Genomic DNA, 230,686 nt, shown 5'->3' on the forward strand with positions numbered 1-230,686 from the left:
TGTTCCGGGAACCACCCTCACTCCCGAGGACGCCGCGCTCTACAAATCCATCCAACCAGGTGGCTTTGTTCTATTTGGGCGCAATGTCGAGTCCCCAGCTCAGCTTAGAAAACTAACCGACGACCTGCGCGGGCTTTGCGATATCACACCGATCATTTCCATCGACCAGGAAGGTGGTCGCGTTTCCCGCACCCGGGAAATAGGAACCGAACCCCCGTCGGCCCAGGAGCTCCGGGAAAAGGGCGACATGGGGCTGATTGCCCAACACGGCAAACTCACCGCGTTTTTACTCCGTTTGTTAGGATTCAACATGAATCTCTGTCCGGTGTTGGATATCTGCTACGATGATGGTGCCGACAATGCGATGCAGGGTCGCTGTTATGGCACGGATGCCCAGGAGGTCATCACCAACGCGGGAATCTTCAATCGCAACCTCCGCTACTGCAAGGTGCTCTCCAGCGGCAAGCATTTCCCCTCGTGTGGACTCGCAGACACCGACCCCCACCACGCCCTTCCCCATGTCGACAAAAGTGTGGCCGATATGCTTGCCAGCGACCTGCTACCCTACACCGCCCTGATGCCGGAGCTCGACTCGCTGATGAGCTGCCACGCGCACTTTTCTGCCGTAGACCCCGATTCCCCCGGGCTACCCGGCTCATTATCCCGGAATCTGCTGACGCACTTGCTGCGCAACCAGCTTGGCTACGAGGGCGTGATCATCACCGATGACCTCGATATGGGTGCCATCGTCAATACCTATGGCCGCGGACCGGATGTCAAACTCGCCATCGCCGCAGGCAACGACATGGCCATGATCTGTCATCAGGTGGACACTGCCGCTGTCGCCCTGGAACACCTCAAGCAACTGCCGAACCAGACGATAGATGACGCACTGCGCAGGATTGAGAAAATGAAGAAAAAACTTTCCGGTCCGTTGAAATTCACCCCGGAACTGTGGCACAGCATTGACGCCGACATCATGAAACTCCGCGTCGATGTGTTAGGCCCGGAGCGGGCGCACCGGAAAACCGATTATTCAGGTGAGAAACGCTCGCCGGTGGAGGGGTATTGACTAGGGCGACGCCCCCCGGGCTGCCTCGCCAATCATCACTCAAGTCGATATCCCCATTCCGATTATCAATCCCACGTTTTGCGGAAAATGTGCTAAAGAAAATGCACGCAGCCCATTGTTACCCTGAAATCGAAACCCTCCAAACTCAGTCGAATCGGTATCCTTCGTTTACCCATGCCGTGGCACAAACCACGGGTGCGGGAAGCCGACGCCGATGCCGTGATCCTGCTACACGGACTCTGGCGGAGCCTCTGGGCGATGGAGCCGATGGCGAAGTATCTCAACGACCACGGCTATCACACAATCAATGTCCCCTACCCGTCCTTCCGGAAACCGATGGAAGAACTCACCGGCATTATTCATGATGCCATGACCCTTCATGGTGGCGACCGGAGGATCCACTTTGTCACCCACTCGTTAGGCGGCGTCCTGGCGCGCAGGCTCTTACGTCTGCTGCCCCCCGGACAGGCGGGTCGGGTGGTCATGCTCGCCCCTCCCCACCAAGGCAGTGAAATCATCGATTGGGTAGCCCAGTTCAAACCCCTCGCGATGAGCCTCGGGCCGGCCGGCATGCAACTGGGCAGCGGCAAGATCGACGCCCCCGCCTTGCCTGAAGCCGTCGACTCAGCGGTGATCATGGGCACACAAAGCGCCATTCCGTTTTTCCGCAAACTTCTCGACCAGGAAAACGATGGCATCGTCTCCGTTGAGCGGGGAAAAATCGACGGCATGAAGGAGTTCCAGGTCCTGGATGCCGACCACACCTTTATCGCATCCGATCCCCGCGTGATGGAAATGACCCTGAAATTTCTTCGGGATGGCAAAACCGTTTGAGCCTGTACCGATAAATTTTTCTCTACCAGAGTATAATTCTGTTCATTCTGTAAATTCTGTCTAAAACACCCCCGCACATGAGTAAGGACAATAAGACAGACTTTATCCGTGAGATTATCGCCAAGGATCTGGCGAGCGGGAAACATGACACTGTCATCACCCGGTTCCCGCCGGAGCCGAATGGTTACCTGCATATTGGACACGCCAAAGCCATCTGCATCAGCTTCGGTATTGCGCAGGAAAATGCCGCCGTGGGCGCGCGCTGCCATCTTCGTTTTGACGACACCAACCCGGAAAAAGAGGAAAGCGAATATGTCGAAAGCATTAAAACCGACGTCCAGTGGCTTGGCTTCGACTGGGGTGATCACCTGTATTTCGCAAGCAACTACTTTGATTTTTTCTACGACTGCGCCAAGCACCTGATCAATGAGGGGCTGGCTTACGTCGATGAACAGTCGCCTGAAGAGATCAAAAGGAACCGAGGCGACGTCGTTACCCCCGGGACCCCCTCCCCGTTCCGTGACCGCCCCACCGGAGAAAGCCTGGATCTTTTTGCCCGCATGAAAGCCGGCGAGTTCAAAGACGGCTCGATGGTGCTACGTGCCAAGATCGACCTCACATCATCGAACATGAACATGCGCGATCCCGTGATTTACCGGATCGTGCACTCGACGCACCACAACACGGGAGACGACTGGTGTGTCTACCCGATGTATGACTTCGCCCACCCGCTGGAGGATGCACTGGAGCGTATCACGCACTCGCTTTGCAGCTTGGAGTTTGAAAACCACCGACCACTTTACGATTGGTTTATTGCACACTGTCCAGTACCGGCCGTGCCGCGCCAGATCGAGTTTTCCCGCCTGAACCTGAGCTACACGGTGATGAGTAAGCGCAAGCTCCTGCAGCTCGTCGAGGAAGGCCGCGTGAGTGGCTGGGATGACCCTCGCCTGCCTACCATCTCAGGTATGCGCCGTCGTGGTTACCCACCAGCTGCCATACGTAACTTCTGCCACCGTTGTGGTGTCACCAAGGTGAACAGCGTGACCGACATGGCCATTCTGGAATCCGAGATACGTGACGAGCTGAACCGCACCGCCGAACGCCGGATGGCCGTGCTTGACCCGCTCAAGGTCGTCATCACCAACTGGCCAAACGCCGACCACGTCGAGCTGGTCCAAGTACCTAACAACCCTGCCGACAAAACCTCCGGCATGCGCGAAGTGACACTCGGAAAGGAACTCTGGATCGAACGTGACGACTTTATGGAGGAGCCTCCTAACCAATTTTTCCGCCTCGGGCCTGGCCGGTCAGCCCGGCTTCGCGGTGGCTACATCATCACCTGCACGGGTTTTGAGAAAGACGATGCCGGCGAAGTGTCAGAGATCCACTGTGAGTTTATCCCAGATACCATTGGCAAGGATGCGCCTGAAGGCATCCAATGCCGCGCGGCGATCCACTGGGTCGATGCCGCGACTGCCGTCGATGCAGAAGTGCGACTCTATGACCGGCTGTTTTCGGAAGAAAACCCTGACGCAGCCGAAGGAGGGTTCCTCAGCTGCCTCAACGAAGACTCACTTACCGTGGTCCCCAATGCCAAGCTTGAGTCATCACTTGCTGAAGTCAAATCCGGGGTGACCTACCAGTTTGAACGCGTCGGCTACTTCTGCACGGATATTATCGATCACGTTGCGGGTGGGAACATCGTCTTCAACCGGACGGTGGCACTGAGGGACTCCTGGAAGTAGCAGCGTGACGGCGCTTTGCAACCCCCTCCTTTGTCATTCCGGAGTGTAGGCTAGGCGGTTGCAAACCGCCGCCAGTCACGCCTCATCCTGTCCGACGTTGATCAGGATCTCGCGGGGCTTGGCTCCTTCACCCGGGCCGATGATACCGCGTTGTTCGAGGATATCCATCATGCGGGCGGCACGGGTGTAGCCGAGCCTCAGCCGGCGCTGGAGAAGTGATGTACTGGCCTTCTTTTCCTGTCGGATCACCTCCAGACATTTCTGGACGATTTCCTCGTCGGCGTCAGAGACTTCCTCCTCTTCATCGGCACCACCACTTTCGATGTGTTCCTGCACGGAGCTTTCGAATTTTTGTTCCACCTGGTTTGAGCAGAACTTCACAAGGTCCTCGACTTCTTGATCGGAAATAAAGGCACCCTGCGCACGTTCCAATTTGGCGGAGCCGGGTGCGAGGTAGAGCATGTCCCCCTTGCCAACGAGCTTGTCGGCCCCCTTGGTATCGAGGATCACGCGGGAGTCGAGACCGCTGGAGACCTGGAAGGCAATACGGCTCGGGATGTTTGCCTTGATGATCCCTGTCACGACATCGGCGCGTGGTGTTTGGGTAGCGACAATCAGATGGATACCGGCGGCGCGGGCTTTCTGGGCGATGCGGGCGATGTTCATCTCCATGTCGGCTGGAGCGGTTTGCATCAGGTCGGCAAGCTCGTCGATGATCACCACGATGTAGGGAATGCGGTCGGGGATGGCTTCCTCTTCATCGTCGTCATCCGAGCCGTCCAAGGCCGGTGGCCCGAGTTCACCATCGGTGAGTGCCTTGGCAATGGACTCGATGTGCTCGGCGTCGTAGCTCTCCTCTTCTTCCTCTTCCTGGTTTTCCGATTCGGGATCGGGCTCTTCTTTTTTAGGCAGTTCCCTGCTGTTGAAACCATCGAAGTTACGCACACCACACTCGGCAAAAATGCGGTAGCGTCGTTCCATTTCGTTGACGACCCAGCGCAATGCCGCGATGACCTTGTTAGGATCGGTCACCACCGGCACGGCTAGGTGGGGCAGTGAATTATACATCTGCATTTCCACCACCTTGGGGTCGACCATGATAAAGCGCAGCTCGTTCGGGCTGAACTTGAACAGGATACTGGAAATGATCGAGTTGATACACACTGACTTACCGGAGCCGGTGGCACCCGCCACCAACAAGTGCGGCATGGCAGCGAGATCGCCGATGACCGTGTTGCCGTAGACATCTTTTCCGAGTGCGAGTGGAATTTTCTTCTTGGCACTCACGAAAGCCGGGTCCTGAAGAAGTTCGTGCAGTGGCACGGCGACTTTTTCATTGTTAGCGATCTCAATACCCACGGTGTCGGAGCCAGGCACGGGGGCCAGGATGTTGATACGTTCTGCTTTGGTGGCACGCGCAAGATCAGCTTCGAGCTGGGTGATCCGGCTGACACGAAGCCCCATACTTGGATAAACCTCGTAGCGGGTAATGGTTGGTCCACGGGTAATGTTTCCGGCCGTTACCTCCACCCCAAATGCCTTGAGGGTATCGATGATGGTTTTTTGGACAGCCACCAGTTCACTTTTATCGGCCTCGACATCGGGCTCCTCGTGCTCAGGGATATTGAGCAGATCAAAGCCGGGGAGTTCATAGTTTTCATACTCATCCGTGCTAAGCCCTGTGTGGTCGAGTTTCTTTTTGCCAAAAGGTTTGGCCCCCAGGTCCGCAGACCGTTTGCGGGCCCGCGAGGCATCAACGATCTGAGGTTCGGGAACTTCCCTGAGTGGAAGTTCCGCCTGAGGGCTGTTGTCCTCTTCCTGTTTGGAATGGGATGCCGTCTTGTTCCGGCCCGCAGCCGGGGAGGCCGATGGAGAAGCAGCAGCTTCTCCGCCTTTGCCAGTGGCAAACCGATTGTCACGCTTCATGCGAAGTTGCTCCAAGGCTGAAGCTTTTTCAGCGGCATCAAGCTTTCGCTGTTTGCGCCCCTGCCACCAGTAGAGGGCATGCCGGAACAATCCACGGGTAAACTCGATCGGGTGCAGTCCCGTCAGCAAAATCAGGCTGACCACATAGACACAGAGGAGAACAAGGATAGCACCAGGTTTGTTTAACAGCGCTTCGAGGAGCTTGGTACCGACACCATAACCTATCCACCCGCCTGGCCCCTTGACATGGAAGTCACTCACCCAGCCCTGAAAGAGCACGGTGGATTCCAGATCGTGAAACATCCAGCCTTGGACGGCCAGAAGAGCTGATGCACTGAAGAGGAACACCGCACATCCCAGCCATGTGCGCCAAGAAGCCCTGGCATCGAATAGTAACTTGGAAACACCCATCCACAGGAGGACCAAAGGTAACAAATGCGCGGCCACCCCCAGTATTTGAAAGCCCAAAAAACCCAGATAGACCCCTACCACGCCGATCCAGTTTTCCACCCCCTGCCTTTCGGCCTGCGTATTCATATCGGCGGGGGAATACGACACGAGTGCAAGAAATAGCAGCAGCCCCAGTGCACAGAGCAGAATCCCCAACACCTCGTTCGGCCAGGGTTTGCGATCCTTTGGGGAATTTCTCAGTTTGTTGCGGGGGGCTGCCATTGGAAAATCGTGCGACAACGTCGCGATGGGGTGAAATGACGGATATGACCTGGATACAATCACCCCGGACAGGCTCCGTCGTTCCGATTGTCAGAGCATCCCCTACCTAAAGGGCTCTGGCAAGAGAAATTCCACGATTTTGACAGTCAGGAAAGGTTAATCAATTTGGGGTTTGGGTTCCGTTGTTTTGAAGGTAGACAAGGGGATGCGATTATTATTGGTCTTCCTCAAAGAGCCTGTTGCCGGTGAAGTCAAAACCCGCCTGGCCGCTGATGTGGGGCATGATGATGCCACCAGATACTACAAGGCACTAGTCGAAGTGCTGCTTAGGCAGCTGCAGGGGCTCCATGATTGCCGGATCAGGTTTTGCTACACGCCTGACGATGCTGACGATGCGGTCCGTTTCTGGCTGCTGCCGGCCATGCGGGCTACTTCGTCCGCCACCGATGGACTCTACCTGGCACCTTCTTCGATGGCGGTAGACACCCTGACACAAGAAGTGGATTTCCGTCCCCAGGGGGCCGGCAACCTGGGTGAACGGCTCCATCGCGCTTTCGGAGAGGGCTTTGCCAATGGTTTCAGCGAAATATCGGTTATTGGATCCGATTGCCCTGAGTGTGGCGCACGCTGGATCAATGCGGCCTTTTCCCGTTTAGCCTCGGCATCAGGACGTGATGTCATCATCGGCCCGAGCAACGACGGCGGATACTACCTGCTGGCCCTCAAGGCTCCTGCCCCCGGACTTTTCAGAAACATCCCGTGGAGCAGTAAGGATGTTTTCGACGCAACATCAGACGCTGCCGTGGCATCCGGTCTCAGCCTTGAAACACTCCCCATGCTGTCTGACGTCGATGACCTCACCGACTGGAACCGCATCCTTGCCGGACCACTGGGGGCGGCATTGAAAAAAGCACTCGGTGAACCGCTCGACGAGACCTTGCCTGCTTGTCCACAGGGCTCAGATGGCCATTTTGAGCATTAATTCTGAATGAAACACCCGCTCTCTTACGTTTACTCCGGAGTCATCTTATGCAGCCCATTTTCATCATCACCATCCTTCTCTGCACCCTTGTCGTCTCCTGTTCTAAAAAGACCGACGTTGCGCAGCACAATTCAGATCCAAAACAAGCGCAGACATTGAGCCCCGAGAAGGCATCCTCTCTGTCATTGCCGGACCAGGTGACGTTCAATGCCCATATCCGCCCGATTTTTTCCGACAAATGTTTCTCCTGCCATGGCTTCGACCAGAAAAAGCGTGAGGCCGACCTCCGCCTTGATACCCCCGAAGGTGCCTACGCCAAGCTGAAGGAGTCTGATGGCAGGGCCATCGTGCCGGGCAAACCTGATCAGAGCGATGTCTGGAAACGTATTGTCACGAATGACCCCGAGACCCTTATGCCCCCTGAGGATTTTCATAAACCGATCACCCAGCACGAGCGCGGACTGATCAGACGCTGGATCGAACAAGGTGCCGAGTATGAAAAACATTGGGCATACCGTCCCATCAAAAACCCACCCGTCCCGGGGGATCTGAAACATCAGGACAAGGTCGCCAATGCCATCGATGCCTTTGTGATCAACCGTTTGGAAAAAGAGAATCTTTCCCCGTCGGACACCGCGGATAAACGCACCTTGTTGCGCCGTCTTGCACTTGACCTGACGGGCTTGCCCCCTACTCCTGAAGAACTCGCTGTATTCCTCGCCGACACCTCTCCCGATGCCTACGAAAAGCAGGTCGACCGCCTGTTAGCGTCACCCCACTACGGTGAGCGGATGGCGGTGACCTGGCTGGACGTGGCACGCTACGCCGACACCGTCGGTTTCCACGGCGATCAAAACCAGCACATATTCCCCTACCGCGATTACGTCATCGACGCGTTTAATCAAAACATGCCCTTCGATCAGTTCACCATCGAACAACTTGCTGGGGATCTGCTGGACAATCCCACTCCGGAGCAACGGATCGCGACCGGATTTATCCGCCTCTCTCAAATGACCCGTGAAGGTGGGGCGCAGCCTCTGGAATACCTCGCCAAGTATGCCAGTGACCGGGTCCGGGCGGTTGGCGCCGCATGGCTTGGCCAGACCACCGGATGCGCCGAGTGCCATGATCATAAATTCGACCCCATCACCGCCAAAGACTTCTATTCCCTGAGTGCCTTCTTCAAGGACGTCAAGCAGTGGGGGGTATACAGTCATTACCAATACACCCCCAACCGGGATTTGGTCGGGTTTAATAACGACTCCCCCTTCCCTCCCGAAATATTGGTCCAAAGCCCGTCACTCCTCCGGAGACTCCAGGCCCTCAGGGCGGAGGCGCATCGTACCAATGCTGCTCTCGCAAAAACAACACCCCAATGGGAGCAGGCGACGATTGATTACCTCACCCATCACCCGACAGGTTGGGCAACGGCGACACCCCTGGAAGCCAGCAGTAGCAAAAACACCAACTGCCAGATCAAAGCCGATGGCACGGTCATCTTCTCCGGCGCACCTCAAAAAGGCGATGTCATCACGCTGAAACTCAAACCCGATGCCGCACTATTCACAGCTATCCGGTTAGAGATCCTTCCAGACGCCAGCCATGGCGGAATGATCGGTCGATCCAAGGATGGCAACTTCGCCATGACCCGGCCTGAGTTTTATCTGATGGTCACGACACCGGACAAACCCGAACCAGTCAGTGTGCCCATTCCGGTAACATGGGCCCAGGCTGATCATTTCCAGGCCGAGCAATACCGCAGCGGCTACACTCCGGTCGGGTTCCCCAAAACCTGGCGACCAGGAAACCAGCGATGGAGTCTGCCCAATGATTTCCAAAAAAGAACACACACCGCCATTTTCATTCTCGAACTGCCAGTCGGCACCGCTCCAGATAATCACATCAAGGTAACGTTGAATAGCGCAGACGTGGGAGCCGTGCGTATTTCCACCACCCGCTTCGGCGAACCCGTGGCAGGACAGCCAGCCGTCACACCCGACCTCCTGCAAGCGCTCAAAACCCCAGCAGCCAAACGCAGCACCGCGCAGCACACGCTGATCAATGGCACCTGGGCCCTGGCGAATCTATCAGACAAAAACCTCGACCCCAGCTGGCCTGTCATCCAGAAATCAATTCGCGAATGCCGCAGCGGTATCGCCAAATCATTGATTGCCCTGACAATACCGGAAAAAGAAACACCCGTGACCCGCATCTTACCACGGGGCGATTGGCAGAATAACACAGGTGAAATCGTCGAGCCCGCCGTGCTTCATTTCCTCCCCCAGCCGGATGCCACCGGCAAACGAAAACTCACCCGACTGGATCTGGCAAAGTGGCTGGTGTCTGAAAAAAACCCGCTGACAGCACGCCATGTGATGAACCGCTATTGGAAACAATTCTTTGGCAACGGTATCTCCAACGTTCTCGACGACCTCGGCTCACAAGGTGAATGGCCGAGCCATCCTGAATTGCTCGACTGGCTGGCACATGAGTTCCGCACCAGTAACTGGGACACCAAACACATGATTAAGCTGATGGTGATGTCGAACACCTACCGCCAGCAATCGGGCAACCGCAAAGACCTCAAGGATATCGATCCCTACAATCGCCTGCTCGCAGGACAATCCCCGCGCCGCCTTGACGCCGAGTTTATCCGCGACAACGCCCTGTCCATTTCCGGTCTTATCCGGGCTGACTACGCAGGGGGGCCGAGTGTTTTCCCCTATCAACCAGCGGGCTACTACGCCCCCCTTCAGTTCCCTAACAGAAAATATGAAGTCAGTCAAAATGGAGACCAATACCGTCGGGGCATCTACATGCATTGGCAGCGGACCTTCCTCCATCCGATGCTCGCCAATTTCGATGCTCCATCCCGTGAAGAATGCACTGCCGACCGCTTACAGTCGAACAGCCCCCTACAAGCACTCACCCTGCTAAACGACCCGGCGGCAGTGGAAATGGCTAAGGCGTTCGCCATCCATACCGTCACCCGGAATGCAAGCCATGAGGCGCGCATCCAATCAGCGTGGCTAAGATGCCTGTCACGGCCACCGAGAACCGACGAGACAACGTCGATCCAAAGCTTTTACCAGCAACAACTTGAGCACTACCAAGGCTCACCGGAGGACACCCGGGCACTCCTGGCCCAGGCGGCCCCACCCAAGGACTGCTCCGCCGCTGAACTTGCGGCCTGGACCCAGGTCTGCCGGGTTCTCCTCAACCTGCACGAAACCATCACCCGTTACTAACATGTCTGATCCTTTGTTATCGCTGAACCGCCGATCATTTCTCAACAAGTCCTTTGCCGGCCTCGGCGGGATTGCTCTTTCCCAGATCATGGGCAGCCAATTCGCCCGCGCCGAACAATGGGGGGGCATCCTCTCCGGCGGCACCCACATTGCACCACGCGCCAAACGTGTCATCCACCTGTGTATGGCGGGCGGCCCTTCGCATGTGGATTCATTCGATCCAAAACCGGAACTCAACAAGCTTCACGGCAAGCCGTTCCCCACCTCATTCACCCAGGGACAACAACTCGCCCAGCTCCAGAACACGGTTCTGAAAGCGCGGGGTTCGTTTGTTCAATTTAAAAAATACGGCCAGGGCGGCACCGAGATATCGGATCTGTTTCCTCACATCGGCTCGGTTGCCGATGACATCTGCGTGATCCGGTCGATGCATACCGAACAAATCAACCACGACCCTGCCCAGGCGTTTTTCAACAGTGGCTCGATCGTAAAAGGACGCCCCTGCATGGGTTCATGGTTGCTTTACGGCCTCGGCTCCGAAACAAACGAACTCCCCGGATACGTCGTGCTGCTATCCCAAAGTGCAGGTGCCCAGCCCGTTTCCTCACGCCAATGGAGCGCCGGTTTCCTTCCCAGTAAGTTCCAGGGTGTGCAGTTCCAATCCAAGGGGAATGCCGTCCACTACGTCGGTAATCCCGATGGAGTCTGTCAATCCGCCCAACGGCAAATGATCGATGAGGTCAACCGGCTCAACGGCAGCCTGGCAGAACAGACTTATGATCCGGAAATCGCTACGCGTATCTCCCAATACGAAATGGCGTTCCGGATGCAGAGTTCTGTCCCCGAACTCACCGCCATCGACAACGAGCCCAAACACATTCTCGATATGTATGGTGTCAACAATGCAGGTGACGGCTCATTTGCATCTAACTGCTTACTCGCCAGGCGCATGCTCGAACGCGGTGTGCGCTTTGTACAGCTCTACCACCGCGGTTGGGACCACCACAGCAACATTGAGAAAGACATGCCCACAGCCGCCAGACTCACCGATCAAGCGTCCGCCGCCCTCCTCAAGGACTTGAAACAACGGGGTATGCTCGATGACACCTTGATTATTTGGGGCGGTGAATTCGGACGGACCCCGATGGGTCAAGGCTCTGGCAGGGACCATCACATCAATGCCTTTTCACTGTGGTTGGCAGGCGCGGGTATCCAGGGTGGCATCGTCCACGGCGCCACTGACGAGCTTGGATACAACGCTGTCGAAAAACGCACCTCGGTGCACGACTTGCACGCCACCATGCTCCATCTCTTTGGTATCGACTACAACCGGTTCTCCTACAAATTTCAAGGCCTCGATGCCCGACTAACAGGTGTGGAACACCCCTCGGTGATCAAGGATATCCTTAGCTAAGGCAACGGATTCCAGCCGCCTGTGAATAAGCGTTCACCCTACCCGCCACCTCGACCAGCAGGGAGCCGTCAGCGCCTATCCCTTTCACAAGCCCGACACGTCTATCCCCTCCTGCGGAAAACTCGATGGTTTTAGCGGTGAGGTAACAGACATCCCTGAGCCGGGCCAGCTGACGGTCAAAAGCGTCCGCACAGGACTCGATTTCCGTTAGAATGCCATCCAGAACCAGGGCAAACACCAGCTCACGTGATAACGGCTCCGCCACGACATCCCCCACGGCAATGGTGGCTATGTCAGATGCCGTTGCACCAGGCGATGCGATGACGTTAAGCCCAACCCCCACCACGACGTAATCCTCCCGTGCCTCGGCGAGAATACCCGCACATTTCCTGTCGCGAAGGTAAATATCATTCGGCCACTTGACCTTGCAATGAATCCCCCACTTGTCATTGATTGCCGTGACCACCCCTAAGCCCGTCGCCAGGGCGATCCGACACCAGCTGTTTTGAGAAAACCCTGGCCGCAGGATGATTGAAAACAACAGCCCGTCGCCAGGTCCGGAAACCCAGCTTGAGCCGCGCCTTCCGCGACCTGCCAGTTGGTGGTCGGCCAGCACCACGGTGCCATGTTCAGCCCCTTCCTCAGCGATGCGGCGAGCCTCGTCATTGGTGGAGCCGAGTTCGCCGTGGTATTGCAATTTCTGATACCATTCAGGCGATATGGCGGCGAACTGACGAAGATCAAACATCACACGGCCACAATGTTTACCTGCGGTTAAACCTCGACACCTCCCGCTGCGCTTCACGCATCTCAGTGCGTTTTTTTAAATCCTGGCGTTGATCAGAATGGCTCTTTCCCTTGCCAACCCCGATCTCGACCTTGACCCGGCCGCCTTTCCAATACATCCGCAGACAGGGAAGCGTACAGCCCTTCTGAGCTGTTATCTCATCTAGCTTGAGGATTTCCTTTTTGTGCAGCAACAGTCGGCGTGGCCGCGTCACCCCATGCTGAAACCACTCGCCGGCTGTCTGCCATGGCTGAATATGACATCCGTATAAAAAGGCCTGGCCATTCTCTATCCGCGCGTATGCATCGGAAATGTTGGACTTGCCGTCGCGGATCGACTTTACCTCCGTACCCTTCAGTTCAATACCACATTCATAGGTATCTGAAATATGATAGTCGCGGTGCGCTTTCCTATTGGTGGCAATGTCCGCACTCATACTTGCTCGACTTAAAAAACGAAAGGCCTCTCCCCCAACGTTTCAAATTTTCAAAAAGGATAATCAGTCCTTTTTAGGCTTGGCGATGACCACTTTGCCTTCGATGATTTCTGTTAGTGCGATATCAGCCGCCCCCATACTCGGCACGGTATCGATCAGCGGTGAACGCCCCTGGTTCAATTGAGCTACGCGCTGGGAAACAACGTTTACGAGGACCTGGGGGTCCTGGATGATCTCGGCGGCCTTGGCAACTAGCTTACTTTTCATGGATTTTGCGTGGTACCCAGAACTTGGCTTGGACTGATCAAACGGTATGATGTTCGAGTCGTCCATGGTCGTTTCCGGGAGGTGTGGGAAGGTGTGGTTGGGGTAAGGTTTCGTTCTGCCGTCGGTTTGCAAACAACAAGCAGCACTGCGGGGCAGAGTGAAAAGCATGTATCCCCTGAAAAATCAAGCTTAATATGCTTTATTTTGATTATTTATTGGCCATTCTGGCATAGGGACAGCTCCAGGATACCCGGCGGCAAAGTCTGCGATTTCCTGGGAAATGCCACCATTTTTCGCAAGACAATCACCCACAGACGGATCATGATTCCTCCGCCAGGAGATTCCTCCGGTCGTTTGCCCTTTCCTCCACCCCCCTCATTCCTTCCCAATGACACCCGTCTCCCCCCCCTCGTTGCAAGCATCCATCCACCTTGGAGCCAGCTCGATCTCACTGCTTGTCGTAGAAAACCATCCCAACTCAGCGGACTCCCCCGGGGATTTCCTCGAGCAGTCGGTTCCTCTGGCCCACGATATTTTCCAGCGCGGCAACATCAGACGCTCCACCATTGAGCGCTGTGTTAGAATTCTCAATGGCTACCGAGAGACTCTGCGCGAGCTGGGCGCCACCGAAGACACCCCGGTCCGCGCCGTCGCTACCAATGTCCTCGCCGAGGCCGAAAACCAGGACGCGTTTCTTAACCGGATCGAAATCGGCTGCGGCTTCCGTATCGAACCCCTCGATGAGGGCGAGATGACACGCCTTATTTACCTCAAGACCAGACGTCGCCTGCGCGATACACCGTCGATGAAAACGCGTACCACCCTCGTCCTCCACGTAGGGCCAGGCAACACCCGGGCCCTGCTGTTTAAAAATGGCCGGATATCCGACTACAGCAACTACCGCCTGGGTGTCTATCGCTCCGCCGAGGCAATTGCCATCAACGAGGACGGGCAGGAAAGCGGCGCGAGTATCACCAAACTCATCCGTGAGCATATCAGGAGCCAGATCAGCCAGATTCACCACGACTACAAGGAAGCCGGTGTTGAGGAGCTCGTGATGATTGGCTACGAGATCCAGCATCTTGCCCATGAGCTCGCCAAACCCGGAAAAACCAAAAGCACCTATCGCGCGCTTGCCGACACGTCCGCCTTGATCGCATCCATGTCCGAGGAGATGCGTGTGAAAAAATTCCAGCTCGACTACAACACCGCGCAAGCCGTTGTCCCGGCATTGGAAATCAATCTCGCCATAGCGGAGACGCTCCAGGTCGAGACTTTGCGCATCCCGGGAAGTGACTATGAACGGGGACTGCTTATCGATATCCCCACCTCATTCTCGCTCACCGAAGGTTTCCAACAGGAGGTGTTACGATCTGCCGAAAGCCTGGCCCGGAAATACCGTGTCCACCGGAATCACTCGGCTCAGGTCACCCAGATTTGCCAACAGCTCTTTGATGCCACCACGGATCTTCACCAGTTGGATGAACACGATGCGCTGCTGTTAAAATGCTCTGCCATTCTCCACGAGTGCGGCAATTTCATCAATGCCCGTTCTCACCAGAAACACTCATACTATATTATCACCAACAGCGAGATTTTTGGCCTCGGCCAGAAAGACCTGGATATCGTGGCTCTCGTTACCCGCTACCACAGACGCTCCGGCCCCAAACCCAATCACTCAGGCTACCGCAATCTATCATCCGACGACCGGATGCGCGTCTCCAAGCTCGCGGCCATCCTGCGTATCGCCGATGCGCTCGACCGCAGCCATACATCCCGCATCGGCGAGATCAGCGTCGAAATCAGCAAACAAAAGCTCAATCTCACCCTGCACGGCATTGCAGACGCATCCGTCGAACGGATGGCGATGCGCTCCAAATCCAATATGTTCCAAGATATCTACGGCCTCAGCGTCGCCCTCCACGAAGGTAACTGATTTTCCATTTATTTATTCATTCGTCCATTCCTCCAATCATCCATCTAACAATGTCCTTCATCAATCGCGAATTATCCTGGTTAGAGTTCAATCAACGAGTGCTCGACGAAGCTCTCCGCAAGGAACTCCCGCTCTTGGAACGCCTCAAGTTCCTTGCTATCACAGCATCCAACATGGACGAGTTTTTCCAAGTGCGCGTCGGCGGCCTTCACTTGATGTGCACTTCCGGCTCGAAAAAGCGTGATATCACCGGACTCATGCCCTCCCAGCAGCTCATGGCGATCCGCACACGTGCCAAAGTCATGATCAAGGATCAGTACACACTGCTCAACAGTGAGCTTCTACCGGCAATGGCCAGCCACGGGATGCTGCTCACCAACGGCAAGGTCATCACGCCGGTGCAACACGAAATTCTATCAGGCCGCTTTGAGGATTCCATTTTCCCATTGCTGACCCCCCTGGCATACGACCCCGCTGCCACACGTCCATCACTTCCCGCCATGCGCATCATCCTCTCCTGCGAGCTGGAAAATGAGGAGGATAAATCCAAACGCATCGTCTTTATCCCCGTGCCCGAAGGGATTTCACGCTTTGTGCATATTCCCGGCTCCGAATCATCGTCAAAATCTTCAAGCGAGCACCTGATCCCGGTCGAGGAAATCATCGCCATCTTCGCCGGCGAGCTCTTTCCCGACGAACGGCTCACCGCGACCATGCCGTTCCGTATCACCCGCAATGGTGACATCGCCGTGCAGGAGGAAGATGCGATCGACCTCGCTGGTGAAATGGAGGAAGTCCTCGCAGCACGCAAAACGAGCAACACCGTCAGGCTGGAGCACCCGACCAAAGCACCGGCTCGACTGAAACGCATCGTCCGCGAAGCCGTTGGGGCGGGTCCCCAGGAAACCTATGCCGCTGATGGCCCGCTGGCCCTCTCCGATTTCATGGGGCTCGCCTTCGCCTCCGGCTATGACCACCTCCGCGATGAACCGTGGGAACCCCAGCCATCGCCAGACTTCGAGCCAGGCGAGTCCATTTTCGATACCCTCGCCGAGCGTGATGTTTTACTCAATCACCCCTACGAGAGTTTCGAGCCGGTGCTGCGTTTTGTGGAGGAAGCCGCCAGCGATCCCTACACCATCGCCATCAAACAGGTCCTCTACCGCACGGCATCCGACTCCCGCATTATCGATGCCCTGATCAAAGCCGCGCATAATGGCAAACAAGTCACAGTTCTTATCGAACTCAAAGCCCGTTTCGATGAAGCCCGCAACCTGATGCGCGCCGATGAGCTGCAACGGGCCGGCGTCCAGATCGTCTACGGCGTCAAAGGCCTCAAGACCCATGCCAAGATCTGCCTGGTTATCCGCAACGAGGACGGCCAACTCAAACGCTACGTCCACCTCGGCACAGGCAACTATAACGAATCCACGGCCCGTCTCTACACAGACATCTCTTACCTCACAGCACGACCCGCCTATGGTGCGGACGCCTCGCTGTTTTTCAATGCGGTTACCGGTCGCTCCAAGCTCACCCGCTTCCGCAAATTAGTCCCTGCGCCAACGCACATGAAGCCAAGGTTGTTAGAACTGATCTCCGCTGAGGCCAAACGTGCAAAAAACGGCGAGCCCGCCTCCATCACAGCCAAAGTAAACTCATTGCAAGACGAGGATATCATCAGAGCCCTCTACCAAGCCTCCAAGGACGGAGTGAAAATCAGGCTCAATGTCCGTGGCATCTGCTGCCTGAAAACCGGCAAGCGCAAGGAGGCCCAAAACATCCGTGTGGTGTCGGTCATCGACCGCTTCCTTGAACACGCCCGCATCTTTTCCTTCCACCACGGCGGTGACCCGCTGCTTTTCATTGCGTCGGCCGACTGGATGACGCGCAATCTCGACAAGCGGGTCGAGCTGATGATCCCCATCGAGGAGAAGGCCTGCAGCAAACGCCTCCAGGAGATTCTCGAAGCGGCGTTCAAAGACAACAAAAACGGCTTTGAAATCCTCGACGACGGCACCTCACGCCGCATTGTCCGGGAAAAAGGCCAGAAACGTTTCCGTATGCAGGAACAACTCCAGCAGCAGGCGCGCAAGGCGGCCAAAGCCCGCGCCCACGAGCGCACCACGACCTTTGAGCCGCATACACCTACGGAATAATGGATCTTCCTGAAAAAAGTGATTGCAACATCCGCTGTTTTCAGCCAAACAACGCGCGTCTCCCAAGACAGGTGGCCCATTTCGTCCACCATGTGCAGGAATAGCTCAGTTGGTAGAGCATCTCGTTTACACCGAGGCGGTCGGGGGTTCAAGTCCCTCTTCCTGCACCATTTTTAATTAGGCTCAGATTATCTCCCTGTTGCACTGGGCGATGGGCTAGCAGGGACTCAAAGCGGGAGTGCGAAATCATCTCACTCATCCTAACTCAGATGGTGAGCTCCTCCCCTTCCGATTTTGCAACACACACCGCAGCGCAGGAGTCGCCAAAGACATTCACTGCGGTCCGACTCATATCCAATAGACGGTCGACTGATAAAAGCGCCACCACGGCCATCTCTGCGTTGGGAATATTGGAGCTCTTGAGAATCAACAGAATGGCGACCAGGCTGGCCGACGGGATACCGGCCACTCCGACACTGGTGAGCAGAGCGGTAATCACGACGATAAACTGCGCCCCCAAACCCAGCTCGATCCCCATGACCTGGGCGACAAAGATGACCGCCACACACTCGTAAAGAGCCGTGCCATCCATATTGACTGTAGCACCCAGTGGCAGTGTGAAACTTGATACCTTTTTAGAAACCCCCGAATTTTTCTGCACGCAGTACATCGTTTCAGGTAGGGTGGCCGATGATGATGCCGTGGAAAAAGCCGTCAGCATCGCCATCTGCATGGCACGGAAATGGGCCCATGGATTGACTCCCGCGATGTAGCGCAATACCAGCGGCATGATGATGAAGAGATGCATTGAAAGGGCTAACAGAACCGTGAAAAAATACTTTCCAAGGCTTATAAACAGCTCCGGGCCACTCTGAAACACGGTCGGTAAAAGCAATCCAAATACCCCAAGTGGAGCAAACAGCATAATCCACTGGGTCACCTTGATCATGACGTCATTGAGAGCCTTGATACCGCCGAGCAGTGGCCTCATGTTGTCGACCGGCAGTTGTGCCATCGCAATCGCAAAAAGGATGGCAAAGAAGATCAACCCTAACAACTGCCCATTGTCCGTGGCCGATTTTAAAATATTCGGGGGGATCATTTTCTTGAACAAGTCAGCGAAGTCACCGGGTTTTTTCTGGCTGGCCATGGCGACCTTCTCCTTCTCTTCCTGGGTGGCCCCCTCCGCCTTCTGTTGGAGTGCCGCGCGGATTTCAGGGTTGGCTTTTCCGTTTTCCAATCCTGGCTGGATCGTATTGACGAGCAGCAGGCCAACAAGCACCGCAGCGAGACTGGTCCCAAGGTAGAATCCAAGTGTTTTCATCCCGAGCCTACCAAACCCCTTCACCCCTCCCAGGCCGGCTATACCTGCAATAATCGAGCTGGCAACGAGGGGCACGATGACCATTTTCAACGCCTGGATAAACAGCTTGCCGACAAAGTCGCTGACAGCAATGGCATTGTGTATAAAGTAAAATGCCTGGGAATCCCCGGAGACCGAGCGGCAAATATTCCGGAAGACAATGGCTGTGCCAGTGGCCAGGACGAGAGCCAGGAGGATCTGCCAGTGTGGAGCGATTTTCTTCATGGCGGACATCGTAGGGACATCACGCCAAAAGGAAAACTTAGAATCGACCTTTTCTTCCCTCCCATGATCGTCACATGACCTGGGGAAAATGCGGGCAGGCCCCACGCTCCCTTCTAGGTTTTACGGGAGACCTCAAGCAGGAAGACGATTTGCTGGCGACCGGAATTCAATGCCCCCACATTATCCAGCGCCTCCTGGGGTTTGACATCTTTGGCCAGGGTGCGAGCGACCACGTCCTCAGCACTCATCCTGACTTGTTCGGATGCTATCGACTGCACCGATAGCTGGGCTGCCTGGATATCACTTCCTGCCAAGGCCCTGGCTAAAGAACTGTAGGTATTATCACGGCAACGAAGATCACTGATATTGTCCGCAACGTGCAGCGAGTGGGCTGACTCTTGTCGTTCGGCATAAGCAACCGCTATACCCGACTTGATGCGGTCGACCATGGTGGCTGACTGGATGTTGACCGTTTCCCTGTTAGCATCCTCCAGCATGGCGAGCGCCTGCCGCTTGTCACCCTGCTGCTGCCGAGTCCGGGCCATCGACACCAATGCCAGCGCTTTTTCATCGGGAAGGTTGATATCCTGCAAGGTATTGTATGCCGTTACGTGGTCGCCATCAGCCGCGGCGGCCTGGGCAATGGCCCGGTAGGCACGGTCACGCTCCCTATTTGAATCGATTCGAATGGCTACGTTACGCGCCCGCGCAGGACTCCCCTGGCCGGCGGTGACACTCGATACAGAAGATAACGCCCTCTCGCGAACCGAGTGGATCGGGATAGCGCTGGTCCTGACCAGCGAGCCACTCAAGTCGCCGGACCTGGCCTGCTCGATGGATAAGTTTTCGAGGGCGCACGAGCGTTCCTGTTCGTTGAGAATACGCGTGGTGACGTAGGCACTGGTAGAGAATTTGCCTAAGCGGGCCAACTCGGATGCCAGCTCACGCAGGGAGGTGTCAGCCAGCACCTGGTCGTTTACGTTCCGCAGTGTCAGCAAACTTCCTGAGACGTCACCTGATTTCGCGCGCAACCGGGCCAACGATGCCAGTGCCGCGTTTTTGATTTGATCATTCCGGATGAGCTGGACGGCCTGATTGGCAGCAGAAAAGTCATTCACCTCCCCTCGCTTCATGGCGATGCGGCGATAGGCCTCGTCTTTTTTACCGGCATCCGTGATCAAACCGACCGTTTGCAGTGCGGTGGCCACCCCCTCATAGGAAGCCTCGCTTTCGGCGATGGATACCAGCGCCACATCACGCTCGCTGGCGTTGACAATGCGTATTAGAAGACTACGAGCCAGAGCCACATTCCCGATGCGGGCAGACCAAGCGGCTACTTCAGCGACAGCACGTTCACGTTCACGCGTATTTTGGATGTTTTGCAGGGCCTGGATCGCATCGTCCGTCTGATGCTGTGCGAGCATCGCCTTGACCACATCCCTAACAGCCATCGATGAATCCAATGGGTCGTCCGGATCAGCCGCCATTTTTTCGGCCATGCGTAAAATCGCACGAGCATCCTCTTTTTCGCCTCTCCGATACTGTTCCATGGCGACGGCGATCAGGTTGCGCCATGGCTTGTCTGTATTCAGGGCCAAGGCTACGGCTTTATCGATGATCGTTGCACGAAGGATCGTTGTCGCATCAGCACCGCTCGGGTTCACTGATCGTTTCAGGGGGATATTGCCGGAGTTGGCTGGCCCAAGCGCCGGCTTGGCAGGATTTTGGTCTTTTGCTGATACTGCCGCCAACCTGGGTTTGGGGATCTTGTTGCCCTTCTGCCCAGAACCACCATGGGTATGACTGTTTTCACAACTTCCACTATCTAACCGTTCTGTCCCAGTGGAACCTTCAGCGCCATCCCTGGTTGGCAGGCTGAGTGACAATTTTTCACCTTGATCACTCAAGTCACTGCGTTGGGCGGACCTTGTGTCGCCATCTTCCGGCGTCACCTCCGTCGGGTTAAACAACGCAACAGCCCCCAAGTACATGGTCCATATTGAAACCATCACCATGCCGGCGGGCAGGAGTAAGTTTTTCCAATGAATTCTGATAGGGTGCATTGTCGTGTAAACAGCTACGACAGCCAGCCTGTGAGTTTTTCACATTTCCTAAATGATATTAAAATAGCATGCCAGACGCTCCATGCTTGCGCTCCTGGAGTTGCCACGCTACACCGCGCACGTGAACGAATCTTTGAACCACCCGGCCATGCGCACACGCTTTGCTCCATCTCCCACCGGTTACCTTCACGTCGGAGGTGCCCGGACGGCTCTCTTTAACTGGCTATTGGCCCGCAAACACGGCGGCTCGTTTATCCTCCGTGTGGAAGATACGGACGAGGCACGCAACACGGAAGAAGCACGCAAAGCGATTTTCGACGGCTTGTCATGGCTGGGCCTCGACTGGGACGAGGGCCCGCAGTCTGATGGCGGTTCTCTCGGTGATTATGGCCCGTATTACCAAAGCCAGCGCAATGCGTTCTACGACCAATGGTTTGAAAAACTTCGCGCTGATGACCGTGTGTATGAAGACGACGGCGCATGGCGGTTCCGTTTCGCCCGAAAACCGGTCACCATGCAGGATCTGATCTGTGGGGAAGTCACTATCGATTACCGTGATGACTCTAACACCCCGGACATGGTGGTGAAGCGTTCCGATGGCTCTTACGTGTTCCACTTCGTCAATGTTGTGGATGATCTGGAAATGAAGATCAGTCACGTTCTACGTGGCGAGGATCATTTGATGAACACCCCAAAGCACCTCCAACTCTTTGAAGCCTTCGGTGTGGAGCCCCCCCAGTATGGACACATTCCACTGATCCTGAACATGGATGGCTCCAAGATGAGCAAACGGGATACCGGAGCAGCGGTCGGAGAATACGCCAATGAGGGATACCTCCCCGAAGCCGTGTTCAATTTCCTGAGCCTGCTGGGATGGTCGCCCAAGGACGAGTCCGAGGTAATGCCCATGCATGAAATCATCGAGCGCTTTAGTCTGGATGGTGTTAACCGCTCACCCGCCAAGTTTGATGCTGAAAAGTGCGCCTGGATCAACCAGCAACATCTGATGCAACTAGCTGACGACGCGTTCGCCGCCATGGCGGCTCCCTATGTAGTGGCCGCTGGTTATAACCTGCCGCCGAACTACACTGCAATCGCCTCGTCTGTGCAGGAAAAGGTGAAGCGGCTCACCGAGGTGCCTGCGGCAATTGCTTTTCTCCTGCAGGATGCATTGGAATATGATCCAGAAAGCCTCACTAAAATACGCAACAACGTGGAGGCCAAAGGTTTGTTGGAAAAACTTGCGCAGGCATTCGAATGCGTCGATGACTGGAGTATGGCAAAAGAAACGATAGCCACCACCGCCAAGGAAAACGGCGCAAAGCCGGGCCAACTGATGTTCCCTACCCGTGTCGCGCTCAGTGGCCAGTCGGGAGGTCCCGATCTGGGGGCCATACTCGATATCCTGGGAAAGGATGAGAGCATCCGCAGAATCCAACATACCATCAGCCAACTCTAATCCCCCCGATGAAGGAAGTTTATCAGATCGAAGACCTGGCAAGCAGGGACATACTGGATGCCGGGACAGACAAGCCGGCCCGTCTGGCGGTCATCGGCTATCCCGTTCGTCACTCCGCATCACCCGCCATGCACCAGGCGGCCCTGGACGCGCAGGAGCGGAACCTTCGATACATCCGGCTGGAGCTTGCACCAGGCCGGGTTGCCGAGGCCGTGGCCCGCATGCAAGAGCTGGAATTCATCGGCTGCAACGTCACCGTGCCGCATAAATTCGAAGTGATCGATTGCTGTGATGAACTCAGTGATGACGCGCGGGCACTAGGTGCGGTGAACACCCTCATTTTTGGTGAACAGACACTGGGGCACAACACGGATGCGCCCGGACTTGTCCGGGCTATCCGCGCTGACTTTGGCATCGACCTTGCGGATCTCAAAGTGATGATCGTCGGGGTCGGCGGTGGGGCTGGTAGAGCCATCGCCATCCAGTGTGCCCGTATCGGCTGCGATCAACTCTGGCTGGTCAACAGGACATTGGCCAAGGCCGAGGCGCTAATGCGCGAACTCCAATCCTACGGTAAAAACCCAAAGCATCTTGCGGTTCCAGGTGAGAGGCTGACTGCCATGACACCGGATGATCCGGACCTGATAGAGGCCGCTGGACATGCCGACCTGATCATCAATGCCACTTCCCTTGGATTACGAGCCACCGATTCCATGCCCCTCCCTGCCGACTGTATCCAACCACATCACCTGGTCTACGACATGATCTATAACCCGGCGAACACCGCGATGATCAGCCATGCCAAGTCCATGGGCGCGCGTACGGCCAACGGTGCCTCCATGCTTTTACACCAGGGAGTGCTGGCTTACAATTGCTGGTTCACAGGCCCCTCGCCGCTGGAACAGATGAGAAAGGGACTACTCTCCACCCTCTGAGCCGCCTGAATGGTCGGCCTCCCCGATCAACTCCTCGCCATACCAGTGGTTTGCTAGAATTTCCACCAGTTCCAGTTGCGTCTCCTTACCTTCCTCCTTGTGAAGGCGCATACGCACCCTGACGCGGTGATACCCGAGCGGGTCCAGATCACCGATTGTAAACCCATAGGCGTCCTTTTCCAGGTTTTCTTCGGAATCAAGCATCTTCATCAGGGCTTTGCCTTCACGGCTATCGATAGCCACCCTGACACTATTGGAAGCAAGGCCGCTAAACTCGTTTTTCGTATACATTCCAGGTTTGTAGAAAACGACACTCATGTCCTGACGCGCCAAATCCTGGTCGGTATCCCGCACCCGCATGTAGAGCCGGAATACAGCCTCATCGCCATCGACGCCTGACGGGAAAAGCGACCAAACCTTTGCATCATACCTAACAAGGGATCGCCAATCGATTCTCCACTCTTTGTTTTCGTGGACAAAGATCGCTTCGAAGCGTTCGCCCAGACTGTTCTGACAGACTGTGCCAATCGCTCTGACGTTGGGAATATCGAGCAGCTCACCGCGTATGATCCTGATCTTGCTGCGCGTTGAGGAAAAGCTGGGGTTGTTCTGATAGTATCGGTTCATGACTCCAGAAAGTGTGATTCCCTGGTAGACATACTGGGCTTTACCCGCAGCTGATGAAGCATTCAAAAATGCGGTCATGGCTTTCTCGCACTCAGGTGCGGCGGCCTCGACCACCATTCTCTTTTTCTTGGCCTCGGCTTGAGCCATGATCCATTCGCGTTTTGCATCCACTTCCACCGTCGAGGTGATGTCATCCTCTTCCGGGTTCAGGTATTGCATCAGGAAAACGACGGCGATCATCACCGCGATCCACACACCGATCATGACCAGGATTTTTTTGCTTTTCTTTTCCCGGCGTTTCGTTCGCTTGACCCGGCCGCGGCGTTTGTTTTTCTCAGCCTCAAGTGTGGCCTCCAAGATGCTCTGCGAGTCTTGGTTCACACCGTGAAGCTCCCTGGCCGGCTGTGCCTTGGGGTCACCTGAGCGGATCACGGAGGCCAGTTCTTTATCGCGTTCTGTTCCAGCCAGAATTTTACCAGTGGGGGGGTTGCCACACACAGGGCAACGCTGATCTCTTACATCCTTGATGGCAGCCTCGAAAAGCGATCCACATTCAATGCAGTGGTAGTGTCCTTTTTCTAGTGTGGTCATTATGTGTTAGGGTGTTACCCACTCCGGGTGGATCAATTCCACCAATTCCAGCTGAGATGGCAAGGCATCTTTTTGGGCTCGCCTCACACGCAGCGTGACCCGGAGGTCTTTTTTAAGATCCACGACGAAGCGTCCATGGTCCAAAAGCCTTCTCAATTCAAGATCCAGCGGGGAATCCCGCTTGGTATAGGCCCACATCGACTGGACCCGGTCCGCAGAAATTATCATGAACGCGGAATGCAGCTTGTCGTTATACGGTCCTGCATAAAACTCATCGCGTCGGCGAACCATACAGCGCACGAGCATGGGCTCGGTATATAATTCCGCAGGCAAAACAGCTGCGGCTACGGGTTTGGGTTCGGGAGGCACGACAATATCCTCCTCGGCCGGGGGCGCGCTCAGTCCTGGTATTTTAAGAGTTTGGCTGATTTGCAGCAGATCGGTCGCCAACTGGTTCACCGTCATCAACTCCTTGACCGAGACTTGATATTTCCTGGCAATATGCTCGATGGTCTCCCCCTTGGCCACCACATGCAGCTTGGGTGTGGTGGCTTCTTTTTTCCTTATGTCCTGTAACCTCCTGGCCTCGATCGCCCTCGATCTCTGGCGCACAGCCGCAGCATAGTCGGCCTGCGCCAGACGGTGTTTCCTTTTGATTTCCTCGATACGCAACTGCTGTTCCTTGATATCAGAATGCATCTTTTTGAGACTCACATCACATTGGGCAACCGTTGCCTCCCAGTCAATTTTCAAACGGTCGCCGTCACGCGTAAAGTAAGCCCGGAAAGGCATGAAATCAGTGTCCTGACAGTCCAGGGTCAGGAAAGCGACGTCTTCCGTATGGGCTATATCATACGCCTGGGTGTCGATTTGCTCCAGCCTCGGGTTGATTTGACCGGCCTGCGAATCGGGCCTCTGTAGATAGCGTTCTGGAAAACGGACATACTTGCTGCGCGCTTCGTCGTCCTTGGCCGCCATAAAGGCACTGAGGACAGCTCTGGCATCGACGTTGATACGTCCGGCCCGCTGATGAAACCATTGCTCGGGACTTCCCTCGTGAGGGTCTGGCTCGGGGACATAGGCAGGGGGCTCGACCACGGTTTGGACTTCATCGCCATCAAACCAGCTCTCGAGCGCCAATCCACCCAGCAAAAGCACTGCCGCCCCCCCTCCGGCCAGAGCCACCCACCATCCCGGGGAAATACCACTTCCCCACTGCTCCTCCTGGATCTCCGCCTCGTCGGGTCTCTGCTCAAGTTTTTCAAACTTGGCCTGGTCCACCTTGATGCGCTCTTTCCCTGGGTTTACCGAGTTTTCGAGTCGTTGCACTTGTTCCCCGGCTTCCGTGGCTTCGTCGGTCTCCTCATCCACAGGGTCCCGGGAATCAACCCTGGCAACAGTCACACGGGGTTCCACAACGAGGGGCTGTGGTTTTTCCGCTTCACTACGAGCCTCCTCGACTCCGGAAATAATCAGCGACGCCTTGCCCTTGCTGATAATTTTCGACTCTTTTTCAGCGCCGGTGGCAGGCTCTTCCGCACCCGATGCCGTGCCGTCCGGTTCGTCCTCTTGACACGCCTGCCGGTCCGTGGCCCGCACATCCGCGGGGGCGCTACCGGCCTGCTGCCCGTGAATCGGCTTATCGTCAGGAGTCACCTCCCCTTTGTCCTCATGCTTGTCCATCTGTGAGTCACGAAAACAGCTCAATTTGAGCTATCTTGCAAGCTCGCCTTTCAAGCATTTACGGGTGCCGGTTGCTGCCGATCTCCAGTGGGGGGTGATGGTCTCTTGTCCGGACCGCCCTCGGGGCCCTTGCGCCAGGTTCTACCGGGCGGTTTGACCGGAGGATTTCCGTTGTCTTGATCAGATCGACCGCCCCTATGAGGGTTCAGTGGTTTACCATGAGGGGGCGCGGGGTGACGGGTTTGATGGGCGGACCTGATTTCCTTTGGCGACACCTCACCGTTTTTATCGATGTCGATGCGTTCAAAGAGTTTTTTGCGGCGCTCCTCAGGGAATTTTTCCATCCAGGGGATGTTTGAATACTCCTGGAAATCGAGTGAGCCGTTGGAGTTGGTGTCAAATTTGGAAAAGTCAAAATCGGGACGGGCCCGGTGCGCGGGAACAGCTTTCAACTCGATCCTCTCGATTTCACCGTTCTTATTGCGATCGAGGTGATCAAAGTATCTTTTCACCATGCCCCGGTCTTTTCCCTTGAATTCGGGAAACCTGGCAAACTCGGCAATGTCGAGAGTGCCATTGTGATTTGTATCCAATCGGGGAAATACCTTGGCCATTTTTTCAAACCAGCCATGATCGCGTGGCTGCAGCTCACGCATGTGTAGCTGCCCGTCCTTATCCCGGTCCAGATAGTCAAACAATCTGCGCCGCTTCGCCTCTTCAAGCGTCTTTAACCGGGTCATCTGGGAGAACTCCTGGAAGGACAACGAACCATCTTTGTTGGTATCGGCTTCCTTGAATGATTTGAATTTATCCCGAAGGCTGGTGCCGTCACGGGTCCCCTTGCCATGCTTGCGACTGTCCGCTTGTTCCCTACCAGGGCGGGCTCCATCTCCATGACGACCCGTACCTGCTCTGGCAGGCCCGTCTTGATCGGCATCGGCAAAGCCGGATGTGACACATGAAATAACTACCAGACAGATCCGGGTAATTGGGGTGATGGGTGATTTCATACAATGGGTGTTTAATGAGGGATAATCTAATGAATGTGCCAATGAATACGTGCTACAGCGTAGCGAGGAGGCTCCACTTGATCCAGCCAAATAACCACCACCTGCTGCTGTAGGCCCAGTCAGCCACAGCCCATTCCCTGAGCGGGAAAGCTGCGTTCGGTGGTAGCCTTTGGATCGATCAATGGATTGCCGCCCAATATCGTCGTCACCGCTTCAACCCCACGATACCGGGCGAGTTGTGACTGTAATGCATTTTTTTAGATTGTTTAAGGGCACGTTCATGGATAAATCCGCCCAGCGATGCATATCAGTGACATTATCAAGCCCAACGAACCTACGTTTTCCTTTGAATTTTTCCCTCCCAAAAGTGAGGATGCGGCCGATGCTCTTTACGAGACCATCAAGGGGCTGGCCGAGTACAAACCGTCGTTCGTCAGCGTCACCTACGGTGCTGGAGGATCCACGCGTGAACTCACCCACGACCTGGTCGTAAAAATCAAGGAAACAACCCCTATTCCACCGGTTCCACACCTTACCTGCGTCACACACGGCAAAGAGGAGATAACGGCCACGCTTGAGCGTTATGCCTCTGTAGGAATCGGTAATATCCTGGCACTGCGCGGCGACCCGCCGGGAAACGATCCCAGCTACGACCGGGCAAAGGACGCTTTTCAACATGCCGCCGACCTGGTGCGCCACATCCGACAGTTCAACGAGGCTGGAAAACACCCCGATCCCCGCGGATTCGGGATAGGTGTGGCCGCCTTTCCCGAGGGGCACCCTGACACCCCTAACCGGTTACTGGAAATGGATTACTTGAAAGCCAAGGTGGATGAGGGCGCCGACTACATCTGCACGCAACTTTTTTTCGACAACCACGATTTTCTCGATTTCCGTGACCGGTGCAGGCTGGCAGGAATCAATATCCCCATCATCGCCGGCATCATGCCCATCACCTCCACCAAGGGTCTGCATCGCATGGCCGAACTTGCCGCCGGCGCCCACTTCCCTGCCAGACTCATCAAGGCGCTTAATCGTGCAGGAAATGACCGGGAAGCCGTTCAGCGCGTGGGTATCCAACATGCAGCCGAACAGTGTGCCGGACTTCTTCACGATGACGTCGATGGCATCCACTTCTATACCCTGAACCAAAGTAGGGCCACGCGCGAGATTTACGCCTCGCTGGGACTGTGAGCTACGGGCCTGTTTGTCCCACTGGCTGAGACCTAACCGGCTTAGCGCCTGTTACGTCCCAATACATAGAGTCGTTCCGCCAATTCCAAGGTGAGTGTTTGCAACCTGCCTTGTAGAGGAACGTCCACCCAAATGCGTCCCGTGCTAGCATCCATGGGATACGCCTCTTTCAATCGGGGAGCCTTGTCAAAGGCGTCAGGCTTCAAGCCTACTTTAACAACACCGCCGAACCGGCGCACACGTTGCTCGGCCAGAATGGAGGTTTTTTTTACCTCTTCCGCAGAGCCCGGCTTTGCATTTGCGTTACCTTCCACCACCTCGCCCACACCCTTTGCGGCGTCGGCTACAGAGGTATTGGATTCTGAAGACTCGAGAAGCTCATCGTCCATTTTCCAGTTTTCCTCAATGACATCCTTGACTGACTGCACATCCTTGATGTGCAGGGCTTCGGCAATCTCTTTGTAGCTTGGAGGTCTCACTGTAAGATCACCTCCCAGATACAGCAAGTCGCTGGCTTGCAGATTCATCCCGGTGACCGTGAGCACGTTGCCACCTGTCCTGATATGACATCCACCTTCGGTGAATGAGACTTTCCGGTAACTGTTGTATAAATCAACCACGCTCAAAGCCGACAGTAACGGCAAGTTGTCGCGCAGGACCATCACATCACCATCGTCGAGCGACAGGTCAATATCCATGACGATTCCCTCCTGACTGTTTGTTGAGCCCGAAACCGTCCCTTTACCCGAGATCACCCCCTCAACCAGATCATGATAGCGCGTGGGTAACAAGGTTTTCACGGGCATGGATTTCAGAGTCACGATACCTGATGCCTGGGGTTGGCCTCCTGAGCCCATGTTCAGTTTAAAACTCAGGGTGCCGCCGCCACTGTGCAATTCGGCCTCCTTAAAATGCACCCCTGCCTTGTCACAGATGACAACCATTTTAACGATCTGCAAGTCGTTGATCCAATTCTGACTGAATGTCCCCCCCTTGAACTCCATGCGCCAGCCGGTACCTTCACGGGCCGCGCTCATGTGACTTCCTTTGATCGAACCCCGGTTGTTTTCCGAGTATCCCCAGCGGATATTCGCCTTATCCGCCTCAATCCATTCGTAGCTGAAGCTGCCATGATCATCAAAGAGGGAACTGTAGGAGGCCGCGGCACCAGCATTGTCACTGGCGCCTGCCTTGACAAACATATCCAGCACATCAACGCTAATACCACCACCATTCCATTGCCCAAAAAGACCGTCGGTCAACTCCATGTTGAGCCTCGCCTGACGGATCTTCAGGCTATGGAAAAAGGAACGCGCTGTCCCCTTCATCTCAATGGATGAGATGGAAGCAACATCCCTCTCCTTGCGAATAACCCCTAGCTCACAATCGGCTCCTTTCAGCGACTGCTCAATCGAGGTTTGGATCCTCTCTCTGAACCCATCGCTTTCGACCCGTTTAACCAGATAAATCCAAAAGATGAGTGCCGCGAAAACCACCAGCAGGGCAAGACGCAGAGCCACCCGCGCCATACGAGCCATGATCGTCTGGCCATCGGCTGCATGACGAAGCTGGAACCAGAGCCCCTGACGGGAAACCCATTCGTTCATCTGCTCGTTAAAGGCAGCACGTCTTTCTTCCCGGGCGTTCATATTCCATCAACGCCAGTATTTCCAGCAGAGCAGTTCACTCTAATCATGACGTATCGAGAATTAAACGATGCAAATCAGCAACCGCAACCACCGCCGCAGCAGCCACCACCGCCCTGGGCCTGTTCCATGTCTTCGGGCTGGGGCACGCGGCCCAGCTCCAGGGTCATGCCAATGTATTTGCCAATTGTTTTTTGCAGGGTTTGCAGGCTCTGCTGGGCCTCCATGAACTCACTGGCGACCTCGTTGGCCAGCAGCGCATCACGGGCTTCCTCAAAGTCCTTGATCTCCGTATCTGAAAGCTCAACACCAGCGTGTTGCTTCTGGTGCAGCTCCTCACCGCGCTCATGCACGGACTGATACTGGAGTTTGGCGGCATCATCCTCAAGGAATCGTTCCACCTGTCCCTGAAGGGCCACAAATTCAATATCCTGTGCAATTGCATCACACAGCTCTCTCGTCTTCAACATCACGTTGGAATCATTGGCAAGCATGCTCATGCACCCACTTATAGCCTGTACGCGGTTTTGGCAACCTCTGAGCGCGATATTTTAACGAAAATCGCGCCATCACTCCATATTGGCACTCCCATGCAAACAAATCCGGACATTTTCCAGACTCATTACCGTCCCATGTAATCTCCTTTACTCACCCACTGTTTCAACTAGCTTGGTGTTGGTTAATTCACCATAACAGACACATATTCTCCGCGCACCATGAACACATCACGTTTTCTCATCCCCTCGTTGTGGATCATCAGCCTCGCTACCGCCTTTGTGATAGGCGGCAAACTCAGCACCTCCTCAGACCGGGCAAGTTCCCCGTCTGATGATCCGGCTGACCGCCGCCCGTCGTTCCGCCAGTCCGGCTCAAACGCAAACGGCGTATCAACGACACGCAGGTCCGCCGCCAATCGAGGGCCAACGACAAACGCCGGCAGTGGCCGCGAGCTGAATATCACGGACATCGCCAGGACCGATGACCCGATCGCGCGCACCCATGACTTGTTACAACTCATCAGTCGGCTCGGTGCCGCCGACTTTGCGCAGGTGGTGGCCGATTTCCGCGAGCTCGGCATGACCCGTGAGCGCATGAGCGAGTACAGTATGCTGCTACACGCATGGGCGCAGGTCGATCCTCTGGGAGCACTCGAATATGCTGAAAATAACACGGGCAGCCCGTACGCACGCCAGACGATTCTGGCCAGTTGGGCAGCCAACGACCCTGAAGGTGCCCTGGCATGGGCAAAAAACCACCATCAGGGCGATGGCCCCAACCCTTGGCTGGTGGGGGTCATCCGAGGTGTCGTTGCAAAAGACCCCGCACGCGCAACGGCAATCATGCAGGAACTCCCCTACAGCCGTGAACGGGGCGAGGCCGTTGCCGCCATTATTCCCCACATTGTCCGACAGGGCATCGAACAGGCATCACTCTGGCTCGATACCATCACCGACGAGCGTCTGCGTTCCGCCAGCACCGCATTTCTAGCCTCCGCCCTGGCCAAGCAGGAACCGGCTAAAACCGCCGAATGGCTCACCACCCTGGCTGATTCGGAGGGGAAGGCCAGAGCTACCCGGGAGGTCGCCGAGCAATGGTCAGAGCAGGATCTCCGGGCCGCAGTGGCTTGGACGGACACCCTGACCGGTGAGAACCGGATGCAAGCGGCCCGCGAAGTCATCGGTGAATACGCCCGGGAAGACGCCGCGCGTGCTGCCAGCTGGCTTCAGTCGATCGCCAAAGAACCCGGCTACGAAAAAGTGCTCGAAAGTTACATCCGGAACGCCGCCCGGGAAAACCCGGAGATGTCCTTGGCACAGGTCCCTGAAATCAAAAACCCCGGTTCCCAGGAAAAATACTACGAGCGCATCCTCAGAAACTGGCGTGAACGCGATGCCCAGTCAGCTGAAGCATGGATGAACAACCACGAACTCCCGGAGAAAGTCAGGGAAAAAGTTCTCCGTGCACGTAAAGACGGTAGATAGTCGGGAGATGCCGTCTACGGCTTCTTTTTCGCATCATCCCCCGACTTCCTGGCGGGCTGCATCGCGGCATCCAGGTAGCTGATCACCGACTGTTCGTCCTCCTTGTTCAGTCCGACATTCCACGCCATTCCCGGAGCAACGGCATGCCATTGTTGCACACGCATGTGTTTGGGGATGACCAGTTCATGGCACTGGGCACAATGCTGCTGGAACAGCGAATATCCCTTACCCAGGGTATCGATGGGTTTTCCTGATTCCCGCGCCATTTTCGATGTAGGTAACGGCATCCCCGCATGATTCTTCCGGGGAGTGCACGCGCCGATCACCAGCGCTGAGACAACACAAGCACCTCCGATACATACCCCGAGTTGTTTATTCATGGCTAGGGCAACATAACAAATCCCCTACCCCGATCCAATCAGAATCTTACCCTTGCACCATGTTCTCGCAGCAATCAGGATGGCCTTGTGAAAAAGCCCCTCCTCATCTTACTCGGTGTCATGATCCTCGTTGTCAGTGGGCTTATCTGGTGGTTCAGCGATGCCGAGGTCATCAAACGCCGGACCGAGGCGCTGGCAGAATCCCTCACAGTGGCCAGCACCGATGGCAAAAGTGCCCGACTCTCCAAAACCCAGGATTTTTCCAGCCTTCTCGCGGATTCGGTCACTTGCACGGTGGATGTTGAGGACTACAAAGCCGAGTTCGGCCATGATGACCTTCAATCGGCTCATCACATGATGGTTCACAATTGCGGCTCGTCCACCGCCAAGGTCAGCCAGCTTCAACTCACCATGGTCAGCGATGACGAAGCATCCGTAACGGCCAGTCTTCTGTTAGCCTTGACAGAAAAAGACGGCACACCGCACGGCGAGGCCTGCAAGGCTGTGCTGGTCTGGAGAAAAGACGGGGCGGGCAAGTGGAGACTCGATTCCATGGTCATCCAAGGGGAGACCGACGGGTAAAATGACCTCTATCCCATACATCCAGTGGTTTCACGTGACTTCTTGACAAAGCATCCCTCCCCATTATGCTCCCCGCGCCTGCCCCTGCCGGTGGGTATTCCCTATTGATAACTATTTCATCTGAACCACCCCGTTCTCTATTCATCATTCCAAATTCATCATTCTAAAAATGGACACCATCCGCACATTCCAAACCGGCTCCGGCACCGAGGGCAAATTCCACTCACTTCCAGCACTCGAATCAATCGGCCTCGCTGAAAAAGGAAAAATCTCCCGTCTCCCGATCTCCATCCGCATCGTTCTCGAGTCCTTGTTACGCCATTGCGATGGTCGCAAAGTGTCCGAGCAGGATGTCAAAAACCTCGCCAACTGGAATGCCGCCTCCCCCGGGAATTACGAAGTCCCCTTCACCGTCGCCCGCGTTGTCCTTCAGGATTTCACCGGCGTCCCTCTCGTCGTCGATCTCGCCGCCATGCGCAATGCCGCCGCCGAAGCCGGAGCAGACGCCTCCGTGGTTGAACCTCTCGTGCCCGTGGACCTTGTTATCGACCACTCCGTGCAGGTCGACTTTGCAGGCTCGCAAAATGCCCTCGACCGCAACCTCCAGATCGAATTCATCCGCAACAAGGAACGCTACCAGTTTCTCAAGTGGGGCCAGCAGGCATTTGAAACATTCGGTGTCGTACCTCCCGGCATCGGCATCGTCCACCAGGTGAACCTCGAGTACCTCGCCAAAGGTGTGTTAGAGAAAAACGGCACTTACTACCCTGACACCCTCGTTGGCACCGATTCCCACACCACCATGATCAACGGCCTCGGTGTCGTCGGCTGGGGCGTTGGCGGCATCGAAGCCGAAGCAGGAATGTTAGGCCAGCCGGTCACCTTCCTCGTTCCCGAGGTCGTCGGTGTCCACCTCGACGGCGAGCTCGCCGAAGGAGTCACCGCCACCGACCTCACCCTGAGTATCACCCAGCTGCTGCGCAAACACGGTGTGGTTGGAAAATTTGTCGAGTTCTACGGCCCGGGAGCCAAGGCTCTCAGCCTGCCGGACCGCGCCACCGTGGCTAACATGGCTCCCGAATACGGTGCCACCATGGGATTCTTCCCCATCGACGAGGAAACCATCGCATACCTCAAGGGCACCGGCCGCGACGAAGCCACTTGCGCCACCGTTGAGAGCTACTTCAAAGCCCAGGAAATGTTCGGCATCCCCACCAAGGGCGATATCGACTACTCGGCTTCGCTTGAATTTGATCTCGCCAGCGTCGTACCCGCCGTTTCCGGCCCCAAACGCCCGCAGGACCGCATCGATGTCACCGACCTCGGCTCCAAGTTCAACGAGCTGTTCACCGCGTCCGTCGCCGATGGTGGGTATCAACGCCCTGCCGAAGCCCGCAACGTTGAAATCGATCTCGATCTCGCCGCTCCCGCCGGTTTTTCATCCACGGGCCAGAGCCTGCTCAACGAAGCCGGTAATACGGTCACCGATGAGGCGGTTGCCACACACAGCTCACTGAAGCACGGTTCAGTCCTCATTGCCGCCATCACCTCCTGCACCAATACCTCCAACCCAAGCGTCATGCTTGCCGCTGGTCTTGTCGCTAAAAAGGCCAACGCTCTCGGACTCACGGTCGCCCCTTATGTCAAAACCTCCCTCGGACCCGGCTCGCGCGTGGTCACCGACTATCTCAACGCCACCAACCTGCAGCAGGAACTCGACCAGTTAGGCTTCCAGACCGTCGGCTACGGCTGCACCACCTGTATCGGCAACTCCGGCCCACTTGCTCCGGAAATTGAAACCGCCATCAAGGAGGGCGACCTGATCACCGCTTCCGTTCTGTCGGGAAACAGGAACTTCGAAGCCCGTGTGCATGGCTCCGTCCGTGCCAGCTTCCTGATGTCACCACCGCTGGTGGTCGCCTACGCCATTGCCGGCCGTGTTGACCTCGATCTCGCCAACGACCCCATCGGCACCGACAAGGAGGGTAACACCGTTTACCTCAAGGACGTCTGGCCAACCACCGACGAGCTCAAGGAGGTCATCAATTCCGCCCTCGTCCCCGAGGTCTTCAACAAACTCTACAGCGACCTCGACAACGCCAACCAGAACTGGGTGGACATCGCCGCCCCCACCGGCCCGACCTACGCCTGGGAAGATGACTCCACCTACATCCAGAACCCACCGTTCTTTGATGGTTTCTCGCGCACCCCTGCGACGGAGGCCAAGGATGTGGTCAATGCCCGCGCCCTCGGTATCTTTGCCGACTCCGTCACCACCGACCACATTTCGCCCGCTGGTGCCATCGTCGAAACCAGCCCCGCAGGCCAGTATCTCATTGAGCACGGTGTGGAAAAAGCCAAGTTCAACTCCTTTGGCTCACGCCGTGGCAACGACCGCATCATGACCCGTGGAACCTTTGCCAACGTGCGTATCAAAAACCTCATGTGCGGCGGCACCGAGGGTGGTTACACCCAGTATTTCGGTCCATCCGATGTCCCGGCACCCGATAAAGACATTGCACCGGTCGATGGCGGCAAACCCGCCTTCATCTACGATGCCGCCCAGGCCTACAAAGCCGACGGCACCGACCTCATCGTCATCGGCGGCGAGGACTACGGTATGGGATCGTCCCGCGACTGGGCTGCCAAGGGGACCCGACTGTTAGGTGTCTCCGCGGTAATCACCAAATCCTTCGAACGCATCCACCGCTCCAACCTCATCGGTATGGGTGTGCTGCCGCTCAACTTCAAAAACAAGGCCGACTACGATAAAGTCGCCGGCCTCGCCAATGCCACCTTCTCCATCACCGGCCTCGCAGGTGAGCTCACCCCCATGCAGGATGCCACCCTCACGGTGACCCAGGAAGGGGGCGTGGGCGTCCCGCCCACAACATTCGATATCCCCCTCGTGGTCCGCATCGACACCCCGGCGGAAGTCGACTACTACCTCAGCGGCGGCATCCTCCCCTACGTACTCAATCAAATCCTGGACGCAGCCGAGGCATAACGAGGCGCGGCCTCCGCTCGCCCCGGCGATCCACTCATTCAACAAAGCGGCTTCTGGAAACGGGAGCCGCTTTTTTATCAAACAACTGGAAAAGCCGTCCTACTGTATCTCAAACCAGCCTTCCTCCTCCGCCACCATTCCCAGGTGGCAGGTGTTGTCGGTGAGTTGGTATTCCATGGGGGTTTGCTCGATCAGGTATGGTAGTCGCTTGGCAAGGGTGTGGCGTTTTTCCATGGTGGCGAGTTCACATTCCCAGATGGTGACGACATTCCAACCGAGTTGCTGGAGGTCCTCTTCATGGCGGATATCCCGGGCTTGGTTGTTGCCGATTTTCCCACGCCAGAATTCCGTGCGGGTCTTGGGTAAGCGGAACAACGGACAATGATCGTGGCCGTGCCAGAAACAGCCGTGGACAAAGACGACGGTGCCCCACTTGGGCAATACGATGTCGGGTTTGCCCGGGAGACGTTTGTTTTTCGGTCCGCCGACTGTGAACCGGTAGCCCAGCCGGTGCAGCATCGAGCGCACCGAGATCTCGGGCTTGGTGTCCTTGCCGCGGATTCGCGACATCACCCAGCTTCTCTTTTCTTTGGAAAAGGTATCGGTCACTTGGGGATTCTAAACTCCAAGTTTTAAATTCCAAATACCAAATCATCGTATCCAGCCCCAACCGCAAACCAAACGAACTACTCAAGGTGTCGGCAACCAAGGCACTCATCCTTTGCATTCACACACCCTGTCGGCAAGTTTCAAACTCGCCCTGCTTTCCCCGTTTTAGTTGACGTGGGGATGCTGCTTTCCTAGAATTTTCCTCTGTAGTAAAACCGACAACCCACAATAAATACCATGAGCGAAGAATGTAACAGCAATACCCCCGACTCAACACCTGGCCGTTTTGGCTGGAATGAGCTGAATGTGCCCGATGTTGAGGCTGCCAAGAAATTTTACGGCGAAGTCTTCGGATGGGAATCGGAAACCCAGCAGATGGCACCCGGGATGGAATACACGATGTTTAAACAAGGTGACCACATGATCGGTGGTCTCGTCAGCCCTCCGGGCGCTGAAAATGCCCCACCCTACTGGGCTGCCTACATCAACTCCAATGACATTGCCGCCGATGTGGCCAAGGCAAAAGCAGCGGGCGCCACCATCTTGTTAGAATACCTGGAGGTTCCCAACGCGGGAGCATTGGCATGTATCCAAGATCCGCAGGGAGCTGTGTTTTCACTGTGGAAGGCCTGTGAAAATGCTCAATGTGGTGTTTAATGCATTGTCTCAAGGTCCAGAAACGCCAATGGATGATCCTCCCCAGAACACTAGCCGGGTGGGTGCATAGTCATTCTGCTGTTATTCCCTCTGATTCCATTCCTTATTCCTTTCGCATGTTTCGCGTATTGAGCGGCTCTCCCAGGTTTCATCCCTCTGGTCCCCCTGCCCATGTCGCGTTCCCTCCGTGGCTTCTCAAACAATGAAAAACATCTTCATACTCACCGGTGCCGGGATCTCAGCGGAGTCGGGGCTAAAGACATTCCGCGATGCGGATGGACTATGGGAGGGGCATCGGGTCGAGGAAGTGGCGACCCCGGGCGCTTTTGCGGTCGATCCCGAGCTGGTGCACCAGTTTTACAATATGCGGAGGTCGCAGTTGCTTACGGTGGAGCCGAACCTTGCCCACCATGCCTTGGTCCGACTGAAACGCAGCTTTGAAGACCATCTGACATTAGTGACCCAGAATGTCGATGACCTTCACGAGCGGGCGGGTATGCGCGGTGTGATGCACATGCACGGGGAGCTTTTGAAAAAGCGCTGCGCCGATTGTGGCGTCGTTAGCGATTGTGTCTCGCGGCTCGGTATTCACTCGGTCTGTGAGGACTGCGGCCATCAGGGGACAATGCGCCCCCACATTGTCTGGTTTGGTGAGATGCCATTGCTGATGGACGAGATTCACGAAAAACTGGTGAAGGCTGACCTGTTTATATCGATCGGAACCTCGGGTGTCGTCTATCCGGCGGCAGGTTTTGCCGAGGAGGCCAAACGTCACGGTGCCCGCTTGATCGAAGCCAATCTGGTGGGCACCGATATTTCACCTGTTTTCGACACCCACCTTGAAGGCCCCGCCACGGAAACCGTGCCCGCGCTGGTGGAGAGATTGATCAAAGAGGCGTAAACCACGGCAGACACGGACGTTTCTTGGGTTGTGCATCCGTCGGTGGATGGCCAGCATGGGCAAGTCTGGTATTTACGCGTATTCCATTCCTGCCGTGGTTTAAACTTCACTATTCACCATTCACCCTTCACTATTCCCCCGTGTCTTACCGAATTTGCAAAATGATCGAGGTCGAAAACGGCCATCTGCTGTCCAAGCACCCCGACAAGTGCCGCTTTCCGCACGGGCATACCCGAAAAGTCGAGCTGGTTTTTGAAGCCGACACCTTGGATGAGCGGGAAATGGTGTTTGATTTCAAACTGATTGGTCGGATGATCGGGGATTTTCTCGAGACCTACGATCATGCCCTGTGTATGAATACGGACGATCCGAAGTTTGGTTTTTTCAAAGAGGCCTATGGGGATCGTATCATAGGTTTTGATGGTGAGGACCCCACAACCGAGGTGATGGCAAGGACGATTTACAATCACACCAAGGCATCGCTGGCTCGGTTTGTCGCCGATCCGGATACGGAATATCCAGTCAGGGCCGAGGTGAGGATCTCCAACATCCGCGTCTGGGAAACAACCTCATCGTGGGCTGAGTATTCGGAGTAGACTGGAACTGCGGATCTAACGTTAGGGATGAATTTTTCCTGGGTTGTGGGTTCATTTTTAACCGCGAAATATGCGAAAAGGCGCGAAGTTGATATGGCTTGGCTGGATAATTCATCCATTAACTATTCTAAATTCAAGTGTTGTCGAAGAGTCAGAAAAAAAATGCGACGGCGATCATCGCGGGCCAGACGTTTACGAGGATCGGTGACGTGCTGACCAATCCCAAAACGGTGCTCACCTGGTTGTTGTCGCAGTTGGGGACGACGGGATTTTTTATCGGGATGCTGGCACCAATCCGCGAGTCGGGGTCGATGCTGCCGCAGTTGTTTATCTCGGGATGGGTGAAACAGGCACGTAGCCGGAAGTGGATATTTGTCGGCGGAGCACTGGCCCAGGCGTTGTGTATTGCAGCGATGGGTGCATCGGCATTGTGGATGACCCCCAATCTGGCTGGTGGGGTTGTGATGTTTTCCCTGATAGCGTTTTCGCTCTCCCGGGCGTTCTGCTCGATCAGTTCGAAGGATGTGTTAGGAAGAACGATCCCAAAAGGATTCAGAGGCAGGGTCACAGGTGCATCGGCCACCATTTCAGGGATCATCTCTGCCATCGCGGCAGCAGGGCTTATCTTTCTCCGTGATTACGAAACCGCCACACTCCTGGCGTGGATCGTCCTCGCCTCCTCGACTCTCTGGGTGCTAGGCGCGGGGCTCTACGTCCTGGTTAGAGAGCCGATTCCAGAAACCGCTACGTCAGCACCCGATTCCGCGGTGCACGACCTGTGGAAACGCGTGGGAATGGTCGTGCGCGACCCCTTGTTCCGTCGGTTCATCATGGCCCGGACATTATTGTTAGGATCGGCACTCGCATCGCCTCTCATCGTGGTTCTGGCCCAGACAAAGGACGATAACCTGATGTCGTTAGGTGGTTTCGTTCTCGCTACCGCCGTCGCCACCTCGATGAGTTCGATCCTGTGGGGCAGACTCTCGGATAAGGCCAGCCATCTCACCATGGCGCTGGGAGGGATGGCCTGCGCTTTGACTGGATTTACCGCTATCTGCATGGCCGTCTGGATGCCGGCTACCGGAAAAACGCTTTGGCTCTGGCCGCTGACTTTCCTGCTTTTCAACCTCGGTTACAATGGTGTCCGCCTGGGCAGGAAAGTCTGGGTGGTGGATGCGGCGGAGGGAGACCAACGCACCGATTATGTCGCCACTTCCAATACGATCATTGCCGTGGCTATTCTGGTAATGGGCCTGCTGACCGCACCTTTGCAGTCGATTTCCCCCCTGCTGCCACTCGGGGTTTATTCCTTGCTGTGTGTGATAGGAGCTGGCTGCGCGACCACGATCAAACCGTGATCAACGGCTGGTGAGAACTTTTTAATGCTCCACCGGAACCCGGTGAAATTCTTCAGAAAAAGCCTCAGCCTCCGCTTGACTGATCACAATCAGATGCGCCACTGCGGATGCGTCCGCCCTTTTCCAAGAGCAGAAACAGAACCATGGCGATGAATGTTACCAGCGCATAAACCTGCCCGTCGTCCAGGGGTAACAGATCCGAGATGCGTATCTTGCCAAAATCGCCTATGCCCAGAATATTTGTTTTCATCCAAGGGTAACTCAGAGCGTAAGCGACACCGCCGGCAAGCATTCCTAACATGCCAACCAGTGCATGTAAGCTCCCCGTAGCAACAGCCGCAACACCGGTTCCCGGGCAGTATCCGTAAAGCGTCATACCGACGCCAAAGATCGCCGCTCCCAGCACAATCCCCAGAACGAGAGTGGGCTTGATGTGCCATCCTTCAGCGAGACCACTGGAAATCATCACAGACACACCGATCCCCCCCACCACCACAGCGGTGAACATGACTTTGAGAACGGTAAGATCCTTGAGACGGAAAAAATTGACAATCACATTATAATTCGTCACGCGGCCTTTATGCAGCAGCACTCCGAACAAGGCCCCCAACACGGCGGCTACGATAAGACCTGCCGTGGAGCTTGTTGAAATAGGTAAATTCATGGTAATTGGGTTTCTATGGGATTATTGTGTGTTTTTAAAAATCAGCCGGGCTGTGATGACACCCGAGACCACCATCACGGCAAAGAAAAGCCAGCCAGATGCAGCAAGCTGAAGTGATCCGCTGATCGCGTGTCCGCTGGTGCAGCCGCCAGCTAGACGGGCTCCAAATAAAATGATGAAGCCGCCGACAAAGGCCATGGCATAGCGCTTCGCCACCGAACCACCGAACCGAGCTTCCCAGACGGCTGGCACTTTTTCGATACGGAAACTCTTACTGGAAACCGCGCTTATAAACGCACCCACAGCCGTACAAATAAGGAACACGGTGCTGTATCCGAATTTAGGCAGTTTTTCCGACCAATACGCATTATCCCCCACGGTGTCCATCCCGACAAAAACCGCAGCCACCCAGCCGGAGAATTTCGATACCTCAGTCGACATCCCCATCGGTTTATTCACGAGAAGAAACGCCAGCCAACTCACGATGCCTATACCGGCACCGACGATATAGGGGTTCCATGACTCTCTGAGAAGCGGATTCCTTCCCAGCCCAGCATCCCCAGCCTCATGGCGCGGGCTTTCTGTCTTTTTATGTTGTTGCACAAGCCATGTATATTCGTTATTGGTTATATAGTCAAGTGAGAAAATACAATTATTGCAACGCGTGCAATTTTTGACTAGACTGGAAGAATGCCGAGGAAAAGTAGTCATCAACAATCCGGCTCCGCTGCCGCAGGGCCCATGGGCCGCAAGCTTATGGGGCGGACGGAGCTCGACCGGGTTTCGGAAATTTTCAAAGCGCTGTCAGAAACGACACGCTTACTGATCTTGAGAGAACTCAAGGACGGTACGATGAGCGTCGGCGAACTCGTTGCCAGGCTTGACACCTCGCAGGCCAACATTTCCAAGCAATTAAAAACCCTCCACGATGCGGGTCTGCTTGAGCGTAACAAATCAGGCAACACCGTGTATTACTCCATCAAAGAGCCGATGGTGCTGGATATGTGCAAATTGGTTTGTGACAAACTCAACCGGGATAGTTCGGCTGATGGCGGGATACATTTTGAGCTATGATCGCCGCTCTATAGTCCGGCACGGTTCCACTCTTCCCAACCCCCCTTGTAAATGGAAACAGAGTAACCGAGTTTGACGAGTTTTTTGGCAACTGCGTAGGCGTCCGGGCATTTTACGTTCTGGCAGTAGAGCACAATGATTTTCCTGGCGGCCACGGCGTCGTTCAAGTGCTTCTGGCGGTCACGGATGAGTTTGTCGTATTTCTTTAATGGCAGGTTGATCGCCCCGTTGATATGCCCTTTAAGGTAATAAAAGGCCGGCCTGCAATCGACGAGTAAAAGCCTGCCGGACTGATTCATCGAGAAGACCCGGTCGATATCGACACCGGTGATCTCACCGGTCTTGACTTTCCCTGCTGCATATCCAGAAACAGCCAGAACCATCGATACCCAGGCGGTTAGAGCCAAACAACTGATTCGGGGAATGAACATGAAGTGGAGTCTAGCCGGATTTAGAGATTCATTCCAATTTCTTATTTCAAAAAAAGCCCGAAGGAAATCACCTCCGGGCTTTGAGCATCTTTGAGAACGGATGTCTGTCAGCTTACGAGCTGACGCGCATCGGCATGATGACATAGAGAAATGAGCCATCGATGCGGACAACCCCCGGACTCATCCCATCGATGAGATCGAGGTAGACCGACTCTTCACCGAGATTCTTCAGTGGCGCCATCAGGAATTCAGGATTGAAGGCAATGGCAAATTCATCGCCATCGTAATCTGCGACAACGGGCTCCTTGGCCTCACCAATATCCTTGGAGTTCGCCTGGACATCGATATTGCCCTTGCTGAAGGTCAGCTTGACGGAGTTTGAGCTTTCGGAGGTCAACAGTGACACACGACGCACGGTGTTGAGGAACTCTTCACGGTTAATCGTGACGCGTTCCTTGCGTTCTCCCGGGATGACCTGCTTGTAGTTCGGGTAATTGCCTTCGATGAGTTTGCTGACTATAATACTGTCGCCGATTTCGAAACTGATCTGGTTGCCGCTGAGGCGAACCACGGCGTCACCTTCGCTGCCTAACATACGACCGAGCTCACTTACCGCTTTGGAGGGCACGATGATGTCCGTCTCATGGCTGGCTGGAAACTCGAGTTCGTTTTCGACCATCGCCAGACGACGTCCGTCGGTAGCGACAAAGGTCATTTTCCCCTCTTTGAAGGAAACATAAATACCGTTGAGCACATAGCGGGTCTCATCGGTGGAGATGGCGTAAGAGGTTTTCTTGATGGCATCATGCAGGATTCCCTGGGCAATCTTGAACTCAGTCGCATCCTCGAACTTCGGTAGGGGCGGGAACTCCTCCTGACCTAACCCGATGATTTTGAAGAAACTCGGCCCGCACTGGATACTGGCGTGATTCTTGGAATCAACGGACACCTGCACCTCGCTGGCAGGAAGCTCACGGATAATACTGACGAGGCGCTTTACAGGAAGTGTCGTGGACCCCTCTTTGTCGATCGTCGCGTCAACACTCCCGCTTACCCCTACATCAAGGTCCGTGGTGGTGAGCTTGAGCTTGCCGTCCACTGCCTCGATGAGAACATTGGAAAGAATAGGCAACGTGGCCCGTGTGCTGACAACGTGCTGAACCTGTTGAAGGGCATCGAGAAACGCTTCCTTACTAATAGAAAATTTCATTTTAAGGTGATGGGTGACTTGAGTATTCGTAATCGAGGGATGTGTGTGGGTCGAGATGCGGTCCTAGCCACTCTCTACTGCCGTTGACTTTGTCGTTTTTTTGCATCAAGGCAAGCTCTCTTTAACGAATCTTGAGCATTTTTCAACCAACTAATCAAGATCCTGCGTGAAAAAGAGCCTGCACCACCACATATAGTAGGCGGCAAGAAGGAGCAACGACAACATCCCTGCTCTATCCCCCCTATTTACGCTGGAGCATGGTCATCAGGATATCCACCGAGTCGCGCACTTGCGGTTCACTCTCGATACGATGCTTCACCTTCCGGCAGGCGTAGATCACCGTTCCATGGTCACGTCCGCCAAAGGCGTCACCAATTTCCACCAGGGAGCAGGGTGTCATTTTCCGACTCAAATACATGGCGATCTGGCGAGGGAAGGCAATATTGGAAGGGCGACGCCGACTGGTCATATCGGCGAGCCTGAGATCAAAGTGATCGGATACAACCTTCTGGATGGAGTCGATGTTCACACGCTTCTGGCCCTCTTCACGGAGAATGTCCTTGAGCAGGAACTCGGAACGCTCGACGGTGATCTGCTCCGTTCCCAATGATGCGTATGTCGCAATTCTAACAAGACCACCTTCGAGCCTGCGGACATTGCTCTGGATACGCTCGGCGAGCATCATCAGGATGTCATCGCTGAGTTTGACATCCCAGTCCTCCATCTTGCGTTGAAGAATGGCAAGCCGGGTTTCAATCCCCGGAGGCTGGAGTTCAACGGTAAGACCGCTTTCAAAGCGGGAAATGAGGCGCGGCTCGATGTTTTTGATTTCCGAGGCAGGCCGGTCTGAGGTGATCACCACCTGGCTTTGGAGATCAAGCAACTCGTTGAAGGTATGGAAAAACTCCTCCTGTGAGCGTTCCTTCCCGGCGAGGAATTGTATGTCATCGATGAGCAGAATGTCGGCACGGCGATACTTGCGGCGGAACCGCTCAAGCGAGCCCTTGCGGACGGTATCAATAAACTCGTTGATGAATTTCTCACAGGTCAGGTAAACGACTCGGGCCGACGGGTTCTCCTTCATGAGACGCTGGCCGATTGCCTGCATCAGGTGGGTCTTACCCAGTCCTGAACCACCGTGGATGAAAAGCGGGTTGTAAATGGCTGTCTTTGCCTGGGCAACAGCCATGCAGGCCGCATGGGCAAATTCATTGTTCTGGCCCACCACAAACCGGTCGAAACTGAATTGCGGATTGAGCCCGGCTGCCCTCAGCTTTTTGCGGACCTGTTCGCGGTCCGTCTCGGCGGATGACCGGGACACTCCTATTTCACCAGCGAAGGATGTTTGTGAGCCGTCGCTTCCTGCTACGGATGCATACCCGGATGCGTCCTCTTGCCCGTCCCAGGAAACAGGCTCGTTCTCCGACTCCACTTCTGTATCAACAGGCTCCGGTACTTCACTGACAACAACACGCATTTTACGCGGCAACGGCGATACCTGGGAAAGGGCCGATTGCACTTCGGGTAAGTAGTTCGTTTCGATCCACACCTGGTGCATGTCACTGGCCACTGCTAGAACGGCCTCGGTTTCGTTGACCTCCGTGAGAAATGCCGACTGGAACCAACGACTAAATGCATCACCGCTAACCAGTTTTTTCAACGTCCCTGAAACCTTTTCCCAAAGTTTGTTAAGATCCTCCTGCTCCCCTCCGCCCTCTTGGCGGGCTATTGGGGTATCGTTCACAGGCTGGACATCGAGGGATGCATTGATATTGCTCATTGAAGTTATTGAAAATTGATGGGTTGAAAATCGTCTTATGACGCTGGGGCCCAGATGCCAACCAGCTGGGATCAAATCAAAGTCCCTACAGGCCACATGATCAAAACATTTTAGCAGCTGTGAATTATTTCCCCAAAAAAGCCCCTATTCCACAATGGTTCCACAACAAATTTTTTAAAAATCTTGACCCGAAATTTAGTAAGCAGTGGTAAAATATTGCTCCGTAAATCCCCCTCATCAAATCCCGCTCCGTGACGCAATGCCCGCTGGCCGGAAAACGGCGGAACCCTCATAGTTCCTAGCTCTCAGGCGATGTCACCTTGGCCAGCGCACCGCCTAACAACCCGCATACCAGGGTCAGGCTGGCGTTCACCGGGAAGAACCACTCGGAGGCTAATTTGGGTCGGGAGGCGACAATGGACTTGGCAACATCCTCTAGCTGAAGGGCTGTAAAAATTTGAGGCAACTCAGGTCGGAACCATGAAACCAGGATAACCGACATCGCGGTGCCTATCAGCAATCCCATCGTGTTCACCCGGACCGGTAAAATAGCCGCTAACAGTACCCCGAGCAGCGGGCCGTATGTGTAGGCCACCATACCGAAGGCCAGACCAATCAAATCGGTGTCTTTATTGTGCGTATAGGCAGCCAGTAAACCAAGACCTGCCAGTGTCAAAATCCCCCCCCAAACACAGACGGCGATGCGTGATAAACGAACCATCGCCACACCATCCCCCTCGGTCTCCATTTTCCTCCGTCCATAGATGACCGACAGGCTGGTCTGGCTAAGCGCGGCGAGGATGGAGTCGAGGCTTGAAATCGCGGCTGCAAATGCACCGGCGAGTATCAGCCCGCTGACCCCGACCGGCACCTCCATGGTGATCCAGGTCGGGAAGACATAATTGGGCTCCTTGGCAAATCCGGCCGCCAGCTCCGCGGATGGCACGTGCACCTGGTACCAGGCAAACAATCCCGCTCCCACCGCCAGCATCAGGATCGTGATCAGAAGTGACACGCTGCTCCAGCACATCGCCTTACGGGCGTCCTTGATATTTCCGCAACAAAACATGCGCTGGGTATTGAGCTGGTCGACGCCAAAGGCGGTGAAGTTCTGGAACGGCATGGCTATCAGCGCCACCCACATCGTGTATTTCAGTTTGGGATCGGCAAAGGGGGTTGTAAAATCAAGCCAGCGCAGCTTGTTGACGTTCTCGCCGTCGACCACGATCTGGTTCAAACTGGCGATCTGCTCCCAGCCCAGGTGTCCCACCAGCAGGGTCAGTGCGAGTAACCCGCCAAAGATAAACAGGCAGAACTGCATCACATCCGTCCATATCACCGTTTGCATTCCCCCCATAAACGTCCAGAGGACAGCGACAGCACCAATGACAACGATACACAAACTCGCATCCATGCCGGTGACCACCTGGAGGATGATCGCGGTGACCAGAACACGCACACTCTGGCCAAGTATCGCACCTACCGAGAAAAGCCCCGTCACGAGTCGGCGCACACCCTCACCCAGTCGGTCTCCCATAAAGTCATAGGGGCTGTAGATTTCCTTTTCGTAATAAAGAGGCACCAACCAGTAGGCCACGGCGAAGCGGGCAATGATCGATCCCAGCCCCCATTGCAAATACGTCCAATCGCCGGACATCGCGTAGACACCTCCGGGGACACCGATGAAAGTGAGGGCGCTGATCTCGGTGGCGATCATCGAACCACTCACCGACCACCAGGGCAGTGTTTTACCACCGAGGAAGAAATCCTTGATATTTGCCTGCTTGCCGGAGAGCCGATGGCCGATCAGGGTGGTGATGATCATATAAGCCGCCACAACGGCCCAATCCCAATAGGTGAAATACTCGTGCACGTCCTTCATAGGCGCGGAGGCTATCAGGGTGACTGCACTCTTCAAACTCAAACTTCAACCCATGCCCTGCGCAGCCTTCTGGCGAAGCTGGGTGAAAACTTCAAACTATTTGCAAAAGAGTCTTGTCGTTTCCGCCCTGTCGATCATAACTCAATTCCAGATTAACGCAGCGTGGCCTCATCTGGAAAACATCTTACTCTCGGTATCATCCCAGCTCGCTGGGCTTCAACACGCTTCCCCGGCAAACCGCTTCATCCCATCGCTGGGAAACCGCTTGTCCAGCACGTCTGGGAACGTTGTCAGCAGTGTCACAACCTGGGTGCGGTGGTGATAGCCACCGATGACCAGCGGATTTACGACGCAGCCACCCAGTTTGGTGCCCATGCGGTGATGACCTCTGAAAATCACCCGACGGGTACGGATCGCATCGCCGAGGCCGCCGCCGCATTTCCTGAGTCCGCCTACCTGATTAATATCCAGGGCGACGAACCGCTGATCGATCCTGCGTTGATTGATCAACTCGCCACAGCTCTTCATCAGGACAGCGGTGTCTCCATGGCAACGGCCGCCAACCCGATCAGCGACGAAGAGCTCATCAACGATCCCAATGTGGTGAAGTGTGTTCTAGCACTCAACGGAGATGCCCTCTATTTCTCCCGCAGCCCGCTGCCGTACCGCCGGTCCCCATGCCCGCAACTCCAGCTCTACCGGCACAAGGGCATCTACGCCTACCGTCGTGATTTCCTGGAAAAATTCATCACCTGGCCCCCCTCCCCACTCGAACTCACGGAATCCCTCGAACAACTCCGTGCCCTCGAAAACGGTGCCCGTATCAAAGTCCTCATCACCAACGACGAATCCCCCGGCGTCGACACCATGGAACAAGCTCAACAAATCGAAGATTTGCTCCGATAATTTCACCATTCAACATTCCTAATTCACTATTCAAAATGCCCCAGCCTACCAAATATATCTTTGTCACCGGTGGTGTCGTCTCGTCACTCGGAAAAGGACTCGCAGCCGCCTCACTGGGCACCCTGCTTGAACACCGCGGGCTGTCCGTCATCCTGCAGAAATTCGACCCCTACCTCAATGTCGACCCCGGCACCATGTCGCCATTCCAACACGGCGAGGTCTATGTGCTCGACGACGGTGCAGAGACCGATCTCGACCTCGGCCACTACGAGCGCTTCACCAACTGCACCCTGACCCGCTTTAACAACCTGACCTCCGGACAGGTCTTTGAAAACGTGATCCGCAAAGAGCGAAAAGGAGAATATCTTGGTAAAACCGTCCAGTTCATCCCGCACTGCACCGATGAGATCAAGGCGCGTATCAATGACGTCGCGCTACGCTCTGATGCGGATGTCATCATCACCGAGATTGGCGGGACCGTGGGTGACATCGAAGGTCACTTGTTCCTGGAGGCACTCCGCCAGTTTTCCCTCGATGTCGGGCGCGACAACGTCTGTTTCATTCACGTCACCCTGTTGCCCAAAATCCGGGCAGCCGGTGAGATCAAAACCAAACCCACCCAGCAGTCCGTTGCCAAGCTCCGTGAAATCGGTATCCAGCCCGATATCATCGTATGCCGGACCGAGCATGACCTCGACGAAGACAACCGCTGCAAAATCGCCATGTTCTGTAACGTCGAGAGGAAAAACGTCGTGGCATTCCGAGATGTCGCCCACACCATCTATGAGTGCCCCATCGACTTGCGCCGGGACAAACTCGATCGCCTCGTCACCGATCGGCTAGGCCTGGAATCCAAGACACCCGATCTCCACGAGTGGCAGGATTTTGTCGATCATATCATCAACCCAACCCACGAAATCAAAATCGCTGTGGTTGGTAAATACATCGAACTTCAAGACGCTTACAAATCGATCTACGAATCCCTGACTCACGCTGGAGCGGCCCATGACACCCGTGTGGTGGTCGAGCGTGTGGAGGCGGAAGCCATTGAGAAAGACGGGGCCGCCGCCCACCTTGAAGGTATGGATGGCATCCTCATCCCAGGGGGCTTTGGCGACCGGGGCACCGAGGGAAAAATCCTCACCGCCAAATACGCCCGCGAAAACAACGTGCCCTACTTTGGCATCTGCCTCGGCATGCAGATCGCCACCATTGAATTTGCCCGCAATGCCTGCGGCTTGGAAAATGCCAACTCCACTGAATTCGACAAGGACACGCCCCACCCGGTGATCTCCCTGCAAGAGGAACAGCAAGGGATCAATGACATGGGCGCCACCATGCGTCTCGGAGCCAGCGACTCCAAAATCCTCCCCGGAACCAAAGCCGAAAAATTATACGGCACCGACACCATCAGTGAGCGCCATCGCCACCGCTATGAGTTCAACCCCGCCTACCGTAAGCAGATCGAAGCGGCCGGGCTCATCGTCAGCGCCGTCTCTGACCCCGAAGGCCTGGTGGAAATCGTCGAGATCGCCGACCATCCGTTTTTCATCGGTGCCCAGTTCCACCCCGAGTTCCAGTCGAAACCCAACCACCCACACCCGATTTTCGCCGGCTTCGTCGCCGCCGCGCTAGCTAGAAAATAACTCAAGTTTTAAACTCCACATACCAACACCATGACGATCGAAGAAAAAATCACCTCTCTCGGCTACACTCTCCCTGAAGCTCCCGCCCCGGCCGGCTCATACGTCAACTGCGTCAGGTCCGGCAACCTGCTCTTTCTCGCCGGAGGTATCCCACCCCTCGACGATGACACCTTCCTCGGTAAAGTGCCTACTGACACATCCGTCGAAACCGCCCAGGAAGCAGCCCGTGTGATCACTCTCAACCGCCTCGCCGTCGTGAAGGCTGAGATCGGCGATCTCGATAAAGTCACCCGCATCGTCAATGTGGGGGGCTTCGTCAATTCCGAGCCGGATTTCTATCAGCACCCCGCCGTCATCAACGGCTGCTCGGACCTGCTTGTTGAAATTTTCGGTGACAAGGGCGTCCACTCACGCACTGCCATGGGGGCCGCCGCCCTGCCGCTGAACGTCTCGGTGGAAATCAATATGGTTGTCGAAGTCGAGTGATTTATCTAGGATGGTGGAAATGATGTCCCCCCAAGCTCCAGCCGTCCTCCCGCCACAACCCAGACAGACCTCCGGTCTTGCTATTACCAGCCTGATTTGTGGTGTCGCCTCGTTCGTGCTCCTGGTAATCCCCGCCATTGTCGCCATCATCTGCGGGCATGTCGCCCGCTCCAGAATCAAAAAGTCCCATGGGGCATTGCAAGGCAAAGGTCTGGCACTCGCTGGTCTCATCTGCGGTTACGCCAGCCTTTTTCTAATCACAGCGACGATTACCACCATCGTCTACAACGTGAATGAATCCAAGCGGGTCAAGGCCGAGCAAGTTGCCGAGGAGATCAGGCGGGGAAAGGAAATCCATCAGTTGCTTCTGAAATATGAAGCCGACCATGGTCATTTCCCCCCCACCCTTCAAGAACTAGAGGACAAAGGCTATTGCCCCTCGATCAAAAGTCTGCAAACCATCCAGGGAAAAAACTGGACCTACTACCACAGCCAGAGCTCAAAATCTGATCCCAACATGTTAATACTCTGGGGTCATGACACCGATGTGATCATCTATGTGGACGGAACCACCGATAGAGCCCAAAGCTATTCCGCCCACATGACCGCCCTATCCCGGATGAGGCACAATGATTACGTGAACGAGTGAGAATACCCTCAACTCAGCAACCAGCCTATGCGGATAGCCAGGACAAGAAAGGTCAGGCAGAAAATGGCCTGGCTAATCCGCAGCCTCTTCTTGTCGTCATGGGACATCTGCACCAAGGCAACGAGCAGATTGTAGAAAAGAAAACCCAGCACCAGGAAAGTGGCTACTATCGAGCATAGAACCACGATACTTCCTCCTACGTTACCAAGACCGGCAATCAACGGCCAAACCAGGTAGGAGGATACCAGGTACTCATGCATTTCACGCGTCAGGGGTTTGACGCCGCAATCGTTGAGACTGGGGCGGCACTTTCTGGTTAATTTGAGAACGGGGTCCATTTCTGCGTTTTGGTTTGATGCTTCCAGTCTACCCAGATCGCGGCTACCGGCTGTTACAATACCATGCCCATTTTCCAACCGCCCACGCTACCGGGCGTAAAAACAATCATCACCTCTCAACTTGCATCTGCATGAATTCAAGGTAGATTATGAAGTTCCATCAGGATAAATTACCATGAAAGCCACTATAATGAATACCGTTACTGTCGGCATGACCATTGCCGCCCTTTCCGGCTTTGCTCTGCTGCCCGTATCCGCAGACGATGCCGCCGCCCCCGCCAAAGAGGCTCCCGACACTGTCGCAGCCAATACCACCACCCTCTACATTGTCCAGGTCACCGGCAAGGGCTGAGGCGTTGCCGGAAAAGCCAGTTTGGCGATCAAAACTCAAGAAGGAGTCAAAAAAATCCTCCTTTCCGGTCTTCGCGCTACTGTCCTGATGGAGGACGGCAGAGAGCTCGACAAGGAAAAGACCACCAAGGCTCTCGTAGCCCAAGGCCTTGGTCTTGCCTCCTTCGAGAAACAGGAATCCGCTGTTCCAGAGGCCGCCTACCTCCTCACCGTCACCGGCACCGGATGAGCCGACACCAACGAAAAGGCCCGTGTGGCCTTGGAAAAAATCGACGGCATCGCCGGTGCGTACGTTAATAGTGGTATCACCATCCACCTCGTCAAAGCCGGAGAGCTGGACAGGGAAACCATCGCCAAGACGCTTGCGCCATTCAAAATGACCATCCAGGAGGTCGAGCAGCTCGAGGGCAAACCATTCTAAGTCTTAAAAAACCACAACAGCGCGGTTGGCTCCCTATCAGGAGCCGACCGCTTTTTGTGCCACCAACAAAAATGGCGTGGTAGCCACGGCACCATCGCGTTGATAGAGTGAAACCCTGCAATCGAATCCAAGGCCGACTGCATGGGGGGGATCTGTGAAAAATGATTTCACGGCATCCGCCTCGTCATCCCCCCCCGCATGACCGGGATAGCACATGACCGTGAGAAGCCCCCCTTGTTTCAATTTCACCAACGCATCGCCTAACGCCTTGAGGGTTGAGTCGACCTGCGTTATTTGAGTCTTATCGCCCCCCGGGAGGTAACCAAGATTGAACATCACGGCAGAAAGCTCACCGGAAACATGTTTCGATAGCTCGGAATGACTTGCCAAATGAAGCTCATACACTGCATCATTGATACCCGACTCTGTTAGCCTTTGCCGACTAGAGTCAATCGCGGCACGCTGCACATCAAAGCCAATCACCTTCCCATACTCGCCTACACAGCGGGCAAGAAACAAGGCATCGTGCCCGTTTCCCAAGGTAGCATCGACAACCCTATCACCCGGTAACACGATCGCCGCAACACACGCGTGCGCCTTGGCGATCAAACTTCCTTCTATGGTGTAGACATCCACCATCAGGCCCAGTCGGGTGTTTCAAAACTCGCCAGTGAAAGATCCCCATCAAGATCACACTCACCGCATAGGTGCTGCGCAAAATGCTCTGCCACAGCCGGAGCCATCAAAGTGCCTTTTGATCCCAAACCGTTAAAAAATCCTACCTGCGGCATCGCAGGGTGAAATCCTATCAACGGGCGGCTGTTACGTATGATGGGACGAACTCCCGCCTCGTGCCCGATCACCTCCATCGGCACATCCCCCTCGTCCAGCCATGTCCTTAATTTTGTGATCACCTCGTTTTTTCCTGCTTCAGTCGGAATCGAATTCAAATGATTCCAATCGTAGTTCGCCCCGGCCTTCCACATGCCCCCTTCCCGCGGTGCCAGCCAACCGTTGCAATGGTAACGCTTCGTTTCATCAAGCCCACCAACCCACAGGCTGAGAACCTCTCCCTTGGCACTGCGATGGGGAATATGACTGAACCAACCGTTGTAGCCGTCGACACCCGACAGACCGTAGGCTCCCTGGCAAAGAATGATTTTCCCCGCAAAAACATCCTGCCATCTAACCATATCGTCTTCAAAGGCTACATCGTCCTCCGCAAACTCACCGTCCCTCCATGCGCCTGAATCAATGAGTTTATCTTTCACCACCTGAAGGAAAGCCAGGGTATCGAGCCAGGCACCCTGCGACATTTCAATCCCACCCAGCCCGAGTTTGAACGGCCCTTCGACTCGCGCCATCTCAAACGCCCACTGATCGTGATCACGGGCTTTTTCTTGCCACTTATCGCGCTCCTTTTCCGAGCTGAACAAACGGACCACGGGCGTTTTCCGATACAGCCGCCTGCCACTCACTTTTTCCAGGGCATGGTAATACGCCACCGCCTTGGGCAAGTATTCCTCCTGGCGCCACGCCGGGTTCATGCCCTTTCCTGTTAACGGGGTGACCAGCCCAGCCGCCACCCTCGTCGATGAACCCGCGTCCTGACGGTCCACCACCAAGACGGACTTTTCACGGTTGAGTAATTCCAGCGCTAATGTGCTCCCGGCAATCCCTTGGCCAATGATTAGAAAATCGACTTTCATCCAAACAATTCCATAACGTATTTATGCGAATATGGAAACACCAGATTTGACTCGAATTGTCCCCCTGCTATAAGTGCAGGTAACAACAAACATTCTAACAACATCATGCACATGTATTACATCGCCGAAACAGCCAAATCCTTTGAACAGGCGTCCGCCGACCTCGAGGTGTCCGTCAAAGATAACCAGTTCGGAGTTCTCCACATCCACGACCTCGGCGCGACCTTGCGCAGCAAAGGTATCGATTTTACCGAGGAATGCCGCGTCTTTGAAGTCTGCAACCCCGGACAAGCCGCCAAGGTATTGGCCACCGACATGCGACTCAATATGGCGCTGCCCTGCCGGATATCAGTCTACACGGAAAAAGGCAAAACCATGCTCGGACTGATCAAACCCGAACAGATGCTGGCTGCCCTGTCTGATGATCCCACCCTGATCCAAGTCGCCAAAGAGGTGGAGGCCCAGACCATCAAGATGATCGACGAGGCGAAGTGATATGGAAATATGGGGTGTGGACTTGTAGTCCGCGACTTCCTGTAGTGCGCCATGCTTTGGGTTGATCAGCGATTGGCAGCCGGAGACTGCAAGCCTCCACTCTATACAGCTCCACCTATTTAAAACCCGTCCACAGCCTCCCAGCCTTCACGCCCGCCCCAGATGCGTTGCCAGACCAGGGCAATGGCGGCCGGGTAGTTCACACCCAGGGGTCTCAACATCGGTGCCAGGGTCCGGCCTTCGCTGTCGCGGCTCATGTGCCACTGGAAAATAGGTTGCATGACCCCGTGGCGGGGGTCGCGGATTTCGGTGAACCGCATATCGACGATCACCAGGGTGCCATCATCGCCCTCGCGCGCTACCCAGTGCCCACGGGAAAACCACTTTAAGGCGTCCAGGGTCTCATCACCTTCGAAGCGGCTGGCCAGCTCGCGGTTTTTGGGGATATATTGATAAGTCGCATGCCCCACATCAAATGGCGACCAATAGGTCAGATAATACCCCTTTTCCGTCTCGATCAAACCACGCCACAGGATCGTGTTGAATGAACTGGGGGCAACGGCGACCAACTCAGCACCGGGGATTCTCCCGGCGAGTCCCCTTTGCATCTCCCGGCCGGCCCATTCTTTCATGGCAAAGCCGAAAGCGAGGTAGAGGCAGGATAACTCGATGGCCCAGGTCATGATACGTCTGCGTTTCAAGTAGTCCTTTACGTCCAGTCGGAGCGCTTTCACAATCCCAACCAGCAGTGGCAAGGTGAACAAGGGGTCGACGATAAAAAAAACATTCATCGCCAGCCGGTAGTTGGAAAAGGGGTCAAAAACCTGCGTCCCATAGGTGGTAAAACAATCGACCAACGAGTGGGTGCTCCATGCCCAGAATACCATCCATGCCATTTCCCTGGGCACGACTCCCCGCGCCTGGTAACGCCTGGCCAAGGGTTTCGCCAGCACCAGGCTCGCCAGGATCATCACGAGGATTGAATGCGATATCCCCCGGTGCCAGCGGATTCCCGCCGCTGCATCCAAAAATGGCAGCGCCACGATATCGAGGTCGGGAAGCGTCCCGAAAAAAGCCCCCCAGGCGGCACCGCGCCAGCCGAGTTTTTTTCCAAGGATCAGCTCACCGACCGCTGCGCCTACGACAGCTTGAGTCAGGGAGTCCACGGTTTGAAACCAATCGATCTAAGGTTAATCAATCACTTGAGCAGGTCGTCCACTTTCTGGGTTTTCGGGTCCCAGTAGGCAATGGCCGTGACCACCCCACGGGAATTCAGGGTGAGTATGGTTACTTTTCCATCCTGGGTTGGAAATGGATCGAGCAAGCCCTCGGCATCGGCGAGGATGATCCGATGGGCATACTTACGCATCTTCGGTAAGGCAAAAGTGCGGCCAATTCCGGGCATACCATGGATATTCGCCACATAAACCGCCTTTTTCCCCGGCAAATAGGCTGCTCCTTTTTCGTGCAGGACTTTGTTCGCTTTTTTCCCGGTCGACATATCAAAGGTCACCATCAGGTAGCGGGTTCCCTTGTTCAACGTGTATGCCTTGCCGTGTTGGTCAGCGGCTTTGAAGGGAGCTACGGTGTCCCCTTTCTGGTAGGTCTTCACCGCGACTTCCTGGGCCTGGGCGGTGAAGATGAAAAAGGGAAGAACCAGAAGCTTGATGAGGGTGTGTTTGTTCATTGGTGTTGTGGATGGATTTGCTAATTATGCGCTTGGTAGAGTAGATGTCAATGGGTGGATTATCTTGCCGCGGGTTGAATGAGATCGGGGTCGTCTTTTTTAAACGGTAGCCCGTCTTTCCTGATCCTATATCCTTCTTTTTCCGTCTCGGTATCGGCCTGATAAAGCACCACCGAGCCATCGGCACTCAATACAGGGATACCCGTCTTCCAGATGGCATCATCCCATACTTTGGTATCAGGGTTCCAACCTGGCACCAGCAAGGGTTGTGACGGCTCGGCATTGCCGTCGATCGTTCTGCCTTTGAAATAGGCCCAGCCATTTTCACCGGCTCGCAGCACTTCTTCCCGGGGAACCACCTTGTTATCGGGCAGGGAGCCGGAGCAGACCGAGGACTCCGCAATGTGGAAAATCTCCTCCGAATCCCTGCCCGCCGCGATGATCAGCTGGCCAAGGTATCCGTTCGATGAGCTCAAATCCAACGATTTTGCTTCAGGGTCATCAGCCATGGCTTCCGCTGACGGGAGCTCCAAATAATCTTTTTCAAACTCGACAAGCTGCTCGTGGATCAGGCGGGCATTGTTACAGTAACGAATGTAAGCCTCGGTCGGTTTCAGCTTCTGCTGGATAGCATACCAGGCCGCCCCGGCACCCAGAAGGGCGACAATCAGCATGCCTAACATTATTTTTTTCGGATTTAGTTTCATTGTGGTTTGGTGGTTATTTTGTTCTGAGAATCCTAACATAATCGACCAATGTTTTCACATCGGAGTCCGATAACAGCTCGTGTCCCGGCATGTCTGTTCCGGGGATGCCAAACTTGATCACACGGGCGAGCATGAGTCCGCCGTCATCGACAGAGGTAAAGGCAAACGGGCCATCAACCAGATTGGCTGGCGGCTTTGCCCACAGGCCTGCAAGCACTCCATCCCCCCTGCCCTGCCCGCCATGGCAAGACATACAGTGACTGCTGTAGAGTTCCTGTCCACGATCCGCCGACTTTGCGCGGGTGCTTGATGCCGGTGCCCAACGATGGATTGTTTGCTGCCGCTTGGCGAAATCATCTTCGTCGAAAGCAGCCAGAAACTCGACCAAGGCATCCCCGCGCTCATCTTCAAACAAGTGTGCATAGCTGGGCATGGTACTGTGAGGGCTGAGTGATTTGGGATCGATAAAGTGCTGTCGCATCCATCCTTTGGACCGACGTAGCCCCACTTGCAGTAAATCCGGCCCCTGGCGTCTGTTCCCGATGATCACCGGCGACTCCCTGGTGATCGTGCCGAGATCCCGGGCAGGCCCCCACAGGGTAACATCCCTTGTCTCCGGTCGCACATAACGCGAGTGACAATGGATGCAACCTTCACTGATATACACTTCACGTCCCAAGGAAATGGGATCGTTCTCGTTTGAGGGCCCTGATTTTTTACTCAATGACAACCATGCCACACACAAAATAGCGACCATACCACACACGATCACCTCTCGTTTGCGATCTTTGATAACACACCACACGGCGGGAAAAATCATCACGATACCTGCGACGACCACGAAGGCTTCAGGCACCTTATTCAAATCCTGGGCCATACCGATCCCCATGGCCGAGCCGAGCCAGCCGGCGACGGCAAACAACACAACCGCTCGCAGCGTGGCTCCTTGCTGCCCTAACCACACCGCCGGGTAAAGAATCAACGCCACCGAATACAACGACACCCCCGCAGGGTACAAATACCCGGCAATCGACCTGAGTCCATCCTCCGAGGCCATCAACCCGGCAACCCCCAGCAGGGCAAAGGCCGAGGCTAACACCAGGATGATCCGGCCACGTAATAACAACCAGCCGGAAAATACGGCGACCAACAAATGCACGATGGCATTCCTCCAGAGATAGGACTCACCCCAGGTGCCCAGCTTGATTTCCTGATTGTGCTGGATGATATAAAACGCCGCCGAATCCAGCCAGACAAGCATGGTAAAACAAACCACCCCGACCAGAAACAGCCGCATGCTCCTGGCCTTCCCCCTACCCGACTTGCCAGTGACCGGATGGATAGGAAGCAACCCCAACAAGAGCACAGCCGCAGCCGTTAGATAACACCGCGCAGATGGAGTGGCTTGAAAAATCCAGGGCAGATTGCTCAGCATGTAGGCCAGACCTGTTCCCAGACCTGCGCCGAGATAGACATGATCCATGAGTCGCCCTAGGTGGGCTGCCAACAAAACGGTCAACACGCCCAGCCCAAGGCCGATTCCCGCAGCAATCGCAATATGGACGACTGGATTGGATGGCGAAAGCACAGCCAACGGTGGCATCGCCGCACAAAACACCGCAGCCACCCTCATCATCGAAACCCATGAAAACATCTTCCGCAACGGCAGCACCAGAACGCTTCCAGCCATGCCGCCCAATGCCATCGCCCCCATCACCCCCTTCAATGAACCCGCTGCCAGCCCACGACTTTCCAGGATTTCTAAAAAGGAAAATTGCGCGAAGATGAGGAAGTAAAAATACACTCCCGTCACCCAGATAACGCCCTGTAAAAACCCTCTCATCGTTATTTTTCCGACAGGTCGAGCCAACTTTTCTTCAGTCCCGTGATTTGAATACCTGCGATCACCAGATCGGTGAGCAGCACCGTGAGCCATCGCATTTCCCAACCAACTCCAAAGATTTTCCAGGTTAGAAAACAGGCGACCGATAGTCGCACCAGCGCGGTCACCCGCCACTGCATTTTCCAACCCGCCGCATCCTCACGCTTGACCAGGAAATAGGACACGCCCACCGCCATGACAAAAATCCCGACAAAGGAAATCATGTCAGCAGGCTCGGGAATGTCTTTCATGCCCATCAAATGCAGCGTCCACACCGGGGCCAGCACCAGCAGAATACCCGTGCTCGCATCGCAGGCACCTACTGCCCATTGAAATAGTTTGAGTTTATTGTTCATGATTTGTTAGTTGTAAAAACCCCGACCACCAGCGGAAAGATGCCCATAACATCACCAGCCCGCACACCACCCTGAGGAGGTAAATCTTTATCATGCCCTCGCCCTGCATGATCACAAAGCCGGCATCATTTCCCTCGTTCCATCCGGAATACCACATCAGCACAACGTATCCCGCCACCGCCAACTGCCAGTAGGCAAATTCACGTTCCCTGCACAGCAGCCGACCGCACTTCTCCGGCAGCACCTGCCCCATTAACAGCATCAGGAAACTGGAGCAAAATCCAGCCATCGCCACATGAGAATGAGCCACCAGACCATTGGTGAATTTCAAATGGTCGAGCCAGCCTGGAAGAAAGCTCAGCCAACCTGTTAGGATCAGCAGCAGCAACCATGCCATCGTTGCGTGACTCCATTTTAATACCCCTGGCCGCCAATTCCAAAATTTGAAATACACCGGCATCAGCGGCATCCAGATAACCAGACTGCCAAGCCCGAGAATTTGCTCTAGCTCGCGGTGTGAGCTATTGCCCTGCTTCATCAGCATGACTAACAGAGTTTCCAGACCAAATGCCGACCAACAAAGTTTCGCCCATCGACTCAAGCCGTCGCGTTTTTCACAGCCACACATCATCGGCAGGATCAGCAGTAAAAACAGGATGGATAGCGTCGATCCCAGTAAACTCACACCCGTGGGGCCACCCGTATCGGGGTTTACAGGCGGGTAAATGTCAGGACCTGTTGCAAGATAAAGCGTCACCGGAATGGGCAACAGTCCCAGCAGACCCAGGAGCCTCATCCTGTTTCCTGGTTGATGCTTTCGCTGCCACCACGCGACCGCTAACAGCACCCATAGACCCGACATCACCGCCACAAAGAGGTAACATGACAGCCCTTTCCAATCGAGAAAGATCTTGCCGCTACTCACCCCGGACAACCATGCTCCGCAGCCCATTACCAGCGCCATCGACCACAGCCAGACGACGGAACGGGCATATGCACCGACCACTGTCTCATGCACCCGGTAGACGTACAACAACACCCCCATCAGCGGCAAGCTCACCCAGCCGTAGAGGTGGATATTGAGGTGCAGAGGCACCAACCTTCCGTAGGTCCACTCCCCCAGCAGTAATCCCGTTTCGGGAACCACTAACAAGACGGCAAGTAAAACACCGATCACATTGGCGAACAACATCCAGCCCAAGGCATGGGTGGATGCCGACAGCACCGCCGGGTGATCCGGTATTTCAGGTTTCGCACTCATCTTGCTATTCAACCGATACCACACCGTTGCTAACCGTGAGGACACGGTCGGCGCGCTGGGCGAGTTCTTTGTCGTGGGTCGCCATCACCAGCGTGCCGCCTTCGCTTTTCACCAGTTCGAGTAAAAGCGAGAATACCTGCTCACGGCTCTTTTCATCGAGGGCACCTGTCGGCTCGTCGGCGAGGATGATATCGGGGCGGTTCATCAGTGCCCGGCACAACGCCGCCCGTTGACGCTCGCCGCCGGAAAGATCCTGGATACGGTTGTTCACCCGGTGGCCAATGCCCGTGCGCGCGACGAGCTCATTGAACCGCTCTTTGGCAACAGCGGATTTGATACCGGCCGCGACACAAGGGATCATGCAGTTTTCGTAGAGTGTCAGGTCGGGGATCAGGTTGTGAAGTTGGAACACAAACCCGATCCGCTCACGCAGCATCCGGGTTCTCCGGGCTTCGGTGTCCAATGCCTTTCCCTCGACCAACACCACTCCGCTGTCGGCGAAATCAATGCCTGCGAGTATGTGGAGCAAGGTTGATTTGCCACCACCCGACGGGCCGCAGAGTGCGACGATCTCACCTTTTTGGATTGTCAGGCTGGCACCATGAAGCACCTGGATTTTTCCGTCCTCGTAGCTTTTGGTGACATCGCGCGCATCGATCAGAGTATTTTCCTTCTTCATCGTCTATTCAAATCTGAGTGCTTCGGCGGCTTTGATTTTCATACCGTAGGCGGCGGGGTAAAGCGCCCCCGCCATACCGGTCAGCATGGCGAGCACCACGACGGTCAACACCACCATCGGGTTGATGTTCGTGTCCACATAGCCCTGGAGAAACGGCAGCGACTTCAGCAGCAGCATCGCGGCCTTGCTGAGGACGATTCCCAGGATCACGCCGAGCAGTGACACCATCACCGACTCACCAAAAATCAACTGGGCAATCTGACCCCGGGAGAACCCGCAGACACGCAGGATGGCGATTTCGCGTATCCTTCCGTAAACCGACATGATCATGGTATTGGCCACACTCAGCCCACCTAACAAAAACGCACATCCCCCGACCACCCAGCCGGTGGTTTTGAGTATTTTAAACTGCGAGTAGCTCTGGCTGAATTCATCATTCTCCATCGCCACGAGTTCAGGGTGGTTTTTCTCGACATATTCACGGAAGGCCTCCGCACCGTCCTGATCACTGAGTTTGATCGTTGCCACCGAGACATTCCCCTCTTTGTGGAAATACGACTGGCAGAGTTTGAGCGGCATAAAGACCCCGCCATCCTCAAAGCCGTTTTCAGTTTTGATGATGCCTGCGACGGGAAACTTTTCGTTTCCAATGGCCACATCCTCGCCTACCACGGCATTGAGAAATTCGGCGGCACGAGAACCGATGACGATAGCATTACCATCCTCGGTAAAATCATCCGCCGATCCTGAAACCCACTCGGATGATTTCAGTCGCGCAGCATCCGTGCGGATGCCAAAACACGTGATCACCGGTTGCTCGGGACTGGAAACAATACCAAACAACGCCGGCTCGGCGCGCTCGACCATGGCGAGTCCATTCAGCTCGTCAACCACGTCGATTGGTACAGAGCTGAAAAAGAGATCCGATACGTTTTTCTCAAACACGATCATCTCACTGTCACTGCTCAGAATGCGTTCGAACATGTGGATCGCCCCTTGCAGGATCGTCACGACACATAACATCGTGGCGACGCCAAAGGCGATCCCCGTGGCGCCGATGGCAGTGCGCACACGATGTCGGCGGAGGTTGGTGCTGATCAGTCGTAATAAACTCATTGGGTACCGGTCATGGACAGTTCCTGCGCCTCATGCTGCCAGAAAGCAAGCTCATCCTCGAAGCGTTTCCGCATCGCGCTGAGAAAAACCCACTCCCTGCGCCCTGACACGAGGCGCTCGAGCACGGCGTCCCCCTTGGCGACGTAATGGAACATACGGTTCACTGCCTTGGAAACACCCTCGCAGACCGCGATGTTAGGGCGGCCTTTCCCGGCGTCCTGACGTACGGTTTTTCCGGTTGACTGCGATGAAGCACACACGTCCTTGAGGTCATCGGACACCTGATAGGCCAGCCCCCAGTAGGTGGCAAGCAGTTCGAGGTCACGCGATTCTCCGGCGCTCCCCAACATGGCTGGAAACGCCATCGCCATTTTCACCAGCGACACCGTTTTCCCGTAGGCCACCCGGATCACTTCCACGGAAGTCGCCTGAGGCGTCATGTGGACATCCCTACTTTGCCCACCTAGAATACCACACACGCCGAGGCAGCGATCAAGGTATTCGGCAGCCTTGAGCCGCGCTGCCTTGTCCTGGTCCTGCATGGCCGACCAGAGCAGCGTGTAGCCCCGGTTGACCAGGGCCAAGGCGGCTAGTATGGCAGAGTCCTCTGCATAGATGGCGTGGACGGTGGGAAACCCGCGACGTTCCATCGCATCATCCATACACGGCAGGTCATCAAACAAGAGTGACGCCGTGTGCAAGTACTCCACACCTGTGGCAAGTTGCAGCGCCGAATCCTCGTTGATACCGACGGTGAGGCAAGTCTGGTAGGCGAGCTGGGCACGCACCAAGGCACCCGGATGTCTCAGGCAGTAACGCAGCGCCTCAGACACGGGTGCGTCATCCTTGAAGGATTCGGGCAACGATTGGCGGAACGCCCGGTCGCATTTTTCGGCAACGGGGTTAAGCCCCGTTGCCTGATTGATGAGTTTCATTTGATGATGGGGTTGTTGATGGCCTTGTTTATTTTAACGTTCCCCTTAGCGTGAAACGCACCGTCACCAGTGGGTTCACCTTGAAGAGGCCGATCATCTTGATAATGGGCAGATCGTGTTTTCTCGTATCAATGACAGCCGTGCCGCGGATTGTCATCTTGTTTCCTTTGGCCAGGACCTTGGCTGGGAATTCGATCACCTGGGTCACCCCGTGAATCGTTATTTTCCCCTTTGCCCAAGTACGTCCATCGGTACGCTTGGTAAAACTATCCAGGGTAAAGTTGCCCTTCGATTTTTTTTCCAACCAGGAGATCATCTCGGTGTCACGCTTGTCTTTCCCGGTTTTCAGATTCAGGAAATCCCAGTCGAAGGTTACTTTGCTTGGCTTGTTGCTGGCCTTGTCGCCTTCGATGACAGCTGTGTAGCTGTCGAGTGTCCCAGTGAAACTGTCGCCCGTAGCCTTGACGTCGATCAGGACCGAGCTATTGGCTTTATCCACCTCGAAAGTGGTGGCATGGAGGCTGCCGATGACCCCGACAAGCGAGGCGGCGACGATGGGTAGATGTTGTAATTTCATGATTTGTATTGGTTATTGGTGGTTGTTTGTTTTTGTTTGATTCAATGGAGCGACTTGTAATGTCGCAGAAAATTCCGAGACTATCGAAAATAATGAGGCATAGAAGTGCCCGGGTAAAGATCCCGAATGGATGGCAGTTCCAAACGCCTGTTGCCAACACAAGATGTGCTGCACACAGGCTTCGCGCTGAGTTCAAGAGTCAGCGCGAAAAATCAATCATCAAAGCCGGTAAACACCCGTCCGGGCATTTTTCAACCAGTAGTTCGTCAACATGGCCGGAGGCGGTGCTCTGGCCGACAAACGCGTCAAATACAACATTAGCTCATGGCAGGAATCGTCCTGCTCGACTTTCGATACCTGTTGAGATGGCGAGCCCAACTCATACGCATCGCTCTCTTCGGCTGTTTTGCCAATTCCTTCTTCGCAATGACAAACCGGCAAGTCCCGGTCGCTGCCTTTTGACGGGCACTGCCATTCATTGATGCCGTTGTAATCAGGATTGCCTCCTCCAGGGGTCCCCACCTCGTGTTTGTGAGGAAATGCCATACCCAGTGGCTCAAAAAGCTGGCACGGACAGTTGGGCAGAGCCAAAAAGACCGCCATCCATGTCGCCAGGAATATTTTGATCGAGACTATCAATGTGAAGTTGTTACCTGGGCATTCTACATGATTTTGACGAGTTGTCAAAATATCGTAATCAAAATGGGTGGGGATTTATTCGGTCGCCGTAAAAGAGTTTCTCATACTCCTCGTAGAGGATCAAAGAGCTTGGATAGCTTTTCTACGTTGTCATTGGCATCCTACAGCCCACCTTAATCCATAGGCTGTTCATCTTTTAATGCCAGTATCAGCCCGCGGTTCGGGTCTTCAAATTGTGGATCGTGGCCTTTGGCGTAGTTAAAAAGCTCACGATGCATGTATTCGTAATACGCCTCCTTTTGCTGGTTGTTAAGCCGGTGCCAGATCGTCACATTAAACGCGCGGGTGACCTTCTGCATCATTTTCAGCGTCAACCTTCTCCCCTTGCGGGCCTTTTGCACCTGCTTGTGCGTCAGCTGCTCGGTGGAAACATCGACCATTGCATGGTTGGATATCCCCCACTCATCCATCATCCGGTCAAGTGGCTGGGGTCCTAAATCACGTTGTTCCATGTCGCTCATGCCGTGCTTCTATCTTAGTAATCAGAAATTGGAAACTGAAATTGGAGTTTGGATTTTGGATTTTGACACTTACAATACCGGCATGCCCAGTAAGAAAGACATTCTCGATCTCTATTTCATGGACGCGCGGCACAAGCTGATCGATATCGCAGCCTACCTCGACCGGCTCGACCGACACGAAGGAGACTCCGATTTCCGGGCTGACGGGTTTCAGCAGGCACTCAAGGCCATGCTGGCGCCGGGCGACGTCCCCCGCGCCCAGGCCGTGCTCGAGGCCCTCTCCGACCACAGCACCGAACCCATCCCCAGAGCCACCATCCAGGGGGCCTTTGGGGCGGTGGCCGGTGACCAGTAGTCGGTAGCCAGTTGGCAGAATCCAAATCACACAGCTATGGGGAAATTTGCATCATCCGCGAAAGACCTGGAGGTTTATCAGTTAGCCTACAGGCAGGCGATGGAGCTATTTCATCTGAGCAATTCGTTTCCTTCGGAAGAAAAATACTCCCTGACCAGCCAAATCCGAAGGTCATCACGGTCTGTGCAAGCAAACCTCCGTGAAGCGTGGGCCAAACGTCGTTACGAAGCACATTTCATAAGTAAACTCACTGACTGTGATGGAGAGAATCAAGAAACCGATACACACATGGATTTTGCCAGGGATTGCGGATATATTGACCCGGCAACTATCGTACGCCTTCAAGAAACCAACCAACAAATAGGCCGAATGCTTGGAAAAATGATTACCAACCCTCAACCGTGGATCATCGCGTAAGCGACCGCCTACCGCCTACCGCCTACTTACAACCTACTACTGAATCATGAAATACATCGAACCACACGCCCACATGGTGAGTCGGACCACCGACGACTACCAGGCCATGGCCATGGCTGGCTGCGAGGTCATCTGCGAACCCGCTTTTTGGGCAGGGTTTGACCGGACTTCGACCCAAGGGTTTTACGACTACTACCGCCAACTCACCGATTACGAGCCGAAGCGCGCCGCCAAGTTCGGCATCAAACACTACAGCTGGCTTTGTATCAATCCGAAGGAAGCCGAAGACGCTGGTTTCGCCCGCGAAGTCATGGCCATCATTCCCGAGTTTCTCGACCAGGACAACGTGCTGGGCATCGGGGAAATCGGTATGAACAAAAACACGGTCAACGAGCTGGCCATTTTCGAAGAACATGTCGCCCTCGCGCAGAAATACGACCTCTCCATCCTGATCCACACCCCACACCTCGAAGACAAACTCAAAGGCACCCGCTTAACCATTGATGCTTTGAAAAACGCCCATGTCGATCCGGGCCGGGTCATCATCGACCACGTTGAGGAACACACCGCCGGACTTGTCCTCGATGCCGGTTTCTGGGCCGGTATGACGCTCTATCCTGAATCAAAGTGCAGCCTGCCCCGCGCTGTCGATATTCTGGAGAATTTTGGCACAGAAAACATCTGGATGAACTCGGCGTGCGACTGGGGTGTTTCGGACCCGCTCGCCGTTGCCAAGTGTATGGTCGAGATGAAAAAACGCCGGCATTCCGAGGAACTCATCAGCAAGGTCGTGTATGACAATCCGGTGGAATTCCTCAGCCAGTCGAAGAACTTCAAAGTCTAACCATGGATCCTGACCAACTTGAACAACTCAAAACCACCCTCCGCCGGTTATCTGCGGCGGAACAGGACCATTTAGCCGGTTTTCTGCTGATGGAACGCCTCAAACGCAACAAGCTTGTGATGCCAGCGCTCCATCAACGCATCGATGACGCTGACCCTGAAAACTGGCCATCATGGGAGAAAACCCAAGAAGCTCTCAAGGATGACTAACACCCTGGTCTACATCCACTGTCTGGCAGCTGACCACCTCCAGCGGCTGGGTAATCGCGACGCTGTTATCCAGTTCATCCATGCTTTGGCTGCCAATCCGGAAACCGTAGGCGACTACCGACAAGCTGACCCGCGTGGACGCATGATTGAGGTGAAGCTGCTAGGCCGACAGGCTGTTCTCTTTTTCAACGACCCGTTTGCAGGTATCGTGAAAATTCTTGATATTCGCAACGTAGAGGCATTGTAAGTTTTACGTTCTAAACTCCAAATACCAGGTTTTGAAAATCGCTGACGCACATCTCGCCTACTGCACCAATATCCATCCTGCCGAAACCTGGGGGGAAACTTGGGAGGCACTCAAAAAACACACCTTATCTGTCCGGGATAAAGTCGCCCCCCCTGGCACCCCCTACGCTATCGGACTGAGGCTCTCAGCCGTCGCGGCCGGGGAGCTTCTCCAGGGTGACAACCTCGAGAATTTCCAGCAATGGCTCTCCGAGGAAAACTGCTACGTATTCACCATCAACGGTTTCCCCTATGGCTCGTTCCATGGCACCCGGGTGAAGGAGAAAGTCTATCAACCCGACTGGACAAGCAGCGAGCGACTCGAATATACGAACAATTTATTCATCATCATCGCCCAACTCTTACCAGAGGGAATCGAAGGTTCGGTTTCCACCCTCCCTGGATCATTTAAAGAATTCCATGCTGACGAAGCTGCCCTTTTCAAAAACCTGGAAGCCTGCGCAAAGTCGATTGAAGTATTATCGGGCTTATTCGAACGCGACCTCCACCTCGGGCTCGAGCCCGAGCCGCTGGGACACTTTGAAAACACCGAAGAAACGCTCGCTTTTTTTGAGCGGTTTCTCGATACCGTGGATGATCCCGAGCTGATCAAACGCCGCATCGGCATCAACTACGACACCTGTCACTTTGCGCTCGAATTCGATGACTGCCACAGATCGTTGGCCGCGCTGCGTGATGCGGGTCTACGCATTTCCAAAGTGCATCTATCATCTGCACTGGAATTCGACCCGACATCTGAGGAAGCTCTGGAAAAAATTCGGGACTTTGACGAGCCCACCTACCTCCACCAGGTCATCGTCCAAGGACACAACGGCAAACTCGCGCGTTTCAAAGACCTTCCTGAATACCTGGTAACCCGTTCCGACAAAGCCCCGACTCCTGACGCCCGAATCCTGTCAGCTGACGAAAAGGGTCGTATTCACTTCCACATCCCGCTCTACGCGCAACCCGAGCCACCACTGGCGTCCACCCAGGACCACGCCAGGGATGCGCTCGCCTACTTCCAGCAGCATCCCAATTTCTGCCGCCACTTTGAAATTGAGACCTACACCTGGGGCGTGCTGCCGGGTGCATTACAGATTCCGGTCGAGGACCAGATTGCCAGGGAATACGAATGGGTGCGAAGCAATATTTCGTTTTGACTCGACGGGGATACCCTCACATGTAAATGAGGGTTTAGTGAGCTATATAATACTTCGTATTTCTTTCCTGTTAGTGATCGCACTTGATGAAAAAGGCAGCTCAATCACAACCCACTCCGCGATCCTGTTGCCTGACCTCACACCCGTCGCCCTGAAAACGCTTCCAGCCAACGAACGAGAAATCAAAGAAACTGTCTGGTGGGAGAACCACATGAAAAATCGGGATGCCGAAGCACAGAAACTACATCAACAGATAGAGGGCCAAGACCGCACAGACAAGTAACTCAACTTTCCCGTTTACAGGAAATTCAAGACTCGATGTACGAGCAAATATACTGGCAAATCCCCTCACTGACTTCGATGGTAAAACCTGAATCAGCGGGAACATCAAAATGCTCGCCAGCATTGAACCCGTCACTTCCATCCAGGCCGTCGAGCGTGACGATACAGGCACCTTCCGTGATCTCCATACGCTCGGCCTTTTTCGTTCCGAAGTGGTAACTCCCCGGATAGATCAGACCAAAGGTCTTGGTGGTTCCATCCTCAAGGGTAATCCCATGGGAGACGACTTTGCCATCAAAGTAGACGTTCGCTTTTGCCTCGGCAGTAACATTGGTAAATTGCATAAGCGGAAGATCATCCCACTAGGCCCGGGAGGACAAGTGGGAATTCTGTCACCATCACATATTGATGAACCAACCCTGCCCCACCGCATCGCTCAGGGGGTGAGCCATGATCGGATGCGGTAGAATTTTTCCGTATCCGTGTTGATCGGCACCTGTGCAGTAACCGTTTGACCCGTGGCGATCATGTCGGAATAGCCTGCAAGTGTAGGCCAGGCACCGACCTGTGACATGTCGTCTGAAACCTCGATGGCATAATGCCGGGTCTTGCCGGAATACCCAGCTCCCGTTGCGCTGACAGCAGTAAAGGAAATATCCATGTTCCCTCCATTCTTGTTCACGCTGGCAACCAAGGGTGGATTTGAAACCACGGGAGAGGTGCCAAAGATGTATTCATCCTCGTTGGACACGCCATCTTTATCCGGATCAGCTGTCGGACCGGAAATATCGCTATCCGCCAGTTGTTGCGTGTTAAAATAGCTACTCCTCCACGTATCAAACGGATTGATCACAGTCACCGTCGCCGCGTTGGAGTTGGCTCCACCCGGGTTGGCTGTATTGCTTACTTTCACCCAATAGAGAGTGGTTGTCGTTAGCGCAGGCGTGGTGAAACTGCTACTATTCGTTCCCACCGGCGTGGTGGTGCTGCCGGACGCCCCCTGATACCATTGATAGGTAAATGGCGGTGTCCCGGATGCGGTGACGTTCAAGGTGGTCGTTTCCCCGCTGTTAATCGTGGTCGATGCGGGATGCTGCGAAATGGCAGCTCCCGGAGGTGCAGCCACCACGATCGTGAACGTCCCCAATGCAACTTTACTATCTGCTTCATCGGCTTTTTCCCAAGCCCGGATTTGTATATTTGAATAGGTCCCCGCCTGGGTAGGCGTCCCCGTGATCGATCCAAATGACTTGTTGACCACTCCCGGGGCAAGAGACAGCCCGGGTGGGAGTGTGCCGGTCACCGAGAAATGGTTGACCTTTTCACCTCCAATATTGATGGCTTGAAACACGAAGGTGAGAGCTTCACCCGTCGTCGCCGGAACGGTGTTGGAATTAGCCGATGGTGATACCTGCACAACTTCCGTCGCACCGGATACCGAATCAAAAACTCCCAGGCCAGCGACCGTGGCGATGGTCATTTTCACAGCATCCGCCGTGGCAACCGAACTGATCAGTTTTGCTTCGGGCAGCAGGAATTGGACATACGGCGATTTTTGAAGCAGCACAATCAGCGAGCTGGCTCGCTGGCCAATACGTCTGAGACGCGGATACTTTACTTGGTATGGATTCATAGTGGTCATTGTGTGTTGGATTGGAAAATGATTAGTTACAGCCACAGCCACCGCCACCGACTCCACCACCGCCAAAACTCCCCTCACGGGAGAAGTAGACATGCTCGGACATGGGTTTTTGCAAGGGATCTGTATCTTCGCTCATCAGAGGACTAGCCAGGTTTCCCCGCTCATAGGGTTTGACGCGAACGAGGTGTTGGGAGCAACTGCTGATACCGATCAACAGTGCTGAGCCTGTCAGGATTAGAAATGACTTGATCATGGTCTTGTAGTTGAATGTTAGAGTTGATGTGTGTTAGAAGCTGTCCGGGTTATTTACCGAGCAGGGCAATGATTTCCTTTTCGTAGAGAGCCTCGGTTTTTTTACCTTTGAAGCCTTTGTGGATATGGCGTATCACGCCTTTGCGATCGACCAGATAACTCGATGGCATCGTGGGCGGATTGAAGAAGGCCGCGGCTTTGTGGGAACTATCGTGCGCAAGCAGAAACGGTGCCTTGTTCTTAGCTGCAAAGGCTTTGTATTTTCTGACGTCCTCGTCCACGCCAATCGCAATGATGACCAGGCCCTTGGAGGCATACTTGTTGTGAAGTCGGGTGAAACATGGAAATGACGCCTTACACGGGGCGCACCATGATGCCCAGAAATCGACAAGAACCACTTTGCCTTTTGTCTTGGGAACTGATGACCCGGGAAGCAGTTGAGACAGGCTGGGTAGAGCCTGACCTACGGATGGCTCTTTGGCCATTGAATGCATCAGCAAGGAACAGGTGACGACGGTTGTTAGTAGTATGGTTTTCATCATATTGTATTTGTTGGTTTATTAGTTAGGTTGTTGGATTTGAATTATGCGGCTGTGACTTGTCGGCTCATGAAACCCGGGGTTTTTTCAGTCCCTCGGTCGTCCTGGATACAGGCTTCCACATCCGGTGCGCGGGTTGCAAAGGCGATGCCCTCTTGTCGGCCGAGCACAAAAACCGTGGTACTTAACACTCCGGCTTGAAGGCATGACGGCGCCAAAGCGGTGACTGAACACATACCGTTAGAAACCGGCCAGCCGGTGCGAGGGTCGAGAATGTGGCCATAACGGACTCCGTTGTGTTCAAATCCTCGTTCATAATCGCCTGACGATGATACGGCGTAGCCCGAGACTGCGAGTCCGCCGAGGTATTTATCCTTGTGTCGGCCATTCTGAATGCCCACATGCCAGAACGGATGAACGCCATTGCCACCGATCGCAAACAGATCCTGGCCAAGGTCGATCAGCGCGTCGGTGATTCCATTCTGATGGGCAATACGTGTCACGTGATCGACTGCGAATTCCTTGCCGAAGCCACCAAAATCGAGCCCCATGCCTTTTTCCGGAAGAAAAACAGCACCCGGTTTGCGTTGGACCTTCCCCCACCCTGTCAGCTTCAGCGCTGCATCCACCACTTGGGTGTCGGGAAGCCGGGTATGCACGGTTTTCCAGTCCCATACTTTCAACAGTGGCAGCATCGTGGGATCAAGGATACCCTTGGTCATGCCATACAGGTTATCGATCAAATCCAGGATATGCTCCATGTGGTGGTCGACCTTGACCCAGTCGATGCCCGCCGCCGCGTTGATCCGGGAAACCTCGGACCCGGGTCTGAACCTCGAATACTTTTTCTCAAACGTCTCAAGCCAACTCAGTGCCTCGGCGAGAAACTTCAGCGCCGCTTGCTCGTCGGGCTGGATGAAATTGATTTTACACGACGAGCCAAGCGCACGGAACGCAATGCCCCTGACACCACGTTCGTCGGGTTTGATGGATATGGATGTCGCTGGATTGCTCATGTTATACCCGCTGTTAAAATTTGGCATTCAATCCGAAGGTCCAGATATCGGCATCAATGTATGCTTGGTCGGGGGCTTGATCGGAACCCTGGCCAGTCATGCTGTAGTGTTCATAGGCCGCTGACATGGAGACATTCTCCGTGATCTGGTAACGAAGCCTGAGTCCCAGACTCAGGGCATTGAACGAAGACAAACGGTAATCCGATGAGTAATTCGGCCCCGATCCGTCTGGATACCTTGCCGGATCTGTGATGGGCACGTCATTGAGTGTATTGGCAAAGAAATCAGCCGCATTCTGCTGGTAGTACCGGATAAACGGGTTGAGCTCCCATGATTCACCGATGGCTTGCCGCCATTCCACCTCGGCTGTTTGTGAGAATACTCCATAATCATCGTTTGAGAGCCGCAGCATAACATCCAGACTGGCATCAGCCTTTTCAAAGAAGTGTTTCCCTTCTAACTGGAGAACCTGGCGGAATCTGCTGTCGGGGCGGTTTTCGGCATAGACATTCACCACCGGAATCGGAGGAATCCCGGGAAAAACAACAGTCTCATTACGCTGGATCACCTTATACGGGTCGTTGAGATATCCCTCGCTATAACCCAGTGTGAAATTAATCGATACCGTTGTGTTTTTATCAATGATCTGGGTCACACCTGCAAACAGATCATAATTTTTCTTATCCTGATCCGGCAAACCAAAGACCGCTACCTGATCGTCGACGTAGTTGACCCCATAGGTGAAGGTCGTGTTTTTCTGGTTCAACTCCCACTTGTCACTGAGCGCAAAACCATAGGACAGGTAATCATCCTCGCTACTGCGGGACAGCTCGAATTCGACCCGGTGGTCGCCAAACTGATGCGACAACGCTGCCATAATCCCCGTGCGCACATCCTCAAGTTCAGAGAGAAACGATTGGCCGCTGTCAGGAAGGACACCCGATGGTGATGCCCCGCTGATCGCGTCTCTCAAATATTGGAACCTGAATGACGTGTCGTTACTCAGATCAAACTGGGTGCGCAGATAATACGACTCAATCCGGATACGGTCCGCACGCTCCTGATAGATTTGGTAGCTCAGGTCGTAGCGGTGGCTGTCGATGGCAACACCCGCCCCCGCCTGGGTAGCGAGCGGAAGAACCGCTGGGGTATAGATGATATACTTTTTGTTCATAATGGATAAATGTATGTTGATGATTCTAAAACGGGGGTCGAAGTACATGTCGAGGCATGGCAATAATGCTGGGGACATCAAAAGACGGATGTCAGGGAAACGTGCTTACCGTGGGCAGTTCCAGGCAGCCTGCAATCAACACAGTGTGTGATCCACACAGGCCTATGGGCTGAGCTCAATGCGCAGCACTAAAAAAATGAATCAAAGCCGATAGACACCCGTCCGGGCATTCATCAACCAGTAGTTCGGAAACAACAGCGGAGGCGGCGCCCTGGCTGCAGGGCTTGCATGATATCCGACCGGGGTATGACCCGATTCACGGTTATCGATTGCCGTCGCGTAATGTGCAGGAACATCGATATCAATCCCGTTACATGTATCGGCCGTTTTCCCAATACCTTCTTCGCAGTGGCAGACAGGCAATTCCTGGTCACTGCCGTCCGACGGCTTCTTCCAGTCGGTGAGTCCATTGTAATCAGGATTTCCCCCACCCGGTGAACCGACCTCATGTTTATGGGGGTAGACCATTCCTAACGGTTCAAATAGCTGACACGGACAGCTTGGCAGAGCCAAATAGACTGCCATCCACGTTGCCAGGAATATTTTAATCGAGACTATCAAAGGGGTACCGTTAACACTTCGTAACTACATTTTTCTATTCGACGTGTCAAAGCATTTTTCTGGGAAAAGCCCGTAAAGTTTGAACAAGCCCATCTGATCGTAACACATTCGCAAGCCTTTGGGCAACCTTCCATTGACAAGACAAGACCACGCGCTAATTTCGCAGCGTTCTTCGATTGGAGAGTGAGGCGTGTCTGGTGGCCGCCGCGGTTTTCAAAACCGTTGAAAGGCTGTTATGGTCTTTGGTTGGTTCGATTCCTTCCCTCTCCGCTTTCCCTTGGTCACACCAGGCGGGCTAACTGATCTCAAGCTTGCCGATCTCCTTCATAATCTTATCGGAAATCAGCTGATAGTCATCGCGGCCTTTGGCTTTGAGTTCCTCGGGGGAAAATGTGATCGGGTCGCCGACGACGAGCGTGATCGGTCGGAATCTCATTTTGCTCGATCCACGGGGTAGCGCATCGCGGGCACCGAAGATACGGACAGGCTGCACGACGGCTTTACTTTTTGCCACGATCAAACCAGTGCCCGCCTCAGCGGGTTGAAGGTTCCCGTCGAGGGTGCGGGCTCCCTCGGGAAAGACAACAACCTGATTGCCCTGTCGCAACAGTTTGATAATGGTCTTGAGGCTGGTCATATCGGGTCGGTCCTGATCGACCGGAACCGCGTTCAGCCTCGGGTAAAGCCAGGCACCGAGTCCACGGAAGAGCGTTTTACGCGCCAGGTAATAGACCTCCTTGTCGTAGCCAATCCCGACCAAGGGAGGGTCGAGATAACTTTCATGGTTCGATGCAATCAGCACCGGCCCGTCGGTAACCAGCTTCTCTTTGCCTATAACACGGTAAGAAAAAAAGCAGACGAAGCACATCTTCCAGAGTGTGTAGCAGAACCAGTAGATTGTTTTCATATCAAAAAAATGGTTAATCTTGGAGTCCTTGGGCGCGGAGTGCCAGCAGAGCGGTCTCGACGACTTCATCAATATCCATCTCCGAGCTATCAATCACCGTGGCTCCGTCCGCCACCACCAGGGGCGAGGTCTTTCGTTTACTGTCCTCGGCATCACGTTGGCTCACCACATCGGCCAGACCTTCTGCTGACCGGCGTGCCAGGCGAACCTCCTCGGAGGCATCGATATAGAGTTTATAGGGGGTATCAGGAAAAACCACGGAGCCAATGTCGCGCCCTTCCATCACCAGACTGCCGAGCGTGAGATACTCGCGCTGTTTGGCGACCAGGAGTTCGCGCACCTCGGGGATGGCGGCCACTTTGGAAACGCGGGCGTTCACCGGGTCCTCCCTGAGTGCGTCACCGGGATCGATACCGTCGATCAGGATTGTCGATCCCCCGCCCTTGATTCCGCAGGTGACTTCGATGTGCTTGAGCATGGCGATCACAGCTCCGGAATCGGAAGCGTCCACCCCCTTTTCAATGGTGGCCCAGGCGATGGCGCGGTACATGGCGCCGGTGTTGATCATGATCAGGCCCAGACGCTCTGCCAGTCGGCGGGCGACGGTGCTCTTTCCTGATGCGGCGGGGCCGTCGATGGCGACAGCAAAGTGGTTGGATGTTTGGCTCTCTGACATGGAAAAATAATTACCTGGGGGATCTCCCGTTCTTGATCGAGGACAGATGCGTCGCAAAACCCGGGTAGGAAGTATCGATACACTTTGTATTGTTAACCACCGTTTCCCCGTGTGCGAAGAGACCGGCAATCGCAAAGGCCATCGCAATCCGGTGATCGCCAAAGCTATCCAGCTCGGCACCTTTCAGTGGTTTGCCTCCGGTGATCTCCATACCGTCCTCGAACTCCTCGACTTCAGCTCCCATGGCACGCAAGTTCTCACAAACCGTCGCGATGCGATCGCTTTCCTTCACACGCAGCTCCCTGGCATTACGGATCATGGTCTTCCCTTGCGCCAGCGCACCAGCCACTGCGAGGATGGGGATTTCATCGATCAAGTTGGGGATTTCCTCACTCTTGATCTCGGTGCCACGCAGTGGTTTACCGGTGATCTCGATGTTGCCATAGGGCTCGCCGTACTCTTCGGAGAGAACGACGTCCTTGATCTGGGCACCCATGCGGATCAAGACATTCAGAAGTGCGGTCCGGGTCGGGTTCAAACCTACATTCTTGATCAGTAAATGCGAGCCAGGCAGGGCGGCGGCAGCAACGATCCAGAAGGCTGCGGAAGAAATATCACCGGGCACCCGGAAATCGCCCGACTCCGGCATCTGTCCGCCGTAGACGGATATTTCATCGCCAGTGCGGATGGAGCGAATACGGAAATAGGCTAACATCCGCTCGGTATGGTCACGCGTCTCGGCTGGCTGGACAACGGTCGTTTTCCCCTCGGTAAACAGTCCGGCCAGCAGGATGGCACTTTTCACCTGGGCACTGGCCACGGGCATCCGGTAGCTGATGGGTTGGAGCGTGGCTCCCTTGATACGCAGCGGGGCACAGCCCGGGGTGTCGCCGCAGGCCTTGATCGACGCCCCCATTTCCTCAAGTGGCTTGATAATACGACCCATCGGGCGCGACTGGAGAGATGCGTCTCCGGTGAGAACCGACTCGAATGGCTGGGCCGCGAGCAAACCTGCCAGGAGTCGCATGCCGGTTCCCGAGTTTCCACAATCCACATTTCCTGACGGCGCACTGAGTTTCATCCGCCGGCCCTGGATCTTGATCGATGTAGGGCCGTAGCCGTCCTTGGTTTCCAGCACCTCATGGGTGGCACCCAGCTGGGCCATGGCATTCAGGGTATTGAGGCAGTCCTCGCTCGGTAAATAGTTGTCAATCCGACACACCCCATTGGACAAGCCCGCGAGAATGGCTGCCCTGTGAGAGATGCTTTTATCGCCGGGAACCTCGAACTCGGCCCATAGGTCTTTGATTGCTTTTACCTTCAGGGTAGTCATGTAGTTGGTATTTGAATTTGACGGGGTATTAGATGGTGTAAAAAGAGATTAAAGGGTATCCCGCAGCCGCTTTGCTTCCTCCAGCACACGGGTAAGCTCTTCATCGCTGGAATTCTCAAGCAAAGCAAGCATTTCACGCAAGTGTGTGATGGTCTCCTTGATTGGCTCTTTCAACGCCTCCCGGTTGCGGAGGAAAATCTCGGCCCACATCCCGGGATGACCGGATGCCACACGCGTGGTGTCCCGCATGCCATTGCCGGCAAAGATACCGTCTTCCGGGTGTTTGAGCCCGACCAGGGCACCGATCGATGCCAGCATGTGCGGCAGGTGACTGATTCTCGCCATCACCCGGTCATGTTCTTCTGACGAGGTGACGTAGCACTGGCACCCGATCGCCTCCCACAAGCCTTTGATGGTGCGTAGGTCCGCATCGGAATGGTTGAAGTCGTTGGTGACCACACACGCGGCACCGTCAAACAGGTCCGAACGGGCCGCAGCCACTCCGGCCTGCTCCGAACCCGCCATGGGGTGGCTGCCGATGTATTTCGCCCCGGCTTCCCTGACCACGTGTTCGAGGGCATCGCGGGGTGTCAGCTTGACACTACCCACATCGGTGATGATCACACCCTCCAACGAACATGAGGCAGACGCCGCCCCTAGGATTTCCAGCATGGCACCCACAGGTGAAGCCAGGATAATGATTTCCGCGCCCCTTACGGCAGCGGCCAGATCTGTGCTCGCGTCTGTTATACCCTGCGCCCTTGCCTCGGCCACCCCCTGCTCACGTCGACCCCACAGCGCCACCCGGACCCCGGGCAGACGTGCTTGTACTGCGAGGGCAATCGAGCCTCCCAGTAGTCCGCTTCCAAGAACAGCAATACGTTTCATGCGCCGCAATCACTGGCATGGGCCAGCCTAAATGCAAGAACCGACGCGCTGAAATTGCGGCATCGGTTCTCAAAAAAATATCGGGTAAACAAGTTACGCAAAACGCCTATCCCCATTTACGATATGTCTATTCATCATCTTGCCGTTACGGCACACGAAACTTGTGGGTAGGATCGGCATCCTCGGGGTCACGGCACAGCTTACCCGAGCCAATCCCCTTCACGTCCACAATGTTGTGGGTGTACGGATTGAAAACAAAACCAGGTTTACCGGGAACAGCCGATGCCGTTGGGTATTTGGGTTTTGCAGGGGTGACAGGCTTGTCCGGCAGATCATTCCGGCCCACATCGTTCTGCCTGTTCTCCTCCTGGCGTCTGAGACGTTCCCGGTTTTCATCAATCTGGCGCTGTTCCTCATCGGTCAGTGCCGGCTGCCCGTCATTCTGCTGCGGAGGCCCGACCGGCTGGGGCACAGGTGTGGGTGGATAGGGTGCACAAGCACCCACGAGGGCAATAGCCCCGAGGGGAAGGAGTATGCTCTTTGAAAAAATCATCGTGTGAAGTATTGGTTGTTTTCTTGTTTTATCGGGGGACAATCGGCGGGAAAACCAGCAGATGGCAGAGTTTCCACCCATTATTCTGTCAAGTCAAGCCCTAGCCGCAGGCAGAGCGCATATTTGCGTAAAATAATAACGGGGCAAGGTATGGTTACCTGCCAAAACCCAGGAAAGTGTCCATTGGACTTGCAATTCATGGGACAGTAATTCGGCTCTTGATTGTCACATGCATTTTCAGGACATTGCTGCCCCGACTGCTGACGCATCGCTTATCATGAGTCATCCCCTCTCCATCGAACACGACCTACACTCCGCTATGGCAGGTGGAGGACTCGGCGATGGCGCGTTCAACGCACTTGCCCTCAGGGTGTTCAAGCATCAGTTCGACAACAACACTGCCTACCAAAACCACTGCAAGGCTCTGGGGGTGGCCCCGGAAAACCTGACGCACTGGCACGAAATCCCTGCGGTCACCACCGATGCTTTTAAATTTGTGGAATGCCCGCTGGTCACTTTTCCCATCGGACAGACACAAAAAACCTTCCTCACGTCCGGCACCACGTCCGAACTCAAGGGCTGTCATCATTTTCCATCACTCGACCTGTATGATCGCTCCATCACCGCTTCCTGGCAGGAACTGGCGCTCCCCCGTCCTGAAAATTCCATCTTTCTTACTCCCGAACCCGGACATGCACCGCACTCGTCGCTTTCCCACATGATGGGTGTGTTATCCGATACCCATTCCAGGAAATCCATCTGGGCGGTCGATGCATCAGGGCGGCTGGATATGGAATCCATCACTGCCGCAGTGACTGGAAACCGGCCGGTTGCCCTGCTGGGGACAGCTCTCGCTTATCTGCATCTCTTCGAACAACTCACTCACCCCCTCACCTTGCCGCCGGGAAGCTGGGCGATGGAAACCGGTGGCTACAAGGGCACAATGCGCCAACTGGAAAAGGGGGACCTTTACCGGATGTTTACTAACAAGCTCGGCCTCGCTCCCGACTCGATCATCAACGAGTACTCGATGACCGAGCTGAGCAGTCAGTTCTATACACGCGGTCTTGCCCACCCACACACCGGCCCAAGCTGGACTCGTGTCAGGGTGATCAATCCATTCACCGAAACCGACGCCTTGGCAGGAGAACCCGGGCACCTGGTCATTTACGACCTTGCCAATCTTCATTCCGTGATGGCGATCCGCACCCAGGACCTGGCCAGTCGCTCCGGTGCTGACCTTGCCGACGGCAGGAATGCGTTTACTCTTCTCGGGCGCGACCCCTCTGCCCTCCCGAGAGGCTGCTCAAGGGCTGCCGACCACCAACTCAGACCATCATGACCACGGACGATAGAATCCAGCTTCTAGCAGACGCGTGCGCCCTACCCTGTGTGGAAAACCTGTTGGGTAAAGTGACCGCCTGTGATTTGTCAGCCTGGATTGCAGCCGAATTGGGAAAGGTATCGGCCCTTGATGCATTCCGCCCCCATGGGCCGTTGCACAGCAAAGCCATAGCTCCGGGAAACATCCTCCACATCGTCAGTGGCAACACCCCCCATGCTGCCATCCAAAGCATCATCCGCGGCTTGTTGTTAGGCTCACACAATATCATCAAGCTGCCATCCACCGGATTATCCGGGCTGACCGGTTGTATCGACCGGTTTCCTGTCGATCTCCAAACCCTGATCGAAACCCACGACTCACTAACAGACGAACTACTGGCAAAGTCAGACGCCATCATAGCAATCGGCTCGGATGCCAGCATCGAAGCGATCCATCAACGAACCCTGCCTCATCAGATCTTTATCCCCCATGGGCATAAAGTTTCCATGGGCATTGTTTACGGCGATTTCGAAAACGCAGCCCGGCTCGCAGCACGTGACGTCTCTCTCTACAACCAACAAGGCTGCCTCTCACTCCATGCTGTTTACGTCCATGGCGACAGCCTGGCATTCTCCGGCTTGCTCGCCGGGGAAATGGAAAAGTTCACCGTCGAAAACCCTCAGCATGGATTAAGCTTGTCAGAGGCTGGTGCGATTCGCAACCTCCGGGAAACCACGCGCTTCCGCGCCGCAAACGATCCGACAACCGGTCTCTACGAAAGTCAGCAAAGCCTCGACTGGACCGTCATCCACGAGCCATCGCCCGCCCTCACGCTCTCCTGTCTCAACCGCTGCGTCTACGTCAAACCACTACCGGAAAAAATCAACCCTGACACGCTGGGACCTGAGTCACGGCACCTCTCGACCATCGCCATCCATCCCTTCGGCCAGGACAGAGCCGCATCACTCACCCACCTCCCAGCCCATCGCATCTGCCCACTCGGCCAAAGCCAGCAACCCAGCCTCTTTTGGCACCACGACGGCTTCGCCCCCCTCGCCTCACTGGTCAAGTGGAAGGATCTCGGCTGACTTCGGATCATTCACTCTTCAAAATTCACTCTTCAAATTTCCAATGTTCGATCCTCCCATCACTACCACCGGCACGATCATCGATTCACCAAAGCCGAAAATCTACCACGTTTCCCTGCCTAACGGAAAAGTCGTCATCGGCCACATTCCCAAGGCCCTGGTCCACCTTCACGACCAATTGAAACCCGGCGACCATGTCCGCCTTGAACTGACTCCCTACGATTTCAGCAAGGGACGCATTGTGCTGGTCCTGCCGGAGTGATCGGGCCTCCTTGACTGCCTCCTTGACAATCTGTTAGTCCTTATCCCCTTTGCAAAGTCTCTGGTTCATGTCGAGGGCCGGATTTTCCTCGCTGCTTTCTCCCATGACCACCGCGGGAACCCCGGCCACGGTTTTGTGGGCCGGCACATCGTCCAACACCACACTGCCGGCTCCAATCTTGGCACACTCGCCGATCACTACCCGACCAAGGATCTTCGAGCCCGCGCCAATCAACACTCCGGATCGCACAATCGGGTGCCGGTCACCCGTAACCTTGCCGGTTCCCCCAAGGGTCACTTCGTGCAAAATGGAGACATTGTCCTCCACGATGGAAGTCTCACCGATCACCACACTGGTGGCATGGTCGAGCAGGATACCACACCCGATCCGGGCAGCAGGGTGGATATCCACGCCGAAAATCTCACTGACAATACTCTGGAAATAAAGCGCCAGCGGTTTGCGGTCGGCTCTCCACAGGCAGTGCGCTACCCGGTAGGCGGATATGGCGAGGAAGCCTTTGTAAAAGAGCAGAGGTTCGAGGGCCGACTGGCAGGCAGGGTCACGGTCGACGATCGCCGCCATATCCCGCGCCACACTGAGCATGACTTTTTCGTTTTCCGTCAGGATGCCACACATCAGCGGCTCCAGCTCGGAACGTTGCATATCCTCACGGGAGAGCCGCCGGGCCAAACGCGCGGCAAGACTAGCGGCAAGGCTTTCCCGGCTGATGACCACATCCTCCAGCATGCGCCGCAGATGGGATTCCTGGTCCGCCATTTCGATGGCGGCCGACCGGAGATTCGCCCAGATGTTATCGACATCCACACGCTCCAGCATATCACCATGACAGAGGTTGTTTTTGTTGGAGCTAGCGTTTGTTTGTTTTTTATGTTCCATTTTTCTTTGTGAGGATTTCCCAGAAACTTGAATACGCATGCCGGGCGATGGTTCAGCTCGCCCGGCACCATGATGGACAGACTCTTACACGACTTGACGACTTAGCGCAACGGGAAGCCGTGTCTGCAAATTTTTTAGTGCAAATCCTCAATGACCTTAAACGCGGGGACCTGATCATCAGCAAACGCGGCAAAACCGGCGGTTACCTCCTCGCCCGCGCCCCCGGCGAGATCAGCCTGCTCCAAGTCACTCAAGCTGTAGAGCCAGGAATCCTTATTCCCAACGTCTCCAACGATGGCGAGTCCGGTCGGTCCATCGGCCAGGCATGGGAACAAGTCCACCAGTCACTGGTCAAAGAGCTCGACTCCATCACCATGGATAATCTCTGCACCCAGTCGCCGATGTTTTACATATAAGTTTGCTAGTTTTCCGTATTCAGTATTCAGTTTTTGCATGCGGATTCTGCTGGCATTCATCATCCTGACCCCGTGGCAACTTGTTGCCCAGGAGCTGCTCAAGGCACCCAATGAAAAGGCCACCCCGGTCAACCAGCGGCGCGCCTACGGCAATGCCTGCGGCCCCGCGTCTCTGCTCAACGCTTTTCAATACGGGGACGAAAAATGGCAAAAGGCATTCCACGCCGTGCCGGGAAAAGACAGCCGGACCCGGCTCCGCTTTGTGGTAGGCACCTGGGGCAATAAGCCGTCCCTGCATGTCAAGAGCGTCAACCGCTGGAATCCCAAACAGGGCGTCAACTTGCTCGACCTCACCGACATGGCCAATGAGATGCGCGCGCCCTATTTCCTGCCGAAAATCAAACAGGAGGTGATCAGCCGGGGCTCGCGCGATGACCTCGGCAAGCTCCTCAAGCGAAGCCACGCGCGCCTCGCCGACTCCCTCAAAAAAGGCCTGCCCCCCATCATCAGCATCCGCCGTTATGCCTACCGATACAGCAAGGAAGTCGGGCAAAAATCCTGGTGGCCGATCCGCGCCCACTTCGTGGTCGTCACCGAGATCCCCAGAAAACTCCCACGCGGTGCCACTTCGTTTAAAATCAAATACATCGACCCCTACGGTGGCTTCACCCGCGAAGGCACCATCCACACCGACACCGGGAGTTTCAAACACAGCCCCTTCCTCGCCACCACCATGCCCAATACCCTGGTCGGAAAATCCTTGCTCAAACCCGGGGAGGAAACCATCCTCACCTTCTCGGCCATTATCGGTGTTTGGTAAGCACCACATCCATTGCCGTTATGAGCCAGCCGTCACCAGCCGAACAATTCATAGCGTCGACCCAGATCTATATCGCACACCCCAAAGACCCTTCCGACTATTTCTCCAAACTGAACGCCTTGCAGGACGAGCTGCAAACGATGTTCAAAAACCTGCTCAAACTCGCCAAACAAGGAGATCCCGAGACATGGTTCGCGATCGGGCACGGATACAGTGACGGCTGGGGAACGGAACGTGACCTCACCAAAGCAAGAATCTGGTTCCAACGCGCCGCCGATGCAGGCCACTCTGAAGCGATGTGCCGCCTGGCCTCAAAGCTCCGCTTCAACACCAATGAGGAAGATTCGTTAGATCTCTATCTCAAAGCCGCGGCTCTCGGCAATCCAAGTGCGATGTGTTTTCTAGGCTACCACTACAGAACCCATGCCCATGGAAAAAACGCCTCTCGCAATAACGCCCAAGCCATCGAGTGGTTCAAACAAGCCATCGATGCAGGATACCGGCAGGCCATGATCCATATCGCCAAGGTCTATATCGAATATGCGGAAACCCCGGAAAAAGCCATCCCCTGGCTCCTGAAGGCACACGACGAAGGTTACGACGCCAGTCACATTCTGTTAGCCGATTTATACAACAGCCCGGACGCTCCCTATTACAATCCCACCGAAGCCCTCAAATGGTATCAACGCGTCGCCAAGGAAGCCTGGGTCAGCACACCGCGCGCGATGCTTGAACTGGCGAAACTTTACCGCGCCGGATACGGACACGCGTCGGGAAACCATGACGCCAAACTCTGGATCCACCGCTTATGCACCACCGTCCCGGAAAAACACCACCTCCACAAACAAGCCACCAAGCTGCTGGACAAAATGAATGGTGAGGTTATTTAATCCCGCCCTACTTTGATGAAGCCGCAAAATCAACGGCCAGCCCACTGATCTTCAATGGTGCGCGCGAGAGGAATCGAACCTCCACGTCCTTGCGGACACATGAACCTGAATCATGCGCGTCTACCAATTCCGCCACGCGCGCACTGAAGACGGGCGGAATGAAGCAGCTTGTCCGGATAATTGCAACCACGTTTTTTCAAGTTTTTTCTAGAACACTCCCAGCTTGGACCCATCCGCGTCATGACGGCATCTTGTGCGTTTTTTCCTTTCCACGTCGGAAGATTCCTTTAGAAATTGCTCCAACCAGAAATGCCAACATCATTTTCCGACATTCATGGTGAACTCAACGGGCAAGCCGCCCGCATCTTCACACTCAGGAGCGCAAGCGGTTTGCAGGCGAAGATCAGTGAATTAGGGGCGCATCTCACAAGCGTCATCTGGACCAACGGGGACGGCTCTCAACAGGAACTGACCATCGGCCACGATTCCTTTGAGGGATGGGCAAACAACTCCGCGGCCTACCTGGGTGCTTCCGTGGGTCGCTTTGGCAACCGGATTGCGCATGGCGCATTCAGCATCGGCCATACCCGCTACCCCCTCGCCACCAACAACGACCCCGCCGGTATCCCCTGCCACCTCCACGGTGGCCCCGAAGGATTTCATACCAAAATCTGGCAAGGTGAACTGCTGACGGAGGAAAACCGGCACGGTGTCCGGCTCAAACTCACCTCCCCAGACGGCGAGGAGGGTTACCCCGGCAATCTCGATGTCACCGTCACCTACTGGCTCAGCGATGATAACGAGCTCGGCTGGCACGCCGAGGCCACCACGGACAAACCCACCCCGGTCAACCTCGTCAACCACACCTACTGGAACCTCAGCGGCCATCTTGACTCTCCCGTCACCGATCACCAGATCCAGATCCATGCCGACTATTTCCTGCCCACCAATGCGGGCATGATCCCGACCGGGGAAATCCGTTCCGTCACCGACACGCCCATGGACTTCACCCGTCCGCAGTTGATCGGAAAAGGAATCGACGCCGATTACGAGCCCATCAGACTCGCCGGAGGCTACGACCACTGCTGGGTGCTGCGCAGCTACCATGACGACAACAGCGAGTCCCACCCAGCAGCCGTCGTCCACCACCCGGGGTCGGGTCGGACACTGGAAGTCCTCACCAACCAGCCGGGCGTGCAGTTTTACACGGGCAACTTTCTCTCGGCTCCGTTCCATCACCGCTCCGGACTCTGTTTGGAAACCGAGGGCTTCCCCGACGCGCCAAACCATCCCCAATTCCCATCGGCCATTCTTCACCCCGGTGAAACCTACAAACACGACCTCATCTGGCGGTTTGCCTAGGTGGAATTTGACCTTCCCTACCCCCTCCTCCACACTCTAGTATCCAGTCGTCTGACACACTCTCGTTATCGCAGATATCAACAACCACACACACCATTATGAACACCGCATTGGAAGTCACCCTGTTTATTATCGCCGTCATCGGAGTCATCGGACTCGGGATCTGGAAATCCAAGGATGGAGAGGCCGATGGCAGCGAAAAAGGTGCCGCCAACTACTTTCTCGCCGGTCGCGGCCTGACCTGGTGGCTGGTCGGCTTCTCACTGATCGCGGCTAACATCTCCACTGAACAATTCGTCGGCATGTCCGGCTCCGCAGCGAACTGGCTCGGAATGTCGATCGCATCCTACGAGTGGATGGCCGCCGTCACGCTTGTATTCGTGGCATTCTGGTTCTTGCCGAAATTCCTCAAGGCCGGTCTCTACACCATCCCTGAATTCCTCCAATACCGCTTCGACGGTGTCGCCCGTCTTGCCATGGCCATCCCGGCCATTGTCACCCTGGTCTTTGTCACCACATCATCCGTGATATTTTCCGGAGCCAAGTTCGTTTCCGAATATTACAATGATGTTCCGGTCATCAACAACCTGACCGCCATGTGCTGGCTGATCGCCGCCTTTGCTGCCGTCTATGTCTTTGTTGGAGGTCTTAAGGCATGCGCCTGGACCGACCTCATCTGGGGCGCCGCCCTCATCCTTGGTGGTGCTCTCGTCATGTGGTTCGCCTTCCAAACGATCGCCGACAAACCGGCGGACGAACTCATCCTCACCAAGGTTGAAAACTCGGAAGCAACCGTGGCCGACCTCGAAGGTGCCTCGGCCTGGGAACGTATCAAGCTTCTCAACGACGGTGTCCGCGGCGAAGCCGAAGCCGTCAACGGCCCCAATGGCTCAGGTGGTAAGATGCACATGGTCCGCCCCAAGGAGGATACCGACATTCCATGGACGGCATTGCTCATCGGTCTTTGGATTCCCAACTTTTTCTACTGGGGTCTGAACCAGTATATCGTGCAGCGAACGCTCGGTTCAAAATCACTCGCAGAAGGCCAAAAGGGAATCGTTTTTGCAGCCATGCTGAAACTGATCATCCCCTTCATCGTCGTTATTCCAGGTATCCTCGCATTCAACCTGTTCTCGGGTGATCTCCATGAATCCGCCGCTGAGAAAAACATCAAGGCGCTGGAAGGAATCAAGGACAACCAAACCATCACGGTCGATCAGGCCTTCACCGACCGACAATCCGATCTGGTCGCTGGTATCATTGCCACCAACAGCAAGCTCGCGGGCATTTCTGCTGCGGAGGCAACGACCTTCATCGAAAACGAGCGTAAGGAAAAAGGCGTCACGGATGCTCCCGCTGTTACTGATGCCGACAGAATCAACTTCCTTTCCAACAAAGCCATTGAGAAAAATGCTGAACTCAGTGTGGGGGCCAATCTTGTGGGCTACGACTACGATGCGGCATTCCCCGTCCTGGTTAGAAACCTGATCAAACCCCACCCTCTCATTTCCTGGTTTGTTCTAGCCGCCCTCTGCGGCGCGGTGATCAGTTCACTGGCATCGATGTTGAACTCTGCATCCACTATTGCGACCATGGACTTATACGCCAAGTTTTCTGGTGAAACCGAATCCCACAAACTGGTCAAGGTGGGCCGGATTTTCGTGGTTATCTTTGTGCTGCTTGCAGCTCTCGTGGCGCCATCCCTCGATAACTTCGAAAGCATCTTCAAATACATCCAGGAGTTCCAAGGCTTCATCTCGCCGGGTCTGCTCGCTGTCTTTATCTTTGGTTTCTTCTCCCCACGCACCCCACGCTGGTTTGGTGTGGTCGGAATCGTAACCAACATCGTAGCCTACGGCGCATTCAAGCTGTTCCTTGGTGCCTGGATCGCCGGCAACGGTTGGTGGTATTCCAATGAGATTGCCTTCCTCGACCGGATGGCCATCTGCTTCTTCATCGTGCTTGTCATCGGTGTCATCATCACGATTGTGAAGCCAATGCCTACGCCTGTGGTTCTACCCGAGAACAAGGAAATCTGTCTCGAAGGTTCCAAAGGTGCCAAAATGGTCGGTATTGCCGTGTGTGTATTGACCATCGCCCTTTACTACGTCTTCTGGTAATCCCGGAAACCAGGGCCTCTGCTTCCATTCATGGCCCCAACGTTGCCGCGTTGGGGCCATTTTTCTACGCTTTACAGGAATCCTTTATCCCTCGCTTCACCTTCATCCCTACTGACCTATTTAAAACCCGATCCTATGAAACATCCTCATTTATTGATCCCTTTGATGCTGGTAACCACCTCGGCTATTTCTCCGGCAGCCCACGACTGGGAAAATCAGAATATCTTCCGCATTAACAAGGAAGCCCCCCACTGCGTCAAGATGCCCTTCCCCACCAAAGAAGGGGCCGTCTCCAAACTCCGCATGGAGTCCCCCTACTGCATGCTCCTCAATGGCGATTGGAAATTCCATTGGGTCAACCACCCCGACAAACGCGCTGTCGGTTTCTACAAACCCGGTTTTGATTCTTCTTCGTGGAAAACGATCCCAGTCCCATCAAACGTCGAACTCCAAGGATACGGCACCCCCATTTACGTCAACACCCGCTACCCGTTCCAAAAAAATCCACCCTTTGTCATGGGTGAGCCTCCCAAGCACTACACGAGCTACACTGAACGCAATCCGGTTTCATCATATCTGAAAACATTCACACTGCCTGCCGACTGGAAACAGCGTCAGACGAGCATCACCTTCAACGGTGTCGAATCCGCCTTCTACCTCTGGTGCAACGGCAAAAAAGTCGGCTACTCCCAGGACTCACGCACCCCTGCCGAGTTCAACCTGACCCCCTACCTGCAAGATGGTGCAAACACGATCGCCGTGGAAGTTTACCGCTATTCGGACGGCTCCTACCTCGAGTGCCAGGACTTCTGGCGGCTCTCGGGGATCTTCCGCGATGTCTATCTAACATCATCGCCGCAGACAGACTTGAAAGACTTCACCGTTGAAGCGACTCTCGACAAAAACGGCAAAGGTCATTTCAAGTTTTCCGTGCTGCCCGTTAGCCACGGAAACAAGGGGCACGTCAAAGTGACCTCCCAAATCATCTCAGCCGACGGCTTCGCCTTCACGGTTCCTGCCATTCTCAGCAAGCCCGGGGAAACGGCCACCATCGAAACCGGTGGACTGGATATCAAACCTTGGTCGGCCGAAGCCCCCAATCTATATTCGCTCATCATCGGTGTAGGTCCTGAAAAAGGAAAACCCACCCACTACTACCATCAGAAGATCGGGTTCAAAACATCCGAAGTCAAAAACGGCCAACTGCTGATCAACGGCAAAGCCATTCTCGTCAAGGGAGTCAACCGTCACGACCACGACACCGACACCGGCCACTACGTCTCCGAGGCATCCATGCGTAAAGACCTGGAGTTGATGAAACAACTCAACGTCAACACCGTTAGAACCTCCCACTACCCGAACGATCCCCGTTTCTACGAACTCTGTGATGAATACGGCATTTACGTCATCAGTGAAGCCAACATCGAGTCCCACGGCATGGGCTACGGCAAGGAGTCCCTCGCCAAAGACCCAAGCTGGGAAAAGGCACACCTCGACCGTATCATCAACATGGCCGAGTCGCTCAAGAACCACGCATCCATCATCATGTGGTCCATGGGTAACGAAGCCGGAGACGGGGTGAACTTTGTTACCTGCTCCAAATGGCTGCGCGAAAATGCCTCCGTCAAATACCCCGTGCACTACGAGCGTGCCGGACATGCCGCCCACGTCGATCTGTTCACTCCGATGTACGCCAATCATCAGGGGTGTATCAACTACGCCCGTAACGAAGAGAAAAAACCCCTCGCCCAACAGCGCCCGCTCATCCAGTGCGAGTATTCACACGCCATGGGGAACTCGTCCGGCGGACTCTGGGACTACTGGATGATTTTTGAAAAAGAACGCCTGCTCCAAGGCGGCTGCATCTGGGACTGGGTCGACCAGGGGCTGCGTAAAACCAAACCTGCCCCAGCCACACTCCATGATCTCTCGGCCAACAAGAACAGCATCCGCGTCAATGGCTCGTTAGATAAAACCAACGGCCTCACCTCTGGCTATGTGCTTGCCACGGGTGATGTCCTCAACAGCAAGGATACAATCACCATCGAGGCGGTCGTCAAACCCGCAGCTGGTAACAAGGGGAATAATCCGATCGTGACCAAAGGGGACCAGAGTTACGCCCTCAAAATCAACAACAAAGGCCAGTTGGAGTTTTTCATCTACCAACAAACATGGCAAAGCATCACCGCCGACCTACCATCCGACTGGGTTGGAAACTGGCACACCATCACAGCCCATTACGACTCGCATGAAATGCGCCTCTCTGTCGATAATGGAGCTATTGATGTCACCCGAAAACTAACAGGCAACATTGCCGCCAGCGACTACCCCGTCGGCATTGGTTACAATGCACAAGTCAGCAAGCGGTCATTCCACGGTGAAATCAAGTCGGTAAAAATCTCCGCAACGGAGTTTACCAAACCAGGCAGTGTGCAAACGCTCCTCCACCTCGACTTCACCCAATTTGAGCAATCCGGAAAACCTCTCGAGTTCTTCGCTTACGGCGGCGACTACGGAGACCAACCCAACGATGGCAACTTCTGCTGCAACGGCGTGATCGCCTCTGATCGTAAGCCCACTCCCCAGGCACCCGAGGTGTTCACCAGCTATCAGAATGTTAGACTGCTTAACTCCGAAGCCGAAAATGGCAAACTTACACTCACGCTCTGGAATACATCCACCTTTACCAACCTGGATGCCTACGATCTCTTCGCCATCACGCTTGTCGATGGCAAGGCGGATGCCGAGGTGCCGCTTGCCGCCGCCGATATCAAGCCGGGCCAAAAAGGAACCATTACTTTCCCGGTCAAAATACCAGTCGGCAAGGAGGTCCACGTCCGACTCGAATTCCGCCTTCGCGCGGACACCATCTGGGCAAAAAAAGGGCACCTTGTCGCCGATCTCGAAACCGCTCTCAGCAACCGCCCTGCCCCCGTTGTCTCATTCGGTGGTCCAGCGGTCCAGGCCGAAACCAGCCAGGGAATCACCACCCTCACCCAAGGTGATTTCAGCGTCAGCATCAATGACAGCAACGCCCAGGTCACCTCGATCAAAAAAGCAGGGCGCGAACTGCTTGCCGGCCCACTGCACCTCAATTTCTGGCGTCCTCCCGTCGATAACGACCGGGCTAACAACTACATTCAACGCTGCGGCATGTGGCGCAATGCGGGACAGAATGCCAAGGTCACAGCCAAGGGCAACATCAAGCAAAACAAGGCCCATTTGTTTTACGAACTCAGTATCCCCGCAGGAAAAACGGTTGGACAGATCAATTACCTCGTTTCCAACGGAGCGCTTCACGTCACGCTTGAGATCGATCCCAAAGGCAAACTGGGCAACATCCCGCGCATCGGCATGCAATGTCTGCTGCCAGCCGGCTATGAACATTTCACATGGCACGGCATGGGACCCCACGAGTGTTACATCGACCGCCAGGCCAGTGGTCGTGTTGGCATCTACGAGAAAAAGGTTGCCGATCTCGCCTTCCCCCACGTCGAGCCCCAGGAAACAGGCAACCGTATGGGTATCCGTCACATGAGCCTCCTCAACACCGACCATCAGGGGCTTGTGGTTACCGCACTCGGAAAATCACTCCTTCAAGGCGGTGCCTACCCCTGCCTGATGTCGGACTTCGAGGGTGTCCTGCACCCCTGCGACATCCCCAAACGCGATGTCATTACGGTCAATATCGACCATGTGCAAACAGGTCTCGGCGGTATTAACTCATGGGGCCAACAAGCCCTCCCCAAACACCAGTATAAAGCCACAGGCTCCTACAGCTACTCCTTCAAAATCGAAGCCAGGTAAATCAAAGTCCGGCAACCCACGATCAACAATGAAAACCCAATGCTCTCTTCTCGGAACCTTGATCACCAGTATGGTCATGACCACCCACGCAGCACCCGACTGGGAGAACGAGGCTGTTTTCCGTATCAACAAGGAAGCCCCCCACGCGGTAAAAATGCCCTTCCCCACGCAGGAAGGCGCCCTTTCCAAACTCCGGCTCGAGTCCCCCTTCTGCCAACTGCTCAACGGCACCTGGAAGTTTAATCTGGTCGGCCACCCTGACCAACGTCCCAAGGAGTTCTATCAACCCACCTTCGATGTCTCTGCGTGGACCGACATACCGGTGCCCTCCAACTGGCAACTCGAGGGACACGGCACTCCTGTCTACTCGAATGCTGAGTATCCGTTCAAAAAAAATCCACCCTTCGTCATGGGTGAACCAGAGGGCCACTTCCTCACTTTCCCCAAGGAAAACCGTAACCAGGTAGGCTCCTACCGCCGTGATTTCACGGTTTCTCCCGATTGGAAAGGTCGCCGCACGTTCATCGCCTTCGAAGGGGTTGAATCCGCATTCTACATCTGGGTCAACGGCCAGAAAGTCGGCTACTCCCAGGACTCGCGCACCACCGCGGAGTTCGATATCAGTCAATACCTGAAAGACGGCAGCAACACCCTCGCCGTTGAAGTCTATCAGCACAGCGATGGCTCCTATTTCGAAGACCAGGATTTCTGGCGCCTCGCCGGTATTTTCCGCGATGTCTACCTCTGGTCCGCCAACGCCACTGCCGACCTCCGCGACATAGAAATCAAAACCACCTTCGATCCTGCCACCGACAACGGGTCAATTCAACTCATCCCTACGTTTTTCGAAAACAATGGCGCAAAAACAGAGCTGACGTTGCTCGACCCTTCGGGGAAACCAATGGACATCCAAGAGGGGGACCCTTTTAAAGTCTCTCCATGGTCGGCTGAGTCCCCCACTCTCTATACCGCACTCATCACGGTCAAAGACGCCAAGGGCGCAGCTACTTCTTACTACGCTCACAAAGTTGGTTTTAAAAATTCCGTCATCAAAGACGGCCAGTTGCTCATCAACGGCAAGGCGGTGCTGATCAAGGGCGTCAACCGTCACGACCACCACCCGGTCACAGGCCACTACATCAAGGAGGACAGCATGCGCGAGGATATCATCCTGATGAAACGCCTGAACATGAACACCGTGCGCGCATCTCACTACCCGAACGATCCCCGCTTCCTGGAGCTTTGTGATGAGCTTGGTCTCTACGTCATCGATGAAGCCAACCTCGAAGCCCACGGTATGGGATGGGGTGCCCACGCCAAGGGTTCTCTCGCCCGCGTCCCGTCCTGGGAACCGGCACACCTCGACCGGATGAAAAACTTCGTCGAGCGCGACAAGAATTTTCCGTCGATCATTGCCTGGTCAATGGGCAATGAGTCTGGTGACGGCCCGGCTTTCCAGAAGTGCTACGCCTGGATCAAGCAGCGCGATCCGTCACGGCCCGTCGTCTACGAACAGCTCGGCCAACGCGCCCACACGGACATCTTTGTGCCCATGTATTCCACCGTGGAAAACTCCATCAAATACTGCCGCAAGGAGTCACAAAAACCGCTGAACCAACAACGCCCGCTTATCCAGTGTGAATACTCCCACGCCATGGGGAACTCCTCGGGAAACCTCACCGACTACTGGGACGACATCCGCAAGGAAAGACTTCTGCAAGGTGGCTGTATCTGGGACTGGGTGGACCAGGGCCTGCTCACCAAGAAACACAAAAGGGACATCTGTGGCCCCGGCACCCAGCTCATGGGTGTCCTTCACGCAATACAAGGCCTGCCCGCTGGAGGGGTCATTATCACTGACCGACCTGATCTCAGTCCGTCAGACAGCTTGACTCTTGAAGCCTACGTCCGTGGCAACAAAGCCGCACCCACCGGTTCTGAAAACAACAACCGCAACGAGTCCGACGGCTACCCGATCCTGACCAAGGGAGATACCTGCTACTCACTCAAGGTTGATAACAGCGGGCGGAATATCGAGTTTTTTGTCTACACCACCACTTGGAAAAGCATCAAAGCACCACTACCTAACAACTGGCAGTCCAGGTTCCAGCACATCGTTGGCAGCTACGATGGCAAGCAACTCAAACTCTACATCAATGGCAAACTCGCCAAAGCGAAACCAGCCACCGGCAAGGTCAGTGGCAATAACTTCGATCTCGGCATCGGCCTCAATGCCGAAAAACTTTCACGCCGATTCGACGGCTCGATCGCGGCTGTCCGCCTATTCAACCGCGCCCTCAACCCGGGCCAGCTTGATCAAGCCAAGGCCGTGGTCGATCTCGACTTCCGCAAACTTGCCAGGGAACCGAAAACCGAAACCTTCTGGGCTTACGGTGGCGACTTTGGTGACCAGCCTAACCAACGTTCATTCTGCCTCAATGGCCTCGTTCGCCCCGACCGCACATTCGGCCCGCAGTGCCCGGAAGTGCATTATGTTTATCAATCCATTCATGTCAAAGCCATCGACCTCACCGGCGACGGGCTTCAGTTCAAGCTCTCTAACGAATACAACTTCATCAACCTCAGCAACGTCAATGGTGAAGTGGTCATCACCAAAGATGGAAAACAAATCAGTCAATCCGCACTTCCCATACTCAAGGTTGAGGCAGGGCAAAGTGTCGATCTGCTCCTGCCCCGCCCCAAAGGGCTTGAAGCCGGCCATGACTACCACATTACCTTCAACTTCCATCTGAAAAATGACACCCCATGGGCCGCCGCTGGCCATCGCCTCGCCACCGACCAGTTCCTCATCCCCGGCCAGACATGGGCTGTCAAGCCTGCCCCCCAGGGTAAAATCACCCTGAAGAACAATCAGGTTTCCCACGGAAAATACCATCTCACCTTCAACGGGAAAAATGGCAGCCTGAACTCGCTCATGTTCGACGGCAAAGAACAACTCAGCTCCCCGCTTGAACTCAATTTCTGGCGCGTCCCGATCAACAACGACGAAGGGGCCAAGCTCCACCGCAAGTGGTCGCCATGGCGTAACCTGGCCGATAAAGCCAGGGTGACCGCTTCTCGGACCGACGGGAACAAGGTCATCTTCGAACTGTCTCTACCCGGTAACAGCAAGGCCACTCTAACATACACCATCCATGACAGCATCGACATCGACCTCCAGCTCAGTTTGAAAAAGGCGGAGTCCGCCGAGTTCCTGCCGCGTATCGGTATGAGCACCAGCATCCCTGCCACCCAGGACAGATGGACATGGTTCGGCCGGGGACCACATGAAAACTATATCGACCGCCAACGCTCCGCACACGTCGGCCTCTATTCGGGCAAAGTGAAAGACCTCTTCAACCTCTACCTCGATCCACAGGACGCCTCGAACCGCTGTGACATCCGCTGGTCGTCCTTTGTCGCAGAGAATGGCAACGGCCTCAAGATCGAAACACTCGGCAATCACCAGCTCGAGGTTTCGGCCTACCCATACTCGGAAAAAGACCTCGAGCTCGCACGCCATCCCATCGACCTGAGCCCGCAAAAAAATATCGCCATTCACATCGATTACGGCCAGACTGGCGTCGGTGGAACAACGTCGTGGGGGCAACTTCCCCTGGCCAAATACCGTCTCTTTTCACGAGGCAATTACCACTACGCATTCCGCCTCACGCCGATCGTACACTGAGGCTTCCCTCCACATCATTTCCTCCTAATCAATACCTGCTCACTCAACCTCATACCATGGATCTGACACACCTGACAAACGAAGCTAAATCCGGTCTCAAAAATACCTTCAACCAGGACGCCACCGTCATTGCCGCCGCCCCGGGGCGCGTCAATCTCATCGGTGAACACATCGACTACTGCGATGGTTTTGTGCTCCCCTTCGCACTGGCGCAGAACATCATCATCGCGGCTGCCCCCAATGGCACCTCCAAGGCCAGGCTGGCATCGTCTTTGGGCGGCGACATCGTGGAGGTCGATGTCTCTGCTGACATCCTTGAGGCCGAACCCAAATGGGCCAACTACCCACGTGGTGTCATGCAGTATTTCCGCGAGGAAAGCGGCTGCACGCTCATTGGCTTTGACGCATTCATCACATCCAACGTGCCGTCAGGGGGCGGGCTGTCATCATCCGCTGCCTTCGAGCTGGCCACCGCCACACTGCTCGAAGGACTGACCGGCGTGACCCTCGATACCAAAGCCAAGGCCCTTCTCTGCCAGAAAGCCGAACACAACTACGCCCACTGCCCATGTGGTATCATGGACCAGTTTGCCTCGGCATTTGGCAAGGAAGACCATCTCGTCCTCATCGACTGCCAGAATGGAGAACCTCATCTCGTCCCCTTTGAAAACCCGGACCTCACCGTGATTGTTGCGAACACTTGTGTGACGCACGAGCTCTCAGACGGCGGTTACGCCTCGCGCCGGAAGAATACCGAGGACGGTCTGAAAATCACCGGCAAGCCATCCTGGCGCGATGTTGTTCTTGATGACGTCGAAGCCGCGAAGGAAAAAATGGGCGATGTCATCTACCGCCGTTCACGTCACGTGGTCGGGGAAATCCAACGGGTCAAGGATGCCGTCATGGCTCTCGAGTCCAATGCCTTTGAAGCCCTCGGGGAATACATGTATGCCTCCCACGCCTCGCTGCGGGACGATTTCGAGGTCTCCTGCGAAGAACTCGACATCATGGTCGAGATCGCGCAATCCATCGGCAAAGACGGCGGGGTGATCGGCTCCCGTATGACCGGCGGCGGCTTCGGCGGCTCCACCGTCACTCTCTGCGATTCGTCACAGGCCGACACCATCGTCGCGGCCATGAACAAGCAATACACAGAGCGCACCGGCATTAAGCCCGAGATCTTCCTATCCCGGCCAAGCCAGGGCGCAAGGCTGCTGTTAGGAGAGTAGGACAGCTTTACAAGCTGTCGACAACCCAAGCACATATCCTGCCGACAGCTTGCAAAGCTGTCCTACCTTACCCCCTCAAACACCTTGTGGGAGAAGTATCTCTCCATCCGGTCAGGAAACACGGTAATGATCGTGGCATCTTCCGGTAAATCGACAGCCGCATCCATCGCGGCCGCGAGGTTAAGCCCGGATGACGGACCAACAGGAAATCCCATTTTCCAAAGCTGGTGGGTAAGCTCCATACAACGGCAGTCATCCACCGCTATTTCAACAAGATCAACGGCATCGGGTGTCTGACGCCAATCGGAAAACAGTTTCGAGCAGCCGTCGATCACACCGGGAACATCCTTCGAGAATCGTAACGAGCAGCATTCCACGTTGGAAACCATCGCTCCGTCAGCACACTGCGGAATCGCCGCCACGGGACGCGTCACACAGCCTGCGCTGGTAAAGCCCTGGTGCATACCCACCAGGGTCCCCCCCGTGCCAATACCCGAAACCACGGCATCGATATTCACATCGGGGAGCTGTGCCATGATTTCACGTGCAGTAAATAGCTGGTGGGCCTCGGCATTATCCTCGTTTTCAAACTGCCTGGCAGCAAACGCCCCCTCTGCCTCACAATAATCGGCCGCCGCCCTGATCACCTCGGGCATACCACCGCCCACCTTTCTCACTTCGGCACCATAGGCCTGGATCATCAGTGAGCGCTCATTGGTGGCGGTATCCGGGATGAATGCCAGAAACCTGAGCCCCATCTGCGCACAGGTCAACGCAAGGGCAATCGAGGTCGACCCCGACGAGGCCTCCACCACCAGGTCTCCCGGCCCCACTTTGCCTTGCCTCCAGGCCTTTTCCAAAATGTGGCGGGCAATACGGTCCTTGGTCGACCCCGATGGGTTCAAGTACTCCAGTTTACACCAGATTTCAGGTGCCCCTCCCATGAGGCAAACAGGGACAAGTGGTGTCGGTGGGATGCGGTGAAGGTAACGATGACGAGGCAGCTTTTTCATGGAGCCAAAATGGAGCAAGCAGTATGATTGAAAAGCTCAAAACACCCCCTTTGTGAAATTTGATATTTGGAGTTTGGTATTTGGAGATTGGAGTTTAAAAAAGGCCCATGCCCGCCGACTACCATACACACACCCCGCTCTGCCGACACGCGACAGGTGAACCCGGTGAGTATGTCCAGGCCGCCATCACGGCAGGCTTGTCGGAATTTGGCATCTCCTGCCACGCCCCGGCCCTGCCTGAACCCTTCGACGACTGGAGAATGCTGCATGGACAACTGCCTGAGTATCTCCAGTGGATCGACCGGGCTAAATCCGAGGCCGGGGAAAATATCCCCATCCGCGCCGGGCTGGAATGCGACTGGTTACCGGGCTGCGAAGCGTGGATTGAAACGCTGAAGGGTGAATACAACTGGGATTATCTGATAGGTTCCGTCCACTACTTATCCGGCTGGGACTTTGACAACCCCGCCTGGCTTGAAAAATGGGCAAGGACCGACGTGGATGACGCCTGGGACCGATACTGGAAAACTTACGCCAACATGGCAGAGAGCGGTCTTTTTGATATCCTCGGCCACCCGGATCTCATTAAAAAATTCGGCTACAAACCCCAAGGCGACCTGAGTGGTTACTACGAACCAGCGGTCGATGCCATTGCTGCCTCAGGCTGCGCCATCGAACTCAATACCGCGGGCTGGCACAAACCCTGCGAAGAAGCCTATCCGGAAATAGGTTTTCTCGACCTCGCCTACTCCGCTGGCATTCCCCTGGTCATCTCATCGGATGCCCACCACCCCAGCGAGGTGGCCCGGGATTTCGACAAGGCGGTCACGCTTGCCCGACAGGCCGGCTACACGGAGACCTTGCTGTTCGACCAGTATCAACGCCGCTTCGAGCCGCTGTAGGGAGGGCGGACACTCCTGTCCGCTTCACCAAGGCATAAGCCGGTGGACAAGAGTGTCCACCCTCCTTATCCCTGTAGTTGAGTCACCTTCTTCCGTCGCCACAAGGCAAAGCCAATGAATGCGAGGCCGGCCACAATCATAAAGGTCGAGTAGAACTGTCCCTTGGTCAGAGCGCCGATCATCGCCGAGTCCGGTTCACGATACCCTTCGACAATGATTCGGAAAATGGCATAGAGCAGGAAAAACACACCCGTCAAAACCCCGTGGGCCATTTTCGGAAAACGGACACGCAGTAAAAACAACACCGCAAAGAGAACCAGCCCCTCTAACAATGCCTCGTATAACTGCGATGGATGTCTCGCCTTGAGATGAGTCCCCAGCGTTTCAAGCAATTGAGGATTCTCACGTGCCTGCGCCACCAGGTAATCATAGCTTTGACCGGAAATCGATGGATCGACCACCTCACAATCAATAAACGCCTGGTTCAATCGGGCCGGGTCGTCTTTCCAATCCTCGTGCAGTGACGCCGGGAATTTCATCGCCCAGTCAACCCCTGTCGCAACCCGGCCATACAGTTCGCCATTGATGAAGTTGGCGATCCTAACAAGCCCAAGACCAATCGGGGCGACCACACAAAGTCCATCGCCGACACCGGTCCACGAGACCTTGTGTTTCCTTGCATAAACCAGGGTGAATATCATCAAGCCAAGAATCCCGCCGTGACTGGCCATGCCACCATCCCAGACACGGAACACCATCAAAGGATCCGCTAACAGTTGATTCCAGCCGTTGAAATCATCTTTGGGGATTTGATAAAACAGAATATACCCCAGGCGCCCGCCCATAAAGACACCAAAAAACGCAGCGTAGGCAATAAAGTCGGCCACCTTGCCTTCTGGCAAAACCCAAAGCTTTCTCTTCGCCTGCCAACGTAGGAGGTAATAGCCAAACACAAAGGCCAGGAGGTAGCCCAAGCCATACCACCGCAGCTTGACCGGACCTACCAGATCAAAGATGACCGGGTCCATGTTGTGAATATATGTCGCTAACACGCCGCTAACTCACACCAATATCATCTGCGATGCAAGAGCGTAGAACAAAGAAGCCAATCATTACCCGGGATCGCTCAGTCGAGCTTCACCCAGAGAACCCCACCCGCGTAGTCGAAGTGGGCTTTTTTCGCCTTGAAAAAATCCCCTCCGATGATGCCGTCCATCTTGGAGGCATAATTCTGCGGCATGTGGTTGAGGTCCATGATGTAGAAGGTCTGCTCTCCGCCCTTGGCACCACCCATTTCAAACTCCTTGGCATTGACCTGCCCCTTGATCTGGGCACCGCCACCCACACCACCCGCTTGCACGTTGGCGGGCTTGATCTCCAAATCAAACTTGGCAGCAGATGATTCCTTCATGATGGTTGCCATCGCACCGGTATCGAGCAAGAACCGGCCTTTTTTGCCATCGATTTTCACATCGATAAACAAGTGGTTCATTTCCTCGTCAAACCCGACCTTGGTATACCCCTTCGCCTTCATCACATCCTCCAGGTCAATATCCGCCAGCTCCTTGGCACGCGCCGCGCCATCAACCCAGGCTTTGACAAACTCCTGGTCCTTTTCCGACAGCGTGGCTATCGCCACCGTGTAAACCTTCCCACCCTTGGTCGCCGGCGTCCTGAGCTTCACATGGGAATCGGTCTTGGAGACGATCTCAGCTTCCAACGGTTTACCTTCCTTGTTGGTGAATACCCGCATCTCAGCCGCACCAAAAGTAATGGCACACAGTGAGACCCATAAGATGCCCATGCTCGTTTTCATGCCCACTGAGCGATCCGTCGCCAGCGTTTTGTCTGTAAAAACACCCCCGCAGCCTCCCCGTGGCCTTATAGGTAGGTCGTCAGCGCATCCACCTCGTTCTGATCCAGTGCCTGCACCAGTGCGACCGATAAATCGACCATCGCTATGTAATCCTGCACATCAATCATCGAGTTGTGTGTGTGAATATAACGTGACGGGGTTGCCAAGACGACCGCTGGCACACCCGTTCCGGAAAGCTGGAAGGCCCGGGCATCGGTGCCGCCACTGTTACGGACGGTCAGCTGGTACGGAATATCGTTTGCCTCAGCCACTTTCACGACAAGATCCACCAAGGCCGGATTCATGATCGCGGTCGGGTCTTGAAGCCTCACCTGCACGCCATTGCCAATGGCTCCCTGGGAAGCGGACCGACTAAACCCCGGGGTATCATCAGCCGGCGCCCCCTCCAGGACGATCGCCACATCCGGCTGCGCATGAATAGCCGCCGTCATCGCCCCCCTGACCCCCACTTCCTCCTGCACGGTCCCACAGGCGATCAATGTATTCGGATGCCCGGACTCGGAAAGCAATTGCGCCGCCTGGATCGCGCAGGCCATACCGACGCGGTTGTCGAAGGCCTTGGCCATCAGCAAGCCCGGAGTCGCCATCCTGGTGAACTCGGTCACAGGGACGATAGGATCGCCAATGCGAATTCCCATGTTACCCTCCAGGTCGGAACGACTGCTCGCGCCCACATCAATAAACATCTTATCGACCGGAAGCAGTTGGGTTTTCTGTGATTCAGAAAGGAAATGGGGCGGTGTCGATGAGACGACGCCTAGGATTTTCCTCCCATCCCATGTCCTCACCGCGACTCTCTGGGCGAGCATGGTGTGTGGCCACCAGCCCCCAAGGGTTACAAACTGGATAAATCCTTCGGGGGTAATGTTTTGCACCCTGAAGGCCACTTCATCCATGTGCCCCGTCAGTAACACGCGGGGACCTTTTCCCGCCTCACAGAATACCGAACCATTGCCGTCCGTACTTAATTCACCAACACCCTCAAGTTCATCAGCAAAAATCGCTCTGATTTCATCTTCGAAACCCGGGGCACCATGGGCATTGGTCAGTTCCTGTAACAATGACATCGCTTTGTCTCTCATGCGCGCGAAATTAGCATTACCCGGACAAACTTCAATCTTGATTCTTGGCTCATGTTTCTTATGTCTCCTTCCATGGCTCAAGTCACCGACCTCCACATCTCCAGCAACATCCCGCTCCCCGCGCCCGCGCTTCTTCTCTCCGAAGTCGAACGGTCACCCGAGCAGGCGGAATTCATGGCTGATTCCCGTCAGCATATCCGAAATATCCTCAACGGCGAGGACCACCGCCTGCTGCTGGTTTGTGGCCCGTGCTCGATCCACGATACCAAGGCCGGCATCGAGTATGCCCGGAAACTAGCCAAACTGGCCGAGGAGGTCAAACACCAGATCTACATGGTGATGCGGGTCTATTTTGAAAAACCACGCACTACCGTCGGCTGGAAAGGTATGATCATGGACCCGCGTCTGGATGGATCCGATAATATCCCGGAGGGGCTTCGCAAGGCTCGGCTTTTCCTCCGCGAGGTGCTGGATATCGGGCTGCCCACTGCCACCGAACTCCTTGATCCAATCACCCCTCAGTATATTGCCGACCTGATAAGCTGGTCGGCCATCGGTGCCCGTACCACGGAAAGCCAGACCCACCGCCAGATGGCATCAGGGCTATCCATGCCCCTCGGTTTTAAAAACACAACCACCGGTGACCTCCTTGCCGCAGTCAATGCCATCAAGGCGGCTACCCAACCACAAACGTTCCTCGGCGTCAGCGAACAAGGTGTCGCATCAGCGGTGACTACTTCCGGTAACCCCGACTGCCACATCATTTTACGCGGTGGCGACCACGGACCTAACTACGGCGCCGATGACGTAGCTGTCACTACCAGCTTGCTGGAAAAACATGGGCTGCAACCATCCGTCATGATCGACGCATCCCATGCCAACTGTGGTAAAAAACATGAAAAAATGCCTGCGGTCTTTAGCGAGATTGTCCGCCAGCGCGCAGCAGGCAGTGACCATGTGATTGGCGCCATGCTCGAGAGTAACCTGGTGGCAGGAAACCAAAAGTTTCCACAGCCCATCGAAGACCTCACATACGGCCAATCCATTACCGATCAATGCATCGGTTGGGAAACCACCGAGACCATTGTCCTGAAAGCCGCAAGGGACCTCAAAGCCGCTGGTGTCGCCGGCTAAGGTGGCGGCGACTTCCTGTCGCCCCGCCCACAACGAACAACCCAAACAGCATTTCGTGTATTAGGTGTATTGCGCGGTTTCCGTTTCCAAATGATCTCCGAGCAAACCTTCGCCGCCATTGACTTCGAGTCAGCAGGCGCGGAACGTGGAAAAACAGACGTTCCCGTGCAAATTGGCATGGCCACCTGGTCGATCGATAACGGCCACGCCGATCACTTCCTCTCCTTCATCCGTACCGACCAGCCTATTACCTGGTCGGCTCAAAAAGTCCACGGCATCACCAGCGACGATCTCGCCGATGCCCCGCCATTCATGACACTATGGCCCCGGATCAAAGCCGTCATGTCGGACCGCATCGCAGTAGCACATGGTCATGGCACGGAAAAACGCTACCTCCGTGCCTTTCCGGCCCACGGGTTCGGCCCATGGGTCGATACCCTGCTCCTCTCCCGCGCCGCGTGGCCCGGACTTGAGTCACATGCCCTGGGCGACGTTTGCCAACACTTCAACCTGGAGAACAAGGTCAACACACTCGTCCCTAACAAAACCTGGCACGATGCCCTCTACGATGCCACCGCATCACTCATTCTGCTAGAACGACTGATTGATGAGTTCAACCTGGCAGAATCGTCCGTTGACCTGCTACTCCACCCCGACACCACCCAGTGGCACCGGCTGCGCCGATGATTCACCATTCACCATTCACCATTCACCATTCACCATTCAATCACTCCCCCTGCCACTCACCGTATTGGCGGAACTTGGCATAACGTTGGTCGAGGAGATCCTCCATACTGAGCTGCTGCAGTGCCTGGATCTGGTTAAGCACCGCGGTGCGCAGGTTTTCAGCCGCCTGCTGGTGGTCGTGGTGGGCACCGCCCTTGGGTTCCGGGATGACCTCGTCGATCAGGTGAAGTTCCCCGAGATCCGGAGCCGCGATTTTCATCGCCTCGGCAGCCTCGGGAGCATGCTTGCGGTGTTTCCAAAGAATCGCCGCACATCCTTCTGGACTGATCACGGAATAATAGGCGTTCTCCATCATGAGGACCCGGTCGGTAACGCCGATACCCAGGGCACCACCCGAGCCACCCTCACCTAACACAACGGCTACGGTTGGAGTTTTCAGGAGCATCATCTCGCGGAGGTTGAAGCCAATCGCCTCGGCAATGTTGCGCTCCTCGGCACCAATGCCGGGAAACGCACCCGGGGTATCAATGAGGGAAACAACCGGAAGCTTGAATTTTTCAGCCAGCTTCATCAGCCGGAGCGATTTCCGATACCCCTCGGGGTGAGCACTGCCAAAGTTGCGCAGCAGGTTCTCTTTGGTATCACGGCCTTTCTGATGGCCAATGACTACAACACGCTGGCCACCGAGAGTGGCAAAGCCACCGGGCATGGCATGATCGTCCCCAATGTGACGGTCTCCGTGGAGCTCACAAAAGTCATCAAATACATGGGCAATATAATCGAGCATGAACGGGCGGTTGGTGTGGCGGGCGATCTGGACACGCTGCCATGGAGAGAGGTCATCGTAAATACGGTTTCTCGTATTCTTCAACTTTCCTTCCATGGCGATAATCTCGTCAGACATATCAATGTCCTGGGTCTGCGCCTTATGTTTAAGCTTTTCGAGTTCATGTTCAAGCTCGGCGATGGGTTTCTCGAAATCAAGAGGTTTCATATAGCTGTAGAGAGTAGTCGGTTGCGTTGATTTAATTCCGTATTTCCACGTCGTTTCCAGGTCGAAGAATAAGCGGGATTTCTTCCATGTCAGCAGGAGAAAGAAAGAAGCCATTCCCGAAGTCGCCCTTATCATCCTTGGAAATCGCCCTTATGGCGAGGGATTTATCCGACAACTCAACGACCTTGCTCGAAGCGAGGTATTCTTCGGAATGCACCGGGTGAAACTTTCCACGATACCAGCCACGTATCTGACCGATCTTTAGCCGGGTGACCGCTCCTTTTCCTTTGTAGGCAACGCCTAACAGCGGGTATTCCTTAATAAACTCACCTTCGTTCCAGAGTGTGCATGTTTTCCGCCGGACATCGATCACAAGCCTCATTTCCAAGGGCATCACCGTCAGCTTGTCACCAGGGTGCAGGCTCCGGGGGTCGGCCCGCATCAGCTTACTCAGATGCACCAAGCTATCCATGGTTGTTTGGTTCTCATTCACAATCCTGGTGAATGTATCCCCACTTTTGACGGTGATCACTTTTTTCCCCTCCTTCCATTCAGGGTCCAGCAAGCGGTCGATGTTGATCTCACCAAGAATCCTGCGTGCCTCGGGAGCGCACTTGGCGGATGGGTAAAAACTAACAATATACTTCAGCTTCTCCTCGGCCTCGACCATGGATTCCATCGCGAGAAGTTCTTTGACCCGTTGAAACGCTTTTTCACCCGGTTCGTTGTCGGATCGAATCCCCTGCTCTGCTTTCTGTTTGAGTTCGAGCTCCACCTTGCGTTGCCGCTCCATCATCGTTCCCGGCATATCTTTGACGGTGCCGGTGTATTCCTGCATCAGATAGGCCGTTCCACCCATAGCCCCCAGCACAAGAAGTGCTGCAATGGCTTTGATGATGAGCATGATTCGCATACCGCTATAATAACCAAAATTGTGACTCAGACCATCGAAAAGACATGCCGGTGACGACTTATTCAGATGCTGTCCGGCCCTCCCTCAAAGCAGGCCCTTTCTTTTAAAATCAAATGCGTTGATATCGGATGATTTTCCAATCATATCGATGGCAAACTTCAACAGGCAGATCTCCCAGGCGTCATCAACCCCTTCCATCACGGCGAGCATCGGGTCACCCGTTTTCCTGACCTCGCTGAGAACCCGGTCGCGGACGGCATCCAGATTGTCGTGCAGCAATTCCTCGCTGACGTTGGTGCGCTTGAAGACAAAGCCGTATTGAAAAAAGACCGGCTCCAGTTTGTTTTCCTTCAACCAGTCGAGAAACTCACCCGCTTTTTCCTGGAATCCATCGAGTTCGACACCGCGCATCACATCCGGACGGATGATCTGCGGTTTCTGGGCTTCCATTTCCCCCTGGCGCACACGGACCTGGCCGACCGAATCCATTGGTTCACTCAGCATGGTGAACTTGAAGCGGGTAGAGCCAAAGGTATCGATCCTGCGGTCCGGCTCGTGTAATAACCGAGCTTTTTCCATGGCGTATTGAATGCTATCCGGGGAATGTTCCATTGGAGGTGGATACGTTGAAAAGTTGATAAAACAGCGTATGTTCAGCTAACCGGTCAATACGAAGGGCAGACCCATAACGAGTCTGCCCTGTTTTAAAAAATTAGAACAGTTACCTGTTATACCTAGGAAGCGCTGTTGACATAGGCGACCACGTCACCGACGCTCTGCAGTTTCTCTGCGTCTTCGTCAGGCACTTCGATGCCGAACTCTTCTTCAAAAGCCATGACAAGCTCGACGGTATCGAGGGAGTCGGCTCCAAGGTCTTCAATGAACTTGGCTTCTGGCTTCACTTGGTCGGCGCTAACGCCGAGTTGCTCGACGATGATATCTTTTACTTTGGATTCGATGTCAGACATTGCTGCTTGGTTTTATGGGTTGGTTGGAAGTGGTTTAGCCCCGCATCGCCCGATTGGCAACACAGAAAATCGGGTTTTATCACTAAACGTTAATTATTTCCCGTCGCTCTCTTCAGAAGCAGCTTCCTGTTCGTCAACATATTCGATGACCTCACCTTTGAAGCGCTCCATGACGTAGCTGAATAATTTCTCCGCAGGGGCACCGTCCTCTTCTTTAAACTGGCCGTAGACCATACCATCGATCTTCGCCTTTTTCTCTTCGCCGCCGTCGTTGTAATAAACGAGTGCGAGCCCTTTGGTATCCCATTTGCGTTTATCAATACGCACCATGTCGCTGTAGGCAATCCGCTTTCCATCCTGGGTGTAGAGAGCTTCATCGTCGGCTTTGATGCTGCGGCTCATGGTGCGGAACAGGAAAAACAGGGTGATGGCAATCAATACCCCGGCCACGCCGGCAGCAATGAACTGCTCACGGATTTTATGCGCCTCCATCGGGTGCTCAGCGGGTTCGATATCCCACTTGTTAGCCCCGGCGTACTCCTTCCAAAGATCCGATGCTCCATTCTGCCCCCCTTTTTCCGACATCAGGGCGTAACCATTGACCAGGGAGTCTGGCCACGGCATTGCCAGATCGGCATCCTTCGGCATGATCGCTTCGGCATTTTCTGGAAATTGACATGTCTGGGCCGACGCATGGGCCTGCCATTTTTCCTCTGAAAACCCAGTCTCGTCATGCATCTGCTGGAATTCAATCCCCGCCTTTTTAAAGTTCTCATGAACAAAGAACTGAAGGTTTTTATCACGATACCCCCAGATACCGTCCTGGAGAAACAGGATGGCAAACACACTGAACATCACAAGCATCGCTATGGCACGCCACAGGAACCACTTGGTGGGTTTGCAAACAGGTGGACTGGACGGGCTCTGGGCTGGTTTCGTAACTGAAGGATCGCTCATGGCATTGATAGACACAGAACTTGCCTAGAAAAATGCATGGCTAGAAGCAAAAAAACACCGCAATATGATCTCGCCATATAAATCCAAACAAGGGAAACTCGCCCCAGCCCCTGTCAATCCTTCATTACCCACTCACTTCCCCACCGCTTTACTTCTTCATGACCCGCACTGACATCCGCCGGCTCACCTCCCTCGCATCCTGCGCCGGATGAGCCTCCAAACTTGATCCCAAGTCGCTCACGCAGGTTCTGCATGGGCTGCCTCAATACCAGGACAACCGCTTACTCGTTGGCTCGGCCACCGCTGACGATGCCGGTGTGTTTAAAATCGACGACGAGCGCGCCCTCGTCCAGACGACTGATTTTTTCACTCCCATCGTCGATGACCCCGAGCTCTACGGGCGTATTGCTGCGGCCAATTCGCTCTCCGATGTGTACGCCATGGGAGGCCGACCGATCACCGCCCTGGCCATCGCGGGGATGCCGACCGAGCACGTTGACCACGAAACCATCCGGGCCATTTTCAAAGGGGGGGCGGAAATGTGTGTCGAAGCCGAATGCTGCCTGCTTGGTGGACATACCATCAAAAACCCTGAACCGATCTACGGCTTGGCGGTCACCGGACTCGTGCACCCCGAACGCTATCTCGCCAATACCCACGCCCGTCCGGGAGAATTCCTGGTACTGACCAAACCACTTGGCAGCGGTATTGTGTCGACCGGTATCAAACGGGGGATCTGCAGCGAGGAACTTGCCGAAACCGCCAGCCAGCTGATGGCCACACTCAACAAACCGGGTAGCACACTCGCCGAGCGCGGCCTGGTCCGCTGCTGTACCGATATTACCGGCTTTGGCCTCGGTGGCCACTTGATCGAACTCTGTAACGGCAGCAACGTCTCCGCGGAACTCGATGCCTCTGCCTTGCCGCTGATGTCCCCTGAGGTTCTCGATCTGATTGCAGCCGGTTGCGTGCCTGGTGGCAGTCACAAGAACCTTGCCCATACTGAGCCATACACGACCTTTGCGGAAAACGTCACCGATGCCCGGAAGCTGATCTTTGCCGACGCGCAAACCTCCGGCGGCCTGCTGCTCAGCGTTCCCGGGGAAAACCTCAACGCCGTGATGGAGACGCTTGAGGAAACCCTGGCACCTTGCGCCGTTGTGATAGGAAAAACGATACCGCGCGACCACAGTGCCATTTACGTCACCGCCTCATAACCACCACGATGAAAAAACACCTCAACATCGATCTCAACACCCTGCCTGAGGAAGGTAAAACCTTTTCCGGGGAGCTTGATGGCTCGATCCTGACCACCCGGCATGGCAGCGCAGGGGAAATCAAAGCCGTCAGCCCGCTGGTTTACGACCTCTACCTCCAGAAATTCGACAACGAACTGCTGGTCCGGGGAAACCTCTCAGCAACCTTTGAATTCAACTGCGACCGTTGCCTGTCGCCTTTTGACATGACCATCGAAGCCGTTGAATGCAGCCTGTGCATCGAGGTCGGCTCGTCACAAATCGATCTCGCCGATGCCCTCAGGGAGGAAATCGTCATCCTCTTCCCTGACTACCCCCATTGCGAAGACGGCGATGAACCCAATACATGTAATTTAGATTCTCGCTATTTAGCGATGGACAAACCCCTGGATGATGATGTAAAGACCCGTCCCCGCGACGAGGCACCCACCCCATGGGATGCTCTCGACGCAATCAAGGATGATCCATCCGAAGGCTCCGAATAGACACTGAATCGCCCCTCAAGACTTTTCAAGCAACCTAATATCAACAACTTAACCAACTACTACCATGGCTGTACCTAAGCGCAGAACATCCAAGATGAAGCAAAAGATGCGTCGCGGCGCGAACCGCTGGCGCACCCCCAAGCTCAAGACCTGTCCCGAGTGTGAAAGCCGCGTGCCTTCCCACATCGCATGCCCACACTGTGGAACCTACCGTGAGCGTCAGGTTCTCGAGGTGGACGCCATCTAAGGCATCGCTTCATCCGAAGGATTGAATTTACGAAGCGGGATGCCTTGGCATTCCGCTTGTTTCATGTCTGCCTGTCACCTCTGCCTACGCCCTGTGTCAGCAGTCCCCTCTTTTACAACACACTATGAAAATCGCACTTGATGCCATGGGCGGCGACCGTGCCCCTACAGTCAACATTGTGGGAGCACGCAATGCCCTGAAGCTTTATCCGGATATCAAACGCATCTTCCTCGTCGGTGACGCAGCTGTGCTCGAGCAGGAAGTCAAGGAGCACAAGCTCACCGATCCCCGTGCAGTAATTGTCCATGCACCCGATGTGGTGGCCATGCACGAGTCCGGCGCCAAGGCTCTGCGCAGGAAAAAAAACTCATCCATCGCGGTAGCCACAGATCTGGTGAAATCCGGTGATGCCGACGCCGTGGTCAGTGCGGGGAATACGGGGGCTGCGGTCGCTTCAGCGACCGTCAAGTTACGCACTTTGAAAGGGGTCGAACGGGCAGGTATCGCCTCGGCCATCCCGAACGAATACGGAATCTGCCAGCTTCTAGACGCCGGAGCCAACCCGGAGGCCAAACCGCAGCACCTCGTCACCTACGCAGTGATGGGCGCCGTATATGCCAACCGCGTCCTTGGCGTCAATCGCCCCAAGGTCGGCCTGATGTCCAATGGCGAAGAGGATGAAAAAGGGACTACCTTCACCAAAGAAACATTTGCCCTGCTCAAACACCTCGAATCGACTGGTCGGGCCCCCTTTGACTTCCTCGGCAACGTGGAGGGCCATGACTTGTTTGAAAGCGAGATCGACGTTGTGCTCTGTGACGGATTCACCGGAAACATCATCCTCAAAGCGTGTGAAGCCACGGCCAAAGCCATGTCCAAATGGTTGAAAATCGAATTCAAACGCAGTCCGTTCCGTATCATGGGTGCAGCGATTGCCAGAGGGGCATTCAAAGCGGTTAAAAAGAAGAGCAGCTACGAATACGTGGGCGGCTCTCCGCTTCTCGGTGTCAACGGTGTTTGTATCATCGCCCATGGAGGCTCATCAGCCCTGGCGATCCAGAACGCGATCCGCGTGGCACGCGAAACAGTCAGCCTCGAGGTGAACCCACACATTGAAGACATGCTGCTTGAGGTCAATCGCCCTTCGGCGTCCAATGCCTGATTCGTCTCCTGTTTATGCTGTTCATCCTCGTATTCTTATCTAGATTGCCTCCAACAAAATACCTTTGAACTCAATGAACGAATCCAAATCCGTCATCCCTGTCACCATCGCCGGCACCGGCAGTTACGTCCCAGAGAAAGTCCTGACCAATGCCGACCTTAGCAAAATGGTCGACACCAGCGACGAGTGGATCACCACCCGGACCGGCATCAAGGAACGCCGCATTGCCGCGGATGACGAGTTCACCTCCGACCTGGGAACCAAGGCGGCCGAGCGGGCCCTTCAACAAGCCGGCATTGCCGCCGAAGACGTTGAGCTCATCATCGTGGCCACCATTACACCAGACACGCCCACCCCGGCGACGGCGTGTTACGTGCAGACCAAACTCGGTGCCCATTCGGCGGTTGCCTTTGATATCTCGGCTGCCTGCTCCGGCTTCCTCTATGCCATGAAACTGGCCAAACGGCTCATCTCAGACGGCGCTTATAAAAACGCGGTCATTATTGGAGCTGAAAAACTTTCCTCGGTCACCAACTGGGAAGACCGTAATACCTGTGTCCTTTTTGGCGACGGAGCGGGTGCCGCCGTCCTGCGTAGATCCGAGGAAGCAGAAGGCCACATCCTTGCCACCGAAATGGGCACGGATGGCCGTCACGCCAAGCTGTTGGAAATCAAGGGCGGTGGATCGGCCTGCCCGATCACAGCGGCCAACGCCGATGAACATCTCCACACCCTTACCATGCAAGGGCGCGAGGTATTCAAGCTGGCCGTCAACGCCATGCGCACGGCTGCGGAAACCGTGATCGAACGTGCCGGACTCACCCCGGATGACATCAAGCTAGTCATACCACACCAGGCCAATCTCCGCATTATTGACGCCATTGCCGATCGCTTGGCCGTCCCTAACGAAAAGGTATTTGTCAACCTGCACAAATATGGCAACACCTCCGCCGCCGCGGTTGCGATCGCCCTGGATGAGGCACACCGTGAAGGTCGTTTTGAGCGGGGCGATCATATCATCCTCGTTGCCTTCGGCGCAGGTTTGACCTGGGCGGCCACTGCCATTAAATGGTGATTTTTTTCAGGAGGCTGACAACATGCAGAAGGCAGGATACAGGTGACAGCAACCGGGCATCAGGCCTGAGCCGCCCGTTACCCCCGACCCCCGACCCCTGAAAAAATGCGTCAGTTCATTCTAACCATTGGAACGATCGTGGTGGTCCTGGCTTCTTGTTGGGAAATTTTCCAAGGGATTTCCCTGATTATTCGCAGCGAGCTTGAAGACTCGCTCTTCCACCTTTTCATTGTCACCCCCATCCTGCTCTCGCTGGCCGCGACCTTTGATTACGTCAACAGTCAACTCCATGCCGACTACCGTAAATTCAGACGGTCCATGGCCCGCAAAAAAGGTGCGCAAAGCGATATCCTCCACCCTGACTCAAAAGAAGTCGAGGGCACGCCGTGGGAAGACGACTCCTCGCATACGCAGTGACCAGTCGCCTCCGGGGAGATTGGTTATAAAAATTTTCTAACCGACCTGCCCGGTGCCTCAACAGCATCACCTAGTTCGGCATTGCGGTGAATCCAGACACTCTGGACCAGCCCTAACAAAAACATCACCATCAGCACAAAGGTTCCGGAGTAACTCACCAAGGGGAGAGGAATACCGGTAATAGGCGTCATCAGCACACACATGCCGATGTTTTCGAAAATGTGGGCAAACAGAAGCGCCACGACGGCCGCGGCAATGATCCGGCCCGAACTATCCCGGCTGTAGAAGGCAATAAACAGACACTGGATCAGCAGCATCGCGTATCCGGTCAGCAACATCAGGCTGCCACGGAATCCCTGCTCTTCACCGATCACGGCGAAAATAAAGTCGTTATGCGCGGTTTTCCATGGGATGTATTTTTTATCGTGCAGTGAGCCCCGCTCACTGGAAGCATTCGAGCCTATGCCTTTCCAACCGGCCTTGCCGATAGCGGTCGATACCCAATATGGAGCATAGGCATCGCCATTGATATCCACCTCCCTGCCATCAAGCATGGCGAGATAGAGTTCGATACGCCCCGCGCCACGTTCGGAGGCCTTGGGTAAAACAACAAAGTATGCCAGGGCAACACAGCCAAAGCCGACGATCATCATCAGCAGCAGATAACGATAAGGTATTCCACTGGCAAACATGATCACGACGGTGACGGGTAACCAAACCATCGCCGACCCCATATCCCCCATGGCTACCACGATTAGAAACGGAACCCCCGATAACACAGCAATGATCCCGACCCTCACAAAGGGCAGCTTGAAAAAGGCGTGCCAGCGCGGCAAATCCTGAAGTAATGACCCCATCAGAACGATCCCCCCCGCAATACCCAACTGGGTTGGTTGAAAGGAAAGCGCTCCGATATTAATCTGGTGGACTTCCGTCCCCTTGAACATCGCCACCACCATCAGAGCCAGGCCCGCAAGGTACATCGGTATGCCAAGCCACCTGATCCAGCGGTAGTCAATCAGTGCCGTGATAAAAAAAACGGCGCAACCTCCGATGATCCACAGTTTCTGTCGACTGGCATAGTAGCCCCCGCCGTTAGGCAGGTGCCTGGCGGCACTCTCGATGGCATAGACGCCAAAGATAGCCAGCGCCAGCATGGTTAATACCAGCAGCCAGTTCATTCCCAGTATTTTCCGCAGTAGTGGAGTCATCTTCTTTTAGGAAATCCCTGCGAGTCTCTACGGATGGGCTTTACCAGGTGGCATTGTGCTGTCGGTGATGCAGAGGTGACATTGGTGGCTAGTGGCCATCGGCACCAGGCGCAAATTTATTCAACTCCTTGAGCATGTTCGCCGTGATGTCCTTGGCGTCCTTTAGGTAGATAAAGAATGATACCTGGTTGGTGTTTTTGCCCGATTTATCAAAGACATAATCATACCCCAGCTCCTTGGCGTGGTCGATGACCTTCTGTCGAATCTCCTGCATAATCCCCTGCATGCTGGCGGCCTTGAGTTGGGCCACCTTGCTCTTTTCCTGGTCTGAATAGCGCTTCACCTCTGCACTCATCATCTTGAGTTCCTGCGCCAGTAATTTCCCCTCGCTCTCCTTGTTGCTTTTTTCCTCATCAGTGAGCTTACCGCTATTGATCTGCTCGGCCAGACCATTGAGCATCTGGCGCATCCGGTTCATTGCCTCTCCACGTTCATTGATCCCCTTCTGAATACGTGCATATTCGGTATTGAAGCGTTTCTGGGAGGCGATGGTCCGGTGGTATTCCTTGAAAAGCTTCTGCATGTCCACAGTGGCCATTTTGGGGAGCTCGGCAGACACCACTGCAGCCATTCCGGCCATCATCATCAGGCTTGTATAAAATATTTTCAGCTTTCTCATATCCATATTACGTTCCAGGCGCACCAAGGTGCATGTTTTCCCTGGTTGCGTCAATAGCATCTCCCCCAAGCCAGCAAAAAAGGCAAAAAGATACCCTCTCCCGGTGCTCAGGAGAGGGTATGCAATGATGATGTCCGGAAGGATGACAAAGGTCGTCGCCCTTGGATCAAGGAGCAGCTGGCTCCGGGGTAGCAGGTTCGGCTGGAGCGTCTGGTGCAGCCGGTGCTTCAGGTGCCTTGGGAGCATCCTTGTTGAGTTCGGTCAGCAATGCCGCCGTAATGTCGGTAGCGTCCTTGGTGTAGAGCAGGAACGGCACCTGGTTGGCACTGAGGCCGGACTTATCGAGCACAAAGTCGAAGTCCTCACCCTTGGAGTGGTCAACGATACGTTTGCGGATCTCCTCGAGAATCCCCTGCATGCTGGCCTGCTTCTTGAGCTCGAGCGCACGGGTGCGGCGACCGAGGAACTCGCGGCGTTCGCGGTCCATGGCCTTGGCTTCATCCAGCTTGAGCTGGAATTCACGGGACTTCTCACGCTTGACGTTGTCGGCAAGTGTCGGGTCCTCGATTTTTTTCTTCAACGCCTGGAGTTGCTCCTCGAGGGTGCGGATGCCGGCGAGGCGCTCGTTGTTCTCCTTCTGGATGCGGGCAAACTCCTCACTGAACTTCTGTTGTTCCTCGGTGGTGCGATGGTATTCCTTGAACAGCTGCTGCATGTCGACCGTGGCGATTTTCAGACGCTGGGCAGAAGCCGAGCCCATGCCAAACGCAGCAACGGCGCAGAATATGGCGGAAAGTTTAAGGTAATTTTTCATGATGGATTATGATGGTAATTCGGATGATGTTGGGGCGTATAGATGGGTGTAGCAACGCGGTGAGAAAACAATCCGGATCGTTCTCCGCACCGCTTGACTCACGTCACACCCCCAAGCTGCACAGAATCTCACACTGCGTCAACATCTATCCCTAGCCAAATCATCGTAAATTGCCTGATCTGAATATGAATATCGTCACCCACCCTGCTGATCTACCGAAAAGCCTGCAGCTATCCGCCATCTCCCGCCCCCGGGTTCTGGTTCCGACCATGGGAGCGCTCCACGAGGGCCATTTGAAGCTCGTTCACCGGGCACGCGAACTCGCAGGCCCGGAGGGCTTCGTAGTCCTGACTCTTTTTGTCAACCCCACCCAGTTTGACAAGGTGGAGGATCTGGAAAAATACCCACGCACGCTGGAAAAAGACCTGGAGCTCTGTCGGCTGCACGGTGTGGACCTCGTTTTTTCCCCGGAGCCCGATTCCATGTATCATGCGGATCACTCAGTCAGCGTGATGGAAGCCTCCCTTACCAGACAGCTCTGTGGCGCAACCCGCCCAGGCCACTTCGACGGAGTCTGTACGGTGGTGCTCAAGCTGTTCAATCTCATCCAGCCGGACGCGGCTGTTTTTGGCAAAAAAGACTACCAGCAACTCGCCGTCATCCGGCGTATGGTCAGGGACCTCAATGTGCCTGTACATATCGAGGGGGTCGATACGGTGCGAGAGGCCAGCGGACTGGCACTTTCCTCAAGAAACACCCGACTAACAGCAAGCCAACACGCCGACGCCCCCCGCATCCGGCGCGCTCTCCTGTCTGCGCAGCAAGCTTATCTCGACGGGGCGCGCTCGGCTGAAGTGCTGTTAGGGATTGCCCGACAGGAAATCGAGTCGTCGCCCAAACGAGCCAGAATCGATTACCTGGAGCTGCTTGATGCCGGGACCCTGCAAGAGATCGACTCCGTAGACTCCCCTGCGGTGATGGCGACGGCTGTGTTTTACGGATCCGTCCGACTCATCGACAATATCGAGCTGGGTTAGTCTGGAGAAAAAATCTGGCGAAAAATATGCCCTGCCGCCAGTGTTGACGACAGGGCATTTTCGTTAGAAATACAAACCTTTAACGCCGTTAGAAGCGCTTGCGGCGAAGCAACCATGCCGAGGCTCCCAGTCCGAGCAATGCCAACGAGCTGGGCTCGGGCACAGTGTGGAACACCAGGTTGTCGATGGCACCACTTTCAATGTTGAAATCGATGGATTGGATGTTTTTCAAACCCAACTGGGAGGCTGAAATATTCGAGATGTGGTTTCCATAGTGGTTGGCAAAATCGACGTTGGTGCCATTGGCAATCAGGTCGGACGGCTTCCAGGTTACCGAAAGTCCATTCATGTCCTTGAAGACCACCGTTACATCAGATTTCGATGTCTCGGGCGTGTCGTAGAGGCTGAAGCCCACGGCGCTGACCTGGCTATTCCCGAAGATGACACCGATCCTGCCTCCGGCTGCCTCATCATCGGGGCTGTCGATCAGGCCATTGTTGTTCCGGTCAACCAGGTTTTCAGCGATGATCAGCGCATTGCCGAGGTTTCTGACCCCCTTCAAATTGCCGCCGAGGAACGGGTTTTCCAAGTCCGGGTCGGCCGTGCCGCTTTGGTTGGTATCAAAGATGATCAATTGGTCGTGACGGCCCTTTGAGTCGACTGTGAACGTGACACCTCCACCAAGACCGGAATATTCGCTGCCACTGAAAAGGCTTCCGTGCTGGAGGTTTTGTGATGCTTCGTCAAATGTGATGACGTGCGTGCTTTGCGCAACTGCCGGTCCGGCTACAGCCGTCAGCAGGGCAAGTGCGCTGATATATCTCGATAATACGTGTGTTGTTTTCATGTTGGGGAGGGTGGGTTTGTGCGACCTGCGTGAGGCGCAATTCAAATTTTCTCCCCTGATTCCTCGGTTTGCCGACTATTTTATTAAACGGATTTCATGGTATTCATTGGTTCTAATTACTCATGGTTTGGTGATTTCCAATGGTCTTCAAATTATCAAAATATATAAACTAATAGTGTGATCATGGCACTTCACCCTCGATTGGATGGCGTTGAAACGAAGACTCATCCGGTCAGCAACCTAAAAAAATCAAGCTACCTTGATAATTTACGACAAGCATTTTGCCTTCACCCAGACATGCCAAATTCGCCTCAAAAAAATCGATGAATCCACCTCCATGCGTTTAACACATGTTAAACAACTAACAGATAACGCAATCAGAGCCGTGACAACTGATCCCAGAACATTTCAGTCTGGCGGGCATCGGGCAGCACTTCTACCAGAGTGGTTTTCTCGCCCGGTTCAAAATCGAAACCTTCCAAACCATCGACCCGGACATAATCCATTCCCCACATCGCGGCCCAATGTTCGAAGTTGTGGCGGTGCTGATTGGTGACCAGACCAGCAGCATCGCCGCCTAGGAGCTGCACCGCAGGTAATCGGTCAAAAATCCTGCCTCCCCCATTGTTCATGACCACCAGCATCCTGCCACGGCACTCCACCTGATCGAGTAATGCAGGAGCCGCGAAGTCATACATAGCTGTTAGGTCGCCTATGACTGCCCAGGCGTCCTCGTGGTCGGCCGTGGCACCGAGCCATGTGGCAATCTGGCCATCGATACCATTGGCGCCACGATTTGCCCTCACCAATTCATAGGGCACCTCCCTCTGGGCAAAATCATTCCACTCACGGATCGGCAGGCTATTCCCGAGATAGAGACTACTCCCCATGGTCGCCATCACCGACAGTGTTCTCACCATCCCCGGTTCACTTTCGGGCAGGGATTCTAACAACTCCGCGATTCGACCGCGCTTTCGTTTCGACAGTTTGAGATAGTCCATGGCGTCCCCGATGTTGACCACTTCACCAAAAGCGCGCATGCAGCGGGATATTTCCCCGGTGATCACAGTGCTCTTACGGGCCAGGCCGGCATAACCGGTCCGACTGATCGAGACGACATTGACCATGGATAGATTTTCAAGATCCCTCCAGAACCGGCCCACCGGCACCTCGCCGATGCGGAGAATGTGGGCGGGCGGGTTCTCTTTGAGAATCCGGTCTCCATCAACCAGGGCAAGATTACCCAAGGTCTCACGCAGACCACTGGTGCTATCGACCAAGACAGGCGCGCCCAGATCGCGTAGGAAATGCCAGACTTCCTGGCGGTCCTCGGGTTCGAGACCTCCGAGCATGACCACCAATCCGCGCCAAGCCTCCTTGATGCAGTCCAACGCGGGCAGCAAATCAATATTGCCGCGTACCTCGTTGCTCTCACCGAGCCGGATTTTTGACAACCTTTCGGAGCCATCACGGATGCCCAGTTCATTTTCCTCAAGGCAGAGATTGATATGCCATGGAGCCATACCACTCCATCCGCCCAATACCGTCAAATCGTCTTGCCATTCCAGGTCCTCGGCCCCTTCGACGTAGCCAGCAAACAGCCCCGCCTGATCGATCGCCTGGGGAGCGCCGCTGCCACGGAACCTGACGGGACGGTCGGCGGAGATCACCACGAGGGGGCGCCTTTGGTAATGAGCCTCGATCACGGCAGGCAACAACTCCGCCACGGCTGTGCCGGATGTCGTGACCACCGCGCACGGGCCACCACTTTGCATACTGCGGCCAAGGGCAAAAAAACCAGCGGCCCTTTCCTCGAAATGTGAAAACACACGGATCTCCCCAGCTTCGCCACTTTGTGCATAGTCGGCGAGAGCGACAACAAGTCCGAGATTTCTCGCCCCTGCACAAACCACAAACTCCTGGATACCTGCTGCAATGCAGGCACCCACGATATCACTGACCCATCCTTTGCTAGACACGGGCGAGAGAGTGCAGAGTCAACAGCTAAGAAGCAAGATGAGAAAACAGGAATAATGATTAGGTAAGTATGTCTGAACACCCACCTACTCACGTAAACAAAAAAAGGCCCCGGGAGCTTGGAGGCACCCCGGGGCATTCATTTCAGATCCTTACACGCTGATGTTTGGATATTTCTGACAACTTGCAACTGTTGTGTTCACTTAGTGTGATAGAACACCGAATCATACGGTGTTCAGGGTAATAGACCCCTCACAACAGTATCCGTTCAAAGAATATTAAGATTTATTGTCTTTTTGTTTTCAGAGATAGTCGCAGCTCTCCGAAAGCCGCCTTTTTCCTGGCAATTTCAAGCATTTCGAAAGGTTTCACGTTCAGTGGAATTTTTATCATCCGGTACCTCATCCGCATCCGTTTGGTTTGCGGTATCGTGATTCGGCCCCTGCCAAATTGGCCATGCGTTTTAGCGACGGCGACGCAGCAGCACCAGTGAGCCCATCGCCATGAGCAGTGACGTGGATGGCTCGGGAACAGGCGTATTACCCAATCCCTCAATATTCAGAGACATCACAGACTGGTTGTTCATCAAGTCATTGGGATCCAACCAAAAGATCACCTCATTATCGGGCTTATGATTCGCCCCGCCCCAGTTGTCATTCTTGGCGGCGGCAAACCAGGTGTTGGCCAGGGCAATCATATCGTTTGCACGCTGGTTGTAGGTCGAATTGCCAGTATTGTTGCGCAAGTAGTAGTTTCCCTGTCCGAGTGAGAGATTGAGATTGGTATCTGTCAATACCTCCCATATCGCCGCTTGCATCGTAGCGGAGCCGAGATTGCCGCCGGTGAGCATTTGATCGAAATTCTGCTCCAGAAGGTAGGCAGCCCGCTTGAGACCACCCGGCGTATAACCTACAATCCCTTCGTCTGTAAAGCGTTGCTCGGCGGCTGCCAGTGTGTAGGGGCGATAGGACTGGATAGAAGTGGTTTCAGGTCCAAGAAAAGTAGTTTCGGAATCAATGCAAAAGGCATGCAAGCCCAGCTTGTTGGCGTAGGTGTCGCCTGAATCACCACGGAATGCCCCCCTGGGCGTCCCGGATATCGACGAATAACTGGATTGATCAGCAAAAATCAAACCGACTTCGCCCACGTAGTCCTGGTAGTTGGAGGTGCCGTAGTGGTCTGCAACCGTCCAACCGTCCAGAGCGGCATCGGCAGATGATTCGGTGCCATTGACGGAATGGAAGTCATACACAGCCTGGCCATATAGCGGAACCGTGGCTAAAACAGAGATGATGATAAGAATTGCAGTTTTCATGGGATTCTGTAAGGGGTTGTGTTTCGGGGTAATTGGGAAGCCTTTGTATTTAATTATTTAAATATTTCGGCGAACGGTGGATGAATACACAAAAAATCATATACAGTCAACATTTTTTTAAATTAAATGTATTTAAGCATTAATCTTTTAATATATATTCGACATTCATGACAATTCCCACAACTTGGCACAAAGTTGCCAAATCGCCTGAAAACAACAAAAGTCATTCATCACCAGCGGTGTTACAAGGTCACCACTAAATGCATCACAGCGAAAAACCGGCGGAAAGGAACCCGCCGGAACATAAAGGTGATTTTTTGTAATTTCCTGAACCCCAGATACAACACCCTGCCAAACAGGCATTAGGGCAGGGAAATTCTGCCGAATAGCGGCCGGTGATCGGACGCTGCGGCTTCGGGCAAGACCCGGCAACTCGCCTTGGACGCGTCGAGGCCAAGTGTGAGTATGTAATCGATCTCATCGCGCGGTTTGTTTGCCGGACAGGTCAAGCGCTCCTCTTTCTTGGGCACAATGCTCCAGGTCCGGGCGAGGTATTGCATCGTCTGGGACTCTGGCCGGGCGTTGAAATCACCGAGCAACAGCACGGGATGCTTGCGTTTTGCAAGATGGGTTTCCAGTGACTTTGCCTGTAAAAGGCGGACCGCCTCCGTGGTCCAGTCAAAATGCACACTGCAAAACGATAGCCTCTTCCGGCCGACCATCACCTGCACCTCAAGCGCGATGCGGGGCTCCCCTTTTCCCGGGAGGCGATGGACCACCACATCGTCGATGGGATGTTTCGACAGCACGGCATTGCCATACGCGCCTCCGTGGAGGTCGATGCATTTGCGGAAAATGTGTTTCATGCCCAACAGCCTGGCGAGTGCCTCCGCCTGGTCCACCTTGCCACTGCGTGGGACCGATTGATCGACCTCCTGCAGTGCCACCAGGTCAGGCTTCTCTTTTTTGATGATCCCGGCGATGCGTTGAAGGTCCAGTTTCCCATCCATACCCACACCATGGTGGATATTGTAGGACATGACACGCAGCTCGCCGGCGGTGGCAAGGCCGGTTAGAAAAAGAAGATACAGCAGGGCTCTCATGGCCCTATGCTACGGGACCAGCCGCAAATGTCTTGCGAATTATCTCTTCCCCCGTTAAATCCAGCGCGCACTACCAAGATTATGGCAGGATTTTTCAAAAAGCTTTTCAACAAGGTCGCCAATCGCGCGGAAATCGATTGGGACGAACTCGAGGCCGATCTCATCGGTGCCGACCTCGGCGCCCGCACCACGATGGCAATCGTCGACGACCTCCAGGCGCTGGGCCGGAAGATTTCCGCTGAGGATGTGGTCGATGTTTGCAAACAACATATCGTCGGCATCCTCAAGGAGGACGTGGCGGGGCTGACACCTGGCATCGATGGAAAACCGCAGGTCATTCTGGTGGTCGGCGTCAATGGCACGGGAAAAACCACCTCATCGGCGAAACTGGCCCATCTCCTCAAAAGCCAGGGTCACTCGGTGATGTTGGCGGCCGCCGATACCTTCCGTGCCGCCGCGGTCGAACAACTCGGTGTCTGGGGCGAGCGGCTCGGTATCCCCGTCGTCAAGGGCGCCCCCAACGCCGATCCGGCATCCGTTTGTTACACCGCCCATCAAAAGGCCCTGACGGACGGCACTGAGTTTTTAATCTGCGACACCGCAGGGCGGATTCACACCCGCCATAATCTGATGGAGGAGCTGGGCAAGATCGAGCGGACCATTGGCAAACAGGACGGAAATGCCCCGCATTTGAAATTATTGGTCGTGGACGCCACCACTGGCGGCAACGCCCTTGCACAGGCAAAGGAATTCAACAAAGCGATCGAACTCGACGGCTTGATCGTCACCAAGATGGACGGCTCGGGCAAAGGTGGGGTTGCCGTTGTCATCCAACAGGAACTCGATATCCCTACACGCTTCATTGGACTCGGTGAGGAGCCCGACCAGTTCCAGGTGTTCAACAAACAGGAGTTTGTCGACGGCATATTCTAGTGAGGGGAGCGCGGGCGTCCCGGCCGCATTCTCTATCGAAAAAGAGCGGGCGGGACGCCCACGCTCCCTTCTACGCACTACTCAGGTAGCGGGAAGTCCCGGTTGAAGGCGTAGACCTTGTCACGGATCTCGGCGAGTTTGGCGTCGTTGTCGTGGTTCGAAAGCGCTTCGTGGATGAAATCGGCCACCTTCTCCACATCGGCCACCTTCATGCCACGGGTGGTAACCGCCGGTGTGCCGATCCTGATTCCACTGGGCTTGAACGGACCTGCCGTATCGAAGGGGATTGAGTTTTTGTTCACCGTGATACCACACTCGTCGAGCGCGTGCTGGGCGATCGAGCCATCGATTCCCGCAGGACGCAGGTCCACCAGCATGAGATGGTTGTCGGTTCCTCCGGAGACGATCCGGTAGCCGTGCCCGGCGAGACGTGCGGCCATGGCCTTGGCATTATCGACCACTTGTTGTGAGTAGGCTTTGAAATTGGTGTTCAGGATCTCGCCAAAGCATGCCGCCTTGGCAGCAATGACGTGCATCAGCGGACCGCCCTGAATTCCCGGGAAAACGGTGCTGTCGATTTTCTTGGCATGCTCTTCCTTGCACAGAATGATACCACCACGCGGGCCACGAAGTGACTTATGGGTCGTGGTCGTCACAAAGTCTGCGTGTGGCACCGGGTTAGGGTGGACACCTGCCGCGACAAGGCCGGCGATGTGTGCCATATCGACAAAGAGGTAGGCACCCACTTTCCTGGCAATCCTGCCCATACGTTCAAAATCAATCGTGCGGGGGTAAGCGCTGGCACCCGTGGTGATCAGCTTGGGTTTTACCTCCTCAGCCACTTTTTCGAGGGCGTCGTAATCGATACGCTCGTCCTCTTCACTGACACCGTAGTGAGTGACCTGGTAGAATTTCCCGGAGAAGTTCGCCTTGTGACCATGGGTCAGATGCCCGCCGTGGGCGAGGTCCATGGTAAGGATTTTGTCGCCCGGCTTGAGTACGGCGAAATAAACGGCGGTGTTCGCCTGCGAGCCCGAATGCGGCTGCACATTGGCGTGATCGGCTCCGAAGATTTCCTTGGCCCGGTCGATGGCAAGCTGCTCGGCCACGTCCACAAATTCACAACCACCATACCAGCGGCGACCGGGGTATCCCTCGGCGTATTTGTTTGTCAGCACACTTCCCTGCGCTTCCATCACGGCACCGCTGGTGAAGTTTTCAGAAGCAATCAGCTCGATATTCAAGTTCTGGCGATTCTTCTCGGCCTCAATCACGTTGTAAAGCTCGGGGTCGGTGACCGCGAGACGACTTCCCGATGCCTTGTCGATACGGGCCTGGTGCCGACCTCCTTCAAAGCCGGTCTTGATAAAAGCATCGACCATGGCAAGGGCCACATCTATTTCCAAAAGCCCTGCTCCGAGGCAAAGCACATTGGCATCATTGTGCTGACGGGTCGTGACCGTCTCGTCCACACTGCGGACGTTGGCGCCCCGGATACCGTGGTACCGGTTCACCGCCATACACATGCCGACCCCTGATTTACAGATCAGGATACCGCGGTCATAGCCGTGGTTGACAACCCCGCGGGCTACCTGGTTTGAAAAATCCGGATAATCCACCGAGGCTTCGCTATTCGTCCCGAAATCCTTAACCGTGTGACCTGCCGACTGCAAGTGAGTTACTATGGCGTGCTTGAGGTCAACCCCTCCGTGATCTGCTCCAATGGCGATATTCATTTTTTTGAAGTATTCAGTGTTTAGTGTTCAGTATCCAGTATGCGAAATCTTGTTAGGCGAGCTTGTTGACCGCCTGGACGACGGCATCGGCGGTCATGCCGAGCTCTTTCATGACGGTGCCACCCGGTGCGGAGATACCGAAACGGTCGATACCCAGTACCTCACCCTGGTTGCCGACGTAGTACCACCAGAGACCGGACACACCGGCTTCGATGGCGACGCGGCGCTGGCATGCGTTGGGCAGCACGCTGTTCTTGTATTCACAGCTTTGACGATTGAATCGTTCCATACATGGCATGGAAACCACGCGCACCCCGTCGCCGAGTTGTTCCGCGGCCTTCATGCAGTGCTCCACCTCGGAGCCGCTGGCCATGAGGATGGTCTCCAGTTCACCCACTTCCTTTTTCAGGATGTAGCCACCGTAGTAGGCACCTTCACGGCGGGTCCTGGCAGCAACATCACTGTAGTTGGGCACGGTCTGGCGGGTCAGGAAAAGCGCGCTCGGGCCATCGGTGCGGTGCATCGACGCCGCCCAGGCACCGGCGGTTTCCTCGGGGTCGGCAGGACGGAATACGTCGAGGCCAGGGATCACACGAAGACCACTCACGGTTTCCACCGGCTGGTGAGTGGGGCCGTCTTCACCCACACCCACGGAGTCGTGGGTCAGAATGTAGGTGACGGGAAGTTTGGCCAGAGCCGCAATCCGGATCGAGGGACGTACATAGTCGGCAAAAACCGCGAAGGTCGCACAGGAGGGACGGAACAGGCCATCGTAGGCGATCCCGTTGGATATGGCACCCATGGCATGCTCGCGGATACCATACCAGATGTTACGCCCGGCATAGTTTTCGGCGCCAAAATCCCCGGCGTCCTTGATGTAGTTCTTGGTCGAGCCATAGAGATCGGCTGATCCGGTGACCAGTGACGGCATGGCCTTGGCGACGGCCTGGATCACATCGCCGCCCGCAGCGCGTGTGGCGTTGCTGTAGTCGGAGGCAAACTCAGGGATCTGGTCGAGCAAATCACTCGGCACCGCCTTGGCCACACCCGAGGTGAGCTCGGCGGCGAGTCCAGGGTTGGCCGCAGCCCACGCCTCATAAGTCCTGTTCCACTTTTCAAAGGCTGATATAGCCACTTGTTTCCGCTCGGCGAAGTATGTCCTGGTGGCCTCTGAAACATAGAATGAACCATCGGGCAGCCCCATGCCTGCGCGTGCGGATTCAGCGAAATTAGCACCACTTTCCCCGTGCCCCTTGGCGCTTCCCTCGACTTCGGGAATCCCCTTGCCAATAACCGTTTTGGCGATAATCACCTTGGGTTTGCCGTTGTCGTTGGATTTGGCATTTTGGAGTGCCGCCGAAACCGCACCCAGATCGTGGCCGTCGATCGTGACGGCATCCCATTGCTGGGAAGCGAAATATTGCTCGGTGTCCTCACCCTGGGTGACATCGGCCATGGCATCGAGGGTGACGTCGTTGCTATCGTAAATGAGAATCAGGTTATCGAGCTGGTTGTGCCCGGCGAAGGCGATGGCCTCCTTGGCGACCCCCTCCTGCAAACAGCCGTCACCGGCCAGAACCACCACGTGGTTATCAAAGACCCTGTGATCCGCGGTATTATACTTCGCGGCAGCGTGTTTACCACTGAGCGCGTAGCCCACGGCATTGCCGATCCCCTGGCCCAGCGGCCCGGTCGTGGCCTCGACCCCCGGTGTTTCATCAAATTCAGGATGACCCGGCGTGATGCTGTGCAGTTTCCGGAAATCCTTCACATCCTGCAGCGAAACGGCGTATCCGGAAATATGGAGCCAGCTGTAAAGAAACATCGATCCATGGCCAGCCGAGAGCACAAAACGGTCGCGGTTCAGCCATTTGGGTGCGTCCGGATTGAAACGCAGTCCGTTTTCACTGTCGCCAAACAGAACGGCACCAATCTCAGCACAGCCGAGAGGCAACCCCAGGTGGCCTGAAGAACAGGCGTGAACAGCATCAATGGCAAGGCCGCGGGCCTCATTAGCGGTTTGGGCAAGAATTTCCTGATTCATTTCGCGCGGAGAATCCATGGTAGGCCCCGATTCGGCAAGCCTGAAACTCGCCAAAAAAAGGCAAATCCTCACGCGGCGTATTTTTTTGCATTTTTTTTGTTATTATTTGCCTGAATGGAGGCTCACAAGGAGTCGCCAAACCACCCACCCCGCCAAGTTTCGCCCACGCAGGCCAAGAATTATCGACAAATACAAAATTTCGCGTTGATTCTTCCAGTTTTGAAGCTAAACAAGCCGCCCGCCGTCCAGAGACGGCCCACCTGACGATCTTTCACCGTCTTTCATCGATATGTCCCAGAAACTCAAAATAGCCCTGCCCAAAGGCTCGCTCCAGGATCCTACGATCAAGCTGCTGGAACAGGCTGGCTATAATGTCTACACGTCATCCCGTGGCCTGCGCCCCGACTCCGATGACGCGGAGCTGGACATCTACCTGATCCGGGCCCAGGAAATCGGTCGCTACCTCGCCTCCGGATTCATCGACTGCGGTATCACCGGACTCGACTGGGCATCGGCCCACGCCGAGGCACTCGTCGACCTCGCCGAGCTTCCCTACTCCCGCGCCACCGTCCGCCCCACCAAGTGGGTGCTGGTCGTGCCCGAGGACTCCCCCATCCGCTCGGTGAAGGACCTCGAAGGCAAACGCATCGCGACCGAAGGGGTGGAAATCACCCAGAACTACCTTAAAAAACACAACGTCAACGCCCATGTCGAGTATTCCTGGGGTGCCACTGAGGTCAAAGTACCTGATCTCGTCGACGCCATCGTCGATGTCACCGAAACCGGCAACTCGCTCCGCGCCAACAAGCTCCGCATCGTCGATACCCTGCTGACCTCCTTCCCCCACTTCTACGGCTCGAAAGAGGCCTATGCAGACGACTGGAAAAAGGAGAAAATGGGCCGTATGGTGCTCATGCTCAAGGCCGCCATCGCGGCACGGGGCAAGGTCGGCCTGAAAATGAACCTGCCGGAAAAATCCTTGTCCGCCGTCCTCGATACACTACCTTCCCTACGTCGCCCAACCGTTTCCCACCTTTCCGAGGAGGGCTGGGTTGCCGTCGAAACCATCATCGAGGATGCCGTGGCCCGCAACCTGATCCCCGATCTGAAGGAACTCGGAGCCGAGGGCATCATCGAATACCCCTTGTCGAAAATTGTTCTGTAGAACAATTTTCAAACTCCAAGTTTTAAATACCAAATACCCACTTTCTCCGCTACTCTCCAGCAATCCGCTGACAACCAAACCTAGAAAAACCAAATACTATGGGATGTCTTAAAAAACGTCGTAAGACGAAAATCAGTAAGCACAAGCGCAAGAAGCGCATGAAGGCAAATCGCCACAAGAAGCGCCTTCGTTATAAGTCATAATTGGCTTAGGACGTGTATTACTCCACAATCTGGAAAAGGGACTCCGCCTCGCGTGGTGTCTCTTTTTCCGTGTACCAAGTTTTCATCCCAATCCATTCCTGGTATTGCCGCAATCACCGAACTCCACCCCTCCCCGGGTTCCAAGCTTGAAATTGAACAAGCTCTATAAGCAGACCATCCACCCTCAGCCCCCGGAAAATCGCGTTCAAAACAAAACGCTGAGAAACCAACAAGCGGTGGTCATTTTGCAATGGAAAACCCTGACGCATCCATTTTCTGCTAGACAGTGATATAGGGATTGAGCAACCTGCCATCGTATTATTAACTTCTAGTTCTACTAAAAAATACCATTATATGCATAAAGAGCTAACATGGCGGAAAGCCATCGACAAAGTGCTGGCTTCCTCCCACCAACCCATGCACTACAAAGAGATCGCAGAGAAGATCATTTCTGATGGATTGCGAACAAGTTTGGGCGCTACACCCGCAGCTACGGTAAATGCACAAATTGCAGTTTCGATCAAGAAGCATGGAGATAGTTCTCCATATATGAGAGTCGGAAAAGGCATTTTTACATTGGCAAAGAAGACTTCCTCGATTCCCTCAAGCAAGCAGATCAAAGAGCCATCCACAGATACTGCTGATGAAGAAGAGCAGTATGCTATCGTTTCTTCATTCGGCATGTTTTGGCGTAGAGAATCGGTAGAGTGGATTGGGTCACCTAATCTACTGGGCATGCAGCAGATTGGGGCTACACCTGTCGACTTTTCAAAGCAACTCGGCATATATCTACTCTACGATGGCAGAGAGGTTATCTACGTAGGGCGTTCCACAGATCGTCCGCTGGGTCGTAGGCTTTACGAACACACAATCGATAGGATGTCGACTCGGTGGGATCGATTTTCATGGTTTGGATTGCTCCCTGTTTCCGAATCAGGATCACTTGGAAAGCTACCACCGGCGTATGATGCCACAAAGATGATTCCAGCTTTAGAGGCTATCCTTATCGAAGCACTTGAACCACGGCAAAACCGCAAGCGCGGAGACGATCTTGCCGCAGTTGAATACTTGCAGAAGATTGATCCAGAGATTGAGAAGAAGAGAGTCAAGGCAACGCTAGATGCCGCTCTCAACAAACTCTAAGCAGAAAGACGCAGCAGCCCCCCCTACCCGCCGCGCAGTCAATTTTTACTCTTACTACAACCTTTAACCCCGTGTCGAAGGCACGGCGCCGATAGAAGATTGGCAGGCCTTCGAGATTCTGCTAAAAAACCCAAGACCATGATGAAAACGATCGTATCTCACATATCGGCTGCCCTCATTCTCGCAATTTGTTCTTCGGTATTCGCGGCTGAGAACTTTCTCGCGGAGGTCGAGGCAGGTCTCTACAAGGATCCCAAGGGGGGGATTCCCTCGAAGCTGGATAAAGAGAAAATCATCTTCTTTTATTTCTCAAGCAGCACTTGTGGTCCTTGTCGAAGAGTGACACCGCTGCTTCTGAATCTAATTGATCGCCATCAAGATGTTGCTCAGCTCGTGCATGTGAACTCGGACCAGAAACAGGAGGCGATGATCAGGTATTGGAAAAAAAGCAAATTCAACTGCCCCTTGATTTCGGGCGACGGTGATTTGCCGGACAAGTTGATGCAACGGGCGGGTATCGATTCGGGAGTTCCTAAAGTGGTCGCTTTTCTACCAGACGGCACGCTTCTTTCAAACAGAGGGCGCGAACTAGTCGGAACGTTTGTCGGGATCGAGGCATTTGCCCCGAAAAGGAACGAGAAATGGAAAGCTCTTGTCGAGGAATCTCAAAACAGAATAAAGGATAGATTCGAGAATCAGATAAAGTCTATTCGGGAGAAAACCGGGCACGACCTCTACCTGAACTATTACTCCAAGGTGTATTGGATGGAAACCGATCCGGCTTTTTGCATAGCTGCAAGGAAGGAGTTTATCGCGAAATTCACGGCACTCAAAGCCAAGGATAAACTTGAGGTAATGAACGGCCTAACCAAAATTTACGATGCTACAATAACCCCGGAGGGTTCTTATGCGCACCCCTACTGGGATATGCCGGAGCTCTTCTTTGCGATGGGAAAGAACGATCAATCAAAACCTGTTACGATACTTTGGGAGCAGGCACCCAAGTCCATCCGTGATGTCAACGACTGGCCCCTGGCAGCTTACCTGTTAGGCCACCTTTCGGCAAACCCGCACGCCGACAAAAGTGTCGCTAAGAGATGGCGAGCCGAAGCTGACGGAACAGCCAACCATGCATTCGAAGCACTGTTTGCCGCCGCTCTCAGCCCCTCCCAAAAAGCAACAGAACAGCAAGGCGCGGCTAAGCAACCCGCTCCCCCTGGGGAATCGAAATAACTCACCTTCATCAAACCTTTGAGCCTGCTGCCAGGCGGCGCTTCCAGCAGCGGGTGCCAGCGCTTGGACTTTAGGCAATAAATATCTGTGGCGAAAGCAGACAGGGCGAACAGAAGTATAATTATTGACAGGCCCTCGTGGTTTTTCGAGCATATTGAGTCTGATTCTTTGCAGGGGCGAATGTTTCAATTGAGGGAGACCACCTGGATAATATATCCACCACTTGACGAGTGACAAACCTACGGTAAAACCGGAGCCCAGAGCCGGGAGGACCTACTCAAAAAATTGATCATCATGGAACAACGAGAAGTATTTGGATACGCAATCCTGACGGCGCTGGTCAATGTTATCTTGATGATCGTCAAGATCGTGACGGGCATTGTTGGCAATTCGTATGCCCTCATTGCTGACGGCATTGAGTCAGCCTCGGATATCCTTGTTTCACTGATCACTTGGATTGGTGTCGGTTTATCTCTTCGACCAGCTGACGCAAACCATCCGTTTGGGCACGGCAGGATTGAGTCACTTGCAGGAATGTTCTCGGGCTTGGCGCTTTTAGGTGCCGCCGTCCTCATTGCATTCAACAGTATTCGAGAGATTCTGACGCCCCATCACAGCCCGGAATGGTATACGTTACCCGTTTTGATAGCTGTCGTCGTCAGCAAGGAAATCCTTGCCCGTCGCATCTCAAACCTATCGGAGCTGTCCGATAGTCGGGCTCTCGAAGGTGATGCGATGCATCACCGCTCTGATGCTATCACCTCGGCAGCAGCGGGAACCGGTATTGCTATCGCTCTGATTGGGGGGCCACGATATGCTGCCGCAGATGATTGGGCTGCCCTAATAGCATGCTCGATGATCATTTTTAACGGAGGACGCATTTTCGCACGATCATTTCACGAGAATGTTGACGGTCGCATTGATTCCCGCATTGAAGAAGATATTCGAAGTTATGCCACACATATTGAGGGAATCCGTGGAATTGAAAAATGCCGAGTCCGCAAAAGCGGGACATTCTATTTCACTGAAGTGCATGTTCTGGTTGACCCAGATTGCACGGTAACTGTCGGCCATGAGATTGCCCATCAATTCAAAGAGTATGTGACAAAACAGCTGCCAAACCTAAAGGATGTTGTCATCCACATAGAACCATACCACCTGGAAGCCGCACAAGGTGATGCAGGCAAAGTCGCTTCGCGCGTTTGTGATCCCTAGCGTTTAGCAGCCATCTAAAAATGCATCCGGCCAATGTCACCGCGTTTCTGGGCGCCGTCGAAGCTGACTTTTTCTAACTCGGCGTAGGCTGCGTCGACGGCTGTTAGTCGGTCTTCGCCACCGGCAACAACCGCTAACACACGACCACCGTTGGTTTCCCAGTCGCCATCGGCATTACGTCTGGTGCCAGCGTGATAGACGCGGGCGTTTTGCACGTTTTCGAGACCGGAGATCACATCACCACAACGGGAGCTGGCAGGATATCCGGCGCTGGCGAGGATGAGGCAGACACTCCAGCCTTCGTCGAAGCTGAGGAGCTCCGGTTTCATCTCCCCTTTGGCCGCCGCGAGGCAGAAGCTTGCGATGTCACCCTTGACCAGAGGCATCACCGCCTGACACTCGGGGTCGCCGAAGCGGCAGTTGTATTCGATGATCTTCGGCCCGTCAGCAGTCATCATCAGACCAAAGTAAAGATAGCCCCGGTATGGCAGTCCGTCTTTGACGAGGCCGTCAACGGTCGGTTTGACAATCGTTTTTTCAATCAGTGCCAGCGTGTCGGCGTCGATAAGCTGTCGGCTCGCCACGGCTCCCATGCCTCCGGTGTTAGGGCCTTCGTCGTTTTCCCCGATCCGCTTGTAATCGCGGGCTGGGGTGAAAATCAAGTACTTGTCATCGCAGACGGCGGCGAAGATGGAGACTTCCGGGCCGACCAGGCATTCCTCTACCAACAACCGGCCTTCGCCGAACTTTCGCTCGACCAGGACTTCATTCAAAAACTCCTCGGCACTCGCCTCATCGGCGCAAACAGCAACCCCCTTTCCTGCCGCCAGTCCGTCGAATTTTAGAACGGTTGGGTAAACCCCATTGATCGCAGCACGGGCTTCATCAATGTCGGCGCAGCCGGTGGCTTTCCCAGTCGGAATGTCATGGCGCAGCATGAACTGCTTGGCAAACTCCTTGCTCGCCTCGAGTTGGGCCGACTGCTTGTGCGGCCCCCAGCATGGGATACCTGCCTTTTCACAGAGATTGGCAAGCCCCTCGTCCTTGACCAGGTAGCTTTCCTCACCGGCAATGCAGAGCTCGATGTCGTTGGCACCCATCCAGTCGATCAGACTGCGCAGTCCGTCGACATCCACGCTTTTTGCGAGCGGCTCGATGGCGTCGCTTCCGGGGAAACAATAGAGGTCGGTCTCGACCGGAGATTCATTCAAAGCGGTGATCAGGGCGTGTTCACGCCCCCCTTTTCCAACAACGAGAATTTTCATCGCGGTCAATGAAGCGAACCGCACCAGACTAGGCAAGGTTTTCTCACCTCGAAAGGCGTATTTATGACCGCGAAGGGAGAGAAAGTCACCAAGCCAACTCAAACCTTCGAAACCACGAAAGGGACTGAATAGAGGAAATGCATATCAACTACGTACGAGGTTGGCGTCACCCGTATCATCATGACCCTTCTGTGCATGCTGTGCTTTCCACGGTTTTTGAGGTATTTGCCCCCATAAAACCAGGATTTCACAGGGTTGCACCATTTTTTTTACAGAATCTTTGAACATCAGGGTGGCCGAGATGTCTATTTCTCTGAAGAAAGGCGCGAGTTGTGTCGAACCTTTCCGACAAGTAAATGCAGTTGTCAGCTTCACGTGATGTTGTCAGCGTCACACGATCCTTTACCTGCCTACTGGTAAATCCATTTTACAGTATAAGGTAAACACTGGGGTTCCCCTCCAAAATGGCCCCCAAACCTACAGGAAGTTGATTATAAGAGCCCCAGGAGTCCTCCAACTCCCGGGGCTCTTTCTTTACTGATCGCCCCTCCGTTTGTCCCCTCCGTTTGTCCCTTCTGCTTGCTGTCTCGCCCGGATGGACACAGAATACCGGGGATTCGCCGCAAGACCGTCCAATTTCCCGACGTGTACCACGGATTCCCCCACCCCATCCACATTGCCTCCATGACCATCACACCGCCCATCTCCACGGCTGGCTCCGCATGGGTAATGGTTGCCACATCCCTCGCCGCCCCGCTGGTTTACAAAGCCGACAAGCCCACCGCGAAGGGCAAGAGGGCAAGCACCTCGAGCTGATCGGCAATGGCCACGAATATCCCGATAAACCCCTTAACCAACCTTGATTTTCGCCCTTCAGTGATTTTTTTCTGAAAAAGTTCGAACGTTTTATGAACAAGGGGGTCTATGGTAACTGTGGAGCGTAATGCGCCACTTTCATGTAAGGGTGAAATTCATAGTTTCTACTTCTCATGGCTGAAATTCGTAACTTCAGCGATGAAAGAAGATCCATATTAGACCCCGGGGAGAATCCTGTCTCTTCCCGGGGTCGTTTTTTTTCGGGGGACGTGATTTGCACCAAGCCGCTGATTTGTAACCGCGAAATACGCTGGATACGCGAAAGTTGCCCGCGCACGGCATGCTTTGAATCATCCCCCAAAGCCGTTTTCGCGTATTTCGTGTATTTGGCGGTTCAGGAAAAAACTTACCCCCACCTCCCTAAATTCCAGCCTTTAGTATTGCTACATGGGGATTCTCTCACTAAGTTCCCGCGCCTGTCCGCATCTATGGACACCCAACATAACTGATTTTTTCTGCAATGATTGAAAACATGCGCAAATACACCGGCCTGATGGTCGTCGTCTTCATCCTGCTCGGAGCAGGATTCCTGTTCACCATGAACGATATTGGCACCAGCAGCGGCGGTGGTATGGGCAGTGGCCCGACTTACCTCGAAGCCGCCGGCCGGTCACTTGACCAGCAGGAGTATCGCCGGATGGGCGACAGCACCCTCCAACTCGCCTCGGAAGCCGGACTGCACACCTACGTCAACTTCCTGATGGTGCCCGACGCCCGCCAGCTCCAGCAAGCGATGCAACTGATGCGCTACGGCTACCCGAATTACTACATCACCATGGGGCGCAACCTCACCAGCCAGGACTTCAACCGTTTTATTGCCAACCGGATCATCATCCAGAAAGCCATCGAAGACATGGGGATCTATGCCAGTGACGAGGAAGTCAGCGAGACCATCAAGACCTCCCAGCGCTTTGCTCCCGATGGGAAATTCAACGAGGCTGACTACGCCACCTTTGTCGACAAGCGCCTTGGCAAACTCGGTATGACCGAAAAAGACCTGCGCGAAGTTGTCCGCGAGAACCTCTGCCTGAACAAACTCATCGAAATCATCGGTGGTGGCCTGCTCGCACCGCGTAATGCCGTGCGCGACCAGCTTGAAGCCCAGCTGCAAACCATCACCCTGGCCCGCATCGTTTTCAACCGCGACGACTTTGTCGAAAAAGAAGACCCCACGGAGGAGGAAATCAAAGCCTACTGGGAAACCCATCAGGACGCCTACAAGACCGAGGAACAACGCCGTATCAACTACTTCCTGATCGATCTGCCGGCAGCGGAGAAGGAGGAGCTGCCCGCCCCCATCCCCCCCCTCGCCGCCGATGCCACCGAAGAGCAGAAAAAAGCCCACGCCGAAGCCGACAAGGCACGCACGGAGGCTATCGCCAAAGCCAAGGCGGAAAAAGACGAGGCCAACGCCAAGGCTGGCAAGGAACTCAGGAAACAAATCAACGATATCTCCCAGAAGGTCTACGATCGTATGGAGGACAAGCTGCCACTCAACTTCGAGGAAATCCTCGCTGAGAGCAACCATACCCTGGTCAAAACCGGGCTCTTCACCCAAGCCAACATGCCCAAGGAAATTGCCGACCTCACCCTGCGCGGCAATGTCAACCAAGGCAGGTCGCTGGCCGAGGAAATCTTCGGAACCGCGAATTCGAAAGACCCCTACGACCTCATCTCCGACCCACTCCCCGTGGGTGAGCACGGCTGGATCATCTACACGCTCGAAGAAGTGGTTGTCCCCGAGCTTCTCGATTACGCAGCGGCACGCAACAAGGCACGCGCCCAGCTCATCGCCGAGAACGGCTCCAAGAAAGTCAAGGAAGCGGCCAAGGCTGCCAGGGACGCCATCGTCGAGCTGATGAAGTCCGGTAAGAGCTTTGATGCCGCTGCCAAGGAAAAGGGCCTCGTACCGGTCCAGGTAGGCCCCTTCTCCCTGAGTGGCGTCGCCCCCAAGGACGAGCCCAGCTTCCGTTTGCTTCATCAAAAAGCCAGCGGCCTCAACCCGGGTGAGGTCTCCGAGACCATCGACGAAAACGACCGCTCCCTGTTCTTCTACGTCGACAAACGTGAAATCGAGGACACCGAGGAAAGCAAGCGACGGATCGATTTCTCCATCGAGAACAACAAAAACGAACTTATGATCCTCACCTTCCTGAACTGGATCAATCACCAGTATCAGTCAGCCGAGGTCAAAGGCCTCGCCACCCAGGAGCAATAACGTCAAAGAGGGTTGCCCACCCCTGCCCACCCCTGCCCACCCCGACACCTGACCCCCGACACCTGCCCTCCGTCCCCCGACATGTTCTATCTAACAACAGCCATCGACTACACCAATGGCGCGCCCCACATTGGTCACGCCTATGAAAAAGTACTCGCTGATGTCATCGCACGCTACCGTCGCTTACGTGGTGATGAAGTTTATTATCTGACCGGTGTTGACCAGCACGGTCAGAAGGTCCAGCAGACCGCTGAAAAAGACGGTGTCAACCCCGCCACCTACGTCAAGCGTATCACCAAGGGATTCACCCATGCCTGGGAAAAGCTGGGCCTCGGCTACGATGGCTGGGCGGAAACCACCAACCCTGAACACAAGGCCTGCGTGCAGGGTATTCTGCAAAAGCTCTACGACGAGGGCCAGATCTACAAGCAGCGCTACACCGGCTATTACTCGATCCGGCAAGAACAGTTTCTCACCGACAAGGAACGCAACGAAAACGGCGAATTCGGCGATGAGTGGGGCGAAGTCGAGGAGCGTGACGAGGAAAACTACTACTTCAAACTCAGCGAGCATGTGGCCTGGCTGAGGCAGCATGTGGAATCGCACGATGACTTTGTCATCCCCCACTTCCGCAAGGCGGATGTGCTGAATGCCATCGATCGGACCGAAGGCACCGACCTCTGCATATCCCGTCCCAAAGAACGTTTGCGCTGGGGTATCGAGCTACCATTCGACTCCGACTTTGTCACCTTCGTCTGGTTTGACGCCCTGATCAACTACATCTCGTTCGCAGGTTACAACAAAGCGGAAGGAAGTGAACTTCCCGATTTTGATCAACTCTGGCCTGCCCGGATTCATATCATCGGCAAAGACATCCTGGTGCCCTCGCACTCGATTTACTGGACCTGCATGCTGCACGCCATCGGCTTTACCGATGAGCAGATCCCGTCGCTGCTCTGCCATGGCTGGTGGAACATCAAAAAACAGTCTGAAGGTGGCGGCTCGGAAAAAATGTCCAAGTCCCTCGGCAATGTCGTCGACCCCGTGGCATTGGTGGAAACGTTCGGCCAGGACGCCGTGCGATACTATCTCGTCCGCGATATCCACACCGGCCGTGATTCCGATTACGACATCGATCGCCTCGTGATGCTCTTCAATACCGAGCTGGCTAACAATTTAGGAAACCTCTGCAACCGCGCGCTCAACATGACCAAGCGTTACAGCGATGGCGTCACCGTGGCCTCGGATTACGATGATGAAACCAGCCAGCAGTTGCGCGCATCCCTCGATACCTGTCTGGAGAAATACCGCGCCAGCATGGACAAGTATGAAATTTCCCATGCGCTTGAGGCCGTCATCGAATTCATTACCGGCACCAACGTTTACGCCGAACAGCACAAACCATGGGAAATCGCCAAGGATGAAACCAAAACGGACGAATTAAACGCGGTTCTCACCCACATGGTAGAGGCCGTTGCGCTCGCCAGCGTGCTGCTCAAACCGATCATCCCCGCCGCCTGCGAACGGATCCAGGACCAACTCAAAGCCGAACACCTCGGCGGGATCACCCTGGACGACCTTAAGTGGGGCATCCTCCCCATCGGCCAGGAAGTCGCCAAGCCAAAACCTGTGTTCCCACGAATTCAGCTGGAGGAGTGATCCGATTTGGAGTGCGGACGGCTTGCCTCCGCTTTCTCCTGGGTCGGCTTGCCGACTTTTCTTTCAGCGCAGCTGCACTTCATCTTCATTTCCAGCACAGCGTGTTATCCAGTCCTATGGAACCCCACCACAGGAAGCAAGCTTCCCAGCCGCAAAGCGGAGGCAAGCCATCCGCACTCCAAACCAACACCTGAAGCATCATCTAACAAGTCCATATTTACGCAGGTCGTCCCTCGTAATGCAGAATATCCTCTTGGGGTCATCCTTTCTTACGATAAGGAGATCGGTATGATAGTGACACGTATGCATCTTGGCGAAAAGCTGAAGCACCGTAGGCGCGGTCATCCGTGCCGACCCCACCGAACGACCGGTTTTGATATCTCTGGAGAAAACCCGACTGCTTGGGTAGGACGCAAATTTGAGAGCCGATTGGAAACCGCCATTGTCAGTAAAAGTGACCCCGGGAAAAGGCTGCATGACAGATCAGACGCATTTGTCCACTTCCGGCTGAGCCGTTTAAGTAAGAGCACAGCCCATTAACCTACCCACCTTCAAACATACCTTACCGCAAGGGCCGCTTCTAACTCGGCAACCACCATCTCCACGGTCACTTCATTCTGACACCGATGGTCCAGTGGACATTTCTCCAGGTAACAAGGGCTACATGCCACGTGCTCACGGATCACCCTGCTCTGTCGACCCAAGGGCCGTTTCCATTCGGGTTCATTAGGTCCGAAAATAACGGCGGCCGGCAATCCAAGATGGGCCGCGATGTGTGCAACTTCTCCATCGCAGGCTAACAGCGCACTGGAATAGGGTAACGACTGGATAAGCTTCGCCCGGTCCCATACCTTGGAAAAATTCTTGGCCCTCCCTTCCAGCAGCAGCTCCAGCTTGTCACAGATATCCGTTTTTCTTTTTCCCACGTTCTCACCGACAATCGCCCAGTCGATATCAGGGTATCTGGCCTCCATCAGATCCACTACCTCTTTGTAACGCTCGACCGGCCACTCAGAGGCGGGTCCATAACTTGAGCCGGGGGAGATCACAATCTGCAGCCGGGGTGGTGGTGGCTGGAGTGGTGGCGCTTGGAAATTGGCACGCACATAGGCATCCCCGCCAAGCTTCCCCACAAAGTTCAAGTAATGCCGGACACGGTGTTCAATCGGGCCAGGCGACTGCACCACCTCCACTACATCAGTTAGATATTTTTTCAATCCAGCTGCCGGATAGCCGAGCCGCTGCAGGATTTCAGCCCGGGCAAATGCCTTGGCCGCCTCTCCCGCCTCCCAGGCAATGGCTGATTCATATGTGAATTCCTGATCACGCAGGCTGCTCGCAATCTGTCGGGCCGATGCCTTGTCGGGGTAAGTAATCACCTCATTCAGCTCGGGCATCACCTCCCATAGACCCGCCTGGGATTCAGGGCACAGCACCGCGATGGTTGCCTGAGGTCGAAACAAGCGCAGTGCCCGCACCGCCGGCACGGAAAAACAGGCTTCGGTAAAATTGCCCGGAGACGCCACACACAGATAGCCACCTTTAAGATGTAAAGGCGGTTTGTCGGGACAGGGCACGGCATCCGGGAGCTTGGACATGGCGCAGACTAACCAGCATCACTCGATCCTGTCAATGGCTCCATACATGTCAGCGTGAGCGGATCTCTTGATCTGTGGCCATCAGTGCCATCTGTGTAAAAGGCGATCTAACACAGATAACACGGGCCCTCACAGATGCGCACAGATTAAAAACCACCCTAGGATGCCGGTGGCCCAGGCAGGATTGCAGGATTGTTAAGATTTACAGGATTCCCAACACGAACCCGATCCAGGAAAACCCTGTCTAAAAACAGCGCAACGCCCCGCCCCCCCGAAAACTTCACCCCTTGGTGTTTTCCCGCTTTCAATCAGGAAAAATAGCAGTAATTTCGCCGCATGGTCAAAACGTCAATCCGATTTTCTCTGGGTATGCTCGCTCTGTTAACCCCCATGCAGATGGTCATGGCCCAGCAGACCCCATCGAATCCACTGGCTCCCCTTCCCGCCCAGCCTGCACCCCCTACTCCCCAGGTGCAGAGTATCTACGGCTCGATTGTCCGCATCGAAGCCGCGACACAGGTCCCCGACTACCGCGAGCCATGGAAGGCGGGTCGGTTCAGCGGCGGTATCGGCACCGGTTTCCTGATCGGACCCAACCTCTTTCTCACCAATGCCCACGTGGTCTCCAACGCACGCCGATTGCTGATCACCATGCACGGCTCGGCCCAAAAGCATCCTGCTAGAATCGTCCACATCGCCCACGACTGCGATCTCGCCTTACTTGAAGTCCAGGACTTCACGCCATTCAAAGGGCTGGCGTATTTGCAAATCGGGGACGTACCCAAACTCGAAAGCCAGGTGCGCGTCATCGGCTATCCGGTCGGCGGCAATCGTATTTCCGTGACCCGGGGGGTGGTTTCCAGGATCGATTTCAGTGCCTACAGCCACACCCGCTCGGACCAGCATCTCGTCGTCCAGATCGATGCCGCGATCAACCCCGGCAACTCGGGTGGCCCGGTACTACAGGACGGCAAGGTCGTAGGCGTGGCATTCCAAGGACTGCGCTCAGCCGACAACACGGGTTACATGATCCCGACACCTGTTGTCCGGAGGTTCCTCAAGGATATCGAAGATGGCCGGTATGACAAATACGTTGATATTGGTATCGCGGAGTTCCCTTTGTTCAATCCCGCCATGCGGAAAAAATTCGGTCTCGGCCCGAGTTCTCCCGGAGTGCTGGTGGCTGCGGTTACTCCCGACGGCCCCTGCGATGGCGTGTTAGAAAACAACGACATCCTCACCGCCATCAACGGCAACCCCGTCGATGCGGCCGGCAATATCCTCATCGATGATGAAAAGGTGAACATGAACGAGATCGTTGAACGCAAGTTCTCCGGCGACACCATCCAGCTGAGCATTCTGCGCAGCGGCAAAACCATGTCGCTGGACTGCACACTGAAACCCTTCCCTCCCAGCCAGATGTACTCGGTCCAGTATGGTGTCACACCACGCTACACGACTTTTGCCGGCCTTGTTTTCCAGCCCCTCGACCGCAACCTCTATGCAGCGCATAGTTTCACCAACACGCGTGTCCGCCGGCTCTTCGCCCACTACATCGATGAAGCGATCTTCAAAGAGCGTGAGGACATCGTCATCCTGACCAGCGTGCTGACAGATCCGGTCAATACCCACGTCAGCGGTCATGCGGGCACCGCCATCGAGTCCATCAACGGGGTGAAAATCACATCGCTGCAGCAAGTCCATGATTTACTGCATCCCAAGGAAACCCCCGGGTTTTTCATCATCAAATGCGAGGGTCTTGAGCGACCCATTGTCATTCCCGGCAACAAAGCCGCAGAATCCAGTCAACGCACCGAGACCAACTACGGCATCACCGCCCCCGCCTACCTCGGAAATTAATCATCCAGCCAAGTCTCCAGCCTTTTGCATTTCTAACATCATGAAATTTTCCACTACCATCATCACTGCCGCCCTTGTTATTCCACTCGCCTTTTCAAGCTGCTGCGAAAACAAAAAAGCGGCCACCACAGAAAATTCGCCTGGGGAATCCGCCACCCAGCCGGACCCGGCGGCCAACTCCCTCGTGCGAATCAATTCCACCATCCAAATGTGGAGCCCGGCCCAACCATGGGATAAATCCTCACCCACCAACCGACGCGGCCTCGGTGCGGTGCTTGAGAACAACCGCGTGCTGACCACGGCGGAGATGGCAACCAATGTGACTTATATTGAGTTGGAGAATGCCGACAGCACACACCGTCTTCCCGCCAAGGTGGTGGCCGTCGACTATGAAGCCAACCTGGCCCTGCTTGAGCCCGACAACGGAGATACCGAGGATTTTTTCAAGGATCTCACCCCCATTCAACTTGGCTCCGCTGCCAGGATTGGAAACCAGGTCGATGTCTGGCAGCTTGAGGACAACGGTATGCCCCTGGTGACCAAAGCTACCATCCAAAGTGTGGATATCGTTTCCAGTTTTGCCGACGGCCATTATTTTATCACGTATCAAGCCAAAGGCTCCATGCAAAGTGCCGCCAGTAGCTTTACCCTTCCTGTCATCCATCATGGAAAACTGTTAGGATTGCTCAGCAGCTACAACTCCAAGGACCAGATCATCGACATCATCGCCCCGGAAATCATCCAGGCCTTTCTCAACGACACTGCCGATGGCAACTACGTGGGCTTTCCCTCTCTTGGTATTGGCATCACCAGCACGGTCGATCCTAACTTCCGCGCCTGGCTGAAGCTGCCCGATGATGTCGGGGGACTCTATGTCACCCGCGTCCGTGAAAACAGCGCCGCCGCCAAAGCCGGAATCGAAAAAGGTGATGTGGTGATCGATATCGACGGTAAAGACATTGGCCCGAGAGGTTATTACACCGATGAACAATACGGCCGGCTTTTCTGGAGCCACCTTGTCCGTGGCAGCCATCAGGTCGGGGAGGAGATCCACCTTACCATCTTGCGTAATGGCGAAAAACAGAAGATCACCTCGAAACTTGAGCGCCCGGGCAAACGGCTGATCGCGTCGCATACCTACGACCAGGCACCCCGCTACCTCGTCAAAGGTGGATTCATTTTCCAAGAGCTCACAGGAACCTACCTGAAGGCATTTGGAAACGATTGGGAGACCAAGGCCCCGCTTAACCTGTTAGACGTTCTGGCGTCACCCGAGGATTACGAGGAAGGGCGGAATCGCATCGTCTTCCTCAGTGCCACCATCCCGACACCCGCCACCACCGGCTATGAAAGCTTGCGCAGCCTGATCATCAACAAAGTCAACGGCGATACCATCGCCGACATCCCGACACTGCTCAAAGCCTTCCAAAAACCCGGCCCCGACGGGCTGCACACGATTGAGTTCACCGACGGTCCGCCGAAGACCATTTACCTCGACGCCGCCACCTCTGACCTTGTCGACGCCGAGCTCCTCAAGCGGGGCATCCCCGCGCTATCGAGGGAGTAATTCAAAGCCTCGCAGCCCAAAGCCGAGCACCTTACGGTCGCAGGTGTGGCAAACAACCCCGCCGCACACGGCGGGGTATCAGCTCCAATGCGTCGCAACTAATCAGGGCATACGCTCGACAATGAGAAAATTGACTCTTGTTAGCCCCGGGCCCGCCGGGCTGTCGTCGGAGCTCAGGCTGAGCTGCCCGTCCTTCACCTCGACCTCCGTCACGGAGACGTCAAACTGTCGGGCGGCAAGTTTCCTGTGGTCGAGAACCCTGACACCCTCGACCGCCAGCACCGCCTTGTCCGAATGGAACTCGGAATCACCGGAGCAAACGATCACGCGGTAGCGCCCGTCAGGCACCGACAACTGCCAGGAAACCCCGGCGGTGAAATGCACCAGGGTGTCCCTCAGGTCGTCATCCATTTTGCCCCTGCGGCGGGCCGACGCCTTGTTGTCCTTGGTCCAGCCGTAGGACAGGCCGCCGCGCTTGCCGTAGGAAGCTCCGTCGTCAACTGCCCATCCGTCCGGCGACGCTTTCCCGGCGGGCTGGAAATTGATCTTCGCCACAACCATTGCGGGGTCCACCCTGGTGAACGTCCGGCGAACCGGCGGGCTGAGTTTCGGAGGACTTCCCGCCCCCAGCGCCCGCGCCGTGATGGTGGTGCCCTCGGTCAATCTAACTGGTCCGGCGTAACGTTTCGAGCTGGCGTCGGGTTCGCTCCCGTCGGTGGTGTAAACAACAGCCTCGGCGTTCCTGGGCACCTTCAGCTCCACCTCCATGGCGTCGAAAAACACGTCATCAGCCGCGTGGATCTTCGGTGTACCGAATGGCAGCGAGGAACGCCCGTCGCCCAGGTAGAGGCCGATTTTTTGAAACGGGATCGGTTTCCAGTCCGGGATGCCGGTGTCGGCGCCGGGTTTGAGGGAGAAGTCACCATTGGCGGGATCGACAAAGCGCGCGTCCGTATCGGTGGTTTCCCAGTTGTTTTTAACGGAGTTGTTGTGTGGCTTCGGTTTTTTCCAGTAATCGACAAACTCGGGGTAGCGTTCCGCCCAGACACCTTTGTCGTGTTCCACCTCTGCCACGCGTTTTTTGAATATCGCCGACTGGTTGCCCCGGAACCTCTGTGGCTCCACCGCCCTGCGGCAGTTGATGAAGATGTTGTTCTCTATTTTGAAGTCACTGCCGCCGGGAATGAACACCGTGCTGCGGTTGCCGGCCCGATAAAACACATTACCGATCACCTGGCTGGAGTCGCCGCCGGAATCATCGAAATAGAGACACCACGTCATGTGCGCCGGCGCCAGGTGGTGCCAGTAGTTGTAGCGGAAGACGTTGCCACGCTCGGTGGGATCGCGCCCCATGTAGAAGGCACCCATGTCGTCGCCCTCGAGCATGACGTGGTGCACGTCGTTGTACTCGATGATGTGATCGTTGCCGTGCAGGTAAATCGCAAGCGCGGGCGCCTGGTGGATTTCGCAGTGGGAGATGCGGTTGCCCACGCCATCGATATTGACACCGCCGCGATACGTCCGGTCCCAGCGGTTGAAGCGGCGGATGTCGCAGTTCTGCACGAAGTTCCCGGCGGGTGTCAGTGTTTTCCGGTCGCCGCCGCCGAGCGAGACCGCGCCCTCGCCGATGTTGTAGATGTCACAACTGACGATCCCGTGCCCCGTGCCGGCCTCGCGGTCGAAGAGGATGTTATCGTAGATGTGCTCATGCCAGGAGCCGAGTGCGCGGGAAATCGGTTTGCCGGTGAAGCCATGGCGATAGTCCGGGTCCGGCGAGATCCCCTTGCCGATGCAAACGGCAATCATCCCGAAGTTGCGCAGCATGCAGTTTTGGATGCGGTTGTCGGCACCGCGTTCGATGTAGATTCCCATGCCGCGCGCGTTTTCAAATGTAATCCCCTCGAACACCACATTGCTTGCCCCCTCGATGGCCACCATCGGCTCCTGCAACATGGTGATCTTCAAATCCGCCTGTTCCAAATCCACACCGACCGGAGGCAGGAAGTAAAGTTTACCGGACTCCCTGTCGGCACAAAACTCGCCGGGGAGATCGATTTCCTCGATCAGGTTCAGCGCGGTCCAGCGGTTCCATGACCTGCCGGAGGCGAAACCATACATGTGCGGGTGGACGGTGGTCAGCGTCTTCTTCCGGATGTCGATGGACTTCACCTTCACGGTGTTGTCCGCGTAACCGTTTTGAAAAAGCCCGGTGATCCAGATGTCCCTGGCGTGGGTCCAGCGCGCCGGGCGGTCTGTCTTGAACATGAAAGTGCCGCCACGCACGGGTTTTTCACCGTTGCGGGTCACGGAGCCCTTGTCCAGCACCTTGCCAATCGGTTCACCGGGGGTGCCGGGGTTCGGCCACTGGGCGAGGGCCAGCGGTTCCCCGTTGACAATCAGCTCCAGCGGCGCCGGGATATAGGGTCGCCGGAATCCGCGCGGCCCAACCTCACCGAAGTCCTTGATGCCGTGTCCGTGCAGATCGATTTCCAGCACCTTGTCCTTCACCTCCGGCAAAAGTCGCCCGAGGACCGACTTGTTGGTCACGGGCTTCACCACACGCGGGGGCACGTCCAGGCTGCCGGAAATACGGACATCCGCCCCGGCTGCAGCACGGAAGGTGGTGCCGGAATCCTTTGCATTGAGTTCAAAGGTCGTGGTGCGCCGGTAGGTGCCCGCGGCGAGAATCACGGTGGATTTTCTTGCCCCCCGGGCCGCGTCGCGGGCGCGTTCGAGCGTGGCGAACGGCTTGGCTTCGGTGCCCGGGTTCGAGTCGTCGCCATCAGGCGCCACATGCACCGTCACCCCCAGGGCGAATTGTGTGGTCGCGAGCACGGTCGCGATACCGTAGTGGATCATGTTCATCTTTGTCTCTTGTTTAAAGTTGTTAGTCCGGTCGACATAAAAAGAGTGCGCTTCCCCTGGCCGGCAGGGCAAACCGGGAAAGCCCGTCACGGGTGAGCACCTCGCCTGTTTCCAGGGAGGTGAAGGTCCGGCAGTCTTCGATGGGACCCGTCCAATCGGGGGAAACAAAGTCCGCCTCATCACTCCAGTTGTAAAGTCCCAGCAGGTGGCTGTTTTCCCCGACCGCACGGTAGCTTGCACAAGGGAGGCCGTCGCGCGACCAGAACCCCATGTCGGCAAAATACACACGCCCCCCGGAGGTCTCCGAGCCCAGGCACTGGTCAATCCACTGCAACGCCTCGTCATCCCAGCGCACGACATCACCGCCGGCCTCGACGAGCATCCCCCCCACCCGGGCGTAGTTCACCCAGGTCTGCATGGCGGCCTGCTCCATGCCTTTGAACACACTCACGGAGTCGGCATCCGGGATGGGTTGTCCGGCACCACCGCAGAGCGACGGCAGAATACTCCAGCGGACGTTGTTGAGCACCGTCTGCCAGTTGCCGTCGCGGGCGTCCATCGAGTCACGGTAGCTGTCGATGTAGGCTGCGTGCCAGGGTGCTCCCATGGCGAGCCAGCAGCCGAGGTTCAAGAACCCGTCCTCGGGAAGGTAGCTGCGCAGGGTCTTGTGCAGCCACTCACGCCACTCGGCACCGCTTTTGTCGGAGTACCGGTAGCGGATTTCGGGGTTGTCTGTTAGATGGGTCGAGAAGTCGGTTTTCACCGCCTCGTACCCCCAGTCGTGGAAAATGGTTTTGAACGCCTGCTCAAGCTGGCGCCGGACCTCGGGCACCGAGAGATCGGGGAGCAGGTGCGACTCATGGCCGATGTCGATGAACCAGTCCGGGTGCTTGAGTGCGACGCGGGAGAATTTGGAGGTTTCAAACCCGAGCCAGATTCCGGGGCGCATGCCGAGATCCTTGACCTTTTTTGCAAAGCCGTCGAGGCCGTCGGGAAACTTGTCGTAATCCACCCCTTCGCCACCGTCGAAAAGGAATGAGATTCCCGGGCAATGGTGGAACCACGGCAGCTCGCGGTCCAACGCATACAGCCGCTCCCCCTGCGCATTCCGGTCGAGTTTCGACGTGGAGCCTTTGGAGGGCATGTAACCATCGTCGAGAAGATACCATTGAATCGCGGGCAGAGCCTCCTTGACCCGGCGCACTGAGGGAAGCAGCTCCTCCTGGTTCGCCTCCCAGTACACGAAGTTGTTCCAGGTACAGAAAAACCGCTCCCTGATGAGCGGGTTGAGCTTCCCGCGGGTTCCGGTCGAGCCGGCGAGTTCCCGCAGGTAATCCCGCAAGATGTTGTTGAGGTTTCCGTCCGGCTGAAATTGGATGAAGCCTGACTCGCTGAGGGTTTCCCCCGGGGCGAGGCTCCGGGATTCAATGCCTAAGAAGCGGTGCACGCTCTCCATCCGGATGCTGTTGGTGCCCGACCACTTGATTTTTTTCCTCTGGTGGGCGTGATTCTGGCTTAACGGCCCCTCCACAAACGAGGGGGCGTCCCAGCCATCCGTTAGAACAACAACCTCCATGTGCGGCAGCTCGGGGCAGCGCTCACTCAGCGCGTGCCACTCATTTTCGGGCAAGGCGGCAAGCGGTGGCAAACCGATCACCTTGTCCGGATCGTAGTCATTCACCCCGGTGACACGCGGATGCAGGGAGTAAAGGGCATGGGGGGCTGTCAGTCCCGCATCCCAGGTGATTTCCCCGGGTCCGAGCTTGAGCTGATGGATGTCAATCGGCTCATCCCCCCGGTTGCTCACTTGCAGGCCGTAGATGAAACTATTCCCCGAACGCCTCAGCGACACCTCGCAGAAAAGTCCGCCCGAGACACATTGCCAACCGCACCCCTCCTTTTCCCGCCAGGGCGCTTCTGCTCCCACCGAAGAGGAAACCGAAAAAACCAGCGTGGCGGTAATGCCGTTGTTAGAAATACTGTGATAGAGATCCGTTGTCATATGAGGTGAACTATTCCGCCCGTTTGTCGATATATCCGTGTTTGAGTTTCATACTTACCCTGCCGAGTTCAAGGAATCGACCGTTAGTGCTTCAGAGACCGGGTTTGGCGTCAGCAGGGATGCGGCAAGGACGCCGGCGGCACCGTTGGTGTTGATCCGGTTTCCGAGATCCAGTTGACAAATCCGAATGCAACCCGAGCCATGGCTGATCTCGCCAGCCACCACCACGGGTGTCCATTCGTCCGGCCCGCCAAAGCCCGAGCCTCCGGTGCCTGAGGTGAGGACCGGCTGCATGTCGTCGTTCGGAAGGATACACGTTCTGAAAAACGGGGTGATGTATCCCGCGTCCTCGTCATGCCAGAATCGCAGATCGTTTTCCCCAAGCTGGGACACAATCGGATGGCCAGTGTCACGTGAGGCAAAATGGCGTTCACACATTCCCGTGGGCACAATCTCAAGCTCGGCGCTTCCAATCTGATAGACACCCGGTGGCGGGGACAAAAGCACCAGCAGGCCGCCGTTTTCCACAGCCGCCAGCAGGTCTTGCCTTTGGTCGTCATAGACAGCCATATCATCAATGACGGTGACATCCGCAGCGGCGAGGGTGTCCGTCACGGCTGCCCCGAGGTTTTTAAGCACCCTGGCAGCCTCGCCACGGTTCGCCGTCCCTCCGCAATAACCGCTGAGCTTCTCCAAGTTGGGCCTGGGAAAGACGAGCAGACTTTGCTGGCAGCGATGCACCGCCCCTCCATTTCCATCCACCAGGGTGAGCGTTACGCAGAGTTTTTCACGCCCGGAAATGCTCGATGGTATTTCCACTTGCACATCCCCCTGATAGAGTGCCCGACACGGCTTGATGCTGGCGGCGGCACCTCCCGACGCGATGAGATTTCCCGATGCATCCTCAATCTGATAGTGCAGTCGATAGTCCGCCGGACAGTGGTGGCCGTCATTGGATAGCCATGCCTCAATCGCCATGCTCTCACCGGCGTAGCCGGAAAAGCGGTCGGTCCGCAGGCTGACAGCCAGGGGGGCGAGTGCTTCCCGCAGCGCAAAGTACCCCGCCTTCGGTTTGCGATGCACGTCCATGATCGTCTTCATCCAGCCCGACGGGAAGGCATCGATAAACAAGTGGACCGCGCAGGTCACGCAGTCGTTGTCACGCCGGAATGCCTCGACCATGTGACGCAGGGCATAGCCTTGGAAGGCATGGCTTTTCTCCACCCACGCGTCAATGCCGCCGCGTGGAGTTTCATACCAAAGGTGGTGGAACTTGTAAGTCTGGTTGTAGGGGATCGGGTCGGGGAGCCAGTGGCCCTCGGCATCGCGAGCCGTCATCCATTCGGCAGGGTAATGCTGCCGCATGACCTCCACGGAATCCAGCGCCTCCACACCGAACTCACCACAGCCGTGATACCAGTCGGTTTTACTCACCTGCCAATAGCCGCGGTGGAATTTTCCAAAGTCGATACCGTGGTTTCCATACCAAAGATTGTAACAATGGCGGTCGGCAATCCCCGGTGACGGGGGGTCGTAGTCACCATCGACCGCCTTGATGACCCGGTCCGGGTTGGCCTGGCGGACCACGGTGTCCGCCATGGCATACCAGGCGCGCTGCTCCTCGAAGTCGAGGTTGCGGTGCGGCTTGGAATCGCCGTTCGGGAACGGCTCGTTCATGTAGCTGATGATCACGCACGAGGGGTGGGAGCGAAGCAGCCGCTCCATCTCACGCGCCTGTCTCAGCGCCTCGTCGAACTGATTGCGCCGCAGGCAGCCGAACATCGGGAAATCACTCTGGGAAAGAATACCCAGCATGTCAAAATGATCGTAAATCTCCGGCTGCACGGGGCGTTGCGTCATGCGGAAGAAATTCAAGTTGCAGAGTTTGGCCAGCAGCACATCATCGATCAACTGCTCCCAGTTCTTGTTGATCACGCACTGCTGCATGTGCCCCATGGTGTTGGCACCGCGAAGGCGGATTTCCTCGTCATTGAAAAACATCCGCCCCTTGGGCACATTCTCCTCGTCCGAGCGGAAGCTGCGTATGCCGAAATGCTGCTCCTTGGTGTCAACAACGGCACCATCGTCGGTGACGAGGCTCGCCTGAAGCTGATAGAGCCATGGCTCGTCCATCGACCAGACACGGGCATCCCGGATCGTTTCCCGGATCTTGAAATAATTGACACCCGAGCCGCAGAAGAGCCGCATCTCCTTGTGGTCGTCCGGCTTCACCATATCACCAAAACCCGGGATTTTTTTTGTCGTCGGCACATACCGGCCTTCGAGGACAGCGTCTTGTTTAAAATTCCTTCCATGCACGGCATAAGCAATCCCGGCCTTGATGGGAAGCGGGGTGGTGTTGTAAACCTCCACCCAAATCTCAATCGACTGCCGGTCCGGCATCGGTCGCACGTAGAGGTCGTGGAGAAAAAGTGACGGGCGGTGCTCGATACATACATCCTGATAGAGCCCCATCCCCGGAGGGCAGTGGCACCAACCCCCGCTGGAATCATCCCAACCCGGACCCGTGGCACCGTAGATTTTGTCACCTTCCCAGTCCGGCTTGCCCCATGGCTTGTTAGACATGCAAATGGCGTCATTGTCCACCCTGACCACAATGGTGTTCCCACCCTCGACCGCCCACTTGCTGATATCGAATTCAAAGGGCGCGAAAAACCCTTCATGGCTACCGACGCAGGCACCGTTGACATAGACATGCGCCTTGTAATCGACCCCCTTGAAACAGATGAAGGTACTTCCCAGGGAAAGGTCCGCGGCGCTGAATTCCACCGTCGTGCGGTAGAATGCGGTCGCCACACCCTGCGGGCCGCCATAGTGCGGGATCGTCACCTTTTCCCACTCGCCGCCGCCTTGAATGACCTGCCCGGTGAAATCGGATTGGTCCGCGGCGGTTTCCATGCGCCAATCGAATTCACCCAGCTCTTGCACCTTGCGTGTCGGGTCTAACAATGGCGCGTGATTGATGAGAAAGCCGCGCATCTTCTCGCGCAGACTTTTCAGCGCCTGCTTGAGCCCGGCCTCGTCCGTGATGGTGTTGAACTCCGGTGCCGCGACTGGTGAGGCGTGCCGCTCCAACACGTGGTGATCGAGCTCAGGCGGCTGCGGCTCGTACAGCCCCTCGGTAATCACCTGCTTGTCCTGGCTCGTGAGGTCGGCAAAAAAGTCGTTGTTTGTTGTCATGATGGTAAAAATCAGCTGTTGGACACCGTCCATCAGGCGCCAATGTGGAGCATGCCCCATAGTAGTCCGATGATACCAGCGATGGAGGCAGCGGCGTAGATGATGCCCCGCCAGTCGTCCCAATCCCATTTGCGGAGCTCCCAGTTGCTGTTTTTAAACAGCTTGCGGTCGTCGTATCGGCTGGGGTCCTCCGTGGTCAGGCGCATCCGCTCGGCATCCTCATCGTGGTTGCTGGAAACCGGTGTGCGGAGCTTCGCGTAGAACACGTCAAGGTGCCGTTTATCCTGCGGCCTGGTTAAGAGACCGACAATGAACATCGCGCCGAATGGCACGATCATCTTCAGCGAAATGGCGATGGTTTTATTCAGCGACGGCGTGTTCTCACTGAGGTCCACCCCGAGTCCGTGCAGGGCTAACAGCTCAACGTTGAGGAAACCCTCGCCCATGACCCGACCCTGCCCGTCCTTGACCAGACTGGTCCAGAAGATCGACTCCGCCGGAATCTCGTAACTATCCTCGAAGGTATCGCCGAGCTTCAGCGCCTTGGGCTCGGAGCCGACGGATTTGCCCACGGCGTGCATTTTCTGCCATTCCTCGATATCGGACAGCCTTCTGCGCACATCCCCCTCCGTGGCGACATAGGTGCTGCTGGCCACGATCGGTTGGGTCTGCATCAGCAGTGTTTCATTGTAGCGGAGTCCGGGAACCAGGGGGACGAGCACAGGCAGAACGAGAATCATCAGGAAGGTCAGCACCATCGAGCACCATGCCGCCTTGGCATTGGCCCGCCGCCAAAGCAAACCCATCCAGATCGCCGCCGCCACCACGGCATTAAACAGAACCATGTACTTGAACATCGCCATGATCCCCTCCGAATACATGGCGATGGCAATGCCGCCCACAATATAAAACCCACAGAAAAACCGCCCCACCATGAGATAATGCCGGTCCTCCTTATCGGGTCTGAACAAACGGTAAACATTGTTAGTAAGCAGCGAGGAAGTGGTGAGCATCAGGGCGTCCGCCGTACTCATCAGCGCGGCCATCAGGCAGGCGATCATCAGCCCCACCAAACCGATGCCCAAACCACCGAGAAGATCCCTCGTGGTGTGCCCCCAGATGTAGTCGGGGTTCTGAATCGTCGAGCCGTAGAGAATGACCGTCAGCATACCGATGAATATCCAGATCACCGTGCAGAATCGTTTGATGACGATCCCTGAAAACAGCCCGACCCTCGCCGTCTGGTCGTCCTTGGCCGAGGCACTGGCCGTCATTTGGTTCGCCTGCCCGATCAGGTTCACGCCGCCCACAATCGTGAACGCGAGCAGATAATACCAGGTGAGATCGACGAGCCGGGGCGAGCCGAACAGCTCCAGCATCGACTGCGGAAGCTCCGTATGCATCGCCTTAAACGGAGACACCCCCGTCTGTTGCACCACCTTGATACAGGCAAAGGGAATCAGGATCAGCGTGAGAATGACGATGAAGATGCCCTGGATCATGTCGGTGACAAAGGCGGCCTCCAGACCTCCCGCAACGGCGTAGAGCAACACCATGATTCCGACCACTATCATCAGCAGGTTCGGGTTGACGTAGCTGAACTCACGCCGCGGCTGCTCCAGGCGCAGGTTGACAAGCTCCTCCACCTCCGCGTTGCCCAGGCTTGTGGCCGGGGCCTTCTCCAGCTCCATCCAACGGACCGCGCGGTCATGCTCCAGCTTTTCCTCGCTCGTAAGTTCCACCGTGGGTTTTACGGCAATGGCGGAGATGGTCGCCGACATGGCCTTGAATCCCATGGCCGCAACCAGCATAAAGAAAATCGCCTGGGTCACGGCGTAGAACGCGGACATGGATTTCGACTGGTAGCGATCGACAAAAAAATCCGCCATGTTCAAAAGGCGCAGGCGTCGAAGGATCAGCGGGATAAACCAGAGGAAGGGCATGAACAACACGCCCGTGGACATGATCAGCCAGCCGCCCGCGGCACCGCTTTTTCCGGTGCCCGCCGTGGTCGTCACCACCGACTCCGCACTGGTGCCCTGGCCGAAGGCGGCAAAGGTCTGGATCCACTTGCCGAAGCTTCTCCCCGCCAGGAAGTAGTCGTCCTGACTCTTCACTTTTTTCGCCGCGCGGTAACCAATCCAGATGGTAACCGAGAAGTAGGCGACGATAGCAACGATATCAAATGGATGTAGTCCCCAGAGCATAATGTGGTTTGCGGAAGGAAACTAGCGGAAAACCACCGCCATGGGAATGGCATATTGACATGAAGATTTGTCTTATCCCACTACTTTGCCGTCCCAAACCACCAGATGCGTGAAAAAACAGCTTCGGGGCGGTCGGTCCATGTGCATTTGAGGAAGCGTCGCATTGCAGCACCTTTTTCGTCTCATTACTTAAGCGACATATCGATATGCTTCACAACCTGTTGAGCCATGACCGTGTAACCCTCGGCTTTCCAGTGGAAGCGGTCCCCCCGGACCAGATGCAGCTTGTCGTTCATCAGGATGTAAAGGTCATTGATACTCACCTGCTCCTGTTTCATCAACTGGGCAGCCATTGTGTTGCGCGCCACGATGGTGGGGTTGATCTCCTTGTTGAGCTGCTGTTTCCCTTGCTCATGCACCTGGGTGGTAGTGCACCAAATCAGGCGGGCCTTGGGAGCGCTCTGTTTCAATACCTCCAGATAAGCTTTCAGTAACCCGGTATACTCCGTATCGAGGATTCTCCCTTTAGGCCAACCATGCAGCCCGATGTTAAAATGAATCACATCATAACGCCTGTAGGCAGCCACCTTGCGCAAATCCCCGTGGAGCCCCTCGCTTTTGAGATGCACCGGAGTCAGCCAGCAATCGACATTGGCCCGACCGTGCAGCGACTTGATCACAGCACCGCGGTAACCATTCATGATTGAATCACCGATTAACAATACATGGGGCAGCTTATCATCCACCTTGCTGGCTGGGTAAAACCTCCATGTCCCCCCATCGGAATGCAGCCCCAGTTTTTTATCCGTCTCTGCGGCTTGTGCTGGGACCGACAGCACTAACAAAAACGAGGCGATCATGTGATATAACGTTTTCCTATTCATGGTATGTTATCAATGGACGGGTGATTTCTGATACGTGTGAACCTCGCAAGCTAATGACAATATGTTAGAAACCGATACTGGCACCACCGTCGACCGGCAGACAGACGCCGGTGACAAATTGGGCGGCATCCGAGCACAGATACACCGCCGCATTACCGATATCCTCCGGCTGGCCGAAACCCTTCAGCGGCGTGCGCCCGAGAATCTTCGCCTTTCGCTCCGGGTCATCCATCACGGCCTTGCGCATCATCTGGCTGTCGATCCAGCCCGGCGCGATGGCGTTGACGCGGACTCCACGGTCTCCCCACTCGCACGCCAACGTGCGCACCACCCCCAGCATACCCGCCTTCGCCGCTGCGTAGGCGGTGACGTAGGGAATACCGAAAAGCGATGTCATCGACGCGATGTAAATGATGCTCCCCTGCCCCCTGGTGAGCATGTTTTGCCCGGCTTTCCGGGTCAGGGCATGCGCCCCCACCAGGTGCACGTTGAGAATGTGCTGGAACTCCTCCGCGCTGACATCCTCGCTTGGCTTTTTAAGATGGGCACCGGCATTGTTGACCAGGATATCGATCGGCCGGTCTGCCTCAAGCTCATCGATCAAGGCGTCGGCCTGGCGGTAATCGAGCACATCGTGAATCCTGTATGACGCTTGGTGTCCGAGTTCCGAGCAGGCTTTTTGCAGCTGGGTTTCATCACGGCTGCACAAGACGACATCCGCGCCCATGCCGACCATTGCCGTTGCGATGCCATACCCGAGTCCGGTGCCTCCGCCAGTGATGAGTGCCCTTTTACCTGCTAGGGAAAAGGGTGTATTTTCAATGCTCAATCCATTTGTTGGTTGGGGGTCGATGTATTGAGTGGGAATCATTCCTCGATGGTGACGTTGGCCCCTTTGGGAAGGATGAGTTGCTCGCCGTATTTGGTGATTTCCTCCCCCGGTTTGGGGATGCCAATCGCAGGATTGCCGGGCCAGCCGCCGCGTTTGCCCACTTCGCTGGTGATTTCGCCAAGCAGGGTATCCATCGGCTCGCGTCCATCGACATTGACCTGCCATTTCCCCAGGTTGTTGTGCCCCCTTCTGGCTTGGTGCTCCTTTTTGAAATTCACCCGGACATTGCCTGAAATGACATTGCCGCGTTCACTGCTGCGGGCGCCGACGACTTCGAGGATCCTGCCGTTGACCCAGACGACGTTGTCCTTGACCGTTGTGTATTCGGCGATGTCATCCAGGGCCAGCACGGACGAGCCGGGCATCGCGCGTGATTTGAAAATCACATTCTTACGCCAGAGGTTGTCCTTGCCGATGCACCAGGCGTAGATGGCACCGCCTTCATTGAGTTTGGTCTGGGGTTCGGAAATGACGTTGTACTCCACCACATTCTTGCGCGAGTGCAGGTAGGGCTTCATGTTTTCCCGGTTGAAATACGGTTTTTTTGCGCGGATGGCATCCTGGACCTCCTTCGGAAAATCCTCCGAACGGAGACAGAAAAAGTTCCACTCGTGCCACTGCCCCTGGTACACCCCCTTGAAAAACCTACTGGGCATATTCATGTACTTGGGGTGCATGCCGACCATGGAAATGGAGCTGTATGCGGAGCGTTGAAGCAGGTTGTAGCTGATCGTGTTATGGCCACTCTGATAGATCTGCACGCTCGGCGCATGCCAGTAATTCCCCAGTCCGTGGTCGTGGATGTAGTTTCCGGTGACGGTGTTGTTTTTACTGACGTCCAACGTGCCGGGGCCATACCCCTCCAAAAACACCCCGCCGGAACCCGTCCAGCCGATTTCGCAGCGTTCGATCCGGTTTCGCTGGCCGTAGTGGTTGATGGTAATGCCATACGCCCCGGTGTGGAGGATGCGGCAGTTTCTAACAACACAGTCCGACGTGCCGGAAAAATAGAGTGCGGCATCGACGTTCTCCCACTGCCGGCAGAGCCAGTGGTCCGGCCATTGGTTCTCCGGCACGCGATCCGTGTAGGCGAAGGTGATGCCCTCGAAGGTGACGTTGGTCACGTGGGCGTTTTTCGTTTCGTCGCCTTGTAGGTGAACCAGTTTATATAAGCTCGGCGCGTGGCTCTTTGCCTTGCTCATGTCCTCGCCGTCCTTCGGCCAGTAATAGACCCGGCCAAGCGCCGAATCCAGCGCCCACTCGCCCGGTCGGTCGATCAGGCAGAGGGCGTTTTCAAAACGATACCCGCGCTCGTGGTTATTCCGCGAACCCGCCAGATTGAGCAGCTTGCTGTTCCAGCGGAGGGTGCCCGCCCCGGAGTTCACGTCGGTGACCACCCCGTTGCCCATGACGCCGTACTGGGCCATGATGCAGACCATTTCCACGTCTCCGTTGGAGGGAAGAAAGCGCAGTTGCTCCTTGTTGTTAAAACTCACCAGTTGGCCCTGTTTCTCAGGTTTGCCAGGCTGATGGTCCTTGGGCCATTCCCTCCAGAACGCGTGGCTGGACTTCGAGCGTTCCGCACGCCGGCCATTGACAAAGAGGTAGTGGAATCGCCACCCTTTCGGCACATCCGCCACCCAGAGTTTTCCCTTGGCGTCTGCATGCACGCCGGGCAGGTCTTCCGTGAATGGTTTCCAGTTTTTAATGAGGCGCACGCCACTAACAACCGGTGACGCACCATCAACGGCGCGGTAGCTCACATGGGAGTCCTCCGGTCCGAGATCCAGTGTCCGGTCGAGGTTATAATGCCCCTGGTGCAGATAAACCGTGATCTTTTTCGCGTCATTCCCCGATTTCATTTCCCGGGCCTTGTCACGGGCCGCCTGCAGCGACTTGAGAGGCTTTTCAGGTGTTCCGGAATTGGCATCATCCCCCGTCGTCACAGACACATGGATTTCATCGCGCGCCTGGTTTTGCGCCCACAGTTGCCCCACGCCAAGAGCCATCATCACTAACCCTACTGTTATTTTTTTCATCATATGTTTGTCTTCATGGTTAAGCCCACACCATTGCGCGGAACTTTCCTCGGGGGCCACGATATAAGTTCATTCCACAACAGACAATGGCTTATCATGCTGAACATTTGGCATTTCATCCTCTTTTCGCTGAATGTAAACCCACGGCTGTTTTACTCGACAACTTTCCCCGCCCCGAGCAGTATCAAACGCATCCCGATTTGCAGTAAGCCATGCGACACACCACGACACCTTACGAAGCAGCCTTGCGTCTCCGGGTAGGATACGGCAAAGCCGTGCCCAAGGAGGGGGAAAGCGAAGACTCCCCCTATCGCCGCCGCACCCTGCGCCCCGACGGAACGCCCGACTGGCACATCATGATCGTCCTCGAAGGCCGCTATATCATCTGCCCCGATGACGACATGCCCGTGACCCTCTCACCCGGCCAGGCGGTGTTGTACCCGCCCCACATGCGGCAGGACAGTATGCTGCATCGAGATTACCAGTCAGGCCGGACATTCTGGGCTCACTTTTTTCCGGAAATCTCGATGTTGCCTTTTTTGCAATGGCCTGCGTCCGGGCTAGGGCCGAGCATCATCAAATGGGACGGCCATGAGACCCTCAACCGCCAAATCCTGGGGGCGTGTGACCGTTGTGTTGAATACTTTGACTCCACCTACATCCGCAACCGGTCACTCTCGTTGTTAGTGCTCGAGGAACTCCTGCGGCTCATTTACCAGGTCCACCCTGACAACAGATTGGACCACCTGGACAACCGTGTTGCCACGGCTCTTCAATATATTGCCCAGAACATCACAGCCCCGCTGAGTGCCAAAAGCATTGCCGGGGCGATTGGTTTGTCGGCATCAAGGTTTTCCCATATTTTCGCCGTCAACATGAATTGCGGCCCCATGGAGTATGTGGAAAAACAGCGTATCAGCATGGCCAAAAGCATGTTGGCCAACAGCGAAGCGCCCGTATCGTTCATTGCAGAAAAATGCGGCTTTACCTCCCCCTATTATTTCTCGAAACGGTTCCGTAAAAACAACAAACTGAGTCCATCCGAATACCGCAGGAAGGCCCATCAACAAGGGGAGTGAAACCGCGGTGCTTTTGGTGCGGAGAGCTGTCCCCCCTTTGGCATGGCTTGTGTGTTCCTTCGTCAACCACCATCCTTCACCGGCGACGTGCTGCGGGAAATCACATCATCCGTGGTGCAAATGCGGCGATGGCTCGCCGCCCTCAACAATAAAAAAGTGCCCACATGCCTTCTCGCATGTGGGCACTTTCAGCTCGTTATAAAAATGAATTACTCGGCCTTGGGCTCGTTGGGTTCGGCAGGCTTGTCTTCTTTCGGCTCTTCCTTCGCGGGGGCATTGGCAAGCTCGGCTTGTTTGGCCTTGGCTTGATCGAGCACTTTACGGAGATATTTGGCGGGTATCAAGACCGGGGCGCCGCCTGAGTCCTTCAGGGCGACAGTCAGGCCTATGAATTCACCGGCTTGGGTGAAGATGGGGTTACTCATGGCGACCCCTTGCACAATGTAGAGGGTGCGGGGGCGGGTCACAATCGCAGCCACCGAGCCGAGGCTCACACGCCCCTCTGAACGCATATTCTCGGGCAGACGACCGATACCGACCAGTTCATCAAGGTGCTTGACTTCGACATCCTTGGAAACATCCACGGCTTTCACTTTGAAATCCTTGGCTTTGTCCCCCTTGGGATCGATTGCCACAAAGGCCAGGCCGAGGTCTTCGTCGTGAAGCACGAGCTTGGCATCGTATTCCTCGCCACTGCTATCGAGCACCTTGATCTCGGCAAGATCGCTTTCGAGCTTCAGGCCGGGGCGGCTCGCAATATTGGCCGACAGATCGGGCTTGATGGTGCGGTAGGCGACGGCGACCAGACCGTCCGCGACAACAACGCCATTGGTGGTCAGTTGTTTCTCCTGGCTACCGGCAGGCTGGCCGTTCATGCTGGCCTCGATTTTAAGCAGGCCCCGCACCCCCAGAACAGACGGTACATTATCGGCAAAGACCTTGCGGGCAGCTTCTTTATTATCGGCATGGGCGGCGACTGTTGCAGACAGGCTCAGCCCGGCGACAGCGATGGTTTTAATCATTTTTGTTAGCTTCATGATGTTTATTGTTAGGTCGTTGTTGAGAATAATCATTTCGTCCCCCAGATCGGGTGAATTTCCACAAACCGGGTTAGTTTTCCACGTTTGACGAGGAGAACGATGTAATCGTTTTTCCTGGCCTCGATTTGCGCGAGTTCTTTTTCGAGCATCTCGAGAGAGGTGACTTTTTTTCCATCGATGGTCAGAATCACGTCCCCGCCCGCCAAGCCGGCCAGCGATGCCCAGCCTGCCCGCTCGACGCTATCGACGTAGATGCCGTCATTGATCTCGGCTTCCCTGGCATTGTCTTTTGCCGGAGCCCGGAGTGTGCACTCGAGGGTTTTGTTGATCAGTTTGCGGTATTCACTGGCGGACTTGGGAGCTGGCTCCAGCGCACACTTGATTTTCTTCGCCTGGCCGGCGCGGACGACATCAAAGACGATGGTTTCATCGCTGGGGTACTCGCGGACCATACTGTCGAATACGTCTGTATCACTCTCACGCTCGGCCCGGATCACCTGACCGTCCATTTTCAGGAGGAGATCGCCTTTTTCAAATCCTGCTTCGGCGGCTTTTGAGCCGGGTATGATCTGGGTGATGCGCACTCCCTTTTTACCTTTGATGCCTAAAAGCCCGGCGAGATCGGGGGTGATGACCTGGGTTTCAATACCGATCCAGGCATGCTCGGCGGCGGCGGACTGGGAATTGTTCGGCTCCTTGCCGAGCTCCACGACGGTGGCGAGAAGCTGGCCATTGCGTTCGAACTCCACCATGGTATCCACCCCACCCTGTTTCCCGGCGAGCCGGGCACTGGTGATTTTTTCCAGATCCGCCAGCCCCCTTACCTTTTCCTGGTTCACGGTGAGGATCAGATCGCCGGGAGCGAGGGCGGGCTTGGCAGAAGCAGCGGCACCGGCTTTATTGATACTGGAAACACGGACACCGTCTGTGTTGTCGCGCTTCAGGGCCAAGGCACTTCGCACGGTCAGGTCGCGTGCTGTCACCCCCCATGAACCCAGGGCCACATCCTTGCCCTTGGCCTTGGAGCGTTCGACGGTTTTGAGTCGAGCCGATTGCTCCTTGCCACCCCTTGTGAACTTCACTTCGACCTCCTTTCCTACCGGAGTGCCTAACACCACACGATTAAACAGAGGCAGGTGCTCGGGAGCCGTTGCATCAACCTCAACTCCGTCAAAATGGGTGATGATGTCCCCCGCATGAAGCCCGGCCAGGTCGGCCGGTGAATGCTCAACCACCGCGGAAACCAGGACACCTGCCCCTTCTTTCCGCGACTCGAGTCGTGGCTGGGTAATGAGGCCACTCCAAGAACGACGCACCCGACCGTGTGCAATGAGCTCGTCGGACACATACTTGGCGATATCAGCTGGAATGGCACCACCGAGCGAACCAAGGCCGATTTCGTTGACCCCGATGATTTCACCACGCAGGTTTACCAGCGGACCGCCGCTGTTACCAAAATAGATCACTGCATCGTGACCGATCCAGCGCACGAGGTCACCGACGGTTTCGCCGTCTTGTTTCAGCCCGTTGGAATTACCCGGAGCGATCATTTCCATATTGGCGACCACACCGAGGGTGACCGACTGGGAAACACCGGCAGGCGAGCCCATCGACATCACGGTATCACCGACTGAGAGCGTGCCGATGTCGCCGAACTTGGCCACCGGGAGTGGCTTCATGCTGTCGGGCACCTGGTCCATGTTCAATTTAATCACACAGAGATCGGTCTGCGGATCGGTGCCGACGACGGTGGCATCGACCTTGGTTTTATTGGCAAGGCGGACCCAGACGCGGGTGCCGTTTCCTGCCACGTGGTGATTGGTGAGGATATAGCCGTCCTGGTGGATGATCGTTCCGGAGCCGGTGCCACCGGCCTTTTGCATGCGTCCGTCTTTGGGGGTCTCCATGATCACATGGATACGGGCCAGTGACGGGTAGACCTTGGCAATGGCGGCATCGATCACGGCTTGATCCGCGCGATCAGCAGCAACGATGGCCGGGGCCGCCTCTTGGGCGGAGGCTGGGAAACCAGAGAGGACTAACCCTCCGAAGCAGAGAAAACCTAGTGTAACAATGTGATGATTCATGGATAGCGTATTTAGAAGCATGGATGGAAGCCAGCCCCTGGTGAACCCTCAGCGTCAAAGAGGGTGCTGTTTGTTTAGTATTTTAACATTTTAGTTCTGGGAATCAAAATTATCATCGCCCTTGTTGGTTAGATAATGTATAATACTCTCGTAAAAATTGCCATTGTGGTATGAAGAGACCGGCTATGAGCGAACTGAACATTGAATATTTACAACTCGTCACCCGACACCAGGCGGCGATCTGTGGATATATCCGGAGTATTGCGCCGGGTGTCACGGCCGACGACGTGCTCCAGGAGACCAACATCGTGCTCTGGGAAAAAGCGGGGGAATTCGAGCCGGGCACCAATTTCAAGGCCTATGCCTTCCGCATCGCCCATTTCAAGACCCTCGAGGCACTGAGGGCGCAAAAACGCGACCATTGGCTGCAGTTTGATTCCGACATCCTGGAGTCCATCGCCAGGCACCAGGTGGAGGTGGAAACCGACCAGGCCGGGCGCCAGCACGCGCTCAGGCAGTGCATGACCGAGCTTGACGATGAGCAGCGGCGCCTCATTCACCTTCGCTACACCGACGGGCAAACCGTGCGCCAGATCGCGGAGGACATGCAACGCAGTGAGGGTGCCCTGCAACAGCTTTATTTCCGCCTGCGCAACGCCCTCAGGCAGTGCATCGAGCGCAAACTCATCGAAGAAGGGGGTCCGGCATGACACGCGAGACCATGGAGCAAATCGACGCCCTGCTCGGCGGCAGCACCACCCCGGAGGCGTTTGCCGGACTACAGCGGGTGTTGCGCAGCGACCCGGTCGCCCTGGCCCACTACTGCCGGCAGGCGGAGATCCACGGCAGGCTGGAATGGGAGCTGGGCTGCCGGGAGAACCAACTCTCTCCGGTGCATATTCCGACGACAGCCAGCCGCAGGAAACTCCGGGTCCGATGGCATCAACAGCCCATGGTGTGGGGTTCGCTGGCAGCCGCGCTCGCCATCCTCATGGTCGTCACCCTCTACCGGGGCACCACCGGTCAGGGTGACACCGTTGCCATGGAACCCGCCGCATCCCTCCCCCGGCAGCCCGTTTCCGCTGGCGCTCCCATTGCCAGGCTGACCAAATCCCGGCAGGCACAGTGGCGGGAATCCGACCGCCCGGACAGCCCGTGGTTACCCCCCGGGAGAATGCACCTCCTTTCCGGCACCGCCGAAATCTGCCTGGATTCCGGCGCCCGCGTCATTCTCCAGGGGCCCGCCGAGCTGGAGCTGGTCTCCCCTTTCCTCGCCAGACTGCTGGCAGGCAAGGCCACCACCCACATCCCTTCACAGGCCGCCGGATTTGTGCTGGAAACCCCCTCGTCCAGTTTCTCCGACCAGGACAGCTCCTTTGCCGTCGCCGTCGCCGGGGACGGCTCCACCGAGGTGCATGTGATCCGGGGGCTTGTCGAGGCCACACCGCGCGCCAACCCCCAGCTCGCAAAAATGCTCAGCAAGGACCAGTCCCTGCGCCTCGCAGACGACCACATCCTGACGGGCACGCATGAAAGACATTCCATCCTGAGTTTCGCCGCCGACTTGCCATCGCCCATGGACCAGCCGCCCAGCCGCTACCTGCACTGGCCGATGGACCATGCCGAGCAAGAGCAAACCGCAGAAACAGGTGACCACGCCGGTTCTGATTTCCGCGCGAGCATTCTCGCCCGTCCCGGCACCTCGGAAAATGCCAGCGCGGACTTCATCAAGGGCCGCTTTGGCAATGCCGTCCAGCTCAACGGCCGCGGCGCATTCCTCTCCTCCGGCTTCCCCGGCATCGCGGGCGCCCAGTCCCGCACCGTCGCATTCTGGGTGAGAATCGCGCCGGACACCCCGGTCAACCACGCCTACTCCATGGTCGCCTGGGGAAAACCCGATGCACAAGAAGGCGGCAAGTGGCAGATTACCTGGAATGTGGACGCCCACCGCGAAGGCGGCCAAAAGGGTGCCGTGCGCACGGAATTCGGCGGCGGATACGTCATCGGCTCCACCGACTTGCGCGACGGCCGCTGGCACCACATTGCCGTGGTTTATCTCGGCGGCGAGTCCACCGATGTCGCCACCCACATCCGCCACTACGTCGATGGCCAACTCGAAAAAATCACCGCGTCAAAATCCAAAATAATCAACACCAGCCTCATCGCCGACGAATCCCTGCCCACTTACATGGGCAGGCGCTTGGAAAACGACCACCTCAGCACAGGTTTCAAAGGCGCTCTCGACGAGGTTTACATCTTCCCCGCTGCCCTCACCCCGCAGCAGATCAACGATCTTTACCTGGGCAACACAGCACCCCGGTAGGAGGCGCTTTCCGACCACCTCCTGGATTCTTCCGTCGGCTCTGGTGCGGAGACCGCGCGGGCTTGCATATTTTCAGGCGGAGCACATTTGCACCCCCCTTCCAAAAAAAATTCTTTTTCCGCGTAATACTCCGCAGTTTTCCGCCATGTGGCAATGTCAGGAACGAATCCGGACTCATTCACGATACATCACACATGAAAACAACACTACTCAGCCTCGGCCTTGCCGCTGCGGCGACGATGACAAGCCAGGCCGCGATCACCGCGAACTGGGACTTCAACAACGCCAATGACAGCGTCAGCTCGACAGCAGGCACTCTCAATGGCGGAGCCACGCTTAGCGGAGGCAAACTCAACCTCACCGGAACGGGTGGCTTTGATGCCGAGACTGCTGGCGGACTTGGCGGCACCGGTTCGTTTACAATCGTCGCTGAGTTCACTACATCAGCCAATAGTGATCAGACCATTGTTGCCTACAACCCAGGTAACGGGGTGACAGGAGGCCAAGACATTCGTTTCTTTGCGCAAGCCAACGGTAACTTCCGCATCGAGATGAACGCTGGAGCAGGCTTTGAGCTAGACTTGGGCACTCTGAACCTCAACGATGGAGCCACACACCGTGTTGCCGCTATTTTCGACAGCGGCACCGGCGATAGCTTTCAAGACCTTGACATCTATGTGGACGGCACGATCTACAATGTCACAGGCGGCACAGATCACACGATTAACCTCACCACTGGCACAGCGGCAGACGATAACGTGAGTTTTGGTTATCAGCTTAACAATACAGGGAACCGCGTGTTCACGGGGTCAATGGAATTCGTTCAAATCCATAACACAGCTCTGAGCGCTGCCCAGATCACCGCGATCCCGGAGCCCTCCTCCGCAGCCCTTCTCGGTCTCGGTGGTCTTGCTCTGATCCTGCGTCGCCGCAAGTAGGGCTCCGCTGGTATCTGGCAGACCCTGCATGCAAGATGTCTTACCACGCCCGTCGGATTCCGCTCCGACGGGGCGTTTTTTTTCTAGTGGAAGAGCTTTTCAAGCTCTTGGGCAATTGAAAAAGGGCTTGAAAACCCCTCCTACGTACCCCCCGCCTTATTTGTAATGAAACGCACATTTTTTTCCAGCCTCGCCACCATTTTCGCTTTCGCTTCCCTAGCCGGCGCGGCGCCCAACATCATCTTCGTGCTCACCGACGATCTCGGCTACGGCGACCTCGGCATCTTCCACCAGAACACGCGTGACAACGGCGCGGGCGGCGGCATCGCCGGCGACGGTCTGATCAACGGAGCCGAAGAAGCGCATATTCATACGCCGAACCTCGACACCCTCGCCCGCGAGGGTGCCATGATGACCCGCCACTACACCTCGGCCCCCGTCTGCGCGCCTGCCCGCGGCTCACTGCTTCTGGGCCGCGACCAGGGCCACGCCAACGTCCGCGACAACAGCTTCGACAAGGCACTGGAAGACAACCACACTCTGGGGACTGTGCTAAAAAGCGCCGGTTACACCACGGCGTGCATCGGAAAATGGGGGCTTCAGGGATCGCCGCAATACACCGCCGCCGCTGATGCCTTCCCCACCAAGCGTGGCTTCGATTTCTTCTTCGGCTACCTCGACCACGGCGCCGGCCACCGCCACTACCCGAAAGAGGACAACAACGGCGGGAACCCACTCATTATCTGGGAAAACAGCACGAATGTTACCAGCGGACTCGACAAGTGTTACAGCACCGACCTGTTTACGGCCCGCGCCAAGAAATGGATCGTGGATCATCGGGCAGCCACACCGGGCACTCCCTTCTTTCTCTACCTGACCTACACCGCACCCCATGCCGCGCTCGAAGTCGCCACCCAGGCCTACCCGTCATTCAGCGGCGCAAACGACAGCCTCACCGGAGGCTTGCAGTGGCTGGGCACTGCCGGCAACATGATCAATACCGCCAGCGGCACGGTGAACTCCTACATCCACCCGCAATTCTCGGCTTACAACGCCAGCGGAGCCACCGCGCGCCATGGCTCCATGATCCGCCGCATCGACAACGGCATCGGCGACATCAAGCGGTTGCTCGCTGATTTAAATATCGATGACAACACCATCATCGTCTTCACCTCGGACAACGGACCGCACCACGAGGGCAGCAGCGTCGTCGTCGGCATCGGCGCCGCCCCGGAACAGGACCCGCGCAACTTCCAATCCTACGGCAACATGGACGGCACCAAACGCGACCACTGGGAGGCGGGCATCCGCGTGCCGACCATCGCCTGGTGGCCCGGCAACATCGACAACAACGACAACAGCACTCCCATCAACTCCACCCGCCCGTCCGCATTCCACGACTGGATGGCGACCCTTATCGACGCGGCTGGAAGCACCCCTCCCGCATTCAGCAACGGCGTCTCGCTGCTGCCCGAACTCACCGGAACGGGAACACAACGCGACAAGGGTTACCTCTACTTTGAATACCGCGCCGGTGGATTCAACTCCACACCAACGTATTCTGACTTCGACCCCTCGCACCGGGGGCAGACGCGCAACGAACTGCAAACCATCTTCCTCGACAACCCAGCCGATGGCATTCGCTACAAGGGCGTGCGCTACAACGTCACCAGCCATTCGCAAAACTTCCGCATCTACGACGTCGATCTTGACCCCGGAGAAACGAACGACCTCGCCGCCAGCCACACGGCACTGCAACAGCAGATGAAGGACAAGGTGCTGCAAGTGCGTATCGACGGCGACTACCCCCGCAGCTATCTGAGCAGCCAGAACGCTCCGCCCGCCACCCCCGCCAGCACCGTCAACGGCCTCGATTTCAAAGCCTACACCGGCACCTGGGACTGGGTGCCGGAAACCGCCTGCCTCTCTGCCGCAGCCAGCGGCACCAGCACCGGCCTCGATCTCAGCAAACGCACCCGGGACGATAACATCGCGCTCGAGTTCACCGGTTACATCTCCGTGCCCACCGACGGCACCTACACTTTCCAGATGACCACCGACAGCAGCGTCGGCACCAACGCCTCCGGCGGCATGATGTGGATTCACGATGCCCATGTCATCGACGACGACTTCAAGCACAGCGGGGCCGCCAAATCCGGCAGCATGCGCCTCAAGGCGGGCAAGCACCCGATCCGCATTCTCTACAAACACAGCACCGGCAGCCACGATATCCACCTGCAATACTCAGGCCCCGGCATCGCCCTGCAAACCGTGCCTGAAAGCGCCCTGTTCCGCAACGGCGTTCCCGACCCGGAACCCACCGCCAATCCGGACAACGCCAGCACCTCCGGCACCACCCCGGTCAGCATCCCCGTGCTTGCCAACGATACCGACGACGGCGCGCCGTCACCACTCAGCATCCAGTCGGTCACCTCACCCTCATTCGGCAGCGCCGCCATCAACGGGACGCACATCGACTACACCGCCGACGCCGGAAAATTCGGCACCGACCAGTTCAGCTACACCATCACCGACGGCACCTACACCGCCACCGCGCTGGTCACGGTCAGTGTTACCGTGGCATCCGCGGATCTCTGGTTTCCGCTCAACGAAACCTCCGGCAGCACCGTCGCCGAGGCCGGCGGCACCATTCCCGGCGCACACGTGAGCGCCCCTGTGCATATCGCCGGCAAACACGGATACGCTCTGAACTTCGACGGCGTCGATGACCTGGTCAGCCTGACAGGCGTCACCCTGCCCACCGGAAACAGCCCGCGCACCGTCGCCGCCTGGGTGCGTGTCCCGGCCACTTCCGGGGTGGAAAACCAAGTCATTTTCGGCTACGGAGTCAACAATGACGGCGAGCGCTTTTCCTTCCGTCTCGATGTCGCCGATCCCGCCAACCAACGCCTGCGCCTGGAAGTGCAAGGCGGCTCAATCGTCGGCAGCACCAGGATCAACGACGGCGCGTGGCACCACGTCGCCGTGGTCATCGAAAACGGCTCCACCAATGTCAACGCCGCCAAACTCTACGTCGACGGCGTGCTTGAAACCGTCAGCAGCTCCAGCTCGCAGACCATCAACACCAGCGCCTCAGGAACTCCAGCCATCGGTGCCTCCAGCCACGACCCCACCTACAACTTCAAGGGCGACATCGACGAAGTCCGCGTCTGTCACTCCGCCAAAACCGCCGGGGAAATCGCCATCCTCGCAGCCGACACCAACCAAACCGCCGCCGCATGGCTCTACCGCCACTACGCAGCGTCACCTCCCGCATGGACCAGCGATACCGACGCCGACGGCACTGACCTGCTGGGCGAGTATGCCTTCGGTGGAAACCCGCACGTTTCCGACCGCCCGAACGTCACCGCCAGCTACAACTCCGCCAGCGCCAAGCTCGAAGCCACCTTCACCCGCCGCAAAGCCGGCACCCACGACCTCACCTACAGCATGCAGGTCTCAAACGACCTCAGCGACTGGCTCACCCTCACCGCCACCGAGCTTTCCACCGCCCCCCACCCCACCCTTGGCAATGCATTCGAACGCGTTACCGTGGAAACCGACGCCACCTCCGCCACCGAACCCCGCCTCTTCATGCGCGCCGTTGCAGAGTAGCCGGGGTGTGACGTTTTTTAGGACACGTCGGCTTTAAAAATTTGGAAAACACGCTTGAAATCACGTGTGCCACTGAGCTACCGTTCCACTGTTATAAACATCCTTCATTTTTTTCTAAAGGAAATACAACCAACAACACTGGAAAACACATGAAACTGCAGCACACACTCATGGCTCTCGCTGCCTCGACGGCTTTTTCACATGCGGTCAGCATTGCCATCAACTTCGCTGAGAACGACGCCAACCAAGGCTTCGCAGGCGGAGCCAACATCGGCCCCACCGGTATCAACAGCAGTAATTGGAATAACACCATCAACCGCAGCAGCGGCTCGTTGGCAACCGGCACCCAGAACAACCTGATAGACGACACGGGCGCCGCCACCACTGCTGACCTGAGCTGGAGCTCGTCCAATGTTTATTACAATGCTGACGGCACCGCAAACGACGAGCGCAAATTGGCGGTCGGCTATCTGGACGACGGTGCCCCGGGCGTTTCGATCACGGTGACAGACATACCATACAGCAAGTATGTCGTTCTCGGGCTGCTGGCTTCGGACCAAGCCGGTGGTTCCACATACATCACCAGGGATTTCCTGGTCAATGGCGTGAATGTCCTGGGCGGAACCGCCACCGCCTACAACGGCGTCCTGACCAGTTGGAACGCCACGGGCAACAACTGGAATCCGGTGACCACCTCCACCACCGGCAATTACTGGACCAGCGCGGAGCAGACCAGCTCGACACTCACCATCACGGGCCTTCCCAGGAACGGAGACGAGCGCGGCTCGATCACCGGACTGATTATTCAGGAAGTTCCGGTCCCGGAGCCATCCTCTACAGCCCTGCTCGGTCTCGGCGGACTCGCCCTGATCCTCCGTCGCCGTAAAGGCTAAGGAGGACACGGTCCTGCGCCGCCGGAAGCAGGCTCTGGTCCCAACCATTCTTTCACACCCTGTGGCACCCGCCGCAGGGTGTTTTTTTGTATTTGGAGTTTGGGATATCGACCGTGGGCACGAGAACCAGGGAGGCGGCGGCGGCTAAGACAATGCCTCCCAAATTGGCATCGACTTATCCTCCGTTTGCAATCAAAACGGACATCGAAAAAACATTCCAAACGACCACTATGAAAACAATCATCGAACCATTCCGGATCAAAAGCGTCGAGCCCATCAAAATGACTACCCGGGAAGAACGCCTGGGCTACCTTGAGAAAGCGCATTACAATCTCTTTTCCCTCGATTCTAACAATGTATTGATCGACCTTCTGACTGACTCGGGAACCTCCAGCATGAGTGCCCAGCAATGGGCAGGAGTCATGCAGGGGGATGAGTCCTACGCCGGCAGCCCCTCCTACGCACGTTTTGAAAAAGCCGTGCGCAACATCATGCCTTTCAAGTATGTGATCCCGACCCACCAGGGACGTGCTGCCGAGAAAATCCTCTTTTCCGTCGCGTTGAAAAAGGGTGACTGTGTCCCATCCAACACCCACTTCGACACCACACGCGCCAATATCGAGGCACAGGGGGCGGAGGCGATCGACCTGGTCATCGCAGAAGGCAAGGACCCCTCCGCCGACCACCCCTTCAAAGGCAATATCGACATCGGTAGACTCGATGAGCTGATGCAGGAAAAAGGAGCGGCAAACATCCCGCTGTGTATGATCACCATCACGAACAACTCCGGCGGTGGCCAGCCTGTATCGATGGCCAACATCAAGGCAACCAAGGAAGTATGTGACAGGCATGGCATCCCCCTGTTCATCGATGCCTGCCGCTTTGCGGAAAACGCCTATTTCATCAAACAACGCGAACCCGGCTACGAAAACACACCCATCATCGATATCGTCCGCGAGATTTTCTCCTACGCCGATGGCTGCACCATGAGCGCCAAGAAAGACGCCCTGGTCAACATGGGCGGCTGGTTGGCGATGAATCATGAAAACTGGGAGGAAGGCTGCCGGAACATGCTCATCCTGACGGAGGGTTTCCCCACTTACGGAGGCCTGTCGGGTCGTGACCTCGAGGCCATCGCCATCGGTCTGGACGAGGTTGTCCAGGAGGATTACCTGCACTACCGCATCGCCTCCACCCAGTATGTCGGCGACCGACTGATCGCTGCCGGAGTCCCGATCGTGCGCCCTGTCGGAGGCCACGCCATCTACCTGGACGCCCGCTCTTTCCTGCCTCACATCCCGCCGCAACAATACCCCGGCCAGGCGCTCGCGGCAGAGCTTTACGTCCACGGCGGCATCCGCGGCTGCGAAATCGGCACCGTCATGTTTGGCAAAAAACCGGACGGCACCGAAACCATCGCCCCCATGGATCTTGTCCGCCTCGCCATCCCGAGGCGTGTATACACCCAGAGCCACATGGACTTTTTGTTGGAAGTCATCATCGAGGTCTTTGGGAACCGCGACAGCATCAAAGGCATGAGAATAACCTGGCAGCCGAACGCCCTGCGCCATTTCACCGCAAAATTTGACTACGTCTAGAACCAGGCGCGGCGCGTGCCGGATGGTTTCGCACTGAGAGACATGTTTTTTTGTTAACGCCTGGGTAAAAACCGGCATATTCAAGTAGATGCCAAAAAATCCGCGAGTCACGCAGGAATTTGTAAGCCTCCTGACCGATCATCAGGAGGTGATCAGGGCGTACATCATCACCCAGGTCCCGGGGTGTTCCGAAGTCCGCGACATCCTGCAGGAGGTCAATATCCTGCTGTGGGAAAAAATGCACCAATTTGAGCTCGGCACGAACTTCGGCGCCTGGGCCTGCACCGTCGCCTACTACAAGGTGCTCGATTACCGCAAAAAGCAGAAGAAAAACGACTTCCTCGTCTTTGGCGACGAACTGGCAAGCACCCTGAGCGCTGAATCAGTGGCCCGTGCGCCTGATACCCTCGAAGCCAAACGCAGCGCGCTGCATCACTGTCTGCAGAAACTGTCTGAAAAAGACCGGGCACTCCTCGACGCCCGCTACAACTCCCCCACCGGGGAAATGGAGCAAGTTTCGAGCGAGACCGGCCGCTCGCGCGCATCTCTGCGTGTCAGCCTCAGCCGACTGCGCGCCAATCTGAAAAACTGCATCAACAAACGCCTCGGCCTGGAAGGAGGTGCCGCGTGAACAACGCCGTCTTTGAGTCCAACCTGTCCCGCGCCCTCGACCGCGACCTGTCGCCCGGGGAGTTTGCTGACTTGGAGCGGCACCTCATCGCTTCCCGGGAAGCACGGCTCCGCTACATGGAATACGTTGATCTCCATACCGTACTCGATCTGGAACTTCAAAACGCGGCTCCTCAGCAACCCGGCAAATCCAAAGTTATCGATGTGACGCACATCGACCGCAGGCAAAAACGCCGCGCACTCCGTATCGGCCTGCTTTCCGCCGCTGCTATTCTGATCATTGGCTTGATCTCGATGCATTTGTTCTCAGTGCGGGAAAAAGAGCCTGCTCTGACTTTTCAAACCTCCCCCGGCGCTCAGTTCGCGCTGACCCACGATGGCTCCAGCGAGGCACCAGAGGGGTTGGTTTTGGAAAAAAACTCCCGCCTCCAGCTTTCCCATGGTACGGCAGAGCTCACATTCGCATCAGGCGTCAAATCCATCATCATGGCACCCGCCGACATGACCCTGTATGACGATGACACCCTCTTTCTCAGCAGAGGAACCGCGTGGTTCCAAGTCCCCAAGGGCGCCGAAGGATTCACCGTGAAAACGCAGGATCTCAATATCGTCGATCTGGGCACCGAGTTTGGCGTGGTGGCCGAACCGGCAGCACATGATGAAGTGCATGTCCTGAAGGGAAAAGTGGCAGTGACAGCCACACGCCCGCATAGCGAACCGGCGACCCTTGAAGCCGGTGAATCCCGCCGGATCGACCCCCAGGGGCGCCTGGCCACCATCCCAAGCAGGGAAACTCCCTTTGTCACTTTTTTGCCCAAGCCACCGCCCTTTCTTCATTGGTCGTTTGACGGCGACGATCCGTTCCAACCGGATGGGTCACTACCTGCAGTCAAAACGATCCGTGCCCAACCCGTTCAGAGTGACTCAAGACCGGCGGCGCAACGAATCGTGCCTGGCAAAAATGGTCAGGGGCTTTTATTCGACGGCAAGGGGGACCACATGAAAACCAATTGGAGGGGTATCCTCGGGCGTGAACCTCGTTCGGTCGCCTGCTGGATCAAAATCCACCCCACCGACCAACACGGCTGGGCGCCTATCGTTGAATGGGGCAAAATGTCCGGGAATGGCTATTGGCGATTCCGTGTCTCAAAGGATGAATCCCACCCAAAACGGGCTGTGCTCAGACTTGGACTAGGCCAAACCTGGTTTGATGGTCAAAGCAATCTCGCGGATGGAAAATGGCATCATGTCGCCGTAGTGGACCCAGGAAACATAAACCAAGCTGGAGATCCCGACATCAGGTTTTATGTCGATGGTGAGGAAGAGCCAGCGATGCGTGCAAAAAACTCCAAGGCAGTTCATCAACGTGAAACCAAAGAGGGATTACCGATGATTCTGGGTGTTCATCACATACCTTTGCAAGCACCTTACCATGCTTGTTTCAACGGCATGATCGATGAGCTGTTTGTTTTCAGAGCCACACTCACCCCAGGTTACGTTAAAAAAATCATGCGGACGCATCAGCCGTAACCTCCAAAACCCAACAACTTTCCTCCTTGACTGGATCCGCCAAACAAAATGAAGACAAACAAAACAAAATAGCACATGATAAAACAAAATACAATGATAGTACTACTGGGCCTGACATCGTCAGGTTTCGCCGCGTCAATTAGTGTGAATTTTTCACCCGATGCCTCTGTGGATAATCAAGCCGTAGATTCAGGTGAAACATCCATTGTTGGCATTACTGGAACCGAAGCCATAGACGGCTCTAAATGGAATAATATTAAGCTCAGGGCCAGCGGCGCCGGTGCTCCTGATGTATTCATAACTACTACCCAAGGAGGGAATCACATCGATTTGATTGATTCCTCGGGGGGAGATGCTGGTGTCGATCTAACATCCAGTGGCACGTTGAATTCCAACTATGCAAACGTCAGCTCACCTAAACAAGGTTTGACTGGTGATGCCGGATTAATGCAAGGCTACCTCGCTCTCAACGATACAGAAACCATATCACTCACAGGTCTCTCCGCTTGGGCACCGAATGGTTACAAGGTTTACGCCGCGTTTGATATCGGGGGAAATGAAACGCATGGGATATCTATGGGCGATGGCGTAACCAGTGCCCTCTACTGGACTGCCAACTCCTCCGCGACTGACTCTGACCCCGATAATGATGGAGTCATGACCTGGAAGCAAACCACCGCAACCACGTCGGGAACTGCGGTTACGGATGCCAACTGGGCGGTTTATGGCACCTTCACGGGGGATACCCTCACCATCTCAGGCACCGATAACGGATCGCGTTCTGCCCTTAGCGGCTTCCAAGTTGTCGCGCTGCCTGTGCCTGAACCATCCTCCGCAGCCCTGCTGGGACTCGGCTGCCTCGCTCTTGTCATCCGCAGGCGCAAGTAGGTTATGGAGTGACACGTGCGTCGCAGGAAGCCATCTAACATGCCACCCTTCGACCCTGTGTCCTCACCCAAAGCCTGGCGAGAAACTGATTCTCGTCAGGCTTTTTTCCTTTCGCCATCCCAATCCCTCATAGCCATGAAACAAAACTTCGCCCTGCTCACTCTCTGTCTCTCGGTATTGATTGTTTGCTCGTCCGCCCTCGCGGATACGATTAGCGTCAATTTCGGCATTACTCTGGACGACGCCAATTCCGTCGATGCAGGAGAAAGCTCCACCGTGGGAATCAATGCTCCCCTTACCCACGACGGTGCATTGTGGAACAACATCTTGCTCAGACCCTCCGGATATGGCGCGCCAAGCAGTTTTACTTCAGCCACCCAGGGTGCCAATCACATTGATCTCAATGATTCCTCGGGATCGGATTCAGGGGTTGATCTCACCTCGACTGGCACATTCTACTCAAATTTCGCCAACACAAGTTCTCCCAATCAAGAAAGCACCGGAGACGGCGGCTTGCTGCAAAGCTTCATCAATCTCAACAACACAGAAACCATCTCACTCAGTGGTCTGGCAACCTGGGCTCCATACGGATACAAAGTTTACGCTGTATTTGATATCGGCTCCGTTACCCGCACCTACGCCGTGACCATGACCGACGGAACAACCAGCCAGGCATTCTGGACGGCTGACACCTCGGCAACCGACGCCGACACGGACAACGATGGCGTCATTGGTTGGATACCAAGCTCGGCGACCACTTCGGGCACCGCGGTTTCCGATGCCAACTTCGCTGTGTTTGGGGAATTTACCGGGGATACGCTGACCATTTCCGGTGACGCGGTATCTGGTCGCGCCACCTTGAGCGGGTTTCAAATCGTTGCCCTTACTGAACCACCGGCCACGATTCATTCCTTCACCGCGACCCCCTCAAGTTTCGATCAAGGTGACACCGTGACGCTCAACTGGGATGTCAGCGATGCCGACTCGGTATCGATCGATCAGGGCATAGGCAGCGTCGGGGCAACAGGCACGACGAGCCTCACACCATCTGCCACGACTACCTGGACGCTGACCGCAACGCGTGGAACCAGGGTCACCACCTCCCTGGTCACCGCGACGCTCAGCAAGGGACCGATCACGGTTTATTTACTCAGCGGGCAATCCAACATGCAGGGCACGGCCCGCACTTCCATGCTGCCTACAGAGTTGCTCGACATGCCTGAGATCATCCTCTATGCCGCCGGCAGCGGCGTTTCTAGCAGCATCGCCAGCCAATGGGTGGACCTTCAACCGGCGAACGGTTCCACCTTTGGTCCCGAAATCGGTTTCGGCGAACGCCTGCGCGACCTCTGCCGTGGCGAAAAAATCGCATTCATCAAGTATGCCGCCAGTGGCAACAGTCTGGAAATCAATTTCAAACCCGGTGCAGACACGGCAGATACCACCAACTGGGGCGGCTCGTTCACGGCGATGGTCAACACCTTCAATAGCGGAATCGCTGCCCTGGAAGCCGATGGCTGGCAACCCGTCATCCACGGCATGTGCTGGCAACAAGGAGAACAGGATGCCAAGGACGGATTGAATGTCGCCGAATCTAACACAAGCGCTGATGACTATGGCGCCAATCTCGACCACTTTATCAACCGAATCCGCGAGCAGTTCGCCGCCCACGCCAGCCCCACGGGCATCCGCTTCGTCCTTGGACAAGTGCTGCCCTATGCCCCTGATGGCGGAGATGTTGCCACACGCTTTCCCGGTCGTGATCTCGTCCGCCAAGCCCAGCTCGATCTTGATGAAAACTCAGGTGCCGCACTCGCAAAATCCAACACCGCCACCGTGCCAACCAATAGCACCGAGCACCCGACCCATGCACAAGACGGAGACGAACATAAACCCACTGACGAAGTCCACCTCAACTACGTTGCACAACTAGCCCTGGGTAAATCCATGGCCTACAAAATGCTGGGACTAAACCCGCAAACCTACGCAGAGTGGTCATCAAGCCACAATCTATCAGGCGGACAAACGGACGACGACGACGATGATGGTGTCGACAACCTAGGCGAGTATCACATGGGATCAGATCCGAAAAGTGGAATCAGCGTGCACCGTCCGACGCCGAGCATAGAAACCATCGACAGCATGGACTATCTGACCCTCTCATATCCGCGCAATTTGAATGCACTCGACTTCCAAGGAACCGCCCAGGTTTCGGAAGACTTGGTAAATTGGAATTTAGATACGGTGCCTGTTTTCATTGAGTCTGAAACAAGCAACGACGGCACCGCCACCATCAAATACCGCGCACCTTGGGACATGACGGATATTTCCCACCCTCGCGTTTTCTTGAGATTGCGCATCACGCCGTGAAGGGAATGCCTCATCTTTCCTCGCGCAGTATGAAATGACTCCATTCCCCATGGTTCTGGTTTGGTTGGTGCGTTGAGCGGCTCGACCCTGCTCCATAAACATCCCCCGCCCGCCTCCCATGCCACACCTGCACTGATGCGCCGCCGATGCCGCTTGCGCAAGCGTTCACCGGCGTGTAGTCTGGGAATCCTACAACACAAAACCAACACCACCGTGAAACATCTACCCAACATTGCCGGCGCCCTGCTCGGGCTTGCCTTCCTCGTCTTCGGCCTGAACCATTTCCTGCACTTTCTCGGCATGCAGGGAGGGCCGTCCGGCCCGCACGCCGCCGCATTTTTCGGCTCCATCGCCCAAAGCGGCTACCTCGATTTCATCAAGGTCTGTGAAATCGCCGGCGCCATCCTCGTCGCCATTCCCAAAACACGCAACATCGGCCTGCTTGTGCTCGGCCCGATCGTCATCAACATCATCGTCATCAATATCATGATCAAGGGCCACGGCGGTGTCTTCGCCCCTCCCGTGGTCGCCATCTCCGTGCTGTCCGCCTACCTGCTGTGGGTCGGCCGCAAAAAATTCACCGACTTGCTCAACTGAGCCGCCCGCTCAGTGGTATCCGGGCAGCCATTCGCTGTGGGCCTCGATCAGGTCGTCGCAGAGGGAGACCATCTCATCGAGCGAGAGCTCGGAGCCGGTGTGCGGATCGAGCATCGCCGCCTGATAGATATGCTCGCGCTTGCGGGTGGCCGCCGCCTCGATGGTGAGTAGCTGGCTGTTGATGTTCGTCCGGTTCAGCGCGGCGCATTGCTCGGGAAGCGCCCCCACCGCCTGCGGTGTCAGGCCGCGGGCATCGGCCACAACCGGCACCTCCACACAAGCGTTCTCCGGCAGGTTGGTAATGAGTCCCCCGGTGTTGAGGACATTCCCCGCAAAGGTGAACGGCACCCCCGTTTCGATTCCCTCGATGATATACGAGCCATACTCCTTGCTGCGCACATGCACCGGCTCCTCGCTGAGCAGCTTCTCGCTCTGCTCCCTCCACTTGGCAATCTGGTTGACACAGCGGCGCGGGTATTCATCCAGCGGGATGTTGAACTCATCAATGAGATGGGGGTGGGTGCGTTTGATCCAGTAGGGCGTGTACTCCGCATTGTGCTCGGACGACTCGGTGATGTAGTAACCGAAGTGGAGCATCATCTGGAGACGCACCATGTCGGTGGATTTCTCCTCCTTCGGTGCGGCGCGCCAGCGGCCAAGCTTCTCCCTGGCCAGGGATTTGATCCCGGGATAGAGGTCGTTGCCGTTTTCGTCCTTCAGATCTAACAACCAAGCCATGTGGTTGATACCGGCGATGCGGGGCACCATGGCGTCCGGGTCCCTGTCCTCCTTTTCGATCCCAAGCGCCTTGAAGAGATCGGAAACGCAGGACTGCACGGAGTGGCAGAGACCCACGGTTTTGACCTGTGTGTGCCGCAGCATGTATCCCGTCAGCGCGCACATCGGGTTGGTGTAGTTCAACAACAGGGCACCGGGACAGACGCTTTGCATGTCACGCGCAAAATCATCCATCACCGGGATGGTTCTCAAGGCGCGGAAAATCCCCCCGATCCCCAGGGTGTCGGCGATGGTTTGCCGCAGACCATATTTTTTCGGAATTTCAAAATCGGTCACCGTACACGGCTCATAGCCGCCGACCTGGATCGCATTGACCACGTACCCGGCGCCCTCGAGCGCAGCCTGACGTTGGTCGGTTCCCAGGAACTTGCGCACGGTCGCCCGCGATGCATTGAGCGCCTCGTTGAGGCGTGATATCAGCCGATAGGATTCATCCAGCCGCCGGGCATCGATGTCGTAGAGCGCGATCTCCACGTCATGCAGGGCGGGCGACACCATACAGTCACCGAGGATGTTTTTCGCAAAAATGGTGCTGCCCGCACCCATGAAAGTAATTTTGGCCATGTTTCTGTGTCGTTGCTTCCGGTTCAGAATTGCCGAATCACCAGCTTTGGAAAAGCTCTATTTTTAACTGGTAATCAATGACACCTGGTTTCTGCTCCACGCCGCTGCCTGACCCGGGAAAAAATAGCCAGCTCCCCCAGACTTACCTATGCGGCACCCAGGTATCGCGGCGATGAACGAGCCTAGCTTTATCCATATATGAACAACTGTCATGTGTTCTGTTGCCGATGAAATGAGCCATAGGCACCTGCCGTATCCGTGGTATACAGATCATCTCATCATGAAATTCCACCACCTTCTCGTCGCCGCACTGATAGCTTCCAGCGCGTGGTCGCCTGCCGCTCCCACAGCCGAAAATGTGCTTCATGAAATGAAGCGGGTCGCCGACTGGCAGATTGCCAATCCATCCAAGCATCATATCACCGACTGGACACAGGCACCCTTTTTTCTGGGCCTGTATAACTTACACCAGGTGTCACAGGAGCAGAAATACCTGGACTCCCTGGTTACCTTCGGGAAAAGGGCCAAGTTCGGTCCGGGTCGCCGTATCACCCATGCTGACGATCACGCCGTGTTGCAAGCATGGTTAGAGCTTTACCAGCTCAACGGGGGGATGGAGCGACTGACACCCTCGATCGACCATTTTCCAAAAATCATCAACGCCCTGAAAGACAGCCCGCCTGCGTCTGTTAGTGGCGGCACATTCACCTGGTGCTGGTGTGACGCCTTGTTTATGTCGCCTGCTGCGTGGACCCAGCTTTCGCATATCACGGGGGATCAGAAATATCTGATTTGGGCCGACCGCGAGTGGTGGACATGTACCGACGTTCTTTACGATCCTGCCGAGTGTCTCTATTACCGCGACAACCGCTTTTTTGGCAAGAAAACCGAAACGGGGAAAAAGGTTTTCTGGGCGCGAGGCAATGGCTGGGTCGTGGGTGGCCTTGTCCACATGCTTGATTATCTTCCAGCGGACCATCCATCCCGTGGGCGCTATCTAGCCCTCTATCACGATATGATGTATGCCTTGCTCAAGCTGCAACATGCTGATGGCCTCTGGCGCACGAGTTTGCTCGATCCACAGGCAGCTGTTGGCGAATCAAGTGGCTCGTCGTTTTTTGTCTACGGCATGGCCTGGGGACTCAACCGGGGACTGTTACCGGCTGACAAGTTCCGTCCAGCTGTCGATAAAGGATGGACCGCCCTTTGTGGTAATATCCAGCCGACGGGGATGTTAGGCTACGTGCAGGAAATAGGCGACCAGCCTGGAGCCTCGGGGCCGGAATCCACCGAGGTCTATGGCTCGGGTGCATTCCTGCTCGCAGGGTCTGAAATCATCCGGATGGTCGATCCCACCAAACGGCGCAAAAACCTGGCCGATTTCACCGGCGTCAAACTACCTGCACACTACGCCCCCGAACCGCCACGTGTCGTGGTCCGGCATGTGCCCGAACGCGCGGATGACTTTGCCTGGGAAAACGACCTCATTGCCTTCCGCACCTATGGCCCGGCCCTGCGTGATGGAGCCGAGGACAGTGGCTTCGACGCTTGGCTCAAGCGCGTCCCCTACCCGGTTATTGATAAATGGTATATCGAGGACACCACTCCGCTCCTGCATACGAAAAAGGGCAAAAGCTACCACCAGGACCAAGGTGAAGGCTACGATGGCTACAAGGTGGGCAATACCCGCGGCTGTGGCGGCATTTCCGTCTGGGACAATGGCAAACTCCATAACTCAAACACCTATGTGGGATACAAAATCATCTCACACACCATGGACCGTGCCATTTTCGACCTCTATTATGCCAGCACCTTCCATGGCAAGCAGCTGCGCGAAACCAAACGTATTACGCTGGTCATGGGGCAGCGGTTGTTCCAGTCGGAGTCCCGCTTCACCATCGATGGCATACCCGCCCAGTTGGATGTTGCCATCGGCCTCAAACATCAAGCCACTGGAACCCAGGCGCTTTCATCGTTGAAAACAGGCGTTCTCTCCATTTGGGAAAAGCTCGATGGCCTTGGGTTCGGGCAAGCCGTCGTCATCGATCCGGCTGCTGTTGAAAAAATGATCCGGCATACGGATGCCGAAGGACAGGAGCAGTCGCTCTGCCTCGCACGCACGGACGAGTCCGGCTACATCCGCTGGTTCTCTGGTTATGGCTGGGAAGGCCAGGGCGAAATCACCAGCGATACGTTGTGGCAGGATTACCTGGGCGCGTTCGCCGCAAGCTTTACCCAAAAACCATTTTCGGATCATCACCAGTCACTCAAAGTCCATACACTCAGCCCACCCGTTGATCCGATGGCTCCAGCACCTGTTGATGAAGTGCCCGGCGCAACATTGATCAAGCCTAACGGCGGCTGGTGTTGGTACCAGGCCCCCCGGGCGATTGTCACCAAAGATGGCAAAGTCGTCTTTACAAGCATCTCCGGGGACAGCTTTGCAGGTCTCGATGCGGGCGACCTCTGGGCGACCTCATGGGACCCGCAGTCCGGTAAGACCGAGCACTTCGAGCTCCACGATCAATTCCAGTGTGACGACCACGATGTGGCGGCTCTGTTGGAACGCCCGGATGGCAGCATTCTCGCCGTTTATGGAAAACACGGCTCCGACCATCTCCTCCGATCGAGAACAACAAGCGAGGCAGGCCAAATCTCTGCCTGGTCAAAGGAAAGGACCTACGATGTTGGCGCCGGCTACTGTTACTCCAATGTTTTCCGGCTCAGTGAAGAACATGGCCGTATCTACAACTTCTCGCGCACCCATGGCCGCAATCCCAACTGCACATTCTCAGACGACACTGGCCAATCCTGGAAACCCGGATGGAGACTCCTGCATTGGGCGAAAAGTGACTACGTCAAACATCCGAAATACACAGGAACCGATGGTGCCCGCCCCTACCTTCGCTACGCATCGGACAACACAAGCAAAATCCATTTCATCACCACTGAGGATCACCCAAGGGCATTTGATAATTCCATTTACCACGGCTATTACCAGGCGGGCAAGCTCCACCAGTCCGATGGCAAGGTGCTCAGCGAGCCTGGCTCAGCAAACCCAGCACGCCTAACCCCCCAGTCATTTACCCGCGTTTTCGCAGGAGACAAGGACAAGGTGGCCTGGACAACCGATCTGGAACTCGATCAAAAGGGATACCCATACGCCGCATTCTCTGTGCAAGTGGATGGTGCCCAATCACGGGGCAAACGGATCAAGGAAACCTGTAACGACCACCGCTACTGGTATGCGCGCTTCGATGGCAGGAAGTGGAACGCTTATGAAATCGCTTACGCCGGCACCAAGCTTTATACCCAGGAAAGCGATTACACAGGCCTCATCGCGCTCGACCCCGATGATCCTGACACGGTGGTCATTTCCACCAATGCCGACCCCGTTACTGGCAAGCCACTTGTTTCCAAGGCTGATCATAAACGTCACTGGGAACTCTACAAAGGCACGACCAGCGACGATGGAAAAACCTGGAAATGGACTGCAATCACCAGCAATTCAACGGTCGACAACCTACGTCCTAACATCCCTGCCAACCCAGGCGGAAAACGCATCATTCTTTGGTGCCGTGGGGAGCTGACCAGCTTTGTTAACTTCCGGCTTGATCTCTGCGGCATGACCGAGGATCGAAAATAGGCGAGTTTACCAATACCGCAAACCCCAGCCCCCCCCTGGAGCCTCCGTCTTGCAAGCCACCAGGGTGACTAGGTGAAGTGGCTCACGGAAAGGCAGGCGGCCGACGCATTGACGATTGCCCGAACGACTTCGATTTGGCCTGATTTATGGGTATTTTTAGACACAATGAACACAATTAAAGGGATGGCATGCTGAATCAAGGCTCAATTTCAGGGCTGTTTAATCTTCCACGCCATCGAGTTCATCGGCATGATAAATCAGAAAGAAGAGGAGGTATGCCGGTTGCGTCGGCACCTCGATAGAGTCACTCTTTCCACAAATACACACCAACCACATCAAAAAAACAACCCGTTCAACCCATGAAAAAAACAGTCCCAACCCTGACCGCAGTTGCGGCAACGCTGGTCATGCTGGCTGACCCGGCGTCCGCCAGCGTCACCGTGACCAGCGCCAACCTCACCGCATACTTCAATGCCGCGGATCTGCACAACGACAGCGGAGCCACCAACCCCGCCAGCGGAACCGATATCTCGAGCTGGACCAACCTTTCCACCGGCACCAGCCTTGCGAACGGCGACCCAACGATATGGCCCACCTACATCTCGGTTGGAAACGGCGGTATCAACAACCTCGACAGCGTGAGGTTCAATCCCACCAATTCTGGTTCAGCTAATGCTGACCTTCTCTTCAATAACTCGATGTCGGTTTCCGCCCGAACCGTCTTCGCGGTGGTGACGATGGTCAACAACAGCGAAAACTACTCCACACTCCTGGCGAATAGCTCCAACAGCCTAACCATCCGGCAGAATGCTAGCAATGCCGAGTATTATGTAGGCAACACCGCTGACTTCATCAAGGACGGCACCGACGGCACCTTCTACATCAACGGCACCGCTGGTCGCTCGACCTCCTTCGGCACCGCCCACATTATCGAGGTGGTCTCTAACACGGCGGAAACCTACACCGGACTGCGCATCGGCTCCAATGAAGCTGGCAATCAACGCGGCTGGAGTGGTGACATTGCCGAGATCCTGATCTACGACGACGCGCTTTCGGCAAGCGACCGCAACCAGGTCGGCAACTACCTCGCCACCAAATACGGCATTACCGCCGCCTACGTGCCCGAGCCGTCGTCCGCCCTGCTCTCGGCACTGGGGGTGTTCGCCTTTGTCCTGCGCCGCAGACGCTGATAGGAACACCTCGGCCGGTCCATTCACCGGCTGGAGGCTATAAAAAACATCTCAGCGCTCCGGGGGTATGGTGACAACAGCGTCCCATCCCCCGGAGCTTTTTATGTCGCCATTTTAAGACTCCCGGACGCGCCCCCGCTGCCATCATCCTGCTCCGCAGGCAACCATCTCAATAGATAACTACCAATAGATAACTACCATGAAACGACACATCATCACAGCCTGCCTGCTGGCGGCATCAAGTTTACACGCCCAAACCCCGCCGGCCACCGCACAGGCCATTCAAGACTGGCAGAAACTGGGCTACGGCATGTTCATCCATTTCGGGATGAGCACATTTATCGCCAATGAATACGGCACCGGCAAGGAGGCTTCCACCACCTACGCCCCGAGCCATCTCGACGTTGACCAGTGGATCCGCGTGGCGCGTGACGCGGGTATGAAATACGCGGTGCTGACGGCGAAACATGTGGCCGGCCATTGTCTCTGGGACAGCAAGGTGCGGTTCCGCGGCAAGGAGTTCGACCACGATGTCGCCACCTCCGGCAACCGGACGGATGTGATCGCGGAATACGTCAAGGCATGCAGGAAATACGATGTCATGCCCGGCCTGTACTGGTGTTTCATGGACAAGCGGAACAACTCCCGGCCCCCTGCCCGGCAGGACTACGGAACCGCGCGGGCGAAGCTGCCGGATGATTTTTTCCAACTGGCCAAGGACCAGACCGCCGAACTGATCCGGCTCTACCCCGATGTCGCCTACTACTGGCTCGACATCCCGGCCTACTCCAGCCCGGCGCAGCGGCGCGAGCTCTACGATCACATCAAGCGGCTGCGTCCCGGCACCATCGTGCTCTTCAACCACGGCGCGGGCAAACCCAAGGGGCCGATGACGATCGCCAACAGCCAGGTGTCCTGGCCGAGCGACATTCTCAACACCGAGCGCTGGCCACTGAAGCCGGGCTGGTTCACCGCCAAACAAAGTTATCAGAATAAAACCTATCAGCTCGGCTACGAACACTGCGACACCATTTGCAAAAAATGGTTCTGGAACGAGGGCGACCAGCCACGTCCGGTCGAGGAGCTGCTCAACATTTACCGGGACGTCCGCGCCGGTGGAGGCAATTTGCTCCTGAACGTTCCCCCCGACCGCACCGGCCGCATCCCGCAGTACCATGTCAAGGCACTGCTTGATTTGAAAAAGGCGATCGACGCCCCGGCAATAAACAAATGACCCGTGTCGCGGGGCTTTGTTTCACCAGCTATCCAAAACCATGTTTATCCAACAACTTCTGAAGGTCTCCCGTATCGCCCCGTTGGTCCTGCTGCTGGGGGCCGCCGCGCAGGCGGACCTGAACGTCTCCAGCGCCAATATGACCGCCCACTTTGATGCCGCCGACATCCACGGCGACAACGGAGTATCCAACCCCGCTCATGGAGGAACTGTCGAGTCGTGGACCAATCTGGTCACCAACACCTCACTCAACCGGGACGGCTCGGGCGGCAACCCGGTGTTTATTGCCGCGGGCAACGGCGGGATCAACAACCTGGCCACGGTCCGCCTCACAGACGGCGCCACGGACAGGGACCTGCTTTTCAACAATGCGATGAATGTGACGGCGCAGACCGTGTTTGCCGTTCTCACCATGAACAACAGCGGCACCGCGTATTCCACCCTGCTCTCGAACGCCAATCACTCCCTCAACATTCGCCAGGGAGACAACCTGCCGGAATACTTTGTCGGCAACAGTGGTGACTTTGTGCAGGACGGAAGCACCGGCAGCATCCGCGTCAATGGCCTGGCCGGGCGCTCCGTCAGCTACGGGCAGGCCCATGTTCTCGAAGTTTCCAGAACCTCGGCCACCACCTATTCCGGGCTGCGCATCGGTGACAATGTGGTCAACCCCGGTCGCCGCTGGGAGGGCGATGTCGCGGAAATCGTGATCTATGACGGGCCGCTGTCCGAGGCGGACCGGCTTCAGGTGGGTGCCTATCTTGCCAACAAATACAATCTCAACACCGACTACAACTCCCCCCTGGCCCGTGTCCCCTCGCCGCAGGATGGCGCGGTGGACGTCCCCGTGGACACCGGTCTCGGATGGACACCACCCAATACCTACAGCCCGACCGGATACCGTGTCTATTTCGGCACCGACCCCGAGGTGAGGAACAACCCGATGACCAGCGTGACCACCCCGTCGTGGACCCCGGGGGAAAACCTGGCGTGGTCGACAACCTACCACTGGGCGGTGGACGCGCTCGACGGCACCACGGTCAACGAGGGAGTTACCTGGAGTTTCACCACGGAACCAGACCCCTCGCTACCCTACGACCCTCTCCAGGATCTCGCCCGTCACAATGTTGTCTGGAACTCCCCCAGCACGAACTCGGCCGGCTCGATGCCGCTGGGAAATGGCGACCTCGGTCTGAACGTCTGGGTGGAGTCCGATGGCGACCTGATGCTGTTGCTCAGCAAAACCGATGCCTGGGGCGACAACGGCAGGCTGCTCAAGCTCGGCCGCGTGCGCATCAGCCTGTCTCCCAACCCCTTTGCCGCCGGGCAGCCGTTTGTGCAGACGCTGAACCTCCCCAACGGCGAGATCCTCATCACCGCCGGCAGCGAGGGCAGCCAGGTTTCCTTTGTCATCTGGGCGGATGCAAACCACCCGGCCATCCATATCCAGGCCGAGGGCGACACCCCGCGCGACTGGCAGGCCAAGCTCGAACTCTGGCGCACCAGCCAGCGCAGCCTGAGTGGTGGCGAGGCGGAGTCCGCATACGGCGCACGCAACGGCCCCACCGCACTGGTCGTCGAACCCGACACCGTGGTCAGCGGACAGTCTGAAAAACTCACCTGGTACCACCGCAACGTCCACTCGGTTTATCCGGAAACGCTTTCCGTGCAATCGCTCTATCCCAGCGGGGGCGCTCCGCCGGACCCGTTGTTAGGACGCACCTTTGGCGCCACACTTTACGCCTCCGGAGGTTTTTCCAATTCCTCCGACAGCATCCTGGCCTCCGACAACGCACGGAACAACGCAAGCTTTACCATCGTCGCCCACACGGAGGTCACGCCGAGCGCCGCCGACTGGATTTCCTCGCTCGACACCAAGGTGGCCGCGGTCGAGGCCTCTCCACCGGCGCAGCGGTATGCGGCCCACACCGCCTGGTGGCACAGCTTCTGGAACCGCCACTGGCTGGTCGTCGGCACCCCCGGCTCGGGCGTCGTTCCCGGCGGCGACGCCTTCACGGTCAGCCAGGGGTACATGCTGCAGCGTTTTGTCAACGCCTGCGGCGGCCGCGGCAACAGTCCGATCAAGTTCAACGGCTCGATTTTCACCGTCGACGCCACCTCGTCCTACGATCCTGACTTCAGGAAATGGGGCCCCTGTTACTGGTGGCAGAATACCCGCCTGCCCTACTGGTCGATGCCGATGGCCGGTGACCTGGATCTCATGGAGCCCCTGTTCAAGATGTACTTGGACGCCCTCCCGCTCGCCCGCGAACGGGTGCAGACCTACTACGGCCACGCCGGCGCCTATTTCCCGGAAACCATGTATTTCTGGGGAACCTGGAACAACGAAAACTACGGCTGGGACCGCACCGGCAAGGAAGTCGGCCGCTCCGACAACGCATACATCCGCTGGGAATGGCAGGGCGGCATCGAGCTGCTCTGGATGATGCTGGAACGTTACGAAATGTCACCCGACGCCGACTTCGCCACCAACACCCTGGTGCCGCTGGCCCGCGACATCATCGACCTCTACGACCATCGCTTCCCCCGGGATGGCGACGGGAAAATCCGCTTCACTCCGTCCCAGGCCCTCGAAACTTACTGGGAGGGATGCGAAAACCCCACCCCGGAAGTCGCCGGTCTCACCCGCCTGCTGGCTGGGTTGTTAGACCTCCCGGAGTCGCTCACCACCGTTGCCTTGCGTGAGCAGTGGTCGCGGTTGTTAGGCGAGATGCCCGCCGTCCCGCAGCGCAGCAGAAACGGCCAGCAGGCGATCTCACCGGCGGAAGTCATCGGCCCGAAGGGAAACCGTGAGAGCCCGGAACTCTACCCGGTTTTTCCCTACGCCATCCATCACGTCGGCAAGCCGGACCTGGCCTTGGCCGACTGGACCTACCAGACACGCGCGGACCAGAACCCCAACGGCTGGGGGCAGGATGTGATATTCGCCGCCATGCTCGGACGCAGTGCCGAGGCGAAGGCGGCCGTGACGAGTCGGTTCGCAACCAAACACTCCGGCAGCCGATTCCCCGCCATGTGGGGGCCGAACTACGATTGGATTCCCGACCAGGACCACGGCGGCGTCTCCATGATCGCGCTGCAGAAGATGCTCCTGATCGAGGACGGCGAGCGACTGCTGCTTTTCCCGGGCTGGCCGGATTCATGGGATGTAAAATTCCGCGTCCATGCCCGCGGCAACACCACGATTGATGGGCAGCTCAAAGATGGCGGGATCGTCAAACTGGATGTCACCCCCGCCAGCCGCTACAAGGATGTGGAAACTTACCTGGGATCGATTCCTCCGCAGGCGGGAACCTGGGAACACTGGCGACTCCATACTCCGGGGGCCGGAAGTAGTCCGACTGATAATGGCGACGGTGACGCCTATGACGACCTGATGGAATACGTCTTCGGCGGCGACCCCGCCGACCCGGCCAGCCCGACCGGCCTGAACATCGGCCCATCCGCCTCGGGCACGGTGCTGCATTTCGACAGACCGACCGGCCTGCTGGATGTGACCTACACCCTCCAGGTCTCCACCGACCTGACCCCGGACTCGTGGACGGAGGCGCCCATTTCCCCCACCGTCACACCGCTCGACGACGTCCACGAGCGCGTCAGCTATGATCTCGGCGATCCAGCGGGCAACAGGTTCTACCGCCTCCTCGTCGAGCTTGCGGAATCCCCGTAGCATTGATGACTTTGGCTATATTGTCACCGGATATTCCATATCTGTTAGTTATCCCGTGTTTCAAAACATGGACACCTGTTGTATCACGATTAAAAAACAGACCGTAATTTAAGTATCTACATGGGCATCAGCGCCAGTGTCATGCATGTCAAAGAATGTATTTTGCAAAGGTTGACAGTACAGGGCATTCCATGCAACTGGCACGCGCATTGCTCATCTGAGGGTGTTGCATCAACAACCAAACACAATCATGCCCAAAAAAACCGTTAAGAAAGCCGCTAAAAAAGCGGTGAAAAAAACAACCACCAAAAAGACCGCGCGGAAAACGGCCCAAAAAGCAGCCCCCGCGAAAAAGGCCGCGAAAAAGGCCGCCAAGAAAGCTGCAAAAAAAGCTCCGACCAAAAAAGCCGCTAAAAAAGCGACCAAAAAAGTTGCTAAAAAAACAGCGAAAAAATCCGTCAAGGCAGTGAAACCGGCTGAAGAATCGACAGAAAAAGGTTCTTCACCAGTTGAACCACCAGCACCGGCAGGAGCTAGCTTTGCGCAGGTCAAACATGCCGCTTACCTGAACTTCATCAGTCGGGTGGAGAATGGCATCTATGGAGATGAAATCGGCGACTGGTTAGCCGCTGAGGCAGCACTGCAAGTTGCCTGATCAATCGACAAGATTCACAAACCAAACAACGCACAAGCCGCACTCTCAATTGAGGGTGCGGCTTTTTTTTTGCCGAATTCACGGAAAAATCACACGGCTTTCATCATTACTTCATGATACAAGGCTATGTATTTGCCCGTAGTCGTGAAGAACGCCCCGGTTTTGTAACCCCAGCTCAAGATGCCCAGCCCATCGTATGCCCTAAAAAATGTCCCCGCGCTCTGCCGTGGCAGTCGGGGGCTTTTGCAAGATTGGCTGGAGAAAAGCCCGGTCCACTCGCTCGGTTTCTGTATTCCCGCCATCATCCTGGGTTGCGGTGCCTACGGGTTTACCATGGGGCTTTGGCAGGGATGGGAAATGGCGGGCTATGTGGGCATCAAACTTCCATTGGTGATTTTTGCCACCCTGTTTCTCAATGGTATGATCAACGGTATGTTAGCCTTGGTGCTGGGTAGCGGTATCGGCTTCAGGCAGAGTCTGCAATTCCTGTTGGCGGGCTTTGCCCTGATGGCAATTGTCCTGCTCTCACTCAGCCCTATCACCTTCTTCATGGCTCTCCATGCGCCGGAACCAACGGACCCAGGAGCCAGACAATGGCATAGCGTCACCCTGCTGGCCCACACCTTCATGATCGCCTACGCCGGGATTGTTTCCCACCGGTCACTGCTCGGCCAGCTGCGTGACTTTGCCACCACACCGGCCCACGGCACCCGCACGTTTTTCGCCTGGCTTGCCGGCAACCTCTTTGTCGGTGCCCAGGTTTCCTGGATCATGCGACCCTTCTTCGGCTCCCCCGGACTCAAGGTGCAGTTCCTGCGCGATCACCCGATGAATGGCAGCTTCTACGACACCGTCTGGAGCGCGATCACCCGTTTGAGCGGGTTCTAAGTTTTAAGTTTCAAACACCAAATACCAACTAATACCATGACCGACGAACAACCACCTAACTTGCCAGACCCTCAACAAACCCAACATCCGACGCAGGCTACACACCCTGTGCCTCCCTACCAGCCACCCCACCAGGTGCGACCCAAAGAGCCCAAGGGGCCGGACCCCGATTATGTGGCGTTGGAGGAAAAAGGCTTCTCCCACATTCTCAACCACCTGCTCAAAAAACCACTCAGCGTCATTCATGAGATTAACCACGGCGGTAAAAGCCCGGCCCCGGCACTGCTGCTGATCACCCTTGTTTGCCTGGCCATTTTCGGCCTCGTGTTAGGGATGTTCAGTGCGGGCAACCAGCTCTGGGCAGCACCGGTGAAAATCATCGGCGGTGTGCTTTTTAGCGGCATCATTTGCCTGCCCAGCCTCTACATCTTCGGGGCCCTGGGTGGTATGGATGCCAAGGTACAACATGTCATCGGTCTGATGCTGACCTTCCTCGCGATCACAGCCCTGCTGCTTGTCGGTTTCGCCCCGGTGGTCTGGCTGTTTTCGACATCGAGCAACTCGCTGGTATTTTTCGGCTTCCTCAGTCTGGCCATCTGGATCGTTTGCCTGGTTTTCGGACTCCGGGTCATTACAAGAGCCGCGCAAAGCATGGGCGGCGGTCGTGGCGGTCACCTCAATATCTGGGCGATCATATTTCTGTTAGTCACCGTGCAAATGACCACCACCCTTCGCCCGATCATTGGTGAGTCCGACAAGTTTCTCAATCTCGAGGAGAAACGCTTTTTCATGCGCTACTGGTTTGAAGTCATGGAAGAAGAAGGCAGCTCATCATCATCTACCCGGGGAACCGGCTACGACGATCCTCAACAAGGAAAACAACCTTCCCCTGATTCCAGCTCCGATGGCAGGCGAAACCGTGCGAAAACCAACCCGCACGTTAACGAGTAAAGCCAGGCAAAGATCAATCCAGGAACCCTGTCAACGGACTGGTGGCCGATGCGTGATCGTCGGCCTCGGGCAAACCCATTTCGTAGGCAGCGCGACCTGCTTCCACGGCAATCTTGAAACACTCGCCCATCCTCACTGGATCGGAGGCGATGGCCATGGCGGTATTGACCAGGACCGCATCGGCACCGAGTTCCATCGCTTCGGCCGCATGGCTAGGAGCTCCGAGACCGGCATCAACCACGACCGGCACTATTGCCTGGTCGATGATGATGCGAATCATGTCGCGGGTGACGACGCCTTGGTTCGAGCCGATTGGCGCGCCCAGGGGCATGACCGCAGCGGTTCCCGCCTCCTGCAAACGTTTTGCCAGCACCGGATCGGCATTGATATAGGGTAGCACGGTAAATCCTTCTTTCACCAGCACTTCAGCCGCTTTCAGTGTCTCAATGGGATCAGGCAGCAAATACGTAGGGTCGGGGTGGATTTCCAGTTTGATCCACTTGGGCAAGCCCGCCGCCACGGCGAGACGGGCCAGGCGCACCGCTTCATCGGCATCCATGGCACCGCTGGTATTGGGTAACAACAGGTATTTTCCAGGGTCGATGAACTTGAGAATATCCGCCTTGGGATCGTTGCCACCACTGAGATCGGCACGACGCAAAGCCACCGTGACAATCTCGCAGCCAGACGATGCCAGGGTATCGCGCATCAGTTCATTCGATGCGAATTTACCTGTCCCGGTCATCAGTCGGGATTGGAAGGAGCGACCGGCGATTATCAGTGGTTGGTTCATCACAGGGAGTGACCTTAGCCGCGAGCCGCCGCCATGCAAGCGCAAGGATTGCGCATTTACTCCTGCAAATTTATTGCGATTTACAAACTATTTACGTTTTCTTGCAATCACATTGAAATATACTCAGAATAATTCGTCGTAGCCTATGACGGAGCATGCATCTCGCGTGGATACCATCCCTGTGTAAAATGCACCTCGTCTTCAGCAGCAACCTCGACTTGTCACACCGGAATAGCACGCCGAAATAGAAATCAATTCACCTAACCAAACAACCCCCCAAACAACAGCACGATCATGAAAACAAACCGCACTCCCATAGCCACCCGGGCAATAGCCTCATGGGTAACCCTCACATGCCTAGCCTTGGGCTGTATCATCCAGCTCCACGCTGCGACAACCCTCCGTATCTCATCCCCCCAATTAAAACCCGAATCAAAAATCGAGATCATTTTTGACCGGGCGATTGTAACCGATGATGCGGTCAACAAGATTCTCCCCAACGACATCCTGACCGTCCAGCCGGATCTCAAGGGCTCCATCCACTGGCGGGCAGCCAACATCGCGACCTTCATTCCGTCCGAGGCTCCTAAGATGGGTAGCACTTACACCTTTTCCATTGCCAATGGCCACTCTTACCGGGACGGCACCCCGTTGCCTGCCGCCACGCTGAAAACCGTCCCTTCCGAGCCCTTCCGCGTGCAGGGATCAAGCCGACGGTCCCGGTCGACCACTTATAACCGCCAACCCGTCTATTACGTTTACTTTAACGACAACATCGACCCGGTCACGGCTGCTCCTCATTTTATCTTCAAAAACAAAGACGGGCTCCAGGTCGCTGCAAACGTCAGACGGGCAACCTGGGGGGATATCGGCTCCCGCTATTACCGTGGCAGCACCTGGGACGAGCGTTTCCAAGCGGTTAAAAGTGGTAAAAAAACGGTCTACAGCGAAGACCAGGCATCCCCCATTCCCAATGCCGTCATCGTCACCGCAGCCGCCCCCCTGCCAGTGGGCGAAAAGTGGTATCTCTTTGTGATTAAAAATCTAACCAACGCAACCAACACCGCCGTCGATCCTCAGGGCCAGAGTATATGGATCGGCGATGTTGACCCCTTCGAGCTGAAAAGCGTCGACGCCTATGTTGCCGCCAACCAGCCACGGCAGATCGATATCAACTTCAATGCCCCCATTCCCAAAAAACTGAGCCAGGAGCAGCTGGCGGCGATGATCCAATGCTCACCCGAGGTGAAGAATGCCAAATATGAAGTGCTCGGCAAAACGGTGGTTGTCTCCGGTGACCTCAGGGCGCACGACAAGTGGCAGGTCACGATCAACCAGGCAATGGCATCAACCAGCGGCCTGGTGCTGAACAAGACCCAGACGAAAAAGATCGAATTCCGGACGGTGCCAACGGGTCTCGCACTACCGGCTTTCGACTCCGCCCAGTTTGCCAACGGCAACCGACTCTATGGCATTGAAACCGTCAACCTCGCTTCAGTCCGCGTCAGGGTGAAACAACTGACCAACGAGCAGGTTGTGCGCACCATGCAGGGCTATCGCCACTACACCGGCAACGGCCATAACAACCAGCACCTCGATCCAGAGCACCCGATGCCCTACTCGCTCATCACTGGCAAGACCGTTTACGACCGCACGATCTTCCTTGATAATAAAATCGATACCTCACGTGACCTTGTCCTGGACTGGAATGAAATCCTGCCCCAGGACCAGCGCACGACCTCGTTTTTTGTCTCGGTTGAAGGCACCGCCAAGGATACGGCACGCGGTGGCAATCGTATTGCACAGTCATTTGTTCAACTCACCGATATCGGGCTCTGTTGGAAGCTCACTGAAAAAGAAGCCGTCGTTTACGCCTTTTCCTGTGAGACGGGCAAACCTCTCCCCCACGTCCGGCTCCAGGTCTTTAACGAAGACGCCGAACCCGCAGACACAGCCTCCACCAATGCCGATGGCGTTGCCCGGATTCCACGTAACGAAGCCGCCCGCCACCTCCGCGCTACCCGGGGCCGTGACTGTTATATCATCCCCTTCGACAACACACTCGATACCGTCTCGCTCTGGCGGTTTCCTGTGGATGTCGATTGGAATCATCTCTCGGGCTGGAAACGCAGTGTGCTGATGTTCACTGATCGCAACCTCTACCGCCCGGGTGAAACCGTGCAGCTGAAAGGCATCGTCCGCCGCTACCTCGACAACCAGATCGAGCTCACTCCTGGGAAAACCGCCCAGTTGATTATCAGCGACAGCGCTTCACGGATACTGTTGGAAAAAGAAATCACGCTTTCGGCCAACGGCACCTTCGACCATACCCTCAGCCTGCCTGCGGAAACCGTGGGACGCTTCCAGGTCAAACTGGTTTTCCCGGAAGATCCCGCCCATGCCGATGCTGACAGCTGGATCACCGATCACTATCGTATTTTCCACCACAGCTTCAATGTGCAGGAGTTCCGACGTAACGCCTATGAGGTCATTTCCAAAATCCCACAGGCCAAACCCGGGGCCGAAAGCATTACCCTCAACCTGGAAGCCACATATTATCAGGGGCAACCCGTCAAGGAAGGTACCGTCGCCTGGTATTTTGATGCCACGCAAACCGGTTTCTACCCGGACAAGTTCCGCGACTTCCTCTTTGGCGATCACCGACGTTATGATTCGTGGTACTGGAGCCATTACTTCGGCTACAGCGAAGATGAAACCCACCGGGGTAAATCTGATAGAAATGGCGAAGCCCAGTTAGATAGCAACGGTAAAACAGACATCTCCTTTGAGCTACCCAAACTCACCTTCCCCACCGCTTTGTCGGTGAGCATCCACTCGGAGGTGACCGATGCGCGCGACCAGACACTCTCCAGCCGTTCCAGCACCACCGTGCACCCGGCTGATACCTATGTGGGCATTTCCCGTATCGACCGCCTGGTCCGTGTTGGCGAAGACCCTGGCCTGGAAATCATCGCAGTGGACACCCATGGCGAACGCCGGAGCAACGATGTCAAAGTGACCGCCACCATCAAACGTGAATACCATGAGTCGGTCAAAATCAAATCCGCCGATGGTAAAGTCGCCGTAAAAAACACCAAAAAAACCGCCCTGGTAAGCGAGACGGAATTGACCATCGAGGCCAACAAAGCTCTCACGCTTCCCTTCGTTCCAGAACACGGTGGCCGTCATTTGATTACCCTCAAGGGCACTGACGCCAACGGCAAGGCCTTCTGCACCGCCAGCCAGATCTACATCTACGGCTCCAAGGAATATCCATGGGCCGTTGAAGACGGTATGAAAATCAAGCTCATCCCCGAGAAAAAACGCTACCAGCCTGGCGACACCGCCCGTATTCTGGTGATGACCCCCATCGAGGGAACCGCGCTGGTCACCGTCGAGCGCTCCGGCGTCCATCGCGAGTATCGCCGTGAACTCAAGTCCGACAACCCGGTGATCGAGTTCCCTCTCACCGATATGGATGCACCCAATGCCTACGTCTCGGTCATTGTGATCCGTGGCGCATCGGACAGCCCACGCAAACACAAGGAACCCGCCCTCAAACTCGGCTACTGCACACTGAATGTCACCAATGTCAAAGACCGGCTCAAGGTCGCACTCGAAGTCGAAGGCAGCCAGCACCGTCCCGGTGAGCCAACCACCGTGAGTGGCACAGTCACCCTGGCCGACGGCAAACCCGCCTCCGGCGCCGAAGTCGTACTCTATGCTGAAGACGAAGGCACTCTCGCGGTAGCCGGATACGCCAACCCCGATCCGATGAATACCTTCCATGCCCCACGTCCTCTGTTAGTGGAATGCGGTACCTCGTTCTCCACCTTTATCCCGGAGAACCCCGACAGCCGCTACTTTGGAAACAAGGGATTCACCATCGGTGGAGGTGATGATGATGATGCCTTTGGTGGCTCCACACCTCTCAAAACCCGCACAGATTTCAATCCGTGTGCCGTCTGGCTACCCAAAGTCACCACCGATGCCGATGGCAAGTTCAGCAGCACCTTCACCAACCCGGACACGCTGACCCGATATCGCGTGATTGCGGTTGTGCTTCATGGCGACAGCAAATTTGGCGATGCCACCACCGACTACACAGTGGACAAGCCGATCATGCTCGAACCAGCCGCCCCTCGTTACGCGAGTGAGGGTGACCAACTCAAGCCGAAGGTTCTGGTGCAAAACAACTCGGAGTTTGAAGGCACTTGGGAGATCTCCCTGGCTACAACCAGCATCACCCAGACACCACAGGGTGCCCCTGTTGCCAAGACCATCACCCTCCAGCCCGGAGGTGCCGGCACGGTGTATTTTGATGTCAAGTTCGTCAATACCGGCACTGCCACCTGGACCTGGTCGGCTAAACCACTGGAAATCAAGGGGGGCAAAAAGCTCACCCCGGTTCTTGCGCGGGACCTTTCCGATCAGGCTGAAACCAAGTTTGAAGTCACTTACCCCGTGCCTCTCATGCGCCAGGTCGAGTTTGTCTCGCTCAATCAAAACGGCCAGAACGATCTCCTCCACGGACTTAAACCCGAGCTTCTCGAAGGACGTGGCCACATTGATCTGGATCTCTCTAACTCCTTGCTTCTCGAAGCCGGAGGTGCCGTTGATTTCCTGCTCCACTACCCATACGGCTGTGTCGAGCAGACCACTTCAGCGCTGATGCCCTGGTTTGCCGTTAGGGATCTGAAAACCCTGGTGCCCGGGTTTAAAAGCAAAACCGAGGCCGATGTCGCCAAGGCTATTCAGACAGGTGCCGATCGCCTGCTCACCATGCAAACAAAGGACGGCGGCCTCGCCTACTGGCCTGGCGGCACAAGCCCTGAAAAATGGGCATCATCCTACGGTGGCCTCGGCCTGCTTCTCGCCCGTGAACATGGTGCCAGTGTCCCCCAGGCTTCGATTGATAAACTCACCGACTGGTTGGCGGAATCACTCAAGGAAACACCTCAAAACGATGACTCATACCATCGTCAGTGGGATTACGAAACCCGCACCCGCGCGCTCTACGTGCTGGCACTCGCCGGCAAGCCGGAAATGGCCTTGCAGAACAAAATGATCGATGACCGCAAGCATTTGAATGCAACCGCCCGCGCCTTCCTCGCCATGGCCATCAAAACATCCGGTGGTGATTCAGCCAGCGCGCTGAGCCTGCTCCAGGACAGCACTCCCAGATCAGTGGATAAACATTGGATGACCTACCACTCGGACAACGCGATGACCGTGTTCGCCTGGTCGGAAATCGCCCCCGAAAACGAGCAGGTGCACGAAGCCATGCGTAAGATGTTAGCCGACCGAAACCCCTACGGCCACTGGCGCACCACATGGTGCAACTCGTGGGCACTTCAGGCCATGGCATCCTACGCCCGTAACGTGGAGAAAGACCGTGCACCGTCGACAATCCAGTTGGTGACCAACGGTGCCAGCAAAACCATCACCCTGGACCCCGGTTCACCGACCCAGTCGATCCGGGTTCCACTGGAGCCCGGGATGAAGTTGATCGCGTCGGCTAACAGCAGGGCATTTGCCAATGTCAAACTGAGCGCCAAACCCAAGCTCGCCCCAACCGGCCCATGGGGTCACGATGGACTGTCGATTGTGCGCCGCTACGAGCGTCTTCTGGCCGACGGCACAACCCAGCCTTTGGGACAACCACAGGTCGGGGATCTGATCAAAGTCAGCCTCGATATCACCTTCCCATACACCATCGACTACGTGGTGATTGAAGACCGTTTACCTTCGCTCTTTGAAGCCGTAAACAATGACTTCGCCAGCCAGAGTTCACGTTTCACCACCAATTCCGACAGTTCATGGAGTATCGCGCACAAGGAACTTCGTTCCGACCGTGCATCGTTCTTCATCAACCGTTCATGGGGGGGCGGCACACGCAGTATCGCCTACCTGGCCCGTGTTACCTCGGCGGGCGTGGCCACCGCCCCGGCTGCAAAAGTCGAAGGCATGTATGACCCGACGAAGATTGCACTCAGCGACAGTAAAACGCTGACGACTCTGAAAAAAGAAACCATCGTGGGTGAATGAAGCTCTAAGCTTTAAGTTTCAAATACCAAACTCCAAAAACCAAGTTGAAGCCTCGCTTTCCAGATTGGCTTAAACAAAGGCCGAAAAACCTTAGGCGCAAGGTGGCGTGTGGTTGCCTTGCTGCTTTGGGACTCGGCGCGGGAGCTTACTATCTGCTGCCGTTTGCGTTTCCGGTGCCCGAGAGTATCAGCTCGGGGCCGGGCACTTCCGTGATGCTGCTGGATCGCGATGGTGCCCCCCTGGGGCACTGGGTGAGACCTGACTATTACCGACACCGGGCGACCTCGATCAAGGACCTTCCACCTGACTTGATCCAGGCCACCCTGGCCGCTGAGGACAAAAGGTTCTATCAGCATGGTGGGGTTGACATACGGGCCACGGCACGTGCCTTGCGAGATTCCTGGGATCAGGGGCGCTTTGTTTCAGGTGCTTCCACCGTGACCCAACAGACGGTGAAGTTGAGTTCCAAAAAGTCGAGCAGGACTCTGTTCACAAAAATCCGTGAGTGCCTGACGGCTCGCCATGTGGAAATGAGCCACAGCAAGGACGAAATCCTCACCGCGTATTTCAACCACCTTGATTATGGCAATCTGTCGCAGGGCCCCCTACAGGCCGCACGGCACTATTTCAGCAAACCCTTATCCCAGCTCTCGCTAGCCGAATGCGCGCTGCTGGCAGGGCTGCCGCAGGCCCCCAGTCGACTCAACCCGCACCGCAACCCTGACGCAGCGGTCGAACGCCGGAACTGGGTGTTGGACCGGATGGCCATCGTTTACAAAATCCCCCAGGACCGGATTGAACGAGCCAAACAGGAGCCGCTGCAACTACATCGAGGTGACACTCCGACTACCGCTCCCCACCTGGTCGAGCTGATGAAGCGCAGTGGCTTGTCCCGGCAGCACGATATCCGTACGACCTTATCGTCATCGCTACAGCGGGATATCACCGAGATCGTCCGCACTCAGGTCAAAATTCTGGCAAAAAAACATATTCAGCATGCTGCCGTGGTCGTTATCCACAACGCAACGGGTGAAGTACTGGCACTGGTGGGCTCACCTGATTTCAATGCTCCTAACAGCGGCCAGATTGATGCCACCCAAACACCCCGGTCTCCTGGCTCAGCCCTAAAACCATTTACCTATCTACTGGCATACGAACATGGAGGAATGACGCCGGCAACGATCATTGAGGACATCCCGACCTCCTACGCCGATGCCCGGGGGGAAAAGCAATTCGTGAATTACAACCGGAGCTACAAAGGCCCGGTCACTATTCATCATGCCCTGGCCAACTCACTCAATGTCCCGGCTGTGCGCACCCTCAATGCCGTCGGTGGAGCCGAACGACTCCATCGCTACCTCGGTGAATTCGGTATTAGCACGCTCACGGAAACGCCACGCTATTACGGACTTGGCCTTACCCTGGGAAGTGGCAATGTCACCTTGCTGGAGCTAACCAATGCCTACGCCTCGCTGGGGCGGATGGGGGTCTACAAACCGGTCAGGTTTTTACCGGACCAGCCAGCGGCGGAAAAGCACATCGCCTCATATCGCTCCACCTGGATGCTGGCCGAGACCATGACCAACAACGCTGCCCGCACATCAGCCTTCGGGCCGGCTTCCCATCTTCGTCTTCCCTTCCCCTGTGCGGTTAAAACCGGCACCTCGACCGACTTCCGCGACAACTGGTGCCTGGGCTTTACCGCTGATTTCACGGTGGGTGTCTGGGCGGGTAATCTCGATAACTCACCGATGCGCGGTATCTCCGGGGTCACTGGAGCAGGTCCCATTTTCCACGCCACCATGATGCGTCTGCACCGCGACCAGTCCCCCAGGTGGTTTTCGCGCCCCACAGGCATGGTCGATTGCCACATCCACCAACATACCGGCAAACGATTGACCAAGGCCTCCGAAAATAGCGTGCTACTCACCTTGCCGGCCGACAGGATACCGCTGCCCTTCAGCCCAGCCGATGTTGACAAGCGTGGCCGTGTCTACCTCGACTCCCGTTATAGCCAATGGCTTGCCAAGGGGGCCGACCTGAACCGGTTCACCCCGGTCACCAGTCACCAGTCGCCACTCAACACGCAGCACGCCCCCCTACGCATCCTCTCGCCATCGCGCGAAGCAAAATACATGTTAGATCCCGACTTGCCGGGAAACGGCAAACAACTTGAGCTGAAAACCGATTTTCCAGGTCATTACCATTGGTCATCCACAACGCTGGATATCAAACACAAGGGCGGTAGCTTCACCGTCATTCTGGTGCCGGGCAAACACGATATCACCCTGACCGATGCCTCAGGGAGATCTGTCACGAGAACCATCGTCGTAGAGGAATTGTAAATGCGGGCTCGACCTACTTTACGGAGGCCATTTGCAACTCGGAGACAAACGCCTGAATCCATGGTGTTGGCTTTCTATCAGCAGAATATCCTACCCCAACACAGATGGGATCGGGTCGGGGGTCCATTCGTTTGACTTTGATTTTTTTGCCGAGCCTTGCCCGCTCGGCGACGAGGGCGATACCTAGATTCGCCTCGAGCCCGAGTCGAAGACTGCCTATACCGTCGAACTCGCCCGCCACTTTGGCATTGATGCGATGCTCGTTAAAATACTCCATCACCTCACTCCAGTAGCCTGGGTAATCGGCTCGGGACAGGAGGAGCAGTTTCTCACCATCAAGATCCGACGGCTTGATTTTTCTCTTTTTGATCAGTCGATGCTGCAAAGGGACCGCCGTGACAAACTCCTCCTCGCGAAGCGGAATCCATTCGATACCAGCTAACGATACTGCGACTGCGATAATCAAATCGAACTGCCCGTCACGAATGCCGTTACTCATTTGTTCACTGCTGCTATCGGCGATGCTTACCTTAACATTAGGATGAAGCTGGGAAAATCGGCTCATCGCCTGCTGCAGGATCTCCCCGCCTAACGATGGCGCATAGCCGATCCGGATTTGCTCTCCTTCGATTTCCCGGCGCATTTGTTTTTCGACCAAATCCACACCATCGATCATCTCGCGGCCGAGCCTTTTGACTATTTCCCCATCGCGGGTGAGTTTGATCGACTTTGCACCGCGATGAAATAGCGACCAGCCGGTATCGTTTTCAAAAACCACCATCTGTCGGCTCAATGCCGGCTGGGTAAGCCTCACCCGGCGGGCCGCGGCGGAGATGTTCATATCCTTGGTTACCTCCAGAAAATGCCTCAGATGCTCCAGGTTCATGGCCGATACTAGAAAAATTTATTTATATAGTCGAGCATAATGATTTCGCATACTTAGCATAAAAACACGGAATTATCCAAAAACGTGCGTCCCGTGCATGATACCTGCATGAAAGAAATCAGCCCCACAACAATAAGCATTCGCCGATCCATTGAGCGTGGTCGCGCCGACCACGGTTGGCTCGACACCCGGCACAGCTTTTCCTTTGGCGACTACTACGACGCGGACCACATGGGCTACGGGAGTTTACGCGTGATCAACGAAGACCGCATCGCGCCGGGAAAAGGCTTTGGTATGCATCCGCATTCGGCGATGGAGATTTTCACCTACCTTATCTCCGGTGAACTTGCCCATCAGGACTCGATGGGCAATGGCCGGGTGATCAAGGCGGGTGAGCTCCAATACATGTCCGCCGGCAGTGGCGTCATGCATGCCGAGACCAACCCGTCGAATACGGAATCCACCCACCTCCTCCAGATATGGATCACCCCATCAACGCTTGGCGGAGATCCTCTCTATGCGGACATGGATACCAATGCCCTGAAAAAGCAAAACGCACTCGCTCTCTTTGCCTCCGGTGACGGTCGTGACGGCTCACAAAAGATGCGTCAGGATGCCGAGATATTTTTCGGAAATCTTGAGCAGGATGCTTCACTGCCCGCCTTACCCGATGGTGAATTTCACCAACATTACCTGCAACTCATCATGGGCAGCCTCCGTCTCGAAGGGCAGACGCTTCTGCCCGGGGACGCCGCCATGATTGACGGGAAAGCACCAGCCATTTCAGCACTAAAAGATTCCGAGTTCCTCTACTTCAATCTCTAACACAAACAATAAACCAACACCCAACCCAACAATATACTCATTATGAAAAACACCATCATCATCACTGCCGCAGCCACATCGCTGCTATTGGTCTCTTGCAAAAACCCGGCCGGGTCATCGACTGAAGCGCGTGTCTCCGAGGCACAAGAAGTTTCCACCGAGGCAATTACCGGAACCAAATGGGTTTTCGCTGACAGCTCCACCATCACCTTTACAGGATCAAAGGTAACAGGCAGCCATGAGGGAGGCTTTAACAGGTTCACCGGGCATTTTTACGTCGATGGAATAACACTCGCGCCAAGTGGGCACAAAATCGTCATTGATATGACATCGACATACTCCGATGCTGAAAAACTCACGGGCCATCTTACCAGCGCCGATTTTTTTGATGTCGCCACTTACCCCACCAGCACCTTCACCGTCACTGGCATCGAGGAAAAGTCCGGTGCCAGAGGAGAAACCCACGTCCTCACTGGAAATTTTGATTTCCATGGCGTCACCAAATCGATTACTATTCCCGTTGTCGTGTCGCCTTCTGACAAGGAAATCAATGTAACAGCTGACTTCTTTATCAACCGCTTCGACTTCAACATCGAGTATCCAGGAAAAACAGACGACCTCATCCGCAAGGAAGTTGTCATCAAGTTTAACCTCAAGGCTACCCCGGCCGCCCCGGCCAAATCAGCATCAACGAACTAACACCACAGCAACCAATACCTCACCACCATCATGAATAAGCCAACCGTCGCCGACATCAAGCCTGCCGTTGTAAACCTTACCCAAGGTAAAAAGTATTTCTTTTGCACCTGCGGAAAATCAGCCAACCAGCCGTTCTGTGATGGTAAACACAAGGGTAGCGGCTTTTCGCCCCTGGCATTTACGGCGGAGGCTGGCGGCGATGCTTATTTATGCCAATGCAAACAATCCGGCGAATTACCGTTTTGCGATGGAACCCATAAGAAGCTCACCCGCGACCAGATTGGCCAAGGGCTTGTTTTAGGATCCGATGGGGACACCTGCTAGCGCACCAGCCAACAACCGGACAGCAAGCCTTCATCAGACATGAACATCCTATCCATCGGAGCATCCAGTTCCTCATCGTCGATCAATCAACAATTCGCGGACCACAGCGCAAAGCGAATCGCCGGTGCCAAGGTCACCTCATTTGCCTTATCCCGCCTCACCCTGCCCATCTACAGCGTGGACGAGGAAAAGGAAAACGGTATCCCGGCGGAAGCCCAACGCTTTATCGATGCCATCCGTGATCACGATGGCATCGTGCTCTCACTCGCCGAGCATAATGGTTCCTACACCGCAGCGTTTAAAAACCTCTACGACTGGGCATCACGTATTGTAAAGGATGTCTGGCAGGATAAAGCGATGCTCCTACTGAGCACATCGCCCGGTCCGAGGGGTGGAGCCACGGTCATGTCGGCTGCCGCAGCGACCTTTCCACGTATGGGCGCAAAGGTTGCCGCCACGTATAGCCTGCCCAGCTTCTACGATCATTTTTCTAAAGATGGGATAAACGATCCCGAGCTCGCCTCCCAACTCAACAAGGCCATCAGCGCATTCTCCGCTGCCCTTGTTTGTAGGTCATCCCAATAACCATTTTATCGCCATGTAACTCGCACCCTACCAATCGGCCTTGTAGCCACGGGTATCGATGTGGACAAAGCCGGGGTAGGTTCCGATGCCGCCCACAAAGCCACTTTTTCTATCACGAAGAAAACGCGCCACACTCGCCACGTGTGCAGGGGACGCACCATGGAAAACCACATCGGTTGCTATGTTGATCCGATGAAATGAGAGCGGCTCACCACGGACAGCCGCATTGTAGCTTGGGCTGCGGTAGGCGGAGATAATTTCGCGGACAGGCAAACCCATCTGGTAGGCCATCTGGTCGATGACCTTCAGCGTAGGTCCCATTTTTTTCCACATACTGCGTGGAGGAAGGCTGTTGACGACACCAGCCCTGGTTTTGAAATGTGGTGCCAACACCATGCGGGGCGTGATGTTTCTCAAGCCCAAGCCCTTGATGTAGTTGGCGTATCGATTGACATCGATGCCTTTGAGATCAACCCACGACTGGGGGATACCCGAGACGGGTTTGCTTGAGTAACCAAAGAGTCCGGCATCAGCCTCGTCAGCTCCGAGAATAAGGGCCGCGCTTGCCGCTGCTGTCAGCCCCATAAAAGCCCTGCGCCCACAGATACGCCCATTTGCATCTAGCAGCCGCTCCTGCCCAGCATATGGTTGGTCGACTGAGTCTTGGGAATGACTTGATGAATGGTTCATGGGCTGTTTTTTTGTGAATTTCGTGTTGGGTTTACCATGCGTGTAGATCACTGACAATCAAAAAGTTAAGACACCTTAATAATTTAAAAATACAAAGCTTTGACAGTCCGGATTTTTAAAAAACGCGGGTTTCTCCCCCAAAAAACCCGCCTTGCAAAACAAGACGGGCTATGATGAATGATAAAAACCTAGGGAAGTCGTGACACTTACCAGTCGACGTTCATGCCGCGGGTATCAACGTGGACGAAACTGGAGTATCGGCCGATGCCGCCTTTGTAGATGCCTTGCGTGCGCATCTGCTTGGCGATGTAGGCTACATGGTAGGGTGAAATGCCACGGAATTGGATATCACAGGCCATGTTCTGCATGTGGTAGGATCTGGATTTACCACCGACGGCACGGTTATAGAGCGGGCTGCGGTAAGCGGAGGTGATCTCACGAAGTGGTGCCCCGATACGGGTGACCATTTTGTCGATCACGATGAGAGTGGGTGCCATTTTCTTCCAATACTCTTTGGGTGGCAGGCTGTTCTGGGTGCGACCACGGGTTTTGAAGTGAGGAGCGAGAACCATACGTGGTGTAATGTTACGCAGGTTGAGACTCTGGATGTAACGGGCATAACGAAGGACATCCGATCCTTTCGCCTGAACCCACGCATGGGGAATACCCGGAACGGGTTTGTCCCCGATGAGACCAAAAAACGCACCCTGACTGCGGGGTGCTCCGATGATGACACCAGCGGTGGCAATACCTGCTGTAGCCAGAAACTTACGGCGACTGGATTGTCCAGGCCTCAGATACTTGGGGATACCTCCCCCTACAAGAAATCGGTCAGTTGAATGGGTATGCATTTATATGATGGCGAGATGTGGTTGGCGAGATGCAGTGCGCAGGACATGGCCCGCGAGGTTTACTTCACGAGACGTATTTTGCGAGTTCATGATCGCGTCGGCATTGTGCTGTATCCACGCCGGATTGACCAGAGCTTTTTTAAAGATGCAACTGGTCTAGCAGGGCCTTAATCGTTGAATATAAGCAACTTCAATGGTTTGCGGCGATCCCCCTGGCCAAAAAAAATGTGACAAAGTGCCTTTGCTTGCCCTCAAACCTCTTCTTGATAGTAAATTTTGACAAATTTCATCTGCTTTTGCTCGTCGAAGCCACGTTCAAAAACGGATTCATCGGCCTCTTTGAAAGCGGGTGCAAAGCTGATATTGACCCCGGAATCCAGCTTGATGGTGCTGCGGAACCTCTGGCCGACTTTGCGCGCTACTTTTTTGGCGATGGTAAAGGTTTCGTCTAGCTGGCCGCCGTCCTCCTCGTCCTGATTGGCCTGGAATTCATTGAATTTCTCTATGAGATCGGGCTCCTTGAGCGCCTCTTCACGGAAGTGTTTCAGATCGAACTCATCGCGTTCCTCGAAGTATTCCATGGCCCGGTTGGCGACCCGGCATTTCTTCTCGGCTTCCATTTCCTCGGGCAGGCCTTCCTTGGCAAAGGATACCGCCATATCCGCGTAGCGGCGCGTCATGTAGTCGTTGTTTCTACAGAACTTGACCCCCAGGAAATCGCGCACCCAGAAGTGTGTCCCGGCACTCGACTTATCAAAGGTGTAGACAAGGTAGCCGTCTTCCTTCTGCGCGTTCACAACCAGGCAACCTTTGTCGATTTTGTCCGGTGATATCCCTTGGTGGGTAATGAGTTGCAGGTTGCCGTCACTGTCGGCAATCTCAAGAAAGGGCACCCGGCTTTCAGATTTGATGATACTGACCGCCTGGAGAGGTTCGCCATCGACCAGCAGATCATTGACCAACGCGATACAGAGGTCACCCGACTTGATGTTCGGGTGCTTGGAGGTGTTGTAAAGATGCCTGGCGATCTTTCTCCCCTGCCCCAGAAGTGTTTCCGGATCGGAAAAGATCGCCGTCGCGTAACGATAGACTTCATTCAAATCCAACGACGAGTGATGTGCAAACGACTTCAGCTCAAGGTTTTTGAACGGCTTGAGGAACGAGGGGGTTAGAATGGCAGTATCCTCATCGGAGAACCGGCACAGTTCCTTGGACGTGCGCAGGGGTTCGGAGCGGAGCGGGTTACCAATCTTGGCAAGTGACAGTGCCGCCAGCTTGGCCCGGCGGAAGTTCAGTGTGATGGACATGGCATGCGGATTATTGTTGGCCGTCTATGTCAGAAACATGCTGCCGGAAGATAGCAAGCTCCTTTTTGACCACTGGCAGCAAAAGATAGAGTCCCACCATGTTAGGGATGACCATGGCGAAAATCATCGCATCGGAGATCCGGATCACATTGGACAGGGATGCCACAGAGCCAATCACGACAAACGCGCAGAACATCACTTTATAAATCAGGATGGCGGTGGCATGAGGGCCACCACACAGGTAAATGACGGCCTGCTCGCCGTAGTAGGACCATGAAATCATGGTTGAGAAGGCAAACAGCAAGACGGCAATGGCCAGAAGCTTGGGGAACCAGGCAAACTTCGAGCCAAAGGCCCGGGATGTTTTGGCTATTCCTACGATGCCATCCACATCGTCGAGATTCACCCAGACAGCATCCGCCTCGTGCTGCCAGACTTTGCCGAATTTTTTGTCTTCGGATTTTCCAACCAGGCGTAGCTCCTCACCTTTGGATGCGTCCCGGACCGCGGTGGCTTCCACAGTGGCCTGGGCATACAGCGGCGTGGCATCCTCCTTGACGATCGCATCCACCTTCCATGCCCCGGTGACAATCAGAACAAGCGCGGTCATCGTGCACACCACCACGGTATCGGTGAAGGGTTCTAACAAAGCGACGACACCTTCACTGGCAGGTTTCTCCGTTTTAACCGCTGAATGGGCAATGGGAGCCGACCCCACCCCTGCCTCGTTAGAAAATGCGGCACGTTTGATACCTTGGATCAAGACCCCAACCAGTCCACCACCGACAGCCGTTGGCGCGAAGGCTCCGGCAAAAATCTGACCGAACGCGCCTCCAATTTGGTCGTAGTTGGCAATCAGGATAGCGCAAGCGACTATCACATACATACCACACATAAACGGGACAAGGAATGAGGTGACGCGGGCGATGGTGACGATGCCGCCAATGATCACCAGCGCGACCAAAACCGCGAGAATCACGCCGAATCCCAGTTTGCTCTCGGTAAAGATGCCAAACGCGTCGCTGACCAGGGAGGCAGCCTGGTTGACCTGGAACATATTACCGGCACCAACGGCACCGCCGACACACATGATGGCAAAAAAGATGGCCAGGACCTTTCCGAGCGGACCCAGGCCTTTTTCCTTGAGCCCCTGGCTGAGATAATACATCGCCCCGCCGTGCACCCGGCCCTTGCTGTCGATTCTCCGGTATTTCACCCCGAGGGTGCACTCGCAGAACTTGGTGGTCATGCCGCACAGCCCCATCAGGATCATCCAGAATGTAGCTCCGGGACCACCAATACCCACCGCGACAGCCACGCCGGCAATATTGCCGAGACCCACCGTTGCAGAGAGTGCCGCAGTCAGTGCCTGAAAGTGGGTAATCTGTCCGGGAGCATCATCGCTGGTGTATTTTCCCCGTGCAGTCCGCAGTGCCAAACCGACCGACCGGAGGTTGATGAATTTGAAATAGATGGTCAGGAAAATTGCCGTCCCCCCGAGGACAAAGAGGATGATGGGAAGTGCTTGGCCAGCGACTGGCACCGATTTAAATATGATGGACTCAAGGAAATCGGCAATCGGAGCCATGGTAGCGTCCAGTTTATCGGCAAAGGATACTTCCTCCCCCGCCCACACAGGAGTAACCGTGAGAGATAGAATAAAGAAAAATAAGAAAAACGGGAGGTTGTGGGACAATCGGGAATTTTTCATAGCACTTGCAGTCCGCACAGACTGCCAGCTACCCTCGGCAGGACACAAGGAAAATTACAGCCTGGATTACCCACCTGCATGCAAATTGCATGCCGATGAACCGTGCGCAGGCTGCCGATGGTGATAACCACCAAGGCCGAGGCGGTCAGGAAAACCAAGCAAGCGCGTCCTACTTCGCCATCCTGCCGATGATCCCGCGCAACTCCTTGGCGGGAATGGCGAAAGTGGCTACACGGCTGGCGCGGGCGATATTCATCCCGACACACTCACCTTCGATGGAAAGCAAGGGGCCGCCGACCGATGATTTGGTCAGAGGCGTATCGTGGTGAATGACCCTGGGGAAACCGGCGCGTCGCTTCGAAAGTGAATTCTCGCCACCGCTCATCTGGTCGTTTCTGCTCATTCTCTCCGACTCCCCGGGTCGGGCCATCAGTTCCACGTCGAGTTTGATTTTCTTTTTATCGCGCAGCAGCTCGAGTGACAGCATGTCACCGGGTTTTTTGCCCTTCATCGCTTTCAGCAAATCCGCGCGTTCCTTGAGTGGCACGTCACCTGCGGAAAGCAGCACATCCCCCGACTTGATACCGGCCTTGGAGGCACCCGTTTTCGGACTCACTTTATCGACCATAAGCGCTTTTTCCGTATCGGCTCCCAGTAGCACACCAAGGATGACACCGCTGGTGGCCGATTTGATTTCACGGGTTACCGCACTGGAAATACCAATCCGGACACGGCGCTGGCCACGGGTTGTCGAGCCGTTGGAAACCACCCAGTGTCCCTGAGGCAGATCATCAGCCTCGCTCAGCTTAACAGGGGTGAATACATGGTCGGAATTCACCTTCAGCATGGCCACATCCCAGTCGGCATCAACCCCGGTGATTTCCACATCGGTATAAAGCTCCCCGCCGATACGGAGGCTCAGATGGTCTTTGCCCTCGATCTCACTCGCCTTGGTGAGGACGTGGCCTCTATCGCTGACCACCACTCCATAGACAGCTTTGATCCGGGATTTCTCATCGGTGTAGACCACGGCACTGCTTTTCTGCAATACCTGACGTTGCGGCTCAAAGGCCTCCCATACCAGTTTGCCGTTGATCCTCTCCTCCGCAGGCAGGGAACCCCCTGGGTCCTGGCCAAAAACCGGGTGCACAGCAACAGTGAGCATGGTCAGCAGACCTATTCCCCATGCGTTGTTCCATAGGCGGTTCCATCGGCTGTTCGTACGTAATATTGACATGATAGTAGAAATTGGAATTGTTGAGTGCAGTATGGTTCTTGATCCTTATTTCTTGCCCAGTTTGAGCTCGATGGTTTGCTCTTCACCTTTTCGCCGGATCAGCAACACCACCTTATCCCCTTCGGATTTTTCCTTGAGAATCGCCTGGAAAGTGTCCTTGTCGGGAATGTTCTTACCATCAACCTTGAGGACGATGTCACCCGCCTTGATCCCGGCCTTGTCGGCTGGTCCGTCCTTCAACACCTTGCCGACCACCAGGCCGTCATCCGTGTAGGTGGAACCAAACCCGAGGAACCCGGTGCCTTTGACGGGACGTTTCGCGAATGGACCGTCGCCTAAAAACTGATTCTGCTTCATTTCATCCCAATGCTTGAGGTATTCGCGCATCGGCACGTGCATGTTTTGTTCCATCGTTTTGGAAACCCGGCTGTGGATGCCGATCAGGCGCCCCTCCATGTCAAACAATGGTCCGCCGGAATCACCACCTATCACTTTGCAATCACTCTGCAGGGTGGTCTCGCTGTCCTTGACAATCCGGCCCAGCCGCACCACCGGTCCACGCTCCTTGTCAAAGCCACCGGAATGGCCGAGGGCGAATATCCAGTGCCCCAGTTTGTAGTCATTGTCCTTGTTGATATCAACAAAGGGGTATTCCCCCTCCTCGGTAATCCGCATCATGGCGGCATCGGTATTGGACACCAATCCCATCGACACCGCCTTGAGCTTGGTGCCGTCGTTGAGAATGACCGTCAGTTCCTTGTCCACACCGGCCGTTACATGGGCGGCAGTCAGGATGAGCCCATCGGCTGAAACAATCACACCACTGCCGAAGCCCTGGCCCAGACTGATACTTACCGTTGCCTTGCGCACCCGCTCGAGGTTGTCCACCAGGGCTTTTTGGATCGCCATCAAGTCCTCCTTGGTTTGCGGCACCTTCTGCTCGTTAAAGGGCAGCACCCTGGCGTGCACATACGGGGACAGCTGCAACGTCAATGCCATGACGACTGCCGCAGCGAGCCGGGAAAAAATGGAGGAGGGGTGGTATTTTGTCATCTTTTGATTTTATAACGAAAGCAAGCTGCCTTTTCGTTCAAGAATTTGACGGATGGAAGTCGGATGGAAGTACTACCACTACCGCTATTCGCGAACAGACGCATGCATCCGGATCGTTGGCTGATCCAATGATCAGAATCGTGGTGCTCGCGACACGCTAAATCATCCAGCCTCCGTATTCAACTGAAAACCCCTGCCCGGACATAAGTTCCATCAAACGGGAAACGGGAGAGTCAACGGGCGAAGACCAAGTTAAGAGGGCAAAGGATTGAAATAAAAAAACAAAATAAACAAAAACAGTCCGACCGACCAGATCACCAGGAAACCCCCTAACCTGTATGAACTGATGCCAATCGGACTGTCTCGTCCCCAAGAGGGAACGGCTGGAAAGTAACACGTAGACCACCTTCGTAAAGTATTTATCGCACATAATTGTCCCATTCTGCAAACAATCGTTTGTCACAGCCCGTTGCTGGCAATGCGTTGTAATTACATCCGGGTCAGATAGTCGGGAACCTGGTCCCGTTGACTGGATGGCGAGCCCAATTTGTTGTGAAATGCCATCACCGCCCCCACTCCGGCCGCATAATTGGCCTCGAGTCTACGCGGAATCTCCATCACCGGGAAGTGATAGGTTTTGTTAGTCATCCACATACGCCAGACGAGGAACAGAGCCACACATAATGACGATACCCCCAGCACACCAACCAGCAGGTATAACCAGAATGGCTTGACGCTGGCCAATACACTACCAGCACTACCAGGCTCGTTTCCTAACGGCCTGCCTTCGCTTCCTGCCGAACCCTTTGTCGGGCCGGCCATGGTCGATGCACCTTCACCTGCCGATCCGGACCCGGCAGCGACAGCCCTCGATTCAGCCTGCTCTTTTTCCAGCCAATACAAACGAATGGATAGCTGCACAATAAACGATTCCACCTGCGCCGCAGGATCGGATTTCTCCATGGCTTTCATCTGGGCATTGTCCAGCATTTTCCTAACATCCTCAGTCGGCACACCGGAAGCCCCCTCGCCACCGAAGGCCAGCTGGTTTCGTGAAGGATCACCAAGAAAGAAGAACACCACGGCGGTCAGTGGCCCTCCCGCATAACGCTCGCTAACAAGTTTCTCAATCGTATATGGCGCAGGGATTTCCTGCTGCGCATCAAACAGATACATTCTAATATCCACATCCGAATCATCGGCATGGTATTCAAGGAACCCTTCCCGGTCCAAAGACTCCTGCATACTGAGAAGCCGTTGGGGGTCGATCAGGTAACTCTCCGGGTTGGATAAAAAGTAATCCGCCAGATACTCCTGCGGTATCACCTTGGGATCATACTCGGGCTCTGGTTCGGCCGGCTCGACCGGAGGCACCTCCGGCTCTGGCGCCACCCGCGGCAAAGGCACTGCATCAGGAGCTTCCACGAGGATATCCGCCCCCGCAATCAACTCACCCTTTTTTAAGCGAGCCCGGTCGGCCTCAGACCACGCAGGCAAAGCCTGGGCTGAAACAGTTTGCAGCATCGCCACTGATGATAGGCAGGCCAGGGAGCACACCTTTCTCATCGCATCATCTCCTCTTCATTCGCGGCAGTGTGGGCAGACACATCAGCCCCCCGTCCCTGGGTGTCCATGGACTGGCCGGAGCGGATCCGCTGCAGGATTTCGCCTACGCCGGACTGGGGGGCACCCGCGAGTCGTTCGTAGTGTTCGGGATTCCTCCTGGCGTGTCGGGATTTTTTCTTAAGCACCTTGGAGAGACTCTTGATCACCACACCCAGTGCCTTGAGATGATTCCCCTGCAACAAATGCGGATGCGCTTTTGACAAGATGCGGAATGTTTCCTCTTCAGTGAGATAAACATCAAGCAGGTAGCCAAACGATATCGATGCCACCTTCGATTTAACATCCACAACGAGCAATACACCGCCGTCGTTAGGTCTGCTGATATCTATGTCTTCGTAGGCACCATGATTGAGTAACCACATTCCAAACTGACGGATATTCGACATCTCATCCAATGCCCCGTAATAGACACTGAAAAACAACTGCGGAAAACTTGCCTCAAACTGGTCAAACCATTTTTCCGCTTTGCGGCGCTCCTTCATCCGCAACACCCCGGCCGCATCCCCGAGACGCTTGAGCCTTACCTCCCCCGCCCCATACTGGGCGTCGAGGTCACGCATCGCAAAGCCACAGTGAGGACACTGCGCGGCACTGCGATGAATCCTCTGAACACAGCGGGGGCAATTCATCTCAACACTCAGCCTAATAAAGTCCTCCCGGAATTCCAAGCCTAGAAACATAGGAAAACGAAATAATCAGCCTGACTAAAGCACACCTCCTGTTCCAGTTGCCCAATAACCCATTCCCATGGCACGCCTCAGATACAGCGATCGCTACCGGACCACGCCAGCTGGCCCGGTCAAGCGATGGAACCCATCGTTAAAGATACCTTCTCTCCGGATATTTCATCGCTTTTCTTTGCGCATAGCCATAGAAGTCTCCAGATTGAAGACCGACAGCCATGAGCGATAACGAATACAGGGAAAAAACCAGGTTTGTCGTATCCCTTGGCCTCAGCCTGCACCAGTGCGGGGCCACCAGCCACCGGATCGAGCAGCACCTGACCAATGTCTGCGAGTTACTCGGCATCCACGGCACCTTTTTCCATACCCCGACGAGTTTTACCTTTTGTTTCTGGAAAGACGACCCCAGCCAACAGCACGTGCACATGGAAAGGGTCCACTCGAACGATGAAAACCTGGGGCGTCTCGAACTGCTCGACTCTTTGATCGAGCGGTTCGCTGCTGACGAACTCAATTTCGAGGAAATGAAAAACGAGTTCCAGCAGGTTCTCGCCATGCCCAACTATTACAGCACATGGCAGGAGTGCCTGGCCTGGGTCGTGCTCGCCGGATGTTTTGCCGCACTACTCTCAAGCAATGCCAACGACGCCATCGTCGCCTGTGTTGTCACCGCACTCATTTTTGCGCTCGTCCATGCCAGCTTGAAATTACCCCGACTGCAAAAGACGGTGGAAATCTTCGCGGCCCTGACTTCCGGTATTGTCGTCACCGGCATCGCCGCGCTGGGGGTGAAGATCAATGTCCCCTTTGTCATCCTCTCGACCATCATTGTATTTGTCCCCGGCCTATCACTGACAGTCGCACTCAGCGAAATCGCACAACGGGATCTGGTTTCCGGCACCTCGAAGTTTGTCCACTCGGTGATGGGCCTATTCAAACTTTACTTCGGTGCCATCCTCGGTGTTGGCATCGGTGCTTTGATATGGGGCAGTGGAGCGGGAGATACCGTGTATGACATCAACACCCTGCCCGACTGGAAAACGGCGCCCATCGTCCTCGGGCTCGCGCTTTTTCTGCTGGTGGCATTCAACATCCACATGAAACAGCTGTTCTGGTGTGCCTGTTCATCATTCATCGGCTTCTACGTATCCCAGGTCGGTGAGGCCTACTTCGGTATTGCCGTGGGCATGTTTCTTGGAGCCTTTGCCGTGGGGACCTATGCCAATCTGTTTTCCAATCTCCGCAACACACCGGCATCCATGGTGTTAAGCCACGGCCTGATCCTGTTAGTCCCGGGAAGCAAGACATACATCATCCTCAACTCATGGATCACCGGCGAGCAGATGCTTGAGCACAGCAGCAACGGCAACCAGGCATTCCTGATCTTTATCTCGCTGGTCGCAGGTTTGCTTTTTGCCAACGCCCTGATCCCAACCCGTAAGAGCCTCTAACGAGCCCCCTACTCCCACTCGATACTTGCCGGTGGTTTGGTGGAAATATCGTAAAGCACCCGATTGATACCGTCGACTTCGTTGAGGATCCGGTTGCTGGTTTCGCGTAGCAAGGATGGAGGCAACTCCACCCAATCGGCGGTCATGGCATCTTCACTCACTACGGCACGGAGGCTGATCGCCCACTCGTAGCTGCGTTCGTCGCCTTTGACCCCGACGGTTTTCACGGGAATCAGTCCGGCATACGCTTGCCACACCTTGTCGTACCAGCCATGGTCTTTGAGTCGACCAATGAAGATGGCGTCGCACTCACGGATGATACGCAGTTTTTTGTCCGTGATATCACCGGGGCAACGCACCGCGAGTCCAGGCCCGGGGAATGGGTGACGTTGAAGGATGTCATGGGGAATCCCCAGTGAGGTTCCGAGCTCGCGGACTTCGTCTTTAAACAGCTCGGCAAGCGGCTCTAACACCTTACCCTCTTCCTGTAACTTCAGGATGCGCGGCACGCGGTTATGGTGTGTCTTGATCTTGGACGCCTTGGACTTGGCGTTCGAGGCCGATTCGATCACATCAGGATAGAGCGTTCCCTGGGCAAGCATTTCAGCATCGCCCACAGTATCCCAAAATACATCGATAAAGAGATTGCCGATGATCTTGCGTTTTTCCTCCGGGTCGGCAACACCAGCCAATTGGCTAAGAAAAAGCTTGGAACACTCGACGGTTTCAATCTCAACGCCCATGCGGTGAAAGTTATTGCGCACTTCGTCACCTTCATCCATCCGCATCAGACCGTGGTCAACGAAAATGGCTCGCATATTGACACCCGCCTCATGGAGCAGCACAGCGAGAACCGTGCTGTCGACGCCACCACTGACACCGCAGACGACTTGTTTGTCGCCAACCAGGTCCCGGATTCCCTCTATCAGCTCGCGCTTAAAATCCTCAATTCTGAACTCTTCAAGATCCTTCGCCTGAAGCAGGAAATTATGCAAGATGCGCAGCCCCTCGTGACTGTGGGTCACCTCCGGATGGAACTGGATACCATAGTAACGCTCCCCCCACTTAAGTGAAACCGGTGTTCCCTCTTTGTTCGCAGCGAGCACCCGGCAGTTGTCAGGCAGATTACTCACCGTATCGGAGTGACTCATCCATACCTGGGACTCGTGGGAAATCCCCTCATACAGCCCTTCGCTTGCCGTTGGCTTTAACTCAGCCGGCCCATACTCACGCCGGTCACTTGATTTGACAGCACCACCGAACTTGATGTTCAGCAGTTGCATGCCGTAGCAGACACCTAACACAGGCACGCCAAATGCATCCAGTGCCTCAAAGTCGATATCGGGAGCATCCTCGTCGGCGGTGCTTTTGGGACCACCGGAAAGAATGATGGCACCAGGCTGGCCAATGACCGACAAGTCCTCTGGCTCATACAGCTTGGCAAAAAATCCAAGTTCGCGAACACGCCGGACAATAAGCTGGGTATACTGCGAGCCAAAGTCGAGCACGGCTACGTGATTGGTTTCTGTCATAGAAAAAAAGAGTAAGTTGTAATTGAATGTTGGTAGAGAAATAAACTGGAAATAAACCGATGCATGACAGCCCGAACCCAGGCCCACACAATCAGGCTTTTAACAAATCATGCCGATGGCTGGTAGTTGACCGGCTCCTCGGTGATGGTGATGTCATGCACGTGGCTTTCCTTGAGGCCCCCCGAGGTGATCTGGGTAAACAGAGCTCGCTCACGCAGTTCATTCAGATTGGATGCACCCACATACCCCATACCGGATTTCAGGCCACCCATGAGTTGGAAAACGACATCGGACAGCGGTCCTTTGTAGGGAACCCGACCTTCCACGCCCTCGGCCACCAGTTTACCGGAACTGTTCTGGCCATAGCGGTCGCCCGATCCCTTCCGCATCGCTCCCAGGGAACCCATACCACGATAGGATTTAAACCTTCTACCCTGGTAGTGCACGGTAGCACCGGGACTCTCACGGGTACCCGCAAGGATGGAACCTAACATGACAAGGTCCGCACCAGCGGCAAGAGCTTTTACAATGTCACCAGAATAGCGGATTCCGCCATCGGCAATCACTGCAACACCTTTGTCTCGACAGTACGAGGCGACATTCTGGATCGCGGTAAACTGGGGCATTCCGACACCGGAAATCACCCGTGTGGTGCAGATGGAACCTGGGCCTACGCCTACTTTCACAGCTGAAGCACCAGCCTCCACAAGATCACGGGCACCTTCCGCAGTCACCACGTTTCCTGCAATAACCGGCACCTTGCCCAATTCGCGCAGCTTCGCAATAACCTCCATCACGCGTGTGGTGTGCCCAGTTGCGGCATCGATGAAAAGCGCATCCGCACCGGCATGGATCAAGGCCTGTCCACGTTCGATACAATCCGGCCCCACGCCAACAGCTGCACCACAGCGCAACCTCCCGCTGGGGTCTTTGGCGGCATTGGTAAAGGTGATACGTTTTTCAATATCCGCACCGGTGATCAGGCCGGTCAGCTTGCCATTGGAATCAACCAGGGGAAGTTTCTCAATGCGGTTTTTGTAGAGGATGCTACGCGCTTCACGCAGCTCGGTCGCCTCGTGGGACGTGACCAGGCGCTCAAGCGGTGTCATCACAGCGGAAATCGGAGCGGAATCGTCAGCCATGTGGCGCACATCACGGCCTGTGACCATTCCCTCCAGTTTGCCATCGGCATCCACCACTGGAAATCCTGAAAACCCCTGCTCATCCATGATGTATCGGAGCTCGCCCACGGTCTGGTTCTTGGAAACCGTGTAGGGCTCGTGAATCACTGCGCTCTCCGAGCGCTTCACCTTCAGAACCATGGCCGCCTGTTCTTCGATCAGGTTGTTCCGGTGGATCACCCCGATCCCCCCCTCCCGGGCGAGGGCAATCGCCAGCTCCGTTTCAGAAACCGTATCCATCGCTGCGGAAACCACAGGAATGTTCAAGCCAATTTCGCTGGTCAATGCCGTCCGCAAATCAGCATCGCCAGGTAAAACCCCGCTCATACGCGGGGTCAGGAGTACGTCATCAAAAGATAATCCAAGTGAGATCTGCGCCATGAGTGAGTCAATAGAGGCACCCGCCCAATGACAAGTGCAAATCCGCGTCTCGTGAATTTTTTTATTCCAATGCCGCAAACAATCACCGGCAGCCATGATGCAGCGCCCCCGGCACTATTCCCTGCCATACCGGTCACGGAACTGCTTCAGTAAATCCTCCACCTTTTCGTGATCATTCTGGGTCACCTGGTGAGGTGGTGTTTTTCCATCGTCCACGCGAAACGGGCTGTCCGCCGGCACCTGGGGCGCATGGCCGGTGGCAGGATGGGGTGGCGGCCCCTGCGGTGAAGCCTGCATGGGTTGCGCCGGAGGCCCCTGATAACCAGGCTGGACCGGCTGGTTGGCCTGGTTGGGGTCCTGATAGGGTGACTCCTGCACCGGCTGGGCCGGTTGAAACGGGGAAGGTGTTGGCGTGGCACTGGTGTCGATCGCAAAAGGCGATTCAATAACAGGCGGGGACTGGGGATGCCAGAACTGAGGTTCTTGCGAAGGCTCCACCGCTTGCTGGGGCTGGTGCTGGGCGAAGGGTTGTGGTAAATCGGGAGACACGTAAGGCCGTGGATCAGGCTGCCCAACAGCTTCCGGCTCAAACACAGGAGCCTCTTCGTGGAGAGGACGGTCTGCCTCGTCGGACAGAATCGAAAACACCGAACCAATGGCACTCGCCTCATCCGGTGTAATCGATGGCTCTGGCGGCTCCGGCGATTGCAGGTCCTCGGCAGATGGCTCTACCAGCATCGCAGGCTCGCCAGCCGCCAGCTCGTCGATCTCCCTCTCCGATGCACTTGGCTCACTTGGCTCGGGATGGAACAAAGCCGGGTCATACCCAGCCGTCGGCACAACAACAGCTGCCGGAGCGTGTAGCTCACGCCCTGGATCCGGCTGATGTTGGCTTGCGTCAGCTTGTTCGGCAGGCTCTTCAACACGCAAGGATATAGGATCCTGCACACCCTCATCCTCGGAAAAAGTCGCCGCCTTCTCGGCCATCAGACCTTCCCAGGCCGCAGACGCTTGCCGGATCAGACCACGGGCATAAACCACACCCGTATCGAAATCCATGGTATCCGCAATGGCATCAGCCTGATCACCGGCGCGATCACGCAGCAAGGCTACCGCCGTATCCCTGTCCATGGGTTTCAGGTCCACCACGATATCACTCAACCGGTCCTTCAACCCACAGGGAATCCGTGGCAAAAAGGCGGTTTCCCAGACGTCACCATTGACACTGATGATCAACGCGAGTTTGGAACACGACTGGTGCAGTGCATTCAAGAAAGTCGCTACCTGAAGTGCCGCTTCCGGGTTACTGGAAAAACCTTCCACCTCATCGAGGATGAGGACCGGAGACGTCACCAGACCCGTCATATTTAACAAAGTCACCAGCTTCTCGTGCATGTCAGTCTCCACTCGGTCCGCACCAAATACCGTTTCAAACAGGGAGCTGTTTCGGCTGGTCTGATCAATGGGCGCGGAACTGTAGCGGAACAGCAGCTCCACCCACCACGCCACCGGACGATACCCGGCATGGGTGCGCTCGGCCAGCTCAGCTGTTAGCCGCGGCCCCAGCAGAGAGAAATTCGTCATCGCCCAGCGCGCAGTAACGGCCTCCTCATTATGAAAATCAAACGTTTCCACAGGCCGCATCTGCAACGCCTGCAATGCGCTATCACGATCCTGGCTGGGTACCTCACCCGATTTCACAAGGGGCTCAAGCCCTGTTGCCAGAATACGACGCGCCAATAAATCCAGAACAGTCAGGCCACCACCAGCTGGAAGGACCCGGGAAAACCTCCGCAACACCGCATCAAGCACCGATTGCGCATCAAGATAGCGCCCCTTGCTCGGCTCCAGCGGAATGAACTCATGGGTATGCGCCACCCGCTGGTGCAGTCGCATCAACAGGTGGGTTTTGCCAAAGCCGGCACGCGGTGACCGCAGCAGTATCATCCTGCCCCGCTCACCAGCCCTGGTCGTCAGTGCCTGGGTGAGCAATTCAAGTGCCTCGGCATTCACATTCCGGGTTGTCACCCCCGGGACGTGCCCCAGCATTTCAAAAGCATGATCGAAGGGATTGGATGGAAAATTTCCTATTGATGGAGCCATGACAGAGTGAAGTTTGGTTAAACGGGTCGTTTTTTGGACGTTTCTACAGGCAAGATTCTTGCACGGCTGTATGTATCAGTCACTTGAAAAATCGATATTTTCCTACCTCGACAAAATAAATCCCTCACCTAGGTTCGCTAAGACCTCAGGAAGCGACCGGTTTATCACCATCTGATCACACCATTCCCTCCAACTTGCCTAACTTCCCTAACTTACCATTCTAAGAAAACAGCCCATCATTATGGATACAACCACCACACCTACCGCAGATACCGCCGACGCCAGCGCCGATCACACAGCAACCATCTCATCTGAAACCACCCTTCCCGCCGATGACGTGGCCGCTATCGACCAGTTGGGCCAGGTTTACCAGTCATTCAAGGACGAGATTGGTAAAGTCATTATCGGACAGGAGGACGTCGTCGAACGCCTGGCAATCTGCCTATTCTCCCGCGGTCACGCCCTGCTCATGGGGGTCCCCGGCCTTGCCAAGACCCTGCTGGTCTCATCCGTGGCCGAGACGATGGACCTGAGCTTTAACCGCATCCAGTTCACTCCCGACCTGATGCCCGCCGACATCACCGGCACCGACATCATCCAGGAAACGGACGCCGGCCACCGCGAGTTCGAATTCATCAAAGGCCCCGTGTTCGCCAACCTGGTGCTGGCTGACGAGATTAACCGCGCTCCCGCCAAAACCCAGTCCGCCATGTTGGAGGCGATGCAGGAAAACATGGTCACCGTCCTCGGCAAAACCTACAAACTCGACAAGCCGTTTTTCGTACTCGCCACCCAGAACCCGGTCGAGCAAGAAGGAACCTACCCTCTACCCGAAGCCCAGCTCGACCGCTTCATGTTCCTGATCGACGTCGACTACCCGAGCCACGACGAAGAGCTCCGCATCGCACGCGAAACCACAGGTATCGCCAAGCAGTCGCTCAACCACATCCTCAACGGTGAGCAGGTCCAACAGTACCAGGACCTCGTCCGCCGGGTTCCCGTGCCGGATCATATTTACGAGTATGCCGTGGAGATCGTCCGCAAGACCCGCCCCGGAACCGAAGCCGCCCCGGAATGGATCGGTGAATACGTTGGCTGGGGCGCCGGCCCTCGCGCTGTCCAGTACCTCGTCCTCGGAGCCAAGGCCCGCGCCGCCCTGCATGGCTCCTACATGGCTCGCCTCGAAGATATCGAAGCCGTTGCCCGACCCGTCCTCACCCACCGTGTGCTCACCAACTTTGCCGCCGAATCCCAAGGTATGACCGCGGCCAAAGTTGTCGACCGCCTGGTGAACGAGATGAGCCAAGGCTAAGTCATCGTAGTCCATAGGACCTATAATCAGCATGAAATATGACTTTCTCGATCCCGGCGCCCTCGCCCGGTTAGGTGCCATCCCGCTGGAGGCCAGGCACGCGATGACGGGTAATGTGGCCGGCCGGCACCGGTCGCCTCACCGTGGATCGTCAGTGGAATTTGCCGAATACCGGAAATACGTCCAAGGTGACGACACCCGGAGACTCGACTGGAAAGCCTACGCGCGCTCTGACCGGTATTACATCAAGGAGTTTGAGGCCGACACCAACCTGCGGGCCTACTTTGTGTTAGATGCAAGTGGCTCAATGGGCTTCAGTGCGGCTAATGATGCACGGATTCAGTTTGCCCGCAAGCTCGCCGCCACACTCGCCTACCTGATTGTCGACCAGGGCGATGCAGCGGGACTCTCTGTCTGCAAGGAAAAACTCCACATTGAGATCCCTCCGACCCGACGGGCGGCGCATCTGAACCATATTTTCGAGGTCCTCTCAAAAACCGAACCTACGGGGGAAACGGGTCTGATCGATGCCCTTCACGTCATCGCGGAGAAAATCAACCAGCGCGCGTTGGTGATCATCCTCTCCGATCTCTTCTGCGATACGCATGCGCTGGCAGACGCCCTCCAGCACCTGCGCTACCGCAAACACGATATCGCCGTTTTCCACATGCTCGACAAACAGGAGATCGATTTCGACTTCGAGCGCCCGCACCGATTCGTGGATATGGAGGACAAAACCTCGGTTGTCGCCGAGCCTGTGCTCATCGCGGAAGACTACCGGGCCGCCATGAAAGAATTCATGGAAACCGTGCAAACCAAATGCCACGATGTCCACGCAGATTACCATCTCATCACCACCGACCAGAACTACGAGGAGATCATCCATTCCTTCCTGACTACCCGGCTTCCTAAAAAGGGTAAAAAGTAACTCCCTCGATACCTGACACCCGACTTCCGTCCATGTCCTTTTCCTTCCTCCAACAATCGCTTCTCTGGGGACTGCTCGCCGCAAGTATCCCGATCATTATCCACCTGCTTAACCGCAGGCGGCACCGCACTGTCAAGTGGGCCGCCATGGAGTTCCTCCTCAAGGCCACCCGTGAGTCGCGAGGTAAGAAAAAGCTCAAATACCTGATCATCCTCGCGTGCCGGACATTGGCTGTCGCGGCAGTCGTCTTCGCCATCGCCCGACCCATCGTCGGTGGTTTCCTCGGCTGGGGAGGATCTAAAATCGACACCGTCATCCTGGTGTTGGATCGCTCCGCGTCCATGGAGCATGTGGCAAAAGGCGGTGCCGACAGCAAACGCCAAAGTGCTATCGCGAGTGTGCAAAAGTCCCTCGCCGCCCTCAACAATCCACGCCTGATCCTCATCGATAGTGCGACGGGAAAAGCCCAGGATGTCCCCTCTCCTGACACCCTGAATGAACTCAGTGCCGCCTCACCCACTGATACCAAGGCATCCATTCCCGCACTGCTTTCCACGGCCATTGATTTCGTGATGGAAAACTCCCCGGGCCGGACGGAGATCTGGGTGGCATCCGATCTGCAGGAATCCGACTGGGCACCGGAAGAAGGAAGCTGGGAGGCAATCCGCACCGGCTTGATCGACCTCCCCCAGAAAACCACTGTGAGGGTCCTCTCGTTGGCCTCCCCCGCCAAAGACAATACCACCGTCCGGGTTCTCTCATCCCGCCGTATCGGGGACGAGCTGATCCTCGAACTGGAACTGACCCGAAGTGACAGCGAAGGCCCCGCAACCGTGCCCGTGACTTACAGCGTCAATGGTGCCCGCAGCTCCGACACCATCACCCTCAACGGCCAGCTCTACCAGTTCCAGAAAAGACTGACACTGGGAAACAGGGAAGGTAAGGGCTTTGGCTTCGTTTCCATCCCGTCCGATGCCAACCCGCGTGACAACGTATCGTTTTTCGCCTACGGAGAGGACTCACCCACCAAGACATTCCTGGTCACCGAGGGGGGCGAATCATCCACCTGGCTGGCACTCGCCTCAGCACCTCCCGGATTCGGCCGCAGTGAGTGTGTCGAGCTGGCACCTAACAACGCCCATAAAATCGAATGGAGCAATGCCTCGCTGGTAATTTGGCAGGCACCACTTCCGGAAGGCCCTGTCGCCCAGGCACTCAATCGTTACCTCGAGTCTGGAGGTGCAGCCCTGATGCTGCCCCCACGCGGAGAATCCGACACCACCTTCCTCGGCCTCCACTGGGGCGAGCAGTCCGTTTCCCCCCGTGGCCAGTACTTTATCGTCGATGAATGGGACCAGGCGGATGGACCTCTGCGCAACGGACTCGAAGGCACCACCATCCCCGTGCCGAAATTGAAATCAATCAAGCGGCGGCAGATCCTCGGCGAGGCCACCACCCTCGCTTCCTGGGACGACGACAGTCCTTTCCTGGTGCGTCGTGTCGTCGGTGACGGCACCGCCATTTTTATTGCCTCACTGCCGGACTATACCTGGTCCAACCTCGGTGATGCTGACGTCCTCCTACCCGTTACCCAGCGGATGGTGGCCGTGGGCGACGCCCGCTTCGGCTCGGCCTTTGCGGCCATTGCCGGCAGCTCTGAGGCAAAACTCTCCGAGGGGGAACTCCGAACCCGACTCGATACCCACGCCAAGTCGGTATCCAGCAATGCCCCGTTTGAAGCCGGTGTCTGGAAATTGGGAGATCGCCTCCTTGCCACCAACCGGCCCAAGTCAGAAGACCAGTGGCTGCTGCTCAGCAACAACAAGCTGGAAAGCCTGTTGGAAGGAACCGAATTCAAACTGTTCGAGGACAAGGGAGAATCCGATTCCCTCGCCCGTGAAGCATGGCGCGCCTTCCTCATCGCGATGCTCGTTTTCCTCATCACCGAAGCCATACTCTGCTTGCAACCCAAGGGTGGAAGCACTAAATCCAAAACATCAAGAGCTTGAACTTTTCCATTTCAAACCTGACATTCTCCCCGACGCCGACCACGTTCTGGATCGGTGTGATTGCGCTGTTAGCGATCAGTTGCCTCTGCGTCATTGCCATCAAGAGGTCGACACGGCCCAAGAGGACGGGCTTGCTGGAAGCTCTGCGTTTCCTGTGTACGCTCATCGCCGTGATGATGCTCTGGCAGCCTGAGTGGCGTGTGGTGACTGAGCCCGACAGCAAGCCTGAGGTTGCCATCCTCTACGATGCATCCCGCTCGACGACTACCGCTGATGCGGTACTTCCCACCGCGCTGAGCGCCAATCAGGAAGTGGTCACCCGCAAGGAATGGATCGAGAAAATCCTCGCCAGCGACTTTTTCAAGCCACTCAAGGAGGACTCACGCAGCCGGGTCTTTGAACAACCGTTTTCCGCCCCTCCCGAGGATGCCGACCCTGCTACCCAGGCTCTCGCGGGCACTGATATTTATACCGCGATCGACAAACTGCTCGAAGAGCACAACAACCTCCGCGCCGTGGTCCTGCTTTCTGACGGCGACTGGAATGTCGGCCAGCAGCCGGTGGCCGCCGCGCAGAAAATGCGCCGCCGCCAGATCCCGCTTTTCGGTATCCCGACCGGCAGCGACCGTCGGCTCCCGGATCTGGATATATCCAACGTCACTGCGCCGACCTACGGTATCGTTGGTGAAAACGTCCAGATTCCATTTACCATCCTCTCCTCCTTGGATCGCGATGTGCGCACCCTCGTCCGGCTGCGCGACATCAAGTCCGGCAAGGAGCGCACCAAGAGCATCACCATACCAGCTGGTGATGAGTACCACGAATCCATCCTCTGGCGCCTTACCGCCGAAGGCTCATCCACCCTTGAGCTCTCCATCCCCACGGCAAACGGGGAGATGGTGGCTAAAAACAACAAACGCCAATTCACCATCGCAGGTCGCAAGGAGTCTCTCAATGTGCTGGTGATAGAAACCTCCCCTCGCTGGGAATACCGCTTTATCCGCAATGCCCTTTACCGCGACCCGGGTGTCAAGGTCGACTGCCTCCTGCTCCACCCGCAGTTAGGTATGGGGGACGGTCCGGGATACATTCAGAAATTCCCTGACAAACTTGAAGACCTGCAGAAATACGATGTGGTCTTTGTGGGGGACGTCGGTATCAGCGAGAATGGCGACACCGGACTCACCATGGAGCAGGCAAAGCTCCTCAAGGGGTTGGTGGAAAACCAGGCCAGCGGCATCGTTTTCATACCCGGCCCGAAGGGAAATATTTTCTCGCTCAATGACAGCGAGCTGGGCGACCTCATCCCGGTCATCCTCGATGACAAGAACAAAGAGGGCCACAGTGATTCCTCCCCGTCGAAACTCAACTTAACCTCGGATGGCAAAGGCTCCCTGTTGACTATGCTGGGTGATTCAGAAGAGGACAATCCGGTCGTCTGGAAAAGCCTGCCCGGTTTCTACTGGCACGCACCCGTCATCAAGGCCAAGGGCGGCACCGATGTGCTGGCAGTCCACGCCAACCGCTCCAACCAATTTGGCCGTATCCCGATGCTGGTGACGCGCACGGCAGGCAACGGCAAGGTGCTCTTTCTCGGCCACGACTCGGCCTGGCGCTGGCGCCGTGGTGTGGAAGACCTCTACCACTACCGTTTCTGGGGACAAGTGGCACGCTGGATGTCCTACCAGCGTAACATGGCCGCAGGCGAACGTATCCGGCTCTACTTTACCCCTGACCGACCCAAACCGGGTGATACCGTGACACTCAATGCCAACGCATTTGATGAATACGGTGCTCCTTTAAAAGAGGGCGAGGTCATTATCGATATCACCGCCCCCGATGGCCATGCAAGCCGTATCAGCCTCGACAAAGCCGAAGGGGCATGGGGCAGCTATTCGGGACGTTTCAGGATCGCCCAGCCCGGTGCCTGGAAAATCCAGGCCGCTATCGGTGAAGACACTAAGCATGGCGTGAAAACAACCTTGTTAGCCCAGGGCAGCGAAGTGGAAAAAACCGGTATGCCTGCCCGCGCCGATGTGCTTGAGGAAATGACCCGGGTCGCCAAAGGCCGGTTGATGGCCGGCGATAAACTTTCCTCCCTGATCAAGGAAATCCAGGCTCTCCCGGACCCTAAACCGATGGAGACTCGGACGCCTCTCTGGTCGCACTGGCTAACAGCCGCCGCCCTCGTCCTCCTGCTCGCCATTTTCTGGACAGGAAGGAAGCTCAACGGCACGTTTTAATCCTCTGTTCTGCACTCGCAGCATAGAGATGCCCTGGTCGATGACGTCATACTTTTTCCTTTCTATGATGTGAAAGAGGATAGCTTTTTCTCCGTAGATTTAATTACCCACTTTGATAGAATCAACCCAATCACAGATGATGAATCGCCGATCTTTCATTAAGAAAAACACCACCCTGCTTGCAGGTGCCGCCGTAGCCAGCGTCCTCCCTCTCACAGCCAGTGCCAACACGAGCGCCAGAAAGGGATTTGTTAGAATCGGCGTTGTCGGAACAGGAAACCGTGCACGTGGACTGATGAACCATCTTTTGTCGATTCGCGGCGTGGAAATACCCGCAGTTTGCGACATCAACCCAGCGGCTCTTGCTGCAGCGCAACACATCGTCGTCAAGCACGGCCAACCCAAACCCGAGGGATACGCCGGCCCCATCGACTACAAAAAACTCATGGACCGCGATGATCTGGACGCCGTAGTCATCGGCAGCCCGTGGGATCTTCATACCCCGATGTCGGTCTACGCCATGAAGGCTGGGAAAATCGTCGGCTGCGAGGTGCCCATTGCTTACACTCTCGAAGAATGTTGGGAGCTGATCAAAACCCACGAACAGACCGGCGTGCAGTGCATGATGTTAGAAAACTGGAGTTTCCGCCCCGATAACCTGGCGGTGTTGAACATGATACGCAAAGGCAGCTTCGGCACCATGACCCACGCCCATTGCGCATACTCGCACAACTGTATCAACCATTGGTATTTTGATCCCAAGACGGGTAACGACCGCTGGGGTGCCAGGTTTTTGATTGAACACAATCGCGCCCAGTATCCCACCCACCAGCAAGGCCCGGTCATCAGCTGGATGGATATCAACTGTGGTGATTATTACGACACCCTTACATCAACCGCGACAGGCTGTTTCAGTATCAACGAGTACTTTAAACGCCACTTTCCCAATCACCCTAACGGCGACCGGAAATACGCCCAGGGCGACATCGTCACCACGGTGGTCAGGACAAAGAATGGGAAAAGCATCGTCATCAACTACGACATGCAATCCCCCCGCCCCTACGACAATCGATGGGAAGTGCAGGGAACCCGTGGCATCTACAATGAGCAACGCAATGCCGTCTCCATGGAGAAAAACAGACGGCAGCAAGACTGGGAGCCGTTCCCGCCTCATCAGAAAGCAAATCAGCATCCGTGGGCAGCAGCCGCATCCGGAGGTCATGGTGGTGCCGATGGCCTGATGCTCACCCAGTTTGTGAAAGCGATCCGTGAGAAGAAACGCCTGCCACTCAGCCTTTACGATGGAGTGCTGATGTCATCGATCGGACCACTTTCCGAAGCATCCATTGCCGACGGCAGCAAGGTCATCCAGGTCCCCGATTTTACCAGTGGAAAATGGAAAACCAACAAACCCTATTTCGGATTATAAAGACAGGATAATCACTTCCCCTCCTTGATCCAGATGTTGCGGAACTCGATGGGATCATTGTGCCACTGGAGGCGGATGGGTGCCTTGGCTGGGTGCGTGGGTGGATACTTGGCAACCTTTTTGTGCAGGGTCGGCCCGTGGATCTGTTGCTGGTCGTGCACTTTCACACCATTGTGGACGACGGTGACGTAGGCGGGTTTCTCAAGGCCTTTTTCACCATACACGGGAGCTTTGAAAATGATGTCGTAACTCTGCCACTCACCTTGAGGGGTGGATGCGTTTACTTTCGGTGGTGTCTGACCGTATATGGCTGCGGCCTGCCCGTCGGCATAAGTCACATTGGTATGACTTTCCTGCACCTGGATTTCATAGCGGTCCATCAGGAAAATACCGCTGTTGCCGCCCTTCTGGCCGTCGATTTTCCGGCCTGCGGGGATGCGCCACTCGACGTGTAAAAAACAATCGCCAAATGCCTGCTTCGTCCGGATATCGCCTGATGCCTTGGGTTTCGGATGCGGACTGGCAATCATCACACCATCCTTGACGGTCCACGCCCTGGTGAAGGCTGCGGTGTCCTTGCCGTCAAACAAAACAATCGCACCCGCTGGCGCTTTGGTGCACACCGCCCCCTTCGATGTCACCTTTTCAGGATGGGGCCGGCTCATCTGGTGGACGGTGTAGTCGCTCCAGGGTTGTTTCGGTGTGTGATATTCCTCTTGCGGAGGCTCGGCACAGGCGGCACCGGTGCAAATGATGATACCTGCGGAAACAAGCCCCAATGACAGAAAAGTGCGGGATGGTTGACTCATAGGATACATACTCCACCAGCGGGAGCAGTTTGTCAGGAAAAAAGACCACGGCCTTGCAACCGCCCTCTCAGCCCTACCCTCTGCGGAAACCCGCCCTGAGTTCGGCGATGCTGGTGGCCTTGAGCATCAGCACCAGGACGGCATAACCGGATGCACCAAGCCCCACAAGCAAGCCGAGGGCAATGCATTGTTTGCCGAAGCCCCCCTCAAACCACGACCCCAGCACTTGGTACCCGGTCCAGACGAGGACTCCCATGGCCACACTCGCGATACACATACGCAGTGACTTGCTCCAGAATTCCTTGCCCGGATGAACCAGGCCTTTGAGGCCGCGTGCCAGTAGCGCGACGTTGACCCACGCTGCAATCGTGGTGCCGATCGCAATTCCGACGTGACCCAGCTGTTGGAAAAGGACCAGACTGACAACGATGTTCACCAGCACGGTAATGCCCGCCATCATCATCGGGGCGCGGGTATTCTCACGGGCAAAATATCCAGGTTGCAGGACTTTGACTAACACATAGCCAGGCAGTCCCAATGCAAACCCGCGCAGCGCCATCCCTGTTTGATACGCGTCATCGGCAGTAAATTCACCCCGTCGGAAAAGAACCGAGATGATAGCCTCCGGCATCACTAACATCGCGACGGCGGCAGGAAGCGTGATCAGCAGACCCAGTTCCATGCCTCGCATCATGCTGTCGGATGCCCCCTTGGCATCATCACGCCTGAGAAGCCGGGTCACCTCCGGTAAAAGCACCACGCCGAGGGCGATCCCGATCATCCCCAGCGGCAGCTGATAGACCCGGTCCGAGTAGTATAACCAGGATATCGCCCCCTGCTTGAACGAGGCAATGATACCGCCGACGAGAAGGTTGATTTGCTGGATACCGGCGGCAAGCACTCCCGGCCCCATCAGCAGGAACAGCTTTTTGATCGAGCCGTCGATCACCGGCTTCTGGAGACGGACATGGTAGCCGTTTCTCCGGCAAGCTCCGTAGAGCATCATAAACTGGAGCAATCCCGCGACGGCCACACACCAGGCAAGCACATGGGCGGGAACCTCGGAATGCATCATTTTGATAAAAACACCGAGTCCAACAAGAAAGACCACGTTGAGTAAAATGGGAGCCGCAGCCGGTACACCAAAGATCTTGAATGTGTTTAACACCCCGCTCAGTTGCGCCACAAGTGCCATGAACAGGAGGTAACAGAATGTGATCTGGGACAGCCTGACCGTCAGGCCAAAGGTGTCGGGGTGGTTCCGGTAGATTTTCAGCGTGGCCTCCCGGATCTCGTTGTGGGGTATGCGTACAAGATCACCTTCGAACCATCCATAGTTGTGCCCTATCGGCAGCCTGATGCGGGCCGTTCCGTCACCGGTAATGACCCAGCCACCATCGCTCCCGCCCAAATGCTCAACCGCTGCGTTGGGTTCCCTCTGCTCCTTTTCCGACTTCTTCGTTTCCTGCTCTCTGTAGGCTTCAGCAACCTGGGTCACAGAAGCACTGGCGCCACGCTCGCCCGCGCCGATGAACCTGGGAAATACGAGAGGTTTTTCCTCAATGAATGACAGGTTTTCCAAGCGGTAATGGTTTTTCAAATCACCGGCCTGCCCTTCAGGAACGGTTAGATAGACGTCGCGCATCCCGTCAATCCTGACTGAAAAGCTTTCATCAGCGGGTTTTCCATCCGACTGAACAGGCAGTTCCACCTTCGCCTTGAACCCCGGCACCACGGCGCTCATGATCCAGTGCATACACGGGATCGCAACAATGGTCAGCGCCACAAGGATCACCAGCAGGGTCGAAAACGCATTCGAGGCAAACTTCATCGCCTCCTTTTCACCATCCTTTTCCAGTCGACGACCAAACATCGGCACAAAGGCGGCATTAAACGCCCCCTCGCCAAAGATACGGCGGAACAGGTTGGGAAACCGGAATGCCGAGAAAAAGGCATCACCCAACAGGCCGGACCCCAGATATCTCGCAATCAGGATGTCCCGCAAAAAACCCAATACACGACTGATCGCCGTGAAGCCGGATACTTGCATGAGGGAACGGAGCATAGGTTTGGAGTTTTCAGTTATTGGTTATCTGTTATTAGAGAAGTAGAGAAGCTGCCGCTGGATCGGCCGGAATAAAAAATCCCCCGGATATTCAGCATTTTCAGCGGTTTGAAATCGTTTCATCAGTCAGGCAATTTCCGTGTCTTCAGTGTGTTTCCGTGGTTTACCTCACACTGGCTCGGCGGAGTTTGTCCATGATGGCGACGCCGAGGCCGGTTTCAGAGACGGGTTCGGCGATGATTTCATCCACACCACTTTCGTCGAGTGTGCGGAGGACAAAAAAGAAGCGCACGGCGGCCTCGGCGAGCTTGCCATTCCCGGGGGAGAGCTGCTCGACCGTTGTCCAGTCGTGACCATTGATAAAACCCGCCTTCTCAGACCCGCAGTAGCTGAGCAGGCCGTATTTTTTTCCTGCCTCGGGTTGAAAATCCTCGATCCTGCGGAGCAATCGGAGCGGGGTGACGGGCGCGTAGTGACTGGCGAGCTGCCCCGGAGCCTCGGGTGCTTCGTTGGACCGATTGCTCTTGGCTCGCTCCACCTTGCCAAAACGTTGCAACATCTCCTTGGTGACAGGACCGGCTCGCAGCATGTGCAGGACAGGACGTTTCCCTCCCGCCTCGGGGCGGATGATGGTGCTTTCCAATCCTTCGCGGCAAGCACCCCCGTCGACGATCACAGGAATACGCCCCGACAACTCTTTGGCCACGGCACTGGCTGAGGTCGGGCTGATCCTGCCGAAACGGTTGGCGCTCGGCGCGGCGACCGGTTTTCCCAGTTTACGAATCACCGCCTTCATGATCGGGTGGGCGCTCATACGCACCGCGACCGTTGGCAGGCCACTGGTCACGATGTCGGGGACACATTGCTTTTTCGGCAAGACAAGCGTCAGCGGCCCCGGCCAGTGCGCCTTCATCAGTTTCGCGACAAGCTCTTTGAGCTCCACGGGTACATCGGCTATCTCATCCACCTGTTCAAAGGTCCCCACATGCACAATCAGGGGGTCAAACGCTGGCCGTTCCTTCGCCGCAAACACCTTGGCCACGGCATCCGCATTCAAGGCATCGGCACCTAGTCCGTAAACGGTTTCAGTTGGCAAGGCCACCACCTCACCCGACTCTAACAAATCGGCAATTTCCTGGACGATCCTATTTTGCTCCGTCGGATCGGAGGCATCAATGATACGTGTTTCGCTCACGCCCAGTGAGGTAGCTTATTTAATCCGATAATAGAAGCTTAATACGCTGACTTCCGGACATACTTGAAACAAACAGCCGCTGTGTCCCCCAGGCGGTGACACCGCTGGTGTAGCACGGTGCTAGGGAGAGCAAGAATCACAACCTCATCCTCATCGGCCAGCCCGCCCTCAACACCACACTCCAGCTCCGAATCAACCATGACATCAAGAGCCGCATCACCTACTCCGCCAACCTTGAGCAACTCACCGCCGCACACCTCACCGAATACATCCACAGCCAGCTTGACCGCGCAGGACTCCCGCACACCACCTTCACAGAAGCCGCCACCAACCTCATCACACGCTGTGCGGAAGGCACACTCAGGGCGGTCAAAAACCTCTGCATCGGCTCCCTGATCGAGGCCGTGCGCGACCAGACCAAAACCGTCGACATCAAGCACGTCAACGCCGTCCTGCTCCAGCCCCACTGGCGTCACAACCAGCAGGCAGAACCCACCGAGCCCGTACTCATACCGGCAGCAAACCTGCCACCCAAACCATGACCCATTTCGGTAAAACAGAAGCAGGCTCTGCCGGGGGGCAACCTGCCGAGGGATAACCGGACCCGGTGCGACAGATAACGTCGCAACCAAAAACAACAAGGGCGTGTCTGCACACCAGGCACGCCCTTCTGCGTCGGGAAAAACGATTATCTAGAGCATCGGGCATGCCTCATAAAACCCCACCAAAAACCTCCGCACACCATACAACGCAATTCCTCCCGCATCGTAATACACCCAGCCAAGTACGATCCCCATGGTGACAAAAACCGACGAAAGCATGGAAATCTAGCAGAAATCACCCGATGTCAATTTGGCAAAACTATACGACTATAATTTGGCAATGTACAATGGAGCGTGCCGCAGCGGTTTTCTCCCTTGCTCCTGGCTGGGGTTTTTGCTGCGCCAGCGTGGGAGGGTTGCATTTCCTAGCAACACCATCTAACATTATCGCTATACGCCTTATCTCTGCCTGACCCCTTTCTTAATAACTCAAATCCACAATCCACGGCCTGACCCCTCTCTGACCCCTCTCTGACCCCTCTCTTACCTAACAGCACTAGTGTCCAAAATAAGGGTTTGAAAGAGTCTCCTTGAAGGGTTGTAATTGGGTTGATGAAAACTAACTACATAACCCTAGCAAGGAGACTGACATGAGAATAGCCACATCGAGTTTGTTCAGCCAGCTTCTTTCCTGCCTTGATCGAAATTTTTTTGCACGGGCGGTCCGGGAAACAAACAGCGAGTGCAGGAGCAAGGGTTTCTCTAGCTGGGATCACATGGTGTCCATGCTGTTCTGCCAGATGGCCCAGGCAAAGAGTCTGCGCGAAATAGACTCAGGCCTGCGTAGCTGCGAGGGCAAGCTCCAGCACCTTGGCATGGCCAAAGCCCCGAGCCGCTCCACGCTTTCATATGCCAACGCCAAACGTCCGGCGGAACTTTTTGAGAAGGTGTTCTACAAGGTGCTCGGGACAGCCGGTTCGCATGCCCCAGGCAAAAAATTCAGATTCAAAAGCAAGCTCTACTCACTGGACAGCTCGGTGATCGAACTCTGTGCGAGCACGTTTGACTGGGCGAAGTTCAGAGCCAACAAGGGCGCGGCCAAACTCCACCTTCTTCTCGATCACGACGGCCTGCTGCCGTGTTACGCACACATCAGCGACGGCAAGACCGCTGATGTCACCGTGGCCCGGCAACTCAAGCTCCCCAAGGGTTCCCTGCTTGTCATGGACCGTGGATACACCGACTACCATCTCTATGAACGCTGGTCAGCGGAGGGGGTGGGCTTTGTCACCCGCCTCAAGAAAAACGCAGACTGGTGGACACTTGAGAAGCGGCCTGTGAATAAGCTCGGCAAAGTTCTCAGCGACAGCGTGGGCTGTTTCAACTTGTTCCAGGCCGGACGCAAAATCAAGGGACGCTATCGGCGCATTGTCATCTGGCTGGAGGACAAACAGAAGAAAATGACCCTGCTCACAAACCGTCTCGACCTGTCAGCCGAAACCATCGCCGAGATATACCGCCAAAGGTGGCAGATCGAGCTGTTTTTCAAAGCGATCAAACAAAACCTGCGGATAAAGACCTTTGTGGGAACATCTGCAAACGCTGTGAAAATCCAGATTTGGACAGCACTCATCACCATGCTCCTGCTCAAGCTGCTGCAGTTCCGCAGCAGGATAGGCTGGTCGCTTTCAAACCTGGTGGCCCTGCTGCGCTGGAACCTCTTTACCCACAGGCATCTCTGGTCATGGATCGATGATCCGTTTGAATTGTCGTCACATCCGCCTCCCGGGCAGTATATCCAGTGCGAATTGGACAGCATCACAGGACGATGAAACCAAACCACCCGGCAACTCCCCGAAAAAATAGATTCTCAAC

General features: G+C 55.7%; 188 protein-coding genes, 3 tRNA genes and 3 pseudogenes (2 of these 194 cut by a window edge). 98 read left to right on the plus strand and 96 right to left on the minus strand.

What is annotated here, in order from left to right:
* The 3 genes from H7A51_05135 to H7A51_05145 all read left to right on the plus strand — a co-directional run.
* Positions 1-1,072 carry the 3' portion of a glycoside hydrolase family 3 protein gene (locus H7A51_05135; GenBank protein MCP5535605.1) on the plus strand. 29 nt of this gene lie to the left of the window's left edge, so only the last 1,072 of its 1,101 coding nucleotides appear in the window; its start codon lies beyond the left edge, outside the window; it ends in the stop codon at positions 1,070-1,072.
* 174 nt (positions 1,073-1,246) lie between these two features.
* Entirely contained in the window at positions 1,247-1,906 is a 660-nt protein-coding gene (locus H7A51_05140) for an alpha/beta hydrolase (protein MCP5535606.1), read from the plus strand.
* Between the two features lie 77 nt (positions 1,907-1,983).
* Complete coding sequence (locus H7A51_05145) at positions 1,984-3,654, plus strand: glutamine--tRNA ligase/YqeY domain fusion protein (protein ID MCP5535607.1); 1,671 nt, start codon at positions 1,984-1,986, stop codon at positions 3,652-3,654.
* Between the two features lie 75 nt (positions 3,655-3,729).
* On the opposite strand, the gene H7A51_05150 is transcribed toward H7A51_05145, so the two are convergent.
* Positions 3,730-6,252 carry a DNA translocase FtsK gene (locus tag H7A51_05150; protein MCP5535608.1) on the minus strand — a complete coding sequence of 841 codons (2,523 nt, stop codon included), beginning with the start codon at positions 6,250-6,252 and terminating at the stop codon, positions 3,730-3,732.
* 205 nt (positions 6,253-6,457) lie between these two features.
* Here H7A51_05150 and H7A51_05155 point away from each other — a divergent pair, with 205 nt between their 5' ends.
* The 3 genes from H7A51_05155 to H7A51_05165 are packed head-to-tail and all read left to right on the plus strand — an operon-like array spanning position 6,458 to position 11,896.
* Entirely contained in the window at positions 6,458-7,234 is a 777-nt protein-coding gene (locus tag H7A51_05155; GenBank protein MCP5535609.1) for a glycosyltransferase, read from the plus strand.
* A 47-nt stretch (positions 7,235-7,281) separates the two neighbouring features.
* Positions 7,282-10,482, plus strand: a complete 3,201-nt coding sequence (locus H7A51_05160) for a PSD1 domain-containing protein (protein ID MCP5535610.1) — start codon at positions 7,282-7,284, stop codon at positions 10,480-10,482.
* Position 10,483: 1 nt separating this feature from the next.
* Positions 10,484-11,896 (plus strand): DUF1501 domain-containing protein, encoded by a 1,413-nt coding sequence (locus tag H7A51_05165; protein ID MCP5535611.1) that lies wholly within the window; start codon positions 10,484-10,486, stop codon positions 11,894-11,896.
* Here the strand turns inward: H7A51_05165 and H7A51_05170 are convergent.
* The 3 genes from H7A51_05170 to H7A51_05180 all read right to left on the minus strand — a co-directional run bounded on the left by H7A51_05170 (position 11,889) and on the right by H7A51_05180 (position 13,386).
* A complete protein-coding gene (locus H7A51_05170) occupies positions 11,889-12,644 on the minus strand; it encodes a biotin--[acetyl-CoA-carboxylase] ligase (protein ID MCP5535612.1) in 756 nt (251 codons plus the stop codon). The two genes, H7A51_05165 and H7A51_05170, sit on opposite strands and share 8 nt — an antisense overlap.
* 16 nt (positions 12,645-12,660) lie before the next feature.
* A complete protein-coding gene (smpB, locus tag H7A51_05175; protein MCP5535613.1) occupies positions 12,661-13,119 on the minus strand; it encodes an SsrA-binding protein SmpB in 459 nt (152 codons plus the stop codon).
* Between the two features lie 63 nt (positions 13,120-13,182).
* Positions 13,183-13,386, minus strand: coding sequence for a DNA-directed RNA polymerase subunit omega (locus H7A51_05180; GenBank protein MCP5535614.1), 204 nt, complete (start codon positions 13,384-13,386; stop codon positions 13,183-13,185).
* Between the two features lie 388 nt (positions 13,387-13,774).
* Between H7A51_05180 and H7A51_05185 the strand changes: the two genes are divergently transcribed.
* The 3 genes from H7A51_05185 to H7A51_05195 all read left to right on the plus strand — a co-directional run bounded on the left by H7A51_05185 (position 13,775) and on the right by H7A51_05195 (position 17,648).
* Positions 13,775-15,322 (plus strand): HD domain-containing protein, encoded by a 1,548-nt coding sequence (locus H7A51_05185; GenBank protein MCP5535615.1) that lies wholly within the window; start codon positions 13,775-13,777, stop codon positions 15,320-15,322.
* Positions 15,323-15,372: 50 nt separating this feature from the next.
* Complete coding sequence (gene ppk1, locus H7A51_05190) at positions 15,373-17,478, plus strand: polyphosphate kinase 1 (protein MCP5535616.1); 2,106 nt, start codon at positions 15,373-15,375, stop codon at positions 17,476-17,478.
* Between the two features lie 94 nt (positions 17,479-17,572).
* Positions 17,573-17,648, plus strand: a tRNA-Val gene (locus H7A51_05195).
* A gap of 95 nt (positions 17,649-17,743) precedes the next feature.
* On the opposite strand, the gene H7A51_05200 is transcribed toward H7A51_05195, so the two are convergent.
* Together H7A51_05200 and H7A51_05205 are read right to left on the minus strand one after the other, a co-directional pair.
* Positions 17,744-19,066 carry a dicarboxylate/amino acid:cation symporter gene (locus tag H7A51_05200; protein ID MCP5535617.1) on the minus strand — a complete coding sequence of 441 codons (1,323 nt, stop codon included), beginning with the start codon at positions 19,064-19,066 and terminating at the stop codon, positions 17,744-17,746.
* Positions 19,067-19,179: 113 nt separating this feature from the next.
* Positions 19,180-21,129: a hypothetical protein gene (locus H7A51_05205; GenBank protein MCP5535618.1), complete on the minus strand. Its 1,950-nt coding sequence runs from the start codon at positions 21,127-21,129 to the stop codon at positions 19,180-19,182.
* A gap of 148 nt (positions 21,130-21,277) precedes the next feature.
* Here H7A51_05205 and H7A51_05210 point away from each other — a divergent pair, with 148 nt between their 5' ends.
* Together H7A51_05210 and aroE are read left to right on the plus strand one after the other, a co-directional pair.
* The gene (locus H7A51_05210) at positions 21,278-22,588 is read left to right on the plus strand and encodes a glutamate--tRNA ligase (protein ID MCP5535619.1); all 1,311 of its coding nucleotides are present in this window, start codon (positions 21,278-21,280) and stop codon (positions 22,586-22,588) included.
* Between the two features lie 8 nt (positions 22,589-22,596).
* The gene (gene aroE, locus H7A51_05215) at positions 22,597-23,523 is read left to right on the plus strand and encodes a shikimate dehydrogenase (GenBank protein ID MCP5535620.1); all 927 of its coding nucleotides are present in this window, start codon (positions 22,597-22,599) and stop codon (positions 23,521-23,523) included.
* Here the strand turns inward: aroE and H7A51_05220 are convergent.
* From H7A51_05220 to H7A51_05230, 3 genes are read right to left on the minus strand one after another with little or no spacing between them, the layout of a single operon-like run.
* A complete protein-coding gene (locus H7A51_05220; GenBank protein ID MCP5535621.1) occupies positions 23,506-24,741 on the minus strand; it encodes a hypothetical protein in 1,236 nt (411 codons plus the stop codon). The genes aroE and H7A51_05220 overlap by 18 nt on opposite strands.
* A gap of 6 nt (positions 24,742-24,747) precedes the next feature.
* The gene (locus H7A51_05225; GenBank protein ID MCP5535622.1) at positions 24,748-26,424 is read right to left on the minus strand and encodes a LysM peptidoglycan-binding domain-containing protein; all 1,677 of its coding nucleotides are present in this window, start codon (positions 26,422-26,424) and stop codon (positions 24,748-24,750) included.
* Between the two features lie 50 nt (positions 26,425-26,474).
* Complete coding sequence (locus tag H7A51_05230; GenBank protein ID MCP5535623.1) at positions 26,475-27,434, minus strand: EF-hand domain-containing protein; 960 nt, start codon at positions 27,432-27,434, stop codon at positions 26,475-26,477.
* A 300-nt stretch (positions 27,435-27,734) separates the two neighbouring features.
* On the opposite strand from H7A51_05230, the gene metF reads away from it, so the two are divergent.
* Positions 27,735-28,628 carry a methylenetetrahydrofolate reductase [NAD(P)H] gene (metF, locus tag H7A51_05235; protein ID MCP5535624.1) on the plus strand — a complete coding sequence of 298 codons (894 nt, stop codon included), beginning with the start codon at positions 27,735-27,737 and terminating at the stop codon, positions 28,626-28,628.
* A gap of 41 nt (positions 28,629-28,669) precedes the next feature.
* Here the strand turns inward: metF and H7A51_05240 are convergent, their stop codons facing one another.
* Together H7A51_05240 and H7A51_05245 are read right to left on the minus strand one after the other, a co-directional pair.
* Positions 28,670-30,277: a hypothetical protein gene (locus H7A51_05240; protein ID MCP5535625.1), complete on the minus strand. Its 1,608-nt coding sequence runs from the start codon at positions 30,275-30,277 to the stop codon at positions 28,670-28,672.
* 74 nt (positions 30,278-30,351) lie between these two features.
* On the minus strand, positions 30,352-30,774 hold the full coding sequence (locus tag H7A51_05245; GenBank protein ID MCP5535626.1) for a YlbF family regulator: 423 nt from the start codon (positions 30,772-30,774) through the stop codon (positions 30,352-30,354).
* Between the two features lie 216 nt (positions 30,775-30,990).
* On the opposite strand from H7A51_05245, the gene H7A51_05250 reads away from it, so the two are divergent.
* Positions 30,991-32,256, plus strand: coding sequence for a hypothetical protein (locus H7A51_05250; GenBank protein MCP5535627.1), 1,266 nt, complete (start codon positions 30,991-30,993; stop codon positions 32,254-32,256).
* A gap of 14 nt (positions 32,257-32,270) precedes the next feature.
* On the opposite strand, the gene H7A51_05255 is transcribed toward H7A51_05250, so the two are convergent.
* Entirely contained in the window at positions 32,271-32,636 is a 366-nt protein-coding gene (locus H7A51_05255; GenBank protein MCP5535628.1) for a hypothetical protein, read from the minus strand.
* Between the two features lie 87 nt (positions 32,637-32,723).
* On the opposite strand from H7A51_05255, the gene H7A51_05260 reads away from it, so the two are divergent.
* A complete protein-coding gene (locus H7A51_05260; protein ID MCP5535629.1) occupies positions 32,724-33,218 on the plus strand; it encodes a hypothetical protein in 495 nt (164 codons plus the stop codon).
* 169 nt (positions 33,219-33,387) lie between these two features.
* The gene (acnA, locus tag H7A51_05265; protein ID MCP5535630.1) at positions 33,388-36,225 is read left to right on the plus strand and encodes an aconitate hydratase AcnA; all 2,838 of its coding nucleotides are present in this window, start codon (positions 33,388-33,390) and stop codon (positions 36,223-36,225) included.
* 99 nt (positions 36,226-36,324) lie between these two features.
* Here the strand turns inward: acnA and vsr are convergent, their stop codons facing one another.
* The gene (vsr, locus tag H7A51_05270; GenBank protein ID MCP5535631.1) at positions 36,325-36,834 is read right to left on the minus strand and encodes a DNA mismatch endonuclease Vsr; all 510 of its coding nucleotides are present in this window, start codon (positions 36,832-36,834) and stop codon (positions 36,325-36,327) included.
* 237 nt (positions 36,835-37,071) lie between these two features.
* Between vsr and H7A51_05275 the strand changes: the two genes are divergently transcribed.
* From H7A51_05275 to H7A51_05290, 4 genes are all read left to right on the plus strand, one after another.
* On the plus strand, positions 37,072-37,491 hold the full coding sequence (locus H7A51_05275; protein ID MCP5535632.1) for a VOC family protein: 420 nt from the start codon (positions 37,072-37,074) through the stop codon (positions 37,489-37,491).
* 202 nt (positions 37,492-37,693) lie between these two features.
* Positions 37,694-38,392, plus strand: a complete 699-nt coding sequence (locus tag H7A51_05280; protein MCP5535633.1) for an NAD-dependent deacylase — start codon at positions 37,694-37,696, stop codon at positions 38,390-38,392.
* Between the two features lie 161 nt (positions 38,393-38,553).
* Complete coding sequence (locus tag H7A51_05285) at positions 38,554-38,988, plus strand: 6-carboxytetrahydropterin synthase (GenBank protein MCP5535634.1); 435 nt, start codon at positions 38,554-38,556, stop codon at positions 38,986-38,988.
* A gap of 137 nt (positions 38,989-39,125) precedes the next feature.
* Positions 39,126-40,346 (plus strand): MFS transporter, encoded by a 1,221-nt coding sequence (locus H7A51_05290; GenBank protein ID MCP5535635.1) that lies wholly within the window; start codon positions 39,126-39,128, stop codon positions 40,344-40,346.
* 64 nt (positions 40,347-40,410) lie between these two features.
* On the opposite strand, the gene H7A51_05295 is transcribed toward H7A51_05290, so the two are convergent.
* Both H7A51_05295 and H7A51_05300 read right to left on the minus strand, forming a co-directional pair.
* Positions 40,411-41,010, minus strand: a complete 600-nt coding sequence (locus H7A51_05295) for a YeeE/YedE family protein (GenBank protein ID MCP5535636.1) — start codon at positions 41,008-41,010, stop codon at positions 40,411-40,413.
* 21 nt (positions 41,011-41,031) lie between these two features.
* Complete coding sequence (locus H7A51_05300; GenBank protein ID MCP5535637.1) at positions 41,032-41,721, minus strand: YeeE/YedE family protein; 690 nt, start codon at positions 41,719-41,721, stop codon at positions 41,032-41,034.
* A gap of 30 nt (positions 41,722-41,751) precedes the next feature.
* On the opposite strand from H7A51_05300, the gene H7A51_05305 reads away from it, so the two are divergent.
* Entirely contained in the window at positions 41,752-42,084 is a 333-nt protein-coding gene (locus tag H7A51_05305; GenBank protein ID MCP5535638.1) for a winged helix-turn-helix transcriptional regulator, read from the plus strand.
* Between the two features lie 8 nt (positions 42,085-42,092).
* Here the strand turns inward: H7A51_05305 and H7A51_05310 are convergent, their stop codons facing one another.
* From H7A51_05310 to H7A51_05325, 4 genes are all read right to left on the minus strand, one after another.
* Entirely contained in the window at positions 42,093-42,515 is a 423-nt protein-coding gene (locus H7A51_05310; protein ID MCP5535639.1) for a rhodanese-like domain-containing protein, read from the minus strand.
* Positions 42,516-42,627: 112 nt separating this feature from the next.
* On the minus strand, positions 42,628-43,725 hold the full coding sequence (gene dnaN / locus H7A51_05315; protein ID MCP5535640.1) for a DNA polymerase III subunit beta: 1,098 nt from the start codon (positions 43,723-43,725) through the stop codon (positions 42,628-42,630).
* A 241-nt stretch (positions 43,726-43,966) separates the two neighbouring features.
* On the minus strand, positions 43,967-45,505 hold the full coding sequence (gene dnaA / locus H7A51_05320; GenBank protein ID MCP5535641.1) for a chromosomal replication initiator protein DnaA: 1,539 nt from the start codon (positions 45,503-45,505) through the stop codon (positions 43,967-43,969).
* Between the two features lie 298 nt (positions 45,506-45,803).
* Entirely contained in the window at positions 45,804-47,387 is a 1,584-nt protein-coding gene (locus H7A51_05325) for a hypothetical protein (protein MCP5535642.1), read from the minus strand.
* Positions 47,388-47,549: 162 nt separating this feature from the next.
* Between H7A51_05325 and kdsB the strand changes: the two genes are divergently transcribed.
* From kdsB to H7A51_05345, 4 genes are read left to right on the plus strand one after another with little or no spacing between them, the layout of a single operon-like run.
* Positions 47,550-48,293, plus strand: coding sequence for a 3-deoxy-manno-octulosonate cytidylyltransferase (kdsB, locus tag H7A51_05330; GenBank protein MCP5535643.1), 744 nt, complete (start codon positions 47,550-47,552; stop codon positions 48,291-48,293).
* 35 nt (positions 48,294-48,328) lie between these two features.
* The gene (locus H7A51_05335; GenBank protein ID MCP5535644.1) at positions 48,329-49,939 is read left to right on the plus strand and encodes a CTP synthase; all 1,611 of its coding nucleotides are present in this window, start codon (positions 48,329-48,331) and stop codon (positions 49,937-49,939) included.
* Between the two features lie 30 nt (positions 49,940-49,969).
* Positions 49,970-50,425 (plus strand): RidA family protein, encoded by a 456-nt coding sequence (locus tag H7A51_05340; GenBank protein MCP5535645.1) that lies wholly within the window; start codon positions 49,970-49,972, stop codon positions 50,423-50,425.
* Positions 50,426-50,444: 19 nt separating this feature from the next.
* Positions 50,445-51,074, plus strand: coding sequence for a DUF4190 domain-containing protein (locus H7A51_05345; GenBank protein ID MCP5535646.1), 630 nt, complete (start codon positions 50,445-50,447; stop codon positions 51,072-51,074).
* A gap of 8 nt (positions 51,075-51,082) precedes the next feature.
* Here H7A51_05345 and H7A51_05350 read toward each other — a convergent pair whose 3' ends face one another.
* Positions 51,083-51,412 carry a hypothetical protein gene (locus tag H7A51_05350; GenBank protein ID MCP5535647.1) on the minus strand — a complete coding sequence of 110 codons (330 nt, stop codon included), beginning with the start codon at positions 51,410-51,412 and terminating at the stop codon, positions 51,083-51,085.
* A gap of 175 nt (positions 51,413-51,587) precedes the next feature.
* Here H7A51_05350 and H7A51_05355 point away from each other — a divergent pair, with 175 nt between their 5' ends.
* Genes H7A51_05355 through H7A51_05365 form a run of 3 tightly spaced genes read left to right on the plus strand, consistent with a single transcriptional unit; the run spans position 51,588 to position 52,184 of the window.
* On the plus strand, positions 51,588-51,764 hold the full coding sequence (locus tag H7A51_05355) for a hypothetical protein (GenBank protein ID MCP5535648.1): 177 nt from the start codon (positions 51,588-51,590) through the stop codon (positions 51,762-51,764).
* A 21-nt stretch (positions 51,765-51,785) separates the two neighbouring features.
* On the plus strand, positions 51,786-51,992 hold the full coding sequence (locus tag H7A51_05360) for a hypothetical protein (GenBank protein ID MCP5535649.1): 207 nt from the start codon (positions 51,786-51,788) through the stop codon (positions 51,990-51,992).
* 24 nt (positions 51,993-52,016) lie between these two features.
* Positions 52,017-52,184: a hypothetical protein gene (locus H7A51_05365; protein ID MCP5535650.1), complete on the plus strand. Its 168-nt coding sequence runs from the start codon at positions 52,017-52,019 to the stop codon at positions 52,182-52,184.
* Between the two features lie 36 nt (positions 52,185-52,220).
* Here the strand turns inward: H7A51_05365 and H7A51_05370 are convergent, their stop codons facing one another.
* A complete protein-coding gene (locus tag H7A51_05370) occupies positions 52,221-52,823 on the minus strand; it encodes a methyltransferase domain-containing protein (protein MCP5535651.1) in 603 nt (200 codons plus the stop codon).
* Positions 52,823-53,893 carry an FAD-binding oxidoreductase gene (locus H7A51_05375; protein MCP5535652.1) on the minus strand — a complete coding sequence of 357 codons (1,071 nt, stop codon included), beginning with the start codon at positions 53,891-53,893 and terminating at the stop codon, positions 52,823-52,825. Before H7A51_05375 ends, H7A51_05370 begins: the two co-directional genes overlap by 1 nt.
* A 111-nt stretch (positions 53,894-54,004) precedes the next feature.
* On the opposite strand from H7A51_05375, the gene H7A51_05380 reads away from it, so the two are divergent.
* Positions 54,005-54,388 carry a DUF302 domain-containing protein gene (locus H7A51_05380; protein ID MCP5535653.1) on the plus strand — a complete coding sequence of 128 codons (384 nt, stop codon included), beginning with the start codon at positions 54,005-54,007 and terminating at the stop codon, positions 54,386-54,388.
* A gap of 119 nt (positions 54,389-54,507) precedes the next feature.
* Here H7A51_05380 and H7A51_05385 read toward each other — a convergent pair whose 3' ends face one another.
* From H7A51_05385 to H7A51_05400, 4 genes are read right to left on the minus strand one after another with little or no spacing between them, the layout of a single operon-like run.
* Positions 54,508-55,554, minus strand: a complete 1,047-nt coding sequence (locus tag H7A51_05385) for a metal-dependent hydrolase (protein MCP5535654.1) — start codon at positions 55,552-55,554, stop codon at positions 54,508-54,510.
* Positions 55,555-55,586: 32 nt separating this feature from the next.
* Positions 55,587-56,075 (minus strand): hypothetical protein, encoded by a 489-nt coding sequence (locus tag H7A51_05390; protein MCP5535655.1) that lies wholly within the window; start codon positions 56,073-56,075, stop codon positions 55,587-55,589.
* 59 nt (positions 56,076-56,134) lie between these two features.
* Positions 56,135-56,782 (minus strand): hypothetical protein, encoded by a 648-nt coding sequence (locus H7A51_05395; protein ID MCP5535656.1) that lies wholly within the window; start codon positions 56,780-56,782, stop codon positions 56,135-56,137.
* A gap of 13 nt (positions 56,783-56,795) precedes the next feature.
* On the minus strand, positions 56,796-58,265 hold the full coding sequence (locus H7A51_05400; protein ID MCP5535657.1) for a cbb3-type cytochrome c oxidase subunit II: 1,470 nt from the start codon (positions 58,263-58,265) through the stop codon (positions 56,796-56,798).
* On the opposite strand from H7A51_05400, the gene H7A51_05405 reads away from it, so the two are divergent.
* Complete coding sequence (locus H7A51_05405; protein MCP5535658.1) at positions 58,264-58,578, plus strand: hypothetical protein; 315 nt, start codon at positions 58,264-58,266, stop codon at positions 58,576-58,578. The two genes, H7A51_05400 and H7A51_05405, sit on opposite strands and share 2 nt — an antisense overlap.
* 49 nt (positions 58,579-58,627) lie before the next feature.
* On the opposite strand, the gene H7A51_05410 is transcribed toward H7A51_05405, so the two are convergent.
* The 8 genes from H7A51_05410 to H7A51_05445 all read right to left on the minus strand — a co-directional run bounded on the left by H7A51_05410 (position 58,628) and on the right by H7A51_05445 (position 64,739).
* Positions 58,628-59,020 (minus strand): hypothetical protein, encoded by a 393-nt coding sequence (locus tag H7A51_05410; GenBank protein ID MCP5535659.1) that lies wholly within the window; start codon positions 59,018-59,020, stop codon positions 58,628-58,630.
* The gene (locus H7A51_05415) at positions 59,010-60,281 is read right to left on the minus strand and encodes a hypothetical protein (GenBank protein ID MCP5535660.1); all 1,272 of its coding nucleotides are present in this window, start codon (positions 60,279-60,281) and stop codon (positions 59,010-59,012) included. The genes H7A51_05410 and H7A51_05415 overlap by 11 nt, the downstream gene beginning before the upstream one ends.
* Before the next feature lie 4 nt (positions 60,282-60,285).
* Complete coding sequence (locus H7A51_05420; GenBank protein MCP5535661.1) at positions 60,286-60,960, minus strand: ABC transporter ATP-binding protein; 675 nt, start codon at positions 60,958-60,960, stop codon at positions 60,286-60,288.
* A gap of 3 nt (positions 60,961-60,963) precedes the next feature.
* Entirely contained in the window at positions 60,964-62,076 is a 1,113-nt protein-coding gene (locus H7A51_05425) for an ABC transporter permease (GenBank protein MCP5535662.1), read from the minus strand.
* Entirely contained in the window at positions 62,073-63,011 is a 939-nt protein-coding gene (locus H7A51_05430) for a polyprenyl synthetase family protein (GenBank protein MCP5535663.1), read from the minus strand. The genes H7A51_05425 and H7A51_05430 overlap by 4 nt, the downstream gene beginning before the upstream one ends.
* A gap of 28 nt (positions 63,012-63,039) precedes the next feature.
* Positions 63,040-63,588, minus strand: coding sequence for a YceI family protein (locus H7A51_05435; protein MCP5535664.1), 549 nt, complete (start codon positions 63,586-63,588; stop codon positions 63,040-63,042).
* A gap of 219 nt (positions 63,589-63,807) precedes the next feature.
* On the minus strand, positions 63,808-64,275 hold the full coding sequence (locus tag H7A51_05440; protein MCP5535665.1) for a hypothetical protein: 468 nt from the start codon (positions 64,273-64,275) through the stop codon (positions 63,808-63,810).
* Between the two features lie 125 nt (positions 64,276-64,400).
* Entirely contained in the window at positions 64,401-64,739 is a 339-nt protein-coding gene (locus H7A51_05445) for a hypothetical protein (protein ID MCP5535666.1), read from the minus strand.
* 91 nt (positions 64,740-64,830) lie between these two features.
* On the opposite strand from H7A51_05445, the gene H7A51_05450 reads away from it, so the two are divergent.
* Genes H7A51_05450 through eboE form a run of 6 tightly spaced genes read left to right on the plus strand, consistent with a single transcriptional unit; the run spans position 64,831 to position 68,021 of the window.
* Positions 64,831-65,103 carry a hypothetical protein gene (locus tag H7A51_05450; protein MCP5535667.1) on the plus strand — a complete coding sequence of 91 codons (273 nt, stop codon included), beginning with the start codon at positions 64,831-64,833 and terminating at the stop codon, positions 65,101-65,103.
* A 36-nt stretch (positions 65,104-65,139) separates the two neighbouring features.
* On the plus strand, positions 65,140-65,520 hold the full coding sequence (locus tag H7A51_05455) for a four helix bundle protein (protein MCP5535668.1): 381 nt from the start codon (positions 65,140-65,142) through the stop codon (positions 65,518-65,520).
* Positions 65,521-65,566: 46 nt separating this feature from the next.
* Positions 65,567-66,364 carry a TatD family hydrolase gene (locus H7A51_05460; protein MCP5535669.1) on the plus strand — a complete coding sequence of 266 codons (798 nt, stop codon included), beginning with the start codon at positions 65,567-65,569 and terminating at the stop codon, positions 66,362-66,364.
* A 2-nt stretch (positions 66,365-66,366) separates the two neighbouring features.
* Positions 66,367-66,573 carry a hypothetical protein gene (locus H7A51_05465; GenBank protein ID MCP5535670.1) on the plus strand — a complete coding sequence of 69 codons (207 nt, stop codon included), beginning with the start codon at positions 66,367-66,369 and terminating at the stop codon, positions 66,571-66,573.
* Positions 66,566-66,820 (plus strand): hypothetical protein, encoded by a 255-nt coding sequence (locus H7A51_05470; GenBank protein ID MCP5535671.1) that lies wholly within the window; start codon positions 66,566-66,568, stop codon positions 66,818-66,820. The genes H7A51_05465 and H7A51_05470 overlap by 8 nt, the downstream gene beginning before the upstream one ends.
* A gap of 31 nt (positions 66,821-66,851) precedes the next feature.
* Positions 66,852-68,021 (plus strand): metabolite traffic protein EboE, encoded by a 1,170-nt coding sequence (gene eboE, locus H7A51_05475; GenBank protein MCP5535672.1) that lies wholly within the window; start codon positions 66,852-66,854, stop codon positions 68,019-68,021.
* Between the two features lie 308 nt (positions 68,022-68,329).
* Here eboE and H7A51_05480 read toward each other — a convergent pair whose 3' ends face one another.
* From H7A51_05480 to H7A51_05510, 7 genes are all read right to left on the minus strand, one after another.
* Entirely contained in the window at positions 68,330-68,647 is a 318-nt protein-coding gene (locus H7A51_05480) for a pyrimidine/purine nucleoside phosphorylase (GenBank protein MCP5535673.1), read from the minus strand.
* 92 nt (positions 68,648-68,739) lie between these two features.
* On the minus strand, positions 68,740-69,936 hold the full coding sequence (locus H7A51_05485; protein ID MCP5535674.1) for a hypothetical protein: 1,197 nt from the start codon (positions 69,934-69,936) through the stop codon (positions 68,740-68,742).
* Positions 69,937-69,967: 31 nt separating this feature from the next.
* A complete protein-coding gene (locus H7A51_05490) occupies positions 69,968-70,198 on the minus strand; it encodes a DUF4266 domain-containing protein (protein MCP5535675.1) in 231 nt (76 codons plus the stop codon).
* A 49-nt stretch (positions 70,199-70,247) separates the two neighbouring features.
* On the minus strand, positions 70,248-70,736 hold the full coding sequence (locus H7A51_05495; protein ID MCP5535676.1) for a TlpA family protein disulfide reductase: 489 nt from the start codon (positions 70,734-70,736) through the stop codon (positions 70,248-70,250).
* A gap of 44 nt (positions 70,737-70,780) precedes the next feature.
* A complete protein-coding gene (locus H7A51_05500; protein ID MCP5535677.1) occupies positions 70,781-71,752 on the minus strand; it encodes an FAD:protein FMN transferase in 972 nt (323 codons plus the stop codon).
* Positions 71,753-71,765: 13 nt separating this feature from the next.
* Positions 71,766-72,926 (minus strand): DUF3570 domain-containing protein, encoded by a 1,161-nt coding sequence (locus tag H7A51_05505; GenBank protein ID MCP5535678.1) that lies wholly within the window; start codon positions 72,924-72,926, stop codon positions 71,766-71,768.
* A 201-nt stretch (positions 72,927-73,127) separates the two neighbouring features.
* Entirely contained in the window at positions 73,128-73,454 is a 327-nt protein-coding gene (locus H7A51_05510) for a hypothetical protein (GenBank protein MCP5535679.1), read from the minus strand.
* 271 nt (positions 73,455-73,725) lie between these two features.
* On the opposite strand from H7A51_05510, the gene H7A51_05515 reads away from it, so the two are divergent.
* Positions 73,726-73,818 (plus strand) — tRNA-Sec (locus H7A51_05515).
* Between the two features lie 24 nt (positions 73,819-73,842).
* On the opposite strand, the gene H7A51_05520 is transcribed toward H7A51_05515, so the two are convergent.
* The 5 genes from H7A51_05520 to H7A51_05540 all read right to left on the minus strand — a co-directional run bounded on the left by H7A51_05520 (position 73,843) and on the right by H7A51_05540 (position 77,904).
* Entirely contained in the window at positions 73,843-74,454 is a 612-nt protein-coding gene (locus tag H7A51_05520; GenBank protein MCP5535680.1) for a 1-acyl-sn-glycerol-3-phosphate acyltransferase, read from the minus strand.
* Positions 74,455-74,467: 13 nt separating this feature from the next.
* Positions 74,468-75,130, minus strand: coding sequence for a (d)CMP kinase (gene cmk / locus H7A51_05525; protein ID MCP5535681.1), 663 nt, complete (start codon positions 75,128-75,130; stop codon positions 74,468-74,470).
* A 10-nt stretch (positions 75,131-75,140) separates the two neighbouring features.
* On the minus strand, positions 75,141-76,463 hold the full coding sequence (gene aroA / locus H7A51_05530) for a 3-phosphoshikimate 1-carboxyvinyltransferase (protein MCP5535682.1): 1,323 nt from the start codon (positions 76,461-76,463) through the stop codon (positions 75,141-75,143).
* A 48-nt stretch (positions 76,464-76,511) separates the two neighbouring features.
* On the minus strand, positions 76,512-77,351 hold the full coding sequence (locus H7A51_05535) for a prephenate dehydrogenase/arogenate dehydrogenase family protein (protein ID MCP5535683.1): 840 nt from the start codon (positions 77,349-77,351) through the stop codon (positions 76,512-76,514).
* A gap of 145 nt (positions 77,352-77,496) precedes the next feature.
* On the minus strand, positions 77,497-77,904 hold the full coding sequence (locus H7A51_05540) for a hypothetical protein (protein ID MCP5535684.1): 408 nt from the start codon (positions 77,902-77,904) through the stop codon (positions 77,497-77,499).
* A gap of 277 nt (positions 77,905-78,181) precedes the next feature.
* Between H7A51_05540 and H7A51_05545 the strand changes: the two genes are divergently transcribed.
* Genes H7A51_05545 through H7A51_05555 form a run of 3 tightly spaced genes read left to right on the plus strand, consistent with a single transcriptional unit; the run spans position 78,182 to position 80,578 of the window.
* Entirely contained in the window at positions 78,182-79,246 is a 1,065-nt protein-coding gene (locus H7A51_05545; GenBank protein MCP5535685.1) for a hypothetical protein, read from the plus strand.
* Complete coding sequence (locus H7A51_05550; GenBank protein MCP5535686.1) at positions 79,243-80,316, plus strand: hypothetical protein; 1,074 nt, start codon at positions 79,243-79,245, stop codon at positions 80,314-80,316. Before H7A51_05545 ends, H7A51_05550 begins: the two co-directional genes overlap by 4 nt.
* Positions 80,317-80,359: 43 nt before the next feature.
* Complete coding sequence (locus H7A51_05555; protein ID MCP5535687.1) at positions 80,360-80,578, plus strand: translation initiation factor IF-1; 219 nt, start codon at positions 80,360-80,362, stop codon at positions 80,576-80,578.
* Positions 80,579-80,611: 33 nt separating this feature from the next.
* On the opposite strand, the gene cysE is transcribed toward H7A51_05555, so the two are convergent.
* Complete coding sequence (cysE, locus tag H7A51_05560; protein MCP5535688.1) at positions 80,612-81,415, minus strand: serine O-acetyltransferase; 804 nt, start codon at positions 81,413-81,415, stop codon at positions 80,612-80,614.
* Between the two features lie 68 nt (positions 81,416-81,483).
* Here cysE and H7A51_05565 point away from each other — a divergent pair, with 68 nt between their 5' ends.
* Genes H7A51_05565 through H7A51_05575 form a run of 3 tightly spaced genes read left to right on the plus strand, consistent with a single transcriptional unit; the run spans position 81,484 to position 83,601 of the window.
* Positions 81,484-81,891, plus strand: coding sequence for an Rrf2 family transcriptional regulator (locus H7A51_05565; GenBank protein MCP5535689.1), 408 nt, complete (start codon positions 81,484-81,486; stop codon positions 81,889-81,891).
* 37 nt (positions 81,892-81,928) lie between these two features.
* The gene (locus H7A51_05570) at positions 81,929-82,711 is read left to right on the plus strand and encodes a hypothetical protein (protein ID MCP5535690.1); all 783 of its coding nucleotides are present in this window, start codon (positions 81,929-81,931) and stop codon (positions 82,709-82,711) included.
* Positions 82,712-82,731: 20 nt separating this feature from the next.
* Entirely contained in the window at positions 82,732-83,601 is an 870-nt protein-coding gene (locus H7A51_05575) for a sel1 repeat family protein (GenBank protein MCP5535691.1), read from the plus strand.
* A 55-nt stretch (positions 83,602-83,656) separates the two neighbouring features.
* Here H7A51_05575 and H7A51_05580 read toward each other — a convergent pair.
* Positions 83,657-83,743, minus strand: a tRNA-Leu gene (locus tag H7A51_05580).
* Between the two features lie 167 nt (positions 83,744-83,910).
* On the opposite strand from H7A51_05580, the gene H7A51_05585 reads away from it, so the two are divergent.
* The 5 genes from H7A51_05585 to galK all read left to right on the plus strand — a co-directional run bounded on the left by H7A51_05585 (position 83,911) and on the right by galK (position 95,807).
* Positions 83,911-84,963, plus strand: coding sequence for a galactose mutarotase (locus H7A51_05585; GenBank protein ID MCP5535692.1), 1,053 nt, complete (start codon positions 83,911-83,913; stop codon positions 84,961-84,963).
* 1,070 nt (positions 84,964-86,033) lie between these two features.
* Entirely contained in the window at positions 86,034-87,083 is a 1,050-nt protein-coding gene (locus H7A51_05590) for a hypothetical protein (protein ID MCP5535693.1), read from the plus strand.
* A 135-nt stretch (positions 87,084-87,218) separates the two neighbouring features.
* Complete coding sequence (locus H7A51_05595; protein MCP5535694.1) at positions 87,219-90,890, plus strand: DUF4981 domain-containing protein; 3,672 nt, start codon at positions 87,219-87,221, stop codon at positions 90,888-90,890.
* Between the two features lie 28 nt (positions 90,891-90,918).
* A complete protein-coding gene (locus tag H7A51_05600) occupies positions 90,919-94,578 on the plus strand; it encodes a DUF4981 domain-containing protein (protein ID MCP5535695.1) in 3,660 nt (1,219 codons plus the stop codon).
* 56 nt (positions 94,579-94,634) lie between these two features.
* The gene (galK, locus tag H7A51_05605) at positions 94,635-95,807 is read left to right on the plus strand and encodes a galactokinase (protein ID MCP5535696.1); all 1,173 of its coding nucleotides are present in this window, start codon (positions 94,635-94,637) and stop codon (positions 95,805-95,807) included.
* A gap of 62 nt (positions 95,808-95,869) precedes the next feature.
* Here the strand turns inward: galK and H7A51_05610 are convergent, their stop codons facing one another.
* Positions 95,870-96,820, minus strand: a complete 951-nt coding sequence (locus tag H7A51_05610; protein MCP5535697.1) for a cysteine synthase family protein — start codon at positions 96,818-96,820, stop codon at positions 95,870-95,872.
* Positions 96,821-96,927: 107 nt separating this feature from the next.
* Between H7A51_05610 and H7A51_05615 the strand changes: the two genes are divergently transcribed.
* The gene (locus H7A51_05615; GenBank protein ID MCP5535698.1) at positions 96,928-97,722 is read left to right on the plus strand and encodes a histidinol-phosphatase HisJ family protein; all 795 of its coding nucleotides are present in this window, start codon (positions 96,928-96,930) and stop codon (positions 97,720-97,722) included.
* A gap of 65 nt (positions 97,723-97,787) precedes the next feature.
* Here H7A51_05615 and lgt read toward each other — a convergent pair whose 3' ends face one another.
* The 3 genes from lgt to H7A51_05630 all read right to left on the minus strand — a co-directional run bounded on the left by lgt (position 97,788) and on the right by H7A51_05630 (position 100,680).
* Complete coding sequence (gene lgt / locus H7A51_05620) at positions 97,788-98,750, minus strand: prolipoprotein diacylglyceryl transferase (GenBank protein MCP5535699.1); 963 nt, start codon at positions 98,748-98,750, stop codon at positions 97,788-97,790.
* A 98-nt stretch (positions 98,751-98,848) separates the two neighbouring features.
* Positions 98,849-99,538, minus strand: coding sequence for a clan AA aspartic protease (locus H7A51_05625; protein ID MCP5535700.1), 690 nt, complete (start codon positions 99,536-99,538; stop codon positions 98,849-98,851).
* A gap of 65 nt (positions 99,539-99,603) precedes the next feature.
* The gene (locus H7A51_05630) at positions 99,604-100,680 is read right to left on the minus strand and encodes a M42 family metallopeptidase (GenBank protein MCP5535701.1); all 1,077 of its coding nucleotides are present in this window, start codon (positions 100,678-100,680) and stop codon (positions 99,604-99,606) included.
* A 72-nt stretch (positions 100,681-100,752) separates the two neighbouring features.
* Between H7A51_05630 and H7A51_05635 the strand changes: the two genes are divergently transcribed.
* Both H7A51_05635 and H7A51_05640 read left to right on the plus strand, forming a co-directional pair.
* The gene (locus H7A51_05635) at positions 100,753-101,814 is read left to right on the plus strand and encodes a 3-deoxy-7-phosphoheptulonate synthase (GenBank protein MCP5535702.1); all 1,062 of its coding nucleotides are present in this window, start codon (positions 100,753-100,755) and stop codon (positions 101,812-101,814) included.
* Between the two features lie 90 nt (positions 101,815-101,904).
* Complete coding sequence (locus H7A51_05640) at positions 101,905-102,501, plus strand: 3'-5' exonuclease (GenBank protein MCP5535703.1); 597 nt, start codon at positions 101,905-101,907, stop codon at positions 102,499-102,501.
* Positions 102,502-102,541: 40 nt separating this feature from the next.
* Here the strand turns inward: H7A51_05640 and H7A51_05645 are convergent, their stop codons facing one another.
* From H7A51_05645 to H7A51_05665, 5 genes are all read right to left on the minus strand, one after another.
* Entirely contained in the window at positions 102,542-103,495 is a 954-nt protein-coding gene (locus H7A51_05645) for an acetyl-CoA carboxylase carboxyltransferase subunit alpha (GenBank protein ID MCP5535704.1), read from the minus strand.
* A gap of 31 nt (positions 103,496-103,526) precedes the next feature.
* Entirely contained in the window at positions 103,527-104,399 is an 873-nt protein-coding gene (locus tag H7A51_05650) for a LysM peptidoglycan-binding domain-containing protein (GenBank protein MCP5535705.1), read from the minus strand.
* Positions 104,400-104,492: 93 nt separating this feature from the next.
* Entirely contained in the window at positions 104,493-105,020 is a 528-nt protein-coding gene (locus tag H7A51_05655; GenBank protein MCP5535706.1) for a hypothetical protein, read from the minus strand.
* A gap of 122 nt (positions 105,021-105,142) precedes the next feature.
* The gene (locus H7A51_05660) at positions 105,143-105,376 is read right to left on the minus strand and encodes an acyl carrier protein (GenBank protein ID MCP5535707.1); all 234 of its coding nucleotides are present in this window, start codon (positions 105,374-105,376) and stop codon (positions 105,143-105,145) included.
* 93 nt (positions 105,377-105,469) lie between these two features.
* Entirely contained in the window at positions 105,470-106,333 is an 864-nt protein-coding gene (locus H7A51_05665) for a hypothetical protein (GenBank protein ID MCP5535708.1), read from the minus strand.
* Positions 106,334-106,581: 248 nt separating this feature from the next.
* Between H7A51_05665 and selD the strand changes: the two genes are divergently transcribed.
* The 6 genes from selD to H7A51_05695 all read left to right on the plus strand — a co-directional run bounded on the left by selD (position 106,582) and on the right by H7A51_05695 (position 110,975).
* Positions 106,582-107,550: a selenide, water dikinase SelD gene (gene selD, locus H7A51_05670; protein ID MCP5535709.1), complete on the plus strand. Its 969-nt coding sequence runs from the start codon at positions 106,582-106,584 to the stop codon at positions 107,548-107,550.
* An 8-nt stretch (positions 107,551-107,558) separates the two neighbouring features.
* Positions 107,559-108,074: a DUF177 domain-containing protein gene (locus tag H7A51_05675; GenBank protein ID MCP5535710.1), complete on the plus strand. Its 516-nt coding sequence runs from the start codon at positions 107,559-107,561 to the stop codon at positions 108,072-108,074.
* Between the two features lie 64 nt (positions 108,075-108,138).
* Positions 108,139-108,321: a 50S ribosomal protein L32 gene (rpmF, locus tag H7A51_05680; GenBank protein MCP5535711.1), complete on the plus strand. Its 183-nt coding sequence runs from the start codon at positions 108,139-108,141 to the stop codon at positions 108,319-108,321.
* 124 nt (positions 108,322-108,445) lie between these two features.
* Positions 108,446-109,483 carry a phosphate acyltransferase PlsX gene (plsX, locus tag H7A51_05685; protein ID MCP5535712.1) on the plus strand — a complete coding sequence of 346 codons (1,038 nt, stop codon included), beginning with the start codon at positions 108,446-108,448 and terminating at the stop codon, positions 109,481-109,483.
* 94 nt (positions 109,484-109,577) lie between these two features.
* Complete coding sequence (locus H7A51_05690; GenBank protein MCP5535713.1) at positions 109,578-110,558, plus strand: ketoacyl-ACP synthase III; 981 nt, start codon at positions 109,578-109,580, stop codon at positions 110,556-110,558.
* A 105-nt stretch (positions 110,559-110,663) separates the two neighbouring features.
* Positions 110,664-110,975: a hypothetical protein gene (locus tag H7A51_05695; GenBank protein MCP5535714.1), complete on the plus strand. Its 312-nt coding sequence runs from the start codon at positions 110,664-110,666 to the stop codon at positions 110,973-110,975.
* 23 nt (positions 110,976-110,998) lie between these two features.
* Here the strand turns inward: H7A51_05695 and H7A51_05700 are convergent, their stop codons facing one another.
* From H7A51_05700 to H7A51_05710, 3 genes are all read right to left on the minus strand, one after another.
* Positions 110,999-112,186, minus strand: a complete 1,188-nt coding sequence (locus H7A51_05700) for an FtsW/RodA/SpoVE family cell cycle protein (GenBank protein ID MCP5535715.1) — start codon at positions 112,184-112,186, stop codon at positions 110,999-111,001.
* 88 nt (positions 112,187-112,274) lie between these two features.
* Positions 112,275-112,865, minus strand: a complete 591-nt coding sequence (locus H7A51_05705; protein ID MCP5535716.1) for an OmpH family outer membrane protein — start codon at positions 112,863-112,865, stop codon at positions 112,275-112,277.
* 166 nt (positions 112,866-113,031) lie between these two features.
* Complete coding sequence (locus H7A51_05710; GenBank protein ID MCP5535717.1) at positions 113,032-113,679, minus strand: OmpH family outer membrane protein; 648 nt, start codon at positions 113,677-113,679, stop codon at positions 113,032-113,034.
* A 185-nt stretch (positions 113,680-113,864) separates the two neighbouring features.
* Here H7A51_05710 and H7A51_05715 point away from each other — a divergent pair, with 185 nt between their 5' ends.
* The gene (locus tag H7A51_05715; GenBank protein ID MCP5535718.1) at positions 113,865-114,716 is read left to right on the plus strand and encodes a pantoate--beta-alanine ligase; all 852 of its coding nucleotides are present in this window, start codon (positions 113,865-113,867) and stop codon (positions 114,714-114,716) included.
* Positions 114,717-114,804: 88 nt separating this feature from the next.
* Here the strand turns inward: H7A51_05715 and H7A51_05720 are convergent, their stop codons facing one another.
* The 4 genes from H7A51_05720 to H7A51_05735 all read right to left on the minus strand — a co-directional run bounded on the left by H7A51_05720 (position 114,805) and on the right by H7A51_05735 (position 119,958).
* On the minus strand, positions 114,805-115,563 hold the full coding sequence (locus tag H7A51_05720) for a PEP-CTERM sorting domain-containing protein (GenBank protein ID MCP5535719.1): 759 nt from the start codon (positions 115,561-115,563) through the stop codon (positions 114,805-114,807).
* Positions 115,564-115,940: 377 nt separating this feature from the next.
* On the minus strand, positions 115,941-117,542 hold the full coding sequence (menD, locus tag H7A51_05725) for a 2-succinyl-5-enolpyruvyl-6-hydroxy-3-cyclohexene-1-carboxylic-acid synthase (protein ID MCP5535720.1): 1,602 nt from the start codon (positions 117,540-117,542) through the stop codon (positions 115,941-115,943).
* Positions 117,543-118,003: 461 nt separating this feature from the next.
* Complete coding sequence (locus H7A51_05730) at positions 118,004-118,855, minus strand: PEP-CTERM sorting domain-containing protein (GenBank protein ID MCP5535721.1); 852 nt, start codon at positions 118,853-118,855, stop codon at positions 118,004-118,006.
* Between the two features lie 362 nt (positions 118,856-119,217).
* Complete coding sequence (locus tag H7A51_05735) at positions 119,218-119,958, minus strand: endonuclease/exonuclease/phosphatase family protein (protein MCP5535722.1); 741 nt, start codon at positions 119,956-119,958, stop codon at positions 119,218-119,220.
* 81 nt (positions 119,959-120,039) lie between these two features.
* Between H7A51_05735 and ftsY the strand changes: the two genes are divergently transcribed.
* Entirely contained in the window at positions 120,040-120,891 is an 852-nt protein-coding gene (ftsY, locus tag H7A51_05740) for a signal recognition particle-docking protein FtsY (protein MCP5535723.1), read from the plus strand.
* A 77-nt stretch (positions 120,892-120,968) separates the two neighbouring features.
* Here ftsY and rpiB read toward each other — a convergent pair whose 3' ends face one another.
* Both rpiB and tkt read right to left on the minus strand, forming a co-directional pair.
* On the minus strand, positions 120,969-122,627 hold the full coding sequence (gene rpiB / locus H7A51_05745; protein MCP5535724.1) for a ribose 5-phosphate isomerase B: 1,659 nt from the start codon (positions 122,625-122,627) through the stop codon (positions 120,969-120,971).
* A 52-nt stretch (positions 122,628-122,679) separates the two neighbouring features.
* Complete coding sequence (gene tkt, locus H7A51_05750; protein ID MCP5535725.1) at positions 122,680-124,671, minus strand: transketolase; 1,992 nt, start codon at positions 124,669-124,671, stop codon at positions 122,680-122,682.
* 289 nt (positions 124,672-124,960) lie between these two features.
* Between tkt and H7A51_05755 the strand changes: the two genes are divergently transcribed.
* From H7A51_05755 to H7A51_05770, 4 genes are all read left to right on the plus strand, one after another.
* Positions 124,961-125,836: an ATP phosphoribosyltransferase gene (locus H7A51_05755; protein MCP5535726.1), complete on the plus strand. Its 876-nt coding sequence runs from the start codon at positions 124,961-124,963 to the stop codon at positions 125,834-125,836.
* Between the two features lie 557 nt (positions 125,837-126,393).
* On the plus strand, positions 126,394-127,182 hold the full coding sequence (locus H7A51_05760; GenBank protein ID MCP5535727.1) for a hypothetical protein: 789 nt from the start codon (positions 126,394-126,396) through the stop codon (positions 127,180-127,182).
* Positions 127,183-127,320: 138 nt separating this feature from the next.
* Positions 127,321-128,415 (plus strand): hypothetical protein, encoded by a 1,095-nt coding sequence (locus H7A51_05765; protein MCP5535728.1) that lies wholly within the window; start codon positions 127,321-127,323, stop codon positions 128,413-128,415.
* 294 nt (positions 128,416-128,709) lie between these two features.
* Positions 128,710-129,630: a cation transporter gene (locus H7A51_05770; protein MCP5535729.1), complete on the plus strand. Its 921-nt coding sequence runs from the start codon at positions 128,710-128,712 to the stop codon at positions 129,628-129,630.
* Positions 129,631-129,644: 14 nt separating this feature from the next.
* Here the strand turns inward: H7A51_05770 and purD are convergent, their stop codons facing one another.
* Both purD and H7A51_05780 read right to left on the minus strand, forming a co-directional pair.
* Positions 129,645-130,895 (minus strand): phosphoribosylamine--glycine ligase, encoded by a 1,251-nt coding sequence (purD, locus tag H7A51_05775; GenBank protein MCP5535730.1) that lies wholly within the window; start codon positions 130,893-130,895, stop codon positions 129,645-129,647.
* Positions 130,896-131,039: 144 nt separating this feature from the next.
* Positions 131,040-131,270, minus strand: a complete 231-nt coding sequence (locus H7A51_05780) for a hypothetical protein (GenBank protein ID MCP5535731.1) — start codon at positions 131,268-131,270, stop codon at positions 131,040-131,042.
* Positions 131,271-132,231: 961 nt separating this feature from the next.
* Here H7A51_05780 and H7A51_05785 point away from each other — a divergent pair.
* Both H7A51_05785 and H7A51_05790 read left to right on the plus strand, forming a co-directional pair.
* On the plus strand, positions 132,232-133,989 hold the full coding sequence (locus tag H7A51_05785; protein ID MCP5535732.1) for a SurA N-terminal domain-containing protein: 1,758 nt from the start codon (positions 132,232-132,234) through the stop codon (positions 133,987-133,989).
* Positions 133,990-134,070: 81 nt separating this feature from the next.
* A complete protein-coding gene (locus H7A51_05790) occupies positions 134,071-135,648 on the plus strand; it encodes a methionine--tRNA ligase (GenBank protein MCP5535733.1) in 1,578 nt (525 codons plus the stop codon).
* 551 nt (positions 135,649-136,199) lie between these two features.
* Here the strand turns inward: H7A51_05790 and H7A51_05795 are convergent.
* Complete coding sequence (locus H7A51_05795) at positions 136,200-137,246, minus strand: glycosyltransferase family 9 protein (protein MCP5535734.1); 1,047 nt, start codon at positions 137,244-137,246, stop codon at positions 136,200-136,202.
* A gap of 369 nt (positions 137,247-137,615) precedes the next feature.
* Between H7A51_05795 and H7A51_05800 the strand changes: the two genes are divergently transcribed.
* Positions 137,616-139,106 carry a trypsin-like peptidase domain-containing protein gene (locus H7A51_05800; protein ID MCP5535735.1) on the plus strand — a complete coding sequence of 497 codons (1,491 nt, stop codon included), beginning with the start codon at positions 137,616-137,618 and terminating at the stop codon, positions 139,104-139,106.
* Positions 139,107-139,146: 40 nt separating this feature from the next.
* The gene (locus tag H7A51_05805) at positions 139,147-140,673 is read left to right on the plus strand and encodes a PDZ domain-containing protein (protein MCP5535736.1); all 1,527 of its coding nucleotides are present in this window, start codon (positions 139,147-139,149) and stop codon (positions 140,671-140,673) included.
* Positions 140,674-140,775: 102 nt separating this feature from the next.
* Here the strand turns inward: H7A51_05805 and H7A51_05810 are convergent, their stop codons facing one another.
* The 7 genes from H7A51_05810 to H7A51_05840 form a co-directional block, all read right to left on the minus strand.
* Entirely contained in the window at positions 140,776-143,538 is a 2,763-nt protein-coding gene (locus tag H7A51_05810) for a right-handed parallel beta-helix repeat-containing protein (GenBank protein MCP5535737.1), read from the minus strand.
* A gap of 22 nt (positions 143,539-143,560) precedes the next feature.
* A complete protein-coding gene (locus H7A51_05815) occupies positions 143,561-145,540 on the minus strand; it encodes an alpha-galactosidase (GenBank protein MCP5535738.1) in 1,980 nt (659 codons plus the stop codon).
* 54 nt (positions 145,541-145,594) lie between these two features.
* Positions 145,595-148,741, minus strand: coding sequence for a glycoside hydrolase family 2 (locus H7A51_05820; GenBank protein MCP5535739.1), 3,147 nt, complete (start codon positions 148,739-148,741; stop codon positions 145,595-145,597).
* Positions 148,742-148,773: 32 nt separating this feature from the next.
* Positions 148,774-150,948 (minus strand): sodium:solute symporter family protein, encoded by a 2,175-nt coding sequence (locus H7A51_05825; GenBank protein MCP5535740.1) that lies wholly within the window; start codon positions 150,946-150,948, stop codon positions 148,774-148,776.
* A gap of 185 nt (positions 150,949-151,133) precedes the next feature.
* Entirely contained in the window at positions 151,134-151,832 is a 699-nt protein-coding gene (locus tag H7A51_05830) for an SGNH/GDSL hydrolase family protein (GenBank protein MCP5535741.1), read from the minus strand.
* 64 nt (positions 151,833-151,896) lie between these two features.
* Positions 151,897-152,703, minus strand: a complete 807-nt coding sequence (locus H7A51_05835; protein ID MCP5535742.1) for a glucose 1-dehydrogenase — start codon at positions 152,701-152,703, stop codon at positions 151,897-151,899.
* Entirely contained in the window at positions 152,700-154,766 is a 2,067-nt protein-coding gene (locus H7A51_05840; GenBank protein ID MCP5535743.1) for a right-handed parallel beta-helix repeat-containing protein, read from the minus strand. Before H7A51_05840 ends, H7A51_05835 begins: the two co-directional genes overlap by 4 nt.
* A gap of 209 nt (positions 154,767-154,975) precedes the next feature.
* Here H7A51_05840 and H7A51_05845 point away from each other — a divergent pair, with 209 nt between their 5' ends.
* Entirely contained in the window at positions 154,976-155,842 is an 867-nt protein-coding gene (locus H7A51_05845) for a helix-turn-helix transcriptional regulator (protein ID MCP5535744.1), read from the plus strand.
* Positions 155,843-156,051: 209 nt separating this feature from the next.
* Here H7A51_05845 and H7A51_05850 read toward each other — a convergent pair whose 3' ends face one another.
* Positions 156,052-156,879 carry a trypsin-like peptidase domain-containing protein gene (locus H7A51_05850; protein ID MCP5535745.1) on the minus strand — a complete coding sequence of 276 codons (828 nt, stop codon included), beginning with the start codon at positions 156,877-156,879 and terminating at the stop codon, positions 156,052-156,054.
* A gap of 32 nt (positions 156,880-156,911) precedes the next feature.
* Positions 156,912-158,969: a PDZ domain-containing protein gene (locus tag H7A51_05855; protein ID MCP5535746.1), complete on the minus strand. Its 2,058-nt coding sequence runs from the start codon at positions 158,967-158,969 to the stop codon at positions 156,912-156,914.
* A gap of 185 nt (positions 158,970-159,154) precedes the next feature.
* Between H7A51_05855 and H7A51_05860 the strand changes: the two genes are divergently transcribed.
* The 11 genes and pseudogenes from H7A51_05860 (at position 159,155) to H7A51_05910 (ending at position 174,351) form a co-directional block, all read left to right on the plus strand.
* Positions 159,155-159,679, plus strand: coding sequence for a sigma-70 family RNA polymerase sigma factor (locus tag H7A51_05860; GenBank protein ID MCP5535747.1), 525 nt, complete (start codon positions 159,155-159,157; stop codon positions 159,677-159,679).
* On the plus strand, positions 159,676-161,292 hold the full coding sequence (locus H7A51_05865) for a LamG domain-containing protein (GenBank protein MCP5535748.1): 1,617 nt from the start codon (positions 159,676-159,678) through the stop codon (positions 161,290-161,292). Before H7A51_05860 ends, H7A51_05865 begins: the two co-directional genes overlap by 4 nt.
* 863 nt (positions 161,293-162,155) lie before the next feature.
* A pseudogene (locus tag H7A51_05870) lies at positions 162,156-162,230 on the plus strand (PEP-CTERM sorting domain-containing protein).
* A 165-nt stretch (positions 162,231-162,395) separates the two neighbouring features.
* Positions 162,396-165,845: a sulfatase-like hydrolase/transferase gene (locus H7A51_05875; protein MCP5535749.1), complete on the plus strand. Its 3,450-nt coding sequence runs from the start codon at positions 162,396-162,398 to the stop codon at positions 165,843-165,845.
* A gap of 812 nt (positions 165,846-166,657) precedes the next feature.
* Positions 166,658-166,738, plus strand: a pseudogene (locus tag H7A51_05880) (PEP-CTERM sorting domain-containing protein).
* Between the two features lie 230 nt (positions 166,739-166,968).
* Positions 166,969-168,336, plus strand: coding sequence for a tryptophanase (locus tag H7A51_05885; GenBank protein ID MCP5535750.1), 1,368 nt, complete (start codon positions 166,969-166,971; stop codon positions 168,334-168,336).
* 88 nt (positions 168,337-168,424) lie between these two features.
* On the plus strand, positions 168,425-168,967 hold the full coding sequence (locus tag H7A51_05890) for a sigma-70 family RNA polymerase sigma factor (GenBank protein MCP5535751.1): 543 nt from the start codon (positions 168,425-168,427) through the stop codon (positions 168,965-168,967).
* The gene (locus H7A51_05895) at positions 168,964-170,496 is read left to right on the plus strand and encodes a FecR domain-containing protein (protein MCP5535752.1); all 1,533 of its coding nucleotides are present in this window, start codon (positions 168,964-168,966) and stop codon (positions 170,494-170,496) included. The genes H7A51_05890 and H7A51_05895 overlap by 4 nt, the downstream gene beginning before the upstream one ends.
* Before the next feature lie 93 nt (positions 170,497-170,589).
* On the plus strand, positions 170,590-171,384 hold the full coding sequence (locus tag H7A51_05900; GenBank protein ID MCP5535753.1) for a PEP-CTERM sorting domain-containing protein: 795 nt from the start codon (positions 170,590-170,592) through the stop codon (positions 171,382-171,384).
* 135 nt (positions 171,385-171,519) lie between these two features.
* Positions 171,520-173,754, plus strand: coding sequence for a hypothetical protein (locus tag H7A51_05905; GenBank protein MCP5535754.1), 2,235 nt, complete (start codon positions 171,520-171,522; stop codon positions 173,752-173,754).
* 213 nt (positions 173,755-173,967) lie between these two features.
* Complete coding sequence (locus H7A51_05910; protein MCP5535755.1) at positions 173,968-174,351, plus strand: hypothetical protein; 384 nt, start codon at positions 173,968-173,970, stop codon at positions 174,349-174,351.
* Between the two features lie 9 nt (positions 174,352-174,360).
* Here H7A51_05910 and H7A51_05915 read toward each other — a convergent pair whose 3' ends face one another.
* A complete protein-coding gene (locus H7A51_05915; GenBank protein ID MCP5535756.1) occupies positions 174,361-175,713 on the minus strand; it encodes an alpha-glucosidase/alpha-galactosidase in 1,353 nt (450 codons plus the stop codon).
* A 280-nt stretch (positions 175,714-175,993) separates the two neighbouring features.
* Here H7A51_05915 and H7A51_05920 point away from each other — a divergent pair, with 280 nt between their 5' ends.
* From H7A51_05920 to H7A51_05950, 7 genes are all read left to right on the plus strand, one after another.
* Positions 175,994-179,359, plus strand: coding sequence for a glycoside hydrolase family 88 protein (locus H7A51_05920; protein ID MCP5535757.1), 3,366 nt, complete (start codon positions 175,994-175,996; stop codon positions 179,357-179,359).
* 359 nt (positions 179,360-179,718) lie between these two features.
* Entirely contained in the window at positions 179,719-180,549 is an 831-nt protein-coding gene (locus H7A51_05925) for a PEP-CTERM sorting domain-containing protein (protein MCP5535758.1), read from the plus strand.
* Between the two features lie 199 nt (positions 180,550-180,748).
* Entirely contained in the window at positions 180,749-181,783 is a 1,035-nt protein-coding gene (locus H7A51_05930; GenBank protein ID MCP5535759.1) for an alpha-L-fucosidase, read from the plus strand.
* A 40-nt stretch (positions 181,784-181,823) separates the two neighbouring features.
* Positions 181,824-185,474, plus strand: coding sequence for a hypothetical protein (locus H7A51_05935; GenBank protein MCP5535760.1), 3,651 nt, complete (start codon positions 181,824-181,826; stop codon positions 185,472-185,474).
* A 250-nt stretch (positions 185,475-185,724) separates the two neighbouring features.
* Positions 185,725-186,129, plus strand: coding sequence for a hypothetical protein (locus H7A51_05940; protein MCP5535761.1), 405 nt, complete (start codon positions 185,725-185,727; stop codon positions 186,127-186,129).
* Between the two features lie 180 nt (positions 186,130-186,309).
* Positions 186,310-187,017 carry a hypothetical protein gene (locus tag H7A51_05945; GenBank protein MCP5535762.1) on the plus strand — a complete coding sequence of 236 codons (708 nt, stop codon included), beginning with the start codon at positions 186,310-186,312 and terminating at the stop codon, positions 187,015-187,017.
* 36 nt (positions 187,018-187,053) lie between these two features.
* Entirely contained in the window at positions 187,054-187,968 is a 915-nt protein-coding gene (locus H7A51_05950) for a hypothetical protein (GenBank protein ID MCP5535763.1), read from the plus strand.
* Between the two features lie 13 nt (positions 187,969-187,981).
* Here the strand turns inward: H7A51_05950 and H7A51_05955 are convergent, their stop codons facing one another.
* Positions 187,982-188,761, minus strand: coding sequence for a thiazole synthase (locus H7A51_05955; protein MCP5535764.1), 780 nt, complete (start codon positions 188,759-188,761; stop codon positions 187,982-187,984).
* A 294-nt stretch (positions 188,762-189,055) separates the two neighbouring features.
* Here H7A51_05955 and H7A51_05960 point away from each other — a divergent pair, with 294 nt between their 5' ends.
* Both H7A51_05960 and pbpC read left to right on the plus strand, forming a co-directional pair.
* Positions 189,056-194,809 carry a hypothetical protein gene (locus tag H7A51_05960; protein MCP5535765.1) on the plus strand — a complete coding sequence of 1,918 codons (5,754 nt, stop codon included), beginning with the start codon at positions 189,056-189,058 and terminating at the stop codon, positions 194,807-194,809.
* A gap of 101 nt (positions 194,810-194,910) precedes the next feature.
* Entirely contained in the window at positions 194,911-197,154 is a 2,244-nt protein-coding gene (gene pbpC / locus H7A51_05965) for a penicillin-binding protein 1C (GenBank protein ID MCP5535766.1), read from the plus strand.
* 13 nt (positions 197,155-197,167) lie between these two features.
* Here the strand turns inward: pbpC and H7A51_05970 are convergent, their stop codons facing one another.
* Positions 197,168-198,040, minus strand: a complete 873-nt coding sequence (locus H7A51_05970; GenBank protein ID MCP5535767.1) for a LysR family transcriptional regulator — start codon at positions 198,038-198,040, stop codon at positions 197,168-197,170.
* A gap of 108 nt (positions 198,041-198,148) precedes the next feature.
* On the opposite strand from H7A51_05970, the gene H7A51_05975 reads away from it, so the two are divergent.
* The 4 genes from H7A51_05975 to H7A51_05990 are packed head-to-tail and all read left to right on the plus strand — an operon-like array spanning position 198,149 to position 200,473.
* On the plus strand, positions 198,149-198,865 hold the full coding sequence (locus tag H7A51_05975) for a pirin family protein (GenBank protein ID MCP5535768.1): 717 nt from the start codon (positions 198,149-198,151) through the stop codon (positions 198,863-198,865).
* Positions 198,866-198,907: 42 nt separating this feature from the next.
* Entirely contained in the window at positions 198,908-199,564 is a 657-nt protein-coding gene (locus tag H7A51_05980) for a YceI family protein (protein MCP5535769.1), read from the plus strand.
* Between the two features lie 30 nt (positions 199,565-199,594).
* Positions 199,595-199,888, plus strand: a complete 294-nt coding sequence (locus H7A51_05985) for a CDGSH iron-sulfur domain-containing protein (protein ID MCP5535770.1) — start codon at positions 199,595-199,597, stop codon at positions 199,886-199,888.
* 39 nt (positions 199,889-199,927) lie between these two features.
* Positions 199,928-200,473 (plus strand): NAD(P)H-dependent oxidoreductase, encoded by a 546-nt coding sequence (locus tag H7A51_05990; protein ID MCP5535771.1) that lies wholly within the window; start codon positions 199,928-199,930, stop codon positions 200,471-200,473.
* A 27-nt stretch (positions 200,474-200,500) separates the two neighbouring features.
* On the opposite strand, the gene H7A51_05995 is transcribed toward H7A51_05990, so the two are convergent.
* From H7A51_05995 to H7A51_06030, 8 genes are all read right to left on the minus strand, one after another.
* Positions 200,501-201,058: a DUF882 domain-containing protein gene (locus tag H7A51_05995; GenBank protein ID MCP5535772.1), complete on the minus strand. Its 558-nt coding sequence runs from the start codon at positions 201,056-201,058 to the stop codon at positions 200,501-200,503.
* A 311-nt stretch (positions 201,059-201,369) separates the two neighbouring features.
* The gene (locus H7A51_06000) at positions 201,370-202,014 is read right to left on the minus strand and encodes a DUF882 domain-containing protein (GenBank protein ID MCP5535773.1); all 645 of its coding nucleotides are present in this window, start codon (positions 202,012-202,014) and stop codon (positions 201,370-201,372) included.
* A 251-nt stretch (positions 202,015-202,265) separates the two neighbouring features.
* Positions 202,266-203,321, minus strand: a complete 1,056-nt coding sequence (locus H7A51_06005; protein MCP5535774.1) for a nucleoid-associated protein — start codon at positions 203,319-203,321, stop codon at positions 202,266-202,268.
* 10 nt (positions 203,322-203,331) lie between these two features.
* Positions 203,332-205,032, minus strand: a complete 1,701-nt coding sequence (locus tag H7A51_06010) for an alanine:cation symporter family protein (GenBank protein MCP5535775.1) — start codon at positions 205,030-205,032, stop codon at positions 203,332-203,334.
* A gap of 169 nt (positions 205,033-205,201) precedes the next feature.
* Positions 205,202-206,269: a PDZ domain-containing protein gene (locus tag H7A51_06015; protein ID MCP5535776.1), complete on the minus strand. Its 1,068-nt coding sequence runs from the start codon at positions 206,267-206,269 to the stop codon at positions 205,202-205,204.
* 45 nt (positions 206,270-206,314) lie between these two features.
* Positions 206,315-207,322, minus strand: a complete 1,008-nt coding sequence (locus H7A51_06020) for a serine protease (GenBank protein MCP5535777.1) — start codon at positions 207,320-207,322, stop codon at positions 206,315-206,317.
* 489 nt (positions 207,323-207,811) lie between these two features.
* Positions 207,812-208,846 (minus strand): hypothetical protein, encoded by a 1,035-nt coding sequence (locus tag H7A51_06025; GenBank protein MCP5535778.1) that lies wholly within the window; start codon positions 208,844-208,846, stop codon positions 207,812-207,814.
* A gap of 38 nt (positions 208,847-208,884) precedes the next feature.
* Positions 208,885-209,508: a hypothetical protein gene (locus H7A51_06030; protein ID MCP5535779.1), complete on the minus strand. Its 624-nt coding sequence runs from the start codon at positions 209,506-209,508 to the stop codon at positions 208,885-208,887.
* A 341-nt stretch (positions 209,509-209,849) separates the two neighbouring features.
* Here H7A51_06030 and H7A51_06035 point away from each other — a divergent pair, with 341 nt between their 5' ends.
* Complete coding sequence (locus H7A51_06035) at positions 209,850-211,082, plus strand: threonine/serine exporter family protein (GenBank protein MCP5535780.1); 1,233 nt, start codon at positions 209,850-209,852, stop codon at positions 211,080-211,082.
* An 8-nt stretch (positions 211,083-211,090) separates the two neighbouring features.
* Here the strand turns inward: H7A51_06035 and guaA are convergent, their stop codons facing one another.
* The 3 genes from guaA to H7A51_06050 all read right to left on the minus strand — a co-directional run bounded on the left by guaA (position 211,091) and on the right by H7A51_06050 (position 216,279).
* A complete protein-coding gene (gene guaA, locus H7A51_06040; GenBank protein MCP5535781.1) occupies positions 211,091-212,614 on the minus strand; it encodes a glutamine-hydrolyzing GMP synthase in 1,524 nt (507 codons plus the stop codon).
* Positions 212,615-212,721: 107 nt separating this feature from the next.
* A complete protein-coding gene (gene guaB / locus H7A51_06045) occupies positions 212,722-214,176 on the minus strand; it encodes an IMP dehydrogenase (GenBank protein MCP5535782.1) in 1,455 nt (484 codons plus the stop codon).
* 114 nt (positions 214,177-214,290) lie between these two features.
* Positions 214,291-216,279, minus strand: coding sequence for a hypothetical protein (locus tag H7A51_06050; protein MCP5535783.1), 1,989 nt, complete (start codon positions 216,277-216,279; stop codon positions 214,291-214,293).
* Positions 216,280-216,520: 241 nt separating this feature from the next.
* Here H7A51_06050 and H7A51_06055 point away from each other — a divergent pair, with 241 nt between their 5' ends.
* The 5 genes from H7A51_06055 (at position 216,521) to H7A51_06075 (ending at position 224,200) form a co-directional block, all read left to right on the plus strand.
* The gene (locus tag H7A51_06055; GenBank protein ID MCP5535784.1) at positions 216,521-217,591 is read left to right on the plus strand and encodes an AAA family ATPase; all 1,071 of its coding nucleotides are present in this window, start codon (positions 216,521-216,523) and stop codon (positions 217,589-217,591) included.
* A 31-nt stretch (positions 217,592-217,622) separates the two neighbouring features.
* The gene (locus tag H7A51_06060; GenBank protein MCP5535785.1) at positions 217,623-218,519 is read left to right on the plus strand and encodes a DUF58 domain-containing protein; all 897 of its coding nucleotides are present in this window, start codon (positions 217,623-217,625) and stop codon (positions 218,517-218,519) included.
* A gap of 32 nt (positions 218,520-218,551) precedes the next feature.
* On the plus strand, positions 218,552-220,528 hold the full coding sequence (locus H7A51_06065; protein ID MCP5535786.1) for a BatA domain-containing protein: 1,977 nt from the start codon (positions 218,552-218,554) through the stop codon (positions 220,526-220,528).
* Entirely contained in the window at positions 220,525-222,771 is a 2,247-nt protein-coding gene (locus H7A51_06070; protein MCP5535787.1) for a hypothetical protein, read from the plus strand. The genes H7A51_06065 and H7A51_06070 overlap by 4 nt, the downstream gene beginning before the upstream one ends.
* 139 nt (positions 222,772-222,910) lie before the next feature.
* Positions 222,911-224,200 carry a Gfo/Idh/MocA family oxidoreductase gene (locus H7A51_06075; protein ID MCP5535788.1) on the plus strand — a complete coding sequence of 430 codons (1,290 nt, stop codon included), beginning with the start codon at positions 222,911-222,913 and terminating at the stop codon, positions 224,198-224,200.
* Positions 224,201-224,211: 11 nt separating this feature from the next.
* Here H7A51_06075 and H7A51_06080 read toward each other — a convergent pair whose 3' ends face one another.
* The 4 genes from H7A51_06080 to H7A51_06095 form a co-directional block, all read right to left on the minus strand.
* Positions 224,212-225,009, minus strand: a complete 798-nt coding sequence (locus tag H7A51_06080; GenBank protein ID MCP5535789.1) for a DUF1080 domain-containing protein — start codon at positions 225,007-225,009, stop codon at positions 224,212-224,214.
* A gap of 73 nt (positions 225,010-225,082) precedes the next feature.
* Positions 225,083-227,074 carry a murein biosynthesis integral membrane protein MurJ gene (murJ, locus tag H7A51_06085; protein MCP5535790.1) on the minus strand — a complete coding sequence of 664 codons (1,992 nt, stop codon included), beginning with the start codon at positions 227,072-227,074 and terminating at the stop codon, positions 225,083-225,085.
* A gap of 163 nt (positions 227,075-227,237) precedes the next feature.
* Entirely contained in the window at positions 227,238-228,275 is a 1,038-nt protein-coding gene (locus H7A51_06090) for a threonylcarbamoyl-AMP synthase (GenBank protein ID MCP5535791.1), read from the minus strand.
* A gap of 32 nt (positions 228,276-228,307) precedes the next feature.
* Positions 228,308-228,736: a hypothetical protein gene (locus H7A51_06095; GenBank protein ID MCP5535792.1), complete on the minus strand. Its 429-nt coding sequence runs from the start codon at positions 228,734-228,736 to the stop codon at positions 228,308-228,310.
* Between the two features lie 725 nt (positions 228,737-229,461).
* On the opposite strand from H7A51_06095, the pseudogene H7A51_06100 reads away from it, so the two are divergent.
* Positions 229,462-230,686, plus strand: a pseudogene (locus H7A51_06100) (IS4 family transposase); it runs 7 nt beyond the window's last position.

The organism is Akkermansiaceae bacterium, from assembly GCA_024233115.1.
GTDB lineage: Bacteria > Verrucomicrobiota > Verrucomicrobiia > Verrucomicrobiales > Akkermansiaceae > Oceaniferula.

Coding starts and splice junctions, on each gene's coding strand:
- H7A51_05140 (MCP5535606.1), top strand. CDS start 1,247: ATGCCGTGGCACAAACCACGGGTGCGGGAAGCCGACGCCGATGCCGTG.
- H7A51_05145 (MCP5535607.1), top strand. CDS start 1,984: ATGAGTAAGGACAATAAGACAGACTTTATCCGTGAGATTATCGCCAAG.
- H7A51_05150 (MCP5535608.1), bottom strand. CDS start 6,252: ATGGCAGCCCCCCGCAACAAACTGAGAAATTCCCCAAAGGATCGCAAA.
- H7A51_05155 (MCP5535609.1), top strand. CDS start 6,458: ATGCGATTATTATTGGTCTTCCTCAAAGAGCCTGTTGCCGGTGAAGTC.
- H7A51_05160 (MCP5535610.1), top strand. CDS start 7,282: ATGCAGCCCATTTTCATCATCACCATCCTTCTCTGCACCCTTGTCGTC.
- H7A51_05165 (MCP5535611.1), top strand. CDS start 10,484: ATGTCTGATCCTTTGTTATCGCTGAACCGCCGATCATTTCTCAACAAG.
- H7A51_05170 (MCP5535612.1), bottom strand. CDS start 12,644: ATGTTTGATCTTCGTCAGTTCGCCGCCATATCGCCTGAATGGTATCAG.
- smpB (MCP5535613.1), bottom strand. CDS start 13,119: ATGAGTGCGGACATTGCCACCAATAGGAAAGCGCACCGCGACTATCAT.
- H7A51_05180 (MCP5535614.1), bottom strand. CDS start 13,386: ATGAAAAGTAAGCTAGTTGCCAAGGCCGCCGAGATCATCCAGGACCCC.
- H7A51_05185 (MCP5535615.1), top strand. CDS start 13,775: ATGACACCCGTCTCCCCCCCCTCGTTGCAAGCATCCATCCACCTTGGA.
- ppk1 (MCP5535616.1), top strand. CDS start 15,373: ATGTCCTTCATCAATCGCGAATTATCCTGGTTAGAGTTCAATCAACGA.
- H7A51_05200 (MCP5535617.1), bottom strand. CDS start 19,066: ATGAAGAAAATCGCTCCACACTGGCAGATCCTCCTGGCTCTCGTCCTG.
- H7A51_05205 (MCP5535618.1), bottom strand. CDS start 21,129: ATGCACCCTATCAGAATTCATTGGAAAAACTTACTCCTGCCCGCCGGC.
- H7A51_05210 (MCP5535619.1), top strand. CDS start 21,278: ATGCGCACACGCTTTGCTCCATCTCCCACCGGTTACCTTCACGTCGGA.
- aroE (MCP5535620.1), top strand. CDS start 22,597: ATGAAGGAAGTTTATCAGATCGAAGACCTGGCAAGCAGGGACATACTG.
- H7A51_05220 (MCP5535621.1), bottom strand. CDS start 24,741: ATGACCACACTAGAAAAAGGACACTACCACTGCATTGAATGTGGATCG.
- H7A51_05225 (MCP5535622.1), bottom strand. CDS start 26,424: ATGGACAAGCATGAGGACAAAGGGGAGGTGACTCCTGACGATAAGCCG.
- H7A51_05230 (MCP5535623.1), bottom strand. CDS start 27,434: ATGAAATCACCCATCACCCCAATTACCCGGATCTGTCTGGTAGTTATT.
- metF (MCP5535624.1), top strand. CDS start 27,735: ATGCATATCAGTGACATTATCAAGCCCAACGAACCTACGTTTTCCTTT.
- H7A51_05240 (MCP5535625.1), bottom strand. CDS start 30,277: ATGAACGCCCGGGAAGAAAGACGTGCTGCCTTTAACGAGCAGATGAAC.
- H7A51_05245 (MCP5535626.1), bottom strand. CDS start 30,774: ATGAGCATGCTTGCCAATGATTCCAACGTGATGTTGAAGACGAGAGAG.
- H7A51_05250 (MCP5535627.1), top strand. CDS start 30,991: ATGAACACATCACGTTTTCTCATCCCCTCGTTGTGGATCATCAGCCTC.
- H7A51_05255 (MCP5535628.1), bottom strand. CDS start 32,636: ATGAATAAACAACTCGGGGTATGTATCGGAGGTGCTTGTGTTGTCTCA.
- acnA (MCP5535630.1), top strand. CDS start 33,388: ATGGACACCATCCGCACATTCCAAACCGGCTCCGGCACCGAGGGCAAA.
- H7A51_05275 (MCP5535632.1), top strand. CDS start 37,072: ATGAGCGAAGAATGTAACAGCAATACCCCCGACTCAACACCTGGCCGT.
- H7A51_05280 (MCP5535633.1), top strand. CDS start 37,694: ATGAAAAACATCTTCATACTCACCGGTGCCGGGATCTCAGCGGAGTCG.
- H7A51_05285 (MCP5535634.1), top strand. CDS start 38,554: ATGATCGAGGTCGAAAACGGCCATCTGCTGTCCAAGCACCCCGACAAG.
- H7A51_05295 (MCP5535636.1), bottom strand. CDS start 41,010: ATGAATTTACCTATTTCAACAAGCTCCACGGCAGGTCTTATCGTAGCC.
- H7A51_05300 (MCP5535637.1), bottom strand. CDS start 41,721: ATGACTACTTTTCCTCGGCATTCTTCCAGTCTAGTCAAAAATTGCACG.
- H7A51_05305 (MCP5535638.1), top strand. CDS start 41,752: ATGGGCCGCAAGCTTATGGGGCGGACGGAGCTCGACCGGGTTTCGGAA.
- H7A51_05310 (MCP5535639.1), bottom strand. CDS start 42,515: ATGTTCATTCCCCGAATCAGTTGTTTGGCTCTAACCGCCTGGGTATCG.
- dnaN (MCP5535640.1), bottom strand. CDS start 43,725: ATGAAATTTTCTATTAGTAAGGAAGCGTTTCTCGATGCCCTTCAACAG.
- dnaA (MCP5535641.1), bottom strand. CDS start 45,505: ATGAGCAATATCAATGCATCCCTCGATGTCCAGCCTGTGAACGATACC.
- H7A51_05325 (MCP5535642.1), bottom strand. CDS start 47,387: ATGAAGGACGTGCACGAGTATTTCACCTATTGGGATTGGGCCGTTGTG.
- H7A51_05335 (MCP5535644.1), top strand. CDS start 48,329: ATGCCCCAGCCTACCAAATATATCTTTGTCACCGGTGGTGTCGTCTCG.
- H7A51_05340 (MCP5535645.1), top strand. CDS start 49,970: ATGACGATCGAAGAAAAAATCACCTCTCTCGGCTACACTCTCCCTGAA.
- H7A51_05345 (MCP5535646.1), top strand. CDS start 50,445: ATGATGTCCCCCCAAGCTCCAGCCGTCCTCCCGCCACAACCCAGACAG.
- H7A51_05350 (MCP5535647.1), bottom strand. CDS start 51,412: ATGGACCCCGTTCTCAAATTAACCAGAAAGTGCCGCCCCAGTCTCAAC.
- H7A51_05355 (MCP5535648.1), top strand. CDS start 51,588: ATGAAAGCCACTATAATGAATACCGTTACTGTCGGCATGACCATTGCC.
- H7A51_05370 (MCP5535651.1), bottom strand. CDS start 52,823: ATGGTGGATGTCTACACCATAGAAGGAAGTTTGATCGCCAAGGCGCAC.
- H7A51_05375 (MCP5535652.1), bottom strand. CDS start 53,893: ATGAAAGTCGATTTTCTAATCATTGGCCAAGGGATTGCCGGGAGCACA.
- H7A51_05380 (MCP5535653.1), top strand. CDS start 54,005: ATGTATTACATCGCCGAAACAGCCAAATCCTTTGAACAGGCGTCCGCC.
- H7A51_05390 (MCP5535655.1), bottom strand. CDS start 56,075: ATGAACAAACACACCCTCATCAAGCTTCTGGTTCTTCCCTTTTTCATC.
- H7A51_05395 (MCP5535656.1), bottom strand. CDS start 56,782: ATGAAACTAAATCCGAAAAAAATAATGTTAGGCATGCTGATTGTCGCC.
- H7A51_05405 (MCP5535658.1), top strand. CDS start 58,264: ATGAGTCGCCCTAGGTGGGCTGCCAACAAAACGGTCAACACGCCCAGC.
- H7A51_05400 (MCP5535657.1), bottom strand. CDS start 58,265: ATGGATCATGTCTATCTCGGCGCAGGTCTGGGAACAGGTCTGGCCTAC.
- H7A51_05410 (MCP5535659.1), bottom strand. CDS start 59,020: ATGAACAATAAACTCAAACTATTTCAATGGGCAGTAGGTGCCTGCGAT.
- H7A51_05415 (MCP5535660.1), bottom strand. CDS start 60,281: ATGAGTGCGAAACCTGAAATACCGGATCACCCGGCGGTGCTGTCGGCA.
- H7A51_05420 (MCP5535661.1), bottom strand. CDS start 60,960: ATGAAGAAGGAAAATACTCTGATCGATGCGCGCGATGTCACCAAAAGC.
- H7A51_05425 (MCP5535662.1), bottom strand. CDS start 62,076: ATGAGTTTATTACGACTGATCAGCACCAACCTCCGCCGACATCGTGTG.
- H7A51_05430 (MCP5535663.1), bottom strand. CDS start 63,011: ATGAAACTCATCAATCAGGCAACGGGGCTTAACCCCGTTGCCGAAAAA.
- H7A51_05435 (MCP5535664.1), bottom strand. CDS start 63,588: ATGAAATTACAACATCTACCCATCGTCGCCGCCTCGCTTGTCGGGGTC.
- H7A51_05445 (MCP5535666.1), bottom strand. CDS start 64,739: ATGGAACAACGTGATTTAGGACCCCAGCCACTTGACCGGATGATGGAT.
- H7A51_05450 (MCP5535667.1), top strand. CDS start 64,831: ATGCCCAGTAAGAAAGACATTCTCGATCTCTATTTCATGGACGCGCGG.
- H7A51_05455 (MCP5535668.1), top strand. CDS start 65,140: ATGGGGAAATTTGCATCATCCGCGAAAGACCTGGAGGTTTATCAGTTA.
- H7A51_05460 (MCP5535669.1), top strand. CDS start 65,567: ATGAAATACATCGAACCACACGCCCACATGGTGAGTCGGACCACCGAC.
- H7A51_05465 (MCP5535670.1), top strand. CDS start 66,367: ATGGATCCTGACCAACTTGAACAACTCAAAACCACCCTCCGCCGGTTA.
- H7A51_05470 (MCP5535671.1), top strand. CDS start 66,566: ATGACTAACACCCTGGTCTACATCCACTGTCTGGCAGCTGACCACCTC.
- H7A51_05480 (MCP5535673.1), bottom strand. CDS start 68,647: ATGCAATTTACCAATGTTACTGCCGAGGCAAAAGCGAACGTCTACTTT.
- H7A51_05485 (MCP5535674.1), bottom strand. CDS start 69,936: ATGAATCCATACCAAGTAAAGTATCCGCGTCTCAGACGTATTGGCCAG.
- H7A51_05490 (MCP5535675.1), bottom strand. CDS start 70,198: ATGATCAAGTCATTTCTAATCCTGACAGGCTCAGCACTGTTGATCGGT.
- H7A51_05495 (MCP5535676.1), bottom strand. CDS start 70,736: ATGAAAACCATACTACTAACAACCGTCGTCACCTGTTCCTTGCTGATG.
- H7A51_05500 (MCP5535677.1), bottom strand. CDS start 71,752: ATGAGCAATCCAGCGACATCCATATCCATCAAACCCGACGAACGTGGT.
- H7A51_05505 (MCP5535678.1), bottom strand. CDS start 72,926: ATGAACAAAAAGTATATCATCTATACCCCAGCGGTTCTTCCGCTCGCT.
- H7A51_05510 (MCP5535679.1), bottom strand. CDS start 73,454: ATGGTCTACCCCCATAAACATGAGGTCGGTTCACCGGGTGGGGGAAAT.
- H7A51_05520 (MCP5535680.1), bottom strand. CDS start 74,454: ATGAAAACAATCTACTGGTTCTGCTACACACTCTGGAAGATGTGCTTC.
- cmk (MCP5535681.1), bottom strand. CDS start 75,130: ATGTCAGAGAGCCAAACATCCAACCACTTTGCTGTCGCCATCGACGGC.
- aroA (MCP5535682.1), bottom strand. CDS start 76,463: ATGACTACCCTGAAGGTAAAAGCAATCAAAGACCTATGGGCCGAGTTC.
- H7A51_05535 (MCP5535683.1), bottom strand. CDS start 77,351: ATGAAACGTATTGCTGTTCTTGGAAGCGGACTACTGGGAGGCTCGATT.
- H7A51_05540 (MCP5535684.1), bottom strand. CDS start 77,904: ATGATTTTTTCAAAGAGCATACTCCTTCCCCTCGGGGCTATTGCCCTC.
- H7A51_05545 (MCP5535685.1), top strand. CDS start 78,182: ATGAGTCATCCCCTCTCCATCGAACACGACCTACACTCCGCTATGGCA.
- H7A51_05550 (MCP5535686.1), top strand. CDS start 79,243: ATGACCACGGACGATAGAATCCAGCTTCTAGCAGACGCGTGCGCCCTA.
- H7A51_05555 (MCP5535687.1), top strand. CDS start 80,360: ATGTTCGATCCTCCCATCACTACCACCGGCACGATCATCGATTCACCA.
- cysE (MCP5535688.1), bottom strand. CDS start 81,415: ATGCTGGAGCGTGTGGATGTCGATAACATCTGGGCGAATCTCCGGTCG.
- H7A51_05570 (MCP5535690.1), top strand. CDS start 81,929: ATGCGGATTCTGCTGGCATTCATCATCCTGACCCCGTGGCAACTTGTT.
- H7A51_05575 (MCP5535691.1), top strand. CDS start 82,732: ATGAGCCAGCCGTCACCAGCCGAACAATTCATAGCGTCGACCCAGATC.
- H7A51_05585 (MCP5535692.1), top strand. CDS start 83,911: ATGCCAACATCATTTTCCGACATTCATGGTGAACTCAACGGGCAAGCC.
- H7A51_05590 (MCP5535693.1), top strand. CDS start 86,034: ATGCTGAAACTGATCATCCCCTTCATCGTCGTTATTCCAGGTATCCTC.
- H7A51_05595 (MCP5535694.1), top strand. CDS start 87,219: ATGAAACATCCTCATTTATTGATCCCTTTGATGCTGGTAACCACCTCG.
- H7A51_05600 (MCP5535695.1), top strand. CDS start 90,919: ATGAAAACCCAATGCTCTCTTCTCGGAACCTTGATCACCAGTATGGTC.
- galK (MCP5535696.1), top strand. CDS start 94,635: ATGGATCTGACACACCTGACAAACGAAGCTAAATCCGGTCTCAAAAAT.
- H7A51_05610 (MCP5535697.1), bottom strand. CDS start 96,820: ATGAAAAAGCTGCCTCGTCATCGTTACCTTCACCGCATCCCACCGACA.
- H7A51_05615 (MCP5535698.1), top strand. CDS start 96,928: ATGCCCGCCGACTACCATACACACACCCCGCTCTGCCGACACGCGACA.
- lgt (MCP5535699.1), bottom strand. CDS start 98,750: ATGGACCCGGTCATCTTTGATCTGGTAGGTCCGGTCAAGCTGCGGTGG.
- H7A51_05625 (MCP5535700.1), bottom strand. CDS start 99,538: ATGAAAACGAGCATGGGCATCTTATGGGTCTCACTGTGTGCCATTACT.
- H7A51_05630 (MCP5535701.1), bottom strand. CDS start 100,680: ATGAGAGACAAAGCGATGTCATTGTTACAGGAACTGACCAATGCCCAT.
- H7A51_05635 (MCP5535702.1), top strand. CDS start 100,753: ATGGCTCAAGTCACCGACCTCCACATCTCCAGCAACATCCCGCTCCCC.
- H7A51_05640 (MCP5535703.1), top strand. CDS start 101,905: ATGATCTCCGAGCAAACCTTCGCCGCCATTGACTTCGAGTCAGCAGGC.
- H7A51_05645 (MCP5535704.1), bottom strand. CDS start 103,495: ATGAAACCTCTTGATTTCGAGAAACCCATCGCCGAGCTTGAACATGAA.
- H7A51_05650 (MCP5535705.1), bottom strand. CDS start 104,399: ATGCTCATCATCAAAGCCATTGCAGCACTTCTTGTGCTGGGGGCTATG.
- H7A51_05655 (MCP5535706.1), bottom strand. CDS start 105,020: ATGGAACATTCCCCGGATAGCATTCAATACGCCATGGAAAAAGCTCGG.
- H7A51_05660 (MCP5535707.1), bottom strand. CDS start 105,376: ATGTCTGACATCGAATCCAAAGTAAAAGATATCATCGTCGAGCAACTC.
- H7A51_05665 (MCP5535708.1), bottom strand. CDS start 106,333: ATGAGCGATCCTTCAGTTACGAAACCAGCCCAGAGCCCGTCCAGTCCA.
- H7A51_05675 (MCP5535710.1), top strand. CDS start 107,559: ATGAAAAAACACCTCAACATCGATCTCAACACCCTGCCTGAGGAAGGT.
- rpmF (MCP5535711.1), top strand. CDS start 108,139: ATGGCTGTACCTAAGCGCAGAACATCCAAGATGAAGCAAAAGATGCGT.
- plsX (MCP5535712.1), top strand. CDS start 108,446: ATGAAAATCGCACTTGATGCCATGGGCGGCGACCGTGCCCCTACAGTC.
- H7A51_05695 (MCP5535714.1), top strand. CDS start 110,664: ATGCGTCAGTTCATTCTAACCATTGGAACGATCGTGGTGGTCCTGGCT.
- H7A51_05700 (MCP5535715.1), bottom strand. CDS start 112,186: ATGACTCCACTACTGCGGAAAATACTGGGAATGAACTGGCTGCTGGTA.
- H7A51_05705 (MCP5535716.1), bottom strand. CDS start 112,865: ATGAGAAAGCTGAAAATATTTTATACAAGCCTGATGATGATGGCCGGA.
- H7A51_05710 (MCP5535717.1), bottom strand. CDS start 113,679: ATGAAAAATTACCTTAAACTTTCCGCCATATTCTGCGCCGTTGCTGCG.
- H7A51_05715 (MCP5535718.1), top strand. CDS start 113,865: ATGAATATCGTCACCCACCCTGCTGATCTACCGAAAAGCCTGCAGCTA.
- H7A51_05720 (MCP5535719.1), bottom strand. CDS start 115,563: ATGAAAACAACACACGTATTATCGAGATATATCAGCGCACTTGCCCTG.
- H7A51_05730 (MCP5535721.1), bottom strand. CDS start 118,855: ATGAAAACTGCAATTCTTATCATCATCTCTGTTTTAGCCACGGTTCCG.
- H7A51_05735 (MCP5535722.1), bottom strand. CDS start 119,958: ATGAGAGCCCTGCTGTATCTTCTTTTTCTAACCGGCCTTGCCACCGCC.
- ftsY (MCP5535723.1), top strand. CDS start 120,040: ATGGCAGGATTTTTCAAAAAGCTTTTCAACAAGGTCGCCAATCGCGCG.
- rpiB (MCP5535724.1), bottom strand. CDS start 122,627: ATGAATATCGCCATTGGAGCAGATCACGGAGGGGTTGACCTCAAGCAC.
- tkt (MCP5535725.1), bottom strand. CDS start 124,671: ATGAATCAGGAAATTCTTGCCCAAACCGCTAATGAGGCCCGCGGCCTT.
- H7A51_05755 (MCP5535726.1), top strand. CDS start 124,961: ATGTCCCAGAAACTCAAAATAGCCCTGCCCAAAGGCTCGCTCCAGGAT.
- H7A51_05760 (MCP5535727.1), top strand. CDS start 126,394: ATGCATAAAGAGCTAACATGGCGGAAAGCCATCGACAAAGTGCTGGCT.
- H7A51_05765 (MCP5535728.1), top strand. CDS start 127,321: ATGATGAAAACGATCGTATCTCACATATCGGCTGCCCTCATTCTCGCA.
- H7A51_05770 (MCP5535729.1), top strand. CDS start 128,710: ATGGAACAACGAGAAGTATTTGGATACGCAATCCTGACGGCGCTGGTC.
- purD (MCP5535730.1), bottom strand. CDS start 130,895: ATGAAAATTCTCGTTGTTGGAAAAGGGGGGCGTGAACACGCCCTGATC.
- H7A51_05785 (MCP5535732.1), top strand. CDS start 132,232: ATGATTGAAAACATGCGCAAATACACCGGCCTGATGGTCGTCGTCTTC.
- H7A51_05790 (MCP5535733.1), top strand. CDS start 134,071: ATGTTCTATCTAACAACAGCCATCGACTACACCAATGGCGCGCCCCAC.
- H7A51_05795 (MCP5535734.1), bottom strand. CDS start 137,246: ATGTCCAAGCTCCCGGATGCCGTGCCCTGTCCCGACAAACCGCCTTTA.
- H7A51_05800 (MCP5535735.1), top strand. CDS start 137,616: ATGCTCGCTCTGTTAACCCCCATGCAGATGGTCATGGCCCAGCAGACC.
- H7A51_05805 (MCP5535736.1), top strand. CDS start 139,147: ATGAAATTTTCCACTACCATCATCACTGCCGCCCTTGTTATTCCACTC.
- H7A51_05810 (MCP5535737.1), bottom strand. CDS start 143,538: ATGAACATGATCCACTACGGTATCGCGACCGTGCTCGCGACCACACAA.
- H7A51_05815 (MCP5535738.1), bottom strand. CDS start 145,540: ATGACAACGGATCTCTATCACAGTATTTCTAACAACGGCATTACCGCC.
- H7A51_05820 (MCP5535739.1), bottom strand. CDS start 148,741: ATGACAACAAACAACGACTTTTTTGCCGACCTCACGAGCCAGGACAAG.
- H7A51_05825 (MCP5535740.1), bottom strand. CDS start 150,948: ATGCTCTGGGGACTACATCCATTTGATATCGTTGCTATCGTCGCCTAC.
- H7A51_05830 (MCP5535741.1), bottom strand. CDS start 151,832: ATGAATAGGAAAACGTTATATCACATGATCGCCTCGTTTTTGTTAGTG.
- H7A51_05835 (MCP5535742.1), bottom strand. CDS start 152,703: ATGATTCCCACTCAATACATCGACCCCCAACCAACAAATGGATTGAGC.
- H7A51_05840 (MCP5535743.1), bottom strand. CDS start 154,766: ATGATGAAAAAAATAACAGTAGGGTTAGTGATGATGGCTCTTGGCGTG.
- H7A51_05845 (MCP5535744.1), top strand. CDS start 154,976: ATGCGACACACCACGACACCTTACGAAGCAGCCTTGCGTCTCCGGGTA.
- H7A51_05850 (MCP5535745.1), bottom strand. CDS start 156,879: ATGAAGCTAACAAAAATGATTAAAACCATCGCTGTCGCCGGGCTGAGC.
- H7A51_05855 (MCP5535746.1), bottom strand. CDS start 158,969: ATGAATCATCACATTGTTACACTAGGTTTTCTCTGCTTCGGAGGGTTA.
- H7A51_05860 (MCP5535747.1), top strand. CDS start 159,155: ATGAGCGAACTGAACATTGAATATTTACAACTCGTCACCCGACACCAG.
- H7A51_05865 (MCP5535748.1), top strand. CDS start 159,676: ATGACACGCGAGACCATGGAGCAAATCGACGCCCTGCTCGGCGGCAGC.
- H7A51_05875 (MCP5535749.1), top strand. CDS start 162,396: ATGAAACGCACATTTTTTTCCAGCCTCGCCACCATTTTCGCTTTCGCT.
- H7A51_05885 (MCP5535750.1), top strand. CDS start 166,969: ATGAAAACAATCATCGAACCATTCCGGATCAAAAGCGTCGAGCCCATC.
- H7A51_05890 (MCP5535751.1), top strand. CDS start 168,425: ATGCCAAAAAATCCGCGAGTCACGCAGGAATTTGTAAGCCTCCTGACC.
- H7A51_05900 (MCP5535753.1), top strand. CDS start 170,590: ATGATAGTACTACTGGGCCTGACATCGTCAGGTTTCGCCGCGTCAATT.
- H7A51_05905 (MCP5535754.1), top strand. CDS start 171,520: ATGAAACAAAACTTCGCCCTGCTCACTCTCTGTCTCTCGGTATTGATT.
- H7A51_05915 (MCP5535756.1), bottom strand. CDS start 175,713: ATGGCCAAAATTACTTTCATGGGTGCGGGCAGCACCATTTTTGCGAAA.
- H7A51_05920 (MCP5535757.1), top strand. CDS start 175,994: ATGAAATTCCACCACCTTCTCGTCGCCGCACTGATAGCTTCCAGCGCG.
- H7A51_05925 (MCP5535758.1), top strand. CDS start 179,719: ATGAAAAAAACAGTCCCAACCCTGACCGCAGTTGCGGCAACGCTGGTC.
- H7A51_05930 (MCP5535759.1), top strand. CDS start 180,749: ATGAAACGACACATCATCACAGCCTGCCTGCTGGCGGCATCAAGTTTA.
- H7A51_05935 (MCP5535760.1), top strand. CDS start 181,824: ATGTTTATCCAACAACTTCTGAAGGTCTCCCGTATCGCCCCGTTGGTC.
- H7A51_05940 (MCP5535761.1), top strand. CDS start 185,725: ATGCCCAAAAAAACCGTTAAGAAAGCCGCTAAAAAAGCGGTGAAAAAA.
- H7A51_05945 (MCP5535762.1), top strand. CDS start 186,310: ATGCCCAGCCCATCGTATGCCCTAAAAAATGTCCCCGCGCTCTGCCGT.
- H7A51_05950 (MCP5535763.1), top strand. CDS start 187,054: ATGACCGACGAACAACCACCTAACTTGCCAGACCCTCAACAAACCCAA.
- H7A51_05955 (MCP5535764.1), bottom strand. CDS start 188,761: ATGAACCAACCACTGATAATCGCCGGTCGCTCCTTCCAATCCCGACTG.
- H7A51_05960 (MCP5535765.1), top strand. CDS start 189,056: ATGAAAACAAACCGCACTCCCATAGCCACCCGGGCAATAGCCTCATGG.
- H7A51_05970 (MCP5535767.1), bottom strand. CDS start 198,040: ATGAACCTGGAGCATCTGAGGCATTTTCTGGAGGTAACCAAGGATATG.
- H7A51_05975 (MCP5535768.1), top strand. CDS start 198,149: ATGAAAGAAATCAGCCCCACAACAATAAGCATTCGCCGATCCATTGAG.
- H7A51_05980 (MCP5535769.1), top strand. CDS start 198,908: ATGAAAAACACCATCATCATCACTGCCGCAGCCACATCGCTGCTATTG.
- H7A51_05985 (MCP5535770.1), top strand. CDS start 199,595: ATGAATAAGCCAACCGTCGCCGACATCAAGCCTGCCGTTGTAAACCTT.
- H7A51_05990 (MCP5535771.1), top strand. CDS start 199,928: ATGAACATCCTATCCATCGGAGCATCCAGTTCCTCATCGTCGATCAAT.
- H7A51_05995 (MCP5535772.1), bottom strand. CDS start 201,058: ATGGGGCTGACAGCAGCGGCAAGCGCGGCCCTTATTCTCGGAGCTGAC.
- H7A51_06000 (MCP5535773.1), bottom strand. CDS start 202,014: ATGCATACCCATTCAACTGACCGATTTCTTGTAGGGGGAGGTATCCCC.
- H7A51_06005 (MCP5535774.1), bottom strand. CDS start 203,321: ATGTCCATCACACTGAACTTCCGCCGGGCCAAGCTGGCGGCACTGTCA.
- H7A51_06010 (MCP5535775.1), bottom strand. CDS start 205,032: ATGAAAAATTCCCGATTGTCCCACAACCTCCCGTTTTTCTTATTTTTC.
- H7A51_06015 (MCP5535776.1), bottom strand. CDS start 206,269: ATGTCAATATTACGTACGAACAGCCGATGGAACCGCCTATGGAACAAC.
- H7A51_06020 (MCP5535777.1), bottom strand. CDS start 207,322: ATGACAAAATACCACCCCTCCTCCATTTTTTCCCGGCTCGCTGCGGCA.
- H7A51_06025 (MCP5535778.1), bottom strand. CDS start 208,846: ATGCTGCAAACTGTTTCAGCCCAGGCTTTGCCTGCGTGGTCTGAGGCC.
- H7A51_06030 (MCP5535779.1), bottom strand. CDS start 209,508: ATGCGTGACCTCGACGCCCAGTATGGGGCGGGGGAGGTAAGGCTCAAG.
- H7A51_06035 (MCP5535780.1), top strand. CDS start 209,850: ATGAGCGATAACGAATACAGGGAAAAAACCAGGTTTGTCGTATCCCTT.
- guaA (MCP5535781.1), bottom strand. CDS start 212,614: ATGACAGAAACCAATCACGTAGCCGTGCTCGACTTTGGCTCGCAGTAT.
- guaB (MCP5535782.1), bottom strand. CDS start 214,176: ATGGCGCAGATCTCACTTGGATTATCTTTTGATGACGTACTCCTGACC.
- H7A51_06050 (MCP5535783.1), bottom strand. CDS start 216,279: ATGGCTCCATCAATAGGAAATTTTCCATCCAATCCCTTCGATCATGCT.
- H7A51_06055 (MCP5535784.1), top strand. CDS start 216,521: ATGGATACAACCACCACACCTACCGCAGATACCGCCGACGCCAGCGCC.
- H7A51_06060 (MCP5535785.1), top strand. CDS start 217,623: ATGAAATATGACTTTCTCGATCCCGGCGCCCTCGCCCGGTTAGGTGCC.
- H7A51_06065 (MCP5535786.1), top strand. CDS start 218,552: ATGTCCTTTTCCTTCCTCCAACAATCGCTTCTCTGGGGACTGCTCGCC.
- H7A51_06075 (MCP5535788.1), top strand. CDS start 222,911: ATGAATCGCCGATCTTTCATTAAGAAAAACACCACCCTGCTTGCAGGT.
- H7A51_06080 (MCP5535789.1), bottom strand. CDS start 225,009: ATGAGTCAACCATCCCGCACTTTTCTGTCATTGGGGCTTGTTTCCGCA.
- murJ (MCP5535790.1), bottom strand. CDS start 227,074: ATGCTCCGTTCCCTCATGCAAGTATCCGGCTTCACGGCGATCAGTCGT.